The following is a 230,686-nucleotide window of genomic DNA, read 5'->3' on the forward strand; positions in this document are numbered from 1 at the left end:
ATACAAATGGGCTAGTCTTAATTGTCGTTTAGCCATGTGACATTCCTCCTTCCATGTAACCTTTGTCTGCTAGTTTTTTACGTAATTGTAAGACAGCAGTATAGGTTGCGAGGATGTAAACATGTTCTGTTGGCAAATCTTTAATGCTATCAATCACTTCATCAAGATTTTGTGTTTCGGTAATTTTGTTTTCGGCAATGCCGGCAACTTTCAAGCGCAATGCCATATCTTTATGGCGGTCACCACCTGCAATAACTTGTGGAATGTCCATTTCGGCAAATGCTTCATGATCACCATCCCAAATCCAACTAACGTCAATTCCATCGGCGTAGTTGGCATTTAAGAGACAAACTAATGAAAATTGATAAGGTGATAAACCAATCATATCAATCACTTGATTTAGTCCAACTGGATTTTTAACTAAAACTAAGGTACATTGTTTGCCATCAATTTCAATCACTTCTTGACGACCAAAGACTTTCTCATCATATCCTAGTCCAGCACGAATTTTTTCAGGACTCACTGTATAATACTCTGCAACAGCTGTAGCAGCTAGGGCATTATAAATATTGTACATGCCACCAACTTCAAGTTTATAGTCATTGCCATCAATGATAAATTCTGCTGAGGTATTTGTCATGTTTTTTAATTCTGTTAATATATAATCCAACTCTGGGCGATGGAAGTCACAGTTTGGACAGTAATATTTGCCAAGATTAGCATAAGTAATCATTTTATAATGCAAAATGTGTTGGCATTTTGGACATAACACACCATCTGTATTGTAGTGCGCCATTTGTTCATGGTCTTCTTCGTGGTCAAAGCCATAGTACTTACGCGGATTGATGGTATCAATTGAGTTGAAAATGGGTGAATCACCATTGGTTAAAATCGTTGCATTCGGCGACTTTGCTGCACCATCAACAATTAATTTATAGGTTGTATAAATTTCACCATAACGATCCATTTGATCACGGAAAATATTTGTAAAAACAAATAATTCTGGTTTGATATACTCTGTAACTTTACTTAAACTTGCTTCGTCAATTTCAAGGACAGCAAATTTTTTGCCACTAGTTTTTTTCGCAGAGAGAAAAGTAGAGACAATCCCTTGTACCATGTTGGCACCAGTCGGGTTAGTCAATACATTATCAAATTCTTGACGTAAAATATTTACAGTTAATGCAGTTGTTAATGTTTTTCCGTTTGTTCCAGTAACCACGACTACTTGATAGTCTTTTGCTAGATAGTCTAGAATGTGCGGATCAATTGATAATGCTAGTTTTCCAGGAAGGCTTGATCCTCCCTTAAAAAAATTCTTTAGTATCCATTGTGAGGTCTTGCCGACAAATGCAGCAAAATAACTTCGGATTCCCATAAAAAACCTCCATACGTAAAATGAAATATTCATTACAAATTCAACTTATCATACCATATCTTTGCAAAAAGATTAATCAGCTACCCTTTTTCTTTAAAATTAAGAAAAAATTTAGCGAGAAAAAAGAAAAGTCTCTTATAATAAAATAAAAAGGAGTGGAGAGAATGAAGAATCGCTATGAACGCCTTCAAACATTTGGAAATCAATTACCTTTTGCAAAAGTTTATTATCGAGCTGACTGGCAAACTATTTATTTTGAAGTAGCTGGTAAAATGTTTGGCACAATGAGTCCAACACCCTCAGAGAACGCCCTTATTACTCTAAAAGGTGAACCAGAAAAGAATGAAGAGCTACGTGAAATCTACTCAGATATTACAGCTGGGTACCATATGAATAAAAAACATTGGAATTCAATCGTAGTAAACACACAAGAATTGAGTGATGAAGAACTTGAACAGATGATTCAGCTTTCTTATAGTCTTGTTTGGCAGAAGATACCTGCAAAAATACGAAAAGATTTAACTAAATAGCCTACCTAGGCATTTACTTCGGTGTAAAATTAAATCCCCATCGCTCAAGGACCTGAGTGATGGGGATTTTTTTAGCCAATAATAATTTTTTCAGTTGGGTACTCATACCCTAAGTCTCTCGTTTCTTTAGGGATAAACAACAATAAAGTGTAGAGCATACCAATACGCCCAATAAACATTAATAAAGCGATAATTAGTTTGCCAATTACAGAAAGTTCCGAGGTGATACCTAGGGATAAACCTGTTGTTCCAAATGCCGAAGTAACTTCTACAATAATTGCAATTAAGGAAACATCCTCCGTAGCAGTTAAGAAGATAACACAAGCAAAACACATTAATAGGGATAACGTGAAGACTACCACAGATTTGCGGACATCATCATTGTCGATTTTACGACCAAAAATGTTGATATGGCTTTCGCTTTTTAAAAATGAAATTAAGTACAGCCCAATAATGGCAACAGTCGTTGTTCGAACCCCACCACCAACTGAACTAGGACTACAACCGATAAACATTAATACAGAAAAAATCATCAATGTTGTTGTTTGAAATTCATTTAGGTTGTGGATTTGTAAACCAGCATTCCGTGTTGTCATGGAGTAAAACATACTGTTAACCCATTGTCCAACAGCGGTCATGTTTTGAAATAGATGGTCTTTTTCTAAGAAGAAAATAGTTAAAGTACCACCAATAAACAAAATGACGAATGCTAAAAAGGCAATTTTGGTAAACAAGGTAAAGCGAAAAGGTAGTTGCCGTTTCTTCTTAAACACCTGATAAGCGACCCATTCACGAAAGTCCATAATTACAGGGAAACCAATACCACCAATAAAAATTAAAAACATAACAGCTACTAAAAAAAGATTGTCATTTGCATAGGGAACAATAGATTCACCTGTTACATCAAAACCAGAGTTAGTTACCGCAGAAATGGCTTGGTATAAACCATAAAAAATGGCAGCTATCCAGTGTTCATAATAACCCATAGCTTTAAAATAAAGACCAAATACGATACCGCCAATCAGCTGACAAACTAAAATAATTGTAAATGTTGTACGAATCATGCGGACAATTCCACTTAAACGAGGTTGATTCATGTCTGCCATAATTAGCTGACGTTGTTTCAAAGAAATCTTTCGCCGAGAGACAATAAAGAAAAAGGTCGAAATCATCATGACCCCCAATCCCCCGATTTGAAAGAGGATTTCTAATAAAATGACCCCTCGTTCATTGAATACTTCTTCAATTGGAAAAGTAGATAAACCCGTTACACTGATGGTGCTAATCGCCATAAAAAACATATCAATAAACGAAACATAAACGTCAGGTTTTCGGAAAATTGGCAAATAAAATAAAATCAGTGCAAGGAGAGTCATTAAAATGTAATAGGTGACAATCAGTTGTATTGATGAAATATTTTTTGAGAAAAAATTTTTTCCCCGACGCACTGTAAGACGCATAAAACGCCCGAAGTTCATAAGAAGATCTCCAATCTAAATGTATTATTCATTAGTATAACAAAAGTTTAACAAAAAATGGCAAATGTTCAGAGAATATATCATAGAATTGTACTAAAAACAACCATTGATCATCCTAGTAAGACATCAATTTTCGCTAACAATAGAAAGCTATGTTATAATTAATGCAGAATTGAAATAATTAGTAGGGGAGCATAACCTTTGAAAGAATTTATGAAAAATTGGGGTACGTTTATTTTTTTCGTCATACTGTTATTAGTCTTGCGTCTGTTTGTATTGACACCTGTGTCGGTCAAAGGACATTCAATGGACCCTACTTTAGCAGATGGCCAAAAATTATTTACATTCCAACTTTCTAAAATTGAACGCTTTGATATTGTTACCACTCAAGAGCCCGATGACTTAGAAAAGCTGGCTGTAAAACGTGTAATTGGAATGCCAGGTGATACAGTCCAAATGAAAGATGACGTTCTGACCATAAATGGCGACATAATAGAAGAAACATACTTAGATGAATATATCGAAAAATTTAAAGAAGATAAACTACAAACTGAATATGCGTATAGTGAAACATTCCAAAGTACAGCAGCGCGTGCATTGACTTTCACGAATGATTTTTCATATGTCGTACCTGAAGACAAATATTTTGTTTTAGGAGACAATCGTTTGATTTCAAAAGATAGCCGTATTTTCGGCTTCGTTGATAAGTCGATGATTAAAGGTGAAGTATTTATGCGCTATTGGCCATTAAATGAAATCTCATTGGTTAAGTGATTGAATTTTAATTATTGACACGGGTTTACGGATACTGTAAAGTACAAGAAAACTTATACATCTATCCGTTAAAGAACTGTGTCATCTTGTGAGTATTAGTTGCTTTCAGGAAGAACAGGTTCTCTTAGGAAAATTGTCGGTAAAAGGCAGTTTCGACTTGTTCAATTGTTACCTTGAACGTTTCTTGTTTAAAAGAAACAGAGAAGTTTTACTTCTGAAAAAAAGGTGGTACCTTGAAATTTCGTCCTTTTATCAGCATTTTTATGTTGATAAAAGGACGTTTTTATTTTTCAGAAGCAACGTAAAAAACGGAAAAAAAACAAAAGGAGAATGGGAATGAAAAAAAGTTGGCAAAAAATGGTTACAGGTATTTTAGCTGTCAGCGCACTAACTCTATTAAGTGCATGCGGTTCGGGCAATACCAAGGAGACAGATTCCTCCAGTGAAGCGAAAGCTGAAGTTGTTCGTTTGGGAGTTGTTGGAGAGAATAACGAAGCGTGGGAACACGTTCAAAAAGAACTAAAAGATAAAGAAAATATTGATTTAGAAATTGTAAAATTTACGGATTATCGAGGTCCAATCACTGCGTTAGAAGATGGTTCAATTGATTTGCATTCATCCTTAACTGAAATTTATATGGATAATGTGAATAAAGAAGGTGGCTTCCATAACACAACTATCGCTTATACAACGTTGAATCCATTGGGTATTTTCTCAAATAAAATTGAGAAAATTGAGGAGTTAAAAGATGGGGCAACGGTTGCTCTTCCAAATGACGTATCGAACGAAAGTCGTGCATTATTATTATTACAAACAGCTGGTTTAATCGAATTAGACCCAGATAAAGGCTTTATGCCGACAGTTAATGACATCACTGAAAATCCAAAAAATTTAAAATTTGATTTATTGGATGCCAATCAAACAATTCGTGTGTTAGATGATGTAGATATTGCTTGTGTGAACAATAATGTAGCTGTGGATGCTGGTCATATTCCAACTGAAGATGCGATTTTCTTAGAACCGATTGCTGATTCTTCTAAGCCATACTACAATGTCATTGCTGCTCGAGAAGAAGAGAAAGATAAAGATATTTATCAAACAATTGTAAAATACTACCAAACGGATGATGTGAAAAAAATCATTGAGGAAACAACGAAAAAATCAAGTGTTCCAGTTTGGTAAAAAAATGGTGATTGTTAGGTGATTCAATTCCTTTATGCTAGCATTTTGAGTGCTTGTAAACAGGGAAGGTTATACGTTTAGTCAAAGGATGTAGATTGTCTATCTATATCCTTTTTTTTTGAGGGCTTTTTTTTAATAATTATTATAAAGTGATAGAAAAAAGCTATCACTAGTTCGTTGACTTTTCAAAATGAACCGACTATTCTTTGGAGAACAAATACTTTAAGTAAGTTATGTATTCAGGGAGGAATTATGAATGAAAACATGGAAAAAGGGGCTTTTTAGCATAGGTGTTTTTGCTTTGGGATTGGCTTTAGCAGCTTGTTCATCAGGTGGAAATACCAATGAATCAACAAATAACTCAAGCACAAAAGCTGATGATGCAACATTTACTTATGCAATTAGTGGGGATCCATCGTCTACAAACCCAATTAATACAAGTGATCGTTGGGGCTTAACTGTAACTAATATTATTTATTCACCATTAGTGATTGTGGAAGGCGACGGAACTACGAAAAACGCATTGGCAGAATCAGTAGAACCAGCAGCAGACGGCTTATCAGTAACAGTTAAATTGAAAAAAGATGTGAAATGGTCAGATGGCGAAGCTTTTACAGCTGATGACGTGGTATTTACGTATGAGCAAAAAGCTAAAAAAGAAAATGGGAATGCTGACCAGCTATGGGTGGGTGATCAACCAATCAAAATTGAAAAAGTTGATGATTACACAGTGAAATTTATTTTACCACAAGCTAGTGCAGCGGCAATAAACAACATTGCAACGGAAACTTTTATCATTCCAAAACACATTTTTGAAGGTGTAGCAGATTTTTCTGTTAATGAATTACCAGAAAATCCAGTTGGAACAGGGCCATACAAGTTGGTTGAATATAAACGTGGAGAGTATTTAACTTTCGAAGCAAACGAACATTACTTTGGTGGCGAACCTTCAATTAAAAACTTAACATTACGCATTATTGAAAGTGCAGATACAACTAAAGTTGCACTACAAAAGGGTGAAATTGATGCAGCATTTATTTTACCATCGGATGTACCAGATTTAGATGAAAAAACAATTACCACCTATCCTTATAGTGAAAATCGTGTAGGTTATCTAGGCTTAAATACAAAATCAGAAGCTTTGCAAGATGTTAACGTGCGTCAAGCAGTGTTATTTGCCTTAAACAAAGATGAGTTAAATCAAGCGGCTTATTTAGAAAAAGAATACTATGAACAACCATATTCATTCTTACCACCAAATAATCCATTTGCAACAGAGGACGTTGAAAAATACGAAACGAACATTGAAAAATCAAAAGAATTGTTAAAAGAAGCCAAAGTAAGTGACTTGAAATTAAACTTAGCCTTTTCTTCGAGTGATCCAGCGCAAACTATTCAAGCAACTTTAATTCAACAACAGCTACAAAAAGCCGGAATTACAGTAACATTAGAAGGTGGCGATGGTACAGCGATTTTTGCCGAATTAGATAAAGAAGGTTCAACTAAATATAATCTGTTCTTAGGCGGGTATATCATGGGAAATGATCCTGATTTATATGGTTCATTGTTTGAAACCGGTGGCAGTGCCAATTACTTCCAAACAGAAAATAAGACAACTGACGAGTTATTTAACAAAGCTGCAATTGAATTGGATGAAACAAAACGTAAAGAGCTCTACAATGAGTTACAACAAGCTATTGCTGAAGATGCACGCATCTATCCAATTGTTGATAACAAAAAAATTCTAGCAGTTAACAATCGCATTGGAAATGTAGAGGCTGCTGGCTTAATTCCAATTTACACGTTTGAAGATGTGTCTAAATTAACGATTAAATAGTGAATTGGACGGGACTGTGACATAAGTAGATTGACAGTAAAATATCTGAACAATAGAAGATTGCTCCTTGATTTGGCGTAACTTATTCTATTTTGTTTGGATATTTTCGTCTTGTTTTTACTTATGTTACAGGCTCGTCTCTTTTCATTTTATTATGAGAAAGGAAGCGTTACGTGTGACAAGGTATATTGCAAAACGAGTACTTCAAGCAATCCCATTGTTATTAGTTATTTCATTTATTGTTTTTTCACTGATTCATTTAGCACCTTATGATGTCATCGATTCAGTGACTACACCAAATATGTCTCCAGACCGGATTGAAGCATTAAGAGAAAAATATGGCTTAAATGAACCTTTTTTCGTCCAATATATTACTTGGCTGACGAATATCTTTAAAGGTGATTTTGGCTATTCATTGGTTTCGCAACGAAGTATTGCCGGTGAACTAGCAGTTCGAATTCCTAATACGATGAAATTAATTGTTCCTGCATATCTAACAGCCTTAATTTTAGCCATTACATTAGGTCTAGTCGCTGCTGCTAATAAAGGAAAATTTTTTGATAAATTAATTGATGGAATTGCGTCTTTAGGTATTGCAATACCAACATTCTGGTTCGCAATGATTTTGATTTACTTTTTAGGCTATCGCTTGAACCTATTTCCGATTATCGGGATGAATACAGTTGGTAAGGCTGGAGATTTCAATGATTTTCTAGCACACTTTATCATGCCATATCTTACCTTGACGGTCGCTTTTTTTCCAGAATTGACACGTTATATTCGTGCTTCAGCTTTACAACAAGTATCGGAAGATTATGTGACTGTTCAACAAGCTTTTCATGCAACTAAATGGCAAATTTTTCGCCGACACATTAGTCGCAATGTTTTAATTCCTGTAGTGACGCAATTAGGATTAGCGTTACCAATGTTAGTTACAGGGGCAATTATTACCGAAACCATTTTTGGTTGGCCTGGGGTTGGTCCTTATTTGACGAGTGCAACAAGAAGTTTAGATTATCCAATTATTATGGCAATCATGCTCTTGTCAGCAACTTTAGTTATTTTGGGAAATCTTCTTTCAGATGTACTCTATTCAGTTGTTGATCCACGAATTCGCAAGGGAGGAAAAGAATAATGAAACGTTGGAAAAATGTATTTAGCGCAATTTTTGCTTCGCCAATCTATACGCTATCTTTTATTTTCTTAGCGTTATTAATTCTTTTATCGCTAATTGCTCCATTGCTCCCAATTGATCCCAATGCGACAGATGTCAGTAAGATGTCTCAAGCTCCAAGTTTGCAACATTTTTTTGGAACAGATGAAGTGGGTCGTGATTATTTTATTCGTGTTGTATATGGCGGTAGGGTTTCATTATTAGTTGGTGTGTTGGCAATGCTGACAGCAACAACTATTGGTACGACAGTTGGTTTGATTTCAGGATACTTTGGTGGCTGGATTGATAATGTTTTGATGCGTATTGTGGACATCTTATCATCAATTCCCTGGTTAGTTTTAGTGATTGTACTAAGTGTTTTCTTAAAGCCAGGACTCAGTACAATTATTATTGTCATTGGGTGTTTTTCATGGATGAATATTGCGCGATTAATTCGTGGTGAAACATTATCTGCTAAAGAGAGAGACTACGTTTTATATGCTAATTTCATTGGACAGTCTGCGGGAACCATTATTTTTAAACATATTTTTCCCTCGGTATTACCGACGTTAATCGTAGCTGCTTCAACTAGTATTTCTAGTGCAATTATGACTGAATCAGCATTGAGTTTCTTAGGCTTGGGAATTCAACAACCTATGGCATCATGGGGAAGTCTTCTACAAAATGCACAAAATAGTTTGCAACGGGCACCTTATATGGCGATTTTACCAGGTTTGTTTGTGGCATTGACTATTTACTCCTTTAATAACCTTGGCGATATGATTAAACAAGTCTTACAAAGGGAGGCATAATTTTATGGCAAAGAATATATTAAAACTGAGTAATTTACGCGTAGCTATTCAATCAAAACGCAACGAGCCATTACCAATTCTTAGAGGAATAGATTTGGATGTTCCCAAAGGTCAGGTTATTGGAATAGTTGGTGAATCGGGCAGTGGGAAAAGTATGGCAATGAAAAGTATTATGGCAATTTTACCTGAACAGGCCGTGATGACAACTGAGACATTTGAGTTTAATGATGAACAAGTTACAGATCCACAAAAATTACCAATTTCTATGATTTTTCAAGATCCAATGACTTCTTTAAACCCATTACGAACAATTGGTTACCATCTAACTGAGGTCATTTTACGAGAGAAAAAAATGTCAAAAAAAGCAGCACAGCAACGTGCCGTCCAAGAGCTAGAAAAAGTCGGAATCGCACTTGCTGAAAAACGTATGAAACAATTCCCGCATGAGTTATCTGGAGGAATGCGTCAACGTGTGATGATTGCGATGGCATTGTTGGCAGAACCGCAACTTTTAATTGCAGATGAGCCTACAACAGCTTTAGATGTCACAATTCAAGCGCAAATTTTATCGCTGATTAAAGAATTACAAGAGCAAGAAGAACTTTCTGTTATTTTAGTAACACATGACTTTGGAGTAGTAGCAGGTATGTGTGATTATATCAAAGTCATGTATCAAGGTTTAGTTGTCGAGGAAGGGACTACCGAGGAAATTTTTTATCAGCCATACCATCCTTATACTAAGCAATTATTAGAAGCAGCCCACTTAGGGGATAAACAGACCCAGTTGCATATTTTTGATTACCATGAAGAATTACCGGATGATTTAACGTGTAAGAAGTTATCATCAACGCATCGTGTTTGGTTTAAGGAGGAAGAAAAATGACAAGAGAATTAATTCGTGTCGAGAATGCAACAAAAATCTTTCGTTCCAAAAACTGGCGTGGTGCAGTAACTGAAGTGAAAGCTTTAGATGACATTCATTTAACTATTTATCGCGGAGAAACACTGGGATTAGTAGGAGAATCAGGTAGTGGTAAAACGACATTGGGTCGCAGTTTATTAAGTTTAGAAACATTGACCCAAGGCAAAGTCTTCTTTGAAGGACAAGAACTTACGCACTTATCTGCAGCAGAAAGAAAATCGATTTATCAAAAAATGCAAATTATCTTTCAAGATCCATATTCAGCTTTAAATCCCCGGATGACTGCGTTAGAATTAGTGATGGAACCTTTATTAAACGATTCTAAAACAAATGCTCGTAACAAAGCAGAACAGATTTTGGCACGTGTTGGCATTACAGGTGACGCGCTATACAAGTTACCTCGAGCATTTAGTGGTGGACAACGACAACGAATAGGGATTGCTCGTGCGGTAGTCAATCAACCAGAATTTATTTTGTGTGATGAACCAACTTCCGCATTGGATGTGTCTATTCAAGCCCAAATTATTCAACTATTGTTAGCATTACAAAAAGATTTTGGATTGTCCTATTTATTTATCTCTCATGACTTATCAGTGATTCGACACATTTCTGACCGAATTGCCGTAATGTATCAAGGTAAATTAGTCGAATTAGCGCCTACACAGCGTTTATTTGAAGCACCACAGCATTTATATACTAAAAAGTTATTAGCTGCTGCACCCATTGCTGACCCGAAGTTAGCTCGTGCGGCTTTAGCAAAAAAAGAAATACAACAACAAATTGAAGTGACAGAAGACTTTGACTGGGTCGAAGTAGTAGAAGGCCATTTCGTAAGGAGGAACAAATGACAATCGAGACATTTACACTCATTCAAGGAAAAGAAAAAATCGAGTTGCCACATGCATCTGGAAATTGGGTTTTAGCAAGAGAACAAGGATATTCACCTGTTCAAATGCTAGTCTGTGCTGTAGCAGCTTGTGGAGGCTATGTATATCAATCGGTTTTAGATAATTCACATATTCCTTATCAATTTGAAAAAATTGAAGCAGATTACAGCCGAAATACAGAACGTCGAGCTGAGCCGATTCAAACAATTCAATTACGGTTTTACGTTAAAATCTCTGAAGAGTTTCAAGAAAAAGCGCAACGTTGCTTAAAACTCGTTTCTCCAAATTGTCCAGTTATTCAAAGTTTAGATCCTACAATTCAAGTGGAAGAAACCGTCGAATTTATCTAAAAAAAGAAATCCTCATCATGTGATATGCTCCCCCTATATAGGACACTGAAATATAAAGGTCCTATATAGGGGGTATTTTGTATGTCAAAAAGAAAGATGAAGCTTACACCAGAAGAAAGAGTCAAGCTAGTAGAGAGCTATTTAAATGGCGAGGATAGCTTGAATGAACTCACTCGTCCAGTTGGTATCAGTGAGTCTACGTTAAGAAGATGGCTCATGATTTACAAAAATGAAGGTCCCACTGGTCTATTAGCAAAGCGAAAGAATACACATTACTCAATCGAGACGAAATTACAAGCAGTCAATGATTACCTAAATGGTTTAGGGAGTCTAACTGATATTTCGGAAAAATACGGTCTGAGGCATAAAAACCAACTACACCATTGGATAAAGATATATAATACTCATAGAAACTTCAAATCAGGAAGCGGTGGAAGTCAAATGAGTACATCTAGAAAAACAACCTTTAAAGAACGTGTGGAAATCGTTCACTACTGTCTCGTGCACAATCGAAACTATGGAAAAGCAGCCATCACCTATCAAGTATCTTACCAGCAAGTTCGCAATTGGGTACTGAAATATGACCAGATGGGCGAAGCAGGATTAAAAGACCGTCGAGGACATCGTGCTGGCACAGAGCCCAGTCGAACACCAGAAGAAGAAATGCGAGATCGCTTAGCTGCACAAGAACGTCGTATCAAGCAACTGGAAATGGAAAATGACTTGTTAAAAAAAGTCAGGGAGTTAGAAAGGAAGTGGGAGTAGACCTCATTCACCATGTTTTTGAATATGAAGCCATCAAAGAACTTCACGAAAGCAAACAGTATCCGATTCAAGCAATGTGTGCGTTTCTCCACGTTTCAAGATCTGCTTATTATCGTTGGTTAAAACAACCAAAGTCAACCCAAACCATTTTTAACGAACACTTAGCCGACTTGGTACGATACATCCATGAGGCTGATGATGACAAAGGATATCGGAGAATTCGTGATGACTTGGTTCAAGATTATGGCTTTCACGTGAATGATAAACGAGTCTTGCGGATTTGTCGTCATCTTCAAATTAAGTCGACAGTGAAACACCATCCGCATGGAATCACTAAGGTGTCTAAAAATCCGTATCATATAGCCAAAAATTATTTAAATCGAAATTTTCATGCGGATAAACCAAATGAAAAATGGTTAACCGATGTCTCTGAGTTTAAGTACTACGAAGGCAATCAAGTGAAGAAAGTGTACCTGAGTGCCATTTTAGATTTGGCCGATCGACGCATCGTTTCATTTGTCATCAGTGACAGAAATGATAACAAGTTAGTTTTTGATACTTTTGATGAAGCCATTCGACTTGAACCAGATGCGCATCCTCTTTTTCATAGTGATCGTGGCTTTCAATATACGAGCAAACAGATGGGTCATCGATTGAAGAAACAAGGCATGAAACAAAGTATGTCCCGAGTAGCTCATTGTATTGATAATGGTCCAATGGAAGGATTTTGGGGCACATTAAAACGTGAGAAGTACTATCGTCGAAAATTTACGAGTCGTGAAAGGCTCGTTTCAATGATTGAAAATTATATTAACTATTACAATAATGGTCGTTACCAACGTTGCTTGTACTCTATGACACCCATGGACGTACACAGACAACTTTTACTGGCTGCCTAATCTTCGTAGAATTTTGATGAGTGAAACGTACTTGGTTTCGCTCATCAACGTTCTGCGCCAAACCGAGCGTAGCCGAGGTTTATCACCAAAAAAAGAAAAACTGCTTGCACAAAAACATGGCAAACAGTTTTCCAAAAATTTTATTCTATTTCCGTGTCCACTTGACGGGGAGCCCATCACATGTGTGAGGGTCTCTTTTTTTGCCTTTTTGCTCAGGGTCAGGTTGTTTTTCTTTGGTTAATTGTAAAAGAACCCCAAATGGATCGCGAACAATTGCATAAAAATCTGCAAATTCGTTTTCGCAAGGTGCAGCAATAATTTGCGTCTCATCATATTGAATGATTTTTTGATAAATCGATTTGATAGTGGCTAAATCGTTAATCGTAAAGCTTAGCGAAAAATTGTTCCCGCTAGTCAGGGAATCGCTAGTAATGGATGTGTCCGCAATTTGTAACTGTGTGGTTCCGATCTGTAAAATAGAATGTGAAATATACTCTTCTTGACCGTTGGGAATCTCTAGCTGTGGATTTAAACGTTCCTTGAATTGTTGATTGGTAATTTTAAAAAGAACTTTCGCTTGAAAAATTTCTTGGTAAAAAGTGAGTGCGTGGTCGGCCTTTCCGTCTAATGATAAAAATGTGGATAATTGAATGGTCATAACTAATCATACCCCTTTGCTTTTTTTCTTAGTATACGTTTTAATGGTGACAGAAGATGGCACCAAAAGGAGAAAATATGAAAAAAAGTGAACGACTCAATCAAGAATTAATTTTTATTCATGGGAAAAAGCAATTCAATTTACGTGATTTAATGATGGAATTTCGTATTTCTAAACGAACTGCCTTACGTGATGTGAGCGAATTAGAAGCACTGGGAGTACCTTTATATGCTGAAAGTGGCAAAAATGGTGGATATTGTGTCTTATCTCATCAATTACGAACCCCGATTTATTTTAAGGAAACAGAATTGTTAAGTATCTTTTTTGCTTTGCAGTTATTGAAAGATGCCACTCCTTTTCCTCATTCTTATCAACAAATCAAAGAGAAATTAATAGAAAAATTTCCAGTGACTTCCTTAGAAGAACTTGAAACAATGGTTAGTTATGAAGGCCTCCAAGTACCAATAGCAGTTCCTCAACTAGAGACGCTCTATCAAGCGATGTTAGCACGACACCAGCTACGTGTGCATTACCAAAAAGAACATTCAGAAGTCAAAATCATTCAACCAGTCCATTTAAATTATCGTCAGGGTTTGTGGTATTGTTTGGCTCGAGATATACAAAAGCACCAATGGCGAACATATCGTTGTGATAAGATGACCAATATTCAGTTTTTTGCTGAAGGAAAAAACTATTCAGTAGCAGCAATGCAAAAACAACAAGTGCGTCCATTTACTTTTGTAGCTCAGTTAACAGCAAAAGGTTGTGAGTTGGCACAGCATCAATTATTTCCTAATATGACTATGGTAGATAATCAGCTTAAAGGAACCTATCACGAGAAAGAGCTGGATTTTCTAGTGAATTATTTCTTGATATTTGGTACCGAAGCGCTCATTCTTGAGCCACCTATGTTAAAACACGCTTACTTACAAAAATTACAAGATATGCAAGCCCGCTACTAATTGAGTATAATAAAACAGAGAAAGAAGGGAACAAATGAGTGAACTAACACAATTATTGGAAGAAAAATTTGGATACAAAACTTTTCGTAAAGGGCAACTGGAGATTATTCAAAAAATCTTAAACCGAGAAGATGTTCTGGGCATTATGCCGACTGGTGGGGGGAAATCCATTTGTTATCAATTGCCTGCTTTGTTATTTAATGGATTAACGATTGTGGTTTCTCCTTTAATTTCATTAATGAAAGATCAAGTGGATAGTTTAAATGAAATGGGGATTCCAGCAACATATGTTAACAGCACACTTCATTTTTCAGAAATTCAACAACGCTTGGGAAGGGCAGCTAGAGGAGAGGTTAAGCTATTATATTTAGCACCAGAACGTTTAGAAACAGCTGATTTCCTTGAATTATTACGTCATGTAGACATTGATTTAGTAGCCGTTGACGAAGCCCATTGTATTTCACAATGGGGACATGATTTTCGGCCAAGTTATCTAAAATTAGCAGAGACGTTGCGTTCATTTACTCAACGCCCAACTATTATTGCTCTAACCGCTACTGCTACCACTCAAGTAGCTGAAGATATTTGTCAGTTATTATCAATTCCCGATAATAATCAAATTAAAACAGGTTTTGCTCGTGAAAATCTCGCTTTTCAAGTGGTCAAAGAACAAAAAGATGTCTATTTATTGGAATATTTAAAAACCAATAAAGGACAAGCGGGGATTATCTATGCCAGCACGCGTAAAGAAGTTGAACGTTTGTATCATTTATTGCGACACAAAGAAATTACGGTTGGAATGTATCATGGCGGTCTTTCTGAACAAGTACGTTCAAAAAGCCAAGAAGATTTTCTATTTGATCGTATTCAAGTAATGGTGGCAACAAATGCTTTTGGAATGGGGATTAATAAGAGTAATGTCCGATTTGTGATTCATGCGCAAATTCCGGGGAACCTAGAGTCTTATTACCAAGAAGCCGGGCGTGCGGGACGTGACGGACTACCCAGCGAGGCAGTCTTACTTTATGCTGCGCAAGATTTACAAATTCAGCAGTTTTTTATTGAGCAATCAGAATCTTCCATTGACTATCAACAGAATGAATATTTGAAATTACGAGAAATGAGTCAATATGCACATACACAAATGTGTTTACAATGTTATATTTTACGTTATTTTGGGGAAGAAGGCGTGCCTTGTGGGAAATGCAGTAATTGTTTGGATGATCGTGAATCCGTCGACATTACTGTTGAAGCACAAAAAGTTTTGTCTTGTGTTAAACGTATGGGAGAAAAATTTGGAAAATCACTTGTTGGAAAAGTGCTAACTGGTTCTAAAGATCAAAAAATTACACAATGGCATTTTGAACAACTGTCTACCTACGGATTGATGAAAGATTGGACACAAAAAGAAATGGTTCAGTTAATTGATTATTTAACTGCTGAACAATTTTTGACACCTTCAGAAGGGCAATATCCTTTATTATCAATTTCTCCTGAAGGGGTGGATGTCTTATTAGGCAAAAAGAAAGTCTATCGCAAACAAGCTACAGTTAAGCAATTAGTAGTAGATAATGAATTATTTGAAGAATTACGTGCATTGCGACTGTCATTAGCTCAAGAACAAAATTTACCTCCGTACATCATTTTTTCTGATAAGACATTACAAGAATTAGCAGAAAAACAACCGCAAACATCCCTAGAATTTTTACAAATTAAAGGAGTAGGACAAAATAAATTAGATAAGTATGGAGAGCCATTTTTATCTCTATTAAAGAAAGAGTAGTAGGAGACATTAGATAATCTCCTGCTATTTTTTATGGAAACAGGTATTTTTCATTACTTTTTTCAATAACTCGTCATTATTTCTGAAAAAACACCTAATTGATATTCATTTGAAATAATTTTGTAACATTCTTTTTACCTAAGTGCTATATTAATATGTTAAGATTTATCTGTCGCTAAATTAGAACGTGAAATTTCTTATTAAGAAGAAGTTAGATAATTAGATTATAGAGTAATCTCAGGGGGAGCAATAATTTGAAGAAAAAATACTTAGCTACTTTAATGGTATGTTCATTAATGTTAACAGCAATCTCAGCGCCAAGTGCAACTTTGGCAGATACAATCGATGATCAAATCGAACAACAAGATCAAAAAATTAACAATTTAAAAGGTCAACAAGCAGATGCGCAAGCACAAATCGATGATTTATCAGCAGAAATTGCAACAGTTAGCGAAAAAGTTAGCGAATTAGAAGCAAAACAAGCTGAATTAGGCAAAGAAGCAGAAAAATTACAACAAACAATTGCTGATTTGAAATTACGTATTGCACAACGTGAAGAAGTTATTCAAAACCAAGCACGTGACGTTCAAGTTAATGGCGATAATATGAATTTACTTGATGCTGTTTTAGAAGCTGATTCTTTAAGCGATGCTATTGGTCGCGTACAAGCAGTATCAACAATTGTGAAAGCCAACAATGAATTAATCGAAAAACAACAACAAGATAAAGAAGCGGTTGAGAAAAGCATTCAAGAGAATGAAAGAAAAGTCCAAGAAGTTGCTGCGACACAACAACAATTGGAAAGTGAAAAAAATTCACTTGCTGAAAAACAAGCAAGTGTAAATGTTTTAAAAGCAGATTTAGCAGCACAACAAGCAACTGCTGAAGGCGATAAAGCGAAATTACAAAAGAAAAAAGAAGAAGCTGAAGCTGAAAAAGCACGTATTTTAGCAGCACAAGCAGCAGCCGCTAAAAAAGCTGTAGAAGAGCAAGCTCGTATTGAAGCAGCGCAAGAAGCAGCACAACAACAAGCAACTGAAGTACAAGAACAACCTAAAGCTGAGCAAGCTGAAACACAAGAACAACCTAAAGCTGAAGAAATTGTAGAACAAGAAGTTGTTGAACCAAAAACTGAAGTAAAAGAAGTTGTTCAAGAAGTAAAAGCAAATAAACCAGTTGTAGTAGAGCAAACTAAAGTTGAATCAACTCCAGAAGTTAGTGTTGAAGCCCCTGTTGTTGAATCAAACAACGATAGTTCATTTGTAGGAAATTCATCAAGTGGTGCAGTTGATCATTCATCATCAGGTAATATGTACGCTTGGGGTCAATGTACTTGGTTCGTTAAAAACCGTGCATCATGGGTTGGAACTTACTGGGGAAATGGCGCACAGTGGGGTGCATCTGCAGCTGCTGATGGTTACACTGTAAATGGCACACCTGCTGCTGGTTCAGTCGTTGTATTTGCCGCTGGACAATCTGTTGGTGGTGTTTGGACAGCTGATGGTGTTTATGGACACGTTGCTTATGTAGAATCTTATGATGCTGCAAGCAATACTATCACTATTTCTCAAGGCGGAATGGGATTCTCTAATCCTGGAGGCCCTAATACTGCAACAATGAGTGCATCAGGTTACACGTATATTCATCGTTAATTTTACTATAAAGAGAGAGCTCAGCTGAGTTTTCTCTCTTTTTTTGTTATTTAAATAGCTGTGAATCATGGGGTGTTATTGTTATATTAAAAAAATAAGAAACAGTATTTTTAAATAGAAACTAGCTGAAAGCATTTCTGCTTGTTCTAATGAGGTTGAACTTTTTGTCTCTGTTGAAACAGCAACGATTTCTCATGTTTTAACTCGATGTGTTGTCGTGTTCTTTGCAAATACAGTCGATATAAGTGTGGGACTATTTTATACACAAATAGTGGAAAAAGATAGAAATCAGCCATTTGCTCATTATTTTTTATCTTGCAATCATTGCTTTAGTTGTAACTTTTATGTTGTAATAAATGAGAAGATTATAGTAGATAAGAGGCGATTATATGGATTTAGTTAGAGCGTATTGGGATGAATTTAGTCAGAAACATTCATTAGCAAGTGAGCTTCCCGAAGCTTGGATGTTTGGGGATGGATCTGAAAAAATGGGAAATGAATTAGGTCAATTAGTTGTTCAAGGTCTTAAGACGGGAACCTGTTCAGCTAAGTGTATCTATGATATTGAAGAAGAAACAATACCTGTTGTAGGAGAATATGAAATTGTATTAGATGGTCAGAATAGACCATTGGCAATTATTCAATACACAAAAATTGAAATTGTACCGATGAATGAAGTATCTAAAGAATTTGCTATTTCTGAGGGTGAAGGAGACTTAAGTTATGATTATTGGTACAAAGAGCACAAAAAGTTCTTTCAATGGGAGTTAAGCCAATATTCATTACCATTTTCTACAACTATTGATCTAGTTTGTCAGTCATTTAGAGTCGTTGATCGTTACCATGAAAAGTAACTATATAAATAAACGGGCCTGTGACGTAAGTCCCATGAAAAAGCGCCAAAAATGACGAGTAATCGTTCATTTCTGGCGCTTTTTAAGGTAAAATAAAAGGAAGCACAACTCTGACCTTGCACTTCCAAATTCTTATCCTCGAAAGGACAAAAACAATGTACCCAAATTATAACATAAATCAACTAACTTTAAACCTATCAACTGAATTTATTCCAAAAGAAAATCATGTCGCTTGTTTTATCAACGAATTGGTTGAATCTTTACAGATCCATGAACCGTATCTTTTCGGTCGCCCACGAGAATATGAGTTGCGTACGATGTTAAAGTTGGTTCTTTTTGCGTACACTCGCGAGACATTTACCAGTCGAAAAATTCAACGGTTGGCAGAAGAAAATCTTTATGCCCGCTGGTTGACACAAGAAAGTGAGCCTTCTTATCGGACAATTGCCCGCTTTTGTGTCTCGAAAGATGTCGAAGAACTGACCAATAAAAGTTTGGATTCTTTGGTTCACTATCTTCGGGAACGCAATCTGATTGACGATGTGCTTTTTATTGATGGGACAAAAATCTTGGCAGATGCCAATAAATTTAGCTTTGTTTGGAAGAAGAATACGATTCGTTTTGATTAAATGAACCGTGAAAAAATTCTGACCTTAATGACAGAACTTCAAGAAGCCTATGAAGTCAAACATATTCCTGAAGGATCTAATCTGACGTTCGATTTATTAGATGAACTTCTGACACGAATGGCGTTGCGCTTAGAAGACCTAGAGAAAGAAGTCGAGGAAACAGCCAAGATTTCTCCCAATCCTGCGAAACAACAACGACGGACGCTAAAAACCCAGAAACGCAAGCTTTCTGAAAGACGAGAAAAAATGGCAGAACATCAAACACAGATGTCTATTTATGGTGCCCGAAACAGTTATTCAAAAACAGATAAAGAAGCAACATTTATGCGAGTGAAAGAAGATCACATGATGAATGGACAACTGAAACCAGCGTACAATCTTCAAATTGCCACGTGCAAACAATTTGTTTTGGGATACGATGTTTTTCAAAACCCAACAGATACAAAAACATTAAAGCCTTTTCTAGAAAAAATGAAGCTAGACAAACAAGCTTCTCATTATATTGTCGCCGATGCCGGTTATGGTTCTGAGAGTAACTATCGCTATTTAGAAGATAAATTGCCACAACACACGGCGCTTATTCCGTATGGCACGATGTTGAAAGAACAAAGTAAAAAATGGCAATCTGACGAACGGAAAGTGATGAATTGGACGTATTTTGAAGAGGAAGATTATTATAGTGATCCCAAAGGCGTTCGCTTCAATTTTCATGCCTATCGCCAACGGACAGATAAAGACGGTTTCGTTCGAGATTTCAAAGAGTATCAAGCTGAAAAAGTGGATGACTATTTACGAGAAGTTCCAGAAGCATTGACACCCAAAGGATATGTAAGAAAAATTCTTGTCAATCCAGCTTGGGAATACCACAAAGCCAAACAAAGAGAGATGCTTTCTGACGAAAAAACAGGAAAGATCTATGCTCGTAGAAAAACAGATGTCGAAACAGTCTTCGGAAAAATGAAGGCTTGTTTGGGTTTCACTCGATATACGGTTCGAGGGCTAAACAAGGTTCGAAAGCAATCAGGCATCTTGATGATGGCCCTTAATATGATGAAATTAGCCACATTAAATAGAAAGAACTAACCCTATACATAGAAAACCAGAATACCCACGAAAATCAAACTCAATTTTCGTGGGTATTCTGGTTTATAACTTGGATTGAGACGTACTTACGTCACAGGCCCGTTTTAGTTTATTCTGCATTTTTTGCTGTATCAGCAATAACTTGTAGATAGCCTTTTGTATCAGCAAATGTCGCACCAGAAACGACATCAGTAGGCTTACCATCTTCGCCTTGTTTATCTAAATCACCAACAGCTGCTTCGATTTCAGCAATCGTTTTTCCAACCACAAAATCTTCAACAGCTTTCATATTAACTGCGTATTCTTGAGTAGAACCGCCTTTTTCTTTCATTAAAGCAGAATATGCTTCATTATTCGCAACTTTAGAAGCTAATACTTGGCCTGCTGCAACACCTTGGCCAAAATCAGTGTCGGAATTTGGAACGCCACCAAACGCTGTAGCATCTACATATTGGAATTCATCAACAAAAACAGCGGCTACTTTATCACCGTCCATTGCTACAGTTGTGATTGCAAATGATTTGTCGCCATGAGGTGCTCCTAGAGATTGAGCTTGTTTAAAATCAGTGGCTTCAGTTTTAGCACCAATAGCAACCATACCATTTTTTGCTGTAGCGGCAATTGCTTGTAAGTAACCTTTCGTGTCGGCAAAAGTTGCACCAGAAACAACATCGGCAGGGTTACCATCTTCGCCTTGTTTATCTAAATCACCAATAGCAGTTTCAATTTCAGCAACTGTTTTTCCTTTTACAAACTCTGTAATAGCATCCATACTTGTTTGCCATGTTTGAGTTGCACTAGCTTTATCTTTCATTAAAGTGGAATAAGCTGCATCGTTTTCAGTTTTACTTGCTAACACTGTACCTTCAGGGAAGGCTTCACCAAAACCTGCATCAGCATTAGGAACGCCTTTAAAATCAGCTGGATCTAAATACTGAAACTCATCCATTTGAGCATCCACAATTGTTTCACCATTCATTAAAACATTCACTGCTGCGAATGATTTTGTGCCGTGTGGAGCAGTATACATTTGACGCATAACTAAGGTACCTGCTTCAGGAATTTCAGTCCCCGTATCTGTTCCTTCAGCAATGGTAATGTTACTAGCTTCACTTGTTGTACTATCAGAAGTAGCAACACTGGAAGCTGTTGTTTGCTGGTCCTCCGTTGTTGAACTTGCAGTATTTGAATCATCTGGGCTACAAGCTGCTAAACTTAAGCTAGCAAAAACAAGAAATGTAGCAATACGTGTCTTTTTCATAATGTCCTCCTAAAATTTAATTGTTAATTTGTTCACATTTTATCACAAAAAGAAAACGATGCCAAATGGTATTTTGAGTTTTATAGGAAAAATAAGTATTTTTTTATTGTGAAATTCAAGTCAATGTTATTTGGAATTTTGTTTTTAATTGTTGTAAGCTATTATTTTTGTATAAAAATCAGTGAAAGAAGATATTTAAAGCTGTAAAAAATCGTCATTTTCAAGTATACTAGCAAAGGAACAAACGGAGGATGACTAGATGGCACAATTATTTTTTAAATATGGCGCAATGAACAGTGGAAAATCAATAGAGATTTTAAAAGTTGCCCATAACTATGAAGAACAGAACAAACCTGTTGTTTTGATGACAAGTGGATTAGATACACGTTCTGGTATTGGACAAGTCTCTAGCCGAATTGGTTTAGAAGAGGAAGCTATTCCAATTTTTGATGAGACAGACATATTTTCTGTCATTCAAGAACTGGGATACACACCATATTGTGTCTTAATTGATGAAGCACAATTTCTAAAGAAGGAACATGTTCTTTCTTTTACCCGTGTAGTTGACGAATTAGGAATCCCTGTCATGGCATTTGGTCTGAAAAATGATTTTCGTAATGAGTTATTTGAAGGATCAAAATACTTATTGCTATATGCGGACAAAATTGAAGAAATGAAAACTATTTGCTGGTTTTGTCATAAAAAAGCAATTATGAATTTACATTATATTGATGGAAAGCCTGTCTATGAAGGGGCACAAGTGCAAATTGGTGGAAATGAAGCCTATTATCCAGTTTGCCGTCACCATTACTTCCATCCAGAAATTTAAGCAAAGGAGCAAAACAAATGTACGATCAGTTACAAGCAATTGAAGACCGTTATGAAGAACTAGGCGAATTATTAAGTGATCCAGCTGTCGTCTCTGATACTAAGCGATTTATGGAGTTATCTAAAGAAGAAGCTAGCACCCGTGAAACGGTTGATGTATATCGCCGTTACAAAGATGTTGTCACAGGTATTGCAGATGCAGAAGAAATGCTAGGAGAGAGCTTAGACGACGAAATGGCAGAATTAGCCAAAGAAGAACTTTCTGAATTGAAAAAAGAAAAAGTGGAAATCGAAGAAAAAATCAAAATTTTATTATTACCAAAAGACCCAAATGATGATAAAAATATTATCATGGAAATTCGTGGAGCTGCTGGTGGAGATGAAGCTGCATTGTTTGCAGGAGATTTATTCAGTATGTATCAACGCTATGCTGAGTCTCAAGGTTGGAAAACAGAAGTTCTAGAAGCAAACGTTACAGGAATTGGTGGTTACAAAGAAGTAATCATGATGATTAGTGGAGACAATGTGTTCTCAAAATTAAAATATGAAAGTGGTGCGCATCGAGTTCAACGCGTCCCATCAACAGAATCTCAAGGACGTATTCATACTTCTACAGCAACAGTGGTTGTCATGCCAGAAGCGGAAGAAGTAGAAATAGATATTGCTGATAAAGATATTCGTACAGATATTTATCATGCATCAGGTGCTGGTGGTCAGCACGTCAATAAAACGGCGTCTGCTGTACGTCTAACGCATATTCCAACTGGTATTGTTGTTGCGATGCAAGATGAGCGTTCACAATTGAAAAATCGTGAGAAAGCAATGAAGGTTTTACGAGCTCGTGTTTACGATCAAATTCAACAAGAAGCGCAAAGTGAATACGATGCAAACCGTAAATCAGCTGTAGGGACTGGCGATCGTTCAGAACGAATTCGTACCTATAACTTCCCTCAAAACCGAGTAACGGATCATCGTATTGGGTTAACTATTCAAAAATTAGATCAAATTCTAGCAGGTAAGATGGATGAAATTATCGATGCCTTAATCATGTACGATCAAACCTCGAAGTTAGAAGAGTTGCAAAATGGCTAAAACTTATCAAGAAGTCCTGTCATGGGCTTCTTCTTTTTTAGAAGAACAAGGTAAGGAAGGGTATGCAATTCAATACGTTTTTTTAGCAAGGAAAAACTGGAATAAAACGGACTGGTTATTAAATATGCGAAATAAAATAAGCGCAGCAGAAGAGCAACAACTTCGTAGCGATTTAGCTGCTTTATTAGCTAATCATCCTCCTCAATACTTGATTGGTTATGAAGAGTTTTATGGGCGAAGATTTCAAGTAACGTCAGCTACCTTAATTCCTAGACCAGAAACGGAAGAATTAGTAGCGCTATGCTTAGAAAAAACACCCTCTCAATCTCTAACTGTAGTTGATGTAGGGACAGGAACGGGTGCCATTGCAGTTACGTTAAAAGCTGAACGCCCAAACTGGCAAGTCATGGCAGTAGATATTTCCGAAACAGCTTTAGAAATAGCGAAAAAAAATAGCCATTCACTAGCAACTGAGGTAGATTTTTACCTCGGTGATACCTTGGAACCTATTTCTGAATCAATTGATGTAATAATTTCTAATCCGCCTTATATTAGTCAAAATGAATGGTCATTGATGGATGAAAGTGTTCGTTTATTTGAACCTAAAACCGCGTTGTTTGCAGAAAATAACGGCTTAGCTATTTATGAAAAATTGGCTGAACAAGCTCAGAGAAAATTAGATCCTCAAGGTAAAATATTTTTAGAAATTGGTTTTCAGCAAGGAGCAACAGTTCAAAAAATATTTCAAGAAGCATTTCCTAACAAGGTAATTGAAATTAAAAAGGACTTGGCAGGACAAGATCGGGTGATTTTTGTTTACTAGTTATCCACAGGGTTGTGGATAACTAATCATTTTATATGAATTAGCCAAAGAAAAGTTTTATTACCAAGGTAACGACCGAGATAAATGAGTAGGAAGGGAAAACGCATCATTAACAGAAAAAAGTTTTCCACAGAATGTGTATAACTATATAGAATTGTTGATAACTCAATGAAAAACAAGCGGAAGGGTGTGGATAACTTTGGAAACCAAACGATTGAGCGAAAAAGAACTTAATACGGCAGTTACTATTTTAAAAGCAGATGGTTTAGTGGCATTTCCAACAGAAACAGTGTATGGCCTAGGTGCGAATGCCTTATCAGAAGATGCAGTAAAACGGGTTTTTTCAGTAAAAGGTAGACCAACTGATAATCCCTTGATTGTGCATGTTACAGGTTTTGATCAAGTGAAAACCTACGTAGAAAACATTCATCCTTTAGCCGAGCAACTAGTAGCTAACTATTGGCCAGGCCCTCTAACATTAGTGTGTCAAACGAAACAAGATGCTTTTCCAGCAGTTGTTTCAGCAGGTTTACCAACGGTTTCTTTTCGAATGCCGAATAATGAAAAGACCTTAGCCTTGCTAAAAGCATCAGGACTTCCTTTAGTGGGACCAAGTGCCAATACCTCGGGGAAACCGAGTCCAACTAGCAGCGACCATGTGTATCATGATTTAAAAGGAAAAATTGAAGGGATTTTGGAAGATGGTTCCACATCGATTGGTGTCGAGTCAACTGTTTTGGACATTAGCGACTCTAGCCAACCACCGATGATTTTGCGTCCAGGAGCAATTACGAAGGAGCAGTTAGAACGTGACTTAGGTGTCGAAATTGCTGTGGATAAACATTTGATTACAGAATCAGAAGCACCAAAATCACCAGGCATGAAATATAAACATTATTCACCAGATACTAAGGTAGTGATGGTTCGTGAAAATGACTGGTCAAAAGTTGTGTTGACAGCTCAACATCAACAGCTGAATGTTGGTGTCATGGCTGGACCAACGATTGCTCAGCAAGTGGTATGCGAGAATACGACTATCTTTGCATTTGCTGATGATAGTATTGAAGCTGCAACAAGAGGTTTATTTGCAGGTCTACGAGCATTAGACGAATCTGAACCAAAGTTAGATGTGATTTATGTTGCGACTTTTCCTGAAAAAGGTTTAGGAGTAGCGTATATGAATCGTCTAAAAAAAGCAGCTGCGCAGCAATATTTTGAATAAATAATTGAGAAATACGTCTTTTTCTAACGATAAAAGGTGTATTTCTTTTTATTGTTCGTCTATAAACCGTTTTTTGTTTAAAATAGCGAAAATGAATCGCCTTTTTAGATTTTTTTGGAGATTTATATGCGTGATTATGTTACAATGCTAACATCTTAGTAAAGGGGTGTTATGTGTAGAATGGATTATAAAGAGTTTGATAAAGATTTATGGGTAGCTATTGAAAAAGAGGCAGAGCGTCAACAAAATAATTTAGAATTAATTGCTTCTGAAAATATCGTTTCTGAGGGTGTTATGGCCGCACAAGGTAGTATTTTAACAAATAAATATGCGGAAGGTTATCCTGGTCGTCGTTATTACGGTGGTTGTGAATTTGTTGATGTAATTGAAAGTTTAGCCATCGATCGCGCAAAAGAAATCTTTGGTGCTAAATTTGCAAATGTTCAACCACATTCAGGTTCTCAAGCGAATACAGCCGCTTATTTAGCTTTAATTGAAGCAGGCGATACTGTCTTAGGAATGGATTTGTCTGCGGGCGGACATTTAACACATGGATCACCCGTTAACTTCAGTGGTAAAACCTATAATTTTGTAAGCTATGGTGTTGATAAAGAAACCGAATTAATCGATTATGATCTTGTTCTTGAATTAGCAAAAGAGCATCAACCAAAATTAATTGTTGCTGGAGCCAGTGCATATTCTCGAACAATTGACTTTTCTAAATTCAAAGAAATCGCTGATGAAGTTGGCGCTAAATTAATGGTTGATATGGCGCATATTGCTGGTTTAGTAGCAGCAGGCTTACATCCAAATCCAGTGCCTTATGCAGATATTACAACAACTACTACTCATAAAACATTACGTGGCCCTCGTGGTGGTCTAGTCTTAACAAATGACGAAGATTTAGCGAAAAAAATTAACAGTAATGTCTTTCCTGGTATCCAAGGAGGACCATTAGAGCATGTGATTGCAGGTAAAGCTATTTCGTTTAAAGAAGCTTTAGATCCAAGTTTTAAAGATTATGCAAGCCAAGTAATCAAAAATGCAAAAGCGATGGCAGAGGTCTTCAATAATTCAGACAAAGCACGTTTAATTTCTGGTTCAACGGATAACCATTTATTATTAATTGATGTTACTGGTTTCGATATGACAGGAAAAGATGCTGAGAAATTATTAGATACTGTAAATATTACTGTCAATAAAAACTCTATTCCATTTGAAACATTAAGTCCTTTCAAAACAAGTGGTGTTCGTGTAGGTACGCCTGCAATCACAAGTCGTGGTTTTGATGAGGAAGGTTCAGCAGCAATTGCCAAATTAATCGTAAAAGTATTAGAAAATAAAGACGATGAAGCTGTACATGCACAAGTGAAAGAAGAAGTTCGTGCATTAACAGATGCACATCCTCTATACGCTAAATAATAAAGAAGGAATTCTCGTTAATTAGAGAATTCCTTTTTTTGTCCTATTAAAACTGAGGGAAAAGAGGGTAAAAGCTTAGTTATTGTAGTAGTATGATTCTGTTTTTCTGACAGAATTTAACTTAATTTTTGGCTGGTGATCAATGTCATGAATTTATCTTTAGCACTAAATTGACAAGATAACGACTTTTTCCCAAAGAATAATAAAATGTGTATATTCTAAAAAAACAGCGTGAAATGGTACAAGATATGTTGTGCGAAATTTTGATTTGAATTACAATAAAAGAAAACTCTAAAGGAGAACTGACAATGGGCAAATTTCAAGTAATCGATCATCCGTTGATCCAACATAAAGTATCAATTATTCGTGATAAGAATTGCGGAACAAAAGTATTTCGTGAGGTTGTTGATGAAATTGCAATGTTAATGGCATATGAAATTTCACGTGACATGCCAGTCGAAGATGTTGTTATTGAAACACCAATTACTAAAACAACTCAAAAAACGTTAGCAGGTAAAAAAGTAGCCATTATTCCAATTTTACGCGCTGGTTTAGGCATGGTTGATGGTATCTTACAATTGATTCCAGCTGCAAAAGTAGGACACGTTGGTTTATACCGTGATGAAGAAACGTTAGAACCACATGAATATTTTGTAAAATTACCAGAAGATATTGATAGCCGTCAATTACTAGTAGTTGATCCGATGCTAGCAACAGGTGGTTCAGCAATTATGGCCATTGATTCATTGAAAAAAAGGGGTGCTTCAAATATTAAATTTGTTTGTTTAGTTGCTGCTCCAGAAGGGGTTAAAGCTTTACAAGAAGCGCATCCAGATGTTGATATTTATACTGCTGCATTAGATGATCATTTAAACGATCATGGTTATATTGTTCCAGGCTTAGGTGATGCAGGTGACCGTTTATTCGGTACAAAATAACAAATGATTGAGCTATGAGGCTCTCCTCCTATATCGGACACTGCAATAGAAAAGTCCTGTATAGGAGGCTTTTGTATGTCAAAAAGGAAGCTAACGTACACCAGGAAAATGAGTCACGCTACTAGAGAGCTGGCTGGTAAAGACAGCCAAAGTTAATCAGAGAAAAAAGAAAGAACTCTTTGCAAAAAATGGCAAACAGTTCTCTAAAAATTTTATTATATTCCATGTCTACTTGACGGGGTGCTAATCAAAATATTCCAATTGTTTTTTGTTATATTTTTTTCATGTGTTTATAGTTAACAATGATAACACCGTTACTTTTTGACATAAGCTGTTGGTTATCAGCGGTTTCATTAATTTCTACAACGGCTGAATTTTTTAGCTGTTTAGTGACAGTACCTGTTTCTAATTGATCATGAATCTTGAAAACTACCGGAGTATCGACAGTAAACATCTCACCGATTTCTGATGGGACGACAGTTGTTTCAAATTTACCAAATGTTGACATATTTAAAAAACCTCCCTTTCTGTATTAAATTGTAACACACTTTTTGGAAATTTTCAGACAATAGGATTGTAAGGCAGTTACACTTTACAAAAAGAAAATTTTTATCTATAATATTTTTGTATTTCCGCCAGCTTAGCTCAGTTGGTAGAGCAACGCACTCGTAACGCGTAGGTCACAGGTTCGATCCCTGCAGCTGGCATTATTGATAAACGCTGAGAAAAAGCCACCTGGGTTTTTCTCAGCGTTTTTATTTTTTATTGGAGTAACAACAAAAAGAATCAAAACTAGGAGATGAACACCGGAAAAAAACAGTAGGATGAAGCGATTAAATGAGTGAAATTCTGCCATAAAATGAAGATTTCTAAAATTTTTTTGAATGTCTCTACGGAAGACTTTCAATTCTAAATAATTCAATCTATAATGAAAAGAGTATTTTTAGGGAAAGAGAGAGCCGATGGAAAAAAAGAATGTGTTTAGAAATGATAACCAAATTGATTATGGGGTAATCTTACCCGTTTTTCTTTTATGCTTAGTAGGATTGGCATCTTTATATGTTGCTTTAGTTCACAGCCATAATTTAGCAGAATCTGCTGATCCCATCAAAGGGGTTCTAAAACAAGGTGTTTGGTATGTTTTTGGAGTGGTTGCAGTAGCGATTATCATGCGAATTAACTCTAAAATGTTATGGTTGCTAACACCTTACATTTATGGTTTAGGACTTGTAGTAATGGTTCTATTGGTTCGTTTTTATGATCCAGATATTGCAGCACTGACCGGTTCACGGAACTGGTTTAGCTTTGGAGCATTTACGGTTCAACCTGCAGAATTGATGAAAATTGCGATGATTATGATGTTGGCCTTAGTGGTCACTAAGCATAATGGTAGCTATCGTGAGCGAACGCTACAGACAGATAGGTTATTGATTGGTAAAATGTTAGCCGTTACCTTGCCAGTTATTATATTAGTTTTATTACAAGAAGATTTTGGAACAATGTTAGTCTTTTTAGCTATTTTTGGAGGCATCTTTTTAATGTCTGGAATTTCTTGGAAAATTGTTGTTCCAGTCATTGTAACGTTTGTAGTTATTGGTGCAGGCACGATTTTTTTAGTGCTTACAGATGGTGGTCGAGCCTTTTTAGAAAATATTGGGTTATTTTCTGAATACCAATTTAAACGAATTGATGCCTGGTTAGATCCTTTTCATGATATTCAAGGAAGCTCTGGTCAGGTAGCTAAAGCAATTATGGCGATTGGTTCAGGAGGAATGTTTGGTAAAGGGTTTAATGTCAGTGATGTCTATGTGCCAGTTCGTGAGTCGGATATGATTTTTTCAGTAATCGGTGAAAATTTTGGTTTTGTAGGTAGTACTTTCGTTATTTTGTTATATTTCATTTTAATTTATCGGATGATTCGTGTTTGTTTCGATACGAACAATGAATTTTATACCTATATCGCAACGGGAATTATTATGATGATTTTGTTCCATGTGTTTGAGAATATTGGAGCGAATATTGGTTTGTTGCCACTAACGGGGATTCCGTTGCCATTTATTAGTCAAGGTGGTTCAGCATTATTAAGTAATATGATTGGAATTGGCTTGATTTTATCCATGCGGTATCATTCAGTTGAACAAACACCCGAGCATTTAACAAGAAGGAATAGAAGGAGCAAAAACTAGATGTTTACATTATATTGGTATCCTAAATGTAGTACTTGCAGAGATGCAAAAAAATGGTTGGAAGCACATGGACAGCAAGTAGAGACTGTAGACATGATTACCCAAACACCTGAGCCTAAATTATTGCAAGCATGGATGGAAACAAGTGATATGCCGATACGCCGGTTTTTTAATACTAGTGGTATGAAGTATCGTGAATTGGGCTTGAAAGATCAGATTGATAGTTTTACACTAGAAGAAGCAAGTCAGGTTTTAGCATCTGATGGAATGTTGATTAAACGACCTATTCTAGTAAAAGATGGTGAATTTTTATTGAATGGGTTTAAGGAAAATGAATACGAGGGAGTCCTTTAGAATGAAAAAAGCATGCTTAAAGAAAAAAGATAACTTATGGATATTATTCAATGGTGTGGAGTATGTTGTAGGGTTAACAAAAGAAGCACAAGATGATTTAGGAAAAATAACTTTTGCCTCAGTTCCTAAAGTCGGACAAACGTTTGTGCAAGGAGATACATTGATTGAACTTGAAGCCGAAAAAGCTGTGAATGAATATGTAAGTCCCTTATCAGGTGTAGTGTCTTCCATTAATGAAAAAATTGATGAAGATGTAGATATCTTAAATGCTGAGGACGAATTAAATGCTTGGATTATTAGTTTAAAAGATGTCGATGTAGCAGAGTTTGACGCATTATAAAAAAATCCCTGTAAAGTGTACACTTTACAGGGATTTCTATTTTATTCTTCTTCACCAATGACTTCTGGTTCAGCAGCTTCACCAGGTTCTTCGTCTTCAACGATTTGTGCTTCATTAACTGCTGCGATTTGTTCATCAGCATTTGTAACAATCGTATATTCATCAGATGCGGGAATATCGGCAACAGTGATAGATTGACCGATTTCTAATGACGCAATATCAACTTCAATATTTTCTGGTAATTTGTCAGGTGTAGCAGAAACAGTTACGTTGTATAGGTTTTGTGTTAGAACACCACCAGCTTTGACACCAGCAGATTCACCAACTAAGACAACTTCTGCTTCAACTTCAGTTTCTTCTTTCATATCAACAGATAGGAAAGCGACATGTGTTAATTGACCTGTAAATGTATCTGACGAATAATCTTGGATTAATGTATTTACATTTTTGCCATCAATAGTCAAAGTAATAACAGTATTTAATCCATGTGTACGTAAAATACGGTCAAATTCTTTGGCATCAATGGAAATAGGTGTACTTTCTACTTTGTACCCATTTACAATCGCCGGAATTTTTCCTTCGTGACGTAATTTGTTTCGAATAGAACGGGGGCGAACTTCTCTCTTACTTACTTTCAATGATACTGACATAACTCAATTCCTCCTAAATTTCCTGTTTTTTTACAGTAGTTTTTAAGCAAATTTTTGTTACTCATGCACATTTAAGTGGCACGTGATTGAGAACACGCAAAAAGACAGTTGTTATTCACAGCTGCCTAGAAAGGTTGATCAGATCTTTCTCCACCAGGTTGTAACGCTGTGTGTAGTGAGAACTTTTATTTACTTTACCCTTTAACCATACGTGTAATTTTAATAGAAGTCAAAGATTTCGATTTTTTTATTATGACAATCTTAAAGAAATAAGGCTATAATAGTTCAGAAAGAAAGGGATAATATGCGATTAGATAAATTAATTGAAGCACAGTTGAAGACCTCACGAAAACAGATGAAACGTCTTTTTTTAATGGGAAAAGTTCAAGTAGATGGGCAGGTAATTTACCAAGAGAACAAAAATGTTGATAGCCAAATTCATCAGATTGAAATTGATGGTCAACGTCTTTATACCAATGATAGCTATTATTTGTTAAATAAACCTCAAGGTGTGGTCACTGCTAATAAAGATGAGTTACCAACTGTTTTTGACTGTTTACAGCCAAAGGATTATCGTACCGATTTAGTGGCAGTAGGTCGACTAGATCGTGACACAGAAGGGTTGATTTTACTGACGAGTAATGGCCAGTTGAATTATGATTTAATTCAGCCTAAGAAGAAAGTCGATAAAGTATATGAAGCAACAATTAATGCAGAAGTGACAGACCAAGATGTTTTGCTGTTTGCACAAGGAATTACATTTATCGGTGGTGAAATTTGTCAACCAGCGAAATTAGACATTCTTTCAGCAACCTCAAAAGAAAGCCGTGTGCGTTTAACTATTCGAGAAGGTAAGTTTCATCAAGTAAAAAAAATGTTTTTAGCAACAGGTAAAAAAGTCATCTATTTAAAACGTGTAGCAATGGGGCCAATCGAGCTAGGCGATTTATCAGTAGGGGCCTATCGCGAGCTAAATCAAGCTGATTTGATGTTATTAAAATCTTATTTTAGATAAAAAATATAAGCATAATTATTTACTTGACTCTGTAAAATATGGTTTAATAGTGAAACACTAACTTATAGTAAGTCAAGGAGGATGTTATGTTAAAAAATAAATTAGTAATTGGTGTCGTTATTATTCGAGTGATTTTAGGTATCACTATGTTATTACATGGTGTTGCGAAATTTTCAGATTTAGCAGGTACGCAACAGTTTTTTGAAAGCTTAGGTGTACCAGGTTTTGTTGCTATTTTGACTGCTTTGGTAGAAGTAGTTGGCGGTATTTTTATGATTGTTGGTATTTTAGTTCCACTAGTTTCTTTAGGATTCATTGTCGTACTGTTAAGCGCGATGTATTTATTAAAAGCGCAAAGTGGCTTTGTAAATGGTTATGAGTTGGAGCTGTTATTGGCAGTTATCAGTTTAGGCATGGGAATTATCCATTTTGATAAAAAAATTGTGCAATTGATTCCCGTCAAATAATTGTAAAAGACCAGGATTACGGCACGTAGTTCTGGTCTTTTTAATAGGTTTACTAATGGCTTCAAATGTAAAGATGAGTTACACTATTTAACAAAGTGAGAATAAAAGGAGCGGTACTATGCGATACAAAACATTATTATTCGATGTCGATGATACGTTATTAGATTTTAAAGATGCAGAAAACCAAGCATTGCAATCTTTATTTCAAGAAGTAAAAATTGAATTGACTCCAGAAATTGAGCAAACGTATAAGGTGTTAAATCAACAACGCTGGAAAGAGTACGAAAAAGGCAACATGACTTCAGCAGAGGTGGTAAATGGTCGTTTTGGAATATTGTTCGAACAATTGGGAAAAAAAGTAGACAGCCTAGCGATGGAAAAACGTTATCGTCAGTATTTAAATCAAGGACACAAGCGTTTAGGAAATAGTTTAGAGATTGTACAGGATTTGTCAGAAAAAGCGGAGTTATATGTGGTTACAAACGGTGTTGCTACAACGCAGTATCAACGTTTAACCGATTCAAAGTTACTACCTTATTTTAAAGATATCTTCATATCAGAAACAGCAGGTTATCAAAAGCCAAAACGAGAATTTTTTGACTACGCATTTTCACGTATTCCAGAGTTAAAAAGAGCAGAGACGATTATTATTGGCGATTCATTAACCTCTGATATTCAGGGCGGAAAAAATGCTGGAATTGATACCGTTTGGTTAAATCCTATCAAAGATATGGAGGAGCCAAGGATTAAACCAACTTTCCAAATTCAAAGTTTGCAAGAAATTTATGGAATTTTAGCTTAATCAGTGAATTTTGATAGTAATTTTGCCTATTTTCGTTATAATTTAAAGAGAATTGAAAATGAAAGAGGTAAATTTGATGACGAAACATAAACCAATAATTATTGGCGTTACTGGGGGATCTGGAAGTGGTAAGACAAGTGTCAGTCGAGCGATTTTAAATCATTTTCCTGAGCATTCAATCATGATGTTGGAGCACGACTCATATTATAAAGACCAAAGCCACTTGGTATTTGAGGATCGTTTAAAAACCAACTATGACCATCCATTAGCTTTTGATACAGATTTGTTGATTGAGCATTTATCAAAATTATTAAACTACGAAACAATTGAGAAACCTGTTTATGATTATGTAAAACATACTCGTAGCGATGAAACGGTTATTCAAGAGCCAAAAGAAGTCATCATTTTAGAAGGTATTTTAATTTTAGAAGATGAACGATTACGCGATTTAATGGACATTAAAATTTATGTTGATACAGATGATGATATTCGCATTATCCGTCGCATCAAACGTGATATGGAAGAGCGTGGACGTACGTTGGATTCAATTATTGAACAGTATTTATCTGTCGTAAAACCCATGTATAATCAGTTTATCGAACCAACTAAACGCTATGCCGATGTTATTGTACCTGAAGGCGGCGAAAATCATGTGGCAATTGATTTAATCAATACGAAAGTTGGCTCAATTTTAGATAAACACTAGCCAAATTCATATTGCTGTGATAGAATGTATTTTATGCGATGAGTCGAGACGACTAGCTTAGGCTAGTCCTCAAACAGAGGCACAACGAGGAAACTCACCTACCGGATTGTAGGGTGTCGGATAAGACTTTTGTGGAGAAGGAATTATCTACTAGCAATAGTACTGTAAAAAAGGCAACAACAAACAATTTGTTTGTTGTTGCCTTTTTTGTGTATTCGCGCTTTTTCAAAGTAAAAAAAGTATAGTACAATCAAATGTGACAAAGGAGGAGAAGTCTCATGATCCGTTATGGTATTATCAGTGCTGCACAAATCGTGCCACGTTTTGTAGCAGGTGTAAAAGAAAGTGCAGAGGGGGAAGTTGTGGCGATTGCAGCGCGCAATTATGAACGTGCCCAAGAAATGGCAGAAAAACTTGCAATACCTACTGCTTATGGTAGTTATCAAGAGTTACTACAAGATGCGACTATTGATATTGTTTATATTGCCGTTTACAACAAAGGTCATTATGAAACGGCTAAAGAAGCATTGCTAGCAAATAAACATGTTTTATTGGAAAAACCATTTACACTTAATTGGGATAAAGCAGAAGAATTATTTGATTTGGCACGTGAGCGCCAATTGTTTATTATGGAAGCACAAAAAGCATTATTTTTACCAATCACGCAAATTGTTAAAGAAAAAATTGATGAAGGTGCAATTGGTGATGTCCGTTATATGCGTTCAACGACTGCCTATCCGACGGTGTATCATATTGACTGGTTTTATTCAGCGGAAGCAGGCGGTGGCGCATTATATGGTTCTGGTAGCTATCCCCTACAATATATGTTGCATGTAATAGACGGAACAATTGCTGAAGCGGCGGGAACAGCTGTACGAAATCCTCATGAAAGTGATACGCAATGTGATGTCAGTGTACTATTTGAAAATAAGGTACAAGGAAACATTTTTATTACAACCCAGCTGGATCTACCTAGCCAATTAACGTTTTATGGCACAAAAGGTGAAATAACGATTCCTAATTTCTGGAAAGCAAACGAAGCCACGTTAATCCATGAAGGGAAAACAGAAAAATTTGAGCGACCGTATCAAAGTGAGTTTGTTTTTGAAGTCAATCATGTGAATGACTGTCTTCAAAAAGGATTATTAGAAAGTCCAGTCGTCACAAAAGAATTGACGCTACAAACAGTGGAATTATTTGAACAATTGTATCAGCAATGGGAAAGTTAATTATTTGGAAGTCAGTGAGGTTATCTTACAAAGATAAACTGAAACTAATTGAAATTTAGAAATAGCTGGCAACTTGCATGGAGCGAGTTAGAGCCATCTGTGTACTTGTGATTTGGTAGCGTGTACGGCTATAAGTACAAGCAATATGTTGTGTTTTTGAATTTGAATTACCATTAGAAATAGAATGGGAAAAATCGAAAGTTAACAGATAAAATAGATGGGAATTACCTCGGTGATTACCTGGATATGGAAAGGAAATCCTTGTGGAAGTAAGCCCTATTTTATCTTTCTCTTCATGTTATACTGAGTGGAAAAAGGAGCAGGTAATGCAATCTCTTATTAATAAATTACAGAAAAAACGCCCATTATTAAGCGAATTAGAAAAGCAAGTTTTTGATTATATTTTGCGTAATCCAACGGAAATTCAACAAGTGACAATTGATGATTTAGCAGCGAAACTTTTTTTATCGACAGCAACTATTTCACGTACCGCTAAACATTTGGGATTTAAAGGTTTCCAAGAATTAAAATACGCTATTGCTCAATATAGTCAAACTGAACGTGGAGAGCGCGAACAAACGAATCCCAGTATCGTAAGTTTGTCACAATCCATCCAATTGCAATTATCGCAGACACTTCATTTGTTACAACAAGCGCCAGTCAAAGAAATTGTTGAGGTATTGCATCGAGCTCAAATGATTGAGATTTTCGGCGTAGGAGGGAGCTTGCCCAATTGTATTGAAGCCGCACGAAAATTAACTTTTCTAGGAAAAAAAGCAAATGCCAGAATTGATTGGGATGAACAACAAGCCATTTCAAAAAGTTTAAGTTGTGATGATTTAGCTATTATTGTTAGTAACAGTGGGGAAACAATCCATATTATTGAATATGCTTTGAATTTACAACAAAATGATGTACCGATTTTAGCAATAGTTGGTACGGAAAACAGTCGTTTAGAGACCCTAGCTACTTATACATTACAAGCATCAGTAGACATGATTTATTTTGAAGATGTTGATTTAAGCTCAAGAGTCTCTTTATCGGCTATTTTAGATATTCTGCTCATTCAGCTTGCGGATAAAATATCTCACGAATGAAGATACAAAAGTCTGTATCTTCATTCATTTTTTTGAAAGCGCTTGTTATTATAAGCAAATTACCTAAAAATAAGAGTAACAAAAAATAAGGGGGATTTACTTTATGAAAAAGCAAAAAGGTAGTGCTTGGGAATTTTTCCAGGGCTTGGGGAAAACATTTATGTTGCCTGTCGCATTATTAGCATTTATGGGGATTTTATTAGGAGTCGGCAGTTCATTTTCAAGTCAAACGACGATTGATGCGTTTCCTTTTTTAGGCAATCATTTCTTACAAATTATTTTTCGCTTAATGTCGACTGTCGGAGGTTTTGCCTTCAGTTATTTACCTGTTTTATTTGCGATGGCGATTCCATTAGGTCTTGCACGTAAGGAAAAAGGCGTCGCCGCTTTTTCCGGTTTTGTTGGCTATGTTGTTATGAATCTATCCATTAACTTTTATTTACAAGAAACCGATCGTTTGGCTGACGCTGAAAATCTACGTGAAGCTGGTCAAGGAATGGTTTTTGGGATTCAAACAATCGAAATGGGAGTTCTTGGTGGGATTATTGCCGGGCTGATTGTTTATCAGTTGCATAAACGGTTTTATACGATTCAACTATCCGATAGTTTTGCCTTCTTTTCAGGCGTCCGTTTTGTTCCAATCATCACTTCACTAGTAATGCCTATTATCGGTATTTTAATTCCTGTGATTTGGCCAGTTTTTGCACTCGTTATCACAACAATTGGTTTAGCTATACAAAAAGCAGGCGCATTTGGTCCATTTTTATTTGGTTCAGGAGAACGTCTATTGTTACCATTTGGACTGCATCATATTTTGGTATCGATGATTCGTTTTACTGAAGCAGGCGGTTCAGCAATTATTAATGGAAATGAAGTGTTTGGGGCGTTAAACATTTTTTATGCTGAATTACAAAATAATTTACCTATCAGTCCCAATGCGACAGCTTTTCTTTCGCAAGGAAAAATGCCAACCTTTATGTTTGGTCTACCCGCTGCTGCACTAGCAATGTATCACACTGCGAAACCTCAAAATCAGGCTAAAATTAAAGGGCTGTTAATTTCAGGCGTCATTGCAACTTTTGTTACAGGGATTACTGAACCGATTGAATTTTTATTTTTATTTGTTAGTCCATTTTTATGGATTTTCCATGTGATTATGACAGGTCTAGGCTTTATGGTGATGAGTTTATTAGGAGTAACTATTGGCAATACGGATGGTGGCGTGCTTGATTTCTTGATTTTTGGTGTTATGCAAGGAAGCTATACGAAGTGGTGGCTAGTATTACTAGTAGGTGCATTATGGTTTGCAATTTATTATTTTGTCTTTAAGTTTGTAATTGTCAGAAAAAATCTAGCAACTCCTGGTCGTGAAGAAACCGTTGATGAAACGGAATACTCTAACGAGGAAGTAAATTATAGTAAAAAAGGCAGTTTTGATGCAACTGGCATTTTAGCAGCTTTGGGTGGCGCTGAAAATATAGAGTCTTTAGACAATTGTATTACACGATTACGTTTGGTATTAAAAGACGGCACATTAGTGAATGATGCTCGGTTAAAAGAACTTGGGGCATTAGGAATTGTTCATTTAGATGACAAAAACGTCCAAGTGATTATTGGTACCAAAGTCACTACGGTGCGTAATGCGTTAGATGCATTGCTTTAACAGGGAGGAATAAACTTGAATTTTGATAAGATCATTGATCGTAAAGGAACTTTTTGTACACAATGGGATTTTGTTCAAGATCGATTTGGTGTTGCAGATCTTTTACCATTTACGATTTCTGATACTGATTTTGCCTTGCCTCAAGAGGTGCTAGAAGTGCTTATGCAGCGTTTGAAGCATCCAGTTTTTGGGTATACTCGTTGGAACCATTCGTCCTTTAAAAGTAGTGTTTGTCAATGGTATCAAAACCGCTTTGATACGCAGCTTAAAGAAGACTGGTTAATGTATAGTCCAACGGTTATTTATTCGGTTTCCAAACTAATTCAACTTGTTTCCAAGGAAAATGAAGGTGTGATTATTCAAACGCCTGCTTACGATGCTTTTTTTAAAGTGATTGAAGGCAATCAGCGGCAGGTTATTGAAAATCCATTGTGTTATCAAGAGAATCGTTATACGATAAATTTCCAAGATTTAGAAGAGAAATTGGCACAAGCGCAAAATACAGTTTTATTATTATGCTCACCCCATAATCCAACAGGGCGTGTGTGGTCAACACAAGAACTTACAAAAATTATTGCCTTGTGTGAACAGTATAATGTTTTTTTGATTTCAGATGAGATTCATATGGATGTTTTGCGTAAAGCGGTGAAGCACCAGCCAATTATTAATTTTTCTAACAAAAAAATAGCGTTGGTTAGTTCAGGGTCTAAAACCTTTAATTTTCCAGGTTTAGTTTTTTCATATGCTATTGTGCCAGATGAACAATTACGTACACAATTTCAGCTTGCTTTGAAGAACCAAGACGGGCTTTCTTCTGCCAGTACACTAGGAATGTTAGCCACGATGACAGCATACAATAATTGTGACGATTGGGTAGATGGATTAAATGATTATTTAGATGAAAGTATTGCGATGGTCACGGCATTTATACAACAAAAATTACCTGAAATTAAAATAGTTTCCGCTGAAGCAACCTATTTAATGTGGCTAGATGTCAGTCGTTTAGGCGTAGAGATGGCTGAATTACAAAGAGCACTAATTGATATTGGAAAAATAGCGATTATGGATGGGAGTGTCTATGGTGGAAATGGTCAATCATTTTTACGTTTAAATATTGGCTGTCCTAAAGAAAAAGTGTACGCTGGATTAGAACGACTAGAAAAAAGTATTCAGTATCTTAAAACAAACCACTAGAAAAAAGTTGAACTGTCTCTGATTATTAGATTTATATCTAACAGTTGGGGGCAGTTCAAAGTCTGGTGGTTTTTTTCTATAAAACCTTCTATAATAAAGATAAAGTAGGTGGGAAAATGCGTTTAGTAATTGATGGTGATGGTTCACCTGTTAAAGAAGAAATGATTCAGCTTGGAGCGAAATTTGATTTACCGGTGTTAATTGTTACAAGTGTGGATCATTATACAACTAAAGAGTATCCTAATTTTGTTCAGTTTATTTACGTTGATAAAGGTGCAGATCGTGCAGACTTTCAAATTGTGAAAGAAATTCAGTCAGATGATCTTTTGGTTACTCAAGATTATGGCTTGGCATCGTTAGTTTTACCAAAAAAAGTTCGAGTCTTTCATCATTCGGGAAAAGAATACTTGCCAGAAACGATTGATCAACTATTGGCGCAACGTTATGTAGGTACTCAAATGCGTAAAGCGGGAAAACGAACGAAGGGACCCAAAGCATTTACTAAAAATGATCGTCAACATTTTTATCAAATAATGGAACAAACGATCCGAAATTATTTTAAGTAGTTCCTTCAATTGAAAATACATCAAAAAATTCCGTCAGAAGACGCACAAAATAACAGTTTATGATGTGACAAAGTTTTATTTTGTGCTAAAATATGTGAGAATCATACGTGAAATGTGACTCTAAATACAGGAGGAAAAACGTTGAAAATTATTTTACTGTACGGTGGACAAAGTGCAGAGCATGATGTATCTATTTTATCAGCTTTTTCTGTGCTTAATGCTGTTTACTACAACTATTATCAAGTGCAACTCGTCTTTATTTCAAAAGATGGCCAATGGGTGAAAGGGCCGTTATTAACAGACAAGCCTGCCTCGGCAGAAGCGTTGCATCTAACTTGGTCAGCAACAGGTGAAACAGGCGAATTTACAGGAACGGTCATTCAACCAGGGGACATTAAAGAAGAAGAGGCAATTGTCTTTCCTTTATTACATGGACCAAACGGAGAAGACGGTACTATTCAAGGCTTCTTGGAAACAATTCGTATGCCTTATGTGGGTGCTGGAGTATTAACAAGTGCCTGCGGAATGGATAAGATTATGACGAAATATATCTTACATTCAGCAGGAATTCCACAGGTTCCCTATGTACCAGTATTGAAGAACCAATGGAAAGAAAATCCCAAACAAATTTTTGAACAATGTGAAGGTTCATTACGTTACCCGATGTTTGTTAAACCGGCTAATATGGGATCAAGTGTTGGGATTTCAAAAGCAGAAAATCGTGTTGAATTACAAAATGCGTTAGAAGAAGCGTACAAATTTGATAATCGTGCAGTAATTGAACAAGGAATTGAAGCACGTGAAATTGAAGTAGCCATTTTAGGAAATGAAGATGTCCGTACAACGATGGCAGGGGAAATTGTTAAAGACGTAGCTTTTTATGACTACAATTCAAAATATATTGACAACAACATTGTGATGCAAATTCCTGCACAAGTTCCTGATGAAGTTCAAGAAAAAGCACAAGAATATGCAAAACTTGCTTACACTATGCTAGGTGGTAGTGGTTTAAGCCGTTGCGATTTCTTCTTGACGAATAAAAACGAGTTATTCTTAAATGAATTAAATACAATGCCTGGTTTTACTCAATTTAGTATGTATCCATCATTGTGGAGCGAAACCGGCTTGCAGTATGGCGACTTAATTGAAGAATTAATTCAATTAGGGTTGAAACGATATGAGCAACGCCAAAGCTTTTTAACAGAGATGAAATAAAATGACAAGGCATCATCGAGCAAACTCGACGTGCCTTGTTTTTATATGAAGGAGAAAAACATGAAGTTAACAATAAAAGAACTCGCAGATGCGTTGCAAACTTCGATTGTTGGAAATCCAGAAGCAATAGTAACTAGCGTGGAATTTGATAGTCGATTAATTCAAAAAGGTAGCTTGTTTGTTCCGTTAGCTGGGGTTCGTGATGGACATGAATTTGTTGAACAAGCAATCGCCAAAGGAGCCGTAGCAACTTTATGGAGTAAAGACCTCTCAGAAGCGCCAAAAGAGATAGCAGTGTTACCTGTAACCGATACAACCCAAGCTTTTCAACAAATAGCTGTTTATTACCAACAAGAAGTGGCACCTAAAATTGCAGCAATTACTGGAAGTAACGGAAAAACAACGACTAAAGATATGACTGAAGCGGTTTTAGCGCAACGATTCCGTACTTATAAAACGCAAGGTAATTACAATAATGACTTGGGAATGCCGTATACAATCTTGCATATGCCTAATGATACTGAAATTTTAATTTTAGAAATGGGAATGGATCACGCAGGTGAAATTTCCTTTTTATCAAAATTAGCCAAACCCGATGCAGCAGCTATCACTTTAATTGGTGAAGCTCATATCGAACATTTAGGTTCACGTGCGGGTATTGCAGCTGCTAAAATGGAAATTATTGATGGATTGAAAGCAGATGGTTTATTAATTATTCCAGAAGATGAGCCCTTATTACAACCATTATTAGCAGGGGTGACACAACAAATAGCGACATTTGGTTTAAACGAAGGAACAATTCATGGAGAAATCTTACTTGAAACGAAGGAACAAACAACATTCATGATAGATGGAAGTGACTATCGTATTCCGGTTTTAGGTGGCTACAATGTCAAAAACGCATTGATTGCTTATGGATTTGGTCGATATTTTGGTTTGACAACTGAGCAAATTGCTAAAGGATTAGCTGAATTTAAACTAACAAAAAACCGGACAGAATGGCTAAAAGCTTCCAATGGTGCAGATATTTTGAGCGATGTGTATAATGCCAATCCAACAGCCATGGGCTTAGTATTAGATAGCTTTGGACAATTGACATTACCTGGTCGTCGTTTAGCTGTACTAGCGGATATGCTTGAATTAGGTCCTGATTCAAAAGCAATGCACCGTCAAATGGCAGAACATATTAGAAATAAGTATGATATTGTTTATTTATATGGGGAAGAGATGGCTGCTTTACGTGATGCTGTAAGCAGCAAAGTGTATTATTTTGAACCTAATCAAAAAGAAGCCTTAATAGAGCAAATTAAAGCCGATTTATTACCAACAGACAGTATTGTCTTGAAAGGTAGCAATGGCATGGGCTTAGCAGAGGTCGTTGCCAACTTATAAAGAAAAAGATTAGAAGAATAAATTGTTTGTAAGCAAGTGTGGAAACTTGCTGAAACTTTCAACCTATGTTAGACTAGTAAAGTGCCGAAAGATGAAGAAAAAATTGGAATAACTGATAACCTAAGCCGGTTGCGGTTTAGATAAAAAAGAAATGATCCTATCATTATAAATTCAAAATGAGGCTAGACAACAGCAAAGAATCGTTTGTTCTAGCCTTTTCTAATGCCTTCAAGAAGTGGTTTTTCGGTGAGAAATGATTAGACAAATATGTTAGGGACCATGTTTGGATAATCATGGAAAAAACGAACGCTTCAAACTATCAACAGATGCAGAAAGTTGTATCTAGTTAAAAACGACGAGATGAAAATATTCATCTACGATCACACTTAGGAGGATCCATTTGAAATTTAAAGAATTAGAACTATCATCAGAATTATTGTCTTCGATTGAGCGTGCCGGCTTTGAAGAAGCAACACCAATCCAAGAAGCAACAATTCCACTAGCATTGACAGGTAAAGACGTGATTGGGCAAGCCCAAACAGGTACAGGTAAAACTGCTGCATTTGGTTTACCAATGTTAGAAAAAATTGACCCAGCAAAACAACAATTACAAGGTTTAGTAATTGCGCCAACTCGTGAATTGGCTATCCAAACACAAGAAGAATTATACCGTTTAGGTAAAGACAAAAAAATCCGTGTACAAGCTGTTTACGGTGGTGCAGATATCGGTCGTCAAATCCGTCAACTAAAAGATCGTCCACATATCGTTGTAGGAACACCTGGACGTATGTTGGATCATATCAACCGTCACACATTAAAATTAGCGACTGTTGAAACTTTAGTATTAGACGAAGCAGATGAAATGTTAAATATGGGCTTTTTAGAAGATATCGAAACAATTATTGCCCAAGTCCCTGCAGAACGCCAAACTTTATTATTCTCTGCAACAATGCCACCAGCAATCAAAAACATTGGCGTAAAATTCATGAAAGAGCCAGAACATGTAAAAATCAAAACAAAAGAAATGACTGCTGATTTGATTGACCAATATTACGTACGTGCAAAAGACTTCGAAAAATTTGATATTATGACACGTTTATTGGATGTTCAAAAACCCGAACTAACTATCGTTTTTGGTCGTACGAAACGTCGTGTTGATGAATTAGCTCGTGGGTTAGAAGCACGCGGGTACAAAGCAGAAGGGATTCATGGCGACCTTTCTCAACAAAAACGTATGAGTGTTTTACGTGCCTTTAAATCTGGAAATCTAGATATTTTAGTTGCGACAGACGTTGCTGCACGTGGTTTAGATATTTCAGGCGTAACGCATGTATACAACTATGATATTCCTCAAGACCCAGAAAGCTATGTTCACCGTATCGGTCGTACAGGGCGTGCGGGTAAAGGTGGTATGTCTGTAACTTTCGTAACACCAAACGAAATGAGCTACCTACATGTCATTGAAAACTTAACGAAAAAACGTATGTCAACTTTACGCCCACCAACTGAAAAAGAAGCTTTCAAAGGTCAAATCGGTGCGGCTATGGAAACTGTTGAAGAAAAAATGGATGCGAATGGATTAGAAAAATATCTACAAGGCGCAGACCAATTATTAGAACAATACTCAGCACAAGATTTAGCTGCATTGTTGTTAAAAACGTTAGCAAAAGATCCTTCTGATTTGGTTCCAGTAAAAATTACACCTGAACGCCCATTACCACAAGGGAAAAAATCGTTCAAAGGTGGCGGTGGACGTCGTAACAATAACAATCGTGGCGGACGTCGTGAAGGTGGACGTGGACGTGATGACCGTAATAGAAGTCGTGGCGATCGCGATCGTAACCGTGATGACAAAGAAGGTCGTCGTAATAACAAAGGTAGTTACAACAAAGACGGAGGCTCTCGTAAACCAAGTCGTCGTCCAAGCGAAAAAAAACGTAGCTTTGTAATCCGTAACAACCAAGATTAAGAAAAAATTAATGATTTAATAAATGGTTAAAGACGAAGGAATAAGCCTTTAAAAAACACCAATTTGCACCTGAAAAAAGAAATTTTTTCAGGTGTTTTTTTTCTTTGTGAAGAAAAATTCAGTGGTATTTCTTTTAAAGTTTGGTAGAATAAAGCTAACTTAAAAGGAAAGAGTAGGAACCTATGATTCAAGGAATTGGAATCGATGCTGTAGATTTAGCACGTATTAAAAAACTTATTCAAGAGAAACCAAAATTTATCTCACGAATATTAACACCCAATGAGCAAATGCTATTTGATAAGCTACCTCTCAAACGTCAAATAGAATTTTTAGGTGGTCGTTATGCTTGTAAAGAAGCATTTTCAAAAGCCTGGGGAACAGGAATTGGTAAAGTAACATTTCAAGATTTAGAAATTTTAACTAATGATTTCGGTGCACCGGTTATGACAAAATCACCTTTTAAGGAAGGGAATGTTTTTGTCAGTATTACACATACTGAGGAACTCGCATTTGCACAAATTATTTTAGAGAAGTAGAAAGAAGGATTTTCGATGACAATCTCTTATCATCGCCCAACCAAAATAGTTGTTGATTTACAAGCAATCAAACAAAATATTAAAAATGAACTTATACATAATCAAGGAAAAGATGTTTTTGTAGCGGTTAAAGCAAACGGATATGGGCATGGAGCCGTAGCTGTTTCAAAAGCTGCGCTAGAAGTTGGTGTGACAGGTCTTTGTGTGGCAACGATTGACGAAGCAATTGAACTACGAGAAAACGGGATTGATGCACCAATTCTTTGCTTGGGAATTATAGATATTTCGGTAGTTCCTTTAGCTATCACATATGACATTGCAGTACCTGTAGCAACGTATGAGTGGTTACAAGCTGCAAGTGAAGTACAAACAACGACACCATTAAAACTACATATTGCAGTTGATACAGGTATGGGACGTATTGGCTTTCTAACTGCAGAAGCAATCAAAGAGGCCGCTTTGTTTATTGAGAAAACACCTACAATGACCTGGGAAGGCATTTTTACTCATTTTTCAACAGCAGATCAAGAAGAGGATACCTATTGGCAAAAACAAAATCAACGCTTCAAAGAAATAGTGAATCATTTGCCACACTTACCACGCTATGTGCATATCAGTAATAGTGCTACCTCTTTATGGCATGAGGATTTAGGCAATATGGTTCGCTTGGGGATTGCAATGTACGGATTAAATCCTTCGGGAACAGCAATGACCGAAAGTTATCAATTGCAACCTGCGCTCTCTTTAGTCTCTAAATTGGTCCAAGTTAAAAAAGTTGCAAAAGGTGAAGGGATTGGGTATGGAAAGACTTATGAAACAAGTGAAACGGAATGGATTGGAACAGTTCCAATAGGTTATGCCGACGGATATTTGCGTAAAATGCAAGGGTTTCACGTATTAGTAGAAGGACAGTTCTGTGAAATTGTAGGTCGTGTATGTATGGATCAATTGATGATTCGTTTGCCAAATTCGGTAGCAGCAGGTACGCGTGTAACTTTAATTGGCGAAGATAACGGCAAAAAAATTACTTTGCAGGAAGTAGCCGATTATTTAGATACGATCCATTATGAAGTTATTTGTACATTTTCAGAAAGAATACCACGAGAATATAACTAAGCTAAGAAAGGAGGGTGTCTATGGTCAAACGTGGTGAAATTTACTTTGCAGATTTATCCCCTGTGATTGGATCTGAGCAAGGTGGATTACGTCCAGTATTGGTGATTCAAAATGATTTAGGTAATCACTTTAGCCCCACCGTCATTATTGCAGCAATTACTGCAAAAATGGCAAAACCAAAGTTACCAACACATATTGGTATTACAGCAGTTGGGACTGGTTTAGGTAGAGATTCTGTTATTTTAATGGAACAAATTCGCACAATTGATAAGTCACGACTAAAAGAAAAAGTCTGCCGTTTACAAAATGATGTGATGCGCTCGGTTGATATTGCTTTGAAAATTAGTGTCGGCTTAAATATTACAGTAGACGAGAAGAGCTTAGTACATAAAAAATAAGTTGGTGAATAAATGGGATATATTGTCATTAGTCTAACCCTGATTTTGTTAGTCTGGTTTAGTTTTCAACATTTGCGACAATCATTTTTGTTTCGTCAGCCTGTTGAAAAATCAGGATATTACTTATTGATAAAAAAATATGAAGAACCCTCTGGCAACTATTTTGGTATCTTTCAACAAGGTGAGGAAGAACTAACTTTAGAGATGACAGCGAATATCTATGTGAACGTTCAAGTTCCTATGCGAGGGTATTTAGAAGTAATAAACGGACGCGTAGAGTCTTTTAAATAGGAGTGAAAAAATGAGTACAATTGGTTTTTATGGTGCGGGGCATATGGCACAAGCTATGATTCATGGTTTGATTGAGTCAGGAACGTATCAACCAGAAGAAATTTATGTTTATAATCATCGGTATGAACCAACCTTAAAAAAGGTAGAAACAGAATATCATATTCAGCCACTTTTGGATGAAAAAGAGTTATTTATATCAGCTGAAGTCATTGTTTTAGCTGTGCAACCCAAAGTATTGATTAGTATCTTACCGAAAATTAGTGAATATGTGACAGATAAACATGTAGTGGTCTCTGTTGCATCAGGTGTTTCTTTAGAAGAAATTGAAGCTGGTTTAGGTGCGTATAAAATTGCTCGTGCTATGCCCAATACACCGGTAGCCGTGGGGGCAGGTATGTCTTCTATTTCCGTAAATCAGTATTTTACAGAAGAAGATTCGCAAAGGCTTATTCAAATTTTTGAGAGCTTTGGACGTGCTAAAATTTTACCTGAAAGTCAAATTGATGCAGTCATTGGCGTAAGCGGTTCGTCACCAGCTTATGTTTATCTATTTATTGAAGCGTTAGCAGATGGTGCAGTTGCAGAAGGGATGAATCGTCAAGATGCCTATGAATTTGCCGCACAAGCAGTTTTAGGTGCTGCAAAAATGGTTTTAGAGACAGGCAAACATCCAGCTGAATTAAAAGATGCCGTTTGTTCACCAGGAGGCACAACCATTGCAGCAGTCTCATCATTAGAAAAAGATGGTTTTCGCTCAGCAGTAATGAATGCTGTACAAGCAGCTATTCGCAAAAACCAAGAATAAAAAAACAAAAAAGTGGGGCGTAATAACGTCGCACTTTTTTGTTTAAATGTGTTTAAGTTTGGCCTTCTGCCAGCTATGTTTATCTCTAATTTAAATGATTCACAGGTAAAATCATTTGACGTTGTTCGGTCAATTGATAGGTAGTTACTGGTTTATCATAAAATTTTGGTAATAATTCAGGTGTCAAAACTTCTGGACGTGGACCCTTTGCAAAGATTTCACCTTTTTTTAACATCATAACATGACTAATGATTGGTAAAATTTCTTCCGTATGGTGCGTCACAAATAATAGACTTGGTGCGTCAGGTTGGCGAATTAAATGGTCGATTTTGATTAGTAATTCTTCTCGAGCAAACAAATCCAGTCCGTTACAAGGTTCATCTAAAATTAATAGTTCTGGTTCTGCCATTAATGCTCGTGCAATTAGGACAATTTGACGTTCACCTTGAGAAAGAAAATGATAGTTTTTACCAATTAAACTTTCAGCATCTAAAGAAACGAGAAAATTCTTGGCCTTATTTAAATCTTCTTCAGTAAATGCTTGGTAAATACCGATACTAGCAAATTTTCCCGATAAAACAATACGTTCAGCCGTATCATTGACATTCAAACGATATTGTAACGCTGTGCTAACCCAACCAATCCGTTTTGAAAGTTCTGGAATCGAGGATTGTCCAAATACTTGATCTAAGACGGTTAGTTTTCCTGTAGAAGGCCATAAACTACCCGTTATTAACTGGAGTAATAAGGTCTTTCCAGCCCCATTTAACCCTAAGATAGCCCAATTTTCCCCCTCGTTAATTTGCCAATTAATCGTATGTAACAGTGGTTGTTGCTGTCTGATAAATGAAACATCTTCAAATGTTAAAATTGCCATATGAGCGCCTCCTTTTCTTTTATCATACCAGTCTATGCTGGGTTTTACCAACAGTGTTTTGGATTTTCAAAAAAATTAATGACATGATTAATCCTTCACTTTTTTGTTATTTTTGGTAGAATAAAAAAAACAAGAAGGTGGCGAATGTAATGGCGAATTGGCGAAAAACTGTTGAATTATGTAGTGATGAAAAAATATTTTGGGAAAATCATTATTATCGTTTCCGTAAGTTAGACGATACGCATTATGAATTAGCACGTTTAATTGCAGGAGCATGTGGTGACTTTACGTATCATCCCAAGATTACTGTTACGGTTCAAAATGAATTATTTGTTCCCATTTCCTATTTTGATAATGAAGAAACCCCAGTAAAGAACCTAACAAGAGCAGACGATGAGAGTTTCTTAGATCAGACTTTTGTAAATTTGTTAGATTCATTTTTACAAGCAAAAAAAGTGCAAGAACAAGGGCGAAATTAAATATTTTTCTTTTGTTTTTGGACATAAAACGATAAATGTCTAAAAAAATAAAGAAAGAGAAGCAATTAAATGGCAAGAAGCTTGAAATCGTGATAAATTATCCAACGACATTGAAGAAATGATGGTGAAAAAAAGTGAATCAGATAAAACAATTCCCCCAACATTTGAAAAATACTTGGGCACTATACAAACTTGATTGGCAACGATTGGCAAGCAATCCGATTACAATCTTCCTCGTTATTGCATTAATGGCCTTACCGTCTTTGTATGCCTGGTTTAACATTAAAGCCTTGTGGGATCCTTATGGCAATACGAATGAACTCCCAATCGCTATTTATAGTGATGATGAAGGGGCAAAGTTGAAAGACAAAGAAATAGAAATTGGTAAGCAAGTCATTGAAACCTTGCATGACAACGATCAACTAGGTTGGCATTTTGTTCATTCGAAAAAAGCAGTGACAGAAGGCGTGAAATCTGGGAAATATTATGCAGGAATTTATCTTCCTAAAAACTTTTCTAGTGACCTATTAAGCTTTACAACAGGTGAAATAAAAAAACCAGAAATTGATTATTATTTTAATGAAAAAATCAATGCGATTGCTCCAAAAATTACAGCAAAAGGTGCGAGCAGTCTGCAAGAACAAATTACGGAAAATTTCATTCATACGGCTAGTGAAACTCTAATAAAAGCATTAAACGAAATAGGTTACAATGTAGAGTCAAATCTGGTTTCTATTAATAAAATCAAAAATTTGATTTTAGAAGTGGATGCTAATGCAGATAAGATTGATGGATACACGAAAGAGGTCCTCGACTTTCAAGCAAAATTCCCTGAATTAAAAGAAAAATTAGGGAAAGCAGATGAATTTGTTGCACACATTCCAGAAATTGATGCGATGGGCGAAAAATTAGTAGCGATGAATAATAAAATGCCACAAATTGAAGAGCAAGCGAAAATTATTTTGACACTGCAAGAAAAAATTCCGGAAATTCAAAATGCAGGTCGCCAAATTGCAATGATTGATGAGGATTTTGACAATATCTCAGCGACATTAACTGATGGGATTGGTGAAGCCAAACAAGGCTTGCAAGTTATTCAAGATGTTCAAGGCTTATTACCTAAAGTCCACCAATTGAGTGATGATGCGTCTTTCTTTACTGATAAAACGATTGAAGCTGCAAATAAATTAAATGATAATTTAGATGGCATTACACAAGCGGTTCAAACCAATTTTGAAATGATTACCGGTCTAGCAACTACTGTCAATAATTGGACCAATACGTTAACTACGATTGTTAATAATGCCGAAGAGTTAACGCCAGAAGAACGTGAAGCAATCAAGCAAACCCTGAATGATATTGCAGCTAGTTTGGCTAAGCAACAACAAATTGTCACAGATCTAATTGATTGGTTAAGTCAATTGCAATCGCAGTTAGACGGTGATTTTAGTGGGCCAATCGCACGTTTAACACAAGTTCGTGACCTAATGTCTTCAGTACAAAAGACAGCAACTAACTTAGCTTCTGGTGTAGGAACTATTAGTAAAGAGGAGATTCAACAATTCTTACAACAACTGGAAACTCTATCTGGGAATTTGGCTGCTTTAAGTAACGATGTCAATGTGAGTGAAATTAGTCAAAGTGTTCGTGCTTTATTAGAGAATAAATTGATTCCAGGATTAACGAACGCACAAGGTCTATTAGCAGATGCTAATAAGCTTGATTTAGATGGCCTGCTAAATGCTACTGCTCAAACAGTCACGAATGCAATCGACATGCTAGAAAAGTATGAAAAAGAAATGCCAGCTTTAGGAAAAGAGATTCATGATGCAAATGTGATGTTAAATGGGCATATGGACGAAATTGTTGAGGGAATTAATAAAGGGGTAGATTTATACCAAAATGAACTCCCTGAGCTAACAGTCAAACTTAATAAAGCTGCGGATTTTGTTGTCAATGATTGGCCAAATTTGAAAAATGAAGTGACAACCACTTTAAATACGGTTCATGGGAAACTCCCAGCTGTTGAGTCGGCCTTAGATATGGCTGCTGGTTTAATTGAAAATGAATGGCCTGCTTTGAAAAGTGGGGTCCATAAAGCTGCAAATGCAATTAATAAAGGCGAAGAAATTGCAGATTTAGGTGATATCATTAAATTACTGAAAAGCGATGCGCAAGCTGAAAGTGATTTCTTTACAACACCAGTTGAATTAAAAACGACTACAATGTATCCAATTGAAAATAACGGTTCTGCAAGTACCCCATTCTATACGGCTTTGTGCTTGTGGGTAGGAGCCTTATTACTATCAAGTGTGGCAGGAACAGCTTTCCATTTAGAAGGTGAAGATAAAAAACGATTTAGTCAACGAGAAATGTTTGTAGCACGCATGATGACTTTCTTAACTTTTGCTATTGGTCAAGCTTTGATTGTTACTTTAGGTAATTACTTTGCTTTAGGAGTAGATGTTCGTGAACCAGTTTATAGCATCTTATTTAGTTTACTGGTGGCATTGGCCTTTATGATGATGATTTATGTTTTTGTGGGTCTCTTTGGGAATATTGGTAAAGGGATTGGGATTATTTTGTTAGTTCTCTCAATTTCTGGTGGTGGTGGGAACTATCCAATTCAAGTTTCTGGACCATTCTTCCAATTTATTCATCCATTATTACCATTTACCTATGCAGTAAATCTGTTGCGTGAGTCAGCCGGAGGAATTTATTGGCCTAATGCTACTCTCGATTTATGGGTTTTAGCTGGAATTTTCGTGGTATTTGGAATTATAGGGACAGTTCTTTCTCCATTTATGGTAAAACCTATGGCACGTGTTGAAGAATTAGCTCATAAGAGTCACTTTTTCCATTAAACAAATAAAAACTGTTCAAATTGACGTGTTTATTTAGTCAATTCGAACAGTTTTTTTGCGCTTTTGATAACCTTAGAAAACGTAATGAAAAAATGAAAATACCTAAAAAAATATGATGAAAAACAACATGAGAGTTCGTTGACTTTTACCGCAGTGAGGAGTAGTATACAGTCTTGTTCCAGAGAAAATCGGTAAAAAATGAAAATTGTAAAATAACAAAATAAAAAATTTTTTTTCAAGGAGAGCGAAAGAAGTGAATGCGTTAAAACGTTTGTTGGTAGGCAAACCGTTAAAATCTGCAGAGAACGATGATCAGAAATTAACTCGTTTTGCGGCCTTAGCATTATTGTCATCAGATGCGTTGTCATCAATTGCATATGGGACTGAGCAGATTGTAGTAGTCTTAGTGACCTTATCTGCAGCAGCGATTTGGTATTCTTTACCAATTGCAGCATTTGTCATTATTTTATTAGTGTCTTTAACTTTATCGTATCGTCAAATTATTCATGCCTATCCACATGGTGGTGGTGCCTATGTTGTAAGTAGTGAAAATTTAGGAGAAAAAGCAGGTTTAATCGCAGGTGGTTCATTGCTTATTGATTACATGCTAACTGTTGCTGTATCTGTTTCGGCAGGTGCAGAAGCCATTACCTCGGCTGCTCCAGCTCTTTATGGACATCAAGTAGCAATTTCAGTAATTATCGTCCTGTTGATTATGATGATGAATTTACGTGGGTTGCGTGAATCCGCATCTTTCTTAGTGGTACCAGTCTACACTTTTATTGCAGTGATCAGCTTGTTAATTGTCGTAGGGTTATTCAAAATTGCTACAGGAATCGCTCCCATACATGCAACCTCTTTGCCTGGGACAATGGTTCCAGGAATCTCGATTGCCTTATTACTACGAGCTTTTTCATCGGGGTCTTCATCATTAACAGGGGTTGAAGCGATTAGTAATGCAGTCCCTTTCTTTAAAAAACCACGTGCTAAAAATGCAGCCGCAACTTTGGCATTAATGGCTACCATCTTGGGTTTCTTCTTCGTAGGAATTACCTTTATCAACTATTGGTACGGGATTGTTCCTGAAAAAGAAGTCACGGTTCTTTCTCAAGTTGGTCAAGCTGTTTTTGGTCATGGCCTGTTGTTTTATGTCTTACAGTTTGCAACAGCTCTCATTTTAGCTGTAGCAGCCAATACTGGGTTTTCGGCATTTCCAGTGCTGGCATACAATTTAGCTAAAGATAAATTTATGCCACATTTATACCAAGATCGTGGGGATCGTTTAGGTTATTCAAATGGAATTATCACGTTAGCAGCCGGTTCGATTCTCTTGCTCTTTATTTTCCAAGGATCCACTGAACGGTTAATTCCGTTGTATTCGATTGGTGTGTTTATTCCTTTTGCTTTATCACAAACAGGGATGGTAATTAAATGGCATAAAGAAGGAAAAGGCTGGTTAAAAAAATCAATTGCCAATATTACTGGTGCATTCATATCTTACGCCATTATCGCAATTTTATTTGCCTATCGCTTGGGAGATATTTGGCCATTCTTTATTATCATGCCTATCTTATTGTTTGTTTTCTATAAGATTCGCGATCACTACAGAAAAGTAGCTGAACAGCTACGTTTAGCAGAAGACGTGAAATTGCACACGTACGAAGGCAATACGGTTATTGTATTAGTCGGAAACGTGACACGCGTCAACATTGGAGCGTTAAACTACGCACGTTCGATTGGCGATTACGTCGTAGCGATGCATGTATCTTTAGATGAAGATGTGAAAAAAGAAAAAGAAATCGAAGCAGAGTTTAAAGAAAAATTTCCGGACGTGCGTTTTTCTGTTGTACATTCGTCGTATCGTTCGATTGAAAATCCAGTTATTCGGTACGTTGATATTGTAAGTAAAAAAGCGCGACAACATAATTATACAACTACGGTCATTATTCCCCAGTTTGTACCAAAACGTCGTTGGCAAAATATCTTGCATAACCAAACGAGTTTACGTCTGCGTTTCCGTTTATCATGGCGTGAACACATTATTGTCAGCACCTATAGTTATCATTTGAAGAAATAAGGAATAAGTCTTACAAACTTCGTTATCTCAAACGAAGCTTGTAAGACTTATATTTTTATTTTGATAGGTATTGTTGATGTGGGAGGTTAGTTAATAGATAGACACTAGAAAAGAAAAGTATCCATGCTTATTTACTAGTCCGACTGGCTGGATCTAAGCGTCGTTCAATCAAGCCTAAGAACCAGTCGGTAAAAATCGACATGACAGCTGTCGGTAGGGCACCGGCTAAGATAATCGCGGCACCATCTGTCGCGTTTGTCCCGCGAACGATAATATCCCCGAGACCACCTGCACCTACGAAAGTACCGATAGCGGTAATTCCGATAGCGACAACTAACGCGTTCCGAATACCAGCCATAATGACTGAAACGGATAAAGGTAACTCAATCATATACAGACGTTGCCAAGCCGTCATTCCCATGCCTTTTCCGACATCTAAGGCGTTACGATCGACTTGAATCATCCCAGTGTACGTATTTTTGATAATTGGTAAGAGTGAGTACAAGAAGACGGTCACGATAACCACATTTACACCCAAACCAAAACCAAACATCAAAATTGAAACCATCGCTAACGCTGGAATCGTTTGAATGATATTGGCAATCCGAATGACCCAATCCGCTAGTTTTTTTCGCCGAGAAATCATAATCCCAATTGGAATCCCTACAATTGCAGCAAAGAGTACCCCATAGATGGAAATCAAGAAGTGGCGCAAAAATTGAGCAAAGACATAACTGCCATTTTCTTGAAAATAATAGAAAAATTGTTGCAGTAGATTCATTTCATTCATGTTCATTGCGCATCCTCCTCAAAGTAATGATGGTCTTCTAAAAAGCGTTCTGCGACAATCGATGGTTCAACCAAATTATTATCAGACTCATAGTTTAGTTGTTGCATCGTTTCGGTATCAATTTTTCCTGCTAAACGAAGTAAGGCATTTTCTAATTCAGGAACTTCATCCAGTAATTCTTGATTGACAACGGGCGAAGCATCATAAGGTGGGAAGAATTGCTTATCATCTTCAAGCATGACTAAATCATAACTAGCAATGCGTCCATCTGTAGAATAACCTAACACAACGTCCATTCGATGGGCATCCACTGCATCATAGACTAATCCAATTTGCATCGGTAAAATTGATCCAAATTTAAACCCATATGTTTCAGTAAAGCCGTCATAGCCGTCTCCTTCACGTGTCATCCACGCACGATCGGCACCAACTACTAATTCATCCGCAACGGCTTCTAAATCGCTGACGGTTTTTAAATTATATTTTTCAGCAGTGTCTTTTCTTACAAGAAAAACATAGGTGTTATCAAAGCCATACGATGGAAACCATACTTGGTTGTAGCGTTCTTTAAATTCTTTTTGCACGACTTCTAAAGCTTTGTCAGGATCCATTACAGGCTCAAGCAAGAGAGTCGAAGCAATATCGGTTCCTGTATAACGAGTCGACGAGATGCCGGCATCGCCATTGAGCATGGCTTGGTGATTGATGTTGGTTGTCCCTAAGTTATTGATAATGGTTGTTTGTTTATCTGTATAATGTTCGACCATACCAGCAACGATACTTCCCAAAATTTGTGATTCAGTTGTAATACCACCAGTGATAGCAATCGTATCGTCATCTGTATTGGTCGCTAGTCCTGGAAATGAACAACCTGCAAAAAGAAATAGTCCTCCAAAAAGTACGAGTAATCGTTTCAGTTTATTCATTATTCATTCTCCTCCTTTAAAGCGGATGGAGTCAATTTATCTTCTAATTTTCCTAAAAGATAGTCCGAAATCAGCGCTAATAAAATAACCGGAATTGTTCCTGCGAAGATAAGTGGTGGTTGATAGTTATCTAAACCACTGAAAATCAAGACCCCTAGACCGCCCGCTCCAATATAAGAAGCAAGTGTTGCCCAAGCGATAACATAGACCGCTGCTAAACGAACGCCAGCCATAATTGTTGGTAAGGCAATAGGCACTTCTACGCTGAGAATTGATTGAAGATTGGTCATTCCCATGCCTTTGGATACATCCAGATAGTTAGGATCAACATTTCTCATACCAATATACGTATTACGTAAAATCGGCAACAGTGAATAGATAAACAATGCGACAATTGCTGGGGCAACACCGACGCCAAGAAAAGGAATCATTAGTGTTAATAGCGCCAGAGACGGAATGGTTTGTAACGCACTGGTAATTCCAATCACGATGCTAGCAATTTTAGGAGCACGTGTTAAAAGAATCCCTAAAGGAATAGCGACTAATGCACCTAAAAAGAGCGCTGAAAAAGAAATTAAAATATGTTGCCAAATATTTGAAATTAATTGAGAACCATATTCTGAAAAGAAAGCTTGCATCAGACTAGACCTCCTTTATTTCTTCAGGATTGAATGCCTCAACTGCTTCTGTAATCGATTGTTCTTCGCCCCAAAGAACGTCATATACGATGTCTACTAAAGAGGCACGCGTTAAAATCCCAACGATGCGTTGTTTTTCATCGACAACAGGCACGTATTTTAATCCACGTGTTAAGATGCGTCGTAAAGTATTACGCAACAGGGCGGTTTCTTTGACAAAGAAGACATCCGTTTTCAAAATATCGCCGACACTACTTGAATTTCCACGTCGAAGATTAATAGATTCGATATCAATATAACCTTTTAGAATCTGTTGATTATCAGTTACTAAAAGCGTATCAACACGTTTTTCACGCATTAATTTAATCGCTTCTTGTAATGATTTTTCTGGCGTAATCGTGACAGCTGTTTTAAGCATCACTTCACTTACTGGGGTAGTATCAGGTTTTGCTTGCAAGAGACGATCTTCACCAATCAATTCTTCAACAAATGAATTGGCAGGATTTTTTAGGATGTTAGAAGGTGTGTCAAATTGAATAACTTTACCTTCACTCATAATCGCAATGCGACTGGCTAGTTTTAGAGCCTCGTCCATATCGTGGGTCACAAAGACAATCGTTTTACCTAATCGTTCTTGCAAATCTTTGACTAAATCTTGTAAGGAATCACGCGTAATTGGGTCTAGTGCACCAAATGGCTCATCCATTAAAATAATATCTTGATCGGCAGCTAAGGCGCGTACGACACCAATTCTTTGTTGTTGCCCACCGGATAATTCATGGGGATACCGGTCGAGCATTTCGCGAGGGAGTTCTACTAAATCAATCATTCGTTCGGCAATTGTGTTCCGTTCTTCTTGAGAAACTTTAAGTAATTTAGGAACCAAGGTGATATTTTCACGGATGGTCATGTGGGGCATTAAGCCAATATTTTGAATGACATAACCAATTTTACGGCGCAATTCGACAGGGTTCATTTTTTGAATATCCTGTCCATCGATGAGAATTTTTCCTTTTGTTGGTTCCGTCATGCGATTAATCATCCGCATAGAAGTGGTTTTTCCACTCCCACTGGTTCCGATAAAACAAATGAATTCACCTTTCTCAAATGACAAATTGATATCCTCGACAGCAACTTTTCCACCTTTATAAATTTTTGATACATGTTGAAACTCAATCATTGATTTTCACCTCAAATTATTTATTTTTAGTGTACCTGTTAGTAATAGTATGGACAATATTGCCAAAAAATACAAACGATAGAACAGTGTTAGCGGTGTCAATTTGGTGAAAAACGAACGAAAATCAAAATGTTTCACAAACATTGGCTGTTGCTCTAACCTTTGTACCTGTAAGTGTTCACAGCTTTTTTTAAGAAAATAAAAAAGAGAAATTCATTTTTTTGAAACTTTTTGAAAAAAAGTGCTAAAATGGGTAGGCAGATTGAGAAAGAAAGAGTGAAGAAAATGCTAACGACAGAAGATTTTGATTTTGAATTACCTGAAGAATTAATTGCTCAAACACCTTTAACAGATCGAACCAGTTCACGCCTACTTGTATTAGACTCGCAAACAGGTCAGATAGAAGATAAACATTTTTATGACATCATTGATGAATTAAATGCAGGTGATGCGCTAGTTATGAATGATACCCGCGTATTACCTGCACGTTTATACGGTGAAAAAGTTGAGACAGGCGCACATCTAGAAATTTTATTGTTAAATAATACAGAAGGGGATACATGGGAAACGTTGATAAAACCTGCTAAACGTGCCAAAGTTGGAACAGAAATTTCATTTGGCGATGGACGTTTAAAAGCGACGGTTAAAGAAGAATTAAATCATGGTGGACGTATTATTGAATTTAGCTATGAGGGTATCTTCTTAGAAATTTTGGAATCATTAGGTGAAATGCCCCTACCACCATACATTAAAGAGCGCTTAGAAGATCCTGACCGTTATCAAACGGTTTACGCGAAAGAAAATGGTTCAGCAGCAGCTCCGACTGCGGGATTGCACTTTACGGAAGAATTATTAGGAAAAATCCAAGCAAAAGGAATCGAATTAGTTTTCTTGACTCTTCATGTGGGACTAGGGACTTTTCGTCCGGTTAGTGTTGATAATATTGATGAACATGAAATGCACAGCGAGTTTTATCGTTTAACTGAAGAAGCTGCCGAAAAATTAAACCAGGTTAAAACGAATGGTGGCCGGATTGTTGCGGTTGGAACAACTTCAATTCGTACTTTAGAAACAATTGGTTCAAAATTTGACGGGACTATTCAAGCGGATAGTGGCTGGACAAGTATTTTTATTACACCTGGCTATGAATTTAAAGTAGTCGATGCTTTTTCAACTAATTTCCATTTACCAAAATCAACTCTAGTCATGTTAGTTAGTGCCTTTGCAGGAAGAGAACAAACATTGGCTGCTTACCAACACGCAGTTACAGAACGGTATCGCTTCTTTAGCTTTGGCGATGCAATGTTCGTTAAATAACAAAAAAATGGTTGTCACATAAATTTCGTGACAACCATCTTTTACTTTGGAAGGCTTTGTTGAGTTAGTGTGTGTTGCTGTGGTACATGGAACAAAAAACTTTGTCTTGAAATACAAACTCAACACTAATTTTTTAGCAAGTTTTGTTACAATGGGGTTCATGTTTTTCTTTTTAAAGAAGGTGTAGCTTTGAAACATTCATTACATTTACTTTTAAAATACTAGGTGAAACTTGTAACTGTGACAACTTTTTGCTTTATTGTTAATTATAGTGAACAAACTCAACAAATGTTGCGCCTTCCTTACACTCAAAGCATACCATAAAATGATAGCGCTTGCAACAAAAAGGTATTTTATCACGGAAATAAGAAGAAATTGTGAAGACGATATAGGTAAAAATCAAAAAAATAATAAAACTCTATTCCTTTTTTATGATGAATTTGAAAAAATATTTAATAGTTTCGGATAACCTAAGTTGAATGTTGCATGATATGAAAAAATCGTGGTAAAGTAGAAGTATACGTAAAGGAGGGGTTTAATGGAAGCATACAAAAAAACTACAGAAGAGGTTCGTCAAGAACTGCAAGCGACAAGTAAAGATGGTTTAACGCAACAAGAAGCATCTACACGCTTAGAGCGAGACGGACGCAATCGTTTTGAAGAAGCGCCACAAGAGTCGATGGTGAAGAAAATTTTACATAGTCTGTCTGACTTTACGACAATTGTCTTATTAGTCGCAGCAGCCATTTCATTTTACACTGCCGTAGCAACAGATCACGGTGATTTATTTGAAGGGATTTTAATTATTGCCATTGTTATTATTAATTCAGTTTTAGCAATTGTTCAAGAAGGAAATGCTGAAAAAGCATTAGCAGCTTTGCAAGATATGAATAAGCAAACTGCTTCAGTGATTCGAAATGGACAGTTACTGGAAATTGATGCAGAAGAAGTCGTTGTTGGTGATACGCTAGTGATTGAAAACGGATCAATGATTGTTGCTGATGCAAGAATTATCAAAGGATCACAATTACGCGTGGAAGAATCGGCTTTGACTGGTGAAAGTGAACCGGTTGAAAAAGAAGTCGATTTTGTTGCAACCGAAGACGAGAGTCTAGGGGATCAAATCAACATGCTGTTTAAAGGCTGTACGGTTGTAAATGGTCGTGGACAAGCGATTGTTACAGCAACGGGTATGCAAACGGAAATGGGGAAAATTGCTGGTTTATTAAATGAAAACACCACGCAAGTAACACCTTTACAAGCACGTTTAAATAGCCTAGGTAAACGAATTAGTTTAATTGCCTTAGGAGCCGCAGCGATTGTTTTTGTCTTAGGTTATCTGCAAGGTGAACCACTGTTAGATATGTTTATGACTTCTGTTTCATTAGCAGTTGCTGCAGTTCCAGAAACACTAATGGTTATCGTAACATTAGCTTTAGCATTCGGTGTACAAAAAATGGCAAAGAAAAATGCTATTATTCGCCGCCTGCCAGCTGTGGAGACATTAGGTTCAGCTAGTGTTATTTGTTCAGATAAAACAGGAACTTTAACACAAAATAAAATGACTGTTCGTCGTGTCTGGGCACATGGAGACGAGGTAGTTGATACCGAAGATGCCATGACTGAAGAAGCGATGGAAGTCTTGAAAATTGCTGCGTTGTGTACCGATGTAGTCATTGAACAAGAGAAAGACGACTACAATTATATTGGAAATCCGACAGAAATCGCAATTGTACGTTCCATTCAAGAAAATTATCATTCGCAAAAAGAATTACGTGAAGAATTTCCTAGAATTGGTGAAATTCCATTTGATTCAACTCGTAAAATGATGACAACTGTCCACAAACGTGGGAAAAAATATATTTCCGTTACTAAAGGAGCATTTGATGTATTGTTACCGCTCTTTCGTTTTGGGGATTTAGATCAAGCAACTGTGGTTAATGATCGCTTTGGTAAAAAAGCATTACGTGTGATTGCAGTTGGTTACCGTGTTTATGATGAAGAACCAACAGAAATGACCTCAGAGTTTTTAGAGCGTGAGTTGAAATTAGTTGGTCTAATCGGAATGATTGATCCACCGCGTCCAGAAAGTAAGGCAGCGATTGCTCGTGCGAAAAAAGCTGGTATTAAGACAGTTATGATCACAGGAGATCACGTGGTTACTGCAAGTGCGATTGCCAAAGAATTAGGGATTTTGCAAAAAGGAGATAAAGCATTAACAGGTGCTCAGTTACGTGAGATGCCAGAAGAAGAACTAGATCGCACGGTCAAAGAATATTCGGTTTATGCTCGTGTGACTCCTGAAGATAAAATTCGAATTGTTCAATCATGGCAACGAACAGGTGCAACAGTTGCCATGACAGGTGATGGTGTTAATGACGCACCTGCCTTGAAAGCCAGCGATGTTGGTTGTGCTATGGGAATTACCGGTACGGATGTTGCTAAAGGAGCCGCAGATATGGTCTTAACGGATGACAATTTCGCAACGATTGTCGATGCCGTAGAGCAAGGTCGTACAGTATATCAAAATATTCGTAAAACAGTTAATTTCTTACTAAGTTGTAATATCTCTGAAATTTTTATTGTTTTAATTGCAATGTTATTAGGTTGGGGTGCGCCATTTACAGCGGTACAGCTGTTATTTGTTAACGTAGTAGCAGATGGACTACCAGGTTTTGCCTTAGGAAAAGAACCAGCAATGAATGGCATTATGGATGAGACTCCGATTTCACCCAAAGAAAGTATTTTTTCACGCGGTTTATGGCAAAAAATTGGGATTAACGCGTTAACGTTTACCGTTGTAACCTTGTTTGGTTTTTATCTAGGTGCTTTTGTAGATGGTGTAAGTCCTTGGGTAAGCGCTAGTCATGAAGTAGGTCAAACCGTTGCCTTCTTAATCTTAGCTTATTCATCAATTATTCACGTCTTTAATGTCCGTAGTGAAAAATCAATTTTCCAAGTTAAATTGTCTTCAAATAAGTCGTTATTTGAAATGGCAGTCCTAGCGATTATTATTACTACGGTTATTGCTTTAGTACCATTTACACAAGAACTATTTAACTTAGTACCAGTTGGATTAAATCATTGGATGCTAGCAATCGTATTATCAATTGTTCCAGTATTCGTTAATGAAATGATTAAATTCCACAAACTACCAGAAGAAGAATAAGATAAAAAACGGATAGCTCCTGCTACAGGAGTATCCGTTTTTTGTTAAAAATTATTTCGGTAAATTGTCATAAAAGGCTGCTTTGGTTGCTTCAATATAAGGTGTTAACCATAAATAACCAATACCCAATGTTGCCAGTGCTAGAATATGCCAACCGATAAAGCTTAAATCTAATAAGAATAGTTGTCCTTTATGACCGTTCATTAACCGACGACTTGCAGTGATAGTATCTAGATAGCCTGGTCGCTCACCCGTTACTTCGACTGTATCGTAATAAATCATGTAGGCTTGAGAATAAGCATAAGATTTAATGATACCTGGAATCACGAATAAAAGGGACCACAACGTTGTGAAAAGCGTTGTTAAAAAATACAATACAAAAATTGCTAGTGCATAAGGGGAACGGAATCCACGAAAAACATCTCTAAATGATTCAATAACAACTTTACGACCACGAAAGACATCTAAAAATGTCCATCCGATAGCTACAGTAAAGTATGTTCCAATTAAACCACTGACAAAACCACCGCCAGAACTGCCGCTACTTCCATTGCTAGAAGTGCTTATTGATGAACTATCTACATATGATGGTAAATCTTTCAGTATCATAAATAATGGAATCATCAGAATAGCTACAACTACAATAGCTAAAATACCTAGTAAAGTTGGAACAAGACAGAGTAAAACACTTTCTTTCCAGCGACCTTGCAGCATTCGTTTGGCTTCCATTTTTAGTTCAGCATTTGATTTCATATTATCGACTCCTTTCATAATTATTTGGTACATTTTTTAGTGTAACAAAAAAAGAACATTAAGAAAAAAGAAACGATAAAAAAAGAAACTTTTTTTCTCTAGAGTTGCAAAAAAACCACCTACGATTTATGATGGAGAGAGGTATTTATTAACTAAAGAAAGTAGGGAAATGAATGTCGGAACCTGCCATTCGTTATCGATTAATAAAAAAAGAAAAGCATACAGGAGCGCGCTTAGGGGAACTAATCACTCCACACGGAACGTTTCCAACACCAATGTTTATGCCAGTTGGAACACTGGCAACCGTTAAAACAATTGCTCCCGAAGAATTAAAGGCAATGGGTGCAGGCGTTATATTAAGTAATACGTACCACTTATGGTTACGACCTGGTGAAGATATCGTAGCTGAAGCAGGCGGTTTGCATAAGTTTATGAACTGGGATCAGCCCATATTGACAGATTCAGGTGGATTTCAAGTCTTCTCTTTAGCGGATATGCGAAATATTGTTGAAGAAGGGGTTCATTTTAAAAATCATTTGAATGGCTCACCGTTATTCTTGTCACCAGAAAAAGCGATTGATATTCAAAATAAATTAGGCTCAGATATTATGATGAGTTTTGATGAGTGTCCGCCATTTGATGAAAGCTATGATTACGTAAAAAAATCAGTTGAAAGAACTTCACGTTGGGCAGAACGCGGCCTAAATGCTCATGCAAATCCTGACCGTCAAGGCTTGTTTGGTATTATTCAGGGAGCAGGCTTTGAAGATTTACGTCGTCAAAGTGCGCATGATTTAATTGGTATGGATTTCCCGGGTTATTCTATTGGTGGTCTATCAGTCGGTGAGCCGAAAGCCGAAATGAATCGTGTATTAGAATTTACAACGCCTTTAATTCCAGAAAACAAACCACGCTATTTAATGGGAGTGGGTACACCAGACTCCTTAATTGATGGAGTCATTCGTGGAATTGATATGTTTGATTGTGTTTTACCAACTCGTATTGCTCGTAATGGAACATGTATGACTTCAAAAGGTCGATTAGTCGTTAAAAATGCACAATTTGCTCGCGATTATCGTCCAATTGATGAAAATTGTGATTGTTACACTTGTCGCAATTATTCAAGAGCATATATTCGCCATTTGATTAAATGTGATGAAACATTTGGGATCCGTTTGACTTCTTACCATAACCTTCACTTCTTATTGAATATGATGAAACAAGTTCGTCAAGCAATTATGGATGATAACTTATTAGAATTTCGTCAGCATTTCTTTGAAGAGTATGGATTTAATAAGGAAAATGCAAAGAATTTCTAAAAAAGCTAGTGAATTTTAGTTGCATCTGCTAAAGTAAAGAGGAAGCTTAAAATATTGAGGTGAAAAAAATAATGGAAATGCTTATTATGATTATTCCGATTGCTGCGATGTTGTTTTTCATGCAACGTTCTCAAAAGAAACAACAGCAACAACGTCAAAGTTTATTAGATAGTATGCAAGTCGGCAGTCGAGTTGTAACAATTGGTGGGTTACACGGTGTTATCTCAGCTATTAATGAAACAAAAAATACCGTAGAAATTGATTGTGATGGAATCTATTTAGAATTCGATCGTGCATCCGTTCGTACCGTGAAAGCACCAGCTGTTTCTGAAGAAGTAACAACAATTGAAGAAACTAAAGAGGATTAAAAAATACCATAAGAGAATGTTTCAAACATTCTCTTATGGTATTATTTTTTTTTGCGTAAGGCGATATATAGAGCTAAACCTTCAATCGCAAATAAAAAAAGATAAAGCAATAATTGAAAGGCATCTTGCATGATTGAAGCAGGGGAACGACGTAAATGTCGTGTGAAAGCAAATACGGTACAAAAGATAATGAGAGCTAAAACCCCAAGCGCTATCTGACGTTTTTTATACACTATAACAAACCTCTTTCCAACACGTTTTCTTGAATGAAATATTTTGCTGTTATTAGTATAACGTGAGATTTCAAAAGTGGGTAGTAAAGTGCTAATAAAGTTCAAAAAAATTTAAAAAAAATAATTGTGAAAAATATCACTAAAGTACTTTACAAATAAAAAATAATCGTGTATCATTCTATATGTGAAATAGTTAACAATAAAAAACAGATAATCTTTAGGAGGATTACCATGGCTAAGACAGTAGAAAAAGAAGTTGGAACTATTGATGTATCAGTGATGATTGATGATTTAGCAGTAAAAGCAAATGTCGCTTTGAAAGAAATGGAAAATTTTGATCAAGAAAAAGTCGACCACATTGTGCATGAAATGGCAATGGCTGCATTGAATCAACACATGCCTTTAGCAAAAATGGCTGTTGAAGAAACTGGTCGCGGAATTTATGAAGATAAAGCAATTAAAAATATGTATGCATCTGAATATATCTGGAATAATATTAAACATGATAAAACAGTCGGCATTATTAATGAAGATAAACAAAAAGGAATTATTGAAATTGCTGAACCAGTCGGTGTTGTATGTGGGGTAACACCAACAACTAACCCGACATCAACAACAATTTTTAAAGCAATGATTGCTTTAAAAACTCGTAACCCAATTGTTTTTGCTTTCCATCCAAGTGCGCAAAAATGTTCAGCTGAAGCAGCACGTGTTGTACGTGACGCAGCAGTTGCAGCAGGAGCACCAGAAAATTGTGTGCAATGGATTGAGCATCCATCAATTGAAGCTACCCAAGGATTGATGAATCATCCAGGTATTGCTATTGTATTAGCAACTGGTGGGGCTGGTATGGTTAAATCAGCGTATTCAACAGGAAAACCGGCTTTAGGTGTGGGTCCTGGGAATGTACCTGCTTACATTGAAAAAACAGCTAAAATTAAACGTGCAGTGAACGATTTAATTGTTTCAAAAACATTTGATAATGGGATGATTTGTGCTTCTGAACAAGCAGTGATTGTTGACCGTGAAGTTTATGCAGCAGTAAAAGCTGAATTCCAAGCACATCAAGTATATTTTGTAAAACCAAATGAATTACAAAAATTAGAAGATGCTGTAATGAACGAAGGAAAATATGCAGTAAATCCAGCAATCGTTGGTCATTCAGCAATTGAAATTGCTCAACTTGCAGGTATTACAGTTCCGGAAGGCACAAAAATGTTAATCGCTGAATTGGAAGGCGTTGGTGAGGATTATCCGTTATCACGTGAGAAATTATCTCCAGTATTAGCAATGGTTAAAGCAAAAAATACGGAACACGGATTAGATTTATGTGAAGCAATGTTGAACTTAGGCGGCTTAGGTCATACAGCTGTCATCCATTCTGAAGATGAAAACTTACAAGTACGTTTTGGCTTACGCATGAAAGCTTGCCGTATTTTAGTGAATACACCATCAGCAGAAGGTGGTATTGGTAACATTTATAATGAAATGATTCCATCACTAACATTAGGTTGCGGTTCTTACGGTAAAAACTCTGTTTCTCGTAACGTATCAGCTGTGAACTTAATCAACGTGAAAACTTTAGCGAAACGGAGAAATAACATGCAATGGTTCAAACTACCATCAAAAATCTATTTTGAAAAAAATTCTCTTTTATATCTAGAAAAAATGGAAAACCTTGAACGTGTAATGATTGTCTGTGATCCAGGAATGGTTCAATTCGGCTACGCAGATACCGTTCGTGAAGTATTAGCTCGTCGTAAAAATCCAGTGCAAATTGAAATTTTCTCTGATGTTGAACCAAACCCTTCAACGAATACAGTTTACAAAGGAACTGAAATGATGGTTGATTTCAAACCTGATACAGTAATTGCCCTAGGTGGTGGTTCAGCAATGGACGCAGCAAAAGGCATGTGGATGTTCTATGAACACCCAGATACTTCATTCTTTGGTGCAAAACAAAAATTCTTAGATATTCGCAAACGTACGTATAAAATTGATAAACCAGAAAAAACACAATTTGTTTGTATTCCAACGACTTCTGGTACAGGATCAGAAGTAACACCATTTGCGGTAATTACCGATAGTGAAACACATGTGAAATACCCATTAGCTGACTATGCGTTAACACCAGATGTGGCGATTATCGACCCACAATTTGTTTTATCTGTACCAGCTTCAGTAACTGCTGATACTGGGATGGACGTGTTGACACATGCGATTGAGTCATATGTATCAGTGATGGCATCTGATTACACACGTGGTTTGAGTCTACAAGCAATCAAATTAGTTTTTGAAAACTTGGAAAAATCAACAAAAACACCAGATATGGAATCTCGTGAAAAAATGCATAACGCTTCAACTATGGCAGGGATGGCATTCGCCAATGCTTTCCTAGGAATTTGTCACTCAGTGGCACATAAAATTGGTGGAGAATACGGTATTCCACATGGACGTACCAATGCCATCTTATTGCCACACGTAATTCGCTACAATGCTAAAGATCCACAAAAACATGCGATGTTCCCTAAATATGATTACTTCCGTGCAGATCAAGATTACGCAGATATTGCGAAATTCTTAGGATTAAAAGGCGAAACAACTGAGGAGCTAGTGGAAGCATTAGCAACAGCAGTCGCTGATTTAGGAACAACTTTGGGCATTGATATGAACTTGAAAGCACAAGGCGTAACACAAGAAATACTAGATACAACTGTTGATCGTATGGCAGAATTAGCATACGAAGACCAATGTACAACAGCAAATCCAAAAGAACCATTAATTTCTGAATTGAAACAAATTATTGTTGATGCATACAACGCATAATAAAAGAACTACTTTAAACTGATGTTTAGGTAATAAATAAAGTCGCCTGTTAATCCTTCCTAGGGATTGCCAGGCGACTTTTGTTTTTGATCTTGCGTAAAGCGGGACAGTTAAGTGTTAATCAAGTCTAGGTTCTTTTTTTGTCGTATGAATTAATAAGATTAACAAGATTAAATTTATGCTTAGTTGATTTACTCATTTCGATTTTTTAGGCACACTCGTCTGGAGCAACCATTTTGTATAAGTTAAAGTTGTAAAAAGAATTTTGTGACTTGTTAAAATTTCTTGGCTTTTTCTGTACATGTATAGTTAAGTTTCTAAAAAAGATACAAAATATTGCTTATTTTTAATCTAAAATATTGACGACGCTTAAAAATAAAGGCTATAATAAAAAAAATATCTATTAATACAAATATTTTTTAATAAAATACATACAATAAACAGATAATTAACAAAAATAATTTGTCTTTGGAAATAGAACCTTAAAAAGGCTGATATTTTTTGTTTTTTTAGTTTGCAAAAAAGAAACATAAGTTGATTTTATTTCATAATGACGTACAAAAATTGAAAACGATTAAAAGAAAGCTTATCTTAAAAAAATGAATAGGCCTATCATGGGCTTGTCTAAAATAATGAGGGAGTGTGAGGAGGTTTTTTATGTTTGGGTTTTCTAAAGAAGTAGTGTTAAAGAAAGAACTATTATTATTGTTAGATCAACAAGAAGATTATGTAACAAGTAGGGTACTTGCAATAAAATTGCAAACAGTCACTAGTCAAACAATCAGAAAAATTTTAAAAGATTTATCAAATATGATTACTTCACTATACAATCAAGAACAATTAAATTTACAGATTAGTACAAAATATGGTATTAAACTAACTCGAAGTGGTACCAACTTTACGGACATTTTCGAAAAACTTTATACAAAGGATATCGTCTATGAGGTTTTTCATCAACTTATGCTATCTCGTTTTTTTTCAGTAGAAGATTTTTGTAAAAAACAAAAGATAAGCATCTCTAAACTTCGACGAGTTATTCGTAGGATAAATGATTTCTTAATACCCTATGAATGTGTGATAAAAGTAGGCAAAAGAGTCTCAATTACAGGGAAAGAAAGTCAAATACGATTGCTTTTCTTCATGTTTTTTTATTATGTACATCGGGGAATTACGCGGATCAAATGGACGGAACAAGAGATTTATTTAGCCTTCAGTCGAAATCTTTGCCAAGCATTTTATTTAACACCAGAAAAACAAAATATAGATGTACTGGCGTTATGGCTATTTATTAATCTGCATTCTCAAAATTTGGGAAAAGAAATAGAATTAACTTTTACTGAAGAAGAATATCAGTTGGAATTGCCTCAGAATGATCTGTCTAAAACTGATTGGACGTACATATTACTTGTGATGTATGCTTTAGACTTTATTAACTTTGAACCAGAATTAACATTTGAAGAGTTACATCAAAATAACATAGAAGAGGTAATTAATGAATGGATACACCTTTTTGAAAGGCATGTCCGATTATTGGATAGAGAAGAGAAAAAAGAATTATATATTCAGTACTATAAACGCTTATTGTTAGAAAGAATTATTCCTTTCGACGATATCCATACTATTTTTAAAGCATCTAGTCAAAAAATAGTTGAGATAGAGTATCCTTATGCAACAGCTACATTTAATCGTCTATGGGAGACATTTGCTCAAAGGTATCCGCATCTTTCTACCGAAATAAATAGATGCCATTTTTTTGATGCGTGCTGTTATTTTGGTTATCCAGAGCTGATTATGGCAACGATTTATTGTTGTTGGCATTCTAATCTACCTTTAGACCGGCTTCAAAAAATGGAAAAAATTATTCAGCGTGAATTAATGAAGGTAGCCAAAATTATTTTTGTGGAATGTCATGAATCAGCAGTAGTTATTTCTACAGAATCATCACACGCAGGAATTCTAATTGACCCCATACTTTCTAAAAAAGATTTAGTTTTTTTACAAGACGAAATTAGAACGATGATTGAACGAAAACTATCACTAAATTCACCTCTCTAAGCAATTCATGAATGTTTTCACATTTTATCTAAATAAATAGCAGTTTTCTCTTGACGAATTTTTGCTTTGGAGTAGACTGTATCTATTAACAATTTAGGAGTGTGCAAAACAAGATGGCGATAGAAGAACAATTAAGACAGCTTGCTGAATCACAGGTGAGTTTGGTGGCGTTACAACAACGTTTATGCCAAAATCGTTCATTGATGAATCGTGAAGTAACGCAAACATTTATTTTTGAATTACGTGATTATGCAGATAGCTTGTCAATTGTGACAGATTTTGTCGAAGGAGCAGCAGCAAAAGACGTTGGACCAACAGATATTTCAGCTATATTAGGTGAACAAAATCAATTAGTCCACAGATTGGTTGAAGAGTTAGCGCAGTTGATTGAAGAAAATGGCGAACTGTTTGGGCAAAAAGAAGGAGAACTTCGTCGCACATGGACTAGTTTGCAAGGGGTATTAGAATTAAATCATTTGATGTTGCAAGATAATTTGGAATTTCAGCGAATGCTAAAAGATCAGCTAGTAGATTTGGATGAAGTGCCAGCTGCATGTAAACAGGGATTTTTCCAACGACTACTAAGTAAAAAATAACAAATAGCCGCAAACATTTACTGAATGTTTGCGGTCTTTTTTTAGCGTGAACTATATTTTTTATAATCAATATTACGAATCTCGCACCACTCTTTAGCGTGTCCAGTTAAAATAAGCGGGACTCTTTTTAATTTGACTGTTTCAGTGGTACCAGTTAAGGCGTAGAGTGTATGAAGCTCCTGTTGCCACTGACGGACAAGCTCAATCGTTTGTTCTAAACCATGCGTGAGTAGCTGATTTAAAATAGCACCTGAGACACCTACCGTTTGGGCTCCAAAACATAGCGCCTTAAAGATGTCATAGGCATTTCGAATACCACCGGATGCAATCAATTCAAAAGGAACTGGGACATCTTTAGCTTCTAATAAAGTAGCAACATTAGAAATACCAAAATTATCTAAATAAGCAAATTCTCGTTGTTTGCGGCGAGCATTCTCAATTTGAGTGAAACTTGTCCCGCCACTACCAGCAACATCAATAATCGTCACACCAACTGCTAATAATTGTTGGATTGTTTCGCGTGTCATACCAAAGCCAACTTCTTTAACAATGACAGGAACTTCTAGATGAGTGGTTATTTCTTCAATTGTCTGCAACCAATTAGTGAAATCACGATCACCTTCAGGCATTACCAGCTCTTGAGGCGCATTTAAATGAATCTGTAGCGCGTTGGCTTCGAATAAGTCTACGGCGCGTTTCGCGTTCTCTAATGACGTTCCAGCACCTACATTTGCTAATAAACAACCATTTGGATGTTCTTTGCGCACAATTTGATAGGAATCAGCGACAGATGGATCTTTTAAGGCAGCTGAAACCGAACCAGTAGCCATCATCAAATCGGTTTCGCGAGCTAGGATAGCTAATTGTTGGTTGTATTGTTTTGTTTTTTCGCTGCCACCAGTCATCGCATTAATAAAAAATGGCGAACTTAAAGGTTGGTCAAAAAGTTCTGTAGCAATCGACACATCTGCTAAACGAACACCCGGAAATGAGCGATGAAGCAAGGCTACATCATCAAAGTCATTTCGTTTCGTTTTATGAAAAGCTTTGGCTAAAGAGACGTGTTCATCTTTGCGGTTCATTTAATTCCTCCTCGGTAATGATAGACGTGTAGGGGGAGGGGAGTGATTTCTGCTTTCTCCCATCTGCTCATTAAAGGCAAAATGCCTGTTTTTTGATCAGCAATGACAATGCCACAATCACCACCACCAGCTCCGGATGACTTAGCAGCGCCACCACATGCTTCGGCTAGGTCACAAAGTTGTTTTAAAGCAGGGGTTTCAATCCGTACCCCAGTGATACAAGACAAGTTTGCCAATAATTGACGGTTTTTACTAATCATTTGTTTGATTTTAGTTACGTTGTTATCTAGAAAACCATCAATTAAGTCTTCGACACATTCCTTACTATTGTCTAAGAATTCTTGATAAGCTTTTTGTTTTTCTGCTTGGCTTTGTGTCGATTGATTGACTTGATCGACTAAGTCAGAAGTTGAAGCAGGACTCCCTGTCCAACCAATTAATAAACGTAAAGTTTTGGGAACAGCAAGGGGCTTAATTGATAGTTGTGGCCAGTCGCTAGCTAGTAATTGTGACATTGACCATTTTTTTTGTTTTTCTTTCACCCAGTCATGATCAAAAGTTGAAAAAGCAATCCAACCACCATAACAACTTGCGGCGATGTCTCCACAAGAACCATTGCCTTGTACAGCTAAGTGAGCCAAGGCAGCAATTTTAAACTGCGTCAGTTGATCCATTTTTAAATCATAGAAAAGATTTAACGCTTTAACTGTTGCGACTGTTACGGCACCGCTAGAACCCAAGCCATATTTTCGACCACTTGAATTATCTAATTCACTTGTTACTTTTAAATCGTAAAAAGTGAGCAGTGTGCCTTTTTCCAATGCATATTTTTCAGTTAGACGAATTGCTGCCAAAATGTAATGAAATGGATTTTCACGATGATCTAAAACTAATTCACCATTACGGCGTGTCCAACGAATAGGCAGTTCGCTGTATTGTTGTGATTGAATGCTTCCGTTTTTAATCGCACTATCAATCGTTACAGTAATAAATTGGTCAACGGCAACGATAACTGCTGGATGTCCTGGTTCAACTACGGCATATTCGCCCGCAATATATAATTTTCCTGGAGTAGATACTTCGATCATTTCGACACTTCCATTTCTAAAGATACTAAACCTTTGCCCGCATAGGCACAGGTTAATTGTTCAGCTGTAAAGTCTTCTTGTAAGGCGGTTAAAATTGCTGTGACATCTTTTTTCTGACACAATACTTTGACGTTGGGGCCCGCATCCATTGTAAAGTAGCAAGCAATTCCGTTTTGTCGGATATGTCGAACTTTATTCATGGCTTTTAAGCTATCGGGTGACCAATAAGTAAATGGGGGAGTTGCCGCTAAAGTCGTCGCGTGCATTTTTAAACCGTTTGCTTCGGTTACTTCACCTAGGGCTTGAAAGTCCTTGTCAGCAATCGCTTGTTTAGCAGTTTGAATGTCTTTTGCTACTGCTTCTAACCAGCCATCATAGAAGTCAGAAGTCTCAACGGTTCGCTCCATGCCATCCCGACTAGATACGTCTTTTTTTTGGTCGTTAATCAAAATAAAAATCATCGCTAATTCATCTTCCCAATGATTAGATGGAACAACTTGCGCATAGGAGGTTTCATCTGAATCTCCTTTTTCCCATTCGACAAAACCACCAAAAATACTCCGACAAGCAGAACCAGAACCACGACGTGCCAATTGAGAGAGCTCTTTATCAGAAAGACCTAATTGTAAAGCGTCGTTACAAGCACCCGCTAAAGCCGCTAGGCCACTTGCAGAAGAAGCTAATCCAGCAGCAGTAGGTACAAAATTTTGACTTTCTACATGGGCAAAATAAGTAACCCCCGCTTTTTTGCGAGCAAGGTCTAAGAAACGGCTGACTTTAGTTGTCGCTTTCTTATCTTGTATGACACCATCTAAGCTAAATGTATCTTCAGTGTATGTGTCTGAGAAAGAGACCCCAGTTTCTGTGTAAAAGGCATCTAATGTCAATGATAAACTGTTATTCATCGGTAAAATCAGTTCTTTGTCTTTTTTACCCCAGTATTTAATTAAGGCAATATTGGTATATGCGCGTGCTTTTCCATTATACATGTTGGTAAACTCCTAATCCTTGAAGCCAAATATCTTTTGCTCCATGTCCTTTTAATTTCTTAGCGATTGCTTCGGCTTTTGTTTTTGTGTCACAAAGGACCAGAAAACAACCCCCTCGACCGCCTCCAGTTAATTTTGCCCCGAGTGCCCCGTGTGTTAAAGCAAGTTCGATGCATGAATCTAACGTATCATTACTGACGGTTAATTGTTGTAAATAGTGCTGTGCTTGTGTCATTGCCATGCCGAGCTGTCTAGGCTGATTGTGAATGATGGCTTCTTTAGCTGTTTTAGCTAATAGTCCTAGTTGATGAATATCTAAGCTTGTTTGATCAGGTTCTTTTTCAAATAGTTCAGCAACAGAACGAACAGCTGCTCGTGTTTGTCCTTTGATCCCCGTATCTGCAACGAGGAGATACGCATCGATGTTTAAAGGAAAAGGTAAAAAATCTTTTCCACGTTCAAAATAAATGGGATTGCCGCCACTGGTTGCTGCGGCATCAATGCCACTAGGATTTCCATGAGCAATACCTTCTGAAAAATTAACATAGTCCAGTAAGGTTGCTTGGGATAATTTTTTTTCTTGCCAGTCAAAAAAAGCACGTGTCACAGCTACTGCAACAGCAGCGCTTGAGCCCATTCCACGTTCAGAAGGAATGGTGCTTTGAATTGTTAAATGGAAACTTGGTGTATGTAAATTTTGTTGTAATTTGGCTGTTAATTGTTGAATATTAGCTAATCCTTGTGGTGCGTCAGCTAAAGCACCTTCATGATAGGTGGAGCATAACGATGGCCTACTACTTTCCTGAACAGTAGTAATAACTTGTGTACCGCTAAAAGGAAAAGCAATTGCTGGTTCGCCATAAACGACAGAATGTTCTCCCATCAAAATAATTTTTCCAGTAGCCTTTCCTATCCCCTGTGCTAACATGACGTACCTCTCTCTTTTTCATAATAGAATCCCTTAGCTATTTTACTAGATTAATGCCGTCTCGTTAAGCCCCCAACGTTGATTCTAATAAAAAATCCTAAATCTTAAGACTTTTTTTGAGAATTTTCTTACGTAATCCTAAGCTAACTTTTGCTTGACCATACTATATGTAGTGGTGTAAAGTGATTAAGTTGAGTTGATGATACAATATTTAGTGATAAGTGAGTTGGAGGAAATGAGTGTGATTGTATTAGCAGGAACGATTGGTGCTGGGAAATCAAGTTTAACAGCTTTATTAGCAAATCGTTTAGGTAGTGAAGCCTTTTATGAGTCAGTTGAGGATAACGAAGTTTTACCGCTTTTTTATGAAGATCCCAATAAATATGCGTTTTTATTACAGATTTATTTTCTGAATAAACGTTTCGATAGTATTAAGCAAGCACTGAAAAATGAGAATAATGTTTTAGATCGTTCTATTTATGAAGATTCATTATTGTTTCATTTAAATGCTGATCTTGGACGAGCAACAGCAACAGAAGTCCGTGTTTATGATGAATTATTAGCTAATATGCTAGAAGAATTACCCTATGCAGCACAAAAAAAACACCCTGATTTGTTGGTTCATATTCGCGTGTCATTTCCAACGATGTTAGAGCGTATCCAAAAACGTGGTAGAGAGTTTGAACAAATTGAACACGATCCAAGTTTGTATGCTTATTATGAGGAATTGAATGCGCGTTACGATCAATGGTTTGAGGAGTATGATGCCAGTCCTAAAATACAAATTGATGGTGACGAAATGAATTTTGTAGAAGATACACAAGCAGCAGAAGAAGTGCTGAATTTAATTGAGGAAAAATTACAAGAAGTGCGCCAAGAAGCATAGAATAAAAAGCCTAGGAAATTTATTTTCCTAGGCTTTTTTTAGTTTTAAGGTCATGGCATTTAAGGCGACAACAACAGTACTAATTGACATTAAAATCGCTCCGAGAGCTGGACTTAATAAAATACCGATAGGGGCTAAAACTCCGGCAGCTAAGGGAATCGCAAGGATGTTGTAACCTGCACCCCACCAAAGATTTTGAATCATTTTTTTTCGGGTTTCTTTGGCTAAATCTAAGAAATGTAAAATATCTTCAGGATTACTATTGGTCAACACCACATCAGCAGAGTCAATGGCGACATCAGTTCCTGCACCAATCGCTACGCCGATGGTGGCACGTGCAAGACTCGGTGCGTCATTAATTCCATCACCCACCATCATTACACGCTTGCTCTTGTTGACCCATTCTGATACAATTCGCTCTTTGTCATCTGGCAGCAAACCTGCGTAATAATTTTTTATTCCTAAATAATTCGTCACATTTTTGGCAGCTTCTTCATTATCACCCGTCAGCATGACTGGTTCGATGCCACGGCTTTGTAGACGTGCGATAAATTGTTTTGCCTCAGGTTTGATTTGATCGCCTAATGCAATAAAGGCAATCAATTCATTGTCTATAACAAGGAAGCTTAAAGTATTTCCTTGTTCTTGATAAGGTCGAATCAGGGAGGCAGTCACTGTTTTATCCATTCGTTGCAACTCTTTTTGATTAATAATTTTGACTACTTTGTCTTCGACAGTGCCTGATAATCCTACACCGGAAATATTTTGTTCACCTTGTGCAGTGTAAGCTTGGATTTCTTTTGTTTTTAAATAGTTCATAATTCCCGTTGCGATGGGGTGATTGGCAGAAGCTTCTAGGGCGCCAATATATTTCAGAGTTTCTTCTTTAGAATAATTGCCATCAATCACTTCAATGCCAGTGACGGAAAATGTTCCTTGGGTTAACGTCCCTGTTTTGTCCAAGAAAATCGTATCAATATCGTGCGCATTTTCAAGTGCATTCCGATTTTTTAACAATAAGCCATTTTTCGCAGCAATCGAAGTAGAGCGGGCGACTACCAGAGGAATAGCTAGACCTAACGCATGCGGACAAGCAATAATCAAGACTGTCACCATGCGTTCTAACGCCATAGGTAAATCTGTAAGAATCAACCAAATCACAAAGGCAAGCACGCCAACTGTCACAGCAATATAAAATAACCACTTGGCAACTTTATCGGATAGCGCTTCTAGCTGTGATTTTTCAGATTGGGCTTTTCTAACCATTTCCATGACTTGGGCTAAATAGCCATTCTCACCGGTTCCTGTTACTTGAATATGGATGGTTCCATCACCATTTACAGAACCACCAATCACCCGATCACCGATGGTTTTTTTAACGCCTTTTGATTCACCCGTTACTGCAGATTCATCGACGATAGTTTGCCCTTTTAAGATACGTCCATCGGTAGGCATCTTATCTCCAGCACGAACAACTAAGGTATCACCTTCATGAATAGCTTGTAACGAAAGACGTTCTTCTTGCCCATTTGTATGCAGCTTGGTCACTTCATCTGGTAAAAGTTCGGCTAATTTTTGTAAGGCATTACTAGCATTGGAAACAGCACTCATTTCAATCCAATGACCTAATAGCATAATGACAATCAAACTCGCTAGTTCCCAGAAGAAATCCATTACATGTTGATGGAAAAAATTCGTAGCAATAAACGAATAGAGACTATAGACATAAGAAACTGTAATCCCTAAGGAAATCAATGTCATCATGGCAGGATTTTTTTGTTTGATTTCCATTTTAGCGCCACTTAAAAATGGCTGTCCACCATAGAAAAATAAAATTGTGGCTAAAACTAAGACGACCCATTCTGAACCAGGAAAGCTAAATTGAAACGGCAATTCCATACCCATCATTGGCGATAAAACAATAATCGGAATAGCTAAGACGAAAGAGAGCCAAAATTTTTGTTTAAAATTGCCCATATGCATAGAATGATCCATCTCATGAATATGTTGATGATTCATGTTTTCCATATGACTTTGTTCGTCATGTGAATGAGCCATGTGTTGGTGGTGCTTTTCATCGTGCATTAGAAACACTCCTTTATATTGTTTACTTTTGTAATCATCTATAACTTCATTGTAGACTTGTCATTTTTTTGTGTCAAATAAAAGCCACCTAGATTTTTTCATACAAATAACAGCTGGAAACGAATTATTGGTGATTCGTTTCCAGCTGTTGTTTATAGTTATTTATCGTCTTCTTTATGGGAAAAATAGACTGCGAGTAAATCATTAATATAAGATCTATCCGTTTTAGAAAGAAAACCTTGATCGTTATAGAGAATCTGTAAGTTCGAGTCTAACAAGTCGCGAATATCAAATGGAGCTGATTGTGAAGCGGTTGAAGGTGGTGTAATACCTAGTAAATAGTCTGTTGAGACACCAAAAATCTCAGCTAATAATTTTAACTCATCGGTAGTTATTTTGCGATGACCAGATTCAATTTTACTCATCGTTGACTTACTTAACGCCATCTTTTCAGCGAGGTGTGTTTGTGTCCAATTTTTACTTTCTCTCAGATCAATAATCCGTTTTGAAAGATTATTTGTCATGGCAAACATGCACTCCTTTCCCTACTTAATTATGGCTTCATTTTAGCACCGTTGCGAAAAAAGCAACGAAATATTTATAAAAAAGAAATTAACTCTATTGACGTTTCTAAATACGAAATATATAGTGAGAAAAAAAGAGGTGTTAAAAAATGGAAGATGAGAAGGTTTATGTTGTTAATCTAGAGTTAATTAGAAAAGTCCGGATTGAAAAAGGTTACTCATTGCAGAAAATGGTTAATTTAATCGAAACATTAGATAAAACAAAATACTACCGACGTGAAAAAGGGTTGGTTGGCTTTAAGCCGGAAGAAATTCCATTGATTGCATGTGTTTTAGAAATACCTTTAGAAAAGATGTTTATCAAAGTTTCTAAACAAAAAGAATACTTGTTTAAAATAAGAAATTAAGTAATAGGATAGGAGAAAGAAATAAAAAATGTATAGAGGTAGTATGCGAAACGAAAGATACAAACTTTTCCATACTATCTTTCGTTTATGAAGAGCAAGTATTGAATATTTATAGAGCCTTTATTAGAAAAAATATTTTTAAATGTATAAACGGTTGAAAAATGCAAGGCTGTTACCGATAGAAAAAGAGATATTTATAAAGAGAGGCGTGATTTTGATGGATTTTAATTTAGATTCCAAACAAAAAGAGTTGTTTTTTAATGCAATGTTTAAAGAATTGGCAGTAATCATTTTCAATATAGATAAAGAAGTTGTTTTTTCAAATGAAAAAATGGCAGGGGCTTTAGGCTATACACCAAGTGAATTGTTACATGTACATCATAAAAATTTTTGTTTTGATGATTATGTGAACAGTATGGCGTATCAAAACTTTTGGGATTCATTGTTGATATCTAAAAAGGGGTTTCAAGATAAAATTTTTCGAAAAAAGAAAAATGGTGAGTTGATTATTTTAGAAAGTGTTTATTTTCCAGTATTGGATGATCACAAAAAAGTGATAAATGTAATCAAAATTGCTTTTGATATTACTAAAAGAGAGAATATGCTATCAACTACTATAAGGAAAGTAAAAGATAGTTCAGAAGCTTTGACCGAAATTTCAGTAGATGGCAATGAAAAAATTAGTATTTTAACGGATAATTTAAGGGATGTAGATTCATTATCAACCAATAACCAATTAGCTACAAAAATTTTGGAAGAAGATATAAAAAAGATTTCTGCTGTTTTAACGGCTATTAATTCAGTCGCTCAACAAACAAAGTTATTATCATTCAATGCTTCATTAGAAGCTGCGAGGGTGGGGAGTAAGGCATCAGGTTTTAGTATTGTAGCGAGCGAAATGCAGAAGCTAGCCAATCAAACCAAACAACTTACGCAGGATATTCATAATAACATCCAGTCAATTAATGAACAATCAAGTAAAGTGTTAGAAAGTTCCACTTCAACGAATAATAAAATTAATGCTTCCAAAGAAAACTTAGAGATGCTTTTAAAATCGTATAAGCAATTACTGGAAACTGCCAACAGTTTAAACAACGAAGCGATAGCTTTACAAGATGTCAATTAACTTGGAATTAGGAAAAAAGAGTGTTCACTTAATGATAAAAGTGAATGCTCTTTTTATTAGAAAATAAAAAAGTGCCCGTCAGTGGGGGCTGACGGGCAAGGAGTAAAAATGAAAAAGTGTTTTAGGGTTGTTTGTTGGTATGTTTATACTATAAAGAATAGATGTGAAAAAAGTGTGATGAAATTATTTTGTTTTAGTTAAGTTCTTAAAATAACTAAAATAACAAAAAAAGAGCCTGCCAGTGGGTAGCTGGCAGGCAAGGAGTTAAAAATGAAAAAGTGTTAGTTAGGGTTGTTTGTTGGTATACATATACTATAATGAATAAATGTGAATTATTTGTGATAAAAGTGTTTTAAAGTTATTAAAAATAAGTGATTAAAAAATAACTATTTCCGATCAACAAAGAGCCAGATAGTTCCAATGATAAAACCAATAAAAGCTGGTAAAACCCAACCCATACCAATCGAGAAGAGTGGGAGATATTTTGCACCTAAATGAATTATCCATTGAGCGAAAGGTGTTGTTGACAAAAATTTAGGGCTAGCATTTAAGCCATCCACAATTGAAGCAATTAAAGTAAAATACGTGGTCATTTGATAGACACGTGAGTCGTGTTTAAACAATGGGCCGATAATTGCCAATAAAATTAAAGTCATTGCTAATGGGTATAAAAACATCAAGACGGGTGTAGAAAATTCAATAATCTTTGTTAGACCGACATTCGCAAATAAACAAGCCATTAAACTGACGCTAGTTGCAAAGAAGAGATAGCTTTGTTTGGGAAATAGTTCAATAAAAGTTTCCGAAAAAGCAGAAATTAAGCCAATAGCGGTTTTCAAGCAAGCGATGATTACAATTAAAGCTAAAACAATACTGCCCAATGTTCCTAAATAATGTTGGGCAATTTGTGCCAATGCAATACCACCATTTTGACTTAATTCAAAGGTTCCTAAACTCATTGTTCCCATGTAAGACAAAAGACTATAAATAATTCCCATCAATACAATACTGATAGCGCCTGATTTAATAGTATCGACAGCAACTGTTGCAGGTTTAGTTACACCGCGGTGACGAATGGTTGTGACAATAATAATCCCAAATGCTAAAGAAGCTAATGCATCTAGCGTATTATAGCCTTCGACAAATCCTTTGAAAAATGCATTAGATTCATAAGACACTTGGACAGGTGCACTGCTGATAGCCCCCATCGGTTTAATAAATGCCATCAACAATAAAATTCCTAATAAAAGTAAGAATAATGGATTTAAAAATTTTCCAATATAATCTAACAATTTAGATGGTTTACGTGAAAACCACCAAGCGGTAACAAAGAATAAAAGGCTGAATAAAGCCAACACAAGCGTCACTTGCTTTGCAGGTATAAAAGGTGCCAACCCAATTTCAAAAGAAGTTGTTGCCAAACGAGGGAGTGCAAAAAAAGGTCCAATAACTAAATAAAGTAAAATCGTAAAAATAAACGCATATTTTTTATTGATTTTTGATGCTAAATCAAACAACCCGTTACTTTGCGAGCTTCCAATAGCGATAACACCTAAAAAGGGCAACCCAATCCCTGTCACCAAGAAACCTAAATTTGCAGCAAAAACATTTGCTCCGGCTTCTTGCCCCATATGAACAGGGAAAATTAAGTTTCCTGCCCCAAAAAATAATCCAAACAACATCGAACCAATATAAAGATAATCTTTAAATGTTAATTTTTTTTCCATAACAAACTCACTTTCTAAAAATACTAAAAATTGCTGTACTCAAAGTAACAAACTCTTGAAAAAATAGCAATTAATATTATTAATTTTTCAATAAATACTTATGAAAAAAAGCGGCAAGAAAATCTGTGAAAGTAAGCAAAAAAATCCGAACTTGCTAACATAAGAATTAGTATCCCTATATTATCTAGTTCGGATCAGTTACTATTAAATTGATAGTTATTACTTTTTATTGCTTAATCGTTTAACACACGATGTAAAAATTCTTTTGTCCGAGCTTCTTTCGGATGAACAAAAATATCTTCAGGTGTGCCTTCTTCTGCAATAACGCCTTTGTCCATAAAAATTACACGATCCGAAACTTCTTTGGCAAAGCCCATTTCATGTGTAACGATAACCATCGTTAAGCCCGTTTCTGCTAAATCCTTCATAGTTTTTAATACTTCACCGACCATTTCCGGATCAAGAGCAGATGTCGGTTCATCAAATAGCATAACATCCGGATTCATTGATAAGGCACGAGCAATGGCCACCCGTTGTTTTTGTCCGCCTGATAGTTGGGCTGGTTTAGCAGACACGAAACGATCCATCCCTACTTTTTCCAAGTTTTCTAAAGCTATTTTTTTTGCCTCTTCACGATTGCGTTTTAAGACAGTTACTTGACCCGTTACACAATTTTCTAAGACATTCATATTATTGAATAAATTGAATGATTGGAAAACCATGCCTAAATGTGTCCGATATTTTGATAAGCTGTAGCCTTTTGCTAGGACATTGTCACCTTTGTACAAAATTTCGCCGCTTGTTGGTTTTTCTAATAAATTAATGCAACGCAGTAATGTTGATTTTCCTGATCCAGAAGAACCGATGATTGTTAATACTTCGCCTTTATTGACGGTTGCATTAATATCTTTTAGGACTTCATTTGAACCAAAGCTTTTCTTTAAATGATTAATTTCAATAATTGCTGACATGATGGTTCCTCCTTATTGTTTGGTGTCTTCAGTTTCTTCTAAACGAACATAGGCAGAAGGGCCATCCATTTTCTTCTCCATTAAGCGCAGTAGACGAGTTGCTGTAATAGTTAAGACAAGGTAAATGGCACCGATAATGGTAAATGTTTGGAAGAACAATAAGTTAGTTCCAGCAGCGGCCGTTCCTTGATAGAACAAGTCCCCTACACTGATAACACTCAAAACAGCCGTATCTTTAATATTAATTACTGTTTCGTTTCCAATGGCTGGTAAAATATTACGAATGACTTGAGGTAAGACGACTTTAGTCATTGTTTGGCGATGAGTCATTCCAATCGCTTGTGCTGCTTCGAACTGACCTTTATCGACAGCAAAAATCCCACCACGTACGATTTCAGACATGTATGCACCAGTATTGATTGATACGATTAACAAAGCGGCAACTGTCCGATTTAAATCAATTTGGAAAGCGAGCGCTAAGCCATAAAAGATAACCATCGCTTGTACCATCATTGGCGTTCCGCGGAAAACTTCAATATAGATGGTTAGAATCCAATTGATTACTTTTTGGAAGAATCGAGCAACTGGATTATCGGATTCTGGCAAGGTGCGGAAAACACCGACTAATAAACCAATTAAAGTACCAGCAATTGTTGAGAAAATCGCAATAAAGACAGTAATTCCAGCACCACGTAAGAATAATCCACCGTATTGCATAATAATATTTTTAAATACTTGAACAAGTCCGGCTTCTTCTTCGTCTGAGGCAGAAGGTTGATTTGCTACCGCATCATCCATGATTTGATTACGTTCCTCTTGAGGAATTGTTGCTAAGATTTCATTTACTTTTGCAATGTTCTCGTCATCTTTACGCATTCCCACAGCGACTTGAACGTCTTCTGGATTTGTTTGGAAACCATCTTCTTCAGAAAATTCTAGCATTTTAAAGTTTTTGTTGACATTTGCTGCTGTGACACCTTCAGGACGTTCACTGACATAACCATCAATAACACCTGACGATAGTGCAACGCGCATTGCTGAAAAATTTTGTTGTGCTTGTTGTTTTTGAACACCTGGAATTTGATCAATCACGCTATAATGGAACGTATTTAATTGCGCTGTTACTTTTGCACCTTCCAAGTCAGCTAAACTTTGAGCATTTGCATAGTTGCCTTCTTTTTGAACAACTACGACTAAATGTGATTCATAATAGGGATCAGTGAAAGAAATTTCTTTCCGACGTTCAGCTGTAGGGGACATTCCCGCAACAATCGCATCAATTTTATTTGAATTTAATGCTGGTACCAAACCGTCCCATTGAATAGCAACGACTTCTAGTTTTTTGCCTAATCCGTCAGCAATCCGTTTAGCAATTTCTACATCATATCCACCAACGTACGTATTTTTCTCACCACTTTTGGGGACAGCACCATGTGCATCGGTTGTTTGAGTCCAGTTAAATGGTGCATAGGCCGCTTCCATCCCCACGCGGAAAGTATCTTCGTCATCTGCAAAACTTGTTGGTGTTATTCCTAAAAATAACGTTGCTATAAATGAAAATAAGACAAGTAATGTTGCTTTCTTTTTCATAATAAATCCTCTTTTCTTTTTTACAAGCACCTCAACGAAAATTAAAAAAACAGCCGCACTCCATTATTGGAAAACGGCTGTTGGACTATCTTGTCAACAAACTTCTCACAAAAACATAGCGCATCTTAGCTGTTGCTAAGACAGTTCGCAAATTATTCACTTGCGACCCAACAGTTCTTTCAAGCAAAAAAAGGACTGTTTCGGCGATGTTCCCTAGTTCTGTTTCTATGTGTTGCTTCACTCCACAGAGTTAATGAACCTCGCGACCTCTACCTCGTTGAAGGTATCTCGTATTCAATTTTGATTCTTGAAAAATTTTAGAAGAAATTCCCTGATTTGTCAACTAAAAACTTAAGCTGCTTTTGGTTTTGGCTCACGTCCAAGAACTGCCTGAACTACAGTTAAGCCGAGTAAAACAGCTAAAACTACATAAATTAAACTTGAGTATTGCGTTACGCCAAAGCCCCATGTACGATAAATCACTAATGAAATAGCTTGAATAATCGCCACGACTACGTTAAAGAATGCAAATGCCCATAGGTTCCCATTTTCTTTGCGAGATAGGTAAAAAATTGAAAACCATACACTTAAAATAGCCCAAGCAATGCAAACGAAAATAATCGCCCAATAAATAATAGATGCTAACATGTCACTTTCACCTCACTTTTTCTTTATCCAATCACGTTTCATTTTAGCACGTTTTTATAAGAGTGTCATGAAAAAATCACAAATAATTTTTGAATTTGTGAAAAAATGTGAAAAACCAACCGCTAATAAAAATCTAGAAGAGGAGTGACTTAAAAAAAAATCATTGAAATGCCCACAAAAATTTTTTTACACGTATAATATATTACGAGGTGATAAAAATGAATTATTGTAGCCGCCAAGAAGCAAAAAATCAAATACTAAATGCTAGGTCCCTTACTTTTTTAACCGGTGCGGGGATTTCAACGCCCTCTGGTATTCCGGATTATCGTTCCCTAAAAGGTGTCTATCAAGGATTGGATGACCCAGAGTACTTATTAAGTAATGCGTGTATGCAAAATGAACCACAGAAATTTTATGATTTTGTGATGAATTTGTATCATCCAACTGCTGAACCAAATGTTATTCATCAGAAAATTGCGAGGTTATCTAAAGAAAAATTAGTACATGTTGTGACGCAAAATATAGATGGTCTTCATGAAAAAGCAGGTACACAAACATGTACCAATTTTCACGGTACATTATATGCTTGTACTTGTCGCAAATGTAAGGAAGCTGTTGCTTGGCAGTCCTATATCCAATCGAGTTCTCATCAAGCATGTGGTGGACAAATTCGTCCCGACATTGTATTGTATGGCGAAGGATTTCAGCAAGTGATTTTGGAACAGGCGATGCAAGCAGTCGCTCAAGCTGATCTGATTGTGATTGTAGGTACTTCATTTCAAGTGCATCCATTTTGCGATTTGATTCATTATAAAAAAGCTTCGGCTAATATTTTAGCCATTAATCAAACGGAGATTTATTTACCTTGTTCGTATCAGTTGCTACAAGAAGATGCGAGCTATATATTTGCTGAACTTTAATTAATAGGAGGAACTAGAATGACATTTCGTAGTGAAAAAGAAAAAATGATTGCCGGAGAATTGTATTTTTCAGGTGATCCAGAATTAGCAGCTGATCGCAAGTTTGCAAGAGAACAAATGCGATTAATTAATCAAGAAGTGGATTCAGAAATACGCGGACAATTACTCAAAGAAACTTTTGGGCATGTTGCTAACCGTGCATATGTCGAACCTAATTTGCGATTTGACTATGGCTATAATATTTTTGTTGGAAAAAATTTTTATGCGAACTATGATTGTGTAATGCTTGATATTTGTCCAATTCGGATTGGTGACAACTGTATGTTTGCACCAAATGTTCAATTGTATACGGCCTCTCATCCATTACATCCAGTTAAACGAAATAGTGGTTTAGAAGATGGCTCGCCAATTACAATCGGCGATAATGTTTGGATTGGTGGCAGTTCAGTGATTGTACCTGGAGTGACTTTAGGTGATAACGTTGTGGTGGGTGCCGGAAGCGTCGTGACTAAATCTTTTCCTGATAATGTAGTCATTGCAGGAAATCCAGCAAGAATTATTAAAGAAATTGAATTAGAACCAAAAACATTGATGCCGTTAGAACAAGAACGTCAAAAAATCGATCGTTTAGATCAAAAACTTACACATTTATTAGAAGAACGGATGGATGTGGTTGCTGAAATTGCACGTATAAAAAAAGCAACCAACACATCAGTATTAGACAATTCCCGTGAGGAGCGTGTATTAGATCAAGTTCGTGAGTATGTTGCTAATCAAGCATATACGGATACGATTGTTGAAACATTTAAAGATGTAATGAAGCATTCGCGGACGTACCAAAACCAACAATTGGAGGAATAGAGATGGAAGGAACGAAACGCCGTCAGCTTATTTTAGAACAATTAGCACAAAGTATTCAACCAGTTAGTGCGAGTCGTTTTGCGCAAGAATTCGGTGTAAGTCGTCAAATTATTGTTGGAGATATTGCTTTGTTACGTGCTTCTGGTGAAGAAATTATTGCGACTGCTCGTGGGTATAAGATTGAAAAAACAAGTGCTGCTAAAGAAAGTAAAATTGCTGTGCAACATAATGAGGAACAAACGCAAGAGGAATTAGAAACGATTGTTTCACTAGGTGGCGAAGTACTTGACGTAATTGTTGAACATGAATTATATGGAGAATTAATTGGCCAATTACAAATTAGCAGTAAACAAGATGTCGAACTATTCATGAAAAATTATAAAAAAACCAATGCTAGTTTACTTTCAAAATTAACGGATGGAATTCATTTGCATACAATTCGGTATAAAGATGATCAAATGTTCGAAAATATCAAAAATGCGCTTGCTGAAAAAGGAATCTTGTATCAGCAGTAAAAAAATGAACCAAGGTTGTTGACATTTGCTTTTGGATACTGTAAATTAATCACATCAAGCAATAAACATACACATTCTTATGAGAAGGAAAGTAGACTTGGATGCTTTGTAGAGAGACTCTGGTTGGTGAAAAGAGTTAAGTTCAGAAAAGTTGAAAATGGCCTTGGAGGAAAGAATATCGATAGGTAGGTATTCTCGGAGCGTTCTACCGTTAAAAGGAACACCAATTTTTCTAAATAGAAATGTTGGGCTGAGGGAAGGAAACTTCCGAACAAAGGTGGTAACACGATTAATTCGTCCTTTTACTAGTTTAACTAGTAAAAGGACTTTTTTTATACACTTTATACAAAGACATGGTAAGTAAAAAAGCAGATACTTTATTAGAGAGCTTCAGTAGCTGAAAAGAAGCAAAGAGAGTTTTTTGAAAATGGCCATCGAGTATTCAATGTCGAGCAAATAAAAGTTTGTAAGGCATTGACGGGAGCAACCGTTATATTGCGCAAGTATAGTTATGCTATACTTACAGAGAAGCTGAAAGATCAGCTTAAACTGAGGTGGTACCACGCAAAAAAGCGTCCTCAAGAAAATAAACAATAGGGTTATTTTCTTGAGGATGCTTTTTTTATATGAAGGGCGACCATCAAGAAATCGAGGAAAATAGGAGGAAAAATAATGATTGATTTAAAAGATATTTCTGTAACCTTTACACAAGGAAATCGTGAAATTCATGCAGTTAAAAACGTTAATTTACATGTAGATAAAGGGGATGTGTATGGAATTGTTGGTTACTCCGGTGCTGGTAAAAGTACATTAGTACGTGTCATTAATTTACTGCAACGCCCGACGAGTGGTTTAGTTGAAATCAATGGGACGGAATTCACCAAATTATCTGCGAAAGAATTACGTGCAAAAAGAAAATCGATTGGTATGATTTTCCAGCACTTTAATTTAATGAAAAGCCGTTCGATTTTTGACAACGTTGATTTTTCTTTGAAATATTCAGGAAAATCAAAACAGGAACGTCGTCAAAAAGTAACGGAACTACTAGAATTAGTAGGTTTATCAGACAAAGTGGATGCTTATCCAAGTCAATTATCTGGTGGACAAAAGCAACGGGTGGCGATTGCCAGAGCTCTAGCCAACGATCCGGAAATTTTACTTTGTGATGAAGCAACCAGTGCTTTAGATCCAAAAACAACTTTACAAATTTTAGCATTGTTACGAGAATTAAATAAAAAATTAGGACTAACCATTGTTTTGATTACGCACGAAATGCAAGTTGTCAAAGAAATTTGTAATAAAGTTGCGGTAATGGAAGATGGAGAAGTGATTGAACAAGGAGATAGCGTTCAAATCTTTAGCAGTCCACAAAAACCATTAACCAAAGATTTTATTCGTACAGCAACACATATCGACCAAGCGTTAGAAACAATCTTAAGTAGTGAAAGTTTCTCTCATTTAGAGGCAGACGAATGGTTAGTTGAATTGTCTTATGTCGGTGACTCAACAAGTGAACCATTAATTGCAAAATTATTCCGTGACTATCAATTAACTACCAATATTCTGTATGGAAATGTTGAGATTATTCAGGATGTTCCATTAGGGAGTTTAGTCGTAACGCTCGCTGGTGAATTAGAACAGCGTTACAAAGCGTTTGATTTCTTAATTTCAGAAGGTGTGGCAGTCAATATTTTGAAAAAAGCAGAAGAGCATACAACAGCTGTAAAGGGAGGTATCTAGAATGCAAGTTTTATTAGAAAAATATTTACCAAATGTGATTCAAATTCCTAATGAATTTGTTCAAGCAACGATTGATACGTTATATATGTCATTTTTCACTTCAATAATCTCTGGAGTGCTAGGTATTTTCTTTGGAGTCATTTTAGTGGTGACTCGTCAAGGGGGAATTTTAGAGAATCTATTAACCTTTAATATCCTGGATAAAATCGTTAATATTGTTCGTTCAATTCCATTTATTATTTTACTATCACTATTAGTAGGAGTGACCCGTTTGATTGTGGGAACCTCGATTGGTGCAACTGCCGCTTTAGTACCGCTGATTGTTGGTGTAGTGCCGTTCTTTGCTCGCCAAGTTGAAATTGCTTTATTAGAAGTTGATCCTGGGGTGATTGAAGCAGCAGAGGCAATGGGAACCAGTCCGCTAGGGATTATTTTCCGAGTGTATTTACTAGAAGGTCTTCCTGGGATTGTCCGTGTATCAGCACTAACAATTATTAACGTGATTGGATTAACAGCGATGGCCGGAGCAGTTGGCGCCGGTGGATTAGGTAGTTTAGCTGTTACACGTGGGTATAATCGATTCCAAACAGATGTCACTTGGGTAGCGATGATAATCATCTTAATTCTAGTATTTATTAGTCAAGCAGTAAGTAATTGGATCATTAGAAAAATTAGTCATTAATCGACAAATGGGGGAATTCAAATGAAACAATGGTTAAAATTAATAACGGCAGCTTTAACAGTTTTAGTTTTTGCAACAGGATGTGGCAATCAAGCAGACACGAAGGAAAATGCAAGTAGTGAAAGTAGCAAACAAGAAGAAGTAACGGTTAAATTAGGCTTAATCGGAGCCGATACAGATGTCTGGGACAGCGTAAAAGCACATTTGAAAGACGAAGGCATCAATTTAGAATATGTTCAGTTTACAGAATACAGCCAACCAAATACAGCGTTGGCAAATGGTGATATTGACTTGAACTCTTTTCAGCATCAATATTTCCTAGATAATTTCAATTCAGAGCATGGAACAGACTTAGTATCAATTGGTAATACAGTCAACGCACCATTAGGAATCTATTCTGAGAAAATTAAAGATATCAAAGAATTAAAAGACGGTGCCAAAGTGGCGATTCCAAATGATGTGACAAATGGTGGTCGTGCGTTGTTATTACTTCAAACAGCTGGTTTAATCAAAGTTGATGAAGCAGCAAAGCAAGCACCGACTGTTTCTGATATTACTGAAAATCCGAAAAACTTAGATATTGCTGAATTAGAGGCTTCACAAACAGCACGTGCTTTACAAGACGTAGATGCATCAGTAATTAATAGTGGGATGGCGGTTGATGCTGGTTTTATTCCATCTGAAGATGCGATTTATTTAGAACCAGTAGATGATACCTCACGTCCATACGTGAATATTATTGCGGCTCGTAAAGAAGATGAAAACAACGAAGTTTACCAAAAAGTTGTAGCGGCTTATCAAACAGAGGAAACAGCCAAAGTTATCGACGAAACATCAAAAGGTTCTAGTATTCCAGCATGGGAAACATTTGGTACAAAATAAAAAAGGTTTAGTTTTTACTTAGGAGGATTACAGTATGACAGCAAGAGTAGAAAAATATGCGACAATTAAATCATTCATTCAAGAACGTTTACCTGAATATAAAGATTTAGCGGTGGATATTCATGAGCACCCAGAAGTAAGTAACTATGAAGTGTATTCTTCTGATGTATTAATTGCCCAATTGAAAAAAGAAGGTTTTGAGGTTAAAAAAGACGTAGCTGGTCATCACACAGGTTTTGATGCACGCTATAAAGCAGAAAAGGCTGGACCAACATTGGCATTTTTAGCGGAATACGATGCACTACCGGGAATTGGTCATGCGTGTGGACATAACTTGTTTGGTACGTATTCGGTATTAGCAGCAAGTGCATTGAAGCAAGTAGTCGATGAAGTTGGTGGTGAAATTCGTGTGTATGGAACCCCTGGTGAAGAAGGTGGCGAAAATGGTTCAGCAAAAGGCAGCTTTGTTCGTGAAGGTTTCTTTGAGGATGTCGATGCAGCGTTATGTGTTCATCCAGCACATCGTTATTCTAAAACGACACATGGTTTAGCAAATGATCCAGTAGATATTAAGTTCTATGGCGTAGCCTCTCACGCTGCAGGAGCCCCAGAAAAAGGAATTAGTGCTTTAGAAGCATTATTACAAGTCTTTAATGGAATTAATGGCTTACGTTTATACTTGCCAAAAGATGTTAATATTCATGGAATTATTACGGACGGTGGTGTTGCTGCTAACGTCATTCCAGAATATGCTGCTGGCCGCTTTTACTTACGTGCTGCAAATCGGGCAACGTTAAATGATGTTTATGCCAAAGTCGAAAATATTGTAAAAGCAGCGGCTCTATCTACAGGTGCTACTTATGAATTTGGTTTATTCCAAAACTCGGTTGACGACATTATTATTACACCGGTATTTGACGATATTTTCTTTAGTCACGCACAAGAAGCCGGTGTACCAGAAGATGAAATTGATGATACTGTTCGTGCAAGCTTTGGTTCGTCTGACGTTGGTAATGTGAGTCAAGTCATTCCTACGATCCAACCCACTGTTTCAATTTCTGACGAATATATTGCGGGGCATTCAATTGAATTTAAAGCCGCTGCTCGTAGTGAAAAAGGCTTGAATTCTATTGCGATTGCAGCCGAATTATTAGCCAAAACAGCCTTAGATTTGATTGAAGAACCAGAATTGTTAGAAAAAATAAAAGTAGATCATCAAGCAAGTTTAGCTAAAGGAAATTAATAACACTCTTTCTAAGAGCCTTCCATGTTGAAGGCTCTTATTTTTTATGCCATTTGAATTAGTACACACTTTTTTTCAACTTCCTAAAAAAGTCTGTCTTAATTTTTTCACAAATTCTACTATACTGAAAGCGTAAACAAAAGATAGGAGTGAAACACATGACAGATTGGTTAAACATTCGTGGCAAAACAGTCATTGTAACAGGAGGTTCTTCAGGTATTGGTAAAAGCGTGGTGGAAAGTCTATTAGCACAAAAAGTAAATGTTGCAAATTTTGACATTGCCGATTCGGATTTAAATAATGAGCAACTATTGTTTGTGAAAGTCGATGTGACTTCTCGTGAAGAAGTAGAAGCGGGCGTTGCAAAAGTATTGGAACATTTTGGGACAATCGATGGCTTGGTCAACAATGCTGGAATCAATATTCCTCGCTTATTGGTAGATAAAAAAGAAGCACATGGACAATATGAGTTATCTGATGCAGTGTTTGATAAAATTATTGCAATCAATCAAAAAGGGCTATATTTAATGAGTCAAGCGGTTGGTCGTGTATTAGTTGAAAAACAAGCAGGTGTTATTATAAACATGTCTTCTGAATCTGGCTTAGAAGGATCAGAAGGGCAAAGTGCTTATGCTGCTACCAAAGCCGCAGTTAATAGTTATACTCGTTCATGGGCAAAAGAATTAGGAAAATCAAACGTACGCGTCGTAGGTATTGCACCTGGAATCATGGAAGAAACAGGCTTACGCACCTTAGCGTATGAAGAAGCTTTAGCCTATACTCGTGGAATTACGGTTGATGAATTACGTGCAGGTTATGCCAAAACCAGTACGATTCCATTAGGACGCAGCGGTAAGTTACATGAGGTTGCTGACTTAGTATGTTATTATTTATCCGACCGGGCAAGCTATATTACAGGTGTCACAACCAATGTAGCTGGAGGTAAAACTAGAGGATAGAAGTGGGGGGGACAAATGACACTAGTAAATCGATGGTATCAAATTTTACAATTGCTAGTAACCCACAAAGAAATGACCCTTACAGAATTACAAAAACAGTTGACAATGAGCCCACAGACAATCCGTAAAAGCATTGAGACGCTGAACGAAGAATTATTAGGCATTGCGATGATTGTGCAAAGAAATAATGAATTTCATATTGAAATTCAACACTATGATCAATTTGATGACATCATGGCTGGAAGCTTGAAAAAGCAAAGTGACTTTAATTCATCGAGTAAGCGTGTGGCTTTTATTATTAAGCGTTTAATTGAAGCCAATGATTTTGTTTTGACCGATGATTTGTCTGAAGAGCTTGAAGTGAGTCGCGGGACAGTTGTAAAAGATATCCGTAGCATGAAACAACGGATTCAACCTTTTGCTGTTAAGGTTAATGGTACACCAAATCGAGGTATGCAAATTGTCGGAGACGAATTTGATTTACGTTTATTGCATATTTACTATGTACAAGAATATTTTGAAGAAACGTTCTTAACTGAAGAAACCAAGCAATTACTTCAAGAGATGACACAAGCTTCGGGAATGATTAAAAGTCATGGTTTGTTATTACAAAAAGTTGTTTCAATTGTTTTACAGCGTGTTTTATCGGGGAACTTATTAGTGGAATTACCTGAAGCATACACTAATTATGTTCAACATCATGGACAGATTGAGCAATTAATTTATCACTTGGAATTAACGTATAATGTCACATTAAGTCAATTAGAACAGGCGTTCATTAGTTTTCCGTTTAATATGAATGCGACTGATTTACGAGAAAAAGATGTCACAAATAATGAGCAGCTAAAAAAATATTTCTGTCTCATGCTTCAAAAAATTCATCAAGTATTAGTTGTGGATCTTGAGGAAGAACAACTTTTTTATGAGATGAAAGATCATCTGATGTATATGATTAATCGTTTAGTGTTCCGTGTGGAGCTACAAGATTTATTTTATGGTGAAATTGAAAAGCAATACCCATTTGCTTATGAATTAGCAAAAGTCGGGTTACAGGCGTTAGGAGAACTCTTGCATCGGGAAATACCAACTGTAGAGTGTAGTTATTTAGCTTTTTATTTTGAACTGGCATTACGGCGTCAACCTAACGACAAAAACAAAAAAGAGATTGCGGTAGTGTGTAGTACCGGAAAAGGAACAGCTCTAATTATTCGACGGCAATTAGAGCGTGTTTTAGGATCTGAAATTCGAATTACACATTTTTCAGAAGAAATGTATGAAAAAAGTGATTTAAACCAATATTTTGCGATATTTACGACTATTCCGTTAAAAAATGTGGACGCTCATACACCTGTCATTCAATTAACTAATTTATTTAACGATACGTGGTTACGAAAAGAATGGAAGCGAGCAGAAAAAGTTCGAGCAGCGAGTATTCAACAATTGCACCTACAATTTCAGTTATTGACGATGAATCATTCCTATGAAACGAACTTATCAGAAATGATTGACCAGTTGTGTGATGAAAAATTAGTAGATTCAGAATTCTCACAGCGAATTTTTGAACGAGAAACACAAAATTCAACTGTATTTGAGTCAGGCATTGCATTTCCACATACCATAAATCGAGCATCAACCAAAATTATATTGTCGGTAGGTGTATTTCCTGAAACATTCCAATCACCAGCAGGCAAGGTGGATACTGTCTTGCTGTTAGCGATTCCGGAACAATTAACAATGAGTAAAGAAAGAGAATTATTGCAATTATATGATCAATTGTTTGCAGTTGCGGGCAATCCAGAATTACGTCAAGAACTGTGTCAACAAAGAGATTTACCATCCTTGCAAAATTGGATGAGAAGAAAGGGGATTATTGCATGAGCTTCATCTATATATTTGGTGCGTTCGTAATCGGTGCATATTTATTACAAGTAGTGTTAGGCATGAAACAAATCAAACATTTTAATCAAACGTATCAAGAGTTACGGCGAAAAGGAAAGGTTGCGATTGGTCGACGAGCTGGCAAATTCAAAGCCGGAACAATTGTCCTTTTTGCAGTCGATAAAAATGGCAAAATTTTAGATGCACGTAAAATGCAAGGCGTGACTGTCTTAGCGAAATTCCATGAGTTAACTGCATATAGCGGTGAAGACATCCATTACATGGATAAATACCATCCTTTAGTCCGGCAAGAAAATAAACTCATCCAACAAGCAATGGAGAATGCTCGTGAAATTTATCTACGAGTTGAAATGGGCAACTATCAAGAAGAACAACCATTATCACCATTAGCTGGAACTAAAATTCAGCTGCAATTATGGAAAAATCAAATTCAATCAAAAATGAAAAGGAGTGTTGAGTAATGGATTATATTACTAAATTTGCGGAAGGATTTATGAATCTGTTTCAAACAGGAGCAGAGACCTTTATTTCATGGATGACAGGCATTGTACCTGTTGTTTTAATGTTGATGGTAGCGATGAACACCTTAATCGCTTTTTTAGGAGAAGAACGTGTGACGAAGGTTGCGAGACTTTCAGCGAAGAATCCATTCACAAGGTATCTTGTGTTACCGTTTTTATCTGCCTTTATGTTAGGAAATCCGATGTCATTTACGATGGCACGTTTTTTACCAGAATACTATAAACCAAGTTATTATGCTGCACAAGCTCAATTCTGTCATACGAGTAATGGTGTTTTTCCACATATTAATCCTGGAGAATTATTTGTTTGGTTAGGGATTGCACAAGGAATTACCACTTTAGGTTTAAATTCGATGGAATTAGCAATCCGTTACATGTTTGTGGGAATCGTAATGAACTTTATCGGCGGTTGGGTAACTGACTTTACCACAGCTTATGTATGTAAACAACAAGGAATTACACTTAGCAAAACAGTAAAAGCAACATTGGACTAGAAAGGGGTAAGGAAAATGGCTTATAATAGTATTCGAGTAGTAAAAGGTAATGGAGGATACGGTGGTCCTTTAGTAATTACACCGACAGAAGAAAAACATAAATTTATTTACATCACTGGTGGCGGTGAAAAGCCAGCTATTGTAGATCAAATTGTTGAATTAACAGGTATGGAAGCTGTTAATGGCTTCAAAACATCTATTCCTGATGATGAAATCGCTTTAGCTATTATTGATTGTGGAGGAACCTTACGTTGTGGGATTTATCCTAAAAAAGGAATTCCAACAATTAACATTGTTCCAACCGGAAAGAGTGGTCCTTTAGCACAATATATCAATGAATCTATTTATGTATCAGCCGTAGGTAATGCACAGATTTCATTAGCAACAGCAGAACAAACAGAAACTGTCTCAACATCTCAGGCAGAACCTCAACGTGAATTTAAATATGATACGAGTAAAAAAATTACCGAACAAAAAGCTGAACAACAAAACTTCATTGCTAAAATAGGAATGGGCGCAGGGAAAGTAGTTGCTACCTTTAATCAATCAGCCCGTGAAGGTGTGCAAACCATGATTCACACAGTTATTCCATTTATGGCTTTTGTATCACTATTAATTGGCGTGATTCAAGGTTCAGGAATTGGGAATTTCTTTGCTAATATTATGGCACCCTTAGCTGGAAATGTCATTGGTTTGATTATTATTGGTTTCGTATGTTCTTTACCATTTTTATCGCCTTTGTTAGGCCCAGGAGCAGTTATCAGTCAAGTTATTGGTACCTTAATTGGTGTGGAAATCGGTAAAGGAAATATTCCACCACAACTAGCTTTACCAGCATTGTTTGCGATTAATACTCAGAATGCGTGTGACTTTATCCCTGTTGGTTTGGGATTAGAAGAAGCTGAAGCAGAAACAGTTGAAGTTGGTGTACCTGCTGTTTTATACTCTCGTTTCTTAAATGGTGTTCCACGTGTTGTCGTAGCATGGTTAGCAAGTTTTGGTTTGTACAGTTAATTTCGTTTTTTAGGAGGAGAAGTAATGTCAGTATTTACTACAACGGTTCTTTCAATTGGACCAGAAGCAGAATTATTTAAGGAAGAGAAAATGGTGATTTTATTTGGGAAAGATGCCCCAGAGACATTAGCCGATTATTGTTATAATATTGAGGTTAATCCAACTAATGGTGAAATTAATACCACGCAAGAATTAGTTATTGATAGTCAACGCTACCAAATTACTTCTGTAGGTGATGTTGTTTTACCAAACTTAGAAAATCTAGGACATATTACTATTAAGTTTGATGGATCAAAAACACCAGAATTGCCAGGAACGTTGTATGTTGAAGATAAACCAATGCCAGAAATTAGTGTTGGTAGTAAAATTAGTATTCAATAAAAAATTAGTCTGGGTAAATCTTTATCCAGACTTTCGAATGGAGGAAACGAAAAATGGAATTTATGTTAGATACTGTAGACTTAGAACAAATTCGTTATTATCAAGCTATTTTACCGTTAGCAGGGGTAACCTCTAATCCCACAATTCTTAAACAAGCAGGTAAAATTGATTTTTACCCACACTTAAAAGAGATTCAAAAAATCATTGGTTCAGCTAGTTTGCATGTACAAGTGGTAGGTGAATCGGTAGAAGAGATTATCAGTGATGCTCATGAAATTATCGAACATTTAGGAAAAGAAGTTTATATTAAAATTCCAGTCAATGAGGCTGGGTTGACAGCTATGAAACAATTAAAACAACAAGGAATATTGATTACTGCCACAGCTATTTATACTGAATTTCAAGGCTACCTAGCAATTGCTGCAGGGGCTGATTATTTAGCACCGTATTATAATCGCATGGAAAATTTAAATATTGATGCAGCAGACTTGATTGGTGCACTAGTTGAAGAAATTGTTCGAACAAAGGCAACAAGTAAGGTGTTAGCAGCTAGCTTTAAAAATATTGCGCAAGTTAATCAAGCATGTCGACGAGGTGCACATGCAATTACAGCTGGCCCCGATATTTTTACGCAAGCCTTTAAAATGCCAGCAATCCAAAAAGCTGTAACAGATTTTCATAATGATTGGCGGGAAAATTTTGCTGTTGAAACAATTAAGGAGCTATCTCAATGATTACTACCATTATTTTTGATATGGATGGTGTGTTAGTTGATTCAGAATATACTTTTTTGCGCTCAAAAACAGAGATGTTACATGCAGAAGGTCATTTGAAAGAAGAATCCTACCAGTATCAATTCATGGGAACAACTGCTGATTTTATGTGGCAAACGATGAAAGATGAATTGCACCTATCACGTTCTGTAGATGAATATATTGAGGAAATGAATCGTCGACGCGAAGCAATGATTAAAGAAGACGGTGTACGAGCGATTGCTCATGTGCAAGAATTTGTAAAAAAATTGGCTGCAGCTGGTTTTGCATTGGGTGTAGCTTCGTCATCTCGAAAATCAGAAATCGAACATAATTTAACCGAGCTTGGATTAAGACCCTATTTTTCACAACTGGTTAGCAGTGAAGAAGTCGTTCATTCTAAGCCAGCGCCAGATGTCTTCTTAAAAACCGCTGAATTACTAGGAGTTAACCCTAAAAACTGTTTGGTTTTTGAAGATACGCAAAATGGAAGCAAAGCCGCTAAAGCTGCAGGAATGTATTGTATTGGTTTTGCGAATCCTGAATATCCTGCCCAGGATTTAGTCGCCGATGAGATTATTCAGGATTTTCGAGAAATAGATGTTGAAGAGTTAAAAAATAAAGACTAAAAAAGATGTGCCAAAATAGGCGCATCTTTTTTTACTTTATTCAATCACTAAAATGCCATCTTTTAATGCAAAAGGATTTTTAGCATTGATATGATCATAGAACATTACGCCATTTAAATGGTCGAGTTCATGTTGTACAACAATAGCTGTATAATTTTTTAAACGAATTTTTTGTTGTTGACCTTCTTCGTTAAAGTAGGTCAATGTGACACGTGCAGGACGAGGAACATAACCAGGAACTTCACGATCAACAGATAGGCAACCTTCGCCATCTGCTAGACAGGCTTCTTGGACAGAGTGACTCATAATTTTGGGGTTATATAATACCGCTTGAAAATCAGGGGTTTCACGTTCAGGATCAGAACTTGGGACTAAAACAGCTGCAATTCTTTTTGAAACGTCGACTTGTGGTGCTGCTAATCCCACGCCTCCGCGTAAATCTAATTCTTCGGCTTTTACTGGATCTTGACTATTTTCTAAAAATTCCATCATATCTTTTCCTAATTGACGATCTTCTTCACTCAATGGAAAAGAGACTTCTTCAGCAACTTTTCGTAAAGTAGGATGTCCTTCACGAATAATATCATCCATTGTAATCATTGATGATGTCTCCTCTCAAATATAAATTCATATGTATGTTTATCGGGTCCGTCTTTTAGTTTAACATAAAATAAGAATAGGCGTGTAGCAAATGTTTACAAGTCACAAAATTGATTTTTTAGTAACGTTATTTGTAAAAAGAGAGATTTATGGTATTGTTGGGGCAAGAAATAGCAAAAAGGAGAGAAGTAGAATGAAACATGTGGAAGATAAATTATTAGTCCAAATTGCTCAAATGTATTATCAAGAAGATAAAAATCAAAGTCAAATTTCAAAAGAGTTAAACATTCATCGTAGTACAATTAGTCGTTTACTGAAAAAGTCACGCGAAGAAGGGATTGTATCGATTACCATCAATTACGATTTAGCAGGAACTTACTCGTTAGAAAAAGACTTAGAAGAAATGTTCGGTTTAAAAAAAGCAATTGTCGTACCGACAGCTATTGATATTCAATCGGAACAAAAATTACAGTTATTAGGAGCGGCAACGAATAGGTATTTACAAACAATCTTAGAAGATAATATGATAATTGGGTTTTCTTGGGGACAAGCAATGTCAATGGTTGCTGCAGAACTCCAAGAAACCGAGAAAAATAACTTAATGTGTATTCCGTTAATTGGAGGACCGTCTGGCCGTTTAATTGGAGAATATCATGTGAATACGATTACTTTTGAAGCTTCTAAAAAATTAAAAAGTAAAGCTGTATTAATTGATTCACCAGCATTTCCTGAAACGAAAGAATTAAAAGAGGCTTTGATGGCAAATCAGTTTAACCAAGATTTAGTACAGTTATGGAAAAAGTTAGCAATTGCTATTTTTGGGATTGGTAGTCCACAAATGAAAGACAGTAAGCGTTGGAAACTGTTTTACGATGATAACATTTTAGAAGGCTTGGAAAATCAAGTAGTGGGTGATGTAATCTCACATTTTTATAATGTACAGGGGAAACACATTTCTAGTAAATTAGATGAACGCTTAATTGGTGTTACTATTGACGAATTGAAAAAAGTCGATTACCGAATTGCAGTAGCAGAATCTTTGGAAAAAGTGTCTGCAATTCGAGGGGCTTTACATGGAAAATATATGAATGTATTAGTAACCACGCAAGAAACTGCCGAGGCTATTTTAAAAGAAAAATAAGAGTGGAAATTATGAGGTTACCGAAAAAGTTAAAGGATAAATATTTTTGTGAAATACGAATCCAAAAAATAATTAAAAAGAAGTCTATTGTGGGAGGATAAGTTCTTTTTATAATACATTTTATAAATATTAAGTAGTAATTATAAAAAGCCCTGATTTTCAAAAAAGTGAAAATCAGGGCTTTTTCAGTATCTTTGAGAGAATAGCTCCTTTCCACACTTTGAGTAAATGTGATTGCTATTCCAAAAATGTTAAAAATGTATTGACAATTTATTTGGCAGCGTTTACTATGTATTTGTAACAAATGTTAAAGTTAATTCACAAATGTTAGGAGAGGTAGTATGAGTTGGTTAGATATTGAAGGCAAAACAGTAATTGTTACAGGCGGATCATCTGGGATTGGTGACGCAATTGTTAAAGAACTATGTCAATTACAAGTAAATGTGGTAAATGCAGATTTGAGTGAAGGAACTTTTCGACATGAAAATTTATTATTTGTACAAACAGATGTTACTTTGCGAGAATCTGTTGAATTAGCTGTGGAAACAGCAATTGCTCATTTTGGAAAAATTGATGGTGTTGTTAATAATGCAGGAATTAATATTCCAGCATTGCTAGTCGATGAAAAGCAATCTGAGAATGGCAAATTTGAAATTAATGATACGTTGTTTGACAAAATTATTAGTGTGAATCAAAAAGGATTGTATTTAATGAGTCAAGCGGTTGGCCGCAAGTTGGTTGCACAAGGTTCTGGTGTGATTATTAATATGTCTTCTGAAAGTGGTTTGGAAGGTTCAGAAGGACAAAGCGCCTATGCTGCTACAAAAGCTGCAGTTAATAGTTACACTCGTTCATGGGCAAAAGAACTTGGTAAAAAAGGAATACGTGTTGTAGGGATTGCACCGGGCATCATGGAAGAAACAGGTTTACGAACGTTAGCGTATGAAGAAGCATTGGCATACACCCGTGGAAAAAATGTTGAAGAACTACGCGCAGGTTATAGTCAAACCAGTACAATTCCTTTAGGCCGTAGTGGTAAGTTATCGGAAGTCGCTGATTTAGTTGCTTATTTCTTATCAGAACGATCAAGTTATCTTTCAGGTGTTACAGTTAACATTGCTGGTGGTAAGACGAGAGGATAGGTGAAAATAATGTCAAGTGTAGTTTTGGTTGCACATGGAAAATTGGCAAATGAGATGAAAAATTCAGCAGAAATGATTTTTGGCGAATTAGCTGATTTTCAAACAGTAGAATTTTTAAAAGCGGATGGTTTTGATTCTTTAAAAGAAAAATTAAAAATTGTATTAAATCAAACCGATGAGTCCGTTATTATTTTAGCAGATTTGTTTGGTGGTACTCCTTTTAATGCCAGTTGTGGATTAGCGATGGAATATCCAGAAAAACAAATTGAAGTAATCTCAGGCATGTCCTTACCATTAGTTTTAGAGACAGCGACTATTTATGTAGATCGTGAAGCTTGTGAAGTGGCAAAATATTTACAAGAAATTGCCAGCGATACAGTACGAACATTTGTGATTGAGGAAGATAACGAGGAGGAATTATAATGCAAATTCGACTAGCAAGAATTGATGATCGTTTAATTCATGGTCAAGTAGCCACTGTTTGGGCAAAAGAAGCAGGTGCTCAGCGAATTATCGTAGTGAGTAAAGAAGTTTCGGAAGATCAAATTCGTAAAACATTAGTCAAACAAGCGGCTCCTCCTGGAATTAAAGCAAATATTATCGATGTGGACAAAGCAGTTCGTGTGTATAACAATCCCAAATATGCAAATGAAACAGTCTTTTATTTATTTACTAATCCTATGGAAGTAGTCGAAATGATTCAAAAAGGTGTTCCTATTCAATCTATTAATATCGGTGGGATGCAGTATCAGACAGGAAAAAAACAAGTAACGAAAGCAGTATCTGTTGATGAAAAAGATGTTAGCGCATTCAAAGAGTTGACTAAACTAGGTGTGGAACTAGATTTACGTGTTGTAGCAACGGATGCTAAAGGAGACTTCGAAGCAAAACTAAAAGAAGCTGGTTTTTAAGAGGAGGGACACCAATGGAATTATCAATGATTCAGATTATTTTAATCTTTTTATTTTCAAGTATTGCTGGCATGGGAAGTGTATTAGATGAATTTCAAACCCATCGACCGATTATTGCTTGTACAGTTATGGGGCTGATTTTGGGAGACTTAACAACAGGAGTTATTCTTGGTGGAACACTCGAATTGATTGCTTTAGGATGGATGAACATTGGTGCTGCTCAATCCCCAGATTCTGCTTTAGCAAGTACGATTTCTACAATTTTAGTAATTGTTGGAAGTCAGAGTATTCAAAATGGGATTGCAGTAGCTTTACCCGTTGCAGCAGCAGGACAAGTTTTAACTGTATTTGTTCGTACAGTAACAGTGGCGTTTCAACATGCTGCTGATAAAGAGGCTGAAAAGGCTAACTTCAAACAAATTATTTTACTTCACTTTAGCGCGTTATTGATGCAAGCAATGCGTGTAGCGATTCCTACAACGATTGTGGCAGCCTTTGTTAGTGCTGAAATGGTAGAAAATATGTTAACAGCCATTCCAGATGTTGTAACAGGTGGACTAGCTGTTGCAGGTGGCTTTATTGTAGTTGTTGGATATGCAATGGTTTTAAATATGATGAGTATCAAATATTTAATGCCCTTTTTCTTCCTAGGTTTTGTTTTAGGTGGCTATTTAGATTTTAGTTTATTATCATTCGGAATTATTGGTTTAATTATGGCTTTGTTATATGTTCAATTAAATCCAAATTTCAATAAACAAATAGCTGTTGTTAATCAATCAGCTGTGGATGTCTACGATGATTTAGATGATGAACTAGAAGATTAAAGGAGAGAAAAAAATGGAAAATACTAATCAAGTAACAATTCAGTCTAAAATCACAAAACAAGACTTAGTTCGTACCTTCGTTTATTCAAATTTTCAACAAGCATCATTTAATTATGAACGTATTCATGCACTAGCTTTTTGTGTCGATATGATTCCAACAATCCAACGAGTTTATGCAACAAAAGAAGAGCAGGCTGAAGCATTAAAACGCCATTTGACATTTTTTAATGTCACACCAGGAATGTGTGGTCCCGTAATTGGGGTAACTATGGCAATGGAGGAAGCAAAAGCAAGTGGTGCAGAGATTGATGAAGGAACGATTAATAGTTTAAAAGTCGGCTTGATGGGACCTTTAGCAGGAGTTGGGGATCCACTGATTTGGGGAACTTTACGTCCAATTACTGCAGCATTGGGTGCTTCCATAGCGCTAACTGGTAATATCATGGGACCTCTTTTATTTTTTATCGCTTTTAATGCAGTTCGTTTAGCTTTGAAATGGTTTGGATTAACGTATGGTCTAAAAAAGGGGTTAGATATTGTTTCGGATTTATCAGGAAACTTATTACAAAAATTAACAGAGGGTGCTACGATTTTAGGACTATTTATCATGGGCGTCTTAGTAACCAAATGGACGACTATTAATGTGCCATTGATTGTCTCAAAAACCACTGGACCTGATGGACAAGAAGTGATTACTACTGTCCAAAATGTTTTAGATGATTTGGTTCCAGGATTGTTGGCGTTAGGCTTGACACTATTCATGATGCGTTTATTAAAAAGAAAAGTGAGTCCAATCATTTTAATTTTTGCTTTGTTTGCTGTTGGGATTGTGGGATACGCATTTGGCATTTTGGGGTAAACAATAGATATGAAGGAGAGTTTAGAATGGAAACAAAAGCAGTTCGCTTATACGGTAAAAAAGATTTACGACTAGAAGAGTTTGAATTACCTACTATTCAAGATGATGAAATTTTAGCTTCTGTGGTGACAGATAGTATTTGTATGTCTACTTGGAAGCTTGCCAATCAAGGGGCTGACCATAAAAAAGCACCTAATGATGTTGCTACCAATCCTATCATTATTGGTCATGAGTTTTGTGGGGAGATTTTAGAAGTCGGTAAAAAATGGAGAAATCGCTACCAAGCAGGTGAGCGTTACGTTGTTCAAGCAAATTTACAACTACCAGACCGTCCGGATTGTCCAGGTTATTCCTATCCATATACTGGAGGAGATGCGACGTATATTGTTCTTTCTAAAGATGTGATGGAACAAGATTGTTTAATTCCTTATAACGGAGAAACCTATTTTGAAGGATCTCTTGTTGAACCACTCTCATGTGTAATTGGAGCATTTGAAGCAAACTATCACTTGATAGAAGGAACATATGAACATAAAATGGGGATTAAGCCAAACGGAAATTTATTGATTATGGGCGGTACGGGTCCAATGGGGTTATTAGCTATTGATTATGCATTACATGGCCCTATTAAACCTAAACATATTGTTGTCACTGATCGTCATCAAGACAAATTAGATCGTGCTGCTAAATTATATCCTAGTCAAGATGGTATTACAGTGACCTATATCAATGTACGAGAAATGGAAAACCAAGTAGCAATTCTAAAAGAAGCAGTTGGCAATCAAGGCTATGATGATATATTTGTCATGGTTCCTGCTACGGAAGCAGTTACTGATGGTTCTAAGTTAATGAACCCAGATGGTTGTCTAAATTTCTTTGCAGGTCCTCAAAATAAAGATTTCTTTGCAGAAGTGAATTTTTATGATATTCATTATTCCTTCATGCACTATGTTGGAACTTCAGGTGGAAATACAGAAGATATGCGGAAAGCAGTTCGATTAATTGAAGAAAAGAAGATTCGTGCAGCAAATGTCGTGACACATATTCTAGGACTAGATGCAGTAGCTGAAACAACATTAAATCAGCCGGCAATTGGTGGAGGGAAAAAATTAGTTTATACGCATAAAGCGTTGGAGCTTACTAAATTAAGTGAATTACCTGATACGAATGAATTGAAAAAGATTTTAGATAAAACAGATGGTATTTGGAGTAAAGAAGCAGAAGCGTATATCTTAGCAACGCAACCAGAAATCTAAGAAAAACCAGTGTGAGAGGATTTTTCTCATACTGGTTTTTTATTTTGATTGAAGTAATCGATTAAAAAGAACACGACCGTAGGTAAATCTTCATACAAGATAATCAATAAAAAATAGAACAACTTACATGAATTTCTTCCGAAGTGAGCAAATGTGAACTCTGATTTTATTGCTAAAAATGCCCACGTACATGAAGAGTCTTTGTCATCAAACGGATTTTTTGAACATGAGTTGTTGATGGAAAGAATCATAATGAATATCAAAACTAAGAGGGATTAAAAGTAGCTGCAAAATTCTGAAATAGCAGATGAAACATTCTTGATGCAATAAAAAAATACAGATTGCCCTAAAGATGATTCTTTCTTTTTTGAATGTCAATCTTCACATTTTTTTCAAAACTTTTTTCTTGCAAGTTAATTATTTGGGTGTATAATGACACAGTGTCATATGACAGGATGTCATAAATAACAAGGAGGGAAAAAGATGCCAACTGAAACTTTTTTTAATTTACCCAAAGAGAAACAACAACGCATTTTAGACGCAGCGAAAAAAGAATTTTCTAGGGTATCATTAAACGAAGCGTCTATCGCCAAGGTCATTAAAGACGCTGAAATTCCTAGAGGTAGTTTCTATCAATATTTCAAAGACAAAGAAGACTTGTATTATTATTATTTTCAAACGGCTCGCCATAATGAGCATCGTTACTTAGTTTCATCGATTCAACAAGCAAATGGTGATTTATTTCAAGGATTCGAAGGGTATTTTAGCCGAATGGTACCTGAAATTTATATCGGAGATCATGCATTATTTTATAAAAATGTCTTTACAAATATGGATTATCACGGATTTCGTCGCGTTGCTCCACATTTAGAAAAAAATGCTGACGGATGTCACGATAAAAACATAGAACGTAAAAAACATCAGCGCGTATTACTAGATATGATTGACCGAACAACTTTGAAAGTAAAAGACGATCATGAATTACAATTACTAATACAGTTACTAATGCATACCGTTTTTTCGACGATTGCAGCTGGCTATCGTTGTGTACGAATGGATGGTTCTTATGACATTGAGCAAATTAATCAAAATTTTGAAAGTAAAATAAACTGGTTGAAAAATGGGGCACGAAAGGAGAAGGATTAATGATTAAAATTTGGAAACGAATTTCTTGGGTATCTGCATTAATGGCAGTTATTTTTATGGTTGTTCAAGTCATTGCCGATTTGTATCTACCAACACTTACTTCTAATATTATTGATAAAGGTGTTGCGGTAGGTGATATTGATTATATTTGGCAAACAGGAATGTTTATGGTGGGATTCTCCTTAATTAGTATTGTTGCAGCCGTAGGGAACACTTTTTTTGCTACAAGAGAGTCACAAAAGTTAGGAAAAGAATTACGTACAGATATTTATAATAAAGTAGAACATGCCTCTACACGTACATTTGATAAATATGGAACAGCTTCGTTAATTACACGTACCACAAATGATGTGAATCAAATTCAAATGGTCACTCAAATGTTCTTGCGAATGATGATTAATGCGCCCATTACTTTAATTGGCGCGAGCTTTTTGGCCTATTATAAAGATCCGCAATTAACTAAAATTTTCTTAGTTGTTATTCCAATTATTATTGTTGCAATTGGCGGCATTATGTATTTTGCGGTGCCTTTATTCAAGAGTATGCAAAAGAAAACTGACCGTTTAAATTTGGTTTTTCGTGAAGGATTGACAGGGGTTCGTGTCATTCGCGCCTTTAACAAAACTGCTTATGAAGAAAAACGTTTTGACGATGCGAATAAAGACTACACACAAACGGCAATCAAGGTCAATACAATTGTCGCATTAATGATGCCCTTAATGACATTAATCATGAGTGGAACGAATATTGCCATTACTTGGTTTGGTGGTCATTATATTGCAGATATGACTCTAGAAGTTGGGAATTTAATTGCCTTTATGACGTATGCAATGCAAATTTTGATTAGTTTTATGATGTTGTCAATGATTTTTGTAATGGTTCCTCGGGCGCAAGCTTCTGCTGACCGTATCAATGAAATCTTAGAAGAGCCAGATGAAATTGTTGATGTACAAAATCCTGCGACAATCTCACGTCAAGGGAATCAAGCAACCCTAACTTTTGATCATGTGAATTATCGTTTTCCTGGTGCTGAAAAATTAGCATTGAAAGATGTCAATTTTTCAGTTACTTCTGGACAAACAGTCGCAATTATTGGAGGGACGGGTTCTGGAAAAACAACTTTAGTCAATTTATTACCGCGTCTATATGATGTAGAATCAGGTGAAATCCGTTTAAACAATCAAGATATTTCCAAAGTTACACAACAAGACTTACGTGAAGTGATTGGTTTTGTTCCGCAAAAAGCTGTCTTGTTTTCAGGAACAATTCGTGAAAACATGTGTTATGGAATACCTGAAGCTACGGACGAAGAAATTTGGCGAGCGTTAGAAATTGCGCAAGCGAAAGATTTTGTTGAAGGTTTAGCAGATGGCTTGGAAAGTCGTGTCGAACAAGGTGGCGGCAATTTTTCTGGTGGACAACGCCAACGCTTGGCAATTGCTCGTGCGCTAATCAAGGAAGCCGATGTCTATGTCTTTGATGATTCATTTTCTGCGTTGGACTTTAAAACCGATGCTAACTTGCGTGCTGCTTTGAAGGAATCGATGACAGAAGGTATTATGGTTATCGTAGCTCAACGTGTAAGTACTGTCATGGATGCAGATACTATTTTAGTTCTAGATGAAGGAAAAGTTGTTGGACAAGGCACACACACTGAATTACTTGCTGACAATACAACGTATCAAGAAATCGTACATTCACAATTAAGAGAGGAGGACTTAGCATGAGTAAAGAAAAAATTCAATCAACTCGGGGTGGACATGGTGGTCCTGGACATGGTGGTCCAGGTCGTGGCATGGGAATGAAACCACAAAAAGCGAATAACTTTTGGGGTACCACCAAACGTCTTTTCAGATATATGTCAAAACGTTCTTATGCGATTATCCTTGTCTTTGTTTTAGCGATAGCAGCAGTTGTTTTCCAAATACAAACACCGAAAGTCCTGGGACAAGCGACTACAGAAATTTTTAATGGCGTTATGGCTGGTATGAAACAAATGAAAATGGGAGAACAAATTAGTCAGTTTCCGATTGATTTTGATAAAATTGGGAAAATTATTCTAATTGTTATCGGAATGTATGTTATTTCAGCTATCTTTAATTTCTGCCAACAATTTATTATGACACGTGTTTCACAACGAACGGTTTATGAAATGCGTCGTGACTTAGATGAAAAAATGAGCCGCTTACCTATTTCGTATTATGATACACATAGCAATGGTGATATTATGTCACGTGCAATTAACGATATGGATAATATTGCGGGAACACTTCAACAAAACTTGACGCAATTTGTCACAAGTATCGTGACATTTATTGGGGTTCTGTGGATGATGTTAACTATTAGTTGGCAATTAACCTTGGTCGCATTGGCTACGGTTCCCTTAAGTTTGATTATTGTTATGTTAGTCGCACCAAAATCACAAAAACATTTTGCTACGCAACAAAAAAGTCTAGGTCTTTTAAATGATCAAGTTGAAGAAACCTATGGTGGTCATACGGTTGTCAAAACGTTTAATCATGAAAAAGCTGACCAAGAAGTTTTTGAAGTTGAAAATGAAAAATTATACGAAGCTGGCTGGAAAGCGCAATTTATTTCCGCTATGATTATGCCCTTGATGAACTTTGTTAAAAACTTAGGTTATGTCTTTGTTGCTGTCCTGGGTGGGATTAAAGTTGCCAATGGCAATATGAATTTAGGGGATGTACAAGCTTTCTTGCAATACACGAACCAATTCTCGCAACCAATTACCCAAATTGCTAGTTTAATTAACACGATTCAATCAACCGTTGCTTCAGCAGAACGCGTGTTTGAAATTTTAGATGAAGAAGAAATGGTGAATGAACCTTCGTTATTACCTGTTGAAGAAAATGATTACAAAGTTCGCTTTGAAAATGTTCAATTTGGTTATAACGCAGACAAATTATTGATGACAGATTTCAGTTTAGACGTTAAAGCAGGTGAAATGGTTGCAATCGTCGGACCAACTGGAGCGGGTAAAACCACGTTAATTAATTTGTTAGAACGATTTTATGATGTTTCTGGTGGTAGTATTCGTTATGAAGGAAAAGATACACGCGATTTCACTCGTGATGAATTACGAAATCATTTCTCAATGGTACTGCAAGACACTTGGTTATTTACAGGAACGATTTATGACAATATCCTTTATGGAAATGAACAGGCTACGAAAGAACAAGTTATTAACGCTGCTAAAGCAGCACATGTCGATGAATTTGTTCGTAAGTTGCCAGATGGATATGAGACAGTTTTAAATGAAGAAGCTAGTAATATTTCGCAAGGACAACGTCAATTGATTACGATTGCTCGTGCTTTTCTAGCCAATCCAGATGTGTTGATTTTGGATGAAGCAACATCTAGTGTGGATACTCGAACTGAAATTTTAATTCAACAAGCAATGAATCGCTTGTTAAAAAATCGTACAAGTTTTGTAGTCGCACATCGCCTATCAACCATTCGGGATGCAGATAATATTATTGTAATGAATCAAGGCTCAATTATTGAAACCGGAAATCACGATAGCTTAATGGCAAAAAATGGTTTCTATGCTGACTTATATAACAGTCAATTTTCAGAAGAAGTTGCTTAATGAAAAACGATGCTTACGACAAGAAGTAGGCATCGTTTTTTAGTTGTGGCAGAAAAATAGTTTATCTCCCGAATTTTTTTCTCTGTACGCTTCGTGGTATAATGAATCTAGCAAATTTTGGAGGAAAACACATGACATTAACAATTAAAAATTTAACAGGGGGTTATAGTCAATTACCTGTTTTAAAAGATATTAATTTTGAAATCAATAATGGGGAACTTGTCGGATTAATTGGTTTGAATGGTGCCGGCAAAAGTACAACTATCAAAGAAATTATCGGTTTGTTACAGCCGCAAAAAGGTAGTATTGAAATTGATGGTTTAACTTTAAAAGAAAATCCCGAAGAATATCGCAAAAAAATTGGTTATATTCCTGAAAGCCCAGCATTATACGAAGAACTAACATTACGTGAACATTTAGAAATTACGGCAATGGCGTATGATATTCCTCAAGAAATTGCTTTACAACGAGCAGAGCAATTATTAAAAACCTTTCGTTTAGAAAATCGTTTGGAGTGGTTTCCAGCTAATTTTTCTAAAGGAATGAAGCAAAAAGTGATGATCTTATGTGCTTTTTTAATTGAACCAAGTTTATATATCATTGATGAACCTTTCTTAGGTTTAGATCCCTTAGCAATTCATGCGTTGCTAGAATTAATGAAGGATATGAAAGAATCTGGTGCGTCCATTTTAATGTCGACACATGTGTTAGCAACTGCTGAAAAATACTGTGACCGTTTTATTATGTTGCATAATGGTGAAATTCATGCTCAAGGTTCAATGGCAGAATTACAACAACAATTCGGCTTAGCCAACGCATCTTTAGATGAAATCTATCTTGCGCTAACAGAGGAGGCGTAGGAAAATGAAAGAATTTTTTCAACAACGACTGAATGTGCATCAGAAAAATATGCAGCGCTATTTGAAATATGTCTTTAACGACCATTTTGCTTTGACGATGACTTTTCTAGTAGGTGGTTTAGGCTTGTATTATTCCAATGCATTAAAAACATTCCCGAAAGGTTTTACCTGGGGCGCAGTTATTGTTTTAGGAGTTTGGCTGATGGCGCTTCAAATTGGTCAATTCGCTAGTTTGGCGAAACCTGCCGATGCCGTTTTTTTATTACCAAAGGAAAAGCAAATGCGAAATTATTTAACACAAGCGTTTAAGTATAGTTGCTATTTGCCATTTGGTGTACTGCTCTTAATTGGTGGTGCTGCAATGCCATTAGTTGTTTTATCAACGGGCATGGAATTTTCCTCTTTTGCTTTTTTTCTAGTTATTTTATGGAGCTTGAAATTTAGTCAACTACAAATCCAACGAATGGATTTGTTTCAAGATATGGAAAAAGCAGTCAAAAATGCCTCTCTTTTATGGTGGATTATTAGTTTAGCAACATTAAGTATCGGATTGTTTGTCTATCCTTTAATTGGTGTTTTATTGGCTTTTTTACAAATGTATTTATTCCATAATTTGTGTTGGCAAAAAATGCAAGCACCACTTGATTGGGATAAAATGATTGCAAGAGAACAACATCGTTTGTATCGTTTATATCGTTTCATTAATTTATTTACAGATGTGCCTGAAATTACCGCTCAGATTAAACGCCGTAAATATTTAGATGGTGTTTTAGCAAATATTAAGTTTAGTCAAAAGAATACGTACCTCTATTTATATGCCCGTCGTTTGATTCGTGGTACTGAATTCAGTGGATTGTATTTGCGTTTAGGACTCTTAGGCAGTATTTTGTTAGTCTTTATTACCGAAAGATGGTTTGCTTTGGGAACTGGTGTGCTATTCATTTATTTAATTGGTTTTCAACTATTGCCGTTGTATCATCAATTTCAATATATGACGAGTACTCAAATTTATCCCGTATCACAACAACAACAATTACGAGCGCTACAACTATTGTTACGAATCGCATTATTAATTGTCGCGTTGATTTTTTCAGTAATTAGTAGTTTAGTTGTTGCAAGTTGGACCGATCGTGGAATCATTGTCATTAGTTTTTTTGCGGTGGCATTACTTTTTGTCGAATTTTACGTTCCCTATCGTTTAAAAAAGAGCCAATAACTAAGAATACGCTAAAGATTATCTGAAAATAAGATTGGAAAGAAAAAACCTAAATAGATGTGCTTGACGACCTGTAGTTAGGACGCTAGAATAAGAATTACTGTGAAAAAAAGAAGGAGGCACATAGGATGGCTATTCGTTTTGATAATGATTGGGATCTGCATCCAATTAAAGGCGATACTGGCAAGGCATATGTCGGTTTAAAAGCAGAAGACAAAGTATTCATCAAACGTAATACCACTCCGATGCTTGCTGCTTTGTCGAAAGAAGGCATTACACCCAAATTAGTTTGGACGAAACGAACTGGAAACGGTGATACGTTAACGGCACAAGAATGGTTAGAAGGTCGTATTTTAGACCCTGAAGAAATTGGGCAACGTAATGATGTAATAGATGTGTTATACCATCTACACCATTCGGACTCTTTAAAAGAAATGCTTGAAAAAATGGGTGGCATAGTTAAGTCACCACAAAAAATGTTACAAGATTATGAAAAGGAGCTAGCGAATGATTTAGTTGAAAATCAATTTTTGTCGTTGGTTCATAATTATTTAGAGAAAAATATACCACCTTTTAAATCTTCTGAAAAAGCTGTCGTGCATGGTGATGTTAATTATCGGAATTGGCTCGTTTGCAAAAATTATCTTTATTTAGTCGATTGGGATTCAGTAATGTTTGCTGATCCAGCAGTTGATATTGGAACGATTTTAGGCCATTATCTACCAATTTCTAGTTGGAATCATTGGTTAATGAGCTATGGCATTCATGGAAATAGTGAAAATATGGAAAAAATTTATTGGTATGCGTTGTTGAGTATGCTGCAAGAAATAAAAAAATACCATAAACGTGATGCCTTAAAAGAAATGAATCAAGAAATTTTACAATTAAAACGAATTTATACAGGATAAAGTCTGGTAATGAAAGAAAGGAACAACGATGAGAGTAAGAAAACGTACAGGTGCAGAAGAGCTAATTGCTTCACACCCACAATTTGTTGTAGACCAACCACAAGAATGGAAGGGGCGCTGGGCGGAACGCTTCGGCAATAAGCAACCGATTCATATCGAAATTGGCATGGGAAAAGGTCAATTTATTGCCAATATGGCAAAAGCACATCCAGAAATTAATTATATAGGTATTGATATGCAAGTGAGTGTAGTTTCATTTGCTTTGGATAAATTGATTGCTGAAGAAATTCCAAACTTACAGTTATTACATGTTGACGGTTCAGCTTTAACTGAATATTTTGCAGATAGCGAAATAGATCAAATCTATTTAAACTTTTCTGATCCGTGGCCAAAAAGTCGTCATGAAAAGCGCCGCTTGACTTATAAGACTTTTTTAGCTGTTGATGAACAAATCTTACGTCCAGAAGGCGAGATTCATTTCAAAACAGATAATCAAGGATTATTTGAATATTCATTAGCAAGCTTCTCCCAATATGGTTTGCTTCTTCAAAAAGTCTGGCTAGATTTGCACACTAGTGATTTCAAAGAGAACATTATGACTGAATATGAAGAAAAATTTTCTTCACGTGGGCAACGTATTTATCGAGTGGAAGCCAAATTTCCTGATAAAACGAAAAAATAGGTTTGTAAACTGTTTTTTTGTCCTGTAGATTGTTACGAATCATTGGATTTGATTATAGAAAGTTAGAAACGAGTGTTGAAGTTTCTAACTTTTTTTGTTGTAAGTACCAAATGGATTCAACCGAAAAATTATTCAGACTGTCCCAATTTCATGAGCAGTTAGCTGTTTTTTTTATGCTACAATAAGGTAGATATGAACGGAGGAATGTGCAATGTTTTTAGGGATTGACATCGGTACAACTGCAATTAAATTTGCAGTAATTGCAGATGGGAAAATTAAGTTTCAACAAACGAGTCCGGTAACTACTTATCGGGAACAACAGCTGTGTTACCAACGTGCTAGCGAATTATTAGAGGTCTTAAAAGTAGGAATCCAATCTATTCCAAAAGATATGCGAGATGCAATTGAAACGATTAGTTTTAGTGTTGCAATGCACAGTATCTTACCTTGGGGTGAAGGATTAGATGATGCCATTTATATTTGGTCAGATACACAAGCCGAACAAACGATTGCGACATTCAAGCAACAAGAACGGGCAGCCGCTTTTTATCAGAAAACGGGAACGCCAATCCATCCAATGTCACCGTTTGCCAAACTATTGTATTTTCAGCAACAAGCGCGTTTTCCTGAACAAACACATTATTATGGAATTAAAGAATTAGTTATGGATTATTTTACAGGCGAATTTGTTATTGATTACGCGACCGCTTCGGCAACAGGGTTATTTAATTTACTTGAGCGTACATGGGATGATGAAATTTTAGATTTTGTTGGTATTTCTAAACAACAACTAGCCTCTTTAGCTGATACAACCACAACGTTTTCTTTAAAGCGTTCAGTGGCGACTGAATTAAAAATTCCAGAATCAGTCAAGGTAGTGATTGGTGCCAGTGATGGTTGTTTAGCAGCATATGCTAGTTATATAGCAACCGATATCCCCAACAGTTTAACGATAGGAACGAGTGCTTCAGTACGAAAAGTAACGACTCAACCAACGTTTGATCGTACCAATCAAAATTTTTGTTATTACTTAAATGAAAAATATTATGTGACTGGTGCTCCTTCAAATAATGGTGGTTGTGTCTTAGAATGGGCCAGTCATCTTTATGCCGATACGCCAACTGAATTTTTTGAAAATCTGCCAACCAACTTGAAGAATTCCCCAATTGGCGCGAATGGCTTGCGTTTTGAACCATTCATTAATGGGGAACGAGCGCCCTTATGGCAAGCTGAAGTAACAGGAACCTTAAAAAATATTCGGATTCAGCATACGAAAGAAGATATGATTCGTAGCGTAGTAGAAGGTATCCTGTTTAATATTCGAACGTTGACAGAAACCGTACATGTAACAGATAAACTGTCATTAAGTGGTGGTTTCTTCAAATCAGAAAGGTTACGAGAAATGACGGCTGATGTTTTAGGAGTGGATTGTTATTTATCTGATTATAATGAACCAATTATGGGGCTGTATTATTTAATCTATGGGCGACAAGCAGCACCTGTTCCAGTTGAAACGATTACATCGTCTAAAAAAAATCATAGTCAGTATACAGAAGTGTTTAAAAATTACTTTTCTAAATAGTTAAAAAAGCGCGGTTTTCCTCCTAGTGAGCAAAACTGTTCTTTTTTTACAAACAAACGTAGAAATCTTACTTATTATAAGGTATGATTAGGCATAATAAAAATGGATGTAGTCGTTAAGGAGAAACTATTTATGGGAAGTATGATGGTGTTAACTATCTTTTTTCCAAGTATTATTGTCAGTTTATTAATTACTGTTGATACAGTTTTTAACAGTATAAAAAAAATTATTCCAAATAAAATTGTGCAAATGATACTTATTTTTTTATTGTATTTTACGTATTTATTTTGTTTGTTGTCACTTTCGGTCCACTTGCTTGGTGCAGTTTGTTATGAATATTCATTAGTCTTATTTATTGCGTATTATTTTTTTCGAGGCTATGGCAAATACCTAATATTGTTGACGCCGTTTCTAATGGTGAGTTATTCAAAACTCATTGTCATAAAACTAGTAGTTCCATATGAGCAATTATTTATGATTGCTTTATTTATTTTTGCTTTATTTGTGGTGGTTGATTGGCTCCCGTTTGGTTGGCGAAACCTTAAATTTTCTTGCTTATTTGTTTTATCGATGCTAATTTCTGCGTATTTTCAGTTACAAGAATCTGGTGTCTCATTTTTTGACTATAGCAATGGACCAATCGTTCTAATCATCACCGGTTCTTTAGTTATTTTAGTCTCTTTTTATCTTTATTTCTCATTACAAGAAAAAGAAAATACACGTATTCGTGAAGAATTGATTGCCAGTAAAATTGATCGTTTGACGGGTGTCCATAATTACTCTGCATTAAGTGATATGATAGAATTTTTGAAAGAGCACCAAGAAGTAGTGACTGTGGCGATGATTGATTTGGATTATTTTAAAAAAATCAATGATCAAAATGGTCATTTAGCTGGAAATGAGGTGTTACGAGATTTTGTCCAGTTTTTAGAGGCGCATTTGACATTACATTTAGATAAAAATAATGTTGAGATTTATCGTTTTGGTGGAGAAGAATTTAGTGTCTTTTTTTATAATTTACCCCAAAATAAAGTTTATAAAATCATTGAAGAATTTCGTTTGAAAATCGAAAACTATCCGATAGAAATAGGAATGGAAGCGGGAGTTTCGATTACTTTTTCAGCAGGAATCGAAAGTACTATTAATCAAGTTGATATCTTAGAAACATTAAAAAAAGCCGATGAAGCTTGCTATATAGCAAAGCAAACGGGACGTAATAAGGTTGTTATCTATAATTCCAATCAATAAAAAGCCGAATCATTACGATTCGGCTTTTTATTGATTTACTTTGTTGGTTTTTTTAGAAACAGTTTTTAATTGGAGTGGATCTATTGTTTCTGGAAGCTGTTTGATTGTGTCTATCTGAGTAAAATTTTCAGCAAAAGAAGGCGGCAATAAGCCCATCTGTACTAATAATTTTTCTGAAGATACTCCCGTTTTTACTTGGTAGGTATGGACTAATAAAAGTTGTTTGTAAGAAATAAAATTTTGTTCATAGCGTTCATAAGCAAAATCAATCAAAGGTGTAGAAGCGTCTAACATAGCTAATCCATCTAAAATAGTTTGTTTTAGGGCATAGATAGTAGAGACGCTGATTTGATAGATTTCTTCTAAACGATCGGCAGTATCGCGGGGTGTCGCATCGCAACAAGCGAAGACATAATGGTTATGTGTCTCTAAAATCGGTAAACAATGCCATTGACGTAATTGCTCACGGTCAAATTTTTCGGCAAACTCTGGTTGAAGATAGGTAGCTAAATCAGTCGCAGGTAGATACTGTAAATGTTGTACATTTGCCAGTGCTTCTAATAAATAATCCTCTGAAATCAAGTCATGCTCTAATAAATACGCTCCTAGGGTTTGCTTACGTGCGGTAGCTTGTTCTAAGGTTTCTTTTAGTACTTTTGGTTCAATCATTCCTTTTTCTAACAAGACATCACCTAATTTACGATGATAACGTTGCAATACATCTTTTTCGAGGAAATGATGTTCCGTTTTATCCCAAACCAATTGTTTTTTCTGATTTTGCCGTTTTTTCTGTTTTCTTTCTTTTTTGACAGGTGTCTGATTTCCAAAAATTTGTTGCTTGAAAGCCTTCATTGTGGCTACCATATTGATGATATTGCCATAAACAAAACGTATCGGCAAGATAGGGGGAAGCAAGCAGGCAAAGAAAACACTTCGCAGACCATAAACTTGCTTAATCGATACGGCTCGGAACAATTGTCTTTCCAACATCATGATAGTTACTAAGATACATAAATACCAAGATAAGGAATACTTCGAATAAATAGGGGGTAAATCCCAAAATAAGGAAGCAATGAAATAGAGTAATACAGGATAACCAACTAAGATTAACATATTGCCAATTTTGGCTTTAAAGTCACGATAGAGTGAATAGCGTCCAGCAAAGGACATTTTATTTGTCGAAAAAATTTCGCGGAATTTAAAAGACTGCATGGTAATGCCTAAAATCCAACGAGTTTTTTGCTTCACAGCTGTTTTAAATGTATAAGGGAAACGGCTACGAGTCGCAATAAATTCATAGACAAATTCGTTTTTAAAGTTAATACGAGGAACTTCGATTAAAGGATAATACATTTGAATTCCTTTTTGGTATAGCGTTAAGGATAAGCGATAGTCTTCGGTTAAACTATCTTTTGGTAAGACATCTTCGTCACCAAAACTATCAATTACTTCACGTGAAAGTGTAAAACCGGTTCCAGCAGAAGGCACAAACGCCCCACTGCTATAGCGACTTACCATAGTAGAAAAGTGATTTTCTGCAAATTCATCAGCGTAAGTATTGGTCACTAAGTTTTTGAAAAAATTACTGAATTTTGACATTTCCATCAATGGAAAAACCGGAAATTGAATGGCAGGATACGTTTCTAATAAATAGTTGGTTACTTTTAATTCATAAGGATGAACGACATCTTCTGAATCATGTACGTTTAAGGCTTTAAAATGCCATTGCTTTTCTTCTTCCATCGCTTTGATTTGAGTAATAAGGTAGTTGATATTTTGCGCTTTAGAGGTGGGTCCAGGTAATTCATTAATAATCATATGAACATTTTCATATTTTGCTTCTAGCTGTTGAGCTACTGCTATTGTAGCTTCATCGTTTGGATATACGCCTAAAAAAACATGATACATCGAAGTGGGATAATGGACAGATTCCAGCATGTTATCAATTACGTCTCCTAAGACATTTTCTTCATGCCAAGCAGCAATAGCGACTGCGATAAGTTTAGGTGGCACATCATCGACTTTTTTTAAATCCAATAATTCTTTCTTATAGGTTTTGCGTCTGAATAAGGTGATAATATCCCAAATAAAATCATCAAAACCAGTTAAAATGTATAGTATGACTAATACTAAGCCAATGATATACAAGACATTCTCATTTATCATAGAAACCCTCCTTTTTTTTATATCTAATGTAGTGTATCTTTTTTTGCAACGAAGCGCAATGAAAGTACTCCTTAAACAAAAAAATAGCGTGCAAATTCATGCACGCTATCTCATAGGTTATAATGCTGCGATTGTTTCATCAAACTCAGATTTGACAGCAGCTAGTGTTTCAGGATGCTCTAATAATTCTAAAATAGTTAAAGACAACCCTTGAGCTGCTTTAATTAAACCGTTCTGGCCAGCTGGCGAAATAGTTGCTGCTGCCATTTCTTTCGTATGCCCGCCAACTTCTGGTCCACAAATTTTGATATTTCCTTGAATTGTCGGACAACGATAACTTACAGCCCCCACATCTGTTGAGCCAGTGGCAATTTCATCAACTGGGTTGACCTCTTCAACGCCTAGCTCAGCATATTTTTCTGTTAGAATATCCGCTAGTTTGTAGTTAATCACAGTATCTTCATAGGGACATTCATAAGTAGATGTTTTAAAAGTAACACCATTAGCCTTACAAATACCATCCACTGCTTGGATCGCTTTTTCTGTTAATTCTTGGGCATAACCAATGGTTGGTGCGCGGAAATAGTATTCCATTGAAGCGTAACCTGGAATAACATTGGCTGCTTCACCGCCATCTTTAATGACACCGTGAATGTAAGTATGAGGAGCAGCAAATTGCCGAAGTAAATTAATTTGTAGATAACTCATAACTGCTGCATCTAGCGCAGAAGCTCCTGATGCCGGATTGCAAGCATGCGCATTTTTACCAAAGAACTCAAATTTAATTGGGTTTAAGGCATTTGAACGTCCGCCAACGCCATTTTGACTACCAGGATGAACCATTAAGGCAACATCGACATCATCAAAAACGCCTGCTTCTGACATGCTAACTTTACCACCAAAGTTTTCTTCAGCAGGAGTACCGACAACTAATAATTTACCACCAAATTGATCGATAATCCCTTTGACTGCTTCACCTGTAGCGATGCCAATGCCGGCAATTAAGTTGTGTCCACAACCATGACCAACTTCGGGTAAGGCATCATATTCGCACATTACAGCGATTGTCGGACCGGGTTTACCAGTATCGTATTCCCCTAAGAAGCCTGTTGGTACGACATAACCAGAAGTTGTTTTAAAACCGACACGATCTAAATAATTAACCAAAAGTTTCATAGTTTCAAATTCTTCATTTCCAATTTCAGGGTTGTTATACATAATATTTACTAATTCCATATAAGCGTCAATATTATTTTCAATGGAAGCTAATAATGTTTCTTTTACTGTCATCTTGCTCTTCTCCTATTCTGCTAAGGCGTTGACTGCTTGTTCTGCTGAATCTTTACGCCATTTTTCTAGATTGCCATTATCTTTATTTTCTTTAATAACATCATTGACTAAAGAAATGAATGAGGTCGTGTCATCAGCTTTTGGAAACCCAATAACGTTTGTTCCATATTTATTTTCAGGATCTAAATTAAAGGTTTCTTTTGGTAAAATCACTAAATCTGGGAAAGTGGTTAATAAAGGTTCAACAGATGAAGTTGAAACCGTCACTGCCTGTAAATCACCAGAATTTAGCGCTAAGATTGCAGCATCCATTGTTCCAAATTGCTTGATATTTTTCTCATCTGTTAATAAACCTGCTGTTTCAAATTGAATGGAACCACCTTGAGCCCCAATCGTTAAGTTTGCTGCTTTTAATTCATCCAATGTTTGGTATTTTTCAGCAATTTCTTTAGGTACTAATAGTCCTTGAAATCCGTCACTGACTTCTTGCTGATAGCCTTCAGAGAAATCCATGATTCCTTCGCGTTGCTCTGTTGCTACAAAACCAGATATTCCAAAATCAACGCTATTGGTTTGAATATTAGCTAGTACACCATTAAAATCAGTAGCTTTAATTTCTAGTTCTACCCCAATTTTATCGGCGACAGCTTTTGCTAAGGCAATATCACTACCAATGATTTCTTTTTCTCCTTTATCATTTAGGATATAAAATTCATAGGGCGGAAAATCAGGAGAAGTTCCAATAACTAATTTTCCTTTGTCTTTGATTTGTGCTAATTTATCATTTTCTGCTGAATCTGCTGATTTTTTTGAATCTCCTGAACCACAAGCAGCTAATGTAAATGCTGCTACACAACTTAATAATGCGAATGTTAATTTTTTCATAATGAAAGCTCCTTTAAATTAAAATGTGATTTGATCTAAAAACTCTTTTGTTCGTTGCTCTTTTGGATTATCGAATAATTCCTTCGGTGTCCCTTCTTCAACAATTACACCTTTATCAATAAAGAGGACTCGTGAGGCAACTTGCTTCGCAAAATTCATTTCATGAGTCACGATAACAGTGGTTAAATTACTTTTTGCTAACGCTTGAATGACCAACAAAACTTCTTTCACCATCTCAGGATCAAGCGCAGAAGTGGGTTCGTCAAACAGCATAACTTCTGGTTCCATCGCTAAAGCACGCGCAATAGCAACCCGTTGTTTTTGTCCACCAGATAATTTGTTAGGATAAACATCTTTTTTATCTAGCAAACCAACTTTTTTCAGTAAGTCTTCGGCCTTTTGGATGGCTTGTTGTTTTGTGAAACTTTTTAATTTCATTGGTGCTAAAATAATGTTTTCCAACACTGTCATATTAGGGAATAGATTGAAATGTTGAAATACCATACCAATATTTTCGCGAATTTGATTTATTTCAGCTTCTTTTAACTGAGGATTTGTTAATAAAATATCTTTAAAATATACATCGCCACTTGTAGGGATTTCCATCAAATTTAGACAGCGAAGAAAAGTTGATTTACCAGAACCAGAAGGACCAATCACTGCAACTGTTTCTCCTTTTTCGATATGTGTTGTGATGCCATTCAAAACGGCCAATTCACCAAATTTTTTCGTTAATTGATTGGTTTTAATCATAGACATTTAACCTCGTTTCTAGTTTCTTGATTAGTGCAGTCAATGTAAATGTTAGGATGAAATAAATCAAAGCTACGATAATCAGAGGTTCAAAAATGGAATATGTGGCTGCCTTGACAATATTACTGGTATACATCACATCAAAGATTCCTACTACTGATACGATAGATGACTCTTTAATCATCATAATAAATTCATTTCCTAAACCAGGAAGAACCACACGAATTGCTTGAGGGATAATGACAGATTTCATTGTTTGTCCACGGCTTAGTCCTAATGAACGTCCTGCTTCCATTTGACCTTTATCAATGGAAGCTAGTCCACCTCGTAATAATTCACAGATATATGCACCCGAATTGATAGATAGGGCAACGACTGCTGTTAAAAATTCTCTGGAACCATATGTATTTCCCAGAAATGAAAGTGCTGGCAATGAAATACCAATTAAAGGTAGTCCATATAACCAGATATATAATTGAACTAACAAGGGTGTACCACGAATGACTTGTGTATAAATCGCTGCAATAGCGTTTAAAATTTTTAGTTTCGATTGTTTCATTAATGTAGCAAATAAACCAAGCAATGAACCAAATACAACCGTTATTAAAGATAAAACAATGGTAACGATTGTTCCATCTATAAAAGTGGGAATCCACTTTACTGTTTTTCCAAAATCTATGACTATCCCTAACATCGCATCCATAGTAATTCCTCACTTTTAATAATATTTAATGAATAAAAATAATTTTATTGGGTATGGAGTGTATAATAATACATAAGTGAGATGTTTGCAACACTTTTTGAATTATTATACAAATAAATGTTTAAAAATAGCTTTTTTTTGTATATTTATTGGGGGTGTTGTATATAATACATATGTTTTTTTGTTAAGAATCAATCAATTACCAAATCCCTAATGAGAGTGGTATGATAAAGATATAAAGGAGGGAATAACATTGAGTTTAAAAGACACATACATCTTAGCAAATGGCATTGAAATACCTATGGTAGGATTTGGTACATGGCAAACCCCCGATGGCGATGTTGCAGAGTCTTCTGTTTTAGCGGCAATCAAAGCAGGGTATCGACATATTGATACAGCAGCTATTTACAAGAATGAAGAATCTGTGGGTCGAGGAATCGCTAAAAGTGGCGTTCCAAGAGAAGAGTTATTCATTACGACAAAACTATGGAATGATGCTCATTCATATGATTTAACAAAACAAGCAATTGCTGAATCAATGAAAAAATTAGGTGTAGATTACTTAGATTTATATTTAATACACTGGCCAAATCCAGTTGCTTTTCGCGATAATTGGCAAGAAGCCAATGCCCAAGCATGGCGTGCAATGGAAGAAGCTGTGGAAGCAGGTAAGATTCGTGCGATTGGCGTATCTAATTTTATGCCTCATCATTTAGATGCGTTGTTGGCAACGGCTACTATTAAACCAGTTGTTAACCAAATTTATTTAAATCCAAGCGATCATCAAGCAGAAGTAGTGGCATATAATCAACAACATAATATTTTGAGTGAAGCCTATAGTCCATTAGGTACTGGAAAAATTTTCAGTGTATCTGAACTAAAAACAATTGCCGAAAAATATGATAAAACAGTTGCCCAAGTAGTTTTACGTTGGAGTTTACAACATGGTTTCTTGCCATTGCCGAAGTCTGTTCATGAAGAGCGGATTATTGAGAATGGTCAAATTTTTGATTTTGAATTAAGTCAAGAAGATATGGAGGCAATTGACCAATTGCAAGGAGTCGCGGGTGAGGCACCAATTCCGGATGGAAAAACATTTTAATCGTTCAATAGTCACCAATTTTTGGTGGCTATTTTTCTATCTAACAAAACTTATAGTCCATCTAACAGTAATGAAAGTTCATTCTAGTATGTGGTGTGCTAGACTGGGATTACTAAATTGATGGAGGTTAGCAATGACAAAAAAATTTAACTTAACAGGGTATCAACTAAAAATTTTAGGAATTATTTTAATGGTGGGCGATCATATCTATGAAATGTTTATTTATACACAACCGACACCCATTTTAAATATGTTTGGCCGAATTGTGTTACCTATTTTCTTATTTTTAAGTGCAGAAGGTTTTTATTATACACGCAGTCGTTTGAAGTATATGTCACGTTTATTAATTGGTTTTTGGGGAATGAATTTAGGCAATACACTAATTCCCAAGTTATTTCCTATGGATCGAGTTATGATGTTTAACAATGTATTTGGCACGCTTTTTTTAGCAACTTTGGTTATGTATTGTATTGAAGAGTATAGACAGAAACGTTGGGTAAAAGCAACGGCTTTGTTACTTTTACCAGGCGTGATTGCTATTCCTTTCTTTATTTTGATGAACACTGGAAATGGTAGTCCGATTTTCGTGTACCTACTACAGGTTTTTCCTTCTTATTTTACCGTTGAAGGCAGCTATGTTGCAGTCTTATTGGGAGCAATGTTCTATCTGTTTAGAGAAAAGCGCAGTCTCCAATTTTTATCATTGGCTGCAGTTTCATTGATTGCGACAGGTTTTAACTTTAGTCATTTATTAACAAATTATCAATGGATGATGGTCTTCGCAATTTTACCATTAGCGTTTTATAACGGACAAAAGGGCCGTGGAGATAAATATTTCTTTTATGCTTTTTATCCAGGACATATTTATTTATTATATATCATGTCATATTTTTACTTGAACTATTTGATGTAGGCTTCTAAAAAAGTTCTCAAGAAATCATCTAATACAACAAAAAACCGGTGGACTTTGAACGTCTGCCGGTTTTTTAGGTGATTAAAAAGTGAACCAATTTGATATAAATTGTTACAAATTTGATATAAATTGTTACAAAATCGTATGGAAGTGATGTAAAAAAGAAATATATACCAGTATGTCGGAGCAAAGAGAATGAGTAGCTTTAAACGACAGTCCATTCATCAATTGTTTTGCCCTTCTTATCTTTTAAAATTAACCAACTATTGGTTCCAGCATAATACAAAAAGTGTCCAACTTCATTAACACTCTTTAAAATGACATCTTCTGTTGTAACAAAGTCCTTGATTTTAGCAGCATGTTCCTCACGAAGCTGTTTTGTAAAACGTCCTGCTAAACCAATCGAGCCATCTTTATTTAAAGGGATATCTTGTCGTAAAATTGCTCCTTTTTTAATACACATTTCATTTCGTTTTTGCCAGATAACCGTTGCTTGGCTATTGTATTCATCCACAAAAAATTCAATGGTGCTGATTTCTTTACGCCAGCGATGCTGTGCTTTAGCAGCTTGGGGTTTTCGCGGTTTTTCTTCTGTTTTCCGAAAAGCAAGGCCAAACTTTTCCAATAAAGTTAGCACAATTTCTTGATAGGCACTTACGGTTGGGTAATGATTAGCTGGGATTTTTTTAGCATCTTTACTTGTAATTTTTAACTTGTTTTCTTCAGCAGTTTCCACTAACCGTTGGATAAGGTAACCGTGTTCCATGTCCCAAGGAGGTATAATTTGCACAAAAGTATCATAGGCTATACGTGAACTAAACGTGCCTTCTGTTGCGCCAATTGCTCGTAGTTTTTGTTCTTTAAATAAGAGGTACACACTTGCTTCTGGAGTAACCAAGTTTTTATCATTGGTATAAAGAATAGAAAGTTGCCCTTGATTGTCTGCTAGTTGCAGTGTCAATTTTTCATTACTTAGTGAGAGTGCTGCTTGAATCGTCATAATCTTACTCCTCGCTAAAATAGTTTGTTTTGTATTATTATAACAGTAACAAGAATAAGAAGAAATTTATTTGTTAGAAAGAGGAAGTTTAATGTCAATTGAAGAATATGAACAGGGCTTACCTGACAAGTGGCGTGATAGCTATTTTCAACTAAAAGAAGTCATTACTACCCATTTACCAACTGGATTTGAGCTGGTGATGCAATATGGGATGCCTACTTTTGTTGTACCTTTAATTGTATTTCCAGAAGGGTATTTGCAAAGAGAGAATGAACCCTTACCCTTTGTTTCCTTAGGGGTACAAAAAAATCATTTGGCGATTTACCATATGGGGATAATGGGGAATCCCCCGTTATTAGCATGGTTTCAAGAAGAGTATGCTAAACAGGTACCAACCAAATTAAACATGGGAAAAAGTTGTATTCGTTGGACAAATCCTAAATATATTCCTTATGAATTAATTGGGGAGTTAATGGAAAAAATGACGGCTACAGAATGGATTCAGCGTTATACACAGTATCAAGAGAAAAAAAGTGGCAATCGCAAGTGATTGCCACTTTTTTTATGGTGGGGGTGGGATTGTATTGCGAATTTGTGACGCCCATTCAAAACCAGCTTCAGTCAAGGTGCCATCGCGTAAAGTGTATTCAGTCGTATGTGTTTCACCACCGTCATAAGTAATTGTTAAACTAATTTTATCATCGTCAAGATACGTCACTTCATAAATACCCGTCATTGCTTCACCTTTACCGTCTGAATAAACTTCAAAGGTTCCGTCTGGATTGTAGTTCCAAACATTTTGAAAATCATATTCTTTATTTTTCATCGTCCAAGTACCTAATAAACTATGAGAAAAATCAATGGTTTCATGTTCTACGAATTCCATATAAGCAGTATCAGTTAGTCCATGTTCAACGGATTTTTGACGTGTAAAGGTTCCCAAGTATCCAAAATTCATTAGGCTACTGTCCTCATTAAAGTTGGCAATAAAATAATTTCCAATACTATCAATATTTACATTAAATCCATATAACTTCACCATTTTAATCGTGTCATTGTCTACAGCAACTTTCAAAGTCCCTTGACTAGTAATGCCACCAGTTAATTGCCAATGCCCTTCTTCATCAATCGTCAGCGTTAGATTTTCTTGATGCCATGTACCAACAAGGTTCCCCTGTGTTTCAAGCGGAAGCGGCTCTTTAGTTTCCACCGTTGAACTAGTTTCATTACTTGAGCTAGTAGTTGAAGTTTCAGTCATTTTTGTACTTGTCAAACTAGTTTCAGTCGTTTGCTTAGTTTCCGAAGTGCTTTCCTTAGGCGTTGTTGAGCGTCCACAAGCAGTTAATACTAAAATAAATAAGACCAAAAAGATTCGTTTCATTTTAATCGCCTCCTTTTCTTCAGTATAGAATAAAATAACGTTTTCATAAAGCGTGTTGGCTTCTTTGGTAAAAGAAAAATGAATACGTTATACTAAAGGAAAGCGTGGAGGAGGAAATTTTGGTGATCAAAAAAATTCAAATACATCGTGAGAAACCCGTAATTAATTTAATACCTAAGATTGTTTACGGTCATCGAATGGAAGGAAGTAATGCTGTCTATCGCCCATTAAGTTTAAGCTTAATGCGTCCACGAATGTCATTTCCTTATGATGAAAAATACACTAATTTACCAGTAATTATTTGGCTGTGTGGGGGTAGTTTTTCAGCAATGGATCGCAACGTGTGGACACCTGAATTAGCCTGGTTTGCTAAACGAGGATACGCAGTCGCAAGTATCGATTATAGTGTGACTGCACGAGCGAAATTTCCTGATCAAATTGAAGATGTAAAACTAGCGATTCGTTATTTAAAAGCACATGCAGAAGAGTTGGGGCTAGACTCCCAACGTTTTATTGCGATGGGAGAATCAGCAGGGGGATATTTGGCAGCTTTAGTTGGTGCAACTGCTAATACCCGTGAATACGATAAAGGGGACTATTTGAAATATTCAAGTCGAGTTAAGGCTGTTGTTCCGTGGTATCCTCTGGTTTCGGTTCCTGATTTTTTGTCCTCATTGCCACGAAATTCACTTCGTCTATTTCGCTTGCGAGAAGCAATTCATGAACTTACGCAAGTTAATGTTCCTTTAGATGCTTTGAATTATCCTGATGTGACAAAGTTTATTAGTGGGCAAACACCACCATTTTTAATTTTGCATGGCGATGCGGATACAATTGTTCCTTTACGCCAAAGTCAATTGTTGTACGAGGCATTAAAAGCTAAAGGCGTCCCTGCGGAATTGTATATTTTTGAAGGAGCTGAACATGCGGATGTCCCCTTTATACAAGAAGAAACCAAACAACTTATTTTTGAATTTTTGCAGCGAGTGATAGACTAATTCATGTAAGATAAAGGAGGAATTGTGAATGGAATTTGTAACATTGAACACGGGCATTCGGTTACCAATTATTGGTAGCGGTACGAATACGTTTGGGAAAGTTGATCGTGCTTATATGGGGGAAATCAACAGTGATACAACGGAATTGCAAGATGCGATTGCTTTAGGTTATCGTCATTTTGATACAGCGATTGCTTATCGTAACGAAGCTGTTGTTGGTCAAGCAATCAAAGAAAGTGGTCTAGATCGTAGCGAATTTTTCATCACTTCAAAAATTCCGGGAACTGAAGAATACACTGCCAATAAAGCAGCTGTACAAAAAGGTGTGGCAGCGAGTCTACGGGCCTTGGATACCTCGTATATTGATTTATATTTAATCCATCATCCGTGGGAAAATCTAGAAGAAATCGTCTCAGTTTGGCAAGTATTAGAAGAATATGTTGATCAAGGAATCTTAAAAGCGATTGGTGTGTCTAATTTTGAAGAAAAAGAACTAAGCTATTTATTAGAACATGCGCGCATTAAACCCGCAGTCAATCAAGTAGAATCACATCCAAGTAAATGGAATGATGCAATTGTTGCGTATTCTTTGGCTAACAATGTAATTCCAGAAGCTTGGGGACCATTAACACGCGTCAGTGAAGAAGCACAAGCCATTTTAACTGAAATTGGGGCACGTTATAACAAGACTTGGGCACAAGTTATTTTACGTTATCAAATTGAACGTGGAGTTGTGGTAATTCCAAAATCACATAATAAAGAACGACAAGCATTGAATTTAGAATTATTTGATTTTTCTTTGACAGAACAAGAAAAAGTGACTATTCAAGCACTATAAAAGAAACACGACGGATTAACAAAAATCTGTCGTGTTTTTTGATAGAAAAAAGCCAAGGGGAAGTTTAGACGATGCGTGTATCGTTCTAAGATTAGATAATGTATTCAACGATCTCATCCGATTCTTATTTATTTTTTTTAATAATTTGAGGATTCACCGATGATTTAGCCATTTTTCTTTATTTTATTAAGAAAAATTGTGATAAAAAATTAGAATCATCCTTTTTTTCGTCAGCGATTGCATTCCTTTGTAGGCTCGTTTAGTATGGAAAGAAAAGGAGGGGCTATATGGCAATTAAGGGAATTGTATTAGATATTGATGGAACATTACTAACGAATGAAAAAGTGATTAGTGAAAAAACCAAAGAGGCTTTAATTAACGCACAAAAAAACGGTGTGAAGCTTATTTTAGCCTCGGGTCGTCCAACGACAGGAATGGCTAGCTATGCGAAAGAGTTAGCCATGGATGAGTATGAAGGATTGCTTGTTTCGTTTAATGGGGCAAGTGTAGTTGATTGTAAAACTGATCTGGAACTATTTAAGCAAGCGCTATCCGTTGCTGATGCTAAGGAAGTTCTGGAACATATGAAGCAATTTGAGGTTCGTCCAATGATTAATAAAGAAGAGTATATGTATGTCAATAATGTATACGACAATTTATTGAATTTACCAGATGGTCCATTTAATATTATTGAGTATGAAGCACGTGGTGGAAATTTTAAGCTGTGCGAAATGGAAGATTTGGCAGCATTTGTTGATTTTCCTTTAAATAAAATTTTAATTGCTGCTGATCCGGAATATTTACAAGAGCATCATCAAGCAATGGCGGCCCCTTTTGACGGTCGTCTGAACGCAATGTTTACCGCTCCACTTTATTTTGAATTTACCGATAAAGGCATTGATAAAGCTAAAGCATTAGCCACGGTCTTGCCACAATTTGGTTTGCACGCAGAAGACCTAATTGCTTTTGGTGATGGACACAATGATGCTTCTATTATTGAATATGCAGGTATTGGGGTTGCAATGGCTAACGCAGTTGACGCATTAAAAGAAGCTGCTGATGAAATTACGTTATCAAATAACGAAGACGGCATTGCTATCTTATTAGAAAAATATTTATAAAGGAGGAATGATTTTGGATAAAGAAACATTTATTCGTCAATACAGTGTTGAACGAAAACAAACAGATTCATTAAAATGGGATGCTTTAGAAGAACGCTTTGGAGATAGTGATTTATTACCAGCTTGGGTTGCTGATATGGAATTTTCTGTACCAGAGACTGTGAAGAATGCTTTAGCAGAACGAGTTGCCCACGGAGTTTTTGGGTATTCGTTAGTATCAAAGGATTATTTTAATGCTTATAAAGGATGGCAGGCTCGCCATGAACAAACTGATTTTCGTGAAGAGTGGTTATCATTTTCAACAGGAGTTGTGCAATCGTTATATGATATTATTGATTGCTTTACCGAAATAGGTGATGCGGTTATTATTCAACCACCTGTCTATTATCCATTTTTTCATGCAATTCAAGATAAGCACCGCCAATTAATCACTTCGGATATCCAATTAATTGAGCAACGGTATGTGATGGATTTAGAAGATTTTGAGCAAAAAATTATTGATCACCAACCCAAATTGTACATCTTGTGTTCTCCTCATAATCCTTTAGGTCGCGTGTGGAGCGAAGAGGAATTAGCCGCTGTATTAGCGATCTGTGAAAAACATCAAGTGTTAGTTTTATCAGATGAAATTCATTCAGACATCGTGTTAAATGGTCATCGCTTTTGTTCAAGTGTCACTGTCGAAAAAGGACGTTTCCTAGATAATTTAATTATCGTAAATGCGCCGTCAAAAACATTTAATCTAGCTGGGTTATTAAATTCACATGTGTGGATTCCAAATGAAAATTTACGCAGACAATACAATGAATGGGCAAAAGAATATAAGCAAACGGAATTCAGTTTATTTGGTCAGATAGCAGCTAAAACAGCTTATGAGACAGGTGATGATTGGGTTGAAGGTCTATTAGCGACAATCGAAGACAATTATCATTATGCTAAATCTCGTTTGGAAGCTGAACTCTCAGACGTTGTAGTTGCTGATTTGGAAGGAACATATCTCATGTGGGTTGACTTGCGTGCGTATGTTGCACCAGATGCCATTAAAGATGTTGTGCAAGATAAAGCGAAATTAGCGATTGATTTTGGTGAATGGTTTTCACCAGAAGCAAAAGGGTTCATTCGAATAAATTTAGCAACACCGCCAATGAATATTCAGCAAGCAGTTACGCAACTAATATCAGCAATTAAAATGTAACTAATCCGATACTATCAGGCCGTTCCAAAGAAAATATTCATATAGAGAGATTAGGCCTGCTTTTAACAGGTTTTGGGTCTGTGACATAAGGAAAAAAGCCGGAAATATCCGAATAAAATAGCATGAGTTACGCCAAAACATGGCGAAATTATTCGGATATGTTACTGTCAATCTTCTTATGTCACAGGCTCCTTTTTATGGTTTGAGTATTTTTAGTTATACCGCAAATATTTTTTTCTAAGATGCAAATGAGAAGATTTTCTTTGTTTCTAACTAGCGATCGGAATGAACTCATGTTATGATGAAAAACGGTTTTTGAAATTATTTCATTATTGGGGGAAAGAAGATGAAAAGAATGTTTGCTCGTCAGCAAGTGCAAGATGCATTATTTGTTATCGTAGGAGCATTTGTTTTAGCTGTTTCCATTAATTGTCTTTTGTTACCAAATCAAATTGTTGCCGGAGGAGCCAACGGGATTAGTGTGGTATTAAATCATATGTTTGGGTGGAATGTAGCAATTGTTTTATATGCAATTAATATTCCATTATTAATTTTATGCTTTTTATTGCTAGGTAAAGAAGTTGGCTTGAAGACGATTTTTGGTAGTTTAATCTATCCATTTTTTGTAGGAGTGACTGCTCATTTTCCGATTATCACACATGACTTATTTTTAGCTGCTCTGTTTGGCGGAATTGTTACTGGTGTTGGATTAGGTTTGGTTTTTCGTGGGAACGCCTCAACTGGTGGAACAGCAATTATTTCGCAAATTGTGCATAAGTATTTGCATGTGTCATTAGGTATTGCAATTTTGTTTGTCGATGGATTGGTCATTTTGTCGGCATTACTTACTTTTGATACTGACGTGGTATTGTTCTCATTAATTAGTTTATTTATTATCGGACGCGTCGTAGATATTGTTCAAGTTGGTTTTGACCGCTCGAAAAATATTATGATTGTATCGAAAAAATACGAAGAAATTCAACAAATACTCACTACAACCTTAGATAAAGGGGTAACATTAATCCCAATTGAAGGAGGCTATAGTCAAACACCAAGCAAATTGTTAATGACTGTGATTAGTGAAAAAGATTTTCCAAAAGTCAAAGAAGCTATTTTAACGATTGACGAGACAGCCTTTTTTGTTACCTTAAATGCTAGTGAAGTAAATGGTCGTGGATTTAGTCTGAAAAAAGTTGCCGATGATTATGGCGTTGAAGTGAATAATTTGTAACCATCGAGATGGAGTATTTATGCTCCATCTTTTTGTTTTCTAAGCTTATTCAAAGCACTGTTTGCTATGATTGATTTTATAAATTCCATATAGGATGAATATTGAGTAAAAAATGCTGTAACGCTACATTCAGATGTGTGAGGGATTGTTTTTTTTGTTACAATAGTAACAAGGAGCGTGATAATATGATTGAATTGAGCAATGTAAGTAAAGTATACGGTACCAAAAAAGCATTAAATGAATTGAATTTAACCATTCGGCAAGGAGAAATCTTTGGTTTTTTAGGGCATAATGGTGCAGGTAAATCAACAACCATTAAGAGTTTAGTCAGTATTATTCAACCAACAAGTGGCACGATTACAGTTGATGGCTTAGACTTAGCAGCTAATCGAATGGCTATCAAGAAAAGAATTGGTTATGTACCAGACACACCGGATCTCTTCTTGCAGTTAACAGCTGGCGAATATTGGGATTTAATGGCAGCAGCTTATGACATTCCACAAGAGGAAAAAGAAACGCGTTTAGTTCCTTTAGCCCAGCTTTTTGATATGCTTAGTCATCAAGATGAAACGATTTCTAGTTTTTCTCATGGGATGCGCCAAAAGACGATTATTATTGGTGCATTGCTTTCTGATCCTGATATCTGGATTTTAGATGAACCGTTGCAAGGGTTAGATCCACAGGCGGCCTTTGATTTGAAAGAAATGATGCGTGCCCATGCAGATAAAGGAAAAACAGTTATCTTTTCAACCCATGTTCTAGATACTGCTCAACAACTATGTGACCAACTAGCCATTTTGAGAAAAGGAGAACTGCTTTATAATGGCTCAGTAGAAGAATTACTAGCAACCGCACCTACGGAATCACTTGAATCTATCTATTTAAAAATGGCTGGACGCAACGCACAAGAAGCGGGGGGATTCCATGAATAAAACGCAGTTAGCTGAATTACTAAAAGTAAATTTACGCTATGTTAACCCACAGACAACCAATAAAGCACGTAAATCTGGTAAAAGCGGTGCTAGTTTAACGCGTTCAATTGTTAATCAGTATATTTTATCAGGAGTCATTTTTTTAGCAGTTTATGGTTTAACTATGTTTGCCATAGATTTCAGTCAGATGCCAGGATTTTTTACGTATTATGTTGCTTTATTTGGTATCATTGCCTTTTCACAAGGTATTTCTGCGATTTACAATGTCTTTTTTGAAAGTCGTGATTTAGCTGGTTATTTGCCGCTACCTTTTCGACAAGTAGATATTTTTATTGCTAAAATTGTCATTGTGGCAATTACAATTATTCCGTTTACGCTACCAGTATTCATTGTTTTTATCATGGCAGGATTGCGCGCAGGTGTTTTTGTGATTTTAGTGGTATTATTTGCGCTAGTATTATTTGTTTTGTATTTAAGTTTAGTCTTTAGCTTGTGTAGTTTCATTGTTTTCGGTTTGACACGAACTAAATTTTTTAAAAAACATAAACAATTAGTCACGACATTGTTATTAGTTGTCTCTGTAGGTGTGGCGGTTGTTGGTATTTTATTGATGAATAGTCAAACCGATTCAATGGGCATGGGTATGGTTGACCGTGGCACTATTTCGGCATTTCTACCATTTTTCTATGTGATGACTCAGCCGTTTTCTTTGGCAGCTATTCTAAGTTTAGGTGGGTTGCTTGGACTGAATTTGTTGAGTTTCTATTTAATTAAAGTAACCTTATTACCAAAAATGTATGAACAATTACTCGATGCCGCACCTGGTGTAGGTGCAACGAAACGAACGCATAAACCAAATCAAAACTTGCGTCAATTACTGTTTAGCTACAATTCGCAGTTGATTCGCGATCCTAATTTAATTATGCAAGTATTTTCGAATTCAATTTTAATGCCCATGATTTTTATCATTGCTTTTGCCGTAACAGGGCAAATTAATTTGAATTTTTTAGGGATGGAATATCTCGGTGTCTGTTTTACAGTAGGGATTGCATTAGCTACATTGTCGGTTAATCCGATGTCATTTGTAGCGAATATGATTTCGTTAGATAAAGAAAACTTCCTGTTTATTCGTTCATTACCTCTATCCATGACAAATTATTTAAAAGAAAAATTCCGTTTTGCATGTCTACTACAACTAATTATTAATGCGGTGATAGTTTTAGCAATGGGAATATTTTTCCGTTTGCCAATCTTTCTACTGATAAGTACCCTTTTAGGGAATATAGTGGCTACCTATTTATTATCATTACGTTATTTTGCAAGGGATTATCGTTTCTTATTATTGGATTGGACAAATATTAGTCAATTATTTACAAGAGGAGCTGGCAATACAGGTCTAGTCTTTCTGATGATGGGGTCGATGTTTCTAAGTTTTCTTTTGATAGGTCTGTATGTAGTTGGTGTATTGATGTATCCCTTCTTGTGGATTAACGGTCCAGTATTTATTCTTCTAGCAATTGGTTGTGTAAGTTGGTATCGGTATTACCAACGGAATTTTTGGCAACAATTTGATTAAAAAAGTACCGCTCCTCTTTTTGATATGCTCCCCCTATATAGGACACTGAAATATAAAAGTCCTATATAGGGGGTATTTTGTATGCCAAAAAGAAAGATGAAACTCACGCCAGAAAAACGAATAGAACTAGTAGAGAGCTATTTAAATGGCAAAGACAGCTTGAATAGCCTTGCCAGTACAGTTGGGATTAATACGGAAACTTTACGAAGATGGATTATGCTTTATGAGAACGAAGGTCCTACTGGCTTATTGGCAAAGCGGAAAAATACACATTATTCGATTGAAACAAAGCTTCAAGCTGTAAATGATTATCTGAATGGTTTAGGGAGTCTGTCAGAAATTACTAAGAAATATGGACTGAGAGGTAAAACGCAACTACAAGACTGGATAAAGATATATAATACTCGTGGAAACTTCAAATCAGGAAGCGGTGGAAGTCAAATGAGTCAATCTAGAAAAACAACCTTCAAAGAACGTGTGGAAATCGTCCATTACTGTATCGTACACAATCGTAACTATGGAGAAACAGCGATTAAGTACCAAGTATCTTACCAACAAGTTCGTAACTGGGTACTAAAATATGATGAAATGGGCGAAGCTGGATTAAAAGATCGCCGAGGGCATCGCGCCGGTACCGAACCCAGCAGAACACCGGAAGAGGAAATGCGTGATCGATTAGCTGAACAAGAGCGGCGGATTCGACAGCTGGAGATGGAAAATGACCTCTTAAAAAAAGTCAGGGAATTAGAAGGGAAGTGGGATTAGATCTTATTCGCCATGTCTTTGAATATGAAGCCATTAAGGAACTTCATGCCCTCAAAAATTATCCGATAAAACCAATGTGTGAATTCTTACATGTTTCTAGATCAGCCTACTACCGTTGGATAAAGCAACCAAAATCAGCACAAACAATTTTCAATGAGCACTTGGCAGACCTAATTAGATACATCTATGAGGCAGATAACGATAAGGGATATCGAAGAATATGTGATGATTTAGTTCAAGATTATGGCTTACATGTCAATGATAAAAGAGTATTACGCATTTGCCGTAGCCTTCAAATTAAATCGACGGTCAAACACAATCCGAATGGGATTACTAAAGCATCGAAAAGTCCTTATCATATTGCCAAGAACTACTTAAATCGGAACTTCCATGCGGATAAAGTGAATGAAAAATGGCTAACTGACGTGAGTGAGTTTAAGTATTATGAAGGAAATCAAGTGAAGAAAGTGTACCTCAGTGCCATTCTAGATTTAGCAGATCGGCGGATTGTCTCATTTGTCATTAGTGATAGAAATGATAATAAACTAGTTTTTGATACTTTTGATGAAGCTGTACGACTTGAACCGGACGCTCACCCACTATTTCACAGTGACCGTGGTTTTCAATATACGAGTAAGCAGATGAGAACCCGAGTGATGAAACATAAAATGAAACAAAGCATGTCACGAGTGGGTCGTTGTATCGATAATGGTCCAATGGAAGGTTTCTGGGGAACACTGAAACGTGAAAAATACTATCGTCGTAAATTCACTAGCAGAGAAAGTCTCGTTTCAATGATTGAAAAGTATATATATTATTACAACAATGGCCGCTATCAACGCTGTTTGAATTCAAAAACACCATTACAAGTTCACCAACAGCTTTTAATGGCAGCCTAATATTCGTCTAGCTTTGATGTGTGAAATGTTTTTAGTTTCACTCATTAAAGCTAGACGCTAACCGAGCATAGCCGAGGTTTATCAGTGAAAAAAAGAAAGAACTGTTTGCCAGAAAATCGGCAAACAGTTCTCTAAAAATTTTATTATATTTCCGTGTCCACTTGACGGGGTGCCAAGCATTTATAGAGAGCGGTACTTTTTTTACTTCTCTTTTACAGCAATCCAAATTTCACTATAAACGTCAGTTGAATCGGTTGAATAATTCGTAAACGAGATTTCTGGAGAATCGACTAATTCATAATCCGAAGAAGGCAACCATTCAGAAAAGATGCGTGCCCAGGTTTGCTGAAAGCAAGTAGGGAAAGCTCCCTTATTAGGGAAAATGGCCCAAGTATGAGCACTGATTTCAAGCGTTTCTAAATCTGAAAATGTGGCTTCATTTGTTGTGAGAAAACCAATCAGATGTTGTAGCGTTCCTTGTTCGGCTAAGCGGTCTCCTTCAAAATCGTAGGACACATTCACCACTTGGTTTGGATAAAGATTTCCCAATTCGTGCATGTGTGCCCGTTGCTCTGGCGTAATTGTTTGAGCTAATTCAATAATTTGTTGATTCGTTCCCTCGAACTGAATGGGGACGCGCTTAGATACACCAACTACGCGAAAGGCTTCTTTGTTTTCAATTTTAACTTCCATTGAAATTCCTCCTTTAATATCAATTACAAATGAGAGTTTAGGAAATGTTTTTTGAATGTTACATTTACTGATCTCAGAAGGTAAATAACCACTCCATTCACGAAAGGCTCTTGAGAAACCTTCAACTGATTGGTAGCCATACTTAAAAGCAATCTCTGTGACTTTTTCACCCTGCAATAGGTCTTGATTGGCACATGCGAGTTTGCGATTTTTGATGTATTCCAACAAGGTCATACCCGATAAAAATGAAAATGTTCGTTTGAGATGATAGACAGGCATTCCGACTGTTCTAGCCAATTCTTCGATTGAAAGCTTTTCGGTTAAGTGTGATTCAATTTCTTCCATTAATTGATTTAGCTGTTGTAACATAGGTTCCCTCCTCATTTATCTATAGTTTAACAAGAGAAATGTTGGATGACTTGATATAGTTGAGCCAAATTCTATCGGTTTTGTTTGTTATAGTCATACAAAATATTTTAGAAAATATTCTGAAAATTTAGATAAAAGTATTTACATTCAATAAAAGTCATGGTTAAATAAAGAAACAGTGAGAGGTTTCTCACTGGCGGATAAATGGTGCTAAAGGTGAGTATTCATCTTTCACAATAACCCCTGGGATAAAACCTCCCAAGAGAAAAGCGTGTTGCTTAAGCAACACGCTTTTCTTATTCTTCCTCTGGAATGTGATTGTCTAAATCAGTACGAACAATTAGAACATCACATGGTGCATGACGAATGACATATTCTGAAACAGAACCAATGAATAGTCGCTCCACAGCATTTAAACCTGTTGCACCTAACATAATTAAATCAACTTCTTTTTCAGCAGGCAATTGTTTGGCGATGATTGCTTTGGGTGAACCGTATTCAATCGTTGTTTCAACTGCGGGAACGCCATTATTTGTAGCCGTTTGCGCATAGTCTGCCAAAGATTCTTTCGCCATATCAGTTGCTTGTTCTGCTAAGACTGTGTCAAAAGAAGTGACTGTTTGAAACGCACGAGTATCAATAACATGAACCAATAACAACTCTGCTTGGTTTCTTCGCGCTACATTTACAGCTTTGCGAAATGCTAGTTCTGCTTCCTTTGAACCATCGACTGCCACCATAATTCGTTTGTATTGTTGTAACATAACCCCACGTCCTTTCTGTCCTTCTAATTCTATTGTAAGCTATTTCATAAAAAAAGGAAAAGAGAAACCTTAGAATTCAGCGCATTTTTTTTGAGAATTGAATACTAAAGAACGCTGAAACAAGCATCATTACTGCAATAAAAATCAATGTAAAGAGTAATTGATTGATAACAGAAAGCATGCCACTAATAATTCCTAAGATAATGTAAATCATGCCATAGGTTTTTAAAAAACTGCTGTTTTCTTCATTATTTTCGATGAGAGAGAAAAATACGGTTTGTTTCATTAAAGTGATACCGAGGAAAATTAACACAACGGCCATTAAGATTAATAAGAAAACTGTCATTGTTCCACTCCTTTCACTTACTATAAAGTATAGGGGAGTTTTCAGTTTCCCGCAATTTTTTTTTGAAATGTAAGTAATCATTCCTGATTTTTTTGCTATTATTTTATATAATATAATAAAGTAAATAAAATAAAAGGTGGTCTTTGATGAAAGGTTTTAATCGTTTTGACAATATTGTTAGCTCTGTGGTAGATATTATGCTAGGATTTTTAGTCTTAGTTGTTCTCGTGGTGATGGGAGAATCAATCTATCATATGATTACGGCAGTTGTGCCATTGCATTCACTAAAAGATTTGTATCCATTAATTGAAGAGATTGCGACATTGTTTATCTTGTTAGAAATCATTTTAATGCTGCTGCGCTATGTGAGAGAAGGTCATCATATTCCTGTGCGTTACTTAATTTTAATTAGTATTACTGCAATTTGTCGTGAATTGTTACTTGCTCATGGTGGAGGAGTGGAGGCATTATTTTTATCGCTAGCAATCTTAGTTTTAGTGCTTGTTTTGTTTATTTTAGAAAAAGTCAAAGCCTTTCACAATTCAGAATCAGAAGAATCCAAATAAATGAAAATGCAACTGCTGAAACGTATCTATTGATAGGTTTCAGTTTTTTTTTATAAAAAAACCACTTATCTAAAAGATAAGTGGTCCAATTGAAAATTAATGGGTAAGATCCGTTGATGCCGTTTATTGTCCCGGAGTATTGATCCCGCAAAGTGTAGCAGGTGGGTTCTACGGTTATAGTTTTCGAACTACCAAATGACAAGGCTTGTTGCCAACTATAACACCGGACAGATCCCAAGATATCAATAAAAATGTTCGGTCAACACTAAATAGGGATAACTCGTACATCACAGATTGCCCAGTTCCATAGTAGCACACGGGCGAAAAAGTATCAATAGAGAAGTCCAATAAAGTGAAAGCGTTTTTTTAAAGATGTTTTTTCCAATCTTGTAATTGTTGATAACGCATGGCTAGCGCTTGTTCATACTTACCAGTATTTTTAGGGTGATAGTAGTGTTTGTATTTTAATTTATCAGGTAAATACTGTTGATTAACCCATGCTTGTTCAAAATCGTGAGGATATTGATAGCCAATGCCACGATTCAATTCAGCAGCACCCTTATAATGAGCATCCCGCAAATGGTTAGGAACATCCCCTGCTTTGCCGCTGCGAATATCAGCAATTGCTTCATCTAAAGCTACGTGGGCACTATTAGATTTTGGTGACAAGCATAAATCAACAACAACTTGTGCCAAAGGAATTCGTGCTTCAGGAAGTCCAAGTCTTTCAGCAGCCAATACAGCATTGACAGTTCGTGAGGCAGCGTTAGGATTAGCTAAACCAATATCTTCATACCCAATCACCATTAAGCGTCGGCAGATAATAGCTAAGTCACCAGCTTCTACTAATCGTCCCAAATAATGGAGGGCAGCATCAACATCACTTCCGCGAATTGATTTTTGAAAAGCAGAAATGACATCATAATGCGCATCCCCATTCTTATCGTGAGTGAGTGCTTTTCGTTGGATACACTCTTCGATAATTGAAAGGGTCAAATGAATCGTGCCATCTTCTTGAGGGGGCGTTGATTTGACTGCTAACTCTAGACCGTTCAAGGCACTACGTAAATCACCGTTTGTTGCACGTGATAGATGCAGGCGAGCATTGTCGTCAATCGTAACAGAAAAAGTACCTAGTCCCCGTTCGTTATCAGTTAGTGCTTGATTGATAGCATGTAAAATATCTTCTTCTTGTAAAGGAAAAACTTCGAAAATCTGTGCTCGACTACGAATTGCTGGATTAATTGTAATATAAGGATTTTCGGTCGTAGCACCAATCATAATAATCTTTCCACTTTCAAGATGGGGTAATAAAAAATCTTGTTTAGTCTTATCTAAGCGATGAACTTCATCTAATAGCAAAATGACAGTTCCACTCATTTTTGCTTCTTCAGCAACAATTTGTAAATCTTTTTTCGTATCAGTGGCGGCATTTAACATTCGAAATGCATAACGTGTCGAACCAGCGATTGCGCTAGCAATACTGGTTTTTCCAGTTCCTGGTGGTCCATATAAAATCATGGAAGATAACATTTTTGCTTCTACCATACGGCGAATAATTTTTCCTTCACCTACTAGATGCTGTTGGCCGACAACTTCATCTAAATTTCGAGGACGCATGCGATAAGCAAGTGGTTGTTGCATGATAAACACCCTTTCATTTCTTTCTTCTAGTATAGCATAGAGAAGAAAGCCACTTTTCGCTATGAAAAAGCATTAAGGATAGCATGGAAGAGCAGAATTGTGTATGATGACAATAGGTGATGAAATGGAAGAAGTAAAACAAATTTTTAACACACAATCGACCGTAGAAATTGCACATTATCTAGTCGGCATGTATTTGGAACATGAGACATCTACAGGGCTCTTAGGCGGCTATATTGTCGACTGTGAAGCGTATTTAGGGCCAGATGACCAAGCAGCACATAGTTATGGCATGCGCAATACGCCTCGTTTACAAGCGATGTATCAAAAACCAGGAACCATCTATTTATATACGATGCACACACATTTAATTTTAAATATGGTGACGCAACCAGAAGGCATGCCTCAAGGAGTAATGATTCGAGGCATTGAGCCGGTTGCAGGAATTGAAAAAATGGAAGAAAATCGAGGTCGTTCAGGTCCTGATTTGTCAAATGGACCAGGAAAATTGGTCTCAGCCTTGGGAATCACCAAGGAACTTTACGGTCAATCTATTTTTACAAGTCCACTGCATTTGGTACCCGAAAAAAAACGAACACCTAAAAAAATTGAACGCTTACCAAGAATTGGCATTCCTAATAAAGGAAAATGGACGGACATGCCCTTGAGGTTTGTCGCAAGTGGTAACCCATATGTTACGAATATTCGTAAAAAAGAGATTAATCCAGATTTTGGCTGGTTAGAAAAGAGGAAAAAATAAATGGCAAAAGCAACGCTAATTACTTATTTAGACAAGCAGTTAACAAAGAAGATTACTGAATATGATACAGCAATTGACTGGGATGCAAAAAATCATACAATTGAATTAGTGATTCGTTTGTTTGCAGAAAATGCAGCAGGTACAGTGATTGATGATGCAGTAGGTGTTGAATCAGAAGAGGAAGTCATTGAATTTGAAGATGGTATTTTGTTCTACAATCCACAGAAATCACAATTTGACGAGGAAGATTATCTTGCAGTCATTCCTTATGAAGGAAAAAAAGGGATTCAACAAGCAGTCATTGATGGTTTAGTTGATTACTTACAGGAAGTGTTAGATCAAGGGCAAAGTGATTTATTAGATTTCTTGTCTGAGGAAAATGAAGATGAATTTTTTGAGCTACAATTTTCAGAAGACGAGTTAACGCAAGCAATCGCAAAATATGAGGGAAAAGGTTATTTGCCTTATCCTAGCTATTAAGGAGTAAAACTAATGAAATGGAATGAAGTAAAAATTGAAACTGCCAGTGAAGCTGTCGAAGCTGTCGCTAATATTTTAATGGAAGCTGGCGCCAGTGGAGTGGCTATTGAAGATTCACTAGATATAGAAAATTTTCAAAGTGATCAATATGGCGAGATTTTAGATAAAGAGACAATCACGTCTCTAAAAGAAGGTGCTTATGTAGCTGCCTATTTTCCAGAAACAATTTTTTTACCAGAAATAGTTCCGTTTATTCGTGAACAAATTGCGAAATTACCTGAATATGGTTTAGCAATTGGCAAAAATGAACTAACTGTCAGTGAAGTCGCAGAAGAAAATTGGGCAACTGCTTGGAAAAAATACTATCATCCTGTATCGATTTCACGTTATTTGACAATTGTTCCAAGTTGGGAAGAATACACACCGCAACATGCGGATGAAAAAATCATTACCTTAGATCCTGGTATGGCTTTTGGTACTGGCACACACCCAACGACTCGGCTAACTCTTCAAGCATTAGAAGTAACATTACGCGGAGAAGAAACTGTATTAGATGTTGGTACTGGTTCAGGGGTATTAAGTATCGCAAGTAAATATCTAGGTGCAAATGACGTCCATGCTTTTGATTTAGATGATGTTGCAGTGAGAGCAGCTCAAGAAAACATGGATTTAAATCCAATTGCTAGTGATGTGTCGGTTAGTGCCAATGATTTATTGAAGGGGATTGAAATCCAAGCAGATGTGATTGTGGCAAATATTTTAGCAGATATTATCGTTTTGATGGTGCCAGATGCATGGCGTTTATTGAAACCAGATGGTACGTTGATTGTTTCAGGAATTATCTATGAGAAAAAACAAATGGTTATTGATACGCTTGAAGCACAGGGCTTTGAAGTTGATCAAATCTTCCAACAAAAAGATTGGTATGCCCTTGTTTTGAAGAAGCCTGAGGACATATAAGATGCAACGATATTTTTTAGATGAGACTTATACACCAAAAGAGCAATATGAAGTTACTGGCGAACCCTACCATCATATGGTTCGGGTAATGCGTATGAATACTGGGCAACACGTGTATTTAGCTTTTCAAAATCAAGTGTCTATTATTGCGGAAATTATTGCTATTACTGAAGTGAGTGTTATATTAAACGAAATTGAAAAAGAACAACAAGAAAAAGAGCTTCCCATTTCGATTACCATTGCGAGTGGTTATCCAAAAGGGGATAAATTAGACTTAGTTGTTCAAAAAGGAACTGAACTAGGCGCTACCGGTTTTATTGGCTTTCCAGCAAAAACGTCAGTAGTAAAATGGGATGCCAAAAAATTAGTAAAAAAACAGCAACGTTTAGAAAAAATTGCTCAAGAAGCAGCTGAGCAATCGCATCGACAAATGACGCCAACCGTTGAATTACTAACGACAGAAAAAGAATTTTTAGAAAAAATAGCGACTTATGACGTAATCGTTGTAGCGTATGAAGAGTCTGCAAAACAAGGGGAGCATGCTCAACTTGCACGTATTTTACAACAAATCGAAAAAGGCTCGCGTTTATTAGCCGTATTCGGACCAGAAGGCGGATTGACTCCTCCAGAAATTGACGCACTAGTTGAGAGAAAGGGGCAGCTTTGTGGGTTAGGTCCACGTATTTTGCGAGCAGAGACAGCGCCCTTTTATTTATTAAGTGCCGCTAGTTATCAATTGGAATTAATATGAAATTTCCTTGCTAACTTTAGCTTCACAGGTTTGAAAAAAACACGGAAAATTTGTATAATATAACTGGTACTTAGGGATAGAAATTCCCAATCGGTCTCTTGTATACAAGTATAATCAAGAAGAGTCTGGGCGTTCGTCCAGACCTTTTTTCTCAAAGGAGGTTCCTAAAATGGCTAAAGAAACGATTATGTCAGGCCCAACAGTGGTAAAACTCGTCTCTTATTATATGAGTAAAGAACATGTTGCGTTTGTCCAAAAAGCGTTGGATTATGCGACTCAAGCACATGAAGGACAATTTCGTAAATCTGGCGAACCCTATATTATTCATCCCATTCAAGTTGCGGGGATTCTAGCAGAATTACATATGGATCCTCATACTGTAGCGACCGGATTTTTACATGATGTTGTCGAAGATACAGAAGTGACTTTGGATGACTTAAAAGTAGAATTTGGACCAGATGTAGCGATGCTTGTTGATGGCGTTACTAAATTAGGGAAAATTATGTACAAATCGCATGAAGAGCAATTGGCAGAAAACCATCGTAAAATGTTGTTGGCAATGGCCCAAGATTTGCGTGTGATTATGGTGAAACTAGCTGACCGTTTGCACAACATGCGGACTTTGAATCATTTACGCGAAGATAAGCAACGTCGTATTGCACAAGAAACGATGGAAATTTATGCGCCACTTGCTCATCGCTTAGGGATTAGTCGAATTAAATGGGAATTAGAAGACCGTTCATTACGTTATTTAAACCCAAATCAGTATTACCGAATTGTTCACCTGATGCAAACGAAACGTGAGGAACGGGAAGCATACGTAGAGGGAACTGTTGAAGAAATTCGTTTGGCAACGGAAGAACTCGATATTTATGCTGAAATCTATGGTCGTCCCAAACACATTTATTCCATTTATCGCAAAATGGTGGATAAGAAAAAACAGTTCGATGAAATTTATGATTTATTGGCTATCCGAGTGATTGTTGATTCTATTAAAGACTGTTATGCAGTTCTAGGTGCTATCCATACAAGATGGAAACCAATGCCTGGACGCTTTAAAGACTATATTGCTATGCCAAAAGCAAACATGTATCAATCGATTCATACAACTGTGATTGGTCCTCATGGTAATCCAATCGAAATTCAAATTCGGACCCATGAAATGCATGAAATTGCGGAATTTGGGGTTGCTGCTCACTGGGCATACAAAGAAGGTCATACAGAAGAAATTAAACCAGATGCAATGACGCAACAAGTTGGCTGGTTTAAAGAAATATTGGAACTTCAAGATGAAAGTTTTGATGCTTCTGAATTTATGGAAGGTGTCAAAGGGGATATCTTTAGTGATAAAGTATATGTTTTTACACCCAAAGGCGATGTCTCTGAACTGCCAAAAGGTTCTGGTCCACTCGATTTTGCTTATAATATTCATACTGATATTGGTAGCAAAACAGTGGGAGCCAAAGTGAATGGTAAAATGGTTCAATTGGATTATAAATTGAAAACGGGCGATATCGTAGAAATTATGACGTCGGCAAATTCTTCTGGTCCAAGCCGTGACTGGTTAAAACTAGTCGCAACAAGTAAAGCGAAAAATAAAATTAAACGTTTCTTTAAAACTCAAGACCGCGAAGGTAATATCGAAAAAGGCCATGAAGCAGTTGTAAAATCTTTACAAGAATTAGGTTTTGTTCCCAAAGAAATGCTTTCTAAGACTAAAATGCAAGAAGCCTTGCAGCGTTATAATTATAATACCGAAGATGACTTATTTGCGGCAGTGGGTTATGGCGAGGTTAGCCCAACAACCTTAGCCAACCGTCTAACTGAAGAAGAACGTCGGGAGCAACAAGTCGAAAAAGACAAACAACGCATGCAAGAAATGATGAACCAATCAGCGAAAAAAGAACCAGAAAAAATGAAAATTCGCCATGAAGGTGGCGTTGTTATTCAAGGCGTAGAAAATTTATTGATTCGAATGAGTCGTTGTTGTAATCCAGTTCCAGGTGATGACATTGTAGGCTATATTACCAAAGGACGAGGAATTTCTATTCATCGTGCCGATTGCCCGAATGTTACCAATGCACCTGAAAATGAAAATCGTTTGATTGAAGTCGAGTGGGAAGATACCACGAATAATCAAAAAGAATATGCGGCCGATTTGGAAATTCATGGATACGATCGTTCAGGTTTGTTAAATGATGTATTACAAGTGATTAGTTCGCAATCGAAAAAATTACTTGGAGTTACAGCTCGTTCAGACAAAGACAAACAAGCAACGATTCGTCTATCAGTCTCCATTCAAAATCTGTCACATCTACAAACGATTACAGATAAATTGAAACAAATTCCAGATGTGTATAGTGTCCATCGTGTGAAAGGATAGAAAAATGCGCGCAGTTGTTCAACGAGTTAGTGAAGCAAGTGTCAAAATTAATGGCGAAATTACCGGTGCTATCGAACAAGGGTATATGATTTTATTAGGAATTCATGCAGAGGATACGCAAGCCGATGTAGCGTATCTAATAGGTAAGATTGCTAAATTAAGAGTTTTTGAAGATGATGCTGGTAAAATGAATCGTAGTATTGAAGCTGTTTCGGGAAGTATTTTAAGTATTTCTCAATTCACTTTATACGCTGAAACTAAAAAGGGAAACCGTCCAAGTTTTATTAAAGCGGCTCGACCAGAAGTGGCAATTCCTTTGTATGAAGCATTCAATGAGGGGTTACGTCAGTTGCAAATTCCTGTAGTTACTGGTGAATTTGGGGCAGATATGAAAGTCTCTTTAGTCAATGACGGTCCGGTGACAATTATTTTTGATACACGTGAATAAAAAGAATGTGATTAGTGCCGTACGGGAGACTAATCACATTCTTTTTTTGAAAAATCAGTCGAAAATGAAATCTATTCTTACGTTCAGGCAAGAAATAGCTACGTTTAGGGGAAAAATGGTTCTGCGTGAGTGAAACAAGGTATAATCAAATTCATTAGAAAAAATTATTCATTGAGCTATGCCTTACAAAACTGTTAGTTCCCTCTTCAAGGAAATTTTTTAAGAAAAATATCCAATAAAATCGCGGAATTATTGTTTTTTTTTATTGTACGTTTGATTTTTCTGTTGAAAAAGACAACAAGTGTATGTGAAAAGCTTATAAAAATGATTGTAAGGCTTTTATATCTATGGAATAATGAATAAAAATGTGATAGGGAGGATCTGGAAAATGAAATTTTGGCAACGAGCATTGAAAAGTGTGACACGAAGAAAAGGACGATCATTTATTTTATTTTTAGTCATTTTTATTTTGGGAAATGTAATTGCAGGTGCAGTGGCGATTCAGCAATCTACACAGAATGTTGAAAAGGAAACAAAGAAACAAATGGGATCACAAGCAACGATTGAAATGAATTACGAACAATTTGATGAAGATCAGCAAAAAAATCCCGAAAAATTTGAAGGTGATGAATGGTTTACGCCACCATCAATGAAAGAATTAGAAGCAATTGGTAAATTACCATACGTTAAATATTATGATATGTCTATTCCTGCATTTATTGGTACCAATAAATTCAAGGCGTATTCACCAGAAGAAGGTGGTATCGGTTATGGAGGCGGCTATAAATATGGCTTCACCATCAAAGGCGTAAACCGCAAAGAAGTTGTCGATCTGGAAGAGGGAACTATCAAATTGGAAAGTGGGGAAGCCTTTACCGACAAAGCGATTAAAGACGGAGAAAATACGGTCTTAATCAGTCGTGAAGTAGCCGAAGCAAATAATCTTTCTGTAGGAGATCAAGTAGCACTTGATGTGACTGATCAAGCCTATTCCGAAGAGCCAATCGAAGAAGATAGTGAAGAAGCTGCAATGCCTGAAGTGATTACTTTCGATTTTCCAGTTAAAGTAGGCGGTATCTTCTCTGTAGTAAAAAAAGAAAACAAAGAAAAAAGTAAAGATGAAGGCATGGGCGAAGATGAATGGCGCGCAGTTGAACAAATTAATACTATCTATATGCCGAATGAATTAGTCAAAGCTCTAAATAAAGAACAATCACAAAAAATTTGGCAAATGAGTGAAGAAGACTTAGCTTTACAAGAATCACAAGAGTATTATCAAGTGACCTATGTATTGAAATCAATTGACGATGTCGAAGCTTTCCGGGAAGAAGCGAATGCGTTGATTAGTAACGAATATTATCAAGTCTTTGCTTCAACCGATCAATATGATCAAATTGCAGGTGGCATGAAAAAATTAGGGACTATTTCAAAATATGTGGTAATTATCGCAGCTCTAGCAACAATTTTAATTATTTCATTAGTTGTCTTGTTGTTCTTACGCGATCGTAAACATGAATTGGGGATTTATTTATCCTTAGGTGAAAGTAGGACTGAAATTATTGGGCAAATTGTTGTCGAATTATTATTAACAAGTCTGATCGCCTTAGTTCTTTCACTAGTGACTGGGAATCTATTAGGTGGTGCAGTATCAAATTCATTGCTACAAACTGATTGGTTAAGTAATTCTGGTGATATGATGGGCGGCTATATCGGTGGTTATTCATTGAATACACCAAGTGTCTCTTATGAAGATATTCAATCAGCATATAAAGTAACGTTCTCAGCTGGATATATTATTAGTTATTTATTATTAGGTTTAGGAACTGTGTTGCTTTCAGCAATTTTACCATTGCTTTATATTCTACGTTTGAATCCGAAGAAAATTATGATGTAAGGAGGATGCAATAATGACTTTATTGGAAACAAAAAATGTTGATTATTTTTATCAAGATGGCGATCAACGCCGTTATATTTTAAAAGAAACTTCCGTGTCTTTTGAAAAAGGAACTTTTTATGCTATTTTAGGTCAATCGGGATCCGGAAAAACGACCTTTCTGTCATTAATCAGCGCGTTAGATTCACCAAAATCTGGCGAAATTTTACTTAATGGTAAAGATATTAAGGCGTTGGGATATGATAAGTATCGTCGTGATGAAATTAGTATTATTTTTCAAAGCTATAACTTAATTCCTTATTTAACCGCAGTCGAAAATGTCTTGGTACCCATGTCGATTACGGATAACAAGTTACCAGACAATCATCGTGAAGTTGCATACAACTTATTGGATTACATCGGAATTACACGCGATAAAGCAGATCGTTTAGTCAATCAATTATCAGGAGGAGAGCAACAACGTGTAGCAATTGCTCGGGCCTTAGCTACTAATGTCGATATTATTTTGGCTGATGAACCAACAGGAAACTTAGACGAAGAAATGGAACAAGAAATTGTTGACATCTTCAAAGAATTGGCACATGCGCATAACAAATGCGTTATTATGGTTACGCACTCTAATGAAATTGCTCAGCAAGCAGATGAGATGTTGTATTTAAGAAAAGGTGTGTTGAAACCATATGAGTGATTTTCTTTCTAACTTTACGAAAAACAATTATGATGGGCAAAAAAAAGAGTCGGCTAAAAAAACATCTGAACTAGACGAACTAGAAGAAGTGGAAGAGCTAGAAGAGGTAGTGGAAGAACTAGAAGCAACGGTATCTTCTGAACCGCTTGAAGAAAAGGCTGTTTCGGAATCAATTAAAGAAGAATCACCAACTTCACCCAAAGAATCGACACGCAAAGCTAAAAATAAACCAGAAGAAAAGCCCATAAGTCGTTTTCAAACGGAAGAAACTGAGTTCGATCCGACCTATCAAAAACGTCAACGAAAAAAATATTTCTTATTTGGTTTAGTAACAATCTTGGTAGCAATCGCTTTGTTTTTTACGTATTATCAATTAACACATGTGAAAGTGCCTAATTTTGTTAATAAAGAAATTTCTGCAGTGCGTACTTGGGGCACAGAAGAGGGCGTTGTCATTAAAGTCGATCAAGAATACAACTTTGATACGGAAGTAAATAATGTGATTTCTCAAGCAGTTGCTCCCGACAAAAAAATTAAAAAAGGCAAAACTTTAACTATTAAAGGCAGTCTTGGCGCAGATCCAGAAGAAAAAATTGCTTTACCTGAATTTAAAACGATGGATAAGAAAGCAGCTTCTGATTGGATTGCGGAACATAAAGCTGAAAACATTACTTTGCTGGTATCATTCGACGATAAAGTTGCAAAAGATGAGTTTATCAAGCAAGAAGCGGCTAATAAAGAGTTGAAATTAGAAGATTATAAACGCAAAGATCGTTTAACTATCTATTATTCAAAAGGCAAAGAAGTTTTTGAAAAAAATATTGAAGTCCCTGATTTTAAAGGAAAAGCATTATCTGAAGTAACTGATTGGACGAAAAAAAATGAAGTCAAACTAAAAACGGTTAAAGACTTTTCGAACGATGTGGCAGTAGATACAGTGATTTCTCAAGAAACAGGAAAAGGAACTAAAATTGCTAAACAAGAAGAAATTATCGTGCATATTTCAAAAGGTAAAGCGATTGTCGTACCGGATTATTCTACGTATACAATGGAAGAAGCGAATGGTATCGAATCAAAAGTGCCAGTGATTATCAAAAATCTGTTTTCTTCGGATGTTCCTTATGGTCAATTCATTAGCCAATCGGTAGAACCAGGAAAAGAGTATACAGAAGGCGATACGATTCCTCCTGTAGAAGTGGTCTATTCTCAAGGTCGTCCATATATGAAAGATTTACGTGGAAATACTACTGAAGGAGATCTACCCAAACTATTCTTTGATGAATACCAATCAAAAGGTGCGTACATTTATTATACTGTCTATTATGTCGATTCTTCAGATCCTAAAGGAACCGTAGTAGAAATGAGTCAATATGGTCAATTTGTTCCGATTGAAGCAACTATTAGTATTGGTATAAGTTTAGGAAATTTGAAACCAAAAGTAGATGAAATTCCAGAAACACCAGAAACACCAACTTTAGAAACTGAGGAACCTTCATCTGATACGCAAATAACTGAATAAGAATAACCGAAGCAATTTTTTGCTTCGGTTTTTTTTGTGAACGTATGTTTGTTTTTTGTGGAGAGATATGCTATATTTTCGTTAGAATGCACTAAGAAAATAATCTAGAAAGCTGGGAACGTTCAATGAAAATACTTTATATAACGACCGCAACGATTAGTGATGAAGAGTATATTTTTGCAGCAACTGATTATGGTTTGGCTTATTTTGATTTGGTTACAGATAGCAATGAAAATTTAGCTAAGTTCTTTAAAGGGTATCAAATTGTAGCAGATAACCAAAAAGTAGCTAGTTATGTTCAACCAGTAAAAGATTATTTTGCTCAAAAGCGTACTACGTTTCCTTTTGCAATTGATTTAATTGGTACGGATTTCCAAAAACAAGTTTGGCAAGAGCTATTGAAAGTACCATATGGAACAACAACAACCTACAGTGATTTGGCAGCAAAAATTGGGCGACCAACCGCTGTGCGTGCTGTAGCTAATGCAGTTGGGCGAAATCCATTACTAATTATAGTTCCCTGTCATCGAGTTTTAGGTAAAGATGGAACATTGACAGGTTTTCGTAGTGGCATACCATTAAAACGCCGTTTGTTAGCTATTGAAGGGTGCGCCTATTCTTAACGAGCGATTTGCTCGTTTTTTTGTGTACAATCACAAATTCCGATATAATAGAATTGTCAGAATCTTTTATTTATTTGTAGAGGAGTGAGAACATGGGATCTATTCAACAATTTAAACAAACAGAAATTGTGCCAGAAAATCCGTTGTTTTCTAGTACGAAAACATTAATTGAAACGATATTTTATGGAAATAATGTCAAAATCATACCCGATTTAGAAAGCGCTTACTGTGCAGCCGCAAATGCAGCGGGAACCATCGTTACTGATTTACCTGTTAAACATGCAGAAAAATTAGGCTTACCTACTGATGCAAAAATGCTTGTCGGCAATGATGGTAAGATTGTCGGGCGGACATCGGCGGCACGGGTGATTATTGGGCAACCAGGCGTCAATCAAAAATATTATGATGCATTGTTACGTGAAGCTGCGTATCAAGCGACGAAACAAACGTTTTATCAAGGGAATGTGCTTGTTGGGTTGCATGAACAGTTTATGATCCGTAGCCATGTTTTAGTCCCAGAAGGATTTGAATTAAATTTATATTCATATTTGTTGAATTTTCAGATTGAGACGGCTCAGTGGAGCACACAATATGAACATTCTAAGTTATTAAATGAAAATGATATTTATTTGTTTGCTAACCCTGATTGGACACATCCAGATTTTCCTCATGGCTTGGCTCTATTCGATCCTATTCATAATGTCGCAGCAATTCTAGGATTACGCTATTTTGGTGAGTTAAAAAAAGGCACGTTAACCTTGGCATGGGCAACTGCTCATCGAAATAATTTTGTAGCGTGTCATGGTGGATTAAAACAATATCAACTAGCAGATAGGCAATTTACAATGGCAACTTTTGGCCTTTCTGGTTCTGGAAAATCAACGATTACCTTAACCAAACATGATGGCCGTTATCAGGTGGACGTGTTGCATGATGACGCTTTTGTCATTCATAAAGATACTGAAACAACCATTGCTTTGGAGCCTGCCTATTTTGATAAAGTTCAAGATTATCCATTAACTGATAGTCGAGTAGAATACTTTTTGACAATGCAAAATGTCGGCGTGACATTAGATGAAAAAGGTCGTAAAGTTCCAGTCTTAGAAGATATTCGTAACGGCAACGGACGAACAGTTAAATCACGATTTGTTACGAACAATCGTGTAGATGTGATTACTGAAAAAATTGATGCCATTTTTTGGATTATGAAAGATGATAGTCTGCCACCAGTTGTTAAAATTGATGAGCCTGTTTTGGCCGCAGTATTCGGTTTAACGTTAGCAACCAAACGGAGTACAGCAGAAAATTTGGTAGGGGAAGTTGACTTGGAGGCATTAGTGATTGAACCGTACGCAAATCCTTTCCGTAGTTATCCTTTAGGTGAGGATTATCAAAATTTTCGTGAGTTATTTCAAAAGCAAGCAACGGATTGTTATATCTTAAATACAGGTGCTTTTAATGGCAAAAATATTCCCGCAAAAGTTACGTTAGCAAGCATTGAAACGATTATTGAACAAGCAGACGAGTTTGTCCCATTTGATTCAATTGACGGATTAAGTTATTTGCCTCTAGATGATTTTATCGTTGACTTTACTCAGGTTTCTTATTTGGAAAAAGTCCAGGCAAGAATGCAAAATCGGCTTGATTTCATATTAGAGCAAAATGACTTCAATCGTTTGCCAGAAGAAGCTGCCCAAGCAATGGAAAAAGTAATTGATTCACTAAAGAAGCTGAGATAAGTATGCGCAGGAAAGGTATCAATGAGCCATTTCCTGCGTATGTTTTTTACGTAAAGTGGATGGTGAAATACCATATTGCTTCTTAAAGGATTTACTAAAATGATAGGCATCTTCATAGCCCACTGATCGTGCAATCTCTTTGATCGAATATTCTTTCGTTGTTAACAGCTGATAGGCTTGTTGTAAACGAATTAGAATTAAATAATTGATAGGAGAAACACCCGTCACTTCTTTAAAAATTTTAGATAAATAAGTTGGACTTATAAAATGAGTGGTCGCTAATTGTTCAATAGTAATTTCTTGAGCATAATTATTTTCAATATAAGTAATAATTAATTGGACGGCTTGTTTTAGACGATCATTTTTACTTAAAGTAGACGTTTCAGTTTGTCTATTTTGTTCTAAACAACGCAAAATCAGTCCGATTATTTCGTAAATTAATCCCTTACAAATTAAATTGATCGTGTGATGCCCGAATTCATTAATTAACTGCCAAGCTTTATCAAAGACTTTAATTTGGTTTTCCTGACTGGTTAAAAGAATCTCTTGGTTAGGAAATGTATTTTTAGAAACCCCTTCCAATTTGAAGCTGCCAATACCGATATGCAATTGATGTGAATGAGTATTAGGAAGTTGTCTTTCGGCATGCTCAACGCCTGGATTAAATAATAAAATATCGCCACCACGTACTTTTTGCCACTGTTGATTAAAAAAGTAGGAGGCTTCTCCTTCTAAGATAATAGAAATTTCGAAAAAATCGTGGTGATGTTTTTCGTTTGCGTTATTTTCAGGATTCCACACATCAAACGCATAATAAATTTGGGGATTAAACTCTTGAATATCCATTAACTCACCTCTTTTTCTTTTTATTATAGCGTAAAAACATATTTTGATTAGTGCAAAGCAGAAAATACCTATTTTAAATATGGCAAAAATCTCCATCTTTCTAACTAGAATATTCCATTCTAATTGAAATTTAGAACGGTATGATAAGGGATACAAAGGACAGTTTGGAGGGATGTCTATGAATAATTTTCAATGGATTTGGAATTATGCCAAAATTTATAAAGTTCGGATACTTATTGCTCTTATTTTTGTGGTAGTGAATTCCATTTTAATTATTGTAAATCCAGTTGTTTCAGGGATGCTGGTCGATCAAGTTATTGAGCAAGGCAAAGGACAATTGTTGTTGCCGCTATTGGGTGTAATGATTGGGATTACACTTTTTAGGACAGTTGTTCGCTATGCGTATCAAATGATTTTTGAACGTATAGGTCAAAATGTTTTATTTCAATTACGTAAAGATATGTATAAAAAACTACAGGAATTAGATTTTGACTTTTTTAATCATACACGTGTAGGAGATATTATGGCACGAATGACAGGGGATACGGATGCAATCCGTCACTTTGTTTCGTGGGTATCGTATAATATTATTGAATGTATTTTATGGTTTGCAGCAGCCATTATTATGATGGCAACCATTAATTTCCCCTTAATGGTTGCATTAGTGGTGATTACACCAATTATTTATTTCTTAACGATGAAAATGTCCAAAGAAGCACATCCAGTTTTCTTTGAAATTCGTGAAAGTTTTTCTCGTTTAAATTCGATGGTTGAAGAAAACATTGGGGGGAATCGTGTAGTTAAAGCATTTGCTCGAGAGCCCTATGAAATTGAGAAATTTCATGCTTACAATGATGATTACAAGCAAAGGAATATGGCCTCAGCTAAAGTCTCTGGAAAGTATTTACCTTGGCTGGATATGTTAGCGGGAAGCTTGAATTTAACGACCTTGATTTTGGGTGGTTGGTTAGTGATTCAAGGCGAGATGTCATTAGGAAATTTGATTACCTTTAATGGCTTTTTATGGATGCTCAATCAACCTATGCGCATGAGTGGCTGGTTGATTAATGATGTGCAGCGTTTTTCTGCATCCTGTATTAAAATTCGTCAAATGATGAATACTAAAGCAACAATTCCAGTTGAAGGTGAAGATGAGGTATCGATTCAAGGTTATGTGGAATTCGATCAGGTGTCGTTCCATTTTTCAGATGATCCAAAGAGCAATGTATTAGAAGACGTTTCATTTAAAATTGCACCAGGTCAAACCTTAGGAATTCTAGGAGAAACAGGTTCAGGTAAAACAACGTTAGTGAATTTAGTGGCGCGTTTTTATGATCCAACAAGTGGTCGCGTATTGCTTGATGGTAAAGATGCGAAAAGTTATCCAGTTCGACAATTACGAGAAAATATTTCGATGGTGATGCAAGATGTCTTTTTATTTTCAGATACGATCGAAGATAATATTGCGTTTGGGAATCCTTATGCGGATGAAGCCTATATTCAGCGTGTGGCTGAAATTGCTGATGCGCACCATTTTATCAGTCGAATGCCTGAAGGTTATGAAACAATTGTTGGTGAACGAGGTGTCGGTTTATCAGGGGGACAAAAACAACGGATTTCTTTAGCGCGCGCATTGGCTAAAGATCCGGCAATTCTAATCTTAGATGATACGACGTCTGCTGTTGATATGGAAACGGAATCTAAAATCCAAAAAGAGTTGACCACATTAACGGATGCTAAAACCACCTTTATTATTGCACATCGTATTTCGTCTGTTCGTGAAGCTGATTTGATTTTGATGATGGAAAAAGGACGAGTAATCGAAGCCGGAACGCATCAAGAATTAGTAGCTAAAAAAGGCTTTTATTATGATGTTTATCAGAAACAACTCGGATTAGTTGATGGGGAGGTGGAGTAAATGGCACGAAATAAATTTGATGTAGATGAGGAATTAACTCGAGAATTTAATTGGTCGCATTACAAGCGATTAGGTGGGTATATTAAACCCTATCAAACAGCAATTTTTAAAGTTCTATTTGTCATTATTTTAGCAAATACGGCAGGAATGTTAGGACCCTATTTTACAAAGATTGCGATTGATGATGTCATTCCCCAAAAAAACCTGCAATTGTTGTTGGGCCTAGGTGTTGTCTTTTTAATTTCCTTATTTGTGATTGCCTGGTGTATGAAGTACCGAATTTTGGCGATAACCGAAATTGGTCAAGATATTTTAAAAGACATGCGGTCATCCATTTTTGAACATTTGCAACGTTTACCTTTTTCCTATTTTGATAATCGTCCACATGGCAAAATTTTGATTCGTGTTGTTAACTACATCAACACATTGAGTGACTTGTTAAGTAACGGGCTTATTAATTTAATTTCAGATATTTTTAGTGTTATTATCACACTAATCTTTATGTTCTTTATCGATGTCAAATTAACCTTGTATAGTCTCGTTTTATTACCTGTCTTGTTTGTTTTGGTAATGGTGATTACTAGTCTACAACGCAAAGCCTATCAAGTACTAAGTAATAAGCAGTCCAATCTGAATGCGTACATTCATGAAAGTATTGCGGGCATTAAGATTACCCAATCCTTTGCACGAGAGAAAAAGAATTATGAGGTGTTTAATGAGGTCAGCGAAGAGTTTCGTACATCATGGATGCACGCAGTAAAAATTCAGTTTTTATTGTGGCCAGGTGTACAAAACATCTCTGTCTTAACGACCTGTTTGATTTACTTTTTAGGCATTCGTCAGATGGGTGTAGAAGTTTCAACGGGGACGTTGATTGCTTTTATTGGTTATATTAATAACTTTTGGAATCCAGTGATTAGTATTGGAAACTTTTACAATTCTTTAGTAACAGCGACAGCTTATTTAGAGCGGATTTTTGAAACAATGGATGAAGTTCCAGATATTCAAGATGCACCTGATGCCAAAGTATTGCCATCAATTAAGGGGCAGGTTGATTTTGAAGAAGTAACTTTCCGCTATGAGGAAGGAAAAAATATTTTAAATCATGTGTCGTTTCATATCACTCCGGGACAATCGATTGCTTTGGTGGGGCCAACTGGTGCAGGAAAAACAACGATTATTAATTTGTTGAGTCGTTTTTATGATGTTAATGAAGGAAGTGTCAAAGTAGACGGTTACGATGTTAGAGAAGTGACTTTACACTCATTGAGAACGCAAATGGGTGTCATGTTGCAAGATACGTTTGTTTTTAGCGGGACAATTTTAGAAAATATTCGCTATGGTCGACTTGATGCAACAGAAGAAGAGATTATTGCAGCAGCAAAAATCGTTCGAGCCCATGATTTTATTTCAGAATTGAAAAATGGCTATCAAACAGTCGTTGAAGAAAGAGGAAGTACACTTTCTGCGGGTCAGCGTCAATTAATTTCTTTTGCCCGAGCATTACTAGCTGATCCGAAAATCTTGATTTTAGATGAAGCCACTTCAAGTATTGATACGAAAACGGAAGAGCTTTTGCAAAAAGGCTTGCAAGAATTATTAAAAGGCCGAACTTCATTTATTATTGCTCACCGTCTATCAACAATTAAAAATAGTTCTCAAATTTTCTATGTGGACCAAGGTCAAATTGTTGAAGCTGGAACCCATAATGAATTGATGACGTTAAAAGGCAAGTATCACCATCTCTATCAATCTCAATATGATTTAATTCATACAAATTAGAAAAAGCACCTGTTAAACTTTTTAGTAAAAAATACCTAAAAAGTACGACAGGTGCGATTTTTTTGTTATAATGAAAGCGCAACATGATTTAAGGAGGAGAACACATGACAGCATTAGAAAAATTGCAAAATGGTTCAGACATTCGCGGTATTGCGATTGCGACCGAAGAATATCCAGCTAATTTAACACCGGCTGCGATGGAAAAAATTGCTTCAGGATTAATTCATTGGTTACATACTAAAGTAGTTGAGGAGCCACTTGTTGTTGGGATTGGTCAAGACAGTCGTTTAAGTGGTACAAGTTTAAAAACAGCTTTAATTGATGCTTTAACGCGTCAAGGAGTAGATGTCATTGATTTTAATTTAGCAACAACTCCCGCAATGTTTATGAGCACCCAATTTCCAGAATTTGCGTGTCATGCAGGTGTCATGCTGACAGCAAGTCACTTACCTTATTATTTCAACGGTGTCAAAATATTCAGTCGCCAAGGTGGGGCTGAAAAAGAAGATATTCAATTTATTTTAAGTCAGACAGATGAAATTGTTGCAGAAGAAGGCAGTGTACGTCAAGCCGATATTTTAACTCCATATGCCGAGGACTTAGTTCAAAAAATTCGTCAAGGAATAGTAGGACATCCACAAGAACCATTAAAAGGCTTAAAGATTATTGTGGACGCTGGTAATGGCGCGGGTGGTTTTTTTGCAGACAAAGTTTTAGCACCTTTGGGAGCAGATACGACAGGTTCTCAATTTTTAGAACCAGATGGGAACTTTCCTAATCATATTCCCAATCCAGATAACAAAGAAGCGATGGCGAGTATCCAAGAAGCTGTTTTAGCGAATCAAGCTGATTTAGGTGTTATTTTTGATACAGATGTCGATCGTTCAGCTGTCGTTACTAAAACGGGCGATGTGTTAAACCGTAATAATTTAATTGCTGTACTGAGTCGAATTGTGTTGGCCGAACATCCTGGAACGAGTATCGTGACCAATTCACCAACAACAGACCATTTAAAAGCATTCATTGAAGCATTAAACGGTCAACAAGTTCGTTACATTTCAGGGTATCGCAACGTAATTAACAAAGCAATTCAGTTAAATGAAGCAGGAATTGATTCTCAATTAGCTATCGAAACAAGCGGTCATGCAGCTTTCAAAGAAAATTACTTTTTGGATGATGGCGCCTATGTGATTGCTAAAATTCTGATGTTATTACCACAGTTACAAGCTGAAAATCAAACATTGGAAGGGTTGATTGCTGATTTGAAACAACCTGCTGAAGCACAAGAAGTACGTTTTAAATTAGAAGCTGAAGATTACCGTGAATTAGGCGAATCAGTTATTCAAGACCTATCTTCTTATCAAGTGACTGGTTGGACAGTGGATCCTGAAAATGATGAAGGTATTCGTTTTAAATTATCTGAAGCTTTTGGTTCAGGGTGGTTCTTATTGCGAATGAGTTTACATGAACCATTGTTAGTTTTACAAGTGGAAAATGATGAAGCGGGAATTATTCCAAGTGTATTACGTGAAATCCATCAATTTTTAAAGGCATATGAAAAAGTTAATCAAGAAAAATTATTGCCATTAATTTAAATAAAGAAGCCAAGAATTTTAGAAATGAAATTCTTGGCTTTTTAGTATGGACTATCAATGGTCTAAATACCAGAAATTTGGTACAGTAAAGGAAACAAGGAGGCACGAACATGGCAAAAATTATGATCGTAGAAGACGAAGAAGTGATTCGTCAGTTAATTATGGAAGAATTAGAAAAATGGCAATTTGAAACGTTTGGGACAACTGATTTTCATCAAGTTTTGTTAGATTTTAAAACAGAAGATCCACAATTGATTTTGTTGGATATTAATTTACCAGTATTTGATGGGTATTATTGGTGTCAAAAAATTCGTGAAATCTCAAAAGTTCCGATTATTTTTATTTCCAGTCGGAATACCAATATGGATATGATTATGGCGATGAATATGGGGGCTGATGACTTTATCACCAAACCATTTGAATTAGACGTATTGGTCGCTAAAATTAACGCATTGTTGCGCCGTTCATATAATTATGTTGAAAATAATAGTGAGACGATTACGCATAACGGTCTAGTATTAAATGTGGATAATGGCAGTGTTGATGTCAACGGGGAAGTCATCGATTTAAGTAAGAATGAGTATCGTTTATTATATATTTTAATGAAAAATCATGGCAAAATTTTGAGTCGTGAAAAATTATTACGCGCGTTATGGGACGATGAGCGTTTCGTAGATGATAATACATTAACTGTGAATATTAATCGTTTAAGACGTAAAATCGAACAAGCAGGGGTCGATGGCTACATTGAGACGAAGGTTGGTCAAGGTTATATTATTCCGTGAGGTGGGCAATGAATATTTTTAACTATTTAAAAGATCAGTGGTGGGTATTTATTGGGTGGTTTCTTTTTGTGGTATTAACGATGTTTGTCATCTGGCTCTCTCCAGGTGTTCATTTAAGTATAGGAACGTTTTGGTATCTGATTTTAATGCAAAGCGTTGTCTTAGGAATTATGTTAGCTGTTCATTATTTATCGAAGCGGCGTTGGTGGCAAGCACTTTCGTTTCATGAAGGAGATAGTGTATTACAAGAATACCTTTCAACTGCTAGAAGTAAAGAAGAGCGCTTGGAACAAGAGTTTATTAACCAAGTCATTCGTGAACATCAAGAGAATATGCAGCAGGTAGTCACGAACCAAGAGGAACAAAAAGACTATATTGATTCATGGGTGCATGAAATCAAAGTCCCTTTAGCTGCTAGTCAGTTATTATTACGATCGATTGAATTTGATATCGATGATAATAAATACATCGCTTTAGAAAATGAATTGCATCGAATTGACGAGTACGTTGATCAAGTGCTATATGTTGCCCGTTTAGACAGTTTTACCAAAGACTATTTGGTTCAAGAAACATCGCTGAAACAAATTATTCAACCGGTTTTACGGAGCCAAGCCAATTATTTTATTCAAAAAAACATTCGATTTACGGTAGAAGGGGAGGATCAACAAGTTCTAACCGATCCAAAATGGATTAGTTTTATTTTCAGACAACTATTGAGTAATGCCATTAAGTATACGTCTGAAAATGGCATAATTACGATTCACCTACAAAAAAAACGGGAAGGTATACAATTGGCAATTGAAGATAGTGGTATTGGCATTCCCGAAGAAGATATACGACGAATTTTTGATAAAGGCTTTACTGGTCAAAATGGCCGCAATGCGCAGACGCATTCAACTGGCTTAGGGTTATATTTAGCTAAAAATTTAGCAAAACAGTTAGGTGTCGAGCTAACTGTGGAATCGATTGTCGGTACAGGTACAAAGATGATATTATTTTTCCCCATGCTAAGCTACTATGGAGAAAAACGCTAAAAGTTCTCTCATATAACACATCTTACTCTTGTCATGCAGGGGCAATCATTGTTAGACTAATACGGTATTTTTATTAATTTTTAACAGGATGGAGTTCGTATGACTATTTTAATTGCGTTAGTACCGATGCTTGCTTGGGGAAGTATTGGGCTAGTTAGTGGGGAAATTGGCGGTGATGCCAATCAACAAACTTTAGGAATGACAATCGGCGCTTTTCTTTTTTCTCTGGTGTTATTTATTATGTTACAACCAACAATCACCCCTTGGATTTGTCTGATTGGATTCTTATCAGGAGTATTTTGGTCAGTTGGACAAAACGGACAATTTCACGGAATGAAATACATGGGGGTATCTGTTGGGTTACCAATGTCGACAGGGATGCAGTTGGCCTTGAACACATTAGCAGGAGCCGTCTTTTTTCATGAATGGACGCAAACGCGTGATTTTTTTCTTGGCATTTTAGCCTTATTCTTCTTAGTTTTTGGTGCTTATTTAACCGCTCGCCAAGATGATAAAAAAGCAGAAACAGGCCGTTTCTATGATTTTGGGAAAGGTTTTAGAGCCTTGATTTTTTCAACGATTGGTTATGGTGCATATACGATTATTATCACATGGGCAAAGTTGGACCCGTTAGCGATTATTTTACCGCAAAGCATCGGCATGATGGTAGGCGCCAGTTTGTTTGCCTTTAAAAAAGTAACCATTGATTCTTTTGTATGGAAAAACATGACTTCCGGATTATTGTGGGGAATTGGAAATATTTGTATGTTGATGACAGTGCAAAGAATTGGTTTAGCCATAGGTTTTTCTCTATCCCAAATGGGAATTATCATCTCAACATTGGGTGGTATTTTCATTTTAGGCGAAAGTAAAACGAAGAAAGAATTCCGTTTTGTGATTCTAGGTTGTTTAATGGTAATTATTGGCGGACTGTTATTAGGTTATTTAAAAGCATTGTAAGAAGAAATAGGTGGAGGACGCATGAAACTATTTAGAAAAAAGTCTGTCGATAAGCAAGTATTAAGTTACCTAACAAAAGAACTGACTTTAAAAGATTTGATTATGCTTGGTATTGGTGCCGTTATTGGTACTGGAATTTTTGTAGTTACTGGTCAAGCATCAGCCAATTATGCAGGCCCGGCATTAAGTGTTTCATTTATTGTGGCGGCAGTGGTTGTTGTATTAAGTGGGTTATGTTTTGCTGAATTTGCTTCACGAGTTCCTATTTCTGGTGGCCCCTACGGCTATATGTATGTGGTTTTTGGAGAATTAAGTGCATGGATGGCGGGCTGGTTTCTAATTTGTGAATATATGTTAGCAGTCTCATCGGTTGCTTCGGGCTGGTCAGGTTATTTACAAGGATTTCTGGGAAGTATTAACCTCTCATTACCGCATGAATTAACTGCTAGCTATAACCCTAAAGAAGGGACATACATTGATTTAATTGCCGCGATAGTTATCATCTTTATTACTTTGTGGGTAACTCAAGAAGCAAAAAAAGCATTAAGATTAAATAATTTGATGGTATGGGTGAAATTTGGCATTATTATTTTATTTATTGTAGTAGGTGTCTTTTATGTCGATCCTAAAAACTGGCAACCTTTTATGCCTAATGGAATGAAAGGGATCATGGATGGTGCGGCTTTAGTCTTTTTTGCTTTCTTAGGGTTTGATGCAATTTCACTGGCTGCTGAAGAAGTAAAGGATCCTCAAAAAGATATTCCTAAAGGGATTATTGGTGCAATCGCGATTGCAACATTGCTCTATATTACGGTAACGATGATTTTAACAGGAATTGTTCCCTTTGAAAAATTGGGAATTGGTGATCCTGTTGCTTTTGCGATGCGCTATGTCAATAAAGGATTCATTGGTTCGATTATTTCTGTCGGGGCAATTTTAACGTTGCTAACAGTGACGATTTCCATGCTGTATTCATTGGCACGTTTGATTTATGCGATTAGTAAAGATGGATTATTACCTAGCTTTTTGCAAAAAGTTGACGAAAAACAGCGAACACCGAAAAATGCAACTTATGTGGCGGGGGGCATGGCTTTATTCTTTGCAGCGGCTTTTCCATTGACGATTTTGGCTGAATTAACTAATATTACCGCGTTAGCTTGCTTAGTTATGATGTCTTTAGGCATTTTACGCTTACGTCAACAACTTGGTTCACCGAAAAAAGGAGAATTCCAAGTTCCTTTCGTCCCTTTGTTACCGATTATATCAGTAATTTTTTGTGTCTTTTTAATGACACGTTTTAGTGCAGTCACATGGATTGTTTTTGGAGTTACAAGCATACTTGGTTTAATTATTTATTTTGTTTATGGATACCAACATAGCCATTTGAATAAAAAATAAAGCTGGGTCTGTGGCATAAGGAAAAACAAGATGAAAATAGCCGAACAAAATAGCATGTTACGCCAAATCAAGGCGAAATTGCGACGAAGATCATTCTTCTATTGTGCGGCTATTTCACTGTTAATTTTCTGATGTCACAGATTCATTTTTTTGTTTCAACAATAGATCATTAGCACGGACCGTATAAAAAAGAATACGGTCTATTGTTCTTGGAATTTTAGGTTTATTTTGTATCATATCATTTAGCTTAAAAACACAGAGATGTAGCAGAAAAGTTTGACGGAATGAAGAATAGTTAACTGTACTCCTTTTTTACAAGTCTTATTCTAAATAGCTGATGTTTTGAAAGATAACCCATAAAAAAACCAATCACCCTAAAGTAATTGGTTCGAAAGATTAATTTTGGTTGCCAGATGTAATTTCTAATAAACGTTGCTTCAAGTCTTCTTCCATCATGCCTAGTTCAACTTCGGCATTGCGACGTTTTTCTTTACCTTCTTGTTGAATACGTAAGGTTTCTTGAATAGTTTCAACTAAATCATTTTGCGTTTGTTGCAGTGTTTCAATGTCAACGATACCACGTTCGTTCTCACGAGCTGTTTCAATGGCAGAAACTTTCAACATTTCTGAATTTTTACGCAATAAATCATTGGTTGTTTCAGAAACTTGACGTTGTGCAGTTGCGGCATCTTTTTGACGCAACAAAGTTAAAGCAATAACTACTTGATTTTTCCATAATGGAATAGCTGTATTAATTGACGCATGAATTTTTTCTGCTAATGCTTGGTTCGTATTTTGAATCAAGCGAATTTGTGGTGCTTGTTGGATGGTGATTTGACGTGCTAAACGCAAATCGTGTGTACGTTTATCTAAACGATCTAAAAATTGAGAATAGTCATTCGCAATTTGGACATCCATTTGATCCCCAGTTTGGCGGGCTTTTTCTAGTGATTCAGGAATAATTTTTGTTTGTAATTCTTCCATTTTTAATTCGCCTGCTGCGATATAGATATTTAAAGCATCAAAATAGTCTTTATTTTTATGATAAAGTTGTTCAAGCATCAAGTTATCTTTTAACAGACCTTCTTTTTCCTTGTCTAATTTCACTGCTACTTTATCAATTTGAGCACCAATTTTTTGATATTTCGCAGTAATCTCAAAGATAGATTGTTTAACTTTACCAAACATGCGCTTAAAGATACTACCTTCACCGGCACGCAAGTCATCAGGATTGGCTTCTTGTAAACGATACATTAATTCTGTCAATGAATCGCCTACTGGACCAATATCAGCTGCTTGCACATGATTTAACATTGATTGAGAAAAATCACTTAACTTTGTTTGTGCCGCAGCACCATAAGTAATCACTGCTTGTTGGTCAGTCGCATCAATTTTTGCTGCCAATTCTTTTGCTTGCTGTTGACGACTTTCGGGCAGTTGATCAATCAATCTAGGTGCTTTTTGTTGCTCTTGTAACGATGAAATTTCTTGCTTTTGCGTGGTTGTTAATGAATCTAAATTTGGGGCAAATGGATCACTTAATAAATCTTCTAATGTATCGGTAACATCTGTCTTAGCTGTGTCAGTCATATATGTAGTTCCTCCTTTGATAGAAACAGTGTATTATTCGAGAGAAATGAGACAAAAGATTTCTTTTATCTCACTTCTTCTTTATATTGATTTTCTCTTTTAATGCTTTGTTTGGCAATCGATAATTCAACATCTAGTTCTTCTAAATCATCAGATACAAATTTTTGATAGTCTTGTTTAATTAATGCCGCCATTTGATCAATAATTTGAATACTTTCTTCCATTTTTTCATAAGTGTCACGACTTTTAATTTCGTGATTGTTGATTTCTAAATATTTATCTGTTAAATCAACCATGTTTGGTAAGTGAGTATAAAGAAAATGGCTAGCTTCGTTTAAACGAGTAGGTTCTTTGACTAACTCTTTAAATAAAGCTTTTGCTGCTCTAATTGTATCATGGCGTAAGTCAATTGCTTTTAATTTTGCATTTTGACTAATATTTGCTTGCAGTTTTTCAATCTCTTTTTTCGCTTGATTTAATGTTTCGCGGAAAAATTCAATCTCACGATAAGACATCCCACTGTCAAGATAGGTTTGCTCCCGTTTTTTTGATAAAACAGGTAAACTATTTTTTGAAACTGGCGCAGATTTTCCTTTGAAACCATAAACGACCAGTAAAACGCCACCAATTAGTAATAGAACTGGGAAGTAATCGGATAACATCGTACCAAAGATGATCGCACCGATAGTGACAAGACCAATAACAGTCCAAGTTGAACGTTTCATTTGCTCATTCCTCCTAAATTTATTGGATACAACATGCTATTTAAGACCTGTGTTGTTTATAAATTTATTTTAGCATGTAACCGAAAAGAAAAGTATCCGACTTGCGGTGGATTTTTATTAATTTAGGAAATTTATAAGAAATATCTATGTTTCAATGGATCAATTGGTTAAGACATAAAGTTTAAAATACAGGTTTCAGCATTACTGCGGATTTCGACTAAATATTTTTCATTGCGCTGTAAACTTGGCAAAGGCTGACTTGCATTAGGTTCAAGCGTATATTCGCCAATTTTTTGATTATCGGCAAGGCGGGTAATTCGCAGATTAACAGAAGCAATGTCTGAACTGTTGACCACTGATTTAATACCGAACAATGCGCGTGTTGAGAGATAAGGCACCATTTGTTTTTTATGATCTGTAAAAGAAATAGGAATCCATTGTTCTTGTTTCTCCTGGGGAATCTGAGTAATAGAGGTTTCATGCGCAGTAAGCAATTGTGAAAAATTTGAACCTTGGTAAGTCAAAGCTAAACCACCAACCAAGAAAAAGATAATCGTCAGCAATCCTAGAATAAGGTATCCTTTCAAACGATTTTGTTTTTGTTCATGGGTAATTTTCTTTATAACTGAAGTGTCGGCCGAAAATAAATTTTCAAGAGGGACATCGAAAAGTCGACTGAGAGAAACAAGACGGTTTAGATCAGGAAAGCTTTTGCTACTCTCCCAATTAGAGATCGTTGTGCGTGTGACAGTTAGTTTATCTGCTAATTCTTGTTGTGTCCAATTGTTATCTATCCGATATTGTTTTAATTGTTCTCCAAGTGATTTCATAGTTATCCTCCTATCTAAATCTTACATGGATTCCTGCTCATTCTTATTATAGAGGAATTATGAGTGTTTTTCTATTTATAATCTCATTTTATATTCATTTTTTAGAGAAACAGGAGAAATTCTTCCTCTTCTTTACAAATCTCTATCTTAGGTCTTAGGAAATCTCATCTTTTCTATGGTAAACTAAGTGATAATGAATAAATCAAGAAAGTATGGTGACCCAATGCTTCGTTATGAAGATTTTGAAGAAAAAACAATTACACGTAAAGAAATTTTTCATGGAAAAATTATTGATGTAGCGTTAGATGAAGTGCGTTTGCCAGATGGACAAACAGCTAAACGCGAATTGGTTTTTCATCCAGGAGGAGTCGGTGTTTTAGCGTTAACGGCTGAAAATAAAATTGTTTTAGTAAAGCAATTTAGAAAACCTTTAGAACAAGTTATTTTTGAAATTCCTGCAGGAAAAATTGATCCTGGTGAAGGACATCATCCAGAAGAAACGGGAGCTCGTGAACTGGAAGAAGAGACCGGTTATCGTGCTGAAAGTATGGAGCATTTGACGTCTATGTATCTATCTCCCGGTTTTGCTAATGAATTATTGCATGTCTATTATGCCAAAAATATAAAAAAAGTTGATAATCCATTGGCGCAAGATGACGATGAAGTCTTAGAAGTCTATGAATGGACACTAGAAGAGGCAAAACAAGCGATTCAAGAAAAAACAATTTGTGACGCTAAAACAATTTTTGCGATTCAATATTGGGAATTGTTGATTGCCCAAGGGAGGGTATAATATGGCGAAACGTCCCTTAGTGACCCGATCAGAATTACGGAAAAGAAAAGATGAACAAGAAGCTGCTTTAGAGCGCAATCGTCAAATTATTAAAAAACCAAAGAAGAAAGAAATTTCCTTTAAAAAACAAAACCAGCAAGAAACAAAAGCGATAAAGGGAAAAGAAAAACAACCAACAAATTATTATCGTAAAGAATTAAAAAAAGAGACATCGAAAAAAACACGTTCAAGTGAACAACAACGTTCTCGTGAAATGAATACTTTTCTAATGAAAAGTATTGTGATTGTAACGTTATTACTTATTGTTGTGATGATGATGATCTTTTTCTTATAGAGGAGTAAACGAATGAAAATTGGAATTATTGGTGCGATGGCACAAGAAGTGGCTGTTTTAAAAGAAAAGTTAACAGAGATGAAAACGTGGGAAAAAGCTGGTGCAACATTTTATGCAGGTACGTATGCTGGTCATGACGTAATTGTTGTCCAATCTGGTATTGGAAAAGTATTGTCTTCGTTAACCACTAGTTTATTAATTCAACAATACGAAGTTGATGCTGTGATTAATACTGGATCTGCAGGCGGCATTGGGGCAGGTCTTGCAGTTGGCGATTTAGTTATTTCTGAAAAATTAGCTTACCATGATGTAGATGCTACAGGTTTTGGTTATGCATATGGACAAGTTCCTGGTGGCATGCCATTGTACTACGAAGCAGACGCTAATCTGATGAAAGCTATCGAAAAAGCGGCTGAAAAAACCAAGCATCAAGTAAAAAAAGGATTAATTGTGACGGGAGATTCATTTATCGATGATCCTGAGAAAATTCGTCATATTTTAGAACACTTTCCAGAAGCTTTAGCTTGTGAAATGGAAGGGGCGGCAATTGCACAAACAGCGCTGCAATTTGATGTGCCTTTCTTGGTAATTCGTGCAATGAGTGACACGGCTGATCACGAAGCGACCCAATCATTTGATGAATTTATTGAAGTCGCAGGTCAGCGCTCGGCAGAAATGGTCTTAGCTTTTGTGGAGTCTTTAACATAGGAGGAACAGATATGAAAGCATTGATTTCAATAGATTATACGAATGATTTTGTTGCAACAGACGGTGCACTAACGACTGGTGCGGCTGGTCAAGCAATTGAAGAAACCTTAGTAGCAGAAACAAAAAAATTTATTGAGAATGGTGATTTTGTTGTTTTTGCAATTGATCGACATGAATTAGGAGATACTTTTCATCCGGAAAATAAATTATTTGTACCGCATAATCTAGCGGGTTCCGCAGGTCGTGATCTTTATGGTCGTCTGTCGCCAGTGTATAAACTGCATCAAGATGCTCCGAATGTCTACTGGCTAGACAAACGTCATTATTCAGCATTCAGTGGCACAGATTTAGATATTCGTTTGCGTGAACGTCAAATTACCGACATTTATTTAACAGGTGTATGCACCGATATTTGTGTATTACATACAGCTGTTGATGCCTATAACTTAGGATATACTATCCATATTATTGAAAAAGCCGTTGCCAGTTTTGATGCACAAGGTCACGAATGGGCCTTACGTCATTTTAAAGGTAGTTTGGGAGCAATCATGGAATAAAGAAGGCTCTGTTACAACTAGTTGAAAAAAATATCCAAACGATAGACGCTCTGCAAGTTGGCAGAAAGTTGTCGCAAATTCATTAGAACTTGTGACGACGCTATATCGTTCGGATTTTTTTGTTTTGTACGTATTTATATGTTCAGATTACCAAATTTGTACCCGTTTTTCTGGTGCACGATACATCGCATCTTCAACTTCAGTTCCGTAGAATTCATGGAAATCGGTTAAATTTTGTAATTGAATATTTGCACGTAATTTTGCTGGACCATGAACATCAACTGAAAGTAAAAGCTGTTGATACTGTTCTCTGGCTTTTGTCCGCCAGATTTTTGCCCAGTTTGTAAAGAAGTCATCTAATGAAACATCAGCGTCTTTTTTGGCTGCTTCCAACGCACAACTTAGACCACCTGCGTCAGCAATATTTTCAGAAACAGTTAATTTGCCATTAACTTTTCCACCAGCAATTTCTAAACCATCGAATTCAGCAATCATAGCTTCGGCTAATTGTTCGAAATGCGCCAAGTCTTCTTGTGACCACCAATTATTCAGATTGCCAAATTCATCAAACTTAGCCCCATTGTTGTCAAAGGCATGTGAAATTTCATGGGCAATGACAGCGCCAATACCACCATAGTTGGCACTGGTTGATTGTTCGACACTATAAAAGGGTTTTTGCAAAATAGCTGCTGGGAAAACAATCACATTCATCATTCCGCTATAGTAGGCATTAACTGTACATGCGGCCATACTCCATTCGTTGCGATCCACCACTTGTTTTACTTTGTTAAAACGCTCTTCACGTGCCAAACGTGAAAAGTGACGGACATTGCTGACAAGCGTACCACCTTCTTCAGCAGTTTGAGTTAGGAACAAATCATAGACAGCTGGAATTTTATCAGGATAACCGACATGAACACCAATATTATTTAATTTAACAATTGCTTTTTCACGAGTTGTGGAACTTAGCCATTCTTTCGTTGTTAAGCGTTCTTTGTAAACATCAATCATTGTATGAACCATGTGTTGAACATCTTGTTTTGCTTGATGACCAAAATATTTTTGACCGTAATACAAACCAATCACTTGGCCAAATTCGCCTAAAGTTAAATAATAAGCCGCCTTTTCTTGGGACATAGCTTCGTCAATCCCTGAAAGAAAGCGTCGATAAGTACCACCTAATTGACGCAAGTCTTCACTTAAGTAGCTTGTGTAAGTCAAAATAGTTTGTACGTACATCCAACTTTTTAGTAATGGTAGGTTTTCATTATTAATCATCTCATCAAAGGCTTCAAAATAAGCTGGTTCTGTCACAATCACTTGTTCAAGTGGCACTGGAACTAATTGATCAATGACGCTTAGGAAATCGATATGCTCAGAATAAGCAGCAATTTCTGTTAATTTTTTTGGATTATAAGCTTTGGTATAATCGGCACTTTCTTCGGCACTCAAGACATGAGGGGCAATTGCTTTATCAAATGCTAATGCTTGTTCAGCAATCGTCTCTGCTTCAGGAAGAGTTCTACCAAAATGTTGCAATAAGTTGACACTCATTTCAAAGAAAACTTGTAGTAACTTTTCTGCTTGTGGGTGTCCGTCTTCATAATAGGTTTTATCTGGCAAAATTAAGGATGTTGGATTCAAATAAAGGGCATGCTCAGTTGCATTTTTCATATCAGGCATGACAAAAAACTGAAACGGTAAAGGTAAGCCTTCTTTTATCCAATCACTTAATTGGTCATTTAATTCTTCAAAAGAAGTTAAATCAGCGACGCGTTTTAACAAATCAGCAATGGGTTCACCAGCTAATCGATTTCTTGTGTCATAATCACGAGCTAATTGATAAAATTTTACTGCATCTTGCATCCGATTTTTAGGAATGGCTAATTCATTTTGACTCATTTGGTTGAGTTCTTTGATTAAAAGTTGGTCAATTCCTTCGACTAAATCTTGAAAACCACCTGTTGCTGGTTTGTCAGCTGGAATGGTCGCTGTTTTCAGCCAGTCTCCATTGACATACTCGTAAAAATCTTGTTTTTTTAAATCTGTCATTGTTTTCACTCCATTTCATCCTCTTATTATGATACAGTTGAAGCAAACACGCAAATGAAGGAGACAAATGATGAAAAAAGATGAATGGATTGGTATTCCAGAAGAAAGATTTAAAGCTTATCGCAAATGGACAACCCCCAAAGGATATCTTTGTGGCACCCATGCGTCAGCTGTTTTATTAGCTTATTATCAAGACTATCTTGATGCAGAAGTTATTCCAACGTATATTCGTCAGAAAAACAGTCATCAATCAAACACACTCGTAAAATTTTTACAATTATTTATTCAACGTTATGGCTTACCGACCGTTGCTTGGCAAGTGGCGCATGGGTTATCGACTTACTTTGATTATACGGATAAAAAATTACGTGCTCGTATGACGATGGCTGGTGGCTGGCAACGCGCAGTCAAACGCATCGATCAAGGAAAACCCGTTGTGGTCGGGGTTTTAAAAGTTTTAGGAAGTACTTATGGCAATCATTGGGTGACCGCGTATGCTTATATGGAAACAAGTGCAGGAGAACGTTTTTTGAAAGTCCACGATAATTGGGGAAACTACAATCAAATTATTCCTGCTAAGTGGGTCAACGGAACAGTATCACTTCCTTGATATCATGCAGAGAATCATGCTAAACTAAATCAGTAAAGTGTGTTAAAATGAAAAAAAATTCTATTGGAGGATCACATGGTCGAAAAATATCACGATGAATCGTTGAAAATCTTTAGTTTAAATGGAAATGTTCCATTAGCAGAAAAAATTGCAAAAGTGTTTGGTTCTAAATTAGGAAAATGTGATATCAAAAAATTCAGTGATGGCGAGATTGCTATCAGTATTGAAGAAAGTGTTCGTGGTGCGCATATTTACATCATCCAATCAACGAATCAACCCGTAAATGATTACTATATGGAATTAATGATTATGATTGATGCGATGAAACGTGCAAGTGCCAAAACAATTAATATTGTTCTTCCCTATTATGCATATGCTCGTCAAGACCGTACGGCAAAACCACATGAGCCCATCACGGCTAAATTAATTGCTAATATGTTGGTCGAAGCAGGTGCAACTCGTGTGTTAACTCTCGATTTACATACTGTTCAAGTTCAAGGATTCTTTGATATTCCGGTAGATAATTTGTTTACTATTCCATTGTTTGCTCGCTATTACAAAGAGCAAGGCTTTGATGGGGATGACTATGTTGTTGTTTCTCCAAAAAATAGTGGGGTACAACGTTCAAGAAGCTTAGCTGAATATTTGAATACGACACTAGCAATCATTGACCAAGATAGTGAGCTAGAAAATGGTGGTTACGTGATTGGTGATGTTGCTGGTAAGAGCTGTATCATGGTGGATGATATTCTAAATTCTGGCAAAACCTTTGCACGAGCAGCGCGTCTGTTAAAAGAAGCTGGTGCGGGCGATATTTATGCGTGTGCTTCACATGCGCTACTTTCACCACCCGCCAAAGAAACATTGGATGCTGCACCAATTGAAGATATTTGTGTGACGGATTCTTGCTTAACTGACGAAGCCCGTCATCCAGAAAAATTAACCTATGTGACTTGTTCGAAGTTAATGGGTGAAGCTGTGAAACGAATTCATGAAAACACGCCAATGAGCCCATTATTCAAGTTGGACGAGGAAAATTATTTATAAAAAAAGCAACCAATCAAAGAAGAAGCGTGATGATTCTTCTTTGATTGGTATTTTTCACAAGTTTGTTATAATAATGTTATTAAAAGAGAAGGTGACAAAATGACCTATTTAGATCATGCTGCAACAACACCTGTACGACCAGATGTTGTAGAAAAAATGAGTGAAGTAATGCTTGAAGTTGTTGGCAATCCTTCTAGTATTCATCAATATGGCAGACGTGCACATGAGTATTTAGAAAATGCTCGTCAAATTATTGCTGATAGTTTAGCAGTGACGCCGCATGAAATTATTTTTAATAGTGGCGGTACAGAAGGCGATAATACGGTTTTAATTAATACAGCCCTTGGACGTCAGGCAGAAGGAAAACATATTATCACTACAGCTATCGAGCATCCGGCTATTTTACGAACCACCGAATACTTAGAAACACTGGGATTTGATATTACTTATTTACCCGTTGATGAAAAAGGACAAGTTCAACTCGCCGATGTAGAAGCTGCCTTACGTCCAGACACTATTTTAGTGTCCATTATGTTTGCAAATAATGAAATCGGTAATTTATTACCTATCCAAGAAATCGGTGAATTATTAATGGAACATTCGGCTTGGTTTCACACGGATGCCGTACAAGCTTACGGAAAAATACCGTTATACCCCAAAGAATGGCATATTGATTTATTAACCGTTTCAGGCCATAAAATTAATGGCCCTAAAGGAATCGGTTTTCTTTATAAAAGTGATAATGTGCAGTTAAAACCGTATCTTCATGGCGGAGAACAAGAAGAAAAACGTCGGGCAGGAACTGAGAATTTAGCAGCCATTTGTGGAATGGCACAAGCAATTAAAGTCTTAACGCCAGAAGTCCAACTAAATAAACAACAACTGTATGCAGAATTTTCAGCCTATGTTATTGAACAACTAACGAATGCTGGTGTCGATTTCCACTTGAATGGTGATGATACCAACAAATTGGCACACATTTTAAATTTACGTTTTCCAGGGGTCCCAAGTGATTTACTGTTAATGCACTTAGATTTGAAAGGATTTGCAGTCTCCACGGGTTCTGCATGTACTGCTGGAAATGTTGAACCTTCACACGTTTTAGAAGCAATGTACGGCAAAAATTCTCCAGCAATTCGCGAATCGATTCGTATCAGTTTTGGTTATGAGAATACGCAAGCAGAAATTGAGGAATTTGCCACAGTTTTAATTGCTTCAGTTCAACGTTTGAAAAGAGACTAGTCAAACCTTTCAGAACCCTTTATAATGAGAATAAATGAACAAGATGAGGTGGAAAAATGGCATTTCAAGAAATCGATACAGTTTTGGGCGCAGCTGTAAGCTATCGTTTAGCACCAACTGCTAAGCGCTATACTCTACGCGATAATGGTTTTACTGAAACAAAAGGCGGAAACTTTCAATTAATCCGTCCTCTAGAAGCAACACCACAAAGCAAAGAAGGCTTTAAATTAAAAATCACAGTTGATAAAGAGATTAAAAAAATCAAAATGTCTGTAACAACTGCTAATGGCTTAAAAGCTGTCAATATTTTTAAAGATTCAGCAAATGATTTATTACAAGAAAAATTCTATTTTTTAATGGACGGTTTTATCAGCCGTGGCCTATTTGAAAAGGTTTAAGAATTGTATTATAAGTAAAGATACTAATATCCGAGCTATTCTCGATGAGTATTGCTATGTTTCGTGGGCTTATCTAAAAGACCTACTAGAATGAAACAGCAAACTCTGGATAGTTCGGATATTTTCGTGTCAAATGGACTTATTGCAGCACTTCTTTTTATCTTAAATTAAGTCAAGTAGTGTTGTGCTAATTGATAAGTTATGGAAAACAGGAATAAGGAAACGTTTGAGTAGTGAGCCCCATAGTTGTTAGATAGAAACTAAATGTCCATATTAATGGACATATAAAAAAGATTGCGCTTACAAAAATGCGCTATAGTATGTACAAGGAGTTGATGATATGCAGCTGAGCAAGAGAGAAAATCATTTGTTAGAACTATTGATTAAAAATGACATGACTCTAACAGCACAAGAGCTCGCCAGTTTTGCTCATGTCTCTACTAAAACAATTTATCGCACCATCAAAAGAATCAATGACGAGTTTTCCGGTGGAGATATTATTATTTCTGAAGTCGGCAGAGGTTTCCGTTTAGATTACGAGAAATATTTGAGAGAAAGTCGAGAAGGAAATGTGGAACGAATGGATGAGTCACTTAATCGACGCAATAATATTATGTTAACGCTACTTTTCAAATCTCCCAATTCAGTAAACATTAATGAATTGTTTGAACCTTATTTTGTTACTAAACCCGTTATCCTACAAGACTTAAAAAAAATGAAGTCCTTTTTGAAAAAATATCAATTAGAAATTAAAAAAAAGGATCAGCGAGTATCGATAATAGGAGAAGAAAAGAAAATCCGTAAGACTGTCAATTATTTAATCGGACAAGAAAATCTAATCAATGAAACATTTTTAGCTGATGCTAAAAATGTAAATGCTTACGATATTGATTATATAACGTCTCTACTAGAATTTATTGAAAAGAAGCTAGATACAATAATTAGTTATCCGTATAATATCAACATTTTTTCACACCTCTATATCTTGTTGAAACGCAGTCGAGAAGGGAAAATTTCTGAAAAAATAGATAACACATTAGATGAATCCGAAGAAAAAATAATTACAAAATACCAATTTCTTTATGAAGTATCTGTCGAAGTTGTCCAAAGAATGTCTGGATATTTAGGATTTGATTTAGCTGAAATTGAATCGTTTTTCTTATTTCAATATTTACTTTCTTCACGTTTAGAAAACCAAACCACTAATGTTATCGCTAAAGAGCAAGAGGCAATTGAACTTACATCATTTTTTATGGAGGAGATGAGGCAACTCATTGGTACGGAAATCGATATTGATGAATATCAGGAAGATTTGATTAGTCATATTGCTCCTTTATTATATCGCTTAAAAAATGAAATCGTTATCAAAAATGAATTGCTAAAAGATATTCGTTTAGAATATCAAAATATGTTTCAGTTTGTCTCACAAGTATCTAGAAAGGCAGAACAGAAATTTCATTTATCAACAATCAGTGATGATGAGATTGGTTTTTTAGCCTTATATTTTGTAAGGTACAAAGAAATTCAGAAACGAAAAAAACGCATAGTGATTATGTGTAGTAGTGGGGTAGGAACTTCAGAATTATTGAAAGTGAAAGTTAGGAAAGCTTTTCCAGATCTCGAAATTGTCGATGTTCTATCGTCTAAAAAATTTAGTAAGAATTTAGAGAAATATGAAGATATTGATCTTATACTCACGACAATACATTTTACATCACCCACGACAATACCAACAATTTTAGTTAATTCTGTTTTTACAAAACAGGATGAGGAAAGAACAAAGAAACTTTTAGGAGGAATAGGGAATGGATCAACATTTAACCGAAAATTTCAGCATAGCTAATGTTATTACTGAGGATTTAGTGAATTTAGAATTACAGGCAACCACAAAAGAAGAAAGCATTAAAGAGCTAACAGAACTTCTTTATCAAAATAATTTAATTACAGACGTAGCAGGCTTTTTGGAAGATGTATTCAATCGTGAAAAGGAGGGAATGACTGGATTAGGACAAGGTATAGCAATTCCGCATGGAAAATCCGATTGTGTGACAAAGACTTCACTTGTTGTTGGAAGAACAAAACAACCAATTGAATGGGAGTCATTAGATGAGGAACCAGTAAACGTGATTATTCTATTTGCTGTTAGAAATGTAGAAGCGAATACGTTGCACATTAAATTATTACAGAAAGTGGCGATGTTACTTGCAGATGAAACATTTATTGAAGAGTTACATCAAGCGACAACGAAAGAAAAAATGATTGAATTATTGTCTAAGGAACCTGAGTAACCAGATTTTTAAATGGAGAACGCAAGGAGGAAGTAAAATGAAAATTGTTGGCATTGCAGCCTGTACATCAGGAATTGCTCATACGTATATTGCAAAAGAGAAGTTAATCAAAGCGGCACAATCATTAGGTCATGAAATTCACATTGAAACGCAAGGAACAATTGGAACAGAAGACGAGTTAACGCAAGCAGATATTGATGCTGCTGACATTGTGATTATTGCTGCAGATATAAAAGTAGGGGGGAAAGAACGATTTAAAGGAAAAAAAGTAGTAGAAGTTCCTACAAGTTTAGTTATTAAAGCACCAAAAGGATTAATCAATAAAATAGAAGAACAATTATAAAGGAGACAGGCTTATGTTGCGTAAACTAGAAATAAAAAAACACGCTTTAACAGCTATTTCTTATATGTTACCAGTTGTAGTAACAGCAGGTTTATTGATTGCGATTGGAAATTTAACTGGTGGACAAGTTATTAGTGATTATTCTACCAATTATTCTGTATCAGATGCACTTGTTTCTTTAGGCGTTTTAGGCATGGGATTGCTAGCCCCAGTTATTTCAGCAGCGATTGCCTATTCAATTGCGGATAGACCAGGAATTGGCCCCGGCTTATTTATGGGATTAATTGCTAATTCTATTGGCGCAGGCTTCTTAGGGGGAATGTTAGGCGGGTACATTGTTGGTTTCTTCGTTCTATTTTTAGTGAAAAATCTTAAAGTACCAAAATGGGCGCAAGGATTAATGCCAATGATGATTGTACCAGTTGCTTCTACGATTATTGTTGGTTTGGCGATGTATTTTGTCATTGGGGTACCGATTGTGTGGGCAACCAATGCGCTAACTGAATTTTTAACGAATCTGCAAGGATCTGGAAAATTCTTATTTGGCTCAATTGTTGGGGGGATGGCTGCCTTTGACTTTGGAGGACCGGTCAATAAAGTAGCTTCTCTCTTTGCTGATGGAATGTTATTAGAAGGAATTCAAGAACCAGAAGCAGTAAAAATTTTAGCGTCTATGGTACCGCCATTTGGAGTAACGTTTGCTTGGATTTTATCAAAAATTTTCAAGAAACCAAAATTCTCACAAGGAGAAGAAGATAATATTAAAATTGCTTTTCCGATGGGATTGGCAATGATTACGGAAGGTGTAATTCCTATTGCAGCAGTCGATCCATTACGAGTAATTGCTTCATGTACAATCGGTGCCGCAATTGGTGGCGGTTTAAGCATGAGTTGGGGGGTAGGATCACCCGTTCCGTCAGGTGGAGTTTTCATCATTCCTGCTATGACTGATCCATTGAAGTTCACGCTTGCACTACTGATTGGTTCTGCTATCACAGGGATTCTCCTTTTTGTTCTCAAAAAAGAGCCAGTTGAAGAGGTAGAAGATGTCGAGGAAGAAGAAGTAGATTTTTCTTCCATCAAAATTTCTTAGGAGGTTATTATGTACGTTTCTATGAGAGAAATGTTAGCTAAGGCGAATAAAGAAAAGTATGCTGTGTTAGCAATTAATTGTTTTAATTTGGAAACAGCAAAAGCAGTCATTGAAGCTGCCGAAGAAATGCATTCGCCAATTATTATTGATTTGTTGCAAGATCATCTAAAAATGCATTTGGATTATCGCTATCTAACACAACCAATTATTCGTATGGCTAACAATGCTAAAGTGGAAGTTGCTATCAATTTAGATCATGGTCAAGATGTGGCGTTTGTTAAGCAATGTCTTCACGAAGGATTCTCAAGTGTCATGATGGATGCTTCTATGTATCCTTTAGAAGAGAATATACGTATTACGAAAGAAATTGTACAGTTCGCGCAACAATTTAACGCGAGCGTTGAAGCTGAAGTTGGTGATTTAGGGGTGGTAGCTGGTAATCAATGGACCAATACAGAAATGTATACAGATCCTGATGAAGCAATCCATTTTATTCAAGAAACAGGAGTGGATTGTTTAGCATTATCTTACGGATCAACACATGGGGATTATCCTGAAGGGTATATACCAGAATTCCGATTTGACATTGTAGAAAAAATTAAAGCAGCGACTCATTTACCGTTAGTTTTACATGGAGGATCAGGTGCTGGGGAAGAAAACATACGTAAATCAGTTGCATTAGGAATCAACAAAATTAATGTTGGCTCTGACTTTATGAAGGCACAATCTTTAGAAATTCAGAAAGGCCTCGCTGAAGACCCAACGATTGGCTATCCTGAATTGATTCATAGCACAATTGCAGCAGGCAGAAATGTTGTTAAACAGTATATTGAAATAGCTGGTTCCCAAAATAAAGCAAGATAAAAAAAGATTGGAGAGTATGTAAATATGTTAATTAATATGAGCCAAATGTTAGAAGTTGCCAAAGAAAATAAGTTCGCTGTAGGGGCATTCAATGTCGCTGATAGTAACTTCTTACGTGTAGTTATTGAAGCAGCAGAGGAAAATGATTCACCTGCTATTATTGCTGTCCATCCGACTGAACTTGATTTTGTCAAAGATGAATTCTTCCAATATGCTGTTTCTCGTGCGAAAAATAGCAGTGTACCTTTTGTGATTCACATGGATCATGGAGATAATTTAGCTAGTATCATGCGTGCGATTCATTGCGGTTTTACTTCAGTTATGATTGATGGCTCTCTCTTACCATTTGAAGAAAATATTTCGGTAACAAAAGAGGTCGTTGAGGTATGTAAAACGATTGGTATTTCAGTTGAAGGTGAATTAGGAACAATTGGTAATACTGGTACCACAATTGAAGGTGGTGTATCTAAGGTTATTTACACGAAACCAGAAGATGCGGAAGAATTTGTTGCAAAAACAGGAATCGATACATTAGCTGTGGCAATCGGAACAGCTCATGGAATTTATCCAAAAGATGTCAAACCTGAATTAAAAATGGATGTACTGGAACAAATCAAGGAAAGAGTAGATATTCCATTAGTGTTGCATGGTGGTTCAGCTAATCCAGATGAAGAGATTGCTCGTGCTGTAGAAATTGGCATTCAAAAAGTAAATATCTCTTCTGATTACAAATATGCTTTTTATAAAAAATGTCGTGAAATTTTGTCTAGTACTGAATTATGGGATCCAAATGCTATTTATCCAGAATGTATTGATGCAGCAAAAGAAGTAGTCACACAAAAAATGGGGCTATTTAATTCAATTGGCAAAGCTAGCATTTATCGAGAAATGAATGAAAAACCATTTAGAAATATACTAAGCTAAAAATCTTAATTAGAAATAGTCGTCTGCTTTTCAGATGGCTATTTTTTTTGAGTGTTTAAATAGTTGATAAAATTAATCAACAAACGTGAAATTCTTTTTAAACTACTGTATAATAGCAACTACTGAAAAAGTAGCGACCTTCAAATCGTGGATGTTTCAGAATCTATATTGAAATGATGGTGAAATTCATGACAGACAATAGCAAAATCCGTGTTGTCGTTGGAATGAGTGGCGGGGTGGACTCGTCAGTAACAGCACTTTTGTTGAAAGAACAAGGGTATGATGTGATTGGTATCTTTATGAAAAATTGGGATGATACCGATGAAAATGGTGTATGTACCGCAACAGAAGATTACAAAGATGTTGCCAAAGTAGCAGCACAAATAGGGATTCCTTATTATTCTGTGAACTTCGAAAAAGAATATTGGGATCGAGTTTTTGAATATTTCTTAGCGGAATATCGTGCAGGACGTACACCAAATCCAGATGTGATGTGTAACAAAGAAATCAAGTTCAAAGCCTTTTTAGATTATGCGATGGATTTAGGTGCCGATTATGTGGCAACAGGCCATTATGCACAAGTAGAACGTGATGAAAATGGTATTACTCATATGCTTCGCGGGGTTGATAATAATAAAGATCAAACGTATTTCTTAAGTCAACTTTCACAAGAACAACTATCTAAAACAATGTTTCCGCTAGGTCATATGGAAAAATCAGAAGTGCGTGCAATTGCTGAACGAGCTGGTTTAGCAACGGCTAAGAAAAAAGATTCAACGGGTGTTTGTTTCATTGGTGAAAAGAACTTTAAACAATTCCTAAGTAATTATCTACCTGCGCAAAAAGGCAATATGGTAACTTTAGATGGTGAAATTAAAGGGCAACATGATGGATTAATGTATTATACAATAGGCCAACGTCAAGGATTAGGTATTGGTGGCGGCGGTAAATCTTCAGAGCCATGGTTTGTTGTTGGGAAAGAATTAGAAACTAATACATTGTATGTTGGACAAGGCTTCCATCATGATGCATTGTATGCCGATCGCTTGGAAGCAAGTGAAATTCATTTTACAACAAATGAAGAAAAGCCCAAAGAATTCCGTTGTACGGCAAAATTCCGTTATCGACAACAAGATACAAGTGTGACGGTTCGCTTGTTAGAAGATAATCGTGCAGAAGTTATTTTTGACGAACCTGTTCGTGCAATCACACCAGGTCAAGCAGTCGTTTTTTATAACGGTATGGAATGTCTTGGTGGCGGGTTAATTGATTATGCTTATAAAGCAGAAAAAGTATTACAATACGTATAAACAAAAAAGTATTTGGGCTCTTTAACAACTGGTGTTGGTAAAAGTTTAGACAATCTTTAACAGTTCGAATAGCGTCTTTGGGTCAAGCAGCGAAAAACGCTGCTTGACCTTTTTCTTTGGTTTTGATTGGCAACGTGCGATAGTATTTCCCACGTTGGATAAAGATTCGAATCTTAAAATTGATGAAATTTCGAAAACCATAAGCCACTCGTTTGATGACTTTAATATGATTATTCGTTGCTTCCACCGGTCCATTTGAATAAGACAAAGTCAAAGCAAGGATGATTTCTTTTCGATATTTTTTATACGTACGAATCGTTTTTTGATAGCCTTCAGACAGGTGTTTGTAGCTTTGTGTCAGTAATTCTTCAAAACCTTCAATGGCTTCTTTTTGTTTTTCTTTTTCCTCAGAATAACGTAACACACGTAAGAATGCTTGATAGGTCTCATATCCTCGATTTAACTCTGGATCGTAAGTAAGGAGACGATCCACAATCTCTGTCTGCGTTAAATAATCCTTAAAAGAAGGACGCCAATACCGATGGCTCCAGTCTAACTCACTCTGTCTTTTCTGAAGTAGTTTCCAATATTTTTTTAACTGTCGGTAGCGTTTATCAGTATCGGGAAAGGACTTCATAACAGTGATTCGCTGGTTTTGAAACGTTCTTCCAATCAACTGAACAATATGAAAACGATCAATTAACACCTGTGCATTTGGAAAGAGTTCTTTTGTCAAAGTGATATAGGGTGAATAAAAATCGGTCACAACAATGTTTACTGCCTGTCTTTCTTCTAAGGAATAGCGGTAGAAATAGGTTTCTAGCCGAACTTTCCGTCGATCCTCTAACACATCAAGTAGTCGCCGGTTTTCTCCATCCACGAGAATACAACTCATAGCTCCTTCGGCAAACGCTCCTGATTTAAATTCATCCAAGCAAAGCACCGTAGGCAATGCTTGTTTTTCCGGCAATGTTGGTTGGTAGAAGTCCCGAAGAACACGCAAAACCGTCATAGGAGCGACACCGATTTGTTTGGCAATATAGGTCATAGAGACGGAGTCTTCCAACATGGTCGCAATTTTCAATTTCACTCGTTGAGCAATGGAACAGTTCGGTTGCGTCAAGGTCGAGGAAGCGACAAAGGTTTGATTACAAGCTTTGCATTTAAATCGTTGTTTCTTTAGACGAAGATAGGTTTTGTATTCAGATACTTTGTTTACCTGAGTCATAACCGTTTTAAATCCCCATTTAATGATCGTCTTTTCATTACTTTCTCCGCATTTTTCACAATTATCAGGTGTATAAGAAAGTCTACCATCAAATACGTGACAAATTTCTCCTTTGATTCGTTCTTTTGTATAATTTCCAAGCTGCTTTTCTGTTTCGTTTTCATAAAAAGTAATATTAAAATCTAGAATATCTAAAACTTCTCTGATAAAATGAGAGATGGACATCTTGATTCCTCCTTAGATTGGTTTTCGTCGACTTTATTCTAACGGATTTCAAGATGTCTGTTTAGTTATACATACAAAAAAAGTGCTGGCAATTTCTACCAACACTAAAAAGTATAGAGCCAGTATTTGAGACAACCATCTCAAATACTTTTTTTAGTCAAATAAAATAATTGACAATAGTTAGGTACCGAACTATAATGTGGTTGTGTAAAAAAGTTAGGTACCTAAATAATTGAAGGAGTGAAGGATATGAGTCACTTTAGAATGCAATTACTCAAAAAAATTGAAGCAGTTAGTGGTGTCGCACATGCATTATTTTTACAAAACAATCAACGATTTGATGGACAACAACAAGTCATCAATTTATTAGGAAAAGAAGATGGAATGACCCAAGGCAACTTAGCAGAACTTTTAGATATACGACCAAGTTCATTGGCAGAATTAATTAAAAAATTAGAAAAAGCTGGTGCAGTTACTCGGGAAGAAGATGAAAATGATAAACGAATTAAACGTGTATATCTGACCAAAGAAGGGCGTAAAAGAATTGTCCAAACATCGGATGTACGTGAAGATTTAAGTGCACAATTTTTTACAGGGCTAACTGAGGAAGAACAACAACAGTTTAGTCAGTATCTAGATAAAATTGTGGACGGTTGGCCAGCAGAATTTGAAGGATATCAACCTAGAGCGAATGACCCAATGCAACGACTAGCTGAATTCCAACAATTACGAGAAAAAATGATGGGAGTTGATTGGCAAGCGTTGTCACATCAAGAACAACAGCGAATTCATCGAGAGTTCAAGCGTCAATTACGCCAAGCTGGAGTGAACAATCGGATGTGGAAAGGTCAATTCGAGCAAATGATGCGTAACCAACGAGGAAGTTCTCGTGGCTTCAACAGTCGTCCCTTTGAACGACCTTGCCCACCGAAACAAGATCATACCTCAGAGAGTGATTGGACAGACTTCTAATAACATATAAACTAAAGGAATTCATATGTTTGATTAAATGTATGAGTTCCTTCAATTTTTGTTTGCTTTTGGGAGGTATTCTTACTCAATATTTTGCGCTTTTTTTTTCAGGAACCACGAAAAAATAAGAATAACGATGCAGTAGGTGTTTCCATTGACTATTTCATAGGAATAACCTTGAATAGCCTATTGATAAAACAAGGGTTTGAAAAAAGTACCTAAGTGTTTTTGAGAAATTACCGCAAGGCTACCTAGGTAGAAATAACTTTGTTTTTTTATTAAAATTTTCAAATGTACGCATGGATTGAGAGGGTTTGTTGGTAATGTTTTTTTCTTTTGTGAAATAAATAATAGCCATTATTATACGTGTAAGATTCCATTAACAGAGAACAATCCCAACATCACAAGATTTTAAATTATGATATACTAATTATTATGAGTACCAGGATTCATAATTATAGGTTTCGTGTCTTACAAGCATTGGCTTTCACAAGCGTGGTGCTTGAAACTTCTAGTTAAACTGACTAATATTACGGTAACAAACGAAGGTAAGGGGCGGAGTCCATGTATCAAGTAATAACCATGTATGGTGATAATGAACCCTGGTGGTTTTTTGAAGAGTGGCAAGCAGATATTCAAGAAGAAACGACTTTTTCAACATTAGAAGAAGCCCAGTCATTCTATCGAGAAAAGTGGCAAGCAGTTTACGCAGAATATAGTTATATTCATGCGAAACCCAATTATTTGAGCGCTTTTTGGAATGACGGTGACGAACGTTGGTGTGAAGAATGCGATGAAGATTTGCAACAATATAAAGGATTAGCTCTTCTGAAAGATTATCAACCATTAACAATTGAAAGTGAAAGGGAATTTTATGAAGCAACTAATTCTAGCGGAAAAACCAAGCGTTGCCAAAGATCTAAGTAAGGTTTTAGGCGCGAACCAAAAACATAAGAACTACTATGAAGGCCCTAAAGTGATTGTTACTTGGGCTCTAGGTCATTTGTTAGGCCTAAAAATGCCTGAAGATATCAATAAGGAATGGCAAAGTTGGCAAATGGAAACTTTACCAATGATTCCAAAAAATTTAGGAATTAAACCTTTACCGAAAACAGGTCATCAATTAAAAGCTATTAAACAATTAGCTCAACGAAAAGACGTTTCAGAAGCAGTTATTGCAACAGATGCTGGGCGTGAAGGAGAGCTTGTTGCGCGTTGGATTTTAGAATGGGTGCGCTTTGATAAACCAGTCAAGCGTCTCTGGATTTCTTCGCAAACAGATAAGGCTATTCAAACAGGTTTTGCACAATTGAAACCAGCGAAACAATATGATAATTTATATCAATCAGCGATTGCTCGTGCGAAAGCTGACTGGTTAGTTGGTCTAAATGTTACCCGTGCGTTAACAGTAAAATATCAAGATAATTTAAGTGCTGGACGAGTACAAACACCAACACTTGCTTTGGTGCGCCAACAGGAGCAGCAAATTGAAAAATTCCGTCCACAAACATATTATGTTGTTGAACTGGTAGTTAGAGAAGAGCAAGCACGTTTAGTACAAAAAAATCCTTATTCCTTGAAAGAGCACGAGCAAGCACAGCAACTAGTGAATCGTATGAGTCAAAAAAATGGACGTGTAAGTAGCGTTGTAGAAAAAAATAAGACGGAGTCGGCTCCGTTACCATATGATTTGACTGAAATTCAGCGGGAAGCCAATCAACGTTATGGATTTTCTGCTAAAAAGACCTTATCGTTAGTTCAAAGTCTTTATGAAGCACATAAAGTAGTCACATATCCACGAACAGATAGTAAATACTTAACGAATGATATGAAAGCAACCATGAAAGAGCGTCTACAAGCTGTTTCTGATTTTGCACCAGAAGTAAAAACCTATTTGAAAAATGGTGCTGTCGTTCAACAAAAATCTGTATTCAATGATGCCAAAGTATCTGATCATCATGCGTTACTACCGACAGAACAAAAACCAAACTATGCAAAACTAACTAGCGATGAACAACGTATTTATAATATGATTGTTACCCGTTTCTTGATGTTGTTTGCATCACCACATAAAAAAGTCCAACAAAAAGCCACAGTTGCCTTTGATAATCAACAATTTATTTTTACACAAAATAAAATTATCGAAGCTGGTTGGAAAACAGGTGAAGAAACAAAAACACCAACAGTTGATTGGCAAGAAGGAATGAGTGTGGCACCTAACTTTGCAATTAAGAAGGAATTAACATCACCACCCAAACCTTTGAATGAAGGTACTTTATTAGGAAAAATGGAGAAATTCAGCTTAGGAACACCAGCGACACGTGCAGAAATTATTGAAAAACTGATTAAATCAGAATTGATGGAGCGCACACCAAGTGGTCTGCAAGTTTCGCCTAAAGGAAAACAATTGTTAGAACTAGTGAATCCTTCACTTGTCTCTCCAGAATTAACCGAAAAATGGGAAAAACAACTAGAAGCAATTGCAAAAGGACAATTTTCAAGTGGTGCCTTTTTACAACAAATTGAAAATGATACGAAACAACTAGTGAAAGAAATTAAACACAGTGAACAAAAATACCAAGATTTTTCTCTAACACAAAAGAAATGTCCCGAATGTGGGGAATTATTAAGAGAAAAAAATACGCGCGATGGGAAAATTTATGTTTGCTCAAGCAATGATTGTAATTATCGTCGTCGTAAGGATCCAAAATTATCTAACCATCGTTGCCCACAATGCCATAAAAAAATGGAAATTATTGAAGGGAAAAATGGTGCGTACTTCCGTTGTAAATTTGATGGTACAACTGAAAAAATCCCAACGAAAAAAGATCAAAAGAAAAAGATGACAAAACATGAAGAGCGTCGTTTAATGAAAAAATATTCTCAAGAAGAACCACAAGAAAGTCCGTTAGCTGCTGCGTTAAAAGCTGCTATGGAGAAAAATTAACTTAAGCAACTTCACATTGTATGAACAGTGTGAAGTTTTTTTGTTAGTTGGAATCCGCTTTCTTAAAATTAGGAAGTTATGAGAATTTAAGGATGTTTGCTAGACTTTTTATGAGTCATAAGTGAAAATAAGGAGAGTTAGACTGAGGAGGGAAATTATGGAAAAAACAATGCCCAAGAATTTTTTATGGGGAAGTGCATCGGCAGCGTATCAAATTGAAGGCGCTTATAACGAAGATGGGAAAGGACTATCCAACTGGGATGAATTCGTTAAAATCCCTGGAAAAACCTACAAAGAAACTACAGGCGAAGTAGCCGTTGACCATTACCATCGTTTCAAAGAAGATGTTGCTTTAATGGCAGAAATGGGCTTGAAAACGTATCGTTTCTCAATTTCATGGCCACGTATTTTTCCGAATGGGAAAGGTGAAGTCAATCAAGCTGGTTTGAAGTTTTATGAAGAGTTAATTGATGAATGTTTGAAATATAATGTTGAGCCAATGGTTACATTGTATCATTGGGATTTACCACAAGCGTTGGAGGCAGAATATGGCGGTTGGGAAAGTCCACAAGTCGTGGATGATTTTGTTCATTATGCAACCTATGTCTTTAATGCCTTTAAAGGAAAAGTAAAATATTGGATTACAATCAATGAACAAAATATCTTTACGAATTTTGGCTGGATGAACGGGATGCACCCTCCTGGTAAAATTAATGAAGAGAAGCTTTATTATCAAGTTAATCACCATGTTTTTTTAGCACATGCAAAAACAGTAGTGGCATTTAAAGAGATAATGCCTGAAGGAAAAATCGGCGCAAGCTTTGCATATAGTCCAAGCTATGCATTAGATTGTAAACCAATTAATGCCATGGCTAAAATGGATTTTGATAATTTAAAAAACTATTGGTGGATGGATGTCTATGCATACGGTCGTTATCCAAGAAGTGCGTATACTTATTTAAAGAAAAAGGGTGTTGCACCCAAAGTGAGCCAAGAAGATGCAACTTTATTAAAGAAAGCGGCTGATCTGATTGACTTCATGGGTGTTAATTATTATCAAACATCGGTTGTTGAGTACAATCCATTAGACGGTGTGCCCCAATTTGCTGAAATGAACACAACTGGTAAAAAGGGCTCTGGTCAAGTTACAGGTGAGCCAGGAGTTTATAAAAATCCACAGAATCCTTACCTGGAAACAACAGATTGGGATTGGACGATTGATCCTGCTGGTTTACGTTATGCTTGTAAAGAGATTACGAGCCGTTATGACTTACCAATTGTGATTTCTGAGAATGGCTTAGGTGCTTTTGATGAAAAAACAAATGAAAATGCAATTCACGACGATTATCGAATTGCCTATCTAAATGCACATATCTATGAATTGATGAAAGCAGTCGAAGAAGGTTGTGAAGTTTGGGCTTACTGCACATGGTCATTTACTGATTTATTAAGCTGGTTGAATGGTTATCAAAAACGCTATGGCTTTGTCTATGTTGATCGAGAAGAAGCGGGTGGTTCGTTAGACCGTTATAAAAAAGATAGCTATTACTGGTACCAAGAAGTCATTCGTACCAACGGCGCTACCATCACCGAATAAAAGAGAACGCTGTATTTTCGCTTATAGAAAGCATAGGGAGCTTTGGATGTAACCCAAGAAGGGGAATTCTTCTAACTGTATTAAGTAATCAATAGCGCAATAATTAGCGACTAACATTGAAGGCAATCCCAATAACAGGATTGAAGAAAAAGTAAACCTAGCGTTGACTACATGTAGAAGTGTAATCGACGCTAGGTTTTAAAATTGTTCCTTACTACCAAGTGCCGTGCGGTAAGGATTATTGACTCCTGCTTTTTGGCTGATTGCATTTAATTGGGCAATTAGTTCTTGCTGAGAAGGACTAAACGTTAATTTTTCGTTGAATGCTGTAAAATAAATGAAATTAGTTAAACGACTCACTAAACGAGCATCCTCTTTTTTTGCTAGCTTTGGATAGACTTGCAGCAAAACTTCCTTGATGCCTTCCACATCCGTTCGTGGGTCTTGGGCTAAATCATTGTACAGTGTGTGAACGATGGTCTTCGCTGACATTAATAACGCCAACTCCCTTCATCAACGACTCTAGCACCAAAAGGCATTAATGCTAGTTTCGCCAACTTGAATGATTGATTTCCAAAAGGAATTCCGATAATTGTGACATATAAAATTAAGCCGCTAACAATATGCGTTAAAGCTAATGGTAAACCACTCACAATTAACCAGATGATATTGATAATCAGTGAGACACTATTGTTACTGTAAACGACATCTTTGCCAAAAGGCCAAAAGCTTAGACTTGCTAATTTAAAACATTGTATCCCAATTGGAATGCCAATAATCGTGATACACCATAATAATCCTGCCAAAATCCATCCAAGTCCGCCTACGAATCCACCAAAGATGAACCAAATAATATTTCCTAAAAGTTTCATGTTCTCACCTGCTTTGTTTTCTTATATTGTACCATGATAAAAAAAGTTGAACAGGGACTAAAGACTGAAAATGAAAAAGCACTGGCTTTCACCAATGCTTTTTCTGGGGGATACAAATAAGGAAAACACTATATAAGTTATCTATAACTATTATGGGGGCAAATCCATAATAGTCACAGGGAACTACTATTTGATAACATCTTCGCTATCTTTATCGAAGAAGTGCGCTTTATTTAAGTTGAAGGCTAAATCAATTGTTTCACCTGGACTATGGAAGTCGCGCGCATCGACTTTAGAGATAAACTCTGTATCACCAATTTTTGTGTACAACATTGTTTCAGCACCAAGTAATTCTGATACGACAACCTCAGAACGTACAGTTGATTCTGGAGAAGCATCAATTGCTACTTGTTCACTGTTAATGTCTTCTGGGCGGATACCAAAGACTAATTGTTTACCTTCGTAACCTTTGTCTACTAATACTTTGTTACGTCCTTCTGGAATACGTAATTTTAAGCCATGACCGTCTGAGATTACACCATTATTTAGTGTAACATTAAAGAAGTTCATCGCTGGTGAACCGATAAATCCAGCAACAAAGATATTTTTTGGAGTATTGTATACTTCTTTTGGTGAACCAATTTGTTGAATAAAACCATCTTTCATAATAACAATACGGTCAGCCATAGTCATCGCTTCTGTTTGGTCATGGGTAACGTAGATTGTTGTTGTTTCTAAACGTTGGTGTAATTTTGCAATTTCAGCACGCATTGCTACACGTAATTTTGCATCCAAGTTAGATAAAGGCTCATCCATCAAGAACACTTTTGCGTCACGAACGATTGCACGACCTAAGGCAACACGTTGGCGTTGTCCACCTGATAAAGCTGCAGGTTTACGGTCTAAATATTCTGTTAAGCCTAAGATTTCAGCAGCACTTTCAACACGTGTTTTAATGTCTGCTTTATCATATTTACGTAATTTCAAACCAAATGCCATATTATCGTAAACTGTCATATGTGGATATAAGGCATAGTTTTGGAAAACCATTGCGATATCGCGATCTTTTGGCGCAACATCATTCATTACTTTGCCGCCGATTGATAATTCGCCTTCTGAAATATCTTCTAGTCCAGCAATCATACGTAATGTTGTTGATTTACCACAACCAGAAGGTCCAACGAAAACGATGAATTCGCGATCTTTAATATCTAAGTTAAAGTCTGTAACAGAAAATTTATCTGCATTGTCATATTTTTTATATACGTGTGTTAGGGCCATTTCTACCATGAATGAATTCCTTCTTTCGCTTTAATTTATATGTCTACTATAATGAAAACGGTTTATCATGACAATGTAAACGTGCACAAAAAAACTTTCGATTTTTTGTGCACATTGTAAAAGCGTTTAATTTTTAGTAAAAGTAGTGAGTAGAAGATAGCATAAAAAGAGAGAATCCATTTCTTTGAGGTTAGTTAACGTTTGTTTTTGAAACTTATCAATTTTGTATTGAAGGGTGTTCCGATGCATAAATAAATCTTTTGCTGCAGAACTAACATTGCCTTGGTTTTTCCATAAGGCCCAAATAACATCATGTAAATCATCTTCAAACCAAAGTTTAGCTAATTGTCGCATCATTATACTTTCTTGAACTAAATGACTAGCAAAATAATGGATTGCCGTATTTTTAAGGTCATAACATTTTATTTGCATATTTTGTTTAGTCATCGACAAAAACAATTGCTGTTCTTCTTGAAGTAAGGTTGTAAAATCACTTGTTACAGGATAAAAGGCACCGACAAAAACACGTGTATACGTGTTAAAGTCACCGTCTAAGGCTAAAAATATCCCTTCTAATTCTTCTGTTGGTAAGGCATCTTCGCTATAAATTTCAACTAGAAAACTTTTGGTTCCATTGATAAAAAAGTGGTCTACTATATTAGGAAAAATGCGTTTGATTTCTTCATCCCAAGAATGGGTATCGACTTGTTTAGGGTTATTAAACTCAACTTGAATAATTCGGAAATAGCCAGTTTTTAAAGGCGCACTTTCACTTTGAAAAAGTGTTGGGTACCAAGGGTGATGGATAGGAAGGGCAGAATCATTCGCATTTGTTAATAGCTTCAATACTTTTTTTTCAGTAGCGGTTAAATTCTGTTGAGGAATCCATAAAAATTGTCCCTCTAAATAAAGCGATAAAAACTGCTCATCATCAGTTGGGAAAGTATGCAATTGTGCACTAGGATAAATTTGTTGTAACTCTTGTAATGTCACGAAAAAAACCACCTTATCTATAAAAAATCTTACACATCGTCTGTGTATGCTTACTAGTATTGTATAGCAACTTTGATAGTACGCCAATCATTCTCATGTTTTTTTTCACAAAAGAGAGCATTGACAATGAGAGAGAGTTAAGCTAAACTTTACTAAAATTTAATAATGAAATTCAATAAAGAGAAAAGTATGCTTTGCAAATTTTAAGAGAGGTTCTGTTTGGTGTAAAGAACTAATTTAATAAGTTGAAAAATGATCTCCGAGAAAAATTGTTGATAGGTAAGCAGTTTCGGACATGTTCATCCGTTATCCATGAGCACCAATCTCATAATATGATGTTGGAGTAAGAGAAGTGCAAGCTTCTAAATAAAGGTGGTACCACGATTAATTCGTCCTTTTACTGGTTCTTAGACTAGTAAAAGGGCTTTTTTTATTTTAAAGGAGGAGAAATAAATGAAAAAATGGTTAAAGTCAACAATTGCTTTAGGCGCAATTGCAATTGTTTTAGCAGGATGTAGTACAGGCAAACAAGCGACAGAGAAGACAGGGGATTCCAATGGAACCAGTGGTGTAGAACAAACAATTGCGGTAAGTTTACCAGCGCAATTATCCACTTTGGATACGACACAAACAACAGATAAAGTAACATTCACTGTCGTGCAACATCTATTTGAAGGCTTGTATCGTTTAGATGATGAGAGTCAAACGGTACCCGGTTTAGCTGAATCCGTTGATATTAGTGAAGATGGCAAAATATACACCTTCCATTTACGTGATGGAATTAAATGGAGTGATGGCACTCCAATTACTGCGGATGATTTCTTATTTTCATGGAAACGGTTAGTCAATCCAGAAACAATGGGCCCCAACGCTTATTGGTTAGATAATGTGGTTAACAGCTTGGATATTCGCGAAGGAAAAGCAGATGTAAATACCATTGGTTTAAAATCTTTAGATGAAAAAACCTTTGAAGTAACGTTAATTAACCCACAGCCTTCATTCTTATCCGTAGTTTCTATTGGTTGGTTAGCGCCACAAAATGAAGCGTACGTAACTGAAAAAGGAGCGGATTATGCAACGTCTAATGAGAATTTGATTTATTCTGGGCCTTTTGTCTTAGAAGATTGGACACCAGCTTCTGATACATGGACACTAAAACCAAATACGGAATATTATGATGCAGATAAAGTAAAATTAGCGACTGTCGAAGGCTCAACAATTAAAGAGGACAATACTGGAATTAATTTGTTCCAATCGGGTGAATTGGATTTTACAAAAATTACTGGTCAATATGTGCAACAATTTAAAGATGATGAAGCCTTAGTTTCACAATTAGAAGTAACTAACCGTTTCTTAGATTTTAATAAAAAAGCAACGGATGCATTAGGAAACGTCCATTTCCGTAAAGCAATTGCCTTAGCTATTGATAAAAATAGTCTTGTTGATAATGTACTAAGTGATGGTTCTCAAACCTTAAATGGATTAATTCCAGCAAAATTATACGCTAATGCGGAAACAGGAGAAGATTTCCGTGAGTATAGTGGGGAGTACAATGTTTTTGATTTAGAAGCAGCTAAGAAAGAATGGAAGCAAGCAACCGATGAACTGGGTGATTCAATTGAATTAACTCTACTGGTAGATGATTCTGATAATGGTAAAAAGATCTCAGAATATGTTCAAAATCAATTAGAAACGAACTTGCCAGGTCTAAAAATTGAAATTACACCACAACCAGCCAACAATGTAAACCAAGCGCGTGCTGATAAGAAATATCAACTATCCATTTCTGGCTGGACGGCTGGAAGTAACGATATGAATTCTTATTTTAATTTGTATCGTACAGGTTCTTCATACAACTATGGAGAATATGACAATAGTGAATATAGTGGATTAGTTGAAAAAGCTATTGTAGATGCGAACGATGAAAATAAAACATTTGAAGACTACAAAGCGGCAGAAAAGATTCTTTTAGAGGATGATGCAGCGCAAGTACCAATTTATCAAAGTGCGGCGAACTATTTAGTGAATCCAAAAGTAAAAGATATTGTGTACCATTCATATGGAGATTATTTCTACTTACGTGAAGCTTATGTAGAAGAATAAAAAAAAGGGATGAGAGACGTGAGTCAATTATTAAAAGATTTTTTAGAATTTGTGCGTATTAATACACGTTCAGATGAAAAGTCAACAACAATACCAACCACACCAGGTCAAATTGAATTAGCTAAAATTTTGGAACAACGTTTACGTGATTTGGGATTAGAAAATGTCGAATATGACGAAGCAAATAGTTTTGTGTTAGGAAAATTAGCAGGCAATCCAGATAAAATGGCTGTAGGTTTTATTGCCCATGTCGATACAGCAGATTTTAATGCAGAAAATAATCAGCCCCAAGTAATTGAAAATTATGATGGCAAAAATGTTCGTTTAAATGCTGAACATGATATTGTGATGAGAGTTTCAGATTTTCCTAACCTGAAGGATTATGTGGGAGAAACCTTAATTACCACAAATGGTCTAACTCTTTTAGGGGCGGATGATAAAGCAGGCGTTGCTGAAATTTTAGAGATGTTGCGTCAATTAATCGCTCAACCAGAGTTAGAACGAGGGGACGTTTGGGTGGCATTTGGTCCAGACGAAGAAATTGGTCGCGGTGCTGATCGTTTTCCAGTTGAGAAGTTTCCGGTCCGTTATGCCTACACCGTAGATAGCGGTCGTGTCGGAAATTTTGAATACGAAACGTTTAATGCTGCAAAGTTAACGATTGAAATTGAAGGAACTAGCGTGCATCCAGGAACAGCATACCAACAAATGGTAAATGCAATTCAGCTTGGCAAAGAAATCGACAATCAATTGCCAAGTGACGAAGTGCCTGAAAAAACACGTGAATATGAAGGTTTTTATCTATTAACTAAATTTTCTGGAACAATCGATCATGCATCATTAAATTATATTATTCGTGACCATGATGAAGTGAGATTTGCGCAACGTAAGCAAACGATAGTGGATATTATTGCAGCAATTAACCAACGATTTGACGCCCAACGAATTACCTATCAATTAGAAGATCAATACTATAATATGCGTCAAGTAATTGATAAACATCCGCTATCCATCGAATTGGCGAAAACAGCAATGCAAAATATTGGAATCACGCCAAATGTACAACCATTTCGTGGTGGCACAGATGGCTCGAAAATTTCAATGATGGGCCTACCAACCCCCAATATTTTTACAGGTGGTGAGAATTTCCACGGACAATATGAGTTTATTACATTAGAAGCGATGGAAAAGGCTAGCCAAACCTTAGTAGAAATTGTCAACTTAGCATCAAAACAGTAAAATAGTATCCTTATTCCTAAAAAAATACAGGAATAAGGATTTTTTTAAAGTAAATAGAATTTTCTGAATTTTTTTTGTGTAAAATGATTGACAACTTTCATAGAAGAATGTAAAGTAAGAAACAACTTAAGAAAAGACATCGAAAAGAAGAGTAACATTGTAGCTTATTAAGAAGAGAGTCTCTGGTTGGTGAAAAGAGATAATAACTTCATTGTGAAACACATCTTGGAGTCGGTTTTTTGAAAATGAGTAGGAAAACCCGGGAAGCCCGTTACAGCGATGGTTATTGATAGATAACTTCATGAGATTTATTCTGCGAGGAATAGATGAAAAAAAGGTGGAACCACGTAATTTACGTCCTTTAGTCATTGCGACTAGAGGACTTTTTTTATTTTATCAACAACCATTTAAGGTCTTTTTCTGTGAAGAAAAGATGAAATGAGGTGGAACCACGTAATCTGCGTCCTCTTGGGTAAACCAAGGGCAGCTTGCGTGGTTTTTTGCTTTAGCTGATAAAGCGTAATAATACAAGGAGGTAGCAAAATGGATATTCTTATTTCAGTTTTTCCGCAATTATTTAAAGGGACGGGTGTAACCATCCAATTATTTCTTTTTACACTCATTGGTTCCATTCCATTAGGGATTTTATTAGCATTTATTTTATCTAGTAAATCTAAAATTTTTAAGGCCATCGTACAGACCTATGTCTGGCTGATGCGTGGAACACCTTTATTACTACAATTAATTTTTGCTTTTTATGGACTTGCAACAGTAGGAATCGTTTTAGATCGTTTTGAAGCAGCTGTCTTTGCATTTATTTTAAATTATGCAGCCTATTTTGCGGAAATCTTTCGTGGTGGGATTCAGTCAATTCCTAAAGGACAATATGAAGCAGCGCAAGTTTTACGCTTAACTCCGTGGCAAACCATTTCGAAAATTATTATTCCACAAGTTGGTAAAATCACTTTACCTTCAGTTGGAAATGAAGTCATTAGTTTGGTCAAAGATACGTCATTGATTTATATCTTAGGTCTATCTGATGTGATGCGAATTGGCAAAATCGCGATGGAACGTGAAGCGACGCTGTTACCTTTAATTGGTGTCGGAATTATTTACTTGGTACTAACAGGATTCTTTACAGTTGTCTTGAAACAAATTGAAAAACGTTTAGATTATTATCGCTAGGAGGGGAAGAAGATGTTAGAACTAAAAAATATCAAAAAATCATTTGGCTCCAGAATAATCATCGATGGTTTAAACTTGTCTATTTCAGAAGGCAGCATTTTAGCCATTGTTGGCCCTTCAGGTGGCGGGAAAACTACGTTGTTACGGACACTTGCGGGTCTAGAAAGTATTGATAGTGGCGATTTTTTACTAGATGGTAAAAAATTCAATCCTATGAATTTAAATGAACAAGAACAAGTCGTTGGAGTGGTTTTCCAAGATTTTCAATTATTTCCGCATCTCAGTGTGTTTGAGAATATTACCTTAGCACCTAAATTAGTGTTGAAAGAAGACAAAGCAGTCTATACTCAAAAAGCCCAACAATTGGCGCAACAATTAGGACTAGCTACATTGCTTGAACAATATCCTTATCAATTATCTGGCGGACAAAAGCAGCGGGTGGCGATTGCTCGAGCAATGGCGATGAATCCAAGGGTGTTAGCTTATGATGAACCAACAAGTGCATTAGACCCTGCGCTACGTCAACAAGTTGAAAATTTAATTTTAGATTTGAAAAAACAAGGAGTTACCCAAATCGTTGTTACCCATGATTTGGATTTTGCAAAAAATATTGCGGATAATCTTTTAGAAGTATCACCTGTAAAATAGGAGGAAGAAAAAATGAAAAAATTAACTGGTTTATTGATGGCAGCAAGTATTTTATTATTAGGTGCATGTGGCACAGGCGACAAAAAAGAAGATGTTGGTAGTGGCGCAGATAAAAAAGAAGTCGTTGTTGGTCTTGACGATACATTTGTACCCATGGGATTCCGTGACGATAATGGCGAGCTAACAGGATTTGATGTGGATCTAGCAACCGCAGTTTTTGACTTGACGGATACTAAGGTAAAATTCCAACCAATTGATTGGGCGATGAAAGAAACTGAGTTGGATAACGGAACCATCGATATGATTTGGAACGGCTATACGGTCAATGACGAGCGTCAGAAGAAAGTGTTATTCTCTGATACTTATATGCAAAGTTACCAAGTGTTAGTAACGAAAAAAGATTCTGGAATTGATTCATTAGATAAAATGAAAGACAAAGTATTAGGCGCCCAAGAAGGTTCATCTGGTTATAAAATTTTTACTGAACAATCAGAAGTGCTACAAGATATTGTAAAAGACAACGATGCTACTCTTTATGCGAGTTTCAATGAAGCGTTTATCGATTTAGAAACAGGACGTATTGATGGCGTCTTAATTGATAGTGTTTATGCAGAGTATTACTTAACAAAAATGAAAAAATTAGACCAATTTAATTTAATTAACAGTACTTTTGCTCAAGAAGGTTTTGCAGTCGGTGTTCGTAAAGATGATGAAAAGTTGGCTGAAAAAATCAATGATGGACTAAGCGAGCTACGTGACAACGGTGAATTCAAGAAAATCAGCGAGAAATGGTTTGGAAAAGATGTTACAATAAATTAAGCTTGAAGAGAGTGGGGGACTTTTGTGTTCCTCTTCTTTTTTTTGTATAATAATGGGAGATGAAAAGAGGGATAATATAATATGGCACAGAAAAAACGCCGTTCAAATACAACGAAGCGCAAAACAAAAAAACAATTACAACAACAAGAAAAATTATCATTAATTGGTTTAGGCTTCTTGTTTTTTTTATTCTCATTATTCGGGTTAATGCGTTTAGGGTTTTTAGGTACCTTAATTGCCAATGGTTTTCGGATGATTGGAGGAAATACGTATCAAGTCCTGTGTTTAGCTTTAGCAGCTTATAGTATTTGGCTAATCTTTAAAAATACCAATGCTCAAATTACTAGTGTTAAACGAATAATTGGTAGTCTTTTTGCATATAGCGGTGTGTTATTGTTCTTTCACGCTCAATTGTTTAGCCGATTACAAGACGGTGAGACCAATATTATTCGCACCACATGGGCCTTGCTTGTTCAAGACATTCAAGCCGGTCAGGTGACTGAAAATGTTGGTGGTGGGATGATTGGTGCGACGTTGTATCAAGTGAGCTACTTTTTAGTATCGCAAGTAGGCAGTTATTTGATTGCCCTTTTACTAGTATTAACGGGGATCTTTTTTATTAGTCAAATGACCACGCAACAATTACTTGAAAAACTTCAAGAAATCAAAGCGATGATTGAGCCTTTACTAGAAGGGAATCCTGAAAAAAAAGCGCAACGTGAAGCAAAAAAACAAGCACGAAAAGTAGCAAGGGACGAGAAAAAAGCAGCTGAACGTGAAGCGATTTTAGCAGAATTAAAAGAGCAAGAAAAAAATCAAGTACGTCCAACCCCTGCAGAAGAAAAAATGCCGACTGATACACCAAGTGAATTGAAGATTGAACCTGAACAGTTAAGTTTTGTACCAATAGATAGTTTCCAACAGCAGCCAACACAATCGGCTCAACCTTCACGTCCAGAACCTAAAAAGAAAAAAGAAGATGTCGATGATAGTGAACCATTGGACTTTGATATTTTACAGGAAGTAGAAGATGAAGATTATGAACTGCCGCCTGCCGCTTTATTAAATGCAGTGCCACCAACCGACCAGAGCAGCGAGTACAAAAAAATTGAAAAAAATATCACTGTTTTAGAGCAAACATTTGAAAGTTTTGGCGTGGATGCAAAAGTGGTGAAAGCCAGTTTAGGCCCTGCCGTTACCAAGTTTGAGATTCAGCCAGCAGTTGGAGTCAAAGTAAGTAAGGTTGTAGGTTTGACGGATGATATTGCGTTAGCTCTAGCTGCAAAAGACATTCGAATGGAAGCACCTATTCCAGGGAAATCTTTAATTGGAATTGAAGTACCCAACGATGCAGTCAGCATGGTTTCTTTTAGAGAAGTGATTGAAGCCACGCCTGCCCATCCAGAAAATTTATTAGAAGTACCATTAGGTCGAGATATTTCAGGAAAAGTTCAAACAGCTGATTTAACGAAAATGCCCCATTTATTAGTGGCAGGTTCGACAGGTAGTGGGAAGTCTGTTGCCATTAACGGCATTATCACAAGTATTTTAATGCAGGCTAAACCACATGAAGTTAAAATGATGATGGTCGATCCAAAAATGGTTGAATTAAATGTTTACAATGGCATCCCCCATTTATTGACGCCTGTAGTAACCAATCCTCGAAAAGCGGCACAAGCACTTCAAAAAGTCGTCAAAGAGATGGAAGAGCGTTACGAGAAATTTGCGGCAACAGGTGTCCGAAATATTACTGGTTATAATGAAATGATTGCTGAGAAAAATCGCGAAACAGGTGAAAAGCATCCGATTTTGCCATTTATTGTGGTAATTGTTGATGAATTAGCCGACTTAATGATGGTTGCTAGTAATGAAGTGGAAGATGCAATTATTCGTTTGGCACAGATGGCACGTGCCGCAGGAATTCATATGATTTTAGCAACACAACGTCCAAGTGTTGATGTAATCACTGGTATTATCAAAGCCAATGTGCCTTCACGAATGGCCTTTGCAGTATCGAGTGGAACAGATTCGCGAACAATTATTGATAGCAATGGTGCTGAAAAATTATTAGGTCGTGGGGACATGCTGTTTCTACCAATGGGTGAAAATAAACCTATTCGAGTCCAAGGCGCCTTTATTTCAGATCATGATGTTGAATCAGTCGTAGAATTTGTTACAGAGCAACAAGGCGCAAACTACGAAGAAAAAATGATGGTTACTGAAGAAGAAGTTGCTACTGGCAATGGCAGTGAGTCGCAAGATGAATTATATGACCAAGCGAAAGATCTTGTGATTGAAATGCAAACAGCGAGTGTTTCCTTACTTCAACGCCGTTTCCGAATCGGTTATAATCGTGCAGCACGATTGGTTGATGAACTTGAAGATAATGGTGTGGTGGGACCTTCAGAAGGTAGTAAGCCACGAAAAGTTTTACTCACTGAAGCAACTGATTATTATGAAGAAATTGAAGAAGACAGATGATTGCATTGTGATCATCTGTTTTTTTATATGACAAAATTGTTCGTTGACTGTTATTTCAATCAATGTTCTGTAAGTCGTTTTTTGACTACACTAAGATTACTAAGAAAAAAAAGGGGCGTCTAACGATGTTACAAGTAGAAAACTTACGAAAAGTATATGGCCAAAATATGCAATATGAAGCATTAAAGGGAATTAATTTGACAGTAAATGATGGTGAATTTGTTGGAATTATGGGTCCTTCTGGTAGCGGAAAATCTACATTTTTAAATTTAATTGCTACTATCGATCAACCAACAAGTGGGAAAATTTTATTAAATAGTAAAAATCCTAATGATTTGGATCAAGAAAAAATTGCCAAGTTTCGTCGGACTCAATTAGGTTTTGTCTTTCAAGCCTTTAATTTATTGCCAACACTGACAGTCGAAGAAAATATTGTTTTGCCTTTAACTTTAGATGGTGAAAAAGTCGCAGTTATGAAGAAAAAAGTTCGTGATATTGCGCCACGTTTAGGAATAGAAGGCCTATTAAACAAACGTATTGCAGAGATTTCAGGAGGACAAGCGCAACGTGTCGCAGTTGCTCGTGCGATGGTTCATCAACCAGAATTATTGTTAGCAGATGAACCAACTGGAAACTTGGACACAAAGTCATCCAAAGATGTTATGAGTTTGCTACGTCAATTGAATGAAGAAGAACAAGCGACAATTTTATTAGTTACACATGATCCATTAGCAGCAAGCTATTGCCAACGAATTGTATTTATTAAAGATGGTGAATTAGTTCATGACGTTCGTCGTCAAGGTACGCAAAAAGAATTTTATGATGAAATTCTAGTGGATTTAGCAAGAATTGAGGGTGTCGATAATGAATTTTAGACAATTTGTTGTACGAAATACGCTTCGTAATAAACATTTATATTTAGCGTATTTTCTAAGTACATTATTTTCAGTCATGGTCTTTTTTACCTTTAGTGTGATGGCGTTTCATCCATCCTTATCTGGAAATTTAAGTAGCAAAGTTCAAACAGGAATGTTAGGATCAGCGATTATTATTTATGGCTTTGCATTTTTCTTTGTCATGTATTCAATGGGCGTCTTTTTACAGTCACGCAAAAAGGAATTTGGTTTGTTGATGATTCAAGGAATGAGTCCCAAACAACTACGGAAAATGGTTTTTATTGAGAACTTAGTCATTGGTTTTTTTGCAACAGTCGCAGGGAGTTTAGTTGGAATTGGTTTCTCACAAATTATTTTATGGGTCTCTCGTGTAACGTTAGGAATTGACTTTGATTTTTATTTTCCTTTGAAAGCATTAGGTTTAACAATGATTTCATTTTTAATCTTGTTTTTCCTCATCTCTTTCTTCATTCAATTTAGATTACCTAAATTAAATGTTCAAGAATTATTAAAAGCCGGAGAATTAGGTAAAGGCAGTTTTAAGGTTTCACCAATTAAAAGTATTTTAGCAATTCTGTTGATTGGTATCGGCTATGCAGTGGCATTGTTAACTCCAGGAACAGGTGTTATAGTCGCCTTTTTACCAGTTGTTTTTATTGTTATTTTAGGTACCAATTTCTTATTTAATCAATTTAGTGTTTTTACAATTGAAAAAATTAAAAAACGAGAATCTGTTTTTTGGAAAAAAACCAATATGGTTGTTTTTTCTGATTTAGCTTTTCGGATGAAAGACAATGCACGCAGCTTCTTTTTAGTATCAGTTATTTCTACAGTGGCATTTGCGGCAATCGGAACTCTCTATGGGGTGCAAGCAATTTTCTTAGGTGCAGTCGGTTCAGCTCCATATAGTTATTCTACAATTGTCGATGAAGAAAATACGGTTCAACAAGTCGATGCAAGTTTAGCCAAAGAAAAATTAACTGCTGATAAAGCAACCTTTGTTTATTACACTGAAGATGATTATCAATTTATTACAGAAACGGAATATAATAAAGTAGCAAAATTAGTTGGCGAAAAGACGCTACAGGTAAAAAATGAGGCGATTCAACTAAAATCTTCGGCGCCATTTGATGTAACACAATCGCAAGCCACAGTCACAATTAATGATAAGAATTATAAGGTAAATGATTTAGTGGTAACCGATGCACTTTCAATTTATCTTCCAACTTTTGTTGTACCAGATACACAGACAGGAACACAAACAGAAACACAAGAAACGTATTGGGTAACAAAAGGTGCGAAAGAAGCCCAAATTCGTGTTGGAAAAGATTTAGATGAGCAAGGTTTATACAATGTACAGTCTGTTGAATATATGAAAGACACTATCATTAAATCCTATGCACCAGTGCTATTTGTCGGTATCTTTATCGGGATTGTCTTCTTTGTTTCTGCAGGAAGCTTCTTGTACTTCCGTTTATATAGCGACATGGATAGTGATATTGAAAAATTCAAAATGATTTATAAGTTGGGATTATCAAAAAAAGAATTAAAGAAAATGATTTATCAACAAGTGGGGATTTTATTCTTTACCCCCATTATCGTTTCTTTTGTTCATGGTGCAGTGGCTTTAACTGCAATGTATCATATATTTAAGTTAGGAATGCAACTTGCAGGTTGGCAAGTTCTAGGTGTCTTTTTATTGATTCAATTCATCTATTACCTAGTGGCGCGTATTTTTTACTTTAGAAAAGTCTATAAAGGCGTGACTGCTTAATCAAAAAGAGTATGAATAGTGTTATTCATACTCTTTTTTTCTATTTTCAGCGGAAATGAAAGCCTATTCAAATAGAGAAAAGTTATCACCGTTTGCGTTGACTTATTTTAAGGAACGAGCTATGCTTTTAGGCAATATCACTATTAAAAGAGGAGGATGACAAATGGGACGTGTGGTTGTAGGGATTGCTGCAAACGAGTCACTAGATGCAGGCGAAAATTTACATCATTTATCAATTACATATACACCAAGTGGGTATGTCAAAGCGGTACAACAAGCAGGTGGGCTACCAATGGTGATGCCAATTGATTCTGTAGACATGGCAAAAGAATATGTTTCACGAATTGACAAGCTGATTTTAGCTGGTGGGCAAGATGTTTCACCACGTTATTACAAACAAACACAGACCGTTCAAGGAAGCTATTTAGAAAAACGAGATCAATTTGAATTAGCTTTAATGGACGAAGCACTGAAACAAGGAAAACCGGTTTTTGCGGTCTGTCGTGGTATGCAATTAATGAACGTTTTCTTTGGTGGTGATTTAAAGCAAGAACTACATTCTTACACCGAAATTGCACATATGCAAAATCCCATTCCGAAAGAACAACCAGCTCACAAATTATTAACACGAAAAACGAGTATTTTACGTTCAATTTATGGGAAACAAGCAGAAGTAAATTCTTTTCATAATCAGGGCGTGAATCGCGTGGCGGGTGAATTTCAAGAAGCAGCATTTTGCTCAGATGGTTTAGTTGAAGCTATTGAAAATAAACCACGTCGCTTATTGGGGGTACAATGGCATCCAGATTTTGCATTTACTACCCAACCGAAAGAAATGGAAGTTTTTGATTATGTCGTCAATGCATTATAAAAACAGGTATTCAGAAGATAAGGAGAGTATGCAATGAAAAAACTAGGATTTTTGTTAGTTGCATCAACCCTGTTATTAACAGGTTGTTTTGGTGGGGGTAACACAACAGGTAGTAATGCAGGAGAAAATGATAGTTCAACAATTGAGAATGTTAAACAAGAAATCTCTGTTTCACTTTCTGGAGAATTGTCTACATTGGATAGTGCTCAATACACGGATGTGAATAGTTCTGATATGATTGGACAGCTAACAGAAGGATTGTATCGTCTAGATGAAAATAATGATCCAGAACTAGCTTTAGCCAGTTCTGAACCAACTGTCAGTGAAGATGGATTAACGTATACTTTTACATTACGCGATAGTAAATATAGCAATGGTACACCAGTAAAAGCAGAAGATTTCGTCTATGCGTTTCAGTCAGTTGTTGACCCAGAAACAGCATCTAGTAGTAGTAATCGCATGGATATTTTTAAAAATGGTCGGAGCATTCGTGAAGGCGAAAAAGAGGTTACTGAGTTAGGTGTCAAAGCTGTGGACGACAAGACATTGGAGTTACAGTTGGAAGATCCTTTACCATTCTTACCACAAATCTTGACTGGAACACCATTTATGCCTAAACAAAAAGCTTTTGCAGAAGAAAAAGGCAAGTCTTATGGAACAAACGCAGAGAACTTTATTGGCAATGGTCCTTTTGTAATTAAAGGATGGGACGGCAACAATGAGTCATGGACATTAGAAAAAAATCCTGAATATTGGGATAAAGATAATGTAAAATTGGAAACAATTGATGTTCAAGTCGTCAAAGAAATCGCTACTGGCACTAATTTATTTGACGATGGCCAATTGGATTATACGTTGTTAGCTGACACTTATGCACAACAATACCAAGACTCACCACAAGCTAATTTCGAACCAAAAGCTACAGTTGGTTATATTAGTCCAAATCACAAACGTGAAGTAACTGGTAATGTGCATGTTCGTAAAGCTATTTTACAGGCGATTGATAAAGAGAATTTCACAAAAAATATCTTAGCTGACGGTTCGACCGCCTTGAATGGCTTTGTTGCGAAAAACTTCGCCAAGAACCCAAGTAGCGGAGAAGATTTCCGTGAAGAAAATGGAGATATTTTACCTTTTAATGTTGAAGAAGCGCAAAAAAATTGGCAACAAGCCAAAGAAGAATTAGGTAAAGATGAAATTACCTTAGAGCTATTATCAGCTGATACGGCGCTAGCTAAAAAAACCATTGAGTTTATTCAAGGTCAGTTGGAAGAAAATCTCCCTGGATTAAAAATTGAATTGAAATCAGTCCCATTACAAAACCGTTTAGATTTACAAACGCAAAGTGAATTTGATTTAGTTTTTGGAACCTGGACACCAGACTACGCAGACCCCATTGATTTTTTAAATTTCTATGACTCTAAAAGTGGTTTGAACACTTCTGGGTATTCTAATGCAACTTATGACGAGGGACTCCAATCCGCTCGGACAACTTTGGCAAATAGTCCGGATGATCGCTGGCAAGAATTGAAGAAAATGGAAAAATTACTAATTGGTGAAGATACTGCAGTCTTACCGTTATACCAAGGTGCAGTTGCTTATTTAAAAACAGATCGATTAGAAGGACTCCAAGTTTTTCCATTTGGACGAACGGTGTCATTTAGAACAGCTTATGTCACTGAATAAAATTAGTGAAAAATAAATTTAAACGTCAAAACCTCTCGAAAATGAGGTTTTGACGTTTTTTTTAAGAAAATATTGAGAGAATTACGAAAAATATCTTGCATTTTTAATAATTACTGATTAAAATCAAACTTAACTTCAGAAAAAAATGAATTATTCTGAAAATTCACGGATACTTAAGGAGTTTTAATAATGAAGAAGAGATATGCTTATGGTTTTCTGGCTATTTGTGGGTTAGTTCTTGCAGGTTGTACAACAGGCGGAAATAAAACGGATGATAGTGGCGCAGCAGAAGGTACTTCAGGAGCAGCGCAAGAATTTAATGTGATTGTCCAACAAGAAATGCCGACAGCTGACTTATCTGTTGCGACAGATACAATTAGTTTCTCAGCATTAAACAATGTGTTTGAAGGGATTTATCGTTTAGATAAAGACAGCATTCCTCAACCAGCTGGTGCAGCAGAAAAAGCTGAAGTGAGCGAAGATGGTTTAACTTATAAAGTTAAATTACGTGAAGATGCTAAATGGTCAAATGGTGATTCTGTTACAGCTGCAGACTATGTTTATGGTTGGCAACGTACAGTAGCTCCTGAGACAGCTTCTGAATATGCCTCTATGTTTGAAGCCGTTGCAAACGGAAAAGAAGTAGCAGAAGGCTCTAAAAAACCTGAAGAATTAGGAATTAAAGCGGTAGGCGATTATGAGTTAGAAATTACTTTAGCAAAAGCAACACCATATTTTGATTACTTACTAGCATTCCCATCATTCTTCCCATTGCATCAAGCAACAGTTGAAGAATTTGGTGACAAATATGCTGCGACAAGTGCTAATGCTATTTATAACGGCCCATTCACTTTAGATGGTTTTGATGGACCAGGAACAGATACTGAATGGAACTATGTGAAAAATGAAAATTATTGGGATAAAGATACTGTAAAATTAGATAAAATCAACGTAAGTGTTGTTAAAGAGTCAAATACATCACTAAACTTATTCCAAGATGGACAAGCAGATGACGTTATCTTAACTGGTGAATTAGCACAACAAATGCAAAATGATCCAGCGTATATCGTACAACCAGAAGCTTCTACGTACTATTTAGAATTGAACCAAAGAGAAGAAAACTCTCCATACCGCAATGCTGATTTACGTAAAGCAATCTCTTACGCAATTGATCGTGATTCATTAGTTAACTCAATTTTAGGTGATGGTTCACTTGCAGCAGTTGGTTTAGTACCAGAAAAAATGACATTTAGCCCAGTAGATGACAAAGAATTTACTGAAGAAGCTGGAACTGTTTTAGAATACAATCCAGAAAAAGCAAAAGAACATTGGGAAAAAGCGAAAAAAGAACTAGGTATCGACACACTTGAAGCTGACTTATTGGCTTCTGATACAGATTCTACGAAAAAATTAATTGAATATCTAAAAGATACACTTGAGAAAAACTTAGGTGGTTTCAAAGTAAACTTAAGTCCAGTACCATTCTCAGTACGTTTAGATCGTTCAAATGCTGGGGAATTTGACTTAGTAAGTAGCGGCTGGGGAGCAGACTATGCAGATGCAAGTAGTTATACAAACTTGTTTGTAACAGGCAACTCTTACAACCGTGGTGGTTACAGCAACCCTGAATATGATAAAATTGTTGATGCGTCAAACAACGAACATGCAAATGATTCTGCAAAACGTTGGGAAGATTTAGTAAAAGCTGAACAAACACTGATGGCCGATCAAGGTGTTATTCCAGTTTATCAAAAAGCAGAAGCACATTTACGTTCAGAAAAAGTTCAAGGTGTTGTTGCTCATGCAGCAGGCGCGCAATATGATTACAAATGGGTAACTATTGAAGAATAATTTTTTTAATTGAGTAGAAACACAAATAATAATAGGCTGATAACACTACTACGAAGAGTAGGGTTTCAGCCTATGTTATTTACTGCTTGCAATCAATAAAGATAGCAAGGTTAAAAGAAATAAAATACCTGCCGGCTCTAGCCAAAAACGAAAACTAGAACGACCAACTTCTGACAATTTCAAATACTCTGTTTTTGATTTTTGACTGCGTTTTTTGAAGGATGCTTGAAAAAGATCAAAAAATCCGGAAGCAAATACCCAAAGAAAACCGCCAATAATGAGAAACAGCAATGTAAATATAAATAGTGAATCTGATAGAGCACTAAATGAAAAATTTTGTAGGATAACTAAGCGAATAACACTAAACAATGTGCAAACAAGACTAATTACCCACGAACTTTTTTTAAGATACATAAAATTATCCTTTCTTTTAAAAATTGGTATAATAACCAAGGGATAGTTTTAATTTACAGAACTATTGTCTAGAAGTCAAAATAAATTAGGAGGAGCTATCGTGAATAGTTATATCAAATACTTATTAAAGCGTGTATTTTATATGCTGATTACACTATGGTTAATTGCAACAATTACCTTTTTCTTAATGCAATTTCTACCAGGAACACCGTATTCAAATGCAGAAAAATTATCGCCAGAGCAAATTGCTCTCTTGAACAAACAGTTAGGTTTAGATAAGCCTGTAATTGTGCAATACGGACAATACTTAACAAACTTATTAAAAGGAAATTTTGGGATCTCATTCCAATTTAAAAACCAAGCCGTTTCTAGCTTGTTAGGTGGTCGAATTGGTCCATCTATGCAATTAGGGGTTCAAGCTATCATCTTCGGAACCTTCTTTGGAACTATTTTAGGAACAATTTCTGCGATGAAACAAAATTCTTGGATAGATACAAGTGCAACCTTAGTGGCAATCTTGGGACGTTCAATCCCTAACTTCGTATTTGCGGTATTATTACAATACATTTTTGCAATCAAATTACACATTTTGCCAATTGCGAAATGGGATAGTTTTATCTACACTATTTTGCCAACAATCGCACTTGCGATGTCCCCATTAGCCGATTCTGCGCGTTTTATCCGTACAGAAATGGTTGAGGTTTTACACAGTGATTATGTTGAATTAGCACGTGCAAAAGGTTTAAGTCGTTGGGAAATTGCTTTCCGTCATGGATTGCGTAATAGTTTAATTCCATTGTTAACCTTATTGGGACCTTTAGCAGTCGGCTTAATGACAGGTTCATTAGTTGTTGAAAATATTTTTGCGATTCCTGGTATCGGGGAACAATTCGTAAAATCAATCATGACAAATGATTACCCAACCATCATGGCAGTAACAATTTTATATTCAGCAATGTTAATTTTCGTGATTTTTATTGTCGATATCTTATACGGAATTGTTGATCCTCGTATTCGTGTATCAGAAGGGAGTCGTGGATAATGGAAAACGCAAAAAGCACACAAGCGGAAATTAATCAAATTTCAGCTTCTCAATTTGAGCCCTTAGAAAAAAATACTGCGATTGAACGTGAAGTCATTGCGGCACCTTCTTTAAGTTTCTTGCAAGATTCTTGGCGTCGTTTGAAGAAAAATAAAGCTGCAGTTTTCTCTAGTAGCTTATTACTTGTCATTCTTTTCATTTCAATTGTGACAATTTTCTTCTCACCACATGATCCAACCGCACAAAATGTAAACTATATTAACTTACCTCCAAAAATTCCAGGAATCGATATTAATGGATTTAATGGTACAGCAACGGTCGGTGGACAATTAGTTGATAAATATGCAGCAGCTAATGTTCCAGATGATGTATATTTCTTCTTAGGAACAGATGGTTTAGGTCGTGACTTATTAAGCCGTTTATTCATGGGAACACGTATCTCCTTGTTAATTGCGTTTATTGCAGCAATGCTTGATATTATTTTTGGTGTAACATACGGTTTGATTTCTGGTCTTTTAGGAGGTCGCGTGGATAACGTGATGCAACGTATCTTAGAAGTGTTATCAGGTATTCCAAACTTAGTTGTTATGATTTTAATGTTAGTTGTATTTAAACCAGGTATCTTCTCAATCGTTGCCGCAATGGCAATTACTAACTGGATTCCAATGGCACGTATTGTACGGGCACAAACGATGAAATTAAAAGATCAAGAGTTTGTTTTGGCAGCAACAACTTTAGGTGAAAAACGTAGTAAAATTGCATTCAAGCATATCTTGCCAAATATTTCTAGTGTAATTATCGTACAAATGATGTTTAGTATCCCTTCTGCAATTTTCTTCGAAGCCTTCTTGAGCTTCATTGGTTTAGGTTTGAAACCACCAACCGCTTCGTTGGGGATGTTATTGAGTGATGGTTATAAGACATTTAGATTCTTACCATATCAAATGTGGATTCCAGCAGTTGTATTATCAGTAATTATGATTGGCTTTAACTTATTAGCAGATGGACTAAGAGATGCTTTTGATCCGAAAATGAAAGAGTGAGTATGATGAAAAAAATTTTAGAAGTAAAAGATTTAAAAATTTCATTTGAAACCTATGCTGGTAAAGTACAAGCTATTCGTAATGTTGATTTTGATTTATATCAAGGTGAAACTTTAGCTATCGTAGGTGAATCAGGTAGTGGTAAATCCGTCACTACCCGTAGTATCATGGGTTTATTAGCAAATAACGCGGTTGTTGAAAGCGGCGAAATTTTATTTAATGGCTCAGATATTTTGAAAAAATCAGAAAAAGAAATGCAAAAGATTCGTGGAAAAGAAATTGCAATGATTTTCCAAGATCCGATGACATCACTTGATCCGACAATGACAATTGGTAAACAAGTGGCAGAATCATTATTAAAACACAATAAAATTTCAAAAAAAGAAGGCTTGGCGCAAGCTTTAGAATTGTTAAAACTTGTAGGTATTCCTAATGCAGAAAAACGATTGAATAATTATCCACATCAATTTTCTGGTGGACAACGTCAACGTATCGTAATCGCGATTGCTTTAATTTGTTACCCACATATTCTAATTGCTGATGAACCAACCACTGCATTAGACGTAACAATTCAAGCCCAAATTTTAGAACTATTAAAAGAAATCCAAGAAAAAATGAATTCTTCAATTATTTTCATCACCCATGACCTAGGCGTAGTTGCTAATGTAGCTGACCGTGTAGCTGTTATGTACGCTGGAAAAATTATTGAAATTGGTACGGCAGAAGAAATCTTCTACAATCCGCAACATCCTTATACTTGGGGGTTATTAGGATCAATGCCGACATTGGAAGGAACCGGCGATCGTCTATATGCGATTCCAGGTACCCCTCCTGATTTATTGGAACCACCTATGGGCGATGCATTTTACCCACGTAATGAATTTGCTATGAAAATTGATGCGGAACAACAACCACCATTTTTTGAAGTGTCACCAACTCATAAAGCAGCAACTTGGTTATTAGCACCACAAGCACCAAAAGTAACACCGCCAGAAGAAATTCAAATTCGTTGGGCGAAATTTAAAGAAAAAAAACAAGGTAGAGCATAGGAGGGAAAGTCAGTGAGAAAAGTTTTACTAGAAGTTGAAGGCTTAAAACAATACTTTAACGTCGGTCGTAAAGACGAAGTGAAAGCTGTTGATGACATTACTTTCCATATCTATGAAGGAGAGACGTTTGGATTAGTTGGGGAATCAGGTAGTGGTAAATCAACAACTGGACGTACAGTTATTCGTTTAAATCACCCAACAGGCGGTAAAGTAACCTTTGATGGCAAAGACGTAATGAGCTTAAAATCAAAAAAAGAAATGAAAGATTTCCGTCGTGACGTGCAAATGATCTTTCAAGATCCATATGCGTCATTAAACCCACGAATGAAAGTTCGTGACATTATTGCAGAAGGTATTGACGTAAATGGTTTAGCTAAAACTGAAAAAGAGCGTAATGATCGTGTAAATGAACTGTTAAAAACTGTTGGCTTAAATCCAAACCACGGTACACGCTATCCACATGAGTTCTCAGGTGGCCAACGTCAACGTATTGGGATTGCACGTGCGTTAGCGGTAGACCCTAAATTTATTATCTGTGATGAACCAATCTCTGCGTTGGATGTATCCATTCAAGCACAGGTTGTTAACTTATTGCAAGATTTACAAAAAGAACACAATTTAACGTATTTGTTTATCGCACATGATTTATCAATGGTAAAACACATCAGCGATCGAATTGGTGTAATGCACCATGGAAAATTACTAGAAGTAGGTAGCAGTGATGATATCTATTACAATGGCGTACATCCATATACAGAAAGTTTATTATCAGCTATTCCATTGCCTGATCCAGATTATGAGCGTACGCGTCAACGTATCAAATACGTAGAGGATTCAACTGATACGCGTCCTCGTAAGATGCAAGAAATTGCAGAAGGTCATTTTGTTTATGCAACAGATGAAGAGAAAGTAATCTACCAAGAAAAATTAAAGCAAAAACAAAAATAATCAGTGAGTCAATTAATTAAGAGGAAAACAAATGAATGTTTTTCTCTTGATTAATAGTTCAGGATTGCTTATTATGGTACGTATCTGTATAAACTGATTATTCAGAATTTTTAGGAAATTATGGTTGAAGAGGAGATTGGAGTAAGGGGTGGAGAAATGAGCGTATTAAAAGGTTATAAATTTCGCATCTACCCAGATGAAAAGCAAAAAAAATTTTTTATTGAAACATTTGGTTGTGTTAGATTTACATACAATCATTTATTAATTGCTAGACAAACAGGTGTAGCGAGAAATACTACAATGACGCCTGCATCATTGAAGAAAGACTATCCTTTTTTAAAGAAAACAGACAGTCTGGCTTTGGCAAATGCTCAAAGGAACTTAGACCGAGCATTTCGCAATTATTTCAGCGGTCGGGCTGGTTACCCAAAACTGAAAACAAAAAAAAGTACTTGGCAATCTTATACAACAAATAATCAGCAACATACTGTCTACTTAGAAGGAGAACATTTAAAAGTTCCCAAACTAAAAAGTTTAGTACCGATTCATTTGCATCGTGAAGTACGTGGCAAAATTAAGTCGGTGACGATTTCTGCTAGGCGTAATTGTGAATTCTATGCCTCTATTTTATGTGTAGAAGAAGTGGAAGAACTGCCAAAAACAAATGATTTAGTGGGAATTTCATATTGCCCAGATAATTTAATTCAAATTTCTGTAAAAAAAGAATTACCACAAATCAATCAATCCCACTTAATTAAGCAATTAGGGAAAGAACAAAAGAAATTGCAACTAAGAGCAAAAGTTGCGAAGAAACGCAAAGTACGTTTAATTCATGCAAAGAATTATCAAAAACAAAAGGAACGTGTCTTAAAGTTACGTACAATCAAATTGGATCAAAAAAGGAACTTTATCGATCAACTAACGATTAGCTTGGTACGCGATTTTGATTATTTATTTATTGAATCAAAGCCAAAGTTTAGAGATGAATCTGGAGAGTTTTCAGAAGCTGATTGGCAACAATTTATTCAAAGAATTCAATACAAGGGTCGCTGGTACGGAAAAGAAGTTCGTTATATTGAAGTTAAAGAATTGAAAAATGAAAAGTGTAAAGAAATAGAACGTTTAGGTCGCGCACAATTAACTTAGTCATTAAGAACTGAAAGGGACTTCAGGGATCGCCTAGGGTATAGAAAAAATCTTTGCATTTTTGTTTCTAGGAACACTGTCCACTAATTATGAAAAACCGAAAAGAAGCTGTTTTGTCCTCGTGACAAAACAGCTTCTTTGTGCTTAAATTTCTTCGTGAAAAACGTCTTCTTTTAGGCGGTAAATTTTTGATGGTCGACCGATTCCTACTGGTCGTTCTCCAATTTCATCAAAGAAACGCAAAAGGGATTTTTTGAAATTAGAATGGTCAATCGTCCGAAAATCAACACCTAAAAATTTAGCAAATACTTTGCGTGCTTCAGTAATCGTAAAGCTGTCACCTAGAACTTGTAAAACTTGAGGCTCATGCTCCATTTTATTGATGACGCGTTTAAATGCTTTTAAGATAATCTCGCTATGGTCAAAGGCTAGGGTATCTTTACCTAAAGAATGCCCTGTACGCAAATCTAAAATGATTTCAACATCGCCATTAATCAGGTACAACTGATTGTTTTTTCGTTCTAGTGAGAACCAACGAACTTCATTCGCATCATCTCCAGCAGAGAGTGGTTCTTCACCAATAAAAGCAAGATAACTTACCGTTACGACCCAACCTCGCGGATCACGATTTGGTGTGCTAAAGGTATGTAGTTGCTCAATATTTTGGGCAGAAATGGTGACGCTTGTTTCTTCTTTTGTTTCTCTTAGCACACTTTCACCTGTGGATTCATTTGGATTAACAAAACCTCCTGGCAGTGCCCACGATCCACGGTACGGATTGCTTTTTCGTTGGATTAAAAGAACTTTTAATTGATCGTTTTCTTTGTTGTAACACATTAAAACGATATCGACAGTTACAGAAGGTTTTTCGTATTTTGGTTGATCTTGCTGTTGATACCATTCTAGGAATTCTTGTTCGGTCGCATGTTGTTCGTAATAAATTTTTTCTTCGGCTTTGGAAGCAAACGCCATCTTTTTCCCTCCCTAAGTAATCTATTCGTCTTTTCATTGTATCATGCTTTATATAGAAGCTAAAGTCTAGGAAAAAAGAAACATCAGAATTAAATTAAAGAAAAAAAGTGCAAGGTAAGTGGACATTCCTTTTTTATTTTTTTGTTGTAATTGAGTAAAGCCTAGCCCAATAATAGCTAATAAGACAGCCACACGAATCAGCTTCGTCAACATTAAAAAGAGTAGTAGCTGTCCATGGATATTCATATAGCCATAGATCTGTGGATAGAAATTACAAAATAAAATATGGATTGCTGTTAAGATAATAAATAGTAGTAAGAGTGAACGTTCTTTGGTATTCATATAGGCTCCTTTCATTGATCCGACTTATATTATAGCAAAACTTATTTTGTGCGCCAAAAAATTATTTCAGGTAGTATAAATTTAGGAAAGTCAGTTAAAAATAAAAACACACTAACCAAAGTGTGGTATACTAGCAAAGAATAATCTCGTTTAGAGCAAGAGGAGGAGACCCATGGCTGAGAAAGAAACTTTTTATATTACTACGCCAATCTATTACCCAAGCGGCAAATTACATATTGGTAATTCATACACAACAATCGCTTGTGATGCAGTTGCCCGCTATAAAAGATTAATGGGATTTGATGTCTTCTACTTAACCGGAGTAGATGAACATGGACAAAAAATTGAGAAAAAAGCAGAAGAGCTAGGTGTAGAACCACAAGAATACGTTGACCGTATGGCAGCAGATGTCAAAAAATTATGGAAAACTTTGGATATTAGCTATGATAAATTTATTCGTACTACAGATGATTATCATAAAGAAGCTGTAAAAAAAATCTTCCAACAACTGTTAGATCAAGATGATATTTACTTAGGAGAATACGAAGGTTGGTATTCAGTTTCTGACGAAGAATTTTTCACTGAAACGCAATTAGCAGAAGTCTATCGTAATGAAGATGGCAAAGTTATTGGTGGGAAAGCACCAAGTGGTCATGAAGTAGAATTAGTTAAAGAAGAATCTTATTTCTTCCGTATGGGGAAATATGCCGATCGTTTGCTAAACTATTACAACGAACATCCAGAGTTTATTTTGCCAGAGTCACGTAAAAATGAAATGATCAAAAACTTTATCGAACCAGGTTTAGAAGATTTAGCTGTTTCTCGTACGACGTTTAAATGGGGCGTACCTGTCAACGCTAATCCTGAACATGTTGTTTATGTGTGGATTGATGCGTTATCAAACTATATTACTGCCCTAGGTTATGGTTCAGACGATGAAAGTTTGTTTAACAAATACTGGCCAGCAGATGTGCATATGGTTGGAAAAGAGATTGTTCGTTTCCATACGATTTATTGGCCAATTATGTTGATGGCATTAGATTTACCATTGCCGAAGAAAATCTTTGGTCACGGCTGGTTAATGATGAAAGATGGTAAAATGTCTAAGTCTAAAGGAAATGTGGTCTATCCAGAAATGCTAGTGGAGCGTTATGGTTTGGATGCATTACGTTATTATTTATTGCGTTCAGTTCCGTTTGGTAGTGATGGTGTATTCACGCCAGAAGATTTTGTCGCTCGTGTGAACTATGACTTAGCCAATGACTTAGGAAACTTATTAAATCGTACAATTGCGATGATTAACAAATACTGTGAGGGCATTGTTCCTAACTATGCATCAAAAGTAACGCCTTTTGATAGTGAATTATCAACAACCGCAGCAAACGTGGTAGGTCGCTATCACGAAGCGATGGATAAAATGGAATTTAGCACGGCATTGTCTGAAGTGTGGACATTGATTTCTCGTGCCAATAAATACATTGACGAAACGGAACCTTGGGTATTAGCCAAAGATGAAGAACGTAAAGCCGAGCTAGATAGCGTAATGGTTCATTTAGCAGAAAGTTTGCGGATTGCGGCGATTTTATTACAACCAATTATGACTGAAACGCCAGCAAAAATCTTTAGTCAGTTAGGTTTAGATTCCGCAATGGACTTAAAAGATTTACATTTTGGTGAATTTCCAAGTGACACGAAAGTAACAGTCAAAGGTACGCCAATCTTCCCACGTTTAGACATGGAAGTTGAAGTAGAATATATTCAAAAGAAAATGTCTGAAGGAACAAAAAATAATGATGATTCTGTGAAATGGAATCCAGAAGAAACAGAATTAGTTTCAGTCAAAGAAAAAGAAATCAAATATGAAGATTTTGATAAAGTGGAATTAAAAGTTGCTGAAGTTATTGATTGTCAAAAAGTCAAAGGTGCAGATAAATTGCTACAACTCCGTCTAGCAGCTGGCGACAATCAAGACCGTCAGATTTTATCTGGTATTGCCGAATTTTATCCTGATCCAAGCGCATTAATTGGGATGAAAGTGGTAATCGTGGCAAACTTGAAACCACGTAAGATGCGTGGTCAAATTAGTCAAGGAATGATTTTATCTGCCGAAGACGCTTCTGGTAAATTACAAGTTGTGGAAGCACCAAAAGGCATGCCAAATGGTTCAATTATTGCATAATAAAAAAGAGGGTGACACTGAATTCAGTGTTATCCTCTTTTTTATCCAATATCAGCTATAATCGCTTTGCCAAAAGGGTGGATTGCTCCGCTCTTTTTTATTTAAAAATTTAATCTATCTCAACTTGAGCAGGTTTTTTTGCGTTACTTGGATTTTTAATTCCTACAACAAACCCAATCAAAGCAATTGAGAGTAGTACTGTCCAGAAAATAACTTCCCATAAAGTAGAATGTGGGAATGAATGAGGAATAACACCTAATTTTTCATGACCTAATGTTAAGACAGCTAGTTTTACACCAACCCAGCCAACAATTAGAAAGGCAGCTGTTTCTAAAGATGGGAATTTTTCTAGAAGTGTGACAAACCAACGCGCTGCAAAACGCATCATGATTACACCAATAAGGCCACCTAAGAACATGACAACAAATGGACCTGCATTGATACCACCGATGCTAACGTTTCCTAGACTAGGCAACGTAACAGCAATTGCTACTGCTGCTAAAATAGAATCTACAGCAAATGCGATATCTGCCAATTCTACTTTTAAGACAGTCATCCAAAAACCAGATGCTTTTTTCTGAGCTTGCTCTTCATCTGAATGTCCTGAATTAGTAACTGTTTCGTAAATATGTTTAGTGGACATAAACAATAGATAAATCGCTCCGATTGCTTGAATTTGCCAAAAGTTAACTAACACGGTAATTAAGAATATTGCAACGAATCGGAAGATAAATGCTCCGAATAGTCCATATAATAATGCTTTTTGTTGCTGATCTTTGGGTAAATGTTTGACCATTACAGCCATGACAACAGCATTATCAGCTGCTAACAAGCCTTCTAAGACAATCAATACGACCAGTACCCAAGCGTATTGTAATAATATTGCTTCCAATGTAATGTGAATCCTCCTTTAATTTTAAAAAAATGAGAATGATTTATCTTTCATAATAAGACAAATCATTCCCATATGAATACTACCATATCAGCTTATAGTTGTAAATATTCGGATATGAAAGAAAAATTGGATTTTTGCAAAAATCCAATTTTTTTATTACTATTAAAAAAAGATGATAGATTGGAGATGGATAAATTGGGTGAAAATGATGATAAAAAGAAAAATTTCTCAGTATTCAGTCGGATTTCTAAGTCGTTAGGAGTTGAAAAAAAAGAAGAGCTTTCTCAAGAAGAAGTTTCTCCAATTGAAGGTGAATCAACAAAGCAGCAAGTAGATACTGTAACTGACAAAGTTGTTGATTTGGCTGAGAAACAGAAACAAGAAAAGAGTCAAGAAGGCTTAAAGTGGTTAAAGGCTGCGGCAGATTTAGGAGATACGGGAGCGATGAATGAGTTGGCGTATTGTTACCTGACAGGAATTGGCTTAGCGCCTGATCCTGTTGAAGGAGAACTTTGGTTACGTCGTTCTGCAGAATTAGGTGATTTATGGGCAGTTGTAGACTTAGCTGTGCGCTTGTTAGACGGTGAAGGGATTGAGCAAAATTCTTTTGAAGGTGAAAAATGGTTGCATTTAGCAGTTGAACGGCGTGATGCTATTGCAACTAGAGTGTTAGGCTACCGTTTATTACATGGAGACGGCTTAAAGCAAGATAGAGAAGAAGGTTCTCGATATTTGTTTATCGCAGCAGAGGAGCTACACGAATTGGTAGCAATGAGATTATTAGGCCTCTATATGATTAAAGGTGACTTTCTGGCTAAAAACGTTAAACAAGGTGAATACTGGCTGAAAAGAGCAGCAGATGGCGGTGAGAAAGTTGCTATGCGAGAATTGGGTCGCTATCTAATACGTGGGTTTTAATCTACAAAAACAGATTAGCCTGTTTTTATAAGTATAATTAATACATTAGAAAGTCTCGTTTGTATTGGCAATTCTACAGTTTCTTTATTCGAAAAAATTCAAACTTTTGAATAAGGAGCTTGTGGAATTGGTCCAATTATATCTTGATAGAAAAAATGACTTTCAAATTTCTTTTCAGAAAACTGTCAAATGAATTGTCAGAAGAAAAAACATCTTGTATAATAAATTTTGTAATAATTTTTTGTATCATGAGGGAGTAACTTGCAGCACATACGCTGTGGCAACGTCACCAACCGAAAAGAACTTAACTGCTTTTTTTCTGGTGTTGCCTTAATTAGTGAGACTTATGTATGTGTCGCACATACACAAGTCTATTTTTTTTGATAAAAATAGGCAGTATGTAGGCAAAAATTAAAGGAGGAAGAACATGTCAGAGGAAAATGCAAAGAAACAACAACTGTCACAAGCTTTTTACTCTCAAACAGTAGATGCTGTTTTTGAAGAATTAGGTTCACAACCTGAAGGACTTTCTGATAGTGAAGCGAAAAGTCGCTTAACGCAATATGGTGCCAATGAATTAGAAGAAGGCAAAAAGAAAACCATGTTGCAAAAATTCTTAGAGCAATTTAAAGATTTAATGATCCTTGTTTTAATTGCTGCTGCTGCCATTTCAGCGATGGTACCAAATGCAGAAGGTCACCGTGAGTGGGTGGATGCAATTATCATTCTAGCCGTAGTTATTATCAATGCGGTAATGGGTGTTATCCAAGAAGCAAAAGCAGAACAGGCGATTGAAGCTTTACGTGAAATGTCAACGCCTAATGCGAATGTTTTGCGTAATGGTCATAGTGTGACTGTAAATAGTACAGAATTAGTTCCAGGAGATATTGTTTTATTAGAAGCTGGGGATGTCGTTCCAGCAGATCTGCGACTAATCGAAGCAAGTTCATTGAAGATTGAAGAAGCAGCTCTTACTGGGGAATCAGTTCCAGTTGAAAAAGAATTAACAGTTCTTGAAGGCCAAGATATTGGTATTGGTGACCGAATCAATATGGCTTATTCAAACAGTAATGTAACATATGGTCGTGGTAAAGGGCTCGTTGTTAATACTGGGATGAATACCGAAGTTGGTAAGATTGCAGGCATGTTAGCAAATGCTGACGAAACAGAAACACCATTAAAACGTAACTTAAATCAATTAGGTAAATTCTTAACAGCTGCAATTTTAATTATTGCAGTCATCATGTTCTTTGTTGGGACAGTCTTAAATGGTCGTGATTGGGTTGAAATGTTATTAACCTCTATCTCATTAGCTGTGGCTGCGATTCCAGAAGGCTTACCAGCGATTGTAACGATTATCTTAGCCTTAGGAACTCAAGTTATGGCGAAACGTAATGCGATGATTCGTAAATTACCTGCTGTTGAAACACTAGGAGCTACGGATATTATTGCTTCTGACAAAACGGGTACTTTAACATTAAACCAAATGACTGTTGAAAAATTATACTTTGATGACCATCAATATGCGGCATCAGATGATATTTCAGTTGATAACATGGCATTAAAAATTATGAACCTTGCAAATGATACACGTATCGGTCAAGAAGGTAATTTGATGGGTGACCCAACAGAAACAGCTTTAGTTCAATTTGGTCGTGACAAAGGCTTTGATGTTCGTCAAGAAGAACCAAAAGAACCTCGTGTTGCAGATTTACCATTTGATTCAGATCGTAAATTGATGAGTACTATTCATAAATTGGCAGATGGTCGTTTCTTAGTAGCAGTGAAAGGTGCGCCAGACGTCTTGTTAGGCCGTACAAAAGAGGTGCTACTAAACGATAAAGTGTTACCAATGACAGCTGCTGAACAAGAAAAAGTATTATCAAACAACAAAGATATGGCTAAACAAGCCCTACGTGTTTTAGGTATGGCTTACAAATATATTGACGCAGTTCCTGAAAAATTAGTTTCAGAAGAACTTGAAAATGATTTAATCTTTGCCGGATTAGTTGGGATGATTGACCCTGAGCGTGCCGAAGCAGCCGGAGCAGTTAAAATTGCGAAAGAAGCTGGTATTCGTCCAATTATGATTACCGGTGACCACCGTGATACAGCAGAAGCAATTGCCGGACGCTTAGGAATTATTAAACCAGGTGATGATGCTGCCGTTTTAACTGGTGCCGAATTAAATCAAATGTCTGATGCGGAATTAGCACAAAATATTTCAAAATACTCCGTTTATGCTCGTGTATCACCAGAACATAAAGTACGTATCGTAAAAGCTTGGCAACAAGAAGGTAAAGTTGTAGCGATGACTGGTGACGGTGTAAACGATGCACCTTCATTAAAACAAGCCGATATCGGTGTTGGTATGGGGATTACTGGTACAGAAGTTTCCAAAGGGGCTTCTGACATGGTATTAGCAGATGATAACTTTGCAACAATCGTTGTCGCTGTTGAAGAAGGACGTAAAGTCTTCTCAAACATTCAAAAAGCTATCCAATATTTAATGGCTGCAAACTTAGGGGAAGTATTAACACTGTTTATTGCAACCTTATTAGGTTGGGATACGTTATTACCAATTCATTTATTATGGATTAACTTAGTCACAGATACCTTCCCAGCAATTGCTTTGGGAATGGAACCTGCTGAAAAAGATTTAATGGCACACAAACCTCGTGGTAAGAATTCAAACTTCTTCTCAGGTGGAGTGATGAGTAGTATTATCTACCAAGGTATTTTAGAAGCGGCAGCTGTATTATTTGTTTACTGGTCTGCGCTACAATGGCCAGCACATACAGTAGCAAACATGCCAGGGTTGGATGCTACAGGTTTATATGATTTACAGCATGCAGATGCGTTAACAATGGCTTTTGCAACATTAGGTTTGATGCAGTTATTCCACGCATTTAACGTGAAATCTGTTCATCAATCATTGTTCAAAGTCGGCGCATTCCGCAACAAAGCCTTCAACTGGGCGATTCTATTGTCATTTGCATTAATGATGGGAATCATCATTATTCCAGGTCTAAACGATATCTTCAAAGTAACTCATTTAGATTGGTACCAATGGGGAATTGTAGTCGGTGTATCATTTGCGATTATTCCAGTTGTTGAGATTGTAAAAGCAGTTCAACGTGCAATGGGGAAAGAATAAAATAAGTCAAAGTGATTAGCTGTTTTGAACTGACCCAAAATAATAAGACACAATAAAAAAGCACTTTCTGTTGAATTCAATTAAAATGAATTTAACAGGAGGTGTTTTTTGATGGGAACAAGAGTGGCATATCCAATTGAAGTAAAAAATAAGGTGATTGAATTAAAATTATCCGGAATGACAACTAAAGAAATTATGACAGAATTAAATATTAAAAATAAAACACAAGTTGAAACATGGTGGCGTTGGTATAGAAAGGGAGAAACACATAGGTTTCTTCAACCAGTTGGCAAACAATATAGTTTTAACAAAGGACCTGAATATGTATCTGAAATAGAACGATTAAAAGTTGAGAATAGATTTTTAACTCAGCAGTTAGATATCCTAAAAAAGTACAACGAATTGGAAAGGATGTGGAACCCAAAATATTTATAGATTTAGTTTCTAGTATGAAAGGAAAAATGACCGTTACTGAGTTATGTGGTTTATTCAAAATACCTCGTTCTACTTACTATGGCTGGCTTAAAAATAAAAAAATTAGACAATTAACAGATTTAGAATTAGATATACAACAATTATGTTTAGAAAATAAGTATAGATATGGTTATAGAAAAATTACTGCCCTATTAAATAGAAAAAGAAAAGTGAGTAAAAATACTGTTCAACGTATCATGCAAAAATATAACTGGAATTGTAAAGTGAAAGTTAAAAAACGTAAAAAAATGGGACAACCTTTTAAGGTTGTTGAAAACAAACTAAATCGTCAATTTAATTCTAATGAACGATTCCAAAAGCTAGTTACAGATATTACGTATCTACCTTTTGGAAGAAAGCAACTTTATTTGTCTTCTATCATGGATTTGTATAATGGTGAAATCATTGCTTACAATATTGGTGAAAAACAAGATATTAATTTTGTTCTTAAAACTTTAGAACAACTTCCAGAAGTAACCGATTGTTTACTGCATAGTGATCAGGGATCGGTGTACACCTCATATCGTTATCAAGAAGAAGTACAAAGAAAAAGCATTACCATGAGCATGTCCCGAAAAGGGACACCCTCAGATAATGCTTGCATCGAATCGTTTCATGCCTCTCTAAAGTCTGAAACGTTCTATTTAGATAGGCTCAATAATGAACCTACATCTATTGTAATACAGACAGTTATAGATTACATTAATTACTATAATAAAATTCGAATTCAACAAAAATTAGGCTATAAATCTCCGATAGAATATCGTAAATCTATAGCCTAGTATATGCTTTTTTGTTTGTGTCTTAATTTATAGGGTCAGTCCCATTAGCTGTTTAGCTAGTCACTTTTTTTTATGAAAAAATCTTCATCTATTATTTATCCCTAAACGTTTTTGAAAAAGACGTTCTTTCTTTATAATAAAGAAAAGGGGGACTGTGGATGGAAACTGTAACCATTTTATTAGTCGAAGATGAAGAAAGCCTGGCAAGTTTTATTCAAGCGGAATTAACATTTGAAGGCTATAACGTCTCATGGGTAAAAGATGGCCAAGAAGCGTTAGATATATTTGCCAAACAAGAATTTGATTTGATTTTGTTAGATTGGATGTTGCCAAAATACGATGGCATTACTGTGGCTAGACGTATTCGAAAAGAAAGTGATATTCCTATTATTATGATGACTGCACGCAATCAAACAACGGATATTGTAATTGGCTTAGACACAGGCTTGGACGATTATATTACTAAACCGTTCGCTATTGAAGAATTATTTGCGCGAATTCGTGTCATTGAACGGCGCTTAAGCAAACAAGAAACCACAATGATTCGCTACCAAGAGTTATGCTTAGATATTGCTAAACATCAAGTAACTATTGGCGATGAAGAGATTTATTTGACGCCTAAAGAATTTGGAATACTATACGAATTAATGAAAACACCAGAAGAAATAAAAAAACGTGATGAATTATTAAATACCGTATGGGGCTATGATTTTATGGGACAAACCAATGTCGTAGATGTTTATATTCGCACACTTAGAAATAAACTAGGTGAATACGGACTGATGATTCAAACGGTACGTGGTGTGGGCTATGTGTTGAGGGAACTAGATGACAGATAGGAAAAAAGGGGCACAATTTCAGTTAACTAGTCGCTTTGTAGCAATTTTGACTGGCTTATTAGTTATTGTCAACTTAGCTTTTGTCACCATCTCTTTGTCCTCCGTTTATTATTATTTAGCGAATCAAGCCAAAGAAAGTATAACTACCTTAGAGGAAGTACCAAAAGCAACGAATGATTGGGAAGCTTTAGTAGATGTCACGATTGCCAAAAATGAAGAAGATGCCGTCCGGATTTTATTGTCAGATGGTCCTACATACTATTCGAAAGATGGCAAAGAAATTTTTACGGAATTAGCACAAGGAACCGCATTACCAATTTTTAAGGGAATTATTTTAATGGATGATGACATTTATTATTTTCAACGCCATCAACAAAAAGGCCGCACCATCGAAATTGCAATTCATGGGAATACAGTTATCGAAATGATGATGCGGATGTTAGTCATTAGCTTACTGCTAAATCTTTTTGCGGTTTTAATTGGTAGTTGGATTATTTACTTTTTTGTTGGTAAATGGAGTAAGACACTAGAGCAAATGACCCAAGAAATGAAAGAAATCGAACGCACAAATAATCAAGAAAAATTATTGAGTATCCCGGAAACGCCAAGTGAGATTAAGCAAGCCGCGTCATCCTTTAATCAGTTATTGCGGATGCAACGCGAAGCAATGAAACGTGAAGGGCAATTTGTCACAGATGCTTCTCATGAATTGCGCACGCCTTTAACAGCTATTCGTGGTCATGTTCAATTAATCAAACGACGAGGTGCAGCACATCCGGAAGTAATAGCACCTTCAATTGATTTCATTGATAAAGAATCAAAACGTTTAGAAACGCTGACCAATCAATTGTTACTGCTAGGAAAACAGCAGGCCACACAAATTCGCAAAAAAATTGATTTCTCTGCTTTAGTCCAACAAGAAGCTCAAAAATTACAAGCAATTTGTTCTCAAAAAGTAACTGTTGCAGTTCAGGAAAATATTTATATGTATGCAGATGAATTGGAATTACAACAAATTTGTCAAAATTTATTTGAGAATGCTAAAAAATATTCAGCAGCGCATGAGACGATTCATATTCAGTTGCAAGCGAAAAAAACAATTCGATTAGAAGTACGCGATACGGGGGTAGGAATTCCCGATAAAATGAAAGCTCGAATTTTTGAACGTTTTTTCCGTGTGGATAGTTCTCGTTCTAGTAAAGTAGAGGGCTCGGGAATTGGTTTGGCAATTGTGGCATCGATTGTAGAAAAATATCATGGGAAACTATCTGTTACTGACAATCAACCAAAAGGTAGTGTTTTTATAGTAGAGTTTCCTGAAAGATGAAAAATCCTTCATAGTAATTTTAGATAACTCGCTAGTAAATAGCTAGTTCAATAAGTAGACTAAAGATAGAAAATAAAGGAGGGACGACGATGAAAAAAACAATTTTATATGCCAGTACCTTAGGGCTAGCACTAATTTTTGTTGGCTGTGCTGCAGAAAATCCAGTTTCTTCAGGAAATGATGCACCAACAAGCTCGTCTTCAAGGACAACAACTAGTTCATCTACGACAATGACAGCTGCCACTGAAGAAATCCCAGCGTTTAAAGTAACAGTCGAAGATGCTATTCAAGCGTATCAAGAAATGTATCCAAATACAGATATTACCTCAATTGAGTTGGATTCTTCTTTAGGGAATTACTTCTATAAAGTAGAAGGTGTCGACGATGACAAAGAGTACGAAGTAGGTGTTGATGCACAAACAAAAGAAGTGACTAAACAAAAAGAAGAGACGTTAGACAAAGACGAACAAAAAGGTGTCAAACGCCATGAAGACAAATTAGATTTATCTGATTTATTATCAGTGGAGGAAGCGGCTAAAATCGCTATGGATGAAGCCAAGGATGGTCAAGTCACTGATTGGGATTTAGACAAAGAAATGAATGTGACTTATTGGGACGTTCAAGTCAAAGATAGGAACAAAGAAATCAATGTTAAATTAGATGCTAAAACAGGTGAAGTGTTAGAAGTTGAATTAGATGATTAATCCAAATAGCAGAATTTTATAAGTGAAAATTAAACAAAACTATCCAAACTATATAAAATGAGAGTGGCAAACTCTCTGTAGTTTGGATAGTTTCTTTTTAAAAATTAAGGACCAATTTCTTTAAGGCTTTTCTAAATGATTGAAAAAAGGTACAATGAATGCAAACAAAAAGAAAGTAGGGAATGATGGGTGAAACCTAATTTAGGCTATTATGTACAAAAAATTAACGATATCGTAAAAAATACAGAGGCAATCGGAGAAGAGATGAATCCTTGCTACGAAGAAATTCGCCAAGTGATTGATCAAGAAGATTTATCAGCTATTTCAGATGAACGTCGTGTGGAGATTGTATCTATTTTTAAAGAAGGAACAAAGCAATACGTAGCAATGCAACAAACAATTCGTTCGTTACGTCCGCCAGCACGTGTAATGGGGATTCACAAAAAATTTGAACGCTCTTATACAGACTATGTTCAAGGTTGTGAAGAAATGATTACTAGTCTTGAAAATGGGATTGATGTGACCGCTTTTGATGCTGCTGAACAAAAACAAGATACTGCTACCGATGCAATTTCCTTCTCTATTCAACGGATGACAAGCTTGTTATTGAAAAAATAAAAATGATAAAAATAAAGCGAAAAACGAGAAATATTTAATGGAACTATTAGGTTATTTTTATGACAGAATTCCTAAAAGGGTCTATACTAAATTCATAACCAACAATAACCTTTTTATTTTTCATTTTACTCCTTAGTAGAGTAATTACTCCTTTTTCCGTCAGTCCTAACCAAACTGGCGGTTTTTTTTTATTTAAGAAAGAGGTGGCAAAATGAGTTTAATTGTTTTAATTGGTGCCCAAGCTGTGGGGAAAATGACCGTAGGCAAAGAATTAGAAAAACAAATAGATGGCAAGTTATTGTATAATCATCAGACAATTGATTTGTATGCGAATTTTTTAGGTTACAACCAAGAAGCCTTTCGCTTGTCAGATTTGACGCGTAAAGAATTATTCAAGTCATTTGTAGTAAACAAAAAAGAGAATTTAACAGAAGCCATCATTTTTACAATTATGATTGGTTTTAGTGAGGCAGATGACCGTCAATTTTTAAAAGAAATTGCGGCTATTTTTTTAGATGCTGGCGAAGAAGTCTATTTTGTCGAATTAGTGACGGATCTAGAGACGCGGCTTCAGCGTAATGTGGGAGAAGATCGTTTAGCTGCTAAACCATCCAAACGCGATATTGAGTTTTCACATCATGAGTTAATCACTTCAAATGAAAAATGGCGTTTAATTTCTGCACCAAATGAACTAGCGGCAATAGAGCCACGAGCAAAAACGTTGATTATTGACAATACGAATTTAACACCGTATGAATCTGCTAAAAAAATTAAAGAAACATTCAACTTGTAATTTTTTTCGTTGCACTGAAATTTCAATCATGGTATTCTTAATTTAATAAAAAAACGAAGTGAGGGATCCTCTATTGAAAAACTAAGCCAATTTGTTGAAGCTGCATAAAGACTGTCTTGTTTACAAGGAAGCAGTGTGCAGATTTTCAGGATTGGGGTAGTTTTTTGATACAGGGTCTTTTTGTGTACCTTTGTATAAAAATCCTTGTTCTGAAAATAGCCAAGGATTTTTTTCTTGCCTGTGAGAGGGCGAGTCGAGGTGAGTAAAATGACAACAATTGAAATAAAAAATTTAACTTTTGGTTTTGATGCCCAAACAACCTTGTTATTTGATCATACCAATTTGATATTGGATGCAAACTGGAAATTAGGATTAATTGGTCGAAATGGTCGTGGTAAAACAACTTTATTACGCCTGTTACTTGGCGAATATCCTTACAGTGGAAAAATTGAACATCAATTAAACTTTACGTATTTTCCCCAAACCGTGACAGATAAATCACAATTAACTTATTATGTCTTACAAGAGCTTTCGAGTTTTGAACAGTGGAAACTGGAGAGAGAATTAAATCTTTTGAAACTAGACGCTGAAGTCCTATGGCGTGAGTTTTCAAGCCTTTCTGGTGGTGAACAAACCAAAGTTTTATTGGCCTTGTTATTTGTGGATGACGTTAACTTTCCATTAATTGATGAACCAACCAATCATTTAGATGTCACTGCACGGCAACAAGTTGCAGATTATTTGAAAAAGAAACAAGGGTTTATTGTCGTCAGTCATGACCGTAGTTTTGTAGATGGAGTTGTGGATCATGTTTTATCAATTGAAAAAAGTCAATTAGTATTGTACCAAGGGAATTTTTCGGTTTATGAAGAACAAAAAGGTCTACGAGATGATTATGAACAAGAACAAAATATGAAACTGAAAAAAGAAGTCAGTCGGTTGAAACAAACTGCTGCAGAAAAAGCGGAGTGGTCACGCGGGCGTGAAAAGGACAAATATGGTTCACCAACGAAAAAAGGCAGCGGGGCAGTCTATGATACCGGAGCGATTGGTGCCCGTGCAGCACGTACGATGAAACGTTCTAAAGCCATTGTAAAAAGAATGGAAGACCAAGCAGCTGAAAAAGAAAAATTATTAAAAGATATTGAATATATTGAGCCGTTAACAATGAACTTTCACCCAACGCATCGTAAACAGTTATTGAAAGTTGAACGATTACAACTAAGCTATGGTGATCGCCAGTTATTTCAACCGCTGTCATTTGAGATTAATCAAGGAGAGCGTCTGGCTATTCAAGGAGCAAATGGCTCAGGAAAATCTTCCATTATTCAATGTCTCTTGGGTCAATTCAAAGGCACAATTAGTGGCGAAATTATCCAACCACAAGGCGTAACCATTAGTTACGTTCGTCAGAACTATGAAGATAATCAAGGAACCTTGCAGGAATTTGCCGAAAATCATCGTTTAAGTTATCAAGATTTGCTAAATAATTTACGGAAATTAGGTATTGAACGAACGGTTTTTAATAATCGTATTGAAGACATGAGTATGGGGCAAAGAAAACGAGTAGAGTTAGCGAAATCATTAGCAACTCCTGCTGAATTATTTATCTGGGATGAACCTTTAAATTATTTGGACGTCTTTAACCATAAGCAACTTGAGGAAGTCATTCAATCAATTCAACCAACGATGTTAATTGTTGAACACGACAGAACATTTTTAAAAAATGTGGCAACATCGATGATTCAGCTTTGAATTCAAAGGGAAGGCTATCGTTGAGGGAAGTTAAAAAAAGTGGTGCAGAAATTTTCTGCACCACTTTTTAGTTTTCGACATTACGGACGTAATCATCGAAGTATTGTAATAATTCATTTTTTAATTGTTGGTAATCGTCTTCTGTATAGTCTTTTTCCGCTAGTTTAATTTCTAAAAAGGGAATATTCAACTCTTCTTTTAGACGATCCAGTACATCTAATCGGTCCATTTTTTTCACCTTTATAATAAATTAAATGATGCATTGACAGTTTCATAGGTTTGACTCATGTAGATTAAACGATTATAAAGTGATTCCAAATCATCATTTTTATGGAAAAGGACTTGCTTTAATTCGAAATAAAATACATCAAACGCATTAACAAATTCTTCTACTTCTTTCGTTTGTAATTCTTCAAAAGTATCGCAACGAACATAAGCTTTTTCAGCAATCGCATAAGCTTCTGCTGTAGTCAAAATAGCTAAATATTCATTGAAATTACGACTAGTGACTAATTCATAAGCGGATTGGCATTTGTTATAAATATTTGAAAAGTCTTTAACTAATAATTCGACTGGCGTTTTTGAAAACATAGCGACTCCTCCTAGGGATTATTTTTCAAATAAGACACAGACACATTCTGGTGCATAAATATCTTTTTTAATAAGTGTCAATGTGCCATTTTCTGGATCACGACGATACAATGTAAGGTTATCTGTATTTTGATTGGCACAGATGACAAAGTTTTCTGTCGGATCTAAATCAAAATCACGAGGATGATCGCCTTCTGTTGAAATGTGTTGAACAAAAGTAACACTTGCGCCTTCTTCTGCTACAGCGAATACAGCGATAGAGTTATGACCACGATTTGATAGATAGACAAAACGGCCATCACTAGAAATACGAATAGCTGCGCCACCGTTAAAGCCTTCGAAATCTTCTGGTAAAGTGGACACTTTTTGTAACTCTTTAAATGTACCTGTTGGCGCATCATAAGCTAAAACAGTAATCGTACTGTCTAATTCTCCAAATAAATAGGCATAGTTAGTATTTGGATGGAAAACTAAATGACGAGGACCTGTTCCAGCAGGCGCAACATATGTCGCAACTTCGGTTAATTTTCCTTCGTTAGATACATCGTATGTGTAAACACGGTCTGTTCCTAAATCACAAACAACTAAACGATCATCTGGAGTTAAGTCTGTGTAATGTACGTGAGGAACATTTTGATTTTCATGTGGTCCGACTGGCTCATCATGAAACACTGCGTCAGTTGCTTCTAAAGAACCATCGTCCAAAATTTTGTATACGTTTACTTCGCCTTTGTGATAGTTGGCACCGTAAACAAGTTGACGTGCTTCGTCTACTGCTACATAACATAACGGAGCGCCTTCTTCTGTCACAGCATTTAAAAAGTTAAATTCTGAATCATACGCACCCGCGCCGCCTTTACCGTCAATTTCTGTGACTGTATACGTGAAGCCTTTTTCACTACGTGCTAAATAAGTGGGACTATTTTCTTCAGTAAGTAATTCTAAGTCTACCAACTCTTCTTTATCTGTGTCTAAAACTAAAGAATAAATTCCTTTACTTTCACGACGAGTGTAAGTTCCTAAAAACATTTTTTCTAACATAGTGTTACCTCCTAAAAATAGATTATATTTATTTTAACATACAACTTCTGAAAGAAGAACATTGTCTGACTCAAACATCTGTGAGAAATAACATAAACATAAGGAACCTTCTGACAGACTTAATAAATAATATGTTATAATTTATCTATCCATACTAACAGGAGGTCGATGTTTAGGATGCATCAAGGAAAAGTAGTTACAATTGGTCAAGAAGCAATTGATGAAAATGAAAAAATCTTGATTTTTTTCGGTAAAGGAGTAACAGATGGGTTACGTCCATACTCTATCATTCAAGAAGTCGAACAAGCAAAAGACATCGAATTAGCCGTAGGCGGGAGTATTTTGTTTGGGGCCCAAGAGTACCAAATTACGTATGTAGGCCATTTGGCGAATCAAAATTTACAAACGATTCAACATATTTCATTTGTATTTTCTGAAGTGCCAACCGATAAATTATCAAGTAGCGTGTATTTAACACCTGCTAAACTTCCCGAAATAACAGAAGGGATGACCATTACTTATCGCTAGGAGGAGAAACGATGGAAAAGAAAAATAAGCCGCTTTCGTGGTTTTGGAAATGGTTTTTAAATAATCAAGTAGTGACCGCATTATTAATTGTTTTGCTCGTCCTACTTATCATTAATCTATTTACCCGCGTCTCGTATTTATTTACGCCGGTACTACAATTTTTAGCAATTGTCGGTTTACCGATTATTTTAGCAGGAATATTGTATTATTTAATGAATCCGGTGGTCGATTTTGCAGAGAAAAAAGGCATCAAACGAATTTACAGTATTATTGCATTATTTGTTTTAGTAGTAGGGTTATTGGCATGGGGAATTGTCGTCATCGTGCCAAAAATTCAAGAACAAACATTAAGTTTTGTAGATAATTTTCCACAATATGTCAAAGTAGTTGAAAAAACAGTGAATGATTTATTCTCTGATCCAATTTTTAGTCAGGTTCAAGAACAATTGACCGCATCTGGCGAAAAATTCATGAACTCATTAACAGAAGTCATTCAAAATGTATCAAAAACTACTTTCCAAAATCTGGGGAATTTCTTCGGGGCAGTGGCATCCATTGTCGTCGCAGTGATTACCATGCCGTTCATTTTATTCTATCTATTAAAAGATGGGAAAAAATTGGGTCCTTATATTGTCAGCTTTTTACCAACCAAATTGCGTAAACCAACTTTGAAAGTTTTGGGTGAAATGAACGCTCAAGTATCTTCTTATATTCGTGGACAATTAACGGTAGCTTTTGCAGTGGCAATTATGTTTATGATTGGGTTTTCAATTATCGGTTTAGATTATGCCATTACACTAGGGATTGCAGCAGGTTTCTTAAATTTAATTCCGTATTTGGGCTCATTTTTAGCTCTTGTTCCAGCGGTCTTTTTAGGAATTGTGGGCGGACCAGTGTTAT

At 36.2% G+C, this 230,686-nt stretch carries 216 protein-coding genes, 1 tRNA gene, 1 other RNA gene, 1 pseudogene, 1 riboswitch and 4 other annotated features (2 of these 224 only partly in view); of the genes and pseudogenes, 165 read left to right on the forward strand and 54 right to left on the reverse strand.

Annotated elements, in window-relative coordinates; genetic code table 11:
• Both AC4BC5_RS08000 and AC4BC5_RS08005 read right to left on the reverse strand, forming a co-directional pair.
• Nucleotides 1-36, reverse strand: the 5' portion of a protein-coding gene (locus AC4BC5_RS08000) for a type 1 glutamine amidotransferase (RefSeq protein WP_490494916.1). 627 nt of this gene lie to the left of the window's left edge; only the first 36 of its 663 coding nucleotides appear in the window; the start codon lies at nucleotides 34-36; its stop codon lies off the left edge, out of view.
• On the reverse strand, nucleotides 29-1,378 hold the full coding sequence (locus AC4BC5_RS08005) for a DUF1727 domain-containing protein (protein WP_490494917.1): 1,350 nt from the start codon (nucleotides 1,376-1,378) through the stop codon (nucleotides 29-31). Before AC4BC5_RS08005 ends, AC4BC5_RS08000 begins: the two co-directional genes overlap by 8 nt.
• Nucleotides 1,379-1,542: 164 nt before the next feature.
• Here AC4BC5_RS08005 and AC4BC5_RS08010 point away from each other — a divergent pair, with 164 nt between their 5' ends.
• Nucleotides 1,543-1,908, forward strand: coding sequence for an MmcQ/YjbR family DNA-binding protein (locus AC4BC5_RS08010; protein ID WP_490494918.1), 366 nt, complete (start codon nucleotides 1,543-1,545; stop codon nucleotides 1,906-1,908).
• 71 nt (nucleotides 1,909-1,979) lie between these two features.
• Here the strand turns inward: AC4BC5_RS08010 and AC4BC5_RS08015 are convergent, their stop codons facing one another.
• Entirely contained in the window at nucleotides 1,980-3,386 is a 1,407-nt protein-coding gene (locus tag AC4BC5_RS08015) for a TrkH family potassium uptake protein (protein ID WP_490494919.1), read from the reverse strand.
• A 201-nt stretch (nucleotides 3,387-3,587) separates the two neighbouring features.
• Between AC4BC5_RS08015 and lepB the strand changes: the two genes are divergently transcribed.
• The 10 genes from lepB (at nucleotide 3,588) to AC4BC5_RS08065 (ending at nucleotide 12,967) form a co-directional block, all read left to right on the forward strand.
• On the forward strand, nucleotides 3,588-4,160 hold the full coding sequence (gene lepB, locus AC4BC5_RS08020; protein WP_490494920.1) for a signal peptidase I: 573 nt from the start codon (nucleotides 3,588-3,590) through the stop codon (nucleotides 4,158-4,160).
• A gap of 336 nt (nucleotides 4,161-4,496) precedes the next feature.
• On the forward strand, nucleotides 4,497-5,342 hold the full coding sequence (locus tag AC4BC5_RS08025) for a MetQ/NlpA family ABC transporter substrate-binding protein (protein WP_490494921.1): 846 nt from the start codon (nucleotides 4,497-4,499) through the stop codon (nucleotides 5,340-5,342).
• 256 nt (nucleotides 5,343-5,598) lie between these two features.
• Entirely contained in the window at nucleotides 5,599-7,179 is a 1,581-nt protein-coding gene (locus AC4BC5_RS08030; protein WP_490494922.1) for an ABC transporter substrate-binding protein, read from the forward strand.
• A gap of 175 nt (nucleotides 7,180-7,354) precedes the next feature.
• The gene (locus tag AC4BC5_RS08035; RefSeq protein ID WP_490494923.1) at nucleotides 7,355-8,314 is read left to right on the forward strand and encodes an ABC transporter permease; all 960 of its coding nucleotides are present in this window, start codon (nucleotides 7,355-7,357) and stop codon (nucleotides 8,312-8,314) included.
• Nucleotides 8,314-9,144 (forward strand): ABC transporter permease, encoded by an 831-nt coding sequence (locus tag AC4BC5_RS08040; protein ID WP_490494924.1) that lies wholly within the window; start codon nucleotides 8,314-8,316, stop codon nucleotides 9,142-9,144. Before AC4BC5_RS08035 ends, AC4BC5_RS08040 begins: the two co-directional genes overlap by 1 nt.
• A gap of 4 nt (nucleotides 9,145-9,148) precedes the next feature.
• Nucleotides 9,149-10,027 (forward strand): ABC transporter ATP-binding protein, encoded by an 879-nt coding sequence (locus AC4BC5_RS08045; protein ID WP_490494925.1) that lies wholly within the window; start codon nucleotides 9,149-9,151, stop codon nucleotides 10,025-10,027.
• Nucleotides 10,024-10,914, forward strand: coding sequence for an ATP-binding cassette domain-containing protein (locus AC4BC5_RS08050; protein ID WP_490494926.1), 891 nt, complete (start codon nucleotides 10,024-10,026; stop codon nucleotides 10,912-10,914). The genes AC4BC5_RS08045 and AC4BC5_RS08050 overlap by 4 nt, the downstream gene beginning before the upstream one ends.
• Entirely contained in the window at nucleotides 10,911-11,303 is a 393-nt protein-coding gene (locus AC4BC5_RS08055) for an OsmC family protein (protein WP_490494927.1), read from the forward strand. Before AC4BC5_RS08050 ends, AC4BC5_RS08055 begins: the two co-directional genes overlap by 4 nt.
• A gap of 81 nt (nucleotides 11,304-11,384) precedes the next feature.
• Nucleotides 11,385-12,068: a transposase gene (locus tag AC4BC5_RS08060; protein WP_490494928.1), complete on the forward strand. Its 684-nt coding sequence runs from the start codon at nucleotides 11,385-11,387 to the stop codon at nucleotides 12,066-12,068.
• The gene (locus AC4BC5_RS08065) at nucleotides 12,059-12,967 is read left to right on the forward strand and encodes an IS3 family transposase (RefSeq protein WP_490494929.1); all 909 of its coding nucleotides are present in this window, start codon (nucleotides 12,059-12,061) and stop codon (nucleotides 12,965-12,967) included. The genes AC4BC5_RS08060 and AC4BC5_RS08065 overlap by 10 nt, the downstream gene beginning before the upstream one ends.
• Nucleotides 12,968-13,112: 145 nt before the next feature.
• On the opposite strand, the gene AC4BC5_RS08070 is transcribed toward AC4BC5_RS08065, so the two are convergent.
• A complete protein-coding gene (locus tag AC4BC5_RS08070; RefSeq protein WP_490494930.1) occupies nucleotides 13,113-13,625 on the reverse strand; it encodes a VOC family protein in 513 nt (170 codons plus the stop codon).
• Between the two features lie 77 nt (nucleotides 13,626-13,702).
• Here AC4BC5_RS08070 and AC4BC5_RS08075 point away from each other — a divergent pair, with 77 nt between their 5' ends.
• From AC4BC5_RS08075 to AC4BC5_RS08095, 5 genes and pseudogenes are all read left to right on the forward strand, one after another.
• Nucleotides 13,703-14,587, forward strand: coding sequence for a helix-turn-helix transcriptional regulator (locus AC4BC5_RS08075; RefSeq protein WP_490494931.1), 885 nt, complete (start codon nucleotides 13,703-13,705; stop codon nucleotides 14,585-14,587).
• Between the two features lie 34 nt (nucleotides 14,588-14,621).
• Entirely contained in the window at nucleotides 14,622-16,370 is a 1,749-nt protein-coding gene (gene recQ / locus AC4BC5_RS08080; RefSeq protein WP_490494932.1) for a DNA helicase RecQ, read from the forward strand.
• 254 nt (nucleotides 16,371-16,624) lie between these two features.
• Nucleotides 16,625-18,022, forward strand: a complete 1,398-nt coding sequence (locus AC4BC5_RS08085) for a CHAP domain-containing protein (protein WP_490494933.1) — start codon at nucleotides 16,625-16,627, stop codon at nucleotides 18,020-18,022.
• A gap of 389 nt (nucleotides 18,023-18,411) precedes the next feature.
• Nucleotides 18,412-18,876 (forward strand): ASCH domain-containing protein, encoded by a 465-nt coding sequence (locus AC4BC5_RS08090; RefSeq protein WP_490494934.1) that lies wholly within the window; start codon nucleotides 18,412-18,414, stop codon nucleotides 18,874-18,876.
• Between the two features lie 155 nt (nucleotides 18,877-19,031).
• Nucleotides 19,032-20,588, forward strand: a pseudogene (locus AC4BC5_RS08095) (IS1182 family transposase).
• Between the two features lie 109 nt (nucleotides 20,589-20,697).
• On the opposite strand, the gene AC4BC5_RS08100 reads toward AC4BC5_RS08095, so the two are convergent.
• The gene (locus AC4BC5_RS08100) at nucleotides 20,698-21,849 is read right to left on the reverse strand and encodes a peptidoglycan-binding protein (RefSeq protein ID WP_490494935.1); all 1,152 of its coding nucleotides are present in this window, start codon (nucleotides 21,847-21,849) and stop codon (nucleotides 20,698-20,700) included.
• Between the two features lie 259 nt (nucleotides 21,850-22,108).
• Between AC4BC5_RS08100 and AC4BC5_RS08105 the strand changes: the two genes are divergently transcribed.
• The 6 genes from AC4BC5_RS08105 to upp all read left to right on the forward strand — a co-directional run bounded on the left by AC4BC5_RS08105 (nucleotide 22,109) and on the right by upp (nucleotide 28,174).
• Nucleotides 22,109-22,678 carry a thymidine kinase gene (locus AC4BC5_RS08105; protein ID WP_490494936.1) on the forward strand — a complete coding sequence of 190 codons (570 nt, stop codon included), beginning with the start codon at nucleotides 22,109-22,111 and terminating at the stop codon, nucleotides 22,676-22,678.
• 17 nt (nucleotides 22,679-22,695) lie between these two features.
• On the forward strand, nucleotides 22,696-23,769 hold the full coding sequence (gene prfA / locus AC4BC5_RS08110) for a peptide chain release factor 1 (protein WP_490494937.1): 1,074 nt from the start codon (nucleotides 22,696-22,698) through the stop codon (nucleotides 23,767-23,769).
• On the forward strand, nucleotides 23,762-24,592 hold the full coding sequence (gene prmC, locus AC4BC5_RS08115) for a peptide chain release factor N(5)-glutamine methyltransferase (RefSeq protein WP_490494938.1): 831 nt from the start codon (nucleotides 23,762-23,764) through the stop codon (nucleotides 24,590-24,592). The genes prfA and prmC overlap by 8 nt, the downstream gene beginning before the upstream one ends.
• Nucleotides 24,593-24,791: 199 nt before the next feature.
• Nucleotides 24,792-25,814, forward strand: coding sequence for an L-threonylcarbamoyladenylate synthase (locus tag AC4BC5_RS08120; RefSeq protein ID WP_490494939.1), 1,023 nt, complete (start codon nucleotides 24,792-24,794; stop codon nucleotides 25,812-25,814).
• A gap of 180 nt (nucleotides 25,815-25,994) precedes the next feature.
• On the forward strand, nucleotides 25,995-27,236 hold the full coding sequence (gene glyA / locus AC4BC5_RS08125; protein ID WP_490494940.1) for a serine hydroxymethyltransferase: 1,242 nt from the start codon (nucleotides 25,995-25,997) through the stop codon (nucleotides 27,234-27,236).
• 308 nt (nucleotides 27,237-27,544) lie between these two features.
• The gene (gene upp / locus AC4BC5_RS08130) at nucleotides 27,545-28,174 is read left to right on the forward strand and encodes a uracil phosphoribosyltransferase (RefSeq protein WP_490494941.1); all 630 of its coding nucleotides are present in this window, start codon (nucleotides 27,545-27,547) and stop codon (nucleotides 28,172-28,174) included.
• 271 nt (nucleotides 28,175-28,445) lie between these two features.
• Here upp and AC4BC5_RS08135 read toward each other — a convergent pair whose 3' ends face one another.
• On the reverse strand, nucleotides 28,446-28,682 hold the full coding sequence (locus AC4BC5_RS08135) for a hypothetical protein (RefSeq protein ID WP_490494942.1): 237 nt from the start codon (nucleotides 28,680-28,682) through the stop codon (nucleotides 28,446-28,448).
• Nucleotides 28,683-28,808: 126 nt separating this feature from the next.
• On the opposite strand from AC4BC5_RS08135, the gene AC4BC5_RS08140 reads away from it, so the two are divergent.
• The 4 genes from AC4BC5_RS08140 (at nucleotide 28,809) to AC4BC5_RS08155 (ending at nucleotide 31,054) form a co-directional block, all read left to right on the forward strand.
• Nucleotides 28,809-28,881 (forward strand) — tRNA-Thr (locus AC4BC5_RS08140).
• A 255-nt stretch (nucleotides 28,882-29,136) separates the two neighbouring features.
• A complete protein-coding gene (locus AC4BC5_RS08145; RefSeq protein WP_490494943.1) occupies nucleotides 29,137-30,360 on the forward strand; it encodes an FtsW/RodA/SpoVE family cell cycle protein in 1,224 nt (407 codons plus the stop codon).
• Nucleotides 30,361-30,714, forward strand: a complete 354-nt coding sequence (locus tag AC4BC5_RS08150) for an arsenate reductase family protein (protein ID WP_490494944.1) — start codon at nucleotides 30,361-30,363, stop codon at nucleotides 30,712-30,714.
• 1 nt (nucleotide 30,715) lies between these two features.
• Complete coding sequence (locus AC4BC5_RS08155) at nucleotides 30,716-31,054, forward strand: glycine cleavage system H family protein (RefSeq protein WP_490494945.1); 339 nt, start codon at nucleotides 30,716-30,718, stop codon at nucleotides 31,052-31,054.
• 41 nt (nucleotides 31,055-31,095) lie between these two features.
• On the opposite strand, the gene AC4BC5_RS08160 is transcribed toward AC4BC5_RS08155, so the two are convergent.
• Nucleotides 31,096-31,704: a 50S ribosomal protein L25/general stress protein Ctc gene (locus AC4BC5_RS08160; protein WP_490494946.1), complete on the reverse strand. Its 609-nt coding sequence runs from the start codon at nucleotides 31,702-31,704 to the stop codon at nucleotides 31,096-31,098.
• A gap of 304 nt (nucleotides 31,705-32,008) precedes the next feature.
• Here AC4BC5_RS08160 and AC4BC5_RS08165 point away from each other — a divergent pair, with 304 nt between their 5' ends.
• From AC4BC5_RS08165 to proC, 17 genes are all read left to right on the forward strand, one after another.
• On the forward strand, nucleotides 32,009-32,719 hold the full coding sequence (locus AC4BC5_RS08165; protein ID WP_490494947.1) for a pseudouridine synthase: 711 nt from the start codon (nucleotides 32,009-32,011) through the stop codon (nucleotides 32,717-32,719).
• An 86-nt stretch (nucleotides 32,720-32,805) separates the two neighbouring features.
• Nucleotides 32,806-33,186 (forward strand): DoxX family protein, encoded by a 381-nt coding sequence (locus AC4BC5_RS08170; protein WP_490494948.1) that lies wholly within the window; start codon nucleotides 32,806-32,808, stop codon nucleotides 33,184-33,186.
• 118 nt (nucleotides 33,187-33,304) lie between these two features.
• Nucleotides 33,305-33,988, forward strand: coding sequence for a YjjG family noncanonical pyrimidine nucleotidase (locus AC4BC5_RS08175; protein WP_490494949.1), 684 nt, complete (start codon nucleotides 33,305-33,307; stop codon nucleotides 33,986-33,988).
• A gap of 76 nt (nucleotides 33,989-34,064) precedes the next feature.
• Nucleotides 34,065-34,694 (forward strand): uridine kinase, encoded by a 630-nt coding sequence (udk, locus tag AC4BC5_RS08180; protein WP_490494950.1) that lies wholly within the window; start codon nucleotides 34,065-34,067, stop codon nucleotides 34,692-34,694.
• 278 nt (nucleotides 34,695-34,972) lie between these two features.
• Nucleotides 34,973-35,923, forward strand: coding sequence for a Gfo/Idh/MocA family protein (locus AC4BC5_RS08185; RefSeq protein ID WP_490494951.1), 951 nt, complete (start codon nucleotides 34,973-34,975; stop codon nucleotides 35,921-35,923).
• Nucleotides 35,924-36,249: 326 nt separating this feature from the next.
• Nucleotides 36,250-37,020 carry a MurR/RpiR family transcriptional regulator gene (locus AC4BC5_RS08190; protein ID WP_490494952.1) on the forward strand — a complete coding sequence of 257 codons (771 nt, stop codon included), beginning with the start codon at nucleotides 36,250-36,252 and terminating at the stop codon, nucleotides 37,018-37,020.
• A 103-nt stretch (nucleotides 37,021-37,123) separates the two neighbouring features.
• Nucleotides 37,124-38,683, forward strand: a complete 1,560-nt coding sequence (gene malX, locus AC4BC5_RS08195) for a maltose/glucose-specific PTS transporter subunit IIBC (protein WP_490494953.1) — start codon at nucleotides 37,124-37,126, stop codon at nucleotides 38,681-38,683.
• 15 nt (nucleotides 38,684-38,698) lie between these two features.
• Nucleotides 38,699-39,877 carry a MalY/PatB family protein gene (locus AC4BC5_RS08200; protein ID WP_490494954.1) on the forward strand — a complete coding sequence of 393 codons (1,179 nt, stop codon included), beginning with the start codon at nucleotides 38,699-38,701 and terminating at the stop codon, nucleotides 39,875-39,877.
• A gap of 116 nt (nucleotides 39,878-39,993) precedes the next feature.
• The gene (locus AC4BC5_RS08205) at nucleotides 39,994-40,443 is read left to right on the forward strand and encodes a YaiI/YqxD family protein (RefSeq protein WP_490494955.1); all 450 of its coding nucleotides are present in this window, start codon (nucleotides 39,994-39,996) and stop codon (nucleotides 40,441-40,443) included.
• A gap of 141 nt (nucleotides 40,444-40,584) precedes the next feature.
• Nucleotides 40,585-41,658, forward strand: a complete 1,074-nt coding sequence (locus tag AC4BC5_RS08210; protein WP_490494956.1) for a D-alanine--D-alanine ligase — start codon at nucleotides 40,585-40,587, stop codon at nucleotides 41,656-41,658.
• Between the two features lie 60 nt (nucleotides 41,659-41,718).
• On the forward strand, nucleotides 41,719-43,050 hold the full coding sequence (locus AC4BC5_RS08215) for a UDP-N-acetylmuramoyl-tripeptide--D-alanyl-D-alanine ligase (protein ID WP_490494957.1): 1,332 nt from the start codon (nucleotides 41,719-41,721) through the stop codon (nucleotides 43,048-43,050).
• Between the two features lie 400 nt (nucleotides 43,051-43,450).
• Nucleotides 43,451-45,019, forward strand: a complete 1,569-nt coding sequence (cshA, locus tag AC4BC5_RS08220; protein WP_490494958.1) for a degradosome RNA helicase CshA — start codon at nucleotides 43,451-43,453, stop codon at nucleotides 45,017-45,019.
• Between the two features lie 182 nt (nucleotides 45,020-45,201).
• Nucleotides 45,202-45,555, forward strand: coding sequence for a holo-ACP synthase (gene acpS / locus AC4BC5_RS08225; protein ID WP_490494959.1), 354 nt, complete (start codon nucleotides 45,202-45,204; stop codon nucleotides 45,553-45,555).
• Between the two features lie 15 nt (nucleotides 45,556-45,570).
• Complete coding sequence (gene alr / locus AC4BC5_RS08230) at nucleotides 45,571-46,671, forward strand: alanine racemase (RefSeq protein ID WP_490494960.1); 1,101 nt, start codon at nucleotides 45,571-45,573, stop codon at nucleotides 46,669-46,671.
• 20 nt (nucleotides 46,672-46,691) lie between these two features.
• Nucleotides 46,692-47,069, forward strand: coding sequence for a type II toxin-antitoxin system PemK/MazF family toxin (locus AC4BC5_RS08235; RefSeq protein ID WP_490494961.1), 378 nt, complete (start codon nucleotides 46,692-46,694; stop codon nucleotides 47,067-47,069).
• Between the two features lie 12 nt (nucleotides 47,070-47,081).
• Nucleotides 47,082-47,360, forward strand: a complete 279-nt coding sequence (locus AC4BC5_RS08240) for a hypothetical protein (protein WP_490494962.1) — start codon at nucleotides 47,082-47,084, stop codon at nucleotides 47,358-47,360.
• A 10-nt stretch (nucleotides 47,361-47,370) separates the two neighbouring features.
• The gene (gene proC, locus AC4BC5_RS08245) at nucleotides 47,371-48,165 is read left to right on the forward strand and encodes a pyrroline-5-carboxylate reductase (RefSeq protein ID WP_490494963.1); all 795 of its coding nucleotides are present in this window, start codon (nucleotides 47,371-47,373) and stop codon (nucleotides 48,163-48,165) included.
• An 85-nt stretch (nucleotides 48,166-48,250) separates the two neighbouring features.
• Here the strand turns inward: proC and AC4BC5_RS08250 are convergent, their stop codons facing one another.
• Nucleotides 48,251-49,042, reverse strand: coding sequence for an ABC transporter ATP-binding protein (locus AC4BC5_RS08250; RefSeq protein WP_490494964.1), 792 nt, complete (start codon nucleotides 49,040-49,042; stop codon nucleotides 48,251-48,253).
• A 149-nt stretch (nucleotides 49,043-49,191) separates the two neighbouring features.
• On the opposite strand from AC4BC5_RS08250, the gene AC4BC5_RS08255 reads away from it, so the two are divergent.
• The 3 genes from AC4BC5_RS08255 to AC4BC5_RS08265 all read left to right on the forward strand — a co-directional run bounded on the left by AC4BC5_RS08255 (nucleotide 49,192) and on the right by AC4BC5_RS08265 (nucleotide 54,462).
• Nucleotides 49,192-49,521, forward strand: coding sequence for a hypothetical protein (locus tag AC4BC5_RS08255; RefSeq protein WP_490494965.1), 330 nt, complete (start codon nucleotides 49,192-49,194; stop codon nucleotides 49,519-49,521).
• A 134-nt stretch (nucleotides 49,522-49,655) separates the two neighbouring features.
• Nucleotides 49,656-52,385 (forward strand): YhgE/Pip family protein, encoded by a 2,730-nt coding sequence (locus AC4BC5_RS08260; RefSeq protein ID WP_490494966.1) that lies wholly within the window; start codon nucleotides 49,656-49,658, stop codon nucleotides 52,383-52,385.
• Between the two features lie 253 nt (nucleotides 52,386-52,638).
• Nucleotides 52,639-54,462, forward strand: a complete 1,824-nt coding sequence (locus tag AC4BC5_RS08265; RefSeq protein ID WP_490494967.1) for an amino acid permease — start codon at nucleotides 52,639-52,641, stop codon at nucleotides 54,460-54,462.
• Nucleotides 54,463-54,589: 127 nt separating this feature from the next.
• Here the strand turns inward: AC4BC5_RS08265 and AC4BC5_RS08270 are convergent, their stop codons facing one another.
• Genes AC4BC5_RS08270 through AC4BC5_RS08285 form a run of 4 tightly spaced genes read right to left on the reverse strand, consistent with a single transcriptional unit; the run spans nucleotide 54,590 to nucleotide 57,996 of the window.
• Nucleotides 54,590-55,258: an ABC transporter permease gene (locus AC4BC5_RS08270; protein ID WP_016174031.1), complete on the reverse strand. Its 669-nt coding sequence runs from the start codon at nucleotides 55,256-55,258 to the stop codon at nucleotides 54,590-54,592.
• Nucleotides 55,255-56,178: an osmoprotectant ABC transporter substrate-binding protein gene (locus AC4BC5_RS08275; RefSeq protein WP_490494968.1), complete on the reverse strand. Its 924-nt coding sequence runs from the start codon at nucleotides 56,176-56,178 to the stop codon at nucleotides 55,255-55,257. Before AC4BC5_RS08275 ends, AC4BC5_RS08270 begins: the two co-directional genes overlap by 4 nt.
• Nucleotides 56,178-56,816: an ABC transporter permease gene (locus AC4BC5_RS08280; protein WP_490494969.1), complete on the reverse strand. Its 639-nt coding sequence runs from the start codon at nucleotides 56,814-56,816 to the stop codon at nucleotides 56,178-56,180. The genes AC4BC5_RS08275 and AC4BC5_RS08280 overlap by 1 nt, the downstream gene beginning before the upstream one ends.
• A gap of 4 nt (nucleotides 56,817-56,820) precedes the next feature.
• On the reverse strand, nucleotides 56,821-57,996 hold the full coding sequence (locus tag AC4BC5_RS08285; RefSeq protein WP_490494970.1) for a betaine/proline/choline family ABC transporter ATP-binding protein: 1,176 nt from the start codon (nucleotides 57,994-57,996) through the stop codon (nucleotides 56,821-56,823).
• 285 nt (nucleotides 57,997-58,281) lie between these two features.
• On the opposite strand from AC4BC5_RS08285, the gene queA reads away from it, so the two are divergent.
• Nucleotides 58,282-59,313 carry a tRNA preQ1(34) S-adenosylmethionine ribosyltransferase-isomerase QueA gene (gene queA, locus AC4BC5_RS08290; protein WP_490494971.1) on the forward strand — a complete coding sequence of 344 codons (1,032 nt, stop codon included), beginning with the start codon at nucleotides 58,282-58,284 and terminating at the stop codon, nucleotides 59,311-59,313.
• Nucleotides 59,314-59,851: 538 nt separating this feature from the next.
• Nucleotides 59,852-62,482: a cation-translocating P-type ATPase gene (locus tag AC4BC5_RS08295; RefSeq protein ID WP_490494972.1), complete on the forward strand. Its 2,631-nt coding sequence runs from the start codon at nucleotides 59,852-59,854 to the stop codon at nucleotides 62,480-62,482.
• Nucleotides 62,483-62,533: 51 nt separating this feature from the next.
• Here AC4BC5_RS08295 and AC4BC5_RS08300 read toward each other — a convergent pair whose 3' ends face one another.
• Nucleotides 62,534-63,235, reverse strand: a complete 702-nt coding sequence (locus AC4BC5_RS08300) for a DUF975 family protein (RefSeq protein ID WP_490494973.1) — start codon at nucleotides 63,233-63,235, stop codon at nucleotides 62,534-62,536.
• A 173-nt stretch (nucleotides 63,236-63,408) separates the two neighbouring features.
• On the opposite strand from AC4BC5_RS08300, the gene tgt reads away from it, so the two are divergent.
• Both tgt and yajC read left to right on the forward strand, forming a co-directional pair.
• On the forward strand, nucleotides 63,409-64,554 hold the full coding sequence (gene tgt, locus AC4BC5_RS08305) for a tRNA guanosine(34) transglycosylase Tgt (RefSeq protein ID WP_490494974.1): 1,146 nt from the start codon (nucleotides 63,409-63,411) through the stop codon (nucleotides 64,552-64,554).
• A 71-nt stretch (nucleotides 64,555-64,625) separates the two neighbouring features.
• On the forward strand, nucleotides 64,626-64,922 hold the full coding sequence (yajC, locus tag AC4BC5_RS08310; RefSeq protein WP_490494975.1) for a preprotein translocase subunit YajC: 297 nt from the start codon (nucleotides 64,626-64,628) through the stop codon (nucleotides 64,920-64,922).
• 41 nt (nucleotides 64,923-64,963) lie between these two features.
• Here the strand turns inward: yajC and AC4BC5_RS08315 are convergent, their stop codons facing one another.
• Nucleotides 64,964-65,155 (reverse strand): hypothetical protein, encoded by a 192-nt coding sequence (locus tag AC4BC5_RS08315; protein ID WP_490494976.1) that lies wholly within the window; start codon nucleotides 65,153-65,155, stop codon nucleotides 64,964-64,966.
• A 231-nt stretch (nucleotides 65,156-65,386) separates the two neighbouring features.
• Between AC4BC5_RS08315 and adhE the strand changes: the two genes are divergently transcribed.
• The 3 genes from adhE to AC4BC5_RS08330 all read left to right on the forward strand — a co-directional run bounded on the left by adhE (nucleotide 65,387) and on the right by AC4BC5_RS08330 (nucleotide 70,632).
• Nucleotides 65,387-67,981, forward strand: a complete 2,595-nt coding sequence (gene adhE, locus AC4BC5_RS08320; RefSeq protein ID WP_490494977.1) for a bifunctional acetaldehyde-CoA/alcohol dehydrogenase — start codon at nucleotides 65,387-65,389, stop codon at nucleotides 67,979-67,981.
• Nucleotides 67,982-68,638: 657 nt separating this feature from the next.
• The gene (locus tag AC4BC5_RS08325; protein WP_490494978.1) at nucleotides 68,639-70,036 is read left to right on the forward strand and encodes a helix-turn-helix domain-containing protein; all 1,398 of its coding nucleotides are present in this window, start codon (nucleotides 68,639-68,641) and stop codon (nucleotides 70,034-70,036) included.
• Between the two features lie 113 nt (nucleotides 70,037-70,149).
• On the forward strand, nucleotides 70,150-70,632 hold the full coding sequence (locus AC4BC5_RS08330; RefSeq protein ID WP_490494979.1) for a hypothetical protein: 483 nt from the start codon (nucleotides 70,150-70,152) through the stop codon (nucleotides 70,630-70,632).
• A 41-nt stretch (nucleotides 70,633-70,673) separates the two neighbouring features.
• Here AC4BC5_RS08330 and fni read toward each other — a convergent pair whose 3' ends face one another.
• From fni to mvk, 4 genes are read right to left on the reverse strand one after another with little or no spacing between them, the layout of a single operon-like run.
• Nucleotides 70,674-71,714: a type 2 isopentenyl-diphosphate Delta-isomerase gene (gene fni, locus AC4BC5_RS08335; protein ID WP_490494980.1), complete on the reverse strand. Its 1,041-nt coding sequence runs from the start codon at nucleotides 71,712-71,714 to the stop codon at nucleotides 70,674-70,676.
• Entirely contained in the window at nucleotides 71,711-72,802 is a 1,092-nt protein-coding gene (locus AC4BC5_RS08340; protein WP_490494981.1) for a phosphomevalonate kinase, read from the reverse strand. Before AC4BC5_RS08340 ends, fni begins: the two co-directional genes overlap by 4 nt.
• Nucleotides 72,799-73,791: a diphosphomevalonate decarboxylase gene (gene mvaD / locus AC4BC5_RS08345; protein WP_490494982.1), complete on the reverse strand. Its 993-nt coding sequence runs from the start codon at nucleotides 73,789-73,791 to the stop codon at nucleotides 72,799-72,801. Before mvaD ends, AC4BC5_RS08340 begins: the two co-directional genes overlap by 4 nt.
• Nucleotides 73,784-74,719 carry a mevalonate kinase gene (gene mvk, locus AC4BC5_RS08350; protein WP_490494983.1) on the reverse strand — a complete coding sequence of 312 codons (936 nt, stop codon included), beginning with the start codon at nucleotides 74,717-74,719 and terminating at the stop codon, nucleotides 73,784-73,786. Before mvk ends, mvaD begins: the two co-directional genes overlap by 8 nt.
• A gap of 235 nt (nucleotides 74,720-74,954) precedes the next feature.
• Between mvk and AC4BC5_RS08355 the strand changes: the two genes are divergently transcribed.
• Entirely contained in the window at nucleotides 74,955-75,605 is a 651-nt protein-coding gene (locus AC4BC5_RS08355) for a deoxynucleoside kinase (RefSeq protein WP_490494984.1), read from the forward strand.
• 27 nt (nucleotides 75,606-75,632) lie between these two features.
• Here AC4BC5_RS08355 and AC4BC5_RS08360 read toward each other — a convergent pair whose 3' ends face one another.
• Together AC4BC5_RS08360 and AC4BC5_RS08365 are read right to left on the reverse strand one after the other, a co-directional pair.
• Entirely contained in the window at nucleotides 75,633-77,690 is a 2,058-nt protein-coding gene (locus AC4BC5_RS08360) for a heavy metal translocating P-type ATPase (RefSeq protein ID WP_490494985.1), read from the reverse strand.
• A gap of 158 nt (nucleotides 77,691-77,848) precedes the next feature.
• On the reverse strand, nucleotides 77,849-78,214 hold the full coding sequence (locus AC4BC5_RS08365; RefSeq protein ID WP_490494986.1) for a helix-turn-helix domain-containing protein: 366 nt from the start codon (nucleotides 78,212-78,214) through the stop codon (nucleotides 77,849-77,851).
• Nucleotides 78,215-78,363: 149 nt separating this feature from the next.
• On the opposite strand from AC4BC5_RS08365, the gene AC4BC5_RS08370 reads away from it, so the two are divergent.
• Together AC4BC5_RS08370 and AC4BC5_RS08375 are read left to right on the forward strand one after the other, a co-directional pair.
• Nucleotides 78,364-78,621 (forward strand): XRE family transcriptional regulator, encoded by a 258-nt coding sequence (locus tag AC4BC5_RS08370; RefSeq protein WP_490494987.1) that lies wholly within the window; start codon nucleotides 78,364-78,366, stop codon nucleotides 78,619-78,621.
• Nucleotides 78,622-78,838: 217 nt separating this feature from the next.
• Nucleotides 78,839-79,747 (forward strand): methyl-accepting chemotaxis protein, encoded by a 909-nt coding sequence (locus AC4BC5_RS08375; protein WP_490494988.1) that lies wholly within the window; start codon nucleotides 78,839-78,841, stop codon nucleotides 79,745-79,747.
• A gap of 386 nt (nucleotides 79,748-80,133) precedes the next feature.
• On the opposite strand, the gene brnQ is transcribed toward AC4BC5_RS08375, so the two are convergent.
• The 4 genes from brnQ to AC4BC5_RS08395 form a co-directional block, all read right to left on the reverse strand.
• Entirely contained in the window at nucleotides 80,134-81,474 is a 1,341-nt protein-coding gene (brnQ, locus tag AC4BC5_RS08380) for a branched-chain amino acid transport system II carrier protein (RefSeq protein ID WP_490494989.1), read from the reverse strand.
• 233 nt (nucleotides 81,475-81,707) lie between these two features.
• Nucleotides 81,708-82,445: an amino acid ABC transporter ATP-binding protein gene (locus tag AC4BC5_RS08385; protein WP_490494990.1), complete on the reverse strand. Its 738-nt coding sequence runs from the start codon at nucleotides 82,443-82,445 to the stop codon at nucleotides 81,708-81,710.
• Nucleotides 82,446-82,457: 12 nt separating this feature from the next.
• A complete protein-coding gene (locus AC4BC5_RS08390) occupies nucleotides 82,458-84,035 on the reverse strand; it encodes an ABC transporter permease subunit (protein WP_490494991.1) in 1,578 nt (525 codons plus the stop codon).
• A 108-nt stretch (nucleotides 84,036-84,143) separates the two neighbouring features.
• Nucleotides 84,144-84,315, reverse strand: a riboswitch (Lysine riboswitch).
• A 71-nt stretch (nucleotides 84,316-84,386) separates the two neighbouring features.
• Nucleotides 84,387-84,683 carry a hypothetical protein gene (locus AC4BC5_RS08395; protein WP_490494992.1) on the reverse strand — a complete coding sequence of 99 codons (297 nt, stop codon included), beginning with the start codon at nucleotides 84,681-84,683 and terminating at the stop codon, nucleotides 84,387-84,389.
• A gap of 218 nt (nucleotides 84,684-84,901) precedes the next feature.
• On the opposite strand from AC4BC5_RS08395, the gene AC4BC5_RS08400 reads away from it, so the two are divergent.
• The 15 genes from AC4BC5_RS08400 (at nucleotide 84,902) to AC4BC5_RS08470 (ending at nucleotide 98,175) form a co-directional block, all read left to right on the forward strand.
• Nucleotides 84,902-85,603, forward strand: coding sequence for an NAD-dependent protein deacylase (locus tag AC4BC5_RS08400; RefSeq protein WP_490494993.1), 702 nt, complete (start codon nucleotides 84,902-84,904; stop codon nucleotides 85,601-85,603).
• A gap of 18 nt (nucleotides 85,604-85,621) precedes the next feature.
• Nucleotides 85,622-86,464 carry a chorismate mutase gene (locus tag AC4BC5_RS08405; protein ID WP_490494994.1) on the forward strand — a complete coding sequence of 281 codons (843 nt, stop codon included), beginning with the start codon at nucleotides 85,622-85,624 and terminating at the stop codon, nucleotides 86,462-86,464.
• Nucleotides 86,465-86,466: 2 nt separating this feature from the next.
• On the forward strand, nucleotides 86,467-86,979 hold the full coding sequence (locus tag AC4BC5_RS08410) for a transcription repressor NadR (protein ID WP_490494995.1): 513 nt from the start codon (nucleotides 86,467-86,469) through the stop codon (nucleotides 86,977-86,979).
• 70 nt (nucleotides 86,980-87,049) lie between these two features.
• Nucleotides 87,050-87,284, forward strand: a binding site (T-box leader).
• A 34-nt stretch (nucleotides 87,285-87,318) separates the two neighbouring features.
• Nucleotides 87,319-87,562: a binding site (T-box leader), on the forward strand.
• An 89-nt stretch (nucleotides 87,563-87,651) separates the two neighbouring features.
• Nucleotides 87,652-88,719 carry a methionine ABC transporter ATP-binding protein gene (locus tag AC4BC5_RS08415; RefSeq protein WP_490494996.1) on the forward strand — a complete coding sequence of 356 codons (1,068 nt, stop codon included), beginning with the start codon at nucleotides 87,652-87,654 and terminating at the stop codon, nucleotides 88,717-88,719.
• 1 nt (nucleotide 88,720) lies between these two features.
• Nucleotides 88,721-89,401, forward strand: a complete 681-nt coding sequence (locus tag AC4BC5_RS08420) for a methionine ABC transporter permease (protein ID WP_490494997.1) — start codon at nucleotides 88,721-88,723, stop codon at nucleotides 89,399-89,401.
• A gap of 21 nt (nucleotides 89,402-89,422) precedes the next feature.
• Complete coding sequence (locus AC4BC5_RS08425) at nucleotides 89,423-90,283, forward strand: MetQ/NlpA family ABC transporter substrate-binding protein (RefSeq protein ID WP_490494998.1); 861 nt, start codon at nucleotides 89,423-89,425, stop codon at nucleotides 90,281-90,283.
• A gap of 34 nt (nucleotides 90,284-90,317) precedes the next feature.
• Nucleotides 90,318-91,526 (forward strand): M20 family metallopeptidase, encoded by a 1,209-nt coding sequence (locus AC4BC5_RS08430; RefSeq protein WP_490494999.1) that lies wholly within the window; start codon nucleotides 90,318-90,320, stop codon nucleotides 91,524-91,526.
• A 158-nt stretch (nucleotides 91,527-91,684) separates the two neighbouring features.
• Nucleotides 91,685-92,485: an SDR family oxidoreductase gene (locus AC4BC5_RS08435; protein ID WP_490495000.1), complete on the forward strand. Its 801-nt coding sequence runs from the start codon at nucleotides 91,685-91,687 to the stop codon at nucleotides 92,483-92,485.
• 15 nt (nucleotides 92,486-92,500) lie between these two features.
• Nucleotides 92,501-94,363 carry a BglG family transcription antiterminator gene (locus AC4BC5_RS08440; RefSeq protein WP_490495001.1) on the forward strand — a complete coding sequence of 621 codons (1,863 nt, stop codon included), beginning with the start codon at nucleotides 92,501-92,503 and terminating at the stop codon, nucleotides 94,361-94,363.
• Nucleotides 94,360-94,845 carry a transcriptional regulator GutM gene (locus AC4BC5_RS08445; protein WP_490495002.1) on the forward strand — a complete coding sequence of 162 codons (486 nt, stop codon included), beginning with the start codon at nucleotides 94,360-94,362 and terminating at the stop codon, nucleotides 94,843-94,845. The genes AC4BC5_RS08440 and AC4BC5_RS08445 overlap by 4 nt, the downstream gene beginning before the upstream one ends.
• The gene (gene srlA / locus AC4BC5_RS08450; RefSeq protein WP_490495003.1) at nucleotides 94,845-95,399 is read left to right on the forward strand and encodes a PTS glucitol/sorbitol transporter subunit IIC; all 555 of its coding nucleotides are present in this window, start codon (nucleotides 94,845-94,847) and stop codon (nucleotides 95,397-95,399) included. The genes AC4BC5_RS08445 and srlA overlap by 1 nt, the downstream gene beginning before the upstream one ends.
• A 15-nt stretch (nucleotides 95,400-95,414) precedes the next feature.
• Entirely contained in the window at nucleotides 95,415-96,413 is a 999-nt protein-coding gene (srlE, locus tag AC4BC5_RS08455) for a PTS glucitol/sorbitol transporter subunit IIB (protein ID WP_490495004.1), read from the forward strand.
• A gap of 24 nt (nucleotides 96,414-96,437) precedes the next feature.
• Entirely contained in the window at nucleotides 96,438-96,794 is a 357-nt protein-coding gene (locus AC4BC5_RS08460) for a PTS glucitol/sorbitol transporter subunit IIA (protein WP_490495005.1), read from the forward strand.
• A 53-nt stretch (nucleotides 96,795-96,847) separates the two neighbouring features.
• Nucleotides 96,848-97,528, forward strand: coding sequence for a fructose-6-phosphate aldolase (locus tag AC4BC5_RS08465; protein ID WP_490495006.1), 681 nt, complete (start codon nucleotides 96,848-96,850; stop codon nucleotides 97,526-97,528).
• Complete coding sequence (locus AC4BC5_RS08470) at nucleotides 97,525-98,175, forward strand: HAD family hydrolase (RefSeq protein ID WP_490495007.1); 651 nt, start codon at nucleotides 97,525-97,527, stop codon at nucleotides 98,173-98,175. Before AC4BC5_RS08465 ends, AC4BC5_RS08470 begins: the two co-directional genes overlap by 4 nt.
• 36 nt (nucleotides 98,176-98,211) lie before the next feature.
• Here AC4BC5_RS08470 and def read toward each other — a convergent pair whose 3' ends face one another.
• Complete coding sequence (def, locus tag AC4BC5_RS08475; protein ID WP_490495008.1) at nucleotides 98,212-98,775, reverse strand: peptide deformylase; 564 nt, start codon at nucleotides 98,773-98,775, stop codon at nucleotides 98,212-98,214.
• A 193-nt stretch (nucleotides 98,776-98,968) separates the two neighbouring features.
• Here def and AC4BC5_RS08480 point away from each other — a divergent pair, with 193 nt between their 5' ends.
• The 16 genes from AC4BC5_RS08480 to AC4BC5_RS08555 all read left to right on the forward strand — a co-directional run bounded on the left by AC4BC5_RS08480 (nucleotide 98,969) and on the right by AC4BC5_RS08555 (nucleotide 116,160).
• Entirely contained in the window at nucleotides 98,969-99,916 is a 948-nt protein-coding gene (locus tag AC4BC5_RS08480) for a sugar-binding transcriptional regulator (RefSeq protein WP_490495009.1), read from the forward strand.
• A gap of 341 nt (nucleotides 99,917-100,257) precedes the next feature.
• Nucleotides 100,258-101,058 carry an SDR family oxidoreductase gene (locus tag AC4BC5_RS08485; protein ID WP_490495010.1) on the forward strand — a complete coding sequence of 267 codons (801 nt, stop codon included), beginning with the start codon at nucleotides 100,258-100,260 and terminating at the stop codon, nucleotides 101,056-101,058.
• A gap of 9 nt (nucleotides 101,059-101,067) precedes the next feature.
• A complete protein-coding gene (locus tag AC4BC5_RS08490) occupies nucleotides 101,068-101,481 on the forward strand; it encodes a PTS sugar transporter subunit IIA (protein WP_490495011.1) in 414 nt (137 codons plus the stop codon).
• Entirely contained in the window at nucleotides 101,481-101,969 is a 489-nt protein-coding gene (locus AC4BC5_RS08495) for a mannose/fructose/sorbose PTS transporter subunit IIB (RefSeq protein ID WP_490495012.1), read from the forward strand. Before AC4BC5_RS08490 ends, AC4BC5_RS08495 begins: the two co-directional genes overlap by 1 nt.
• Nucleotides 101,970-101,983: 14 nt before the next feature.
• Nucleotides 101,984-102,793, forward strand: coding sequence for a PTS mannose/fructose/sorbose transporter subunit IIC (locus AC4BC5_RS08500; RefSeq protein ID WP_490495013.1), 810 nt, complete (start codon nucleotides 101,984-101,986; stop codon nucleotides 102,791-102,793).
• Between the two features lie 13 nt (nucleotides 102,794-102,806).
• Nucleotides 102,807-103,652 (forward strand): PTS system mannose/fructose/sorbose family transporter subunit IID, encoded by an 846-nt coding sequence (locus AC4BC5_RS08505; protein WP_490495014.1) that lies wholly within the window; start codon nucleotides 102,807-102,809, stop codon nucleotides 103,650-103,652.
• Nucleotides 103,653-103,678: 26 nt separating this feature from the next.
• Complete coding sequence (locus tag AC4BC5_RS08510) at nucleotides 103,679-104,908, forward strand: zinc-binding dehydrogenase (RefSeq protein ID WP_490495015.1); 1,230 nt, start codon at nucleotides 103,679-103,681, stop codon at nucleotides 104,906-104,908.
• 483 nt (nucleotides 104,909-105,391) lie between these two features.
• The gene (locus tag AC4BC5_RS08515) at nucleotides 105,392-106,054 is read left to right on the forward strand and encodes a TetR/AcrR family transcriptional regulator (protein WP_490495016.1); all 663 of its coding nucleotides are present in this window, start codon (nucleotides 105,392-105,394) and stop codon (nucleotides 106,052-106,054) included.
• Nucleotides 106,054-107,781 (forward strand): ABC transporter ATP-binding protein, encoded by a 1,728-nt coding sequence (locus AC4BC5_RS08520; RefSeq protein ID WP_490495017.1) that lies wholly within the window; start codon nucleotides 106,054-106,056, stop codon nucleotides 107,779-107,781. The genes AC4BC5_RS08515 and AC4BC5_RS08520 overlap by 1 nt, the downstream gene beginning before the upstream one ends.
• Nucleotides 107,778-109,664, forward strand: a complete 1,887-nt coding sequence (locus AC4BC5_RS08525) for an ABC transporter ATP-binding protein (RefSeq protein ID WP_490495018.1) — start codon at nucleotides 107,778-107,780, stop codon at nucleotides 109,662-109,664. The genes AC4BC5_RS08520 and AC4BC5_RS08525 overlap by 4 nt, the downstream gene beginning before the upstream one ends.
• A gap of 131 nt (nucleotides 109,665-109,795) precedes the next feature.
• Nucleotides 109,796-110,524 carry an ABC transporter ATP-binding protein gene (locus tag AC4BC5_RS08530; RefSeq protein ID WP_490495019.1) on the forward strand — a complete coding sequence of 243 codons (729 nt, stop codon included), beginning with the start codon at nucleotides 109,796-109,798 and terminating at the stop codon, nucleotides 110,522-110,524.
• A 4-nt stretch (nucleotides 110,525-110,528) separates the two neighbouring features.
• Nucleotides 110,529-111,740 (forward strand): ABC transporter permease, encoded by a 1,212-nt coding sequence (locus AC4BC5_RS08535; RefSeq protein ID WP_490495020.1) that lies wholly within the window; start codon nucleotides 110,529-110,531, stop codon nucleotides 111,738-111,740.
• A gap of 128 nt (nucleotides 111,741-111,868) precedes the next feature.
• A complete protein-coding gene (locus AC4BC5_RS08540) occupies nucleotides 111,869-112,648 on the forward strand; it encodes a phosphotransferase family protein (RefSeq protein ID WP_490495021.1) in 780 nt (259 codons plus the stop codon).
• Nucleotides 112,649-112,676: 28 nt separating this feature from the next.
• Nucleotides 112,677-113,330 carry a tRNA (guanosine(46)-N7)-methyltransferase TrmB gene (trmB, locus tag AC4BC5_RS08545; RefSeq protein WP_490495022.1) on the forward strand — a complete coding sequence of 218 codons (654 nt, stop codon included), beginning with the start codon at nucleotides 112,677-112,679 and terminating at the stop codon, nucleotides 113,328-113,330.
• A gap of 211 nt (nucleotides 113,331-113,541) precedes the next feature.
• The gene (locus AC4BC5_RS08550) at nucleotides 113,542-114,912 is read left to right on the forward strand and encodes a gluconokinase (RefSeq protein ID WP_490495023.1); all 1,371 of its coding nucleotides are present in this window, start codon (nucleotides 113,542-113,544) and stop codon (nucleotides 114,910-114,912) included.
• A 132-nt stretch (nucleotides 114,913-115,044) separates the two neighbouring features.
• Complete coding sequence (locus tag AC4BC5_RS08555; RefSeq protein ID WP_490495024.1) at nucleotides 115,045-116,160, forward strand: GGDEF domain-containing protein; 1,116 nt, start codon at nucleotides 115,045-115,047, stop codon at nucleotides 116,158-116,160.
• A gap of 27 nt (nucleotides 116,161-116,187) precedes the next feature.
• On the opposite strand, the gene AC4BC5_RS08560 is transcribed toward AC4BC5_RS08555, so the two are convergent.
• The 5 genes from AC4BC5_RS08560 to AC4BC5_RS08580 all read right to left on the reverse strand — a co-directional run bounded on the left by AC4BC5_RS08560 (nucleotide 116,188) and on the right by AC4BC5_RS08580 (nucleotide 121,957).
• Nucleotides 116,188-118,326: a glycosyltransferase gene (locus tag AC4BC5_RS08560; protein ID WP_490495025.1), complete on the reverse strand. Its 2,139-nt coding sequence runs from the start codon at nucleotides 118,324-118,326 to the stop codon at nucleotides 116,188-116,190.
• Nucleotides 118,327-118,443: 117 nt separating this feature from the next.
• Entirely contained in the window at nucleotides 118,444-119,616 is a 1,173-nt protein-coding gene (locus AC4BC5_RS08565; protein ID WP_490495026.1) for a M20 family metallopeptidase, read from the reverse strand.
• Nucleotides 119,617-119,628: 12 nt separating this feature from the next.
• Entirely contained in the window at nucleotides 119,629-120,501 is an 873-nt protein-coding gene (locus tag AC4BC5_RS08570) for a transporter substrate-binding domain-containing protein (RefSeq protein ID WP_490495027.1), read from the reverse strand.
• Nucleotides 120,502-120,519: 18 nt separating this feature from the next.
• Nucleotides 120,520-121,254 (reverse strand): amino acid ABC transporter ATP-binding protein, encoded by a 735-nt coding sequence (locus tag AC4BC5_RS08575; protein ID WP_490497525.1) that lies wholly within the window; start codon nucleotides 121,252-121,254, stop codon nucleotides 120,520-120,522.
• Nucleotides 121,247-121,957, reverse strand: coding sequence for an amino acid ABC transporter permease (locus tag AC4BC5_RS08580; protein ID WP_490495028.1), 711 nt, complete (start codon nucleotides 121,955-121,957; stop codon nucleotides 121,247-121,249). Before AC4BC5_RS08580 ends, AC4BC5_RS08575 begins: the two co-directional genes overlap by 8 nt.
• Before the next feature lie 301 nt (nucleotides 121,958-122,258).
• Here AC4BC5_RS08580 and AC4BC5_RS08585 point away from each other — a divergent pair, with 301 nt between their 5' ends.
• Together AC4BC5_RS08585 and AC4BC5_RS08590 are read left to right on the forward strand one after the other, a co-directional pair.
• A complete protein-coding gene (locus tag AC4BC5_RS08585; RefSeq protein WP_490497526.1) occupies nucleotides 122,259-123,059 on the forward strand; it encodes an aldo/keto reductase in 801 nt (266 codons plus the stop codon).
• Nucleotides 123,060-123,192: 133 nt separating this feature from the next.
• Nucleotides 123,193-123,972, forward strand: a complete 780-nt coding sequence (locus AC4BC5_RS08590; RefSeq protein ID WP_490495029.1) for a TraX family protein — start codon at nucleotides 123,193-123,195, stop codon at nucleotides 123,970-123,972.
• A 205-nt stretch (nucleotides 123,973-124,177) separates the two neighbouring features.
• Here AC4BC5_RS08590 and AC4BC5_RS08595 read toward each other — a convergent pair whose 3' ends face one another.
• Nucleotides 124,178-124,972 carry a hypothetical protein gene (locus AC4BC5_RS08595; RefSeq protein WP_490495030.1) on the reverse strand — a complete coding sequence of 265 codons (795 nt, stop codon included), beginning with the start codon at nucleotides 124,970-124,972 and terminating at the stop codon, nucleotides 124,178-124,180.
• A gap of 91 nt (nucleotides 124,973-125,063) precedes the next feature.
• Here AC4BC5_RS08595 and AC4BC5_RS08600 point away from each other — a divergent pair, with 91 nt between their 5' ends.
• On the forward strand, nucleotides 125,064-125,522 hold the full coding sequence (locus AC4BC5_RS08600; protein ID WP_490495031.1) for a DUF1801 domain-containing protein: 459 nt from the start codon (nucleotides 125,064-125,066) through the stop codon (nucleotides 125,520-125,522).
• Between the two features lie 12 nt (nucleotides 125,523-125,534).
• On the opposite strand, the gene AC4BC5_RS08605 is transcribed toward AC4BC5_RS08600, so the two are convergent.
• Nucleotides 125,535-126,353 (reverse strand): hypothetical protein, encoded by an 819-nt coding sequence (locus AC4BC5_RS08605; RefSeq protein ID WP_490495032.1) that lies wholly within the window; start codon nucleotides 126,351-126,353, stop codon nucleotides 125,535-125,537.
• 122 nt (nucleotides 126,354-126,475) lie between these two features.
• Here AC4BC5_RS08605 and AC4BC5_RS08610 point away from each other — a divergent pair, with 122 nt between their 5' ends.
• From AC4BC5_RS08610 to AC4BC5_RS08650, 9 genes are all read left to right on the forward strand, one after another.
• Nucleotides 126,476-127,351: an alpha/beta hydrolase fold domain-containing protein gene (locus AC4BC5_RS08610; protein ID WP_490495033.1), complete on the forward strand. Its 876-nt coding sequence runs from the start codon at nucleotides 126,476-126,478 to the stop codon at nucleotides 127,349-127,351.
• 28 nt (nucleotides 127,352-127,379) lie between these two features.
• Entirely contained in the window at nucleotides 127,380-128,189 is an 810-nt protein-coding gene (locus tag AC4BC5_RS08615; protein WP_490495034.1) for an aldo/keto reductase family protein, read from the forward strand.
• A gap of 287 nt (nucleotides 128,190-128,476) precedes the next feature.
• Nucleotides 128,477-129,310: a Cof-type HAD-IIB family hydrolase gene (locus AC4BC5_RS08620; protein WP_490495035.1), complete on the forward strand. Its 834-nt coding sequence runs from the start codon at nucleotides 128,477-128,479 to the stop codon at nucleotides 129,308-129,310.
• Nucleotides 129,311-129,323: 13 nt separating this feature from the next.
• Nucleotides 129,324-130,505: a MalY/PatB family protein gene (locus tag AC4BC5_RS08625; RefSeq protein ID WP_490495036.1), complete on the forward strand. Its 1,182-nt coding sequence runs from the start codon at nucleotides 129,324-129,326 to the stop codon at nucleotides 130,503-130,505.
• A 346-nt stretch (nucleotides 130,506-130,851) separates the two neighbouring features.
• Nucleotides 130,852-131,736, forward strand: a complete 885-nt coding sequence (locus AC4BC5_RS08630; protein ID WP_490495037.1) for a YitT family protein — start codon at nucleotides 130,852-130,854, stop codon at nucleotides 131,734-131,736.
• Between the two features lie 185 nt (nucleotides 131,737-131,921).
• Nucleotides 131,922-132,668, forward strand: coding sequence for an ABC transporter ATP-binding protein (locus tag AC4BC5_RS08635; protein ID WP_490495038.1), 747 nt, complete (start codon nucleotides 131,922-131,924; stop codon nucleotides 132,666-132,668).
• The gene (locus AC4BC5_RS08640; protein ID WP_490495039.1) at nucleotides 132,661-134,244 is read left to right on the forward strand and encodes an ABC transporter; all 1,584 of its coding nucleotides are present in this window, start codon (nucleotides 132,661-132,663) and stop codon (nucleotides 134,242-134,244) included. The genes AC4BC5_RS08635 and AC4BC5_RS08640 overlap by 8 nt, the downstream gene beginning before the upstream one ends.
• 81 nt (nucleotides 134,245-134,325) lie before the next feature.
• Nucleotides 134,326-135,009 carry a transposase gene (locus tag AC4BC5_RS08645; protein WP_490495040.1) on the forward strand — a complete coding sequence of 228 codons (684 nt, stop codon included), beginning with the start codon at nucleotides 134,326-134,328 and terminating at the stop codon, nucleotides 135,007-135,009.
• On the forward strand, nucleotides 135,000-135,908 hold the full coding sequence (locus AC4BC5_RS08650; RefSeq protein WP_490495041.1) for an IS3 family transposase: 909 nt from the start codon (nucleotides 135,000-135,002) through the stop codon (nucleotides 135,906-135,908). Before AC4BC5_RS08645 ends, AC4BC5_RS08650 begins: the two co-directional genes overlap by 10 nt.
• A gap of 201 nt (nucleotides 135,909-136,109) precedes the next feature.
• On the opposite strand, the gene AC4BC5_RS08655 is transcribed toward AC4BC5_RS08650, so the two are convergent.
• The 3 genes from AC4BC5_RS08655 to AC4BC5_RS08665 all read right to left on the reverse strand — a co-directional run bounded on the left by AC4BC5_RS08655 (nucleotide 136,110) and on the right by AC4BC5_RS08665 (nucleotide 138,080).
• Complete coding sequence (locus tag AC4BC5_RS08655) at nucleotides 136,110-136,970, reverse strand: AraC family transcriptional regulator (protein ID WP_490495042.1); 861 nt, start codon at nucleotides 136,968-136,970, stop codon at nucleotides 136,110-136,112.
• A gap of 296 nt (nucleotides 136,971-137,266) precedes the next feature.
• Entirely contained in the window at nucleotides 137,267-137,734 is a 468-nt protein-coding gene (locus AC4BC5_RS08660) for a universal stress protein (RefSeq protein ID WP_490495043.1), read from the reverse strand.
• Nucleotides 137,735-137,810: 76 nt separating this feature from the next.
• Nucleotides 137,811-138,080: a hypothetical protein gene (locus AC4BC5_RS08665; protein WP_490495044.1), complete on the reverse strand. Its 270-nt coding sequence runs from the start codon at nucleotides 138,078-138,080 to the stop codon at nucleotides 137,811-137,813.
• 146 nt (nucleotides 138,081-138,226) lie between these two features.
• On the opposite strand from AC4BC5_RS08665, the gene AC4BC5_RS08670 reads away from it, so the two are divergent.
• Nucleotides 138,227-138,646 (forward strand): phosphate-starvation-inducible PsiE family protein, encoded by a 420-nt coding sequence (locus AC4BC5_RS08670; RefSeq protein ID WP_490495045.1) that lies wholly within the window; start codon nucleotides 138,227-138,229, stop codon nucleotides 138,644-138,646.
• 103 nt (nucleotides 138,647-138,749) lie between these two features.
• On the opposite strand, the gene ssrS is transcribed toward AC4BC5_RS08670, so the two are convergent.
• A non-coding RNA gene (gene ssrS / locus AC4BC5_RS08675) (6S RNA) lies at nucleotides 138,750-138,945 on the reverse strand.
• A 67-nt stretch (nucleotides 138,946-139,012) separates the two neighbouring features.
• Nucleotides 139,013-140,290 (reverse strand): replication-associated recombination protein A, encoded by a 1,278-nt coding sequence (locus AC4BC5_RS08680; RefSeq protein WP_490495046.1) that lies wholly within the window; start codon nucleotides 140,288-140,290, stop codon nucleotides 139,013-139,015.
• Between the two features lie 112 nt (nucleotides 140,291-140,402).
• Between AC4BC5_RS08680 and AC4BC5_RS08685 the strand changes: the two genes are divergently transcribed.
• The 11 genes from AC4BC5_RS08685 to AC4BC5_RS08735 all read left to right on the forward strand — a co-directional run bounded on the left by AC4BC5_RS08685 (nucleotide 140,403) and on the right by AC4BC5_RS08735 (nucleotide 152,535).
• Nucleotides 140,403-141,050: a DNA-3-methyladenine glycosylase gene (locus tag AC4BC5_RS08685; RefSeq protein WP_490497527.1), complete on the forward strand. Its 648-nt coding sequence runs from the start codon at nucleotides 140,403-140,405 to the stop codon at nucleotides 141,048-141,050.
• Nucleotides 141,051-141,530, forward strand: coding sequence for a DUF3013 family protein (locus AC4BC5_RS08690; RefSeq protein ID WP_490495047.1), 480 nt, complete (start codon nucleotides 141,051-141,053; stop codon nucleotides 141,528-141,530).
• Nucleotides 141,531-141,542: 12 nt separating this feature from the next.
• Nucleotides 141,543-142,490 carry a 50S ribosomal protein L11 methyltransferase gene (prmA, locus tag AC4BC5_RS08695; RefSeq protein ID WP_490495048.1) on the forward strand — a complete coding sequence of 316 codons (948 nt, stop codon included), beginning with the start codon at nucleotides 141,543-141,545 and terminating at the stop codon, nucleotides 142,488-142,490.
• Nucleotide 142,491: 1 nt separating this feature from the next.
• Nucleotides 142,492-143,241, forward strand: a complete 750-nt coding sequence (locus AC4BC5_RS08700) for a 16S rRNA (uracil(1498)-N(3))-methyltransferase (protein ID WP_490495049.1) — start codon at nucleotides 142,492-142,494, stop codon at nucleotides 143,239-143,241.
• 169 nt (nucleotides 143,242-143,410) lie between these two features.
• Nucleotides 143,411-145,624, forward strand: a complete 2,214-nt coding sequence (locus AC4BC5_RS08705; RefSeq protein WP_490495050.1) for a RelA/SpoT family protein — start codon at nucleotides 143,411-143,413, stop codon at nucleotides 145,622-145,624.
• Nucleotides 145,625-145,628: 4 nt separating this feature from the next.
• Entirely contained in the window at nucleotides 145,629-146,072 is a 444-nt protein-coding gene (gene dtd / locus AC4BC5_RS08710; protein ID WP_490495051.1) for a D-aminoacyl-tRNA deacylase, read from the forward strand.
• Between the two features lie 388 nt (nucleotides 146,073-146,460).
• On the forward strand, nucleotides 146,461-147,966 hold the full coding sequence (locus AC4BC5_RS08715; protein ID WP_490495052.1) for an ABC transporter permease: 1,506 nt from the start codon (nucleotides 146,461-146,463) through the stop codon (nucleotides 147,964-147,966).
• A 13-nt stretch (nucleotides 147,967-147,979) separates the two neighbouring features.
• Entirely contained in the window at nucleotides 147,980-148,654 is a 675-nt protein-coding gene (locus tag AC4BC5_RS08720) for an ABC transporter ATP-binding protein (protein ID WP_207871615.1), read from the forward strand.
• Nucleotides 148,647-150,173, forward strand: a complete 1,527-nt coding sequence (locus AC4BC5_RS08725; protein WP_490495053.1) for a PASTA domain-containing protein — start codon at nucleotides 148,647-148,649, stop codon at nucleotides 150,171-150,173. Before AC4BC5_RS08720 ends, AC4BC5_RS08725 begins: the two co-directional genes overlap by 8 nt.
• Nucleotides 150,174-150,298: 125 nt before the next feature.
• Nucleotides 150,299-150,796 carry a methylated-DNA--[protein]-cysteine S-methyltransferase gene (locus AC4BC5_RS08730; RefSeq protein ID WP_490495054.1) on the forward strand — a complete coding sequence of 166 codons (498 nt, stop codon included), beginning with the start codon at nucleotides 150,299-150,301 and terminating at the stop codon, nucleotides 150,794-150,796.
• Between the two features lie 92 nt (nucleotides 150,797-150,888).
• Nucleotides 150,889-152,535 (forward strand): phosphoenolpyruvate carboxykinase (ATP), encoded by a 1,647-nt coding sequence (locus AC4BC5_RS08735; RefSeq protein WP_490495055.1) that lies wholly within the window; start codon nucleotides 150,889-150,891, stop codon nucleotides 152,533-152,535.
• Nucleotides 152,536-152,553: 18 nt separating this feature from the next.
• On the opposite strand, the gene AC4BC5_RS08740 is transcribed toward AC4BC5_RS08735, so the two are convergent.
• Entirely contained in the window at nucleotides 152,554-153,381 is an 828-nt protein-coding gene (locus AC4BC5_RS08740; protein ID WP_490495056.1) for an AraC family transcriptional regulator, read from the reverse strand.
• Between the two features lie 178 nt (nucleotides 153,382-153,559).
• Between AC4BC5_RS08740 and AC4BC5_RS08745 the strand changes: the two genes are divergently transcribed.
• The 7 genes from AC4BC5_RS08745 (at nucleotide 153,560) to AC4BC5_RS08775 (ending at nucleotide 162,853) form a co-directional block, all read left to right on the forward strand.
• Nucleotides 153,560-155,299 (forward strand): ABC transporter ATP-binding protein, encoded by a 1,740-nt coding sequence (locus tag AC4BC5_RS08745; RefSeq protein WP_490495057.1) that lies wholly within the window; start codon nucleotides 153,560-153,562, stop codon nucleotides 155,297-155,299.
• Nucleotides 155,300-157,081, forward strand: a complete 1,782-nt coding sequence (locus AC4BC5_RS08750) for an ABC transporter ATP-binding protein (protein WP_490495058.1) — start codon at nucleotides 155,300-155,302, stop codon at nucleotides 157,079-157,081.
• Nucleotides 157,082-157,185: 104 nt separating this feature from the next.
• Nucleotides 157,186-158,676: a phosphohexomutase domain-containing protein gene (locus AC4BC5_RS08755; RefSeq protein ID WP_490495059.1), complete on the forward strand. Its 1,491-nt coding sequence runs from the start codon at nucleotides 157,186-157,188 to the stop codon at nucleotides 158,674-158,676.
• Between the two features lie 110 nt (nucleotides 158,677-158,786).
• Nucleotides 158,787-159,461 carry a two-component system response regulator SapR gene (gene sapR / locus AC4BC5_RS08760; RefSeq protein WP_490495060.1) on the forward strand — a complete coding sequence of 225 codons (675 nt, stop codon included), beginning with the start codon at nucleotides 158,787-158,789 and terminating at the stop codon, nucleotides 159,459-159,461.
• Between the two features lie 8 nt (nucleotides 159,462-159,469).
• Entirely contained in the window at nucleotides 159,470-160,495 is a 1,026-nt protein-coding gene (gene sapS, locus AC4BC5_RS08765; protein WP_490495061.1) for a two-component system sensor histidine kinase SapS, read from the forward strand.
• 99 nt (nucleotides 160,496-160,594) lie between these two features.
• Nucleotides 160,595-161,455 (forward strand): GRP family sugar transporter, encoded by an 861-nt coding sequence (locus AC4BC5_RS08770; RefSeq protein ID WP_490495062.1) that lies wholly within the window; start codon nucleotides 160,595-160,597, stop codon nucleotides 161,453-161,455.
• A 21-nt stretch (nucleotides 161,456-161,476) separates the two neighbouring features.
• Nucleotides 161,477-162,853 (forward strand): amino acid permease, encoded by a 1,377-nt coding sequence (locus tag AC4BC5_RS08775; RefSeq protein WP_490495063.1) that lies wholly within the window; start codon nucleotides 161,477-161,479, stop codon nucleotides 162,851-162,853.
• 396 nt (nucleotides 162,854-163,249) lie between these two features.
• Here AC4BC5_RS08775 and AC4BC5_RS08780 read toward each other — a convergent pair whose 3' ends face one another.
• From AC4BC5_RS08780 to AC4BC5_RS08790, 3 genes are all read right to left on the reverse strand, one after another.
• Nucleotides 163,250-164,443 carry a toxic anion resistance protein gene (locus AC4BC5_RS08780; RefSeq protein WP_490495064.1) on the reverse strand — a complete coding sequence of 398 codons (1,194 nt, stop codon included), beginning with the start codon at nucleotides 164,441-164,443 and terminating at the stop codon, nucleotides 163,250-163,252.
• Nucleotides 164,444-164,508: 65 nt separating this feature from the next.
• Nucleotides 164,509-165,168, reverse strand: a complete 660-nt coding sequence (locus AC4BC5_RS08785) for a 5-bromo-4-chloroindolyl phosphate hydrolysis family protein (protein WP_490495065.1) — start codon at nucleotides 165,166-165,168, stop codon at nucleotides 164,509-164,511.
• A 167-nt stretch (nucleotides 165,169-165,335) separates the two neighbouring features.
• The gene (locus AC4BC5_RS08790; protein ID WP_490495066.1) at nucleotides 165,336-165,998 is read right to left on the reverse strand and encodes a helix-turn-helix transcriptional regulator; all 663 of its coding nucleotides are present in this window, start codon (nucleotides 165,996-165,998) and stop codon (nucleotides 165,336-165,338) included.
• A 223-nt stretch (nucleotides 165,999-166,221) separates the two neighbouring features.
• Here AC4BC5_RS08790 and AC4BC5_RS08795 point away from each other — a divergent pair, with 223 nt between their 5' ends.
• The 4 genes from AC4BC5_RS08795 to AC4BC5_RS08810 are packed head-to-tail and all read left to right on the forward strand — an operon-like array spanning nucleotide 166,222 to nucleotide 168,390.
• On the forward strand, nucleotides 166,222-166,791 hold the full coding sequence (locus AC4BC5_RS08795) for an NUDIX hydrolase (RefSeq protein ID WP_490497528.1): 570 nt from the start codon (nucleotides 166,222-166,224) through the stop codon (nucleotides 166,789-166,791).
• Between the two features lies 1 nt (nucleotide 166,792).
• Entirely contained in the window at nucleotides 166,793-167,125 is a 333-nt protein-coding gene (gene macP, locus AC4BC5_RS08800) for a cell wall synthase accessory phosphoprotein MacP (protein WP_490495067.1), read from the forward strand.
• 12 nt (nucleotides 167,126-167,137) lie between these two features.
• Nucleotides 167,138-167,833 (forward strand): 5'-methylthioadenosine/adenosylhomocysteine nucleosidase, encoded by a 696-nt coding sequence (locus AC4BC5_RS08805; protein WP_490495068.1) that lies wholly within the window; start codon nucleotides 167,138-167,140, stop codon nucleotides 167,831-167,833.
• Between the two features lie 11 nt (nucleotides 167,834-167,844).
• Nucleotides 167,845-168,390 carry a cysteine hydrolase family protein gene (locus AC4BC5_RS08810; protein ID WP_490495069.1) on the forward strand — a complete coding sequence of 182 codons (546 nt, stop codon included), beginning with the start codon at nucleotides 167,845-167,847 and terminating at the stop codon, nucleotides 168,388-168,390.
• A 147-nt stretch (nucleotides 168,391-168,537) separates the two neighbouring features.
• On the opposite strand, the gene AC4BC5_RS08815 is transcribed toward AC4BC5_RS08810, so the two are convergent.
• Nucleotides 168,538-170,442 carry a M13 family metallopeptidase gene (locus tag AC4BC5_RS08815; protein WP_490495070.1) on the reverse strand — a complete coding sequence of 635 codons (1,905 nt, stop codon included), beginning with the start codon at nucleotides 170,440-170,442 and terminating at the stop codon, nucleotides 168,538-168,540.
• A gap of 70 nt (nucleotides 170,443-170,512) precedes the next feature.
• Here AC4BC5_RS08815 and AC4BC5_RS08820 point away from each other — a divergent pair, with 70 nt between their 5' ends.
• From AC4BC5_RS08820 to mnmA, 11 genes are all read left to right on the forward strand, one after another.
• Nucleotides 170,513-171,052 (forward strand): C39 family peptidase, encoded by a 540-nt coding sequence (locus AC4BC5_RS08820; protein ID WP_490497529.1) that lies wholly within the window; start codon nucleotides 170,513-170,515, stop codon nucleotides 171,050-171,052.
• A 75-nt stretch (nucleotides 171,053-171,127) separates the two neighbouring features.
• The gene (locus tag AC4BC5_RS08825; RefSeq protein WP_490495071.1) at nucleotides 171,128-172,099 is read left to right on the forward strand and encodes a ribose-phosphate diphosphokinase; all 972 of its coding nucleotides are present in this window, start codon (nucleotides 171,128-171,130) and stop codon (nucleotides 172,097-172,099) included.
• Between the two features lie 99 nt (nucleotides 172,100-172,198).
• Nucleotides 172,199-173,341: a cysteine desulfurase family protein gene (locus AC4BC5_RS08830; RefSeq protein WP_490495072.1), complete on the forward strand. Its 1,143-nt coding sequence runs from the start codon at nucleotides 172,199-172,201 to the stop codon at nucleotides 173,339-173,341.
• A gap of 56 nt (nucleotides 173,342-173,397) precedes the next feature.
• Entirely contained in the window at nucleotides 173,398-173,739 is a 342-nt protein-coding gene (locus AC4BC5_RS08835) for a DUF1831 domain-containing protein (RefSeq protein WP_490495073.1), read from the forward strand.
• 340 nt (nucleotides 173,740-174,079) lie between these two features.
• Nucleotides 174,080-175,582 carry a BglG family transcription antiterminator gene (locus tag AC4BC5_RS08840; RefSeq protein WP_490495074.1) on the forward strand — a complete coding sequence of 501 codons (1,503 nt, stop codon included), beginning with the start codon at nucleotides 174,080-174,082 and terminating at the stop codon, nucleotides 175,580-175,582.
• Nucleotides 175,545-176,027, forward strand: coding sequence for a PTS sugar transporter subunit IIA (locus tag AC4BC5_RS08845; protein WP_490495075.1), 483 nt, complete (start codon nucleotides 175,545-175,547; stop codon nucleotides 176,025-176,027). The genes AC4BC5_RS08840 and AC4BC5_RS08845 overlap by 38 nt, the downstream gene beginning before the upstream one ends.
• A 37-nt stretch (nucleotides 176,028-176,064) precedes the next feature.
• The gene (locus AC4BC5_RS08850; protein WP_490495076.1) at nucleotides 176,065-176,370 is read left to right on the forward strand and encodes a PTS fructose transporter subunit IIB; all 306 of its coding nucleotides are present in this window, start codon (nucleotides 176,065-176,067) and stop codon (nucleotides 176,368-176,370) included.
• A 13-nt stretch (nucleotides 176,371-176,383) separates the two neighbouring features.
• A complete protein-coding gene (locus AC4BC5_RS08855; protein WP_490495077.1) occupies nucleotides 176,384-177,463 on the forward strand; it encodes a PTS fructose transporter subunit IIC in 1,080 nt (359 codons plus the stop codon).
• 9 nt (nucleotides 177,464-177,472) lie between these two features.
• The gene (locus AC4BC5_RS08860) at nucleotides 177,473-178,327 is read left to right on the forward strand and encodes a class II fructose-bisphosphate aldolase (RefSeq protein WP_490495078.1); all 855 of its coding nucleotides are present in this window, start codon (nucleotides 177,473-177,475) and stop codon (nucleotides 178,325-178,327) included.
• 24 nt (nucleotides 178,328-178,351) lie between these two features.
• Complete coding sequence (locus tag AC4BC5_RS08865; RefSeq protein WP_490495079.1) at nucleotides 178,352-179,251, forward strand: ketose-bisphosphate aldolase; 900 nt, start codon at nucleotides 178,352-178,354, stop codon at nucleotides 179,249-179,251.
• Between the two features lie 188 nt (nucleotides 179,252-179,439).
• Entirely contained in the window at nucleotides 179,440-180,561 is a 1,122-nt protein-coding gene (mnmA, locus tag AC4BC5_RS08870; RefSeq protein ID WP_490495080.1) for a tRNA 2-thiouridine(34) synthase MnmA, read from the forward strand.
• A gap of 82 nt (nucleotides 180,562-180,643) precedes the next feature.
• On the opposite strand, the gene AC4BC5_RS08875 is transcribed toward mnmA, so the two are convergent.
• Nucleotides 180,644-182,014 carry an ISL3 family transposase gene (locus tag AC4BC5_RS08875; RefSeq protein WP_490495081.1) on the reverse strand — a complete coding sequence of 457 codons (1,371 nt, stop codon included), beginning with the start codon at nucleotides 182,012-182,014 and terminating at the stop codon, nucleotides 180,644-180,646.
• 249 nt (nucleotides 182,015-182,263) lie between these two features.
• Here AC4BC5_RS08875 and AC4BC5_RS08880 point away from each other — a divergent pair, with 249 nt between their 5' ends.
• The 4 genes from AC4BC5_RS08880 to AC4BC5_RS08895 all read left to right on the forward strand — a co-directional run bounded on the left by AC4BC5_RS08880 (nucleotide 182,264) and on the right by AC4BC5_RS08895 (nucleotide 187,530).
• Nucleotides 182,264-182,986 carry a MarR family winged helix-turn-helix transcriptional regulator gene (locus tag AC4BC5_RS08880; RefSeq protein WP_490495082.1) on the forward strand — a complete coding sequence of 241 codons (723 nt, stop codon included), beginning with the start codon at nucleotides 182,264-182,266 and terminating at the stop codon, nucleotides 182,984-182,986.
• A gap of 564 nt (nucleotides 182,987-183,550) precedes the next feature.
• The gene (locus AC4BC5_RS08885; protein WP_490495083.1) at nucleotides 183,551-183,913 is read left to right on the forward strand and encodes a DUF1033 family protein; all 363 of its coding nucleotides are present in this window, start codon (nucleotides 183,551-183,553) and stop codon (nucleotides 183,911-183,913) included.
• Complete coding sequence (locus tag AC4BC5_RS08890) at nucleotides 183,861-185,933, forward strand: DNA topoisomerase III (protein ID WP_490495084.1); 2,073 nt, start codon at nucleotides 183,861-183,863, stop codon at nucleotides 185,931-185,933. Before AC4BC5_RS08885 ends, AC4BC5_RS08890 begins: the two co-directional genes overlap by 53 nt.
• Before the next feature lie 157 nt (nucleotides 185,934-186,090).
• Nucleotides 186,091-187,530 (forward strand): glycoside hydrolase family 1 protein, encoded by a 1,440-nt coding sequence (locus AC4BC5_RS08895; RefSeq protein WP_490495085.1) that lies wholly within the window; start codon nucleotides 186,091-186,093, stop codon nucleotides 187,528-187,530.
• 198 nt (nucleotides 187,531-187,728) lie between these two features.
• On the opposite strand, the gene AC4BC5_RS08900 is transcribed toward AC4BC5_RS08895, so the two are convergent.
• The 4 genes from AC4BC5_RS08900 to AC4BC5_RS08915 form a co-directional block, all read right to left on the reverse strand.
• Entirely contained in the window at nucleotides 187,729-188,022 is a 294-nt protein-coding gene (locus AC4BC5_RS08900) for a bacteriocin immunity protein (protein ID WP_490495086.1), read from the reverse strand.
• Nucleotides 188,022-188,402 (reverse strand): YccF domain-containing protein, encoded by a 381-nt coding sequence (locus tag AC4BC5_RS08905; protein WP_490495087.1) that lies wholly within the window; start codon nucleotides 188,400-188,402, stop codon nucleotides 188,022-188,024. Before AC4BC5_RS08905 ends, AC4BC5_RS08900 begins: the two co-directional genes overlap by 1 nt.
• A 186-nt stretch (nucleotides 188,403-188,588) precedes the next feature.
• Nucleotides 188,589-189,692, reverse strand: a complete 1,104-nt coding sequence (locus tag AC4BC5_RS08910; protein WP_490495088.1) for an ABC transporter ATP-binding protein — start codon at nucleotides 189,690-189,692, stop codon at nucleotides 188,589-188,591.
• A gap of 117 nt (nucleotides 189,693-189,809) precedes the next feature.
• Complete coding sequence (locus AC4BC5_RS08915) at nucleotides 189,810-190,676, reverse strand: helix-turn-helix domain-containing protein (RefSeq protein WP_490495089.1); 867 nt, start codon at nucleotides 190,674-190,676, stop codon at nucleotides 189,810-189,812.
• 166 nt (nucleotides 190,677-190,842) lie between these two features.
• Nucleotides 190,843-191,076: a binding site (T-box leader), on the forward strand.
• A 53-nt stretch (nucleotides 191,077-191,129) separates the two neighbouring features.
• Between AC4BC5_RS08915 and AC4BC5_RS08920 the strand changes: the two genes are divergently transcribed.
• From AC4BC5_RS08920 to AC4BC5_RS08970, 11 genes are all read left to right on the forward strand, one after another.
• Nucleotides 191,130-192,779, forward strand: a complete 1,650-nt coding sequence (locus AC4BC5_RS08920; protein ID WP_490495090.1) for a peptide ABC transporter substrate-binding protein — start codon at nucleotides 191,130-191,132, stop codon at nucleotides 192,777-192,779.
• A gap of 18 nt (nucleotides 192,780-192,797) precedes the next feature.
• The gene (pepT, locus tag AC4BC5_RS08925; protein ID WP_490495091.1) at nucleotides 192,798-194,018 is read left to right on the forward strand and encodes a peptidase T; all 1,221 of its coding nucleotides are present in this window, start codon (nucleotides 192,798-192,800) and stop codon (nucleotides 194,016-194,018) included.
• 130 nt (nucleotides 194,019-194,148) lie between these two features.
• Nucleotides 194,149-194,383, forward strand: a binding site (T-box leader).
• A gap of 178 nt (nucleotides 194,384-194,561) precedes the next feature.
• A complete protein-coding gene (locus tag AC4BC5_RS08930) occupies nucleotides 194,562-195,203 on the forward strand; it encodes an amino acid ABC transporter permease (protein WP_490495092.1) in 642 nt (213 codons plus the stop codon).
• Between the two features lie 12 nt (nucleotides 195,204-195,215).
• Nucleotides 195,216-195,851 carry an amino acid ABC transporter ATP-binding protein gene (locus tag AC4BC5_RS08935; RefSeq protein WP_490495093.1) on the forward strand — a complete coding sequence of 212 codons (636 nt, stop codon included), beginning with the start codon at nucleotides 195,216-195,218 and terminating at the stop codon, nucleotides 195,849-195,851.
• A gap of 12 nt (nucleotides 195,852-195,863) precedes the next feature.
• Complete coding sequence (locus AC4BC5_RS08940) at nucleotides 195,864-196,670, forward strand: amino acid ABC transporter substrate-binding protein (RefSeq protein ID WP_490495094.1); 807 nt, start codon at nucleotides 195,864-195,866, stop codon at nucleotides 196,668-196,670.
• A gap of 81 nt (nucleotides 196,671-196,751) precedes the next feature.
• On the forward strand, nucleotides 196,752-199,151 hold the full coding sequence (locus AC4BC5_RS08945; RefSeq protein ID WP_490495095.1) for a DNA translocase FtsK: 2,400 nt from the start codon (nucleotides 196,752-196,754) through the stop codon (nucleotides 199,149-199,151).
• A gap of 125 nt (nucleotides 199,152-199,276) precedes the next feature.
• Nucleotides 199,277-200,026 carry an ABC transporter ATP-binding protein gene (locus tag AC4BC5_RS08950; protein WP_490495096.1) on the forward strand — a complete coding sequence of 250 codons (750 nt, stop codon included), beginning with the start codon at nucleotides 199,277-199,279 and terminating at the stop codon, nucleotides 200,024-200,026.
• Nucleotides 200,016-201,821, forward strand: a complete 1,806-nt coding sequence (locus AC4BC5_RS08955; protein WP_490495097.1) for an ABC transporter permease — start codon at nucleotides 200,016-200,018, stop codon at nucleotides 201,819-201,821. Before AC4BC5_RS08950 ends, AC4BC5_RS08955 begins: the two co-directional genes overlap by 11 nt.
• Before the next feature lie 163 nt (nucleotides 201,822-201,984).
• Nucleotides 201,985-202,692, forward strand: coding sequence for a gamma-glutamyl-gamma-aminobutyrate hydrolase family protein (locus tag AC4BC5_RS08960; RefSeq protein WP_490495098.1), 708 nt, complete (start codon nucleotides 201,985-201,987; stop codon nucleotides 202,690-202,692).
• A gap of 33 nt (nucleotides 202,693-202,725) precedes the next feature.
• Nucleotides 202,726-204,378, forward strand: a complete 1,653-nt coding sequence (locus tag AC4BC5_RS08965; RefSeq protein WP_490495099.1) for a peptide ABC transporter substrate-binding protein — start codon at nucleotides 202,726-202,728, stop codon at nucleotides 204,376-204,378.
• Between the two features lie 189 nt (nucleotides 204,379-204,567).
• A complete protein-coding gene (locus AC4BC5_RS08970) occupies nucleotides 204,568-206,229 on the forward strand; it encodes a peptide ABC transporter substrate-binding protein (protein ID WP_490495100.1) in 1,662 nt (553 codons plus the stop codon).
• 75 nt (nucleotides 206,230-206,304) lie between these two features.
• Here AC4BC5_RS08970 and AC4BC5_RS08975 read toward each other — a convergent pair whose 3' ends face one another.
• Nucleotides 206,305-206,643: a DUF3899 domain-containing protein gene (locus AC4BC5_RS08975; RefSeq protein WP_490495101.1), complete on the reverse strand. Its 339-nt coding sequence runs from the start codon at nucleotides 206,641-206,643 to the stop codon at nucleotides 206,305-206,307.
• Between the two features lie 100 nt (nucleotides 206,644-206,743).
• Between AC4BC5_RS08975 and opp3b the strand changes: the two genes are divergently transcribed.
• From opp3b to AC4BC5_RS09000, 5 genes are all read left to right on the forward strand, one after another.
• Nucleotides 206,744-207,685 carry an oligopeptide ABC transporter permease gene (opp3b, locus tag AC4BC5_RS08980; protein WP_490495102.1) on the forward strand — a complete coding sequence of 314 codons (942 nt, stop codon included), beginning with the start codon at nucleotides 206,744-206,746 and terminating at the stop codon, nucleotides 207,683-207,685.
• On the forward strand, nucleotides 207,685-208,728 hold the full coding sequence (opp3C, locus tag AC4BC5_RS08985; protein ID WP_490495103.1) for an oligopeptide ABC transporter permease: 1,044 nt from the start codon (nucleotides 207,685-207,687) through the stop codon (nucleotides 208,726-208,728). Before opp3b ends, opp3C begins: the two co-directional genes overlap by 1 nt.
• A gap of 5 nt (nucleotides 208,729-208,733) precedes the next feature.
• Nucleotides 208,734-209,777, forward strand: coding sequence for an ABC transporter ATP-binding protein (locus tag AC4BC5_RS08990; protein ID WP_490497530.1), 1,044 nt, complete (start codon nucleotides 208,734-208,736; stop codon nucleotides 209,775-209,777).
• Nucleotides 209,778-209,789: 12 nt separating this feature from the next.
• The gene (locus tag AC4BC5_RS08995) at nucleotides 209,790-210,725 is read left to right on the forward strand and encodes an ABC transporter ATP-binding protein (RefSeq protein WP_490495104.1); all 936 of its coding nucleotides are present in this window, start codon (nucleotides 209,790-209,792) and stop codon (nucleotides 210,723-210,725) included.
• A gap of 156 nt (nucleotides 210,726-210,881) precedes the next feature.
• Entirely contained in the window at nucleotides 210,882-211,871 is a 990-nt protein-coding gene (locus AC4BC5_RS09000; protein ID WP_490495105.1) for an RNA-guided endonuclease TnpB family protein, read from the forward strand.
• Nucleotides 211,872-212,015: 144 nt separating this feature from the next.
• On the opposite strand, the gene AC4BC5_RS09005 is transcribed toward AC4BC5_RS09000, so the two are convergent.
• Together AC4BC5_RS09005 and AC4BC5_RS09010 are read right to left on the reverse strand one after the other, a co-directional pair.
• Complete coding sequence (locus AC4BC5_RS09005) at nucleotides 212,016-212,843, reverse strand: NUDIX domain-containing protein (protein WP_490495106.1); 828 nt, start codon at nucleotides 212,841-212,843, stop codon at nucleotides 212,016-212,018.
• 66 nt (nucleotides 212,844-212,909) lie between these two features.
• On the reverse strand, nucleotides 212,910-213,185 hold the full coding sequence (locus AC4BC5_RS09010; protein ID WP_490495107.1) for a hypothetical protein: 276 nt from the start codon (nucleotides 213,183-213,185) through the stop codon (nucleotides 212,910-212,912).
• A gap of 172 nt (nucleotides 213,186-213,357) precedes the next feature.
• Between AC4BC5_RS09010 and metG the strand changes: the two genes are divergently transcribed.
• Nucleotides 213,358-215,364 carry a methionine--tRNA ligase gene (gene metG, locus AC4BC5_RS09015; protein ID WP_490495108.1) on the forward strand — a complete coding sequence of 669 codons (2,007 nt, stop codon included), beginning with the start codon at nucleotides 213,358-213,360 and terminating at the stop codon, nucleotides 215,362-215,364.
• A gap of 109 nt (nucleotides 215,365-215,473) precedes the next feature.
• Here metG and AC4BC5_RS09020 read toward each other — a convergent pair whose 3' ends face one another.
• Nucleotides 215,474-216,256, reverse strand: a complete 783-nt coding sequence (locus tag AC4BC5_RS09020) for a TerC family protein (protein ID WP_490495109.1) — start codon at nucleotides 216,254-216,256, stop codon at nucleotides 215,474-215,476.
• A 189-nt stretch (nucleotides 216,257-216,445) separates the two neighbouring features.
• Between AC4BC5_RS09020 and AC4BC5_RS09025 the strand changes: the two genes are divergently transcribed.
• The 9 genes from AC4BC5_RS09025 (at nucleotide 216,446) to AC4BC5_RS09065 (ending at nucleotide 227,626) form a co-directional block, all read left to right on the forward strand.
• Nucleotides 216,446-217,177 (forward strand): tetratricopeptide repeat protein, encoded by a 732-nt coding sequence (locus tag AC4BC5_RS09025; protein ID WP_490495110.1) that lies wholly within the window; start codon nucleotides 216,446-216,448, stop codon nucleotides 217,175-217,177.
• A 427-nt stretch (nucleotides 217,178-217,604) separates the two neighbouring features.
• Nucleotides 217,605-220,334 carry a cation-translocating P-type ATPase gene (locus AC4BC5_RS09030; protein ID WP_490495111.1) on the forward strand — a complete coding sequence of 910 codons (2,730 nt, stop codon included), beginning with the start codon at nucleotides 217,605-217,607 and terminating at the stop codon, nucleotides 220,332-220,334.
• Between the two features lie 111 nt (nucleotides 220,335-220,445).
• Nucleotides 220,446-221,590 (forward strand): IS3 family transposase gene (locus AC4BC5_RS09035; protein ID WP_490494800.1). Its coding sequence is split into 2 segments (ribosomal slippage): nucleotides 220,446-220,719 and nucleotides 220,719-221,590, totalling 1,146 coding nucleotides; the frame shifts between segments, so codons are not numbered across the junction.
• Nucleotides 221,591-221,748: 158 nt separating this feature from the next.
• Complete coding sequence (locus tag AC4BC5_RS09040; protein ID WP_490495112.1) at nucleotides 221,749-222,429, forward strand: response regulator transcription factor; 681 nt, start codon at nucleotides 221,749-221,751, stop codon at nucleotides 222,427-222,429.
• A complete protein-coding gene (locus AC4BC5_RS09045) occupies nucleotides 222,419-223,756 on the forward strand; it encodes a sensor histidine kinase (protein ID WP_490495113.1) in 1,338 nt (445 codons plus the stop codon). The genes AC4BC5_RS09040 and AC4BC5_RS09045 overlap by 11 nt, the downstream gene beginning before the upstream one ends.
• A gap of 89 nt (nucleotides 223,757-223,845) precedes the next feature.
• Nucleotides 223,846-224,460: a PepSY domain-containing protein gene (locus AC4BC5_RS09050; protein WP_490495114.1), complete on the forward strand. Its 615-nt coding sequence runs from the start codon at nucleotides 223,846-223,848 to the stop codon at nucleotides 224,458-224,460.
• Between the two features lie 189 nt (nucleotides 224,461-224,649).
• On the forward strand, nucleotides 224,650-225,078 hold the full coding sequence (locus AC4BC5_RS09055; RefSeq protein ID WP_490495115.1) for a hypothetical protein: 429 nt from the start codon (nucleotides 224,650-224,652) through the stop codon (nucleotides 225,076-225,078).
• A 211-nt stretch (nucleotides 225,079-225,289) separates the two neighbouring features.
• Nucleotides 225,290-225,871 carry a P-loop nucleotide/nucleoside kinase family protein gene (locus AC4BC5_RS09060; RefSeq protein ID WP_490495116.1) on the forward strand — a complete coding sequence of 194 codons (582 nt, stop codon included), beginning with the start codon at nucleotides 225,290-225,292 and terminating at the stop codon, nucleotides 225,869-225,871.
• Between the two features lie 267 nt (nucleotides 225,872-226,138).
• Nucleotides 226,139-227,626, forward strand: a complete 1,488-nt coding sequence (locus AC4BC5_RS09065) for an Lsa family ABC-F type ribosomal protection protein (RefSeq protein WP_490497531.1) — start codon at nucleotides 226,139-226,141, stop codon at nucleotides 227,624-227,626.
• Between the two features lie 67 nt (nucleotides 227,627-227,693).
• On the opposite strand, the gene AC4BC5_RS09070 is transcribed toward AC4BC5_RS09065, so the two are convergent.
• Genes AC4BC5_RS09070 through AC4BC5_RS09080 form a run of 3 tightly spaced genes read right to left on the reverse strand, consistent with a single transcriptional unit; the run spans nucleotide 227,694 to nucleotide 229,258 of the window.
• Nucleotides 227,694-227,855, reverse strand: coding sequence for a hypothetical protein (locus tag AC4BC5_RS09070; protein WP_490495117.1), 162 nt, complete (start codon nucleotides 227,853-227,855; stop codon nucleotides 227,694-227,696).
• 11 nt (nucleotides 227,856-227,866) lie between these two features.
• Nucleotides 227,867-228,217, reverse strand: a complete 351-nt coding sequence (locus AC4BC5_RS09075) for a hypothetical protein (RefSeq protein WP_207871546.1) — start codon at nucleotides 228,215-228,217, stop codon at nucleotides 227,867-227,869.
• A gap of 18 nt (nucleotides 228,218-228,235) precedes the next feature.
• Nucleotides 228,236-229,258 (reverse strand): lactonase family protein, encoded by a 1,023-nt coding sequence (locus tag AC4BC5_RS09080; RefSeq protein ID WP_490495118.1) that lies wholly within the window; start codon nucleotides 229,256-229,258, stop codon nucleotides 228,236-228,238.
• Between the two features lie 177 nt (nucleotides 229,259-229,435).
• On the opposite strand from AC4BC5_RS09080, the gene AC4BC5_RS09085 reads away from it, so the two are divergent.
• Both AC4BC5_RS09085 and AC4BC5_RS09090 read left to right on the forward strand, forming a co-directional pair.
• Nucleotides 229,436-229,786, forward strand: a complete 351-nt coding sequence (locus AC4BC5_RS09085; RefSeq protein WP_207871544.1) for a PTS glucitol/sorbitol transporter subunit IIA — start codon at nucleotides 229,436-229,438, stop codon at nucleotides 229,784-229,786.
• A gap of 11 nt (nucleotides 229,787-229,797) precedes the next feature.
• Nucleotides 229,798-230,686 carry the 5' portion of an AI-2E family transporter gene (locus AC4BC5_RS09090; protein WP_490495119.1) on the forward strand. The gene runs 269 nt beyond the window's last position, so 889 of the gene's 1,158 nt are visible here — the first part of the coding sequence; the start codon lies at nucleotides 229,798-229,800; the stop codon falls past the right edge of the window.

It is taken from the genome of Enterococcus sp. AMC2644, from assembly GCF_058216475.1.

Coding starts and splice junctions, on each gene's coding strand:
- AC4BC5_RS08005 (WP_490494917.1), bottom strand. CDS start 1,378: ATGGGAATCCGAAGTTATTTTGCTGCATTTGTCGGCAAGACCTCACAA.
- AC4BC5_RS08010 (WP_490494918.1), top strand. CDS start 1,543: ATGAAGAATCGCTATGAACGCCTTCAAACATTTGGAAATCAATTACCT.
- AC4BC5_RS08015 (WP_490494919.1), bottom strand. CDS start 3,386: ATGAACTTCGGGCGTTTTATGCGTCTTACAGTGCGTCGGGGAAAAAAT.
- AC4BC5_RS08025 (WP_490494921.1), top strand. CDS start 4,497: ATGAAAAAAAGTTGGCAAAAAATGGTTACAGGTATTTTAGCTGTCAGC.
- AC4BC5_RS08030 (WP_490494922.1), top strand. CDS start 5,599: ATGAAAACATGGAAAAAGGGGCTTTTTAGCATAGGTGTTTTTGCTTTG.
- AC4BC5_RS08040 (WP_490494924.1), top strand. CDS start 8,314: ATGAAACGTTGGAAAAATGTATTTAGCGCAATTTTTGCTTCGCCAATC.
- AC4BC5_RS08045 (WP_490494925.1), top strand. CDS start 9,149: ATGGCAAAGAATATATTAAAACTGAGTAATTTACGCGTAGCTATTCAA.
- AC4BC5_RS08050 (WP_490494926.1), top strand. CDS start 10,024: ATGACAAGAGAATTAATTCGTGTCGAGAATGCAACAAAAATCTTTCGT.
- AC4BC5_RS08055 (WP_490494927.1), top strand. CDS start 10,911: ATGACAATCGAGACATTTACACTCATTCAAGGAAAAGAAAAAATCGAG.
- AC4BC5_RS08060 (WP_490494928.1), top strand. CDS start 11,385: ATGTCAAAAAGAAAGATGAAGCTTACACCAGAAGAAAGAGTCAAGCTA.
- AC4BC5_RS08070 (WP_490494930.1), bottom strand. CDS start 13,625: ATGACCATTCAATTATCCACATTTTTATCATTAGACGGAAAGGCCGAC.
- AC4BC5_RS08075 (WP_490494931.1), top strand. CDS start 13,703: ATGAAAAAAAGTGAACGACTCAATCAAGAATTAATTTTTATTCATGGG.
- recQ (WP_490494932.1), top strand. CDS start 14,622: ATGAGTGAACTAACACAATTATTGGAAGAAAAATTTGGATACAAAACT.
- AC4BC5_RS08090 (WP_490494934.1), top strand. CDS start 18,412: ATGGATTTAGTTAGAGCGTATTGGGATGAATTTAGTCAGAAACATTCA.
- AC4BC5_RS08100 (WP_490494935.1), bottom strand. CDS start 21,849: ATGAAAAAGACACGTATTGCTACATTTCTTGTTTTTGCTAGCTTAAGT.
- AC4BC5_RS08105 (WP_490494936.1), top strand. CDS start 22,109: ATGGCACAATTATTTTTTAAATATGGCGCAATGAACAGTGGAAAATCA.
- prfA (WP_490494937.1), top strand. CDS start 22,696: ATGTACGATCAGTTACAAGCAATTGAAGACCGTTATGAAGAACTAGGC.
- prmC (WP_490494938.1), top strand. CDS start 23,762: ATGGCTAAAACTTATCAAGAAGTCCTGTCATGGGCTTCTTCTTTTTTA.
- glyA (WP_490494940.1), top strand. CDS start 25,995: ATGGATTATAAAGAGTTTGATAAAGATTTATGGGTAGCTATTGAAAAA.
- upp (WP_490494941.1), top strand. CDS start 27,545: ATGGGCAAATTTCAAGTAATCGATCATCCGTTGATCCAACATAAAGTA.
- AC4BC5_RS08135 (WP_490494942.1), bottom strand. CDS start 28,682: ATGTCAACATTTGGTAAATTTGAAACAACTGTCGTCCCATCAGAAATC.
- AC4BC5_RS08145 (WP_490494943.1), top strand. CDS start 29,137: ATGGAAAAAAAGAATGTGTTTAGAAATGATAACCAAATTGATTATGGG.
- AC4BC5_RS08150 (WP_490494944.1), top strand. CDS start 30,361: ATGTTTACATTATATTGGTATCCTAAATGTAGTACTTGCAGAGATGCA.
- AC4BC5_RS08155 (WP_490494945.1), top strand. CDS start 30,716: ATGAAAAAAGCATGCTTAAAGAAAAAAGATAACTTATGGATATTATTC.
- AC4BC5_RS08160 (WP_490494946.1), bottom strand. CDS start 31,704: ATGTCAGTATCATTGAAAGTAAGTAAGAGAGAAGTTCGCCCCCGTTCT.
- AC4BC5_RS08165 (WP_490494947.1), top strand. CDS start 32,009: ATGCGATTAGATAAATTAATTGAAGCACAGTTGAAGACCTCACGAAAA.
- AC4BC5_RS08170 (WP_490494948.1), top strand. CDS start 32,806: ATGTTAAAAAATAAATTAGTAATTGGTGTCGTTATTATTCGAGTGATT.
- AC4BC5_RS08175 (WP_490494949.1), top strand. CDS start 33,305: ATGCGATACAAAACATTATTATTCGATGTCGATGATACGTTATTAGAT.
- udk (WP_490494950.1), top strand. CDS start 34,065: ATGACGAAACATAAACCAATAATTATTGGCGTTACTGGGGGATCTGGA.
- AC4BC5_RS08185 (WP_490494951.1), top strand. CDS start 34,973: ATGATCCGTTATGGTATTATCAGTGCTGCACAAATCGTGCCACGTTTT.
- AC4BC5_RS08190 (WP_490494952.1), top strand. CDS start 36,250: ATGCAATCTCTTATTAATAAATTACAGAAAAAACGCCCATTATTAAGC.
- malX (WP_490494953.1), top strand. CDS start 37,124: ATGAAAAAGCAAAAAGGTAGTGCTTGGGAATTTTTCCAGGGCTTGGGG.
- AC4BC5_RS08205 (WP_490494955.1), top strand. CDS start 39,994: ATGCGTTTAGTAATTGATGGTGATGGTTCACCTGTTAAAGAAGAAATG.
- AC4BC5_RS08215 (WP_490494957.1), top strand. CDS start 41,719: ATGAAGTTAACAATAAAAGAACTCGCAGATGCGTTGCAAACTTCGATT.
- acpS (WP_490494959.1), top strand. CDS start 45,202: ATGATTCAAGGAATTGGAATCGATGCTGTAGATTTAGCACGTATTAAA.
- alr (WP_490494960.1), top strand. CDS start 45,571: ATGACAATCTCTTATCATCGCCCAACCAAAATAGTTGTTGATTTACAA.
- AC4BC5_RS08235 (WP_490494961.1), top strand. CDS start 46,692: ATGGTCAAACGTGGTGAAATTTACTTTGCAGATTTATCCCCTGTGATT.
- AC4BC5_RS08240 (WP_490494962.1), top strand. CDS start 47,082: ATGGGATATATTGTCATTAGTCTAACCCTGATTTTGTTAGTCTGGTTT.
- proC (WP_490494963.1), top strand. CDS start 47,371: ATGAGTACAATTGGTTTTTATGGTGCGGGGCATATGGCACAAGCTATG.
- AC4BC5_RS08250 (WP_490494964.1), bottom strand. CDS start 49,042: ATGGCAATTTTAACATTTGAAGATGTTTCATTTATCAGACAGCAACAA.
- AC4BC5_RS08255 (WP_490494965.1), top strand. CDS start 49,192: ATGGCGAATTGGCGAAAAACTGTTGAATTATGTAGTGATGAAAAAATA.
- AC4BC5_RS08270 (WP_016174031.1), bottom strand. CDS start 55,258: ATGAACATGAATGAAATGAATCTACTGCAACAATTTTTCTATTATTTT.
- AC4BC5_RS08275 (WP_490494968.1), bottom strand. CDS start 56,178: ATGAATAAACTGAAACGATTACTCGTACTTTTTGGAGGACTATTTCTT.
- AC4BC5_RS08280 (WP_490494969.1), bottom strand. CDS start 56,816: ATGCAAGCTTTCTTTTCAGAATATGGTTCTCAATTAATTTCAAATATT.
- AC4BC5_RS08285 (WP_490494970.1), bottom strand. CDS start 57,996: ATGATTGAGTTTCAACATGTATCAAAAATTTATAAAGGTGGAAAAGTT.
- queA (WP_490494971.1), top strand. CDS start 58,282: ATGCTAACGACAGAAGATTTTGATTTTGAATTACCTGAAGAATTAATT.
- AC4BC5_RS08295 (WP_490494972.1), top strand. CDS start 59,852: ATGGAAGCATACAAAAAAACTACAGAAGAGGTTCGTCAAGAACTGCAA.
- AC4BC5_RS08300 (WP_490494973.1), bottom strand. CDS start 63,235: ATGAAATCAAATGCTGAACTAAAAATGGAAGCCAAACGAATGCTGCAA.
- tgt (WP_490494974.1), top strand. CDS start 63,409: ATGTCGGAACCTGCCATTCGTTATCGATTAATAAAAAAAGAAAAGCAT.
- yajC (WP_490494975.1), top strand. CDS start 64,626: ATGGAAATGCTTATTATGATTATTCCGATTGCTGCGATGTTGTTTTTC.
- adhE (WP_490494977.1), top strand. CDS start 65,387: ATGGCTAAGACAGTAGAAAAAGAAGTTGGAACTATTGATGTATCAGTG.
- AC4BC5_RS08325 (WP_490494978.1), top strand. CDS start 68,639: ATGTTTGGGTTTTCTAAAGAAGTAGTGTTAAAGAAAGAACTATTATTA.
- AC4BC5_RS08330 (WP_490494979.1), top strand. CDS start 70,150: ATGGCGATAGAAGAACAATTAAGACAGCTTGCTGAATCACAGGTGAGT.
- fni (WP_490494980.1), bottom strand. CDS start 71,714: ATGAACCGCAAAGATGAACACGTCTCTTTAGCCAAAGCTTTTCATAAA.
- AC4BC5_RS08340 (WP_490494981.1), bottom strand. CDS start 72,802: ATGATCGAAGTATCTACTCCAGGAAAATTATATATTGCGGGCGAATAT.
- mvaD (WP_490494982.1), bottom strand. CDS start 73,791: ATGTATAATGGAAAAGCACGCGCATATACCAATATTGCCTTAATTAAA.
- mvk (WP_490494983.1), bottom strand. CDS start 74,719: ATGTTAGCACAGGGGATAGGAAAGGCTACTGGAAAAATTATTTTGATG.
- AC4BC5_RS08355 (WP_490494984.1), top strand. CDS start 74,955: ATGAGTGTGATTGTATTAGCAGGAACGATTGGTGCTGGGAAATCAAGT.
- AC4BC5_RS08360 (WP_490494985.1), bottom strand. CDS start 77,690: ATGCACGATGAAAAGCACCACCAACACATGGCTCATTCACATGACGAA.
- AC4BC5_RS08365 (WP_490494986.1), bottom strand. CDS start 78,214: ATGACAAATAATCTTTCAAAACGGATTATTGATCTGAGAGAAAGTAAA.
- AC4BC5_RS08370 (WP_490494987.1), top strand. CDS start 78,364: ATGGAAGATGAGAAGGTTTATGTTGTTAATCTAGAGTTAATTAGAAAA.
- AC4BC5_RS08375 (WP_490494988.1), top strand. CDS start 78,839: ATGGATTTTAATTTAGATTCCAAACAAAAAGAGTTGTTTTTTAATGCA.
- brnQ (WP_490494989.1), bottom strand. CDS start 81,474: ATGGAAAAAAAATTAACATTTAAAGATTATCTTTATATTGGTTCGATG.
- AC4BC5_RS08385 (WP_490494990.1), bottom strand. CDS start 82,445: ATGTCAGCAATTATTGAAATTAATCATTTAAAGAAAAGCTTTGGTTCA.
- AC4BC5_RS08390 (WP_490494991.1), bottom strand. CDS start 84,035: ATGAAAAAGAAAGCAACATTACTTGTCTTATTTTCATTTATAGCAACG.
- AC4BC5_RS08395 (WP_490494992.1), bottom strand. CDS start 84,683: ATGTTAGCATCTATTATTTATTGGGCGATTATTTTCGTTTGCATTGCT.
- AC4BC5_RS08400 (WP_490494993.1), top strand. CDS start 84,902: ATGAATTATTGTAGCCGCCAAGAAGCAAAAAATCAAATACTAAATGCT.
- AC4BC5_RS08405 (WP_490494994.1), top strand. CDS start 85,622: ATGACATTTCGTAGTGAAAAAGAAAAAATGATTGCCGGAGAATTGTAT.
- AC4BC5_RS08410 (WP_490494995.1), top strand. CDS start 86,467: ATGGAAGGAACGAAACGCCGTCAGCTTATTTTAGAACAATTAGCACAA.
- AC4BC5_RS08415 (WP_490494996.1), top strand. CDS start 87,652: ATGATTGATTTAAAAGATATTTCTGTAACCTTTACACAAGGAAATCGT.
- AC4BC5_RS08420 (WP_490494997.1), top strand. CDS start 88,721: ATGCAAGTTTTATTAGAAAAATATTTACCAAATGTGATTCAAATTCCT.
- AC4BC5_RS08425 (WP_490494998.1), top strand. CDS start 89,423: ATGAAACAATGGTTAAAATTAATAACGGCAGCTTTAACAGTTTTAGTT.
- AC4BC5_RS08430 (WP_490494999.1), top strand. CDS start 90,318: ATGACAGCAAGAGTAGAAAAATATGCGACAATTAAATCATTCATTCAA.
- AC4BC5_RS08435 (WP_490495000.1), top strand. CDS start 91,685: ATGACAGATTGGTTAAACATTCGTGGCAAAACAGTCATTGTAACAGGA.
- AC4BC5_RS08440 (WP_490495001.1), top strand. CDS start 92,501: ATGACACTAGTAAATCGATGGTATCAAATTTTACAATTGCTAGTAACC.
- AC4BC5_RS08445 (WP_490495002.1), top strand. CDS start 94,360: ATGAGCTTCATCTATATATTTGGTGCGTTCGTAATCGGTGCATATTTA.
- srlA (WP_490495003.1), top strand. CDS start 94,845: ATGGATTATATTACTAAATTTGCGGAAGGATTTATGAATCTGTTTCAA.
- srlE (WP_490495004.1), top strand. CDS start 95,415: ATGGCTTATAATAGTATTCGAGTAGTAAAAGGTAATGGAGGATACGGT.
- AC4BC5_RS08460 (WP_490495005.1), top strand. CDS start 96,438: ATGTCAGTATTTACTACAACGGTTCTTTCAATTGGACCAGAAGCAGAA.
- AC4BC5_RS08465 (WP_490495006.1), top strand. CDS start 96,848: ATGGAATTTATGTTAGATACTGTAGACTTAGAACAAATTCGTTATTAT.
- AC4BC5_RS08470 (WP_490495007.1), top strand. CDS start 97,525: ATGATTACTACCATTATTTTTGATATGGATGGTGTGTTAGTTGATTCA.
- def (WP_490495008.1), bottom strand. CDS start 98,775: ATGATTACAATGGATGATATTATTCGTGAAGGACATCCTACTTTACGA.
- AC4BC5_RS08480 (WP_490495009.1), top strand. CDS start 98,969: ATGAAACATGTGGAAGATAAATTATTAGTCCAAATTGCTCAAATGTAT.
- AC4BC5_RS08485 (WP_490495010.1), top strand. CDS start 100,258: ATGAGTTGGTTAGATATTGAAGGCAAAACAGTAATTGTTACAGGCGGA.
- AC4BC5_RS08490 (WP_490495011.1), top strand. CDS start 101,068: ATGTCAAGTGTAGTTTTGGTTGCACATGGAAAATTGGCAAATGAGATG.
- AC4BC5_RS08495 (WP_490495012.1), top strand. CDS start 101,481: ATGCAAATTCGACTAGCAAGAATTGATGATCGTTTAATTCATGGTCAA.
- AC4BC5_RS08500 (WP_490495013.1), top strand. CDS start 101,984: ATGGAATTATCAATGATTCAGATTATTTTAATCTTTTTATTTTCAAGT.
- AC4BC5_RS08505 (WP_490495014.1), top strand. CDS start 102,807: ATGGAAAATACTAATCAAGTAACAATTCAGTCTAAAATCACAAAACAA.
- AC4BC5_RS08510 (WP_490495015.1), top strand. CDS start 103,679: ATGGAAACAAAAGCAGTTCGCTTATACGGTAAAAAAGATTTACGACTA.
- AC4BC5_RS08515 (WP_490495016.1), top strand. CDS start 105,392: ATGCCAACTGAAACTTTTTTTAATTTACCCAAAGAGAAACAACAACGC.
- AC4BC5_RS08520 (WP_490495017.1), top strand. CDS start 106,054: ATGATTAAAATTTGGAAACGAATTTCTTGGGTATCTGCATTAATGGCA.
- AC4BC5_RS08525 (WP_490495018.1), top strand. CDS start 107,778: ATGAGTAAAGAAAAAATTCAATCAACTCGGGGTGGACATGGTGGTCCT.
- AC4BC5_RS08530 (WP_490495019.1), top strand. CDS start 109,796: ATGACATTAACAATTAAAAATTTAACAGGGGGTTATAGTCAATTACCT.
- AC4BC5_RS08535 (WP_490495020.1), top strand. CDS start 110,529: ATGAAAGAATTTTTTCAACAACGACTGAATGTGCATCAGAAAAATATG.
- AC4BC5_RS08540 (WP_490495021.1), top strand. CDS start 111,869: ATGGCTATTCGTTTTGATAATGATTGGGATCTGCATCCAATTAAAGGC.
- trmB (WP_490495022.1), top strand. CDS start 112,677: ATGAGAGTAAGAAAACGTACAGGTGCAGAAGAGCTAATTGCTTCACAC.
- AC4BC5_RS08550 (WP_490495023.1), top strand. CDS start 113,542: ATGTTTTTAGGGATTGACATCGGTACAACTGCAATTAAATTTGCAGTA.
- AC4BC5_RS08555 (WP_490495024.1), top strand. CDS start 115,045: ATGGGAAGTATGATGGTGTTAACTATCTTTTTTCCAAGTATTATTGTC.
- AC4BC5_RS08560 (WP_490495025.1), bottom strand. CDS start 118,326: ATGATAAATGAGAATGTCTTGTATATCATTGGCTTAGTATTAGTCATA.
- AC4BC5_RS08565 (WP_490495026.1), bottom strand. CDS start 119,616: ATGACAGTAAAAGAAACATTATTAGCTTCCATTGAAAATAATATTGAC.
- AC4BC5_RS08570 (WP_490495027.1), bottom strand. CDS start 120,501: ATGAAAAAATTAACATTCGCATTATTAAGTTGTGTAGCAGCATTTACA.
- AC4BC5_RS08575 (WP_490497525.1), bottom strand. CDS start 121,254: ATGATTAAAACCAATCAATTAACGAAAAAATTTGGTGAATTGGCCGTT.
- AC4BC5_RS08580 (WP_490495028.1), bottom strand. CDS start 121,957: ATGGATGCGATGTTAGGGATAGTCATAGATTTTGGAAAAACAGTAAAG.
- AC4BC5_RS08585 (WP_490497526.1), top strand. CDS start 122,259: ATGGTAGGATTTGGTACATGGCAAACCCCCGATGGCGATGTTGCAGAG.
- AC4BC5_RS08590 (WP_490495029.1), top strand. CDS start 123,193: ATGACAAAAAAATTTAACTTAACAGGGTATCAACTAAAAATTTTAGGA.
- AC4BC5_RS08595 (WP_490495030.1), bottom strand. CDS start 124,972: ATGACGATTCAAGCAGCACTCTCACTAAGTAATGAAAAATTGACACTG.
- AC4BC5_RS08600 (WP_490495031.1), top strand. CDS start 125,064: ATGTCAATTGAAGAATATGAACAGGGCTTACCTGACAAGTGGCGTGAT.
- AC4BC5_RS08605 (WP_490495032.1), bottom strand. CDS start 126,353: ATGAAACGAATCTTTTTGGTCTTATTTATTTTAGTATTAACTGCTTGT.
- AC4BC5_RS08615 (WP_490495034.1), top strand. CDS start 127,380: ATGGAATTTGTAACATTGAACACGGGCATTCGGTTACCAATTATTGGT.
- AC4BC5_RS08620 (WP_490495035.1), top strand. CDS start 128,477: ATGGCAATTAAGGGAATTGTATTAGATATTGATGGAACATTACTAACG.
- AC4BC5_RS08630 (WP_490495037.1), top strand. CDS start 130,852: ATGAAAAGAATGTTTGCTCGTCAGCAAGTGCAAGATGCATTATTTGTT.
- AC4BC5_RS08635 (WP_490495038.1), top strand. CDS start 131,922: ATGATTGAATTGAGCAATGTAAGTAAAGTATACGGTACCAAAAAAGCA.
- AC4BC5_RS08640 (WP_490495039.1), top strand. CDS start 132,661: ATGAATAAAACGCAGTTAGCTGAATTACTAAAAGTAAATTTACGCTAT.
- AC4BC5_RS08645 (WP_490495040.1), top strand. CDS start 134,326: ATGCCAAAAAGAAAGATGAAACTCACGCCAGAAAAACGAATAGAACTA.
- AC4BC5_RS08655 (WP_490495042.1), bottom strand. CDS start 136,970: ATGTTACAACAGCTAAATCAATTAATGGAAGAAATTGAATCACACTTA.
- AC4BC5_RS08660 (WP_490495043.1), bottom strand. CDS start 137,734: ATGTTACAACAATACAAACGAATTATGGTGGCAGTCGATGGTTCAAAG.
- AC4BC5_RS08665 (WP_490495044.1), bottom strand. CDS start 138,080: ATGACAGTTTTCTTATTAATCTTAATGGCCGTTGTGTTAATTTTCCTC.
- AC4BC5_RS08670 (WP_490495045.1), top strand. CDS start 138,227: ATGAAAGGTTTTAATCGTTTTGACAATATTGTTAGCTCTGTGGTAGAT.
- AC4BC5_RS08680 (WP_490495046.1), bottom strand. CDS start 140,290: ATGCAACAACCACTTGCTTATCGCATGCGTCCTCGAAATTTAGATGAA.
- AC4BC5_RS08690 (WP_490495047.1), top strand. CDS start 141,051: ATGGCAAAAGCAACGCTAATTACTTATTTAGACAAGCAGTTAACAAAG.
- prmA (WP_490495048.1), top strand. CDS start 141,543: ATGAAATGGAATGAAGTAAAAATTGAAACTGCCAGTGAAGCTGTCGAA.
- AC4BC5_RS08700 (WP_490495049.1), top strand. CDS start 142,492: ATGCAACGATATTTTTTAGATGAGACTTATACACCAAAAGAGCAATAT.
- AC4BC5_RS08705 (WP_490495050.1), top strand. CDS start 143,411: ATGGCTAAAGAAACGATTATGTCAGGCCCAACAGTGGTAAAACTCGTC.
- dtd (WP_490495051.1), top strand. CDS start 145,629: ATGCGCGCAGTTGTTCAACGAGTTAGTGAAGCAAGTGTCAAAATTAAT.
- AC4BC5_RS08715 (WP_490495052.1), top strand. CDS start 146,461: ATGAAATTTTGGCAACGAGCATTGAAAAGTGTGACACGAAGAAAAGGA.
- AC4BC5_RS08720 (WP_207871615.1), top strand. CDS start 147,980: ATGACTTTATTGGAAACAAAAAATGTTGATTATTTTTATCAAGATGGC.
- AC4BC5_RS08725 (WP_490495053.1), top strand. CDS start 148,647: ATGAGTGATTTTCTTTCTAACTTTACGAAAAACAATTATGATGGGCAA.
- AC4BC5_RS08730 (WP_490495054.1), top strand. CDS start 150,299: ATGAAAATACTTTATATAACGACCGCAACGATTAGTGATGAAGAGTAT.
- AC4BC5_RS08735 (WP_490495055.1), top strand. CDS start 150,889: ATGGGATCTATTCAACAATTTAAACAAACAGAAATTGTGCCAGAAAAT.
- AC4BC5_RS08740 (WP_490495056.1), bottom strand. CDS start 153,381: ATGGATATTCAAGAGTTTAATCCCCAAATTTATTATGCGTTTGATGTG.
- AC4BC5_RS08745 (WP_490495057.1), top strand. CDS start 153,560: ATGAATAATTTTCAATGGATTTGGAATTATGCCAAAATTTATAAAGTT.
- AC4BC5_RS08750 (WP_490495058.1), top strand. CDS start 155,300: ATGGCACGAAATAAATTTGATGTAGATGAGGAATTAACTCGAGAATTT.
- AC4BC5_RS08755 (WP_490495059.1), top strand. CDS start 157,186: ATGACAGCATTAGAAAAATTGCAAAATGGTTCAGACATTCGCGGTATT.
- sapR (WP_490495060.1), top strand. CDS start 158,787: ATGGCAAAAATTATGATCGTAGAAGACGAAGAAGTGATTCGTCAGTTA.
- sapS (WP_490495061.1), top strand. CDS start 159,470: ATGAATATTTTTAACTATTTAAAAGATCAGTGGTGGGTATTTATTGGG.
- AC4BC5_RS08770 (WP_490495062.1), top strand. CDS start 160,595: ATGACTATTTTAATTGCGTTAGTACCGATGCTTGCTTGGGGAAGTATT.
- AC4BC5_RS08775 (WP_490495063.1), top strand. CDS start 161,477: ATGAAACTATTTAGAAAAAAGTCTGTCGATAAGCAAGTATTAAGTTAC.
- AC4BC5_RS08780 (WP_490495064.1), bottom strand. CDS start 164,443: ATGACTGACACAGCTAAGACAGATGTTACCGATACATTAGAAGATTTA.
- AC4BC5_RS08785 (WP_490495065.1), bottom strand. CDS start 165,168: ATGAAACGTTCAACTTGGACTGTTATTGGTCTTGTCACTATCGGTGCG.
- AC4BC5_RS08790 (WP_490495066.1), bottom strand. CDS start 165,998: ATGAAATCACTTGGAGAACAATTAAAACAATATCGGATAGATAACAAT.
- AC4BC5_RS08795 (WP_490497528.1), top strand. CDS start 166,222: ATGCTTCGTTATGAAGATTTTGAAGAAAAAACAATTACACGTAAAGAA.
- macP (WP_490495067.1), top strand. CDS start 166,793: ATGGCGAAACGTCCCTTAGTGACCCGATCAGAATTACGGAAAAGAAAA.
- AC4BC5_RS08805 (WP_490495068.1), top strand. CDS start 167,138: ATGAAAATTGGAATTATTGGTGCGATGGCACAAGAAGTGGCTGTTTTA.
- AC4BC5_RS08810 (WP_490495069.1), top strand. CDS start 167,845: ATGAAAGCATTGATTTCAATAGATTATACGAATGATTTTGTTGCAACA.
- AC4BC5_RS08815 (WP_490495070.1), bottom strand. CDS start 170,442: ATGACAGATTTAAAAAAACAAGATTTTTACGAGTATGTCAATGGAGAC.
- AC4BC5_RS08820 (WP_490497529.1), top strand. CDS start 170,513: ATGAAAAAAGATGAATGGATTGGTATTCCAGAAGAAAGATTTAAAGCT.
- AC4BC5_RS08825 (WP_490495071.1), top strand. CDS start 171,128: ATGGTCGAAAAATATCACGATGAATCGTTGAAAATCTTTAGTTTAAAT.
- AC4BC5_RS08830 (WP_490495072.1), top strand. CDS start 172,199: ATGACCTATTTAGATCATGCTGCAACAACACCTGTACGACCAGATGTT.
- AC4BC5_RS08835 (WP_490495073.1), top strand. CDS start 173,398: ATGGCATTTCAAGAAATCGATACAGTTTTGGGCGCAGCTGTAAGCTAT.
- AC4BC5_RS08840 (WP_490495074.1), top strand. CDS start 174,080: ATGCAGCTGAGCAAGAGAGAAAATCATTTGTTAGAACTATTGATTAAA.
- AC4BC5_RS08845 (WP_490495075.1), top strand. CDS start 175,545: ATGGATCAACATTTAACCGAAAATTTCAGCATAGCTAATGTTATTACT.
- AC4BC5_RS08850 (WP_490495076.1), top strand. CDS start 176,065: ATGAAAATTGTTGGCATTGCAGCCTGTACATCAGGAATTGCTCATACG.
- AC4BC5_RS08855 (WP_490495077.1), top strand. CDS start 176,384: ATGTTGCGTAAACTAGAAATAAAAAAACACGCTTTAACAGCTATTTCT.
- AC4BC5_RS08860 (WP_490495078.1), top strand. CDS start 177,473: ATGTACGTTTCTATGAGAGAAATGTTAGCTAAGGCGAATAAAGAAAAG.
- AC4BC5_RS08865 (WP_490495079.1), top strand. CDS start 178,352: ATGTTAATTAATATGAGCCAAATGTTAGAAGTTGCCAAAGAAAATAAG.
- mnmA (WP_490495080.1), top strand. CDS start 179,440: ATGACAGACAATAGCAAAATCCGTGTTGTCGTTGGAATGAGTGGCGGG.
- AC4BC5_RS08875 (WP_490495081.1), bottom strand. CDS start 182,014: ATGTCCATCTCTCATTTTATCAGAGAAGTTTTAGATATTCTAGATTTT.
- AC4BC5_RS08880 (WP_490495082.1), top strand. CDS start 182,264: ATGAGTCACTTTAGAATGCAATTACTCAAAAAAATTGAAGCAGTTAGT.
- AC4BC5_RS08885 (WP_490495083.1), top strand. CDS start 183,551: ATGTATCAAGTAATAACCATGTATGGTGATAATGAACCCTGGTGGTTT.
- AC4BC5_RS08890 (WP_490495084.1), top strand. CDS start 183,861: ATGAAGCAACTAATTCTAGCGGAAAAACCAAGCGTTGCCAAAGATCTA.
- AC4BC5_RS08895 (WP_490495085.1), top strand. CDS start 186,091: ATGGAAAAAACAATGCCCAAGAATTTTTTATGGGGAAGTGCATCGGCA.
- AC4BC5_RS08900 (WP_490495086.1), bottom strand. CDS start 188,022: ATGTCAGCGAAGACCATCGTTCACACACTGTACAATGATTTAGCCCAA.
- AC4BC5_RS08905 (WP_490495087.1), bottom strand. CDS start 188,402: ATGAAACTTTTAGGAAATATTATTTGGTTCATCTTTGGTGGATTCGTA.
- AC4BC5_RS08910 (WP_490495088.1), bottom strand. CDS start 189,692: ATGGTAGAAATGGCCCTAACACACGTATATAAAAAATATGACAATGCA.
- AC4BC5_RS08920 (WP_490495090.1), top strand. CDS start 191,130: ATGAAAAAATGGTTAAAGTCAACAATTGCTTTAGGCGCAATTGCAATT.
- AC4BC5_RS08930 (WP_490495092.1), top strand. CDS start 194,562: ATGGATATTCTTATTTCAGTTTTTCCGCAATTATTTAAAGGGACGGGT.
- AC4BC5_RS08935 (WP_490495093.1), top strand. CDS start 195,216: ATGTTAGAACTAAAAAATATCAAAAAATCATTTGGCTCCAGAATAATC.
- AC4BC5_RS08940 (WP_490495094.1), top strand. CDS start 195,864: ATGAAAAAATTAACTGGTTTATTGATGGCAGCAAGTATTTTATTATTA.
- AC4BC5_RS08945 (WP_490495095.1), top strand. CDS start 196,752: ATGGCACAGAAAAAACGCCGTTCAAATACAACGAAGCGCAAAACAAAA.
- AC4BC5_RS08950 (WP_490495096.1), top strand. CDS start 199,277: ATGTTACAAGTAGAAAACTTACGAAAAGTATATGGCCAAAATATGCAA.
- AC4BC5_RS08955 (WP_490495097.1), top strand. CDS start 200,016: ATGAATTTTAGACAATTTGTTGTACGAAATACGCTTCGTAATAAACAT.
- AC4BC5_RS08960 (WP_490495098.1), top strand. CDS start 201,985: ATGGGACGTGTGGTTGTAGGGATTGCTGCAAACGAGTCACTAGATGCA.
- AC4BC5_RS08965 (WP_490495099.1), top strand. CDS start 202,726: ATGAAAAAACTAGGATTTTTGTTAGTTGCATCAACCCTGTTATTAACA.
- AC4BC5_RS08970 (WP_490495100.1), top strand. CDS start 204,568: ATGAAGAAGAGATATGCTTATGGTTTTCTGGCTATTTGTGGGTTAGTT.
- AC4BC5_RS08975 (WP_490495101.1), bottom strand. CDS start 206,643: ATGTATCTTAAAAAAAGTTCGTGGGTAATTAGTCTTGTTTGCACATTG.
- opp3C (WP_490495103.1), top strand. CDS start 207,685: ATGGAAAACGCAAAAAGCACACAAGCGGAAATTAATCAAATTTCAGCT.
- AC4BC5_RS08990 (WP_490497530.1), top strand. CDS start 208,734: ATGAAAAAAATTTTAGAAGTAAAAGATTTAAAAATTTCATTTGAAACC.
- AC4BC5_RS09000 (WP_490495105.1), top strand. CDS start 210,882: ATGAGCGTATTAAAAGGTTATAAATTTCGCATCTACCCAGATGAAAAG.
- AC4BC5_RS09005 (WP_490495106.1), bottom strand. CDS start 212,843: ATGGCGTTTGCTTCCAAAGCCGAAGAAAAAATTTATTACGAACAACAT.
- AC4BC5_RS09010 (WP_490495107.1), bottom strand. CDS start 213,185: ATGAATACCAAAGAACGTTCACTCTTACTACTATTTATTATCTTAACA.
- metG (WP_490495108.1), top strand. CDS start 213,358: ATGGCTGAGAAAGAAACTTTTTATATTACTACGCCAATCTATTACCCA.
- AC4BC5_RS09025 (WP_490495110.1), top strand. CDS start 216,446: ATGGATAAATTGGGTGAAAATGATGATAAAAAGAAAAATTTCTCAGTA.
- AC4BC5_RS09030 (WP_490495111.1), top strand. CDS start 217,605: ATGTCAGAGGAAAATGCAAAGAAACAACAACTGTCACAAGCTTTTTAC.
- AC4BC5_RS09040 (WP_490495112.1), top strand. CDS start 221,749: ATGGAAACTGTAACCATTTTATTAGTCGAAGATGAAGAAAGCCTGGCA.
- AC4BC5_RS09045 (WP_490495113.1), top strand. CDS start 222,419: ATGACAGATAGGAAAAAAGGGGCACAATTTCAGTTAACTAGTCGCTTT.
- AC4BC5_RS09050 (WP_490495114.1), top strand. CDS start 223,846: ATGAAAAAAACAATTTTATATGCCAGTACCTTAGGGCTAGCACTAATT.
- AC4BC5_RS09060 (WP_490495116.1), top strand. CDS start 225,290: ATGAGTTTAATTGTTTTAATTGGTGCCCAAGCTGTGGGGAAAATGACC.
- AC4BC5_RS09065 (WP_490497531.1), top strand. CDS start 226,139: ATGACAACAATTGAAATAAAAAATTTAACTTTTGGTTTTGATGCCCAA.
- AC4BC5_RS09070 (WP_490495117.1), bottom strand. CDS start 227,855: ATGGACCGATTAGATGTACTGGATCGTCTAAAAGAAGAGTTGAATATT.
- AC4BC5_RS09075 (WP_207871546.1), bottom strand. CDS start 228,217: ATGTTTTCAAAAACGCCAGTCGAATTATTAGTTAAAGACTTTTCAAAT.
- AC4BC5_RS09080 (WP_490495118.1), bottom strand. CDS start 229,258: ATGTTAGAAAAAATGTTTTTAGGAACTTACACTCGTCGTGAAAGTAAA.
- AC4BC5_RS09085 (WP_207871544.1), top strand. CDS start 229,436: ATGCATCAAGGAAAAGTAGTTACAATTGGTCAAGAAGCAATTGATGAA.